At 69.4% G+C, this 230686-nt stretch carries 195 protein-coding genes, 25 pseudogenes and 1 riboswitch (1 of these 221 only partly in view); of the genes and pseudogenes, 104 read left to right on the top strand and 116 right to left on the bottom strand.

What is annotated here, in order from left to right; genetic code table 11:
* Positions 1-231 precede the first annotated feature (231 nt).
* Positions 232-633 (top strand): hypothetical protein, encoded by a 402-nt coding sequence (locus WAB15_RS02170; RefSeq protein WP_407285077.1) that lies wholly within the window; start codon positions 232-234, stop codon positions 631-633.
* An 88-nt stretch (positions 634-721) separates the two neighbouring features.
* Here the strand turns inward: WAB15_RS02170 and WAB15_RS02165 are convergent, their stop codons facing one another.
* Positions 722-1660 carry a DMT family transporter gene (locus tag WAB15_RS02165; protein ID WP_407289140.1) on the bottom strand — a complete coding sequence of 313 codons (939 nt, stop codon included), beginning with the start codon at positions 1658-1660 and terminating at the stop codon, positions 722-724.
* An 80-nt stretch (positions 1661-1740) separates the two neighbouring features.
* Between WAB15_RS02165 and WAB15_RS02160 the strand changes: the two genes are divergently transcribed.
* The gene (locus WAB15_RS02160; RefSeq protein WP_407285076.1) at positions 1741-2685 is read left to right on the top strand and encodes a LysR family transcriptional regulator; all 945 of its coding nucleotides are present in this window, start codon (positions 1741-1743) and stop codon (positions 2683-2685) included.
* A gap of 103 nt (positions 2686-2788) precedes the next feature.
* Here the strand turns inward: WAB15_RS02160 and WAB15_RS02155 are convergent, their stop codons facing one another.
* The 3 genes from WAB15_RS02155 to WAB15_RS02145 all read right to left on the bottom strand — a co-directional run bounded on the left by WAB15_RS02155 (position 2789) and on the right by WAB15_RS02145 (position 6972).
* Positions 2789-4636: a PIG-L family deacetylase gene (locus tag WAB15_RS02155; protein ID WP_407285075.1), complete on the bottom strand. Its 1848-nt coding sequence runs from the start codon at positions 4634-4636 to the stop codon at positions 2789-2791.
* 251 nt (positions 4637-4887) lie between these two features.
* Positions 4888-5424, bottom strand: a complete 537-nt coding sequence (locus WAB15_RS02150; RefSeq protein ID WP_399147991.1) for a hypothetical protein — start codon at positions 5422-5424, stop codon at positions 4888-4890.
* Between the two features lie 396 nt (positions 5425-5820).
* Positions 5821-6972: an ABC transporter substrate-binding protein gene (locus tag WAB15_RS02145; protein ID WP_407285074.1), complete on the bottom strand. Its 1152-nt coding sequence runs from the start codon at positions 6970-6972 to the stop codon at positions 5821-5823.
* Between the two features lie 254 nt (positions 6973-7226).
* On the opposite strand from WAB15_RS02145, the gene WAB15_RS02140 reads away from it, so the two are divergent.
* Positions 7227-7979 carry a GntR family transcriptional regulator gene (locus tag WAB15_RS02140; RefSeq protein WP_399147989.1) on the top strand — a complete coding sequence of 251 codons (753 nt, stop codon included), beginning with the start codon at positions 7227-7229 and terminating at the stop codon, positions 7977-7979.
* Positions 7980-8178: 199 nt separating this feature from the next.
* On the opposite strand, the gene WAB15_RS02135 is transcribed toward WAB15_RS02140, so the two are convergent.
* Both WAB15_RS02135 and WAB15_RS02130 read right to left on the bottom strand, forming a co-directional pair.
* Positions 8179-8637: a hypothetical protein gene (locus tag WAB15_RS02135; protein WP_399147988.1), complete on the bottom strand. Its 459-nt coding sequence runs from the start codon at positions 8635-8637 to the stop codon at positions 8179-8181.
* A 133-nt stretch (positions 8638-8770) separates the two neighbouring features.
* Positions 8771-10213, bottom strand: a complete 1443-nt coding sequence (locus WAB15_RS02130) for an FAD-dependent monooxygenase (protein WP_407285073.1) — start codon at positions 10211-10213, stop codon at positions 8771-8773.
* A gap of 73 nt (positions 10214-10286) precedes the next feature.
* Here WAB15_RS02130 and WAB15_RS02125 point away from each other — a divergent pair, with 73 nt between their 5' ends.
* The 4 genes from WAB15_RS02125 (at position 10287) to WAB15_RS02110 (ending at position 13398) form a co-directional block, all read left to right on the top strand.
* Positions 10287-10910: a TetR/AcrR family transcriptional regulator C-terminal domain-containing protein gene (locus WAB15_RS02125; RefSeq protein WP_407285072.1), complete on the top strand. Its 624-nt coding sequence runs from the start codon at positions 10287-10289 to the stop codon at positions 10908-10910.
* 116 nt (positions 10911-11026) lie between these two features.
* Entirely contained in the window at positions 11027-12046 is a 1020-nt protein-coding gene (locus WAB15_RS02120) for a proline racemase family protein (protein ID WP_407285071.1), read from the top strand.
* A 255-nt stretch (positions 12047-12301) separates the two neighbouring features.
* Positions 12302-12502 (top strand): hypothetical protein, encoded by a 201-nt coding sequence (locus WAB15_RS02115; RefSeq protein ID WP_399147984.1) that lies wholly within the window; start codon positions 12302-12304, stop codon positions 12500-12502.
* A 38-nt stretch (positions 12503-12540) separates the two neighbouring features.
* Positions 12541-13398, top strand: coding sequence for an SAM-dependent methyltransferase (locus WAB15_RS02110; protein ID WP_407285070.1), 858 nt, complete (start codon positions 12541-12543; stop codon positions 13396-13398).
* Positions 13399-13634: 236 nt separating this feature from the next.
* On the opposite strand, the gene WAB15_RS02105 is transcribed toward WAB15_RS02110, so the two are convergent.
* On the bottom strand, positions 13635-14372 hold the full coding sequence (locus WAB15_RS02105) for a VOC family protein (protein WP_407285069.1): 738 nt from the start codon (positions 14370-14372) through the stop codon (positions 13635-13637).
* A 300-nt stretch (positions 14373-14672) separates the two neighbouring features.
* Complete coding sequence (locus WAB15_RS02100) at positions 14673-14972, bottom strand: hypothetical protein (RefSeq protein ID WP_399147981.1); 300 nt, start codon at positions 14970-14972, stop codon at positions 14673-14675.
* A 7-nt stretch (positions 14973-14979) separates the two neighbouring features.
* On the opposite strand from WAB15_RS02100, the gene WAB15_RS02095 reads away from it, so the two are divergent.
* Complete coding sequence (locus tag WAB15_RS02095; RefSeq protein WP_399147980.1) at positions 14980-15384, top strand: hypothetical protein; 405 nt, start codon at positions 14980-14982, stop codon at positions 15382-15384.
* Between the two features lie 330 nt (positions 15385-15714).
* On the opposite strand, the gene WAB15_RS02090 is transcribed toward WAB15_RS02095, so the two are convergent.
* Positions 15715-16935 carry a lipase family protein gene (locus tag WAB15_RS02090; protein ID WP_407285068.1) on the bottom strand — a complete coding sequence of 407 codons (1221 nt, stop codon included), beginning with the start codon at positions 16933-16935 and terminating at the stop codon, positions 15715-15717.
* A 281-nt stretch (positions 16936-17216) separates the two neighbouring features.
* Positions 17217-18128, bottom strand: coding sequence for a MerR family transcriptional regulator (locus WAB15_RS02085; protein WP_407285067.1), 912 nt, complete (start codon positions 18126-18128; stop codon positions 17217-17219).
* Between the two features lie 132 nt (positions 18129-18260).
* On the opposite strand from WAB15_RS02085, the gene WAB15_RS02080 reads away from it, so the two are divergent.
* The 9 genes from WAB15_RS02080 to WAB15_RS02040 all read left to right on the top strand — a co-directional run bounded on the left by WAB15_RS02080 (position 18261) and on the right by WAB15_RS02040 (position 28228).
* Positions 18261-18641 (top strand): peptidase inhibitor family I36 protein, encoded by a 381-nt coding sequence (locus WAB15_RS02080; protein ID WP_407285066.1) that lies wholly within the window; start codon positions 18261-18263, stop codon positions 18639-18641.
* 125 nt (positions 18642-18766) lie between these two features.
* Complete coding sequence (locus WAB15_RS02075) at positions 18767-19636, top strand: hypothetical protein (protein ID WP_407285065.1); 870 nt, start codon at positions 18767-18769, stop codon at positions 19634-19636.
* Positions 19637-19957: 321 nt separating this feature from the next.
* Positions 19958-20758: an inositol monophosphatase family protein gene (locus tag WAB15_RS02070; protein ID WP_407285064.1), complete on the top strand. Its 801-nt coding sequence runs from the start codon at positions 19958-19960 to the stop codon at positions 20756-20758.
* A gap of 268 nt (positions 20759-21026) precedes the next feature.
* Positions 21027-22301: a hypothetical protein gene (locus tag WAB15_RS02065; RefSeq protein WP_407285063.1), complete on the top strand. Its 1275-nt coding sequence runs from the start codon at positions 21027-21029 to the stop codon at positions 22299-22301.
* A gap of 66 nt (positions 22302-22367) precedes the next feature.
* Positions 22368-22549: riboswitch (cobalamin riboswitch) on the top strand.
* Positions 22550-22795: 246 nt separating this feature from the next.
* Positions 22796-24319: a CoA-acylating methylmalonate-semialdehyde dehydrogenase gene (locus WAB15_RS02060; RefSeq protein WP_407285062.1), complete on the top strand. Its 1524-nt coding sequence runs from the start codon at positions 22796-22798 to the stop codon at positions 24317-24319.
* 6 nt (positions 24320-24325) lie between these two features.
* Complete coding sequence (locus tag WAB15_RS02055) at positions 24326-25471, top strand: acyl-CoA dehydrogenase family protein (RefSeq protein WP_407285061.1); 1146 nt, start codon at positions 24326-24328, stop codon at positions 25469-25471.
* On the top strand, positions 25471-26547 hold the full coding sequence (locus WAB15_RS02050; protein ID WP_407285060.1) for an enoyl-CoA hydratase/isomerase family protein: 1077 nt from the start codon (positions 25471-25473) through the stop codon (positions 26545-26547). The genes WAB15_RS02055 and WAB15_RS02050 overlap by 1 nt, the downstream gene beginning before the upstream one ends.
* Positions 26544-27440: a 3-hydroxyisobutyrate dehydrogenase gene (gene mmsB, locus WAB15_RS02045; RefSeq protein ID WP_407285059.1), complete on the top strand. Its 897-nt coding sequence runs from the start codon at positions 26544-26546 to the stop codon at positions 27438-27440. Before WAB15_RS02050 ends, mmsB begins: the two co-directional genes overlap by 4 nt.
* On the top strand, positions 27437-28228 hold the full coding sequence (locus tag WAB15_RS02040) for an enoyl-CoA hydratase (RefSeq protein WP_407285058.1): 792 nt from the start codon (positions 27437-27439) through the stop codon (positions 28226-28228). Before mmsB ends, WAB15_RS02040 begins: the two co-directional genes overlap by 4 nt.
* Positions 28229-28422: 194 nt before the next feature.
* Here the strand turns inward: WAB15_RS02040 and WAB15_RS02035 are convergent, their stop codons facing one another.
* On the bottom strand, positions 28423-29388 hold the full coding sequence (locus WAB15_RS02035; RefSeq protein WP_407285057.1) for an alpha/beta hydrolase family protein: 966 nt from the start codon (positions 29386-29388) through the stop codon (positions 28423-28425).
* A 175-nt stretch (positions 29389-29563) separates the two neighbouring features.
* Between WAB15_RS02035 and WAB15_RS02030 the strand changes: the two genes are divergently transcribed.
* Together WAB15_RS02030 and WAB15_RS02025 are read left to right on the top strand one after the other, a co-directional pair.
* On the top strand, positions 29564-30160 hold the full coding sequence (locus WAB15_RS02030) for a TetR/AcrR family transcriptional regulator (protein ID WP_399147968.1): 597 nt from the start codon (positions 29564-29566) through the stop codon (positions 30158-30160).
* 9 nt (positions 30161-30169) lie between these two features.
* Positions 30170-30315: pseudogene (locus WAB15_RS02025) on the top strand (IS5/IS1182 family transposase); the annotation flags it as partial.
* 32 nt (positions 30316-30347) lie between these two features.
* Here WAB15_RS02025 and secY read toward each other — a convergent pair.
* The 3 genes from secY to WAB15_RS02010 all read right to left on the bottom strand — a co-directional run bounded on the left by secY (position 30348) and on the right by WAB15_RS02010 (position 33381).
* Positions 30348-31658 carry a preprotein translocase subunit SecY gene (gene secY, locus WAB15_RS02020; protein ID WP_407285056.1) on the bottom strand — a complete coding sequence of 437 codons (1311 nt, stop codon included), beginning with the start codon at positions 31656-31658 and terminating at the stop codon, positions 30348-30350.
* A gap of 809 nt (positions 31659-32467) precedes the next feature.
* Complete coding sequence (locus tag WAB15_RS02015; protein WP_399147966.1) at positions 32468-32863, bottom strand: cellulase; 396 nt, start codon at positions 32861-32863, stop codon at positions 32468-32470.
* Between the two features lie 11 nt (positions 32864-32874).
* On the bottom strand, positions 32875-33381 hold the full coding sequence (locus WAB15_RS02010; protein ID WP_399147965.1) for a SigE family RNA polymerase sigma factor: 507 nt from the start codon (positions 33379-33381) through the stop codon (positions 32875-32877).
* 141 nt (positions 33382-33522) lie between these two features.
* Between WAB15_RS02010 and WAB15_RS02005 the strand changes: the two are divergent.
* Positions 33523-33752 (top strand): annotated as a pseudogene (locus tag WAB15_RS02005) (transcriptional regulator); the annotation flags it as partial.
* 1 nt (position 33753) lies between these two features.
* Positions 33754-34323: a flavoprotein gene (locus tag WAB15_RS02000; RefSeq protein WP_407285055.1), complete on the top strand. Its 570-nt coding sequence runs from the start codon at positions 33754-33756 to the stop codon at positions 34321-34323.
* 115 nt (positions 34324-34438) lie between these two features.
* On the opposite strand, the gene WAB15_RS01995 is transcribed toward WAB15_RS02000, so the two are convergent.
* Entirely contained in the window at positions 34439-34918 is a 480-nt protein-coding gene (locus tag WAB15_RS01995) for a MarR family winged helix-turn-helix transcriptional regulator (protein WP_407285054.1), read from the bottom strand.
* Positions 34919-35020: 102 nt separating this feature from the next.
* Between WAB15_RS01995 and WAB15_RS01990 the strand changes: the two genes are divergently transcribed.
* The 5 genes from WAB15_RS01990 (at position 35021) to WAB15_RS01970 (ending at position 40155) form a co-directional block, all read left to right on the top strand.
* Positions 35021-35902: an NmrA/HSCARG family protein gene (locus tag WAB15_RS01990; protein ID WP_407285053.1), complete on the top strand. Its 882-nt coding sequence runs from the start codon at positions 35021-35023 to the stop codon at positions 35900-35902.
* A 172-nt stretch (positions 35903-36074) separates the two neighbouring features.
* The gene (locus WAB15_RS01985; protein WP_407285052.1) at positions 36075-36500 is read left to right on the top strand and encodes a MarR family winged helix-turn-helix transcriptional regulator; all 426 of its coding nucleotides are present in this window, start codon (positions 36075-36077) and stop codon (positions 36498-36500) included.
* Between the two features lie 609 nt (positions 36501-37109).
* Positions 37110-37565, top strand: a complete 456-nt coding sequence (locus tag WAB15_RS01980) for a hypothetical protein (protein ID WP_407285051.1) — start codon at positions 37110-37112, stop codon at positions 37563-37565.
* Positions 37566-37822: 257 nt separating this feature from the next.
* Positions 37823-39466, top strand: a complete 1644-nt coding sequence (locus WAB15_RS01975; protein WP_407285050.1) for a purine-cytosine permease family protein — start codon at positions 37823-37825, stop codon at positions 39464-39466.
* A gap of 92 nt (positions 39467-39558) precedes the next feature.
* On the top strand, positions 39559-40155 hold the full coding sequence (locus WAB15_RS01970) for an SMI1/KNR4 family protein (protein ID WP_407285049.1): 597 nt from the start codon (positions 39559-39561) through the stop codon (positions 40153-40155).
* A gap of 195 nt (positions 40156-40350) precedes the next feature.
* On the opposite strand, the gene WAB15_RS01965 is transcribed toward WAB15_RS01970, so the two are convergent.
* Positions 40351-40710, bottom strand: coding sequence for an NPCBM/NEW2 domain-containing protein (locus WAB15_RS01965; protein ID WP_407285048.1), 360 nt, complete (start codon positions 40708-40710; stop codon positions 40351-40353).
* Positions 40711-40997: 287 nt separating this feature from the next.
* On the bottom strand, positions 40998-41351 hold the full coding sequence (locus WAB15_RS01960) for a hypothetical protein (protein WP_407285047.1): 354 nt from the start codon (positions 41349-41351) through the stop codon (positions 40998-41000).
* Between the two features lie 207 nt (positions 41352-41558).
* On the opposite strand from WAB15_RS01960, the pseudogene WAB15_RS01955 reads away from it, so the two are divergent.
* Positions 41559-41756 (top strand): annotated as a pseudogene (locus WAB15_RS01955) (IS630 family transposase); the annotation flags it as partial.
* On the opposite strand, the gene WAB15_RS01950 reads toward WAB15_RS01955, so the two are convergent.
* Together WAB15_RS01950 and WAB15_RS01945 are read right to left on the bottom strand one after the other, a co-directional pair.
* On the bottom strand, positions 41753-42331 hold the full coding sequence (locus WAB15_RS01950) for a cysteine hydrolase family protein (RefSeq protein WP_407285046.1): 579 nt from the start codon (positions 42329-42331) through the stop codon (positions 41753-41755). The pseudogene WAB15_RS01955 and the gene WAB15_RS01950 sit on opposite strands and share 4 nt — an antisense overlap.
* A 145-nt stretch (positions 42332-42476) precedes the next feature.
* Positions 42477-42764 (bottom strand): annotated as a pseudogene (locus WAB15_RS01945) (LD-carboxypeptidase); the annotation flags it as partial.
* Positions 42765-42964: 200 nt separating this feature from the next.
* On the opposite strand from WAB15_RS01945, the pseudogene WAB15_RS01940 reads away from it, so the two are divergent.
* Positions 42965-43168 (top strand): annotated as a pseudogene (locus WAB15_RS01940) (IS5/IS1182 family transposase); the annotation flags it as partial.
* 214 nt (positions 43169-43382) lie between these two features.
* Complete coding sequence (locus tag WAB15_RS01935; RefSeq protein ID WP_407285045.1) at positions 43383-44423, top strand: peptidoglycan-binding protein; 1041 nt, start codon at positions 43383-43385, stop codon at positions 44421-44423.
* A gap of 223 nt (positions 44424-44646) precedes the next feature.
* On the opposite strand, the gene WAB15_RS01930 is transcribed toward WAB15_RS01935, so the two are convergent.
* The gene (locus tag WAB15_RS01930; RefSeq protein WP_407285044.1) at positions 44647-46944 is read right to left on the bottom strand and encodes a BTAD domain-containing putative transcriptional regulator; all 2298 of its coding nucleotides are present in this window, start codon (positions 46942-46944) and stop codon (positions 44647-44649) included.
* Between the two features lie 166 nt (positions 46945-47110).
* Between WAB15_RS01930 and WAB15_RS01925 the strand changes: the two genes are divergently transcribed.
* The gene (locus tag WAB15_RS01925; protein WP_407285043.1) at positions 47111-49159 is read left to right on the top strand and encodes an ATP-binding protein; all 2049 of its coding nucleotides are present in this window, start codon (positions 47111-47113) and stop codon (positions 49157-49159) included.
* The gene (locus WAB15_RS01920) at positions 49152-49865 is read left to right on the top strand and encodes a response regulator (protein ID WP_399147950.1); all 714 of its coding nucleotides are present in this window, start codon (positions 49152-49154) and stop codon (positions 49863-49865) included. Before WAB15_RS01925 ends, WAB15_RS01920 begins: the two co-directional genes overlap by 8 nt.
* Here the strand turns inward: WAB15_RS01920 and WAB15_RS01915 are convergent.
* The 5 genes from WAB15_RS01915 to WAB15_RS01895 form a co-directional block, all read right to left on the bottom strand.
* A complete protein-coding gene (locus tag WAB15_RS01915) occupies positions 49828-52128 on the bottom strand; it encodes a M14 family zinc carboxypeptidase (protein ID WP_407285042.1) in 2301 nt (766 codons plus the stop codon). The genes WAB15_RS01920 and WAB15_RS01915 overlap by 38 nt on opposite strands.
* A gap of 120 nt (positions 52129-52248) precedes the next feature.
* Positions 52249-52350 carry an ALQxL family class IV lanthipeptide gene (locus WAB15_RS01910; RefSeq protein ID WP_397885668.1) on the bottom strand — a complete coding sequence of 34 codons (102 nt, stop codon included), beginning with the start codon at positions 52348-52350 and terminating at the stop codon, positions 52249-52251.
* A 5-nt stretch (positions 52351-52355) separates the two neighbouring features.
* Positions 52356-55154, bottom strand: coding sequence for a class IV lanthionine synthetase LanL (gene lanL, locus WAB15_RS01905; protein ID WP_407285041.1), 2799 nt, complete (start codon positions 55152-55154; stop codon positions 52356-52358).
* Between the two features lies 1 nt (position 55155).
* On the bottom strand, positions 55156-56262 hold the full coding sequence (locus tag WAB15_RS01900; RefSeq protein ID WP_407285040.1) for a radical SAM protein: 1107 nt from the start codon (positions 56260-56262) through the stop codon (positions 55156-55158).
* Positions 56263-56684: 422 nt separating this feature from the next.
* On the bottom strand, positions 56685-57209 hold the full coding sequence (locus WAB15_RS01895; protein WP_399147946.1) for a PadR family transcriptional regulator: 525 nt from the start codon (positions 57207-57209) through the stop codon (positions 56685-56687).
* A 407-nt stretch (positions 57210-57616) separates the two neighbouring features.
* Between WAB15_RS01895 and WAB15_RS01890 the strand changes: the two genes are divergently transcribed.
* Complete coding sequence (locus tag WAB15_RS01890; RefSeq protein ID WP_407285039.1) at positions 57617-59158, top strand: serine/threonine-protein kinase; 1542 nt, start codon at positions 57617-57619, stop codon at positions 59156-59158.
* Between the two features lie 363 nt (positions 59159-59521).
* The gene (locus WAB15_RS01885) at positions 59522-59830 is read left to right on the top strand and encodes a hypothetical protein (protein WP_399147944.1); all 309 of its coding nucleotides are present in this window, start codon (positions 59522-59524) and stop codon (positions 59828-59830) included.
* A gap of 284 nt (positions 59831-60114) precedes the next feature.
* On the opposite strand, the gene WAB15_RS01880 is transcribed toward WAB15_RS01885, so the two are convergent.
* A complete protein-coding gene (locus WAB15_RS01880) occupies positions 60115-60690 on the bottom strand; it encodes a CGNR zinc finger domain-containing protein (RefSeq protein ID WP_407285038.1) in 576 nt (191 codons plus the stop codon).
* A gap of 103 nt (positions 60691-60793) precedes the next feature.
* On the opposite strand from WAB15_RS01880, the gene WAB15_RS01875 reads away from it, so the two are divergent.
* A complete protein-coding gene (locus WAB15_RS01875; protein WP_407285037.1) occupies positions 60794-61966 on the top strand; it encodes an epoxide hydrolase family protein in 1173 nt (390 codons plus the stop codon).
* A gap of 163 nt (positions 61967-62129) precedes the next feature.
* Here WAB15_RS01875 and WAB15_RS01870 read toward each other — a convergent pair whose 3' ends face one another.
* Both WAB15_RS01870 and WAB15_RS01865 read right to left on the bottom strand, forming a co-directional pair.
* Positions 62130-62552 (bottom strand): Dyp-type peroxidase domain-containing protein, encoded by a 423-nt coding sequence (locus WAB15_RS01870; protein ID WP_407285036.1) that lies wholly within the window; start codon positions 62550-62552, stop codon positions 62130-62132.
* Between the two features lie 247 nt (positions 62553-62799).
* Positions 62800-63579 carry a MerR family transcriptional regulator gene (locus tag WAB15_RS01865; protein WP_407285035.1) on the bottom strand — a complete coding sequence of 260 codons (780 nt, stop codon included), beginning with the start codon at positions 63577-63579 and terminating at the stop codon, positions 62800-62802.
* A 6-nt stretch (positions 63580-63585) separates the two neighbouring features.
* Here WAB15_RS01865 and WAB15_RS01860 point away from each other — a divergent pair, with 6 nt between their 5' ends.
* From WAB15_RS01860 to WAB15_RS01845, 4 genes are all read left to right on the top strand, one after another.
* Complete coding sequence (locus tag WAB15_RS01860) at positions 63586-63873, top strand: hypothetical protein (RefSeq protein WP_407285034.1); 288 nt, start codon at positions 63586-63588, stop codon at positions 63871-63873.
* A 373-nt stretch (positions 63874-64246) separates the two neighbouring features.
* Positions 64247-65269 (top strand): polysaccharide deacetylase family protein, encoded by a 1023-nt coding sequence (locus tag WAB15_RS01855; protein ID WP_407285033.1) that lies wholly within the window; start codon positions 64247-64249, stop codon positions 65267-65269.
* Positions 65270-65663: 394 nt separating this feature from the next.
* On the top strand, positions 65664-67352 hold the full coding sequence (locus WAB15_RS01850) for a carbamoyltransferase C-terminal domain-containing protein (protein WP_399150344.1): 1689 nt from the start codon (positions 65664-65666) through the stop codon (positions 67350-67352).
* Positions 67353-67365: 13 nt separating this feature from the next.
* Positions 67366-68271, top strand: a complete 906-nt coding sequence (locus tag WAB15_RS01845; protein ID WP_407285032.1) for a phosphotransferase family protein — start codon at positions 67366-67368, stop codon at positions 68269-68271.
* On the opposite strand, the gene WAB15_RS01840 is transcribed toward WAB15_RS01845, so the two are convergent.
* Positions 68243-69193: a galactosyltransferase-related protein gene (locus WAB15_RS01840; RefSeq protein ID WP_407285031.1), complete on the bottom strand. Its 951-nt coding sequence runs from the start codon at positions 69191-69193 to the stop codon at positions 68243-68245. The two genes, WAB15_RS01845 and WAB15_RS01840, sit on opposite strands and share 29 nt — an antisense overlap.
* Position 69194: 1 nt before the next feature.
* Positions 69195-70346, bottom strand: a complete 1152-nt coding sequence (locus tag WAB15_RS01835; RefSeq protein ID WP_407285030.1) for a hypothetical protein — start codon at positions 70344-70346, stop codon at positions 69195-69197.
* A 197-nt stretch (positions 70347-70543) separates the two neighbouring features.
* Between WAB15_RS01835 and WAB15_RS01830 the strand changes: the two genes are divergently transcribed.
* Both WAB15_RS01830 and WAB15_RS01825 read left to right on the top strand, forming a co-directional pair.
* Complete coding sequence (locus tag WAB15_RS01830) at positions 70544-71440, top strand: galactosyltransferase-related protein (RefSeq protein ID WP_407285029.1); 897 nt, start codon at positions 70544-70546, stop codon at positions 71438-71440.
* On the top strand, positions 71433-72902 hold the full coding sequence (locus WAB15_RS01825; protein ID WP_407285028.1) for a N,N-dimethylformamidase beta subunit family domain-containing protein: 1470 nt from the start codon (positions 71433-71435) through the stop codon (positions 72900-72902). The genes WAB15_RS01830 and WAB15_RS01825 overlap by 8 nt, the downstream gene beginning before the upstream one ends.
* Here WAB15_RS01825 and WAB15_RS01820 read toward each other — a convergent pair.
* The 4 genes from WAB15_RS01820 to WAB15_RS01805 are packed head-to-tail and all read right to left on the bottom strand — an operon-like array spanning position 72853 to position 76471.
* Positions 72853-73629, bottom strand: coding sequence for an N-acetyltransferase (locus WAB15_RS01820; RefSeq protein WP_407285027.1), 777 nt, complete (start codon positions 73627-73629; stop codon positions 72853-72855). The genes WAB15_RS01825 and WAB15_RS01820 overlap by 50 nt on opposite strands.
* Positions 73630-73659: 30 nt before the next feature.
* Positions 73660-74505 (bottom strand): class I SAM-dependent methyltransferase, encoded by an 846-nt coding sequence (locus WAB15_RS01815; RefSeq protein ID WP_407285026.1) that lies wholly within the window; start codon positions 74503-74505, stop codon positions 73660-73662.
* A gap of 18 nt (positions 74506-74523) precedes the next feature.
* Complete coding sequence (locus WAB15_RS01810) at positions 74524-75303, bottom strand: HAD family hydrolase (RefSeq protein ID WP_407285025.1); 780 nt, start codon at positions 75301-75303, stop codon at positions 74524-74526.
* A gap of 1 nt (position 75304) precedes the next feature.
* Positions 75305-76471 (bottom strand): serine/threonine protein kinase, encoded by a 1167-nt coding sequence (locus WAB15_RS01805; protein WP_407285024.1) that lies wholly within the window; start codon positions 76469-76471, stop codon positions 75305-75307.
* A gap of 327 nt (positions 76472-76798) precedes the next feature.
* Here WAB15_RS01805 and WAB15_RS01800 point away from each other — a divergent pair, with 327 nt between their 5' ends.
* Positions 76799-77899 carry a radical SAM protein gene (locus WAB15_RS01800; protein WP_399150334.1) on the top strand — a complete coding sequence of 367 codons (1101 nt, stop codon included), beginning with the start codon at positions 76799-76801 and terminating at the stop codon, positions 77897-77899.
* Here the strand turns inward: WAB15_RS01800 and WAB15_RS01795 are convergent.
* From WAB15_RS01795 to WAB15_RS01785, 3 genes are all read right to left on the bottom strand, one after another.
* Positions 77896-78816, bottom strand: coding sequence for a mevalonate kinase (locus WAB15_RS01795; protein WP_407285023.1), 921 nt, complete (start codon positions 78814-78816; stop codon positions 77896-77898). The two genes, WAB15_RS01800 and WAB15_RS01795, sit on opposite strands and share 4 nt — an antisense overlap.
* Positions 78817-78899: 83 nt before the next feature.
* Positions 78900-79394, bottom strand: a complete 495-nt coding sequence (locus WAB15_RS01790) for an NUDIX domain-containing protein (protein WP_407285022.1) — start codon at positions 79392-79394, stop codon at positions 78900-78902.
* A gap of 59 nt (positions 79395-79453) precedes the next feature.
* Positions 79454-80479: an NAD-dependent epimerase/dehydratase family protein gene (locus tag WAB15_RS01785; protein WP_407285021.1), complete on the bottom strand. Its 1026-nt coding sequence runs from the start codon at positions 80477-80479 to the stop codon at positions 79454-79456.
* Positions 80480-80742: 263 nt separating this feature from the next.
* On the opposite strand from WAB15_RS01785, the gene WAB15_RS01780 reads away from it, so the two are divergent.
* Positions 80743-82470 carry a hypothetical protein gene (locus WAB15_RS01780; protein ID WP_407285020.1) on the top strand — a complete coding sequence of 576 codons (1728 nt, stop codon included), beginning with the start codon at positions 80743-80745 and terminating at the stop codon, positions 82468-82470.
* A 10-nt stretch (positions 82471-82480) separates the two neighbouring features.
* On the opposite strand, the gene WAB15_RS01775 is transcribed toward WAB15_RS01780, so the two are convergent.
* The gene (locus WAB15_RS01775) at positions 82481-83356 is read right to left on the bottom strand and encodes a glycosyltransferase family 2 protein (protein ID WP_407285019.1); all 876 of its coding nucleotides are present in this window, start codon (positions 83354-83356) and stop codon (positions 82481-82483) included.
* Positions 83357-83490: 134 nt separating this feature from the next.
* Here WAB15_RS01775 and WAB15_RS01770 point away from each other — a divergent pair, with 134 nt between their 5' ends.
* Complete coding sequence (locus WAB15_RS01770) at positions 83491-84489, top strand: aldo/keto reductase (RefSeq protein WP_407285018.1); 999 nt, start codon at positions 83491-83493, stop codon at positions 84487-84489.
* A gap of 172 nt (positions 84490-84661) precedes the next feature.
* Here the strand turns inward: WAB15_RS01770 and WAB15_RS01765 are convergent, their stop codons facing one another.
* Positions 84662-84877, bottom strand: coding sequence for a heavy-metal-associated domain-containing protein (locus WAB15_RS01765; protein WP_407285017.1), 216 nt, complete (start codon positions 84875-84877; stop codon positions 84662-84664).
* 354 nt (positions 84878-85231) lie between these two features.
* Between WAB15_RS01765 and WAB15_RS01760 the strand changes: the two genes are divergently transcribed.
* Genes WAB15_RS01760 through WAB15_RS01750 form a run of 3 tightly spaced genes read left to right on the top strand, consistent with a single transcriptional unit; the run spans position 85232 to position 87497 of the window.
* Positions 85232-85867 (top strand): ABC transporter ATP-binding protein, encoded by a 636-nt coding sequence (locus WAB15_RS01760; RefSeq protein WP_407285016.1) that lies wholly within the window; start codon positions 85232-85234, stop codon positions 85865-85867.
* Complete coding sequence (locus WAB15_RS01755) at positions 85864-86733, top strand: metal ABC transporter permease (protein ID WP_399150325.1); 870 nt, start codon at positions 85864-85866, stop codon at positions 86731-86733. Before WAB15_RS01760 ends, WAB15_RS01755 begins: the two co-directional genes overlap by 4 nt.
* On the top strand, positions 86685-87497 hold the full coding sequence (locus tag WAB15_RS01750) for a metal ABC transporter solute-binding protein, Zn/Mn family (protein ID WP_407285015.1): 813 nt from the start codon (positions 86685-86687) through the stop codon (positions 87495-87497). Before WAB15_RS01755 ends, WAB15_RS01750 begins: the two co-directional genes overlap by 49 nt.
* A 125-nt stretch (positions 87498-87622) precedes the next feature.
* On the opposite strand, the gene WAB15_RS01745 is transcribed toward WAB15_RS01750, so the two are convergent.
* Entirely contained in the window at positions 87623-89371 is a 1749-nt protein-coding gene (locus WAB15_RS01745; protein WP_407289139.1) for a class I adenylate-forming enzyme family protein, read from the bottom strand.
* A 26-nt stretch (positions 89372-89397) separates the two neighbouring features.
* On the bottom strand, positions 89398-91197 hold the full coding sequence (locus tag WAB15_RS01740) for a CoA transferase (RefSeq protein ID WP_407285014.1): 1800 nt from the start codon (positions 91195-91197) through the stop codon (positions 89398-89400).
* Positions 91198-91340: 143 nt separating this feature from the next.
* Here WAB15_RS01740 and WAB15_RS01735 point away from each other — a divergent pair, with 143 nt between their 5' ends.
* Positions 91341-92507 carry an acyl-CoA dehydrogenase family protein gene (locus WAB15_RS01735; RefSeq protein ID WP_407285013.1) on the top strand — a complete coding sequence of 389 codons (1167 nt, stop codon included), beginning with the start codon at positions 91341-91343 and terminating at the stop codon, positions 92505-92507.
* Positions 92508-92600: 93 nt separating this feature from the next.
* Here the strand turns inward: WAB15_RS01735 and WAB15_RS01730 are convergent, their stop codons facing one another.
* Together WAB15_RS01730 and WAB15_RS01725 are read right to left on the bottom strand one after the other, a co-directional pair.
* Positions 92601-93680 (bottom strand): sugar ABC transporter permease, encoded by a 1080-nt coding sequence (locus tag WAB15_RS01730; protein WP_407285012.1) that lies wholly within the window; start codon positions 93678-93680, stop codon positions 92601-92603.
* A complete protein-coding gene (locus WAB15_RS01725; RefSeq protein WP_407285011.1) occupies positions 93677-94801 on the bottom strand; it encodes an MFS transporter in 1125 nt (374 codons plus the stop codon). The genes WAB15_RS01730 and WAB15_RS01725 overlap by 4 nt, the downstream gene beginning before the upstream one ends.
* Before the next feature lie 584 nt (positions 94802-95385).
* On the opposite strand from WAB15_RS01725, the gene WAB15_RS01720 reads away from it, so the two are divergent.
* Both WAB15_RS01720 and WAB15_RS01715 read left to right on the top strand, forming a co-directional pair.
* Entirely contained in the window at positions 95386-96081 is a 696-nt protein-coding gene (locus WAB15_RS01720; RefSeq protein ID WP_407285010.1) for a hypothetical protein, read from the top strand.
* A gap of 195 nt (positions 96082-96276) precedes the next feature.
* Positions 96277-96897, top strand: coding sequence for a sigma-70 family RNA polymerase sigma factor (locus tag WAB15_RS01715; RefSeq protein WP_407285009.1), 621 nt, complete (start codon positions 96277-96279; stop codon positions 96895-96897).
* Positions 96898-96968: 71 nt separating this feature from the next.
* Here WAB15_RS01715 and WAB15_RS01710 read toward each other — a convergent pair.
* Positions 96969-97118 (bottom strand): annotated as a pseudogene (locus WAB15_RS01710) (LysR family transcriptional regulator); the annotation flags it as partial.
* Between the two features lie 197 nt (positions 97119-97315).
* Between WAB15_RS01710 and WAB15_RS01705 the strand changes: the two are divergent.
* The 3 genes and pseudogenes from WAB15_RS01705 to WAB15_RS01695 all read left to right on the top strand — a co-directional run.
* Complete coding sequence (locus WAB15_RS01705; protein WP_407285008.1) at positions 97316-97705, top strand: VOC family protein; 390 nt, start codon at positions 97316-97318, stop codon at positions 97703-97705.
* Positions 97706-97878: 173 nt separating this feature from the next.
* On the top strand, positions 97879-98292 hold the full coding sequence (locus tag WAB15_RS01700; protein ID WP_407285007.1) for a cytidine deaminase: 414 nt from the start codon (positions 97879-97881) through the stop codon (positions 98290-98292).
* Between the two features lie 354 nt (positions 98293-98646).
* Positions 98647-98709: pseudogene (locus WAB15_RS01695) on the top strand (hypothetical protein); the annotation flags it as partial.
* 214 nt (positions 98710-98923) lie between these two features.
* Here the strand turns inward: WAB15_RS01695 and WAB15_RS01690 are convergent.
* The 4 genes from WAB15_RS01690 to WAB15_RS01675 all read right to left on the bottom strand — a co-directional run bounded on the left by WAB15_RS01690 (position 98924) and on the right by WAB15_RS01675 (position 101823).
* Positions 98924-99325, bottom strand: coding sequence for a VOC family protein (locus WAB15_RS01690; RefSeq protein WP_407285006.1), 402 nt, complete (start codon positions 99323-99325; stop codon positions 98924-98926).
* Positions 99322-99843: a cupin domain-containing protein gene (locus WAB15_RS01685; RefSeq protein ID WP_407285005.1), complete on the bottom strand. Its 522-nt coding sequence runs from the start codon at positions 99841-99843 to the stop codon at positions 99322-99324. The genes WAB15_RS01690 and WAB15_RS01685 overlap by 4 nt, the downstream gene beginning before the upstream one ends.
* A gap of 48 nt (positions 99844-99891) precedes the next feature.
* Positions 99892-101142 (bottom strand): MFS transporter, encoded by a 1251-nt coding sequence (locus WAB15_RS01680; protein ID WP_407285004.1) that lies wholly within the window; start codon positions 101140-101142, stop codon positions 99892-99894.
* Between the two features lie 87 nt (positions 101143-101229).
* Positions 101230-101823 (bottom strand): malonic semialdehyde reductase, encoded by a 594-nt coding sequence (locus WAB15_RS01675; RefSeq protein ID WP_407285003.1) that lies wholly within the window; start codon positions 101821-101823, stop codon positions 101230-101232.
* Positions 101824-101941: 118 nt separating this feature from the next.
* On the opposite strand from WAB15_RS01675, the gene WAB15_RS01670 reads away from it, so the two are divergent.
* Positions 101942-102448 (top strand): MarR family winged helix-turn-helix transcriptional regulator, encoded by a 507-nt coding sequence (locus WAB15_RS01670; protein WP_399150308.1) that lies wholly within the window; start codon positions 101942-101944, stop codon positions 102446-102448.
* A 327-nt stretch (positions 102449-102775) separates the two neighbouring features.
* On the opposite strand, the gene WAB15_RS01665 is transcribed toward WAB15_RS01670, so the two are convergent.
* The 3 genes from WAB15_RS01665 to WAB15_RS01655 form a co-directional block, all read right to left on the bottom strand.
* The gene (locus WAB15_RS01665; protein WP_407285002.1) at positions 102776-103426 is read right to left on the bottom strand and encodes a response regulator; all 651 of its coding nucleotides are present in this window, start codon (positions 103424-103426) and stop codon (positions 102776-102778) included.
* Positions 103414-104640, bottom strand: coding sequence for a sensor histidine kinase (locus WAB15_RS01660; protein ID WP_407285001.1), 1227 nt, complete (start codon positions 104638-104640; stop codon positions 103414-103416). Before WAB15_RS01660 ends, WAB15_RS01665 begins: the two co-directional genes overlap by 13 nt.
* 286 nt (positions 104641-104926) lie before the next feature.
* Positions 104927-105145 (bottom strand): hypothetical protein, encoded by a 219-nt coding sequence (locus WAB15_RS01655; protein ID WP_399150305.1) that lies wholly within the window; start codon positions 105143-105145, stop codon positions 104927-104929.
* Between the two features lie 734 nt (positions 105146-105879).
* Between WAB15_RS01655 and WAB15_RS01650 the strand changes: the two genes are divergently transcribed.
* Positions 105880-106131, top strand: coding sequence for a hypothetical protein (locus WAB15_RS01650; RefSeq protein ID WP_399150304.1), 252 nt, complete (start codon positions 105880-105882; stop codon positions 106129-106131).
* Positions 106128-107141, top strand: coding sequence for a RimK family alpha-L-glutamate ligase (locus WAB15_RS01645; protein WP_399150303.1), 1014 nt, complete (start codon positions 106128-106130; stop codon positions 107139-107141). Before WAB15_RS01650 ends, WAB15_RS01645 begins: the two co-directional genes overlap by 4 nt.
* Here the strand turns inward: WAB15_RS01645 and WAB15_RS01640 are convergent.
* Positions 107108-107797: a hypothetical protein gene (locus WAB15_RS01640; RefSeq protein ID WP_407285000.1), complete on the bottom strand. Its 690-nt coding sequence runs from the start codon at positions 107795-107797 to the stop codon at positions 107108-107110. The two genes, WAB15_RS01645 and WAB15_RS01640, sit on opposite strands and share 34 nt — an antisense overlap.
* A 312-nt stretch (positions 107798-108109) precedes the next feature.
* Between WAB15_RS01640 and WAB15_RS01635 the strand changes: the two genes are divergently transcribed.
* Together WAB15_RS01635 and WAB15_RS01630 are read left to right on the top strand one after the other, a co-directional pair.
* Positions 108110-109468, top strand: a complete 1359-nt coding sequence (locus tag WAB15_RS01635; RefSeq protein WP_407284999.1) for an MFS transporter — start codon at positions 108110-108112, stop codon at positions 109466-109468.
* A gap of 378 nt (positions 109469-109846) precedes the next feature.
* On the top strand, positions 109847-110605 hold the full coding sequence (locus WAB15_RS01630; protein ID WP_407284998.1) for an alpha/beta hydrolase: 759 nt from the start codon (positions 109847-109849) through the stop codon (positions 110603-110605).
* A 387-nt stretch (positions 110606-110992) separates the two neighbouring features.
* Here the strand turns inward: WAB15_RS01630 and WAB15_RS01625 are convergent, their stop codons facing one another.
* From WAB15_RS01625 to WAB15_RS01615, 3 genes and pseudogenes are all read right to left on the bottom strand, one after another.
* A complete protein-coding gene (locus tag WAB15_RS01625) occupies positions 110993-111526 on the bottom strand; it encodes a GNAT family N-acetyltransferase (RefSeq protein ID WP_407284997.1) in 534 nt (177 codons plus the stop codon).
* A 133-nt stretch (positions 111527-111659) separates the two neighbouring features.
* Positions 111660-111782 (bottom strand): annotated as a pseudogene (locus tag WAB15_RS01620) (IS5/IS1182 family transposase); the annotation flags it as partial.
* Between the two features lie 308 nt (positions 111783-112090).
* On the bottom strand, positions 112091-112591 hold the full coding sequence (locus WAB15_RS01615; protein WP_407284996.1) for a DUF402 domain-containing protein: 501 nt from the start codon (positions 112589-112591) through the stop codon (positions 112091-112093).
* Positions 112592-112820: 229 nt separating this feature from the next.
* Between WAB15_RS01615 and WAB15_RS01610 the strand changes: the two genes are divergently transcribed.
* Positions 112821-120452 carry a LamG-like jellyroll fold domain-containing protein gene (locus WAB15_RS01610; RefSeq protein ID WP_407284995.1) on the top strand — a complete coding sequence of 2544 codons (7632 nt, stop codon included), beginning with the start codon at positions 112821-112823 and terminating at the stop codon, positions 120450-120452.
* Positions 120453-120718: 266 nt separating this feature from the next.
* Here the strand turns inward: WAB15_RS01610 and WAB15_RS01605 are convergent, their stop codons facing one another.
* The gene (locus WAB15_RS01605) at positions 120719-121054 is read right to left on the bottom strand and encodes a CBS domain-containing protein (protein WP_407284994.1); all 336 of its coding nucleotides are present in this window, start codon (positions 121052-121054) and stop codon (positions 120719-120721) included.
* A 25-nt stretch (positions 121055-121079) separates the two neighbouring features.
* Positions 121080-121208 (bottom strand): annotated as a pseudogene (locus tag WAB15_RS01600) (IS701 family transposase); the annotation flags it as partial.
* A gap of 96 nt (positions 121209-121304) precedes the next feature.
* Between WAB15_RS01600 and WAB15_RS01595 the strand changes: the two are divergent.
* From WAB15_RS01595 to WAB15_RS01575, 5 genes and pseudogenes are all read left to right on the top strand, one after another.
* Positions 121305-121571, top strand: a complete 267-nt coding sequence (locus WAB15_RS01595; RefSeq protein WP_407284993.1) for a hypothetical protein — start codon at positions 121305-121307, stop codon at positions 121569-121571.
* 422 nt (positions 121572-121993) lie between these two features.
* On the top strand, positions 121994-122455 hold the full coding sequence (locus tag WAB15_RS01590; RefSeq protein WP_407284992.1) for a hypothetical protein: 462 nt from the start codon (positions 121994-121996) through the stop codon (positions 122453-122455).
* 259 nt (positions 122456-122714) lie between these two features.
* On the top strand, positions 122715-123104 hold the full coding sequence (locus WAB15_RS01585; protein WP_407284991.1) for a DUF3995 domain-containing protein: 390 nt from the start codon (positions 122715-122717) through the stop codon (positions 123102-123104).
* 145 nt (positions 123105-123249) lie between these two features.
* Positions 123250-123720, top strand: a complete 471-nt coding sequence (locus tag WAB15_RS01580; RefSeq protein ID WP_407284990.1) for a pyridoxamine 5'-phosphate oxidase family protein — start codon at positions 123250-123252, stop codon at positions 123718-123720.
* Positions 123721-124007: 287 nt separating this feature from the next.
* Positions 124008-124124: pseudogene (locus WAB15_RS01575) on the top strand (IS5/IS1182 family transposase); the annotation flags it as partial.
* A 215-nt stretch (positions 124125-124339) separates the two neighbouring features.
* On the opposite strand, the gene WAB15_RS01570 reads toward WAB15_RS01575, so the two are convergent.
* The 3 genes from WAB15_RS01570 to WAB15_RS01560 form a co-directional block, all read right to left on the bottom strand.
* Entirely contained in the window at positions 124340-125482 is a 1143-nt protein-coding gene (locus tag WAB15_RS01570) for an ABC transporter substrate-binding protein (protein WP_399150290.1), read from the bottom strand.
* 419 nt (positions 125483-125901) lie between these two features.
* A complete protein-coding gene (locus WAB15_RS01565; protein ID WP_407284989.1) occupies positions 125902-128745 on the bottom strand; it encodes a SpoIIE family protein phosphatase in 2844 nt (947 codons plus the stop codon).
* A 229-nt stretch (positions 128746-128974) separates the two neighbouring features.
* A complete protein-coding gene (locus tag WAB15_RS01560; RefSeq protein WP_407284988.1) occupies positions 128975-129730 on the bottom strand; it encodes an IclR family transcriptional regulator in 756 nt (251 codons plus the stop codon).
* A 421-nt stretch (positions 129731-130151) separates the two neighbouring features.
* On the opposite strand from WAB15_RS01560, the gene WAB15_RS01555 reads away from it, so the two are divergent.
* Positions 130152-130472: a hypothetical protein gene (locus WAB15_RS01555; protein WP_407284987.1), complete on the top strand. Its 321-nt coding sequence runs from the start codon at positions 130152-130154 to the stop codon at positions 130470-130472.
* Positions 130462-130884, top strand: a complete 423-nt coding sequence (locus WAB15_RS01550) for a hypothetical protein (protein ID WP_407284986.1) — start codon at positions 130462-130464, stop codon at positions 130882-130884. The genes WAB15_RS01555 and WAB15_RS01550 overlap by 11 nt, the downstream gene beginning before the upstream one ends.
* A 124-nt stretch (positions 130885-131008) precedes the next feature.
* Here the strand turns inward: WAB15_RS01550 and WAB15_RS01545 are convergent, their stop codons facing one another.
* Positions 131009-132253, bottom strand: a complete 1245-nt coding sequence (locus WAB15_RS01545) for a hypothetical protein (RefSeq protein ID WP_407284985.1) — start codon at positions 132251-132253, stop codon at positions 131009-131011.
* A 660-nt stretch (positions 132254-132913) separates the two neighbouring features.
* On the opposite strand from WAB15_RS01545, the gene WAB15_RS01540 reads away from it, so the two are divergent.
* Positions 132914-133708: a hypothetical protein gene (locus WAB15_RS01540; RefSeq protein WP_407284984.1), complete on the top strand. Its 795-nt coding sequence runs from the start codon at positions 132914-132916 to the stop codon at positions 133706-133708.
* Between the two features lie 1007 nt (positions 133709-134715).
* A pseudogene (locus WAB15_RS01535) lies at positions 134716-134808 on the top strand (transposase family protein); the annotation flags it as partial.
* Positions 134809-135026: 218 nt separating this feature from the next.
* On the opposite strand, the gene WAB15_RS01530 reads toward WAB15_RS01535, so the two are convergent.
* The 7 genes from WAB15_RS01530 to WAB15_RS01500 form a co-directional block, all read right to left on the bottom strand.
* On the bottom strand, positions 135027-135527 hold the full coding sequence (locus tag WAB15_RS01530) for a HEAT repeat domain-containing protein (protein WP_407284983.1): 501 nt from the start codon (positions 135525-135527) through the stop codon (positions 135027-135029).
* A 128-nt stretch (positions 135528-135655) separates the two neighbouring features.
* Positions 135656-137197 carry a PfaD family polyunsaturated fatty acid/polyketide biosynthesis protein gene (locus WAB15_RS01525; RefSeq protein ID WP_407284982.1) on the bottom strand — a complete coding sequence of 514 codons (1542 nt, stop codon included), beginning with the start codon at positions 137195-137197 and terminating at the stop codon, positions 135656-135658.
* Complete coding sequence (locus tag WAB15_RS01520; protein WP_407284981.1) at positions 137194-138444, bottom strand: hypothetical protein; 1251 nt, start codon at positions 138442-138444, stop codon at positions 137194-137196. The genes WAB15_RS01525 and WAB15_RS01520 overlap by 4 nt, the downstream gene beginning before the upstream one ends.
* Positions 138445-138608: 164 nt before the next feature.
* On the bottom strand, positions 138609-144803 hold the full coding sequence (locus WAB15_RS01515) for an SDR family NAD(P)-dependent oxidoreductase (RefSeq protein ID WP_407284980.1): 6195 nt from the start codon (positions 144801-144803) through the stop codon (positions 138609-138611).
* A gap of 83 nt (positions 144804-144886) precedes the next feature.
* A complete protein-coding gene (locus tag WAB15_RS01510) occupies positions 144887-146203 on the bottom strand; it encodes a wax ester/triacylglycerol synthase domain-containing protein (protein WP_407284979.1) in 1317 nt (438 codons plus the stop codon).
* Between the two features lie 44 nt (positions 146204-146247).
* Positions 146248-147468 carry a beta-ketoacyl-[acyl-carrier-protein] synthase family protein gene (locus WAB15_RS01505; protein ID WP_407284978.1) on the bottom strand — a complete coding sequence of 407 codons (1221 nt, stop codon included), beginning with the start codon at positions 147466-147468 and terminating at the stop codon, positions 146248-146250.
* Entirely contained in the window at positions 147465-147719 is a 255-nt protein-coding gene (locus WAB15_RS01500; RefSeq protein WP_407284977.1) for an acyl carrier protein, read from the bottom strand. Before WAB15_RS01500 ends, WAB15_RS01505 begins: the two co-directional genes overlap by 4 nt.
* 828 nt (positions 147720-148547) lie before the next feature.
* Here WAB15_RS01500 and WAB15_RS01495 point away from each other — a divergent pair.
* Positions 148548-148850: a hypothetical protein gene (locus WAB15_RS01495; protein ID WP_407284976.1), complete on the top strand. Its 303-nt coding sequence runs from the start codon at positions 148548-148550 to the stop codon at positions 148848-148850.
* 9 nt (positions 148851-148859) lie between these two features.
* On the top strand, positions 148860-151757 hold the full coding sequence (locus tag WAB15_RS01490; RefSeq protein WP_407284975.1) for a TIR domain-containing protein: 2898 nt from the start codon (positions 148860-148862) through the stop codon (positions 151755-151757).
* 418 nt (positions 151758-152175) lie between these two features.
* Here WAB15_RS01490 and WAB15_RS01485 read toward each other — a convergent pair.
* A pseudogene (locus tag WAB15_RS01485) lies at positions 152176-152469 on the bottom strand (PAS domain-containing protein); the annotation flags it as partial.
* Positions 152470-152887: 418 nt separating this feature from the next.
* On the opposite strand from WAB15_RS01485, the gene WAB15_RS01480 reads away from it, so the two are divergent.
* The 3 genes from WAB15_RS01480 to WAB15_RS01470 all read left to right on the top strand — a co-directional run bounded on the left by WAB15_RS01480 (position 152888) and on the right by WAB15_RS01470 (position 154899).
* Entirely contained in the window at positions 152888-154018 is a 1131-nt protein-coding gene (locus tag WAB15_RS01480) for a glutamate--cysteine ligase (protein ID WP_407284974.1), read from the top strand.
* Positions 154019-154239: 221 nt separating this feature from the next.
* A complete protein-coding gene (locus WAB15_RS01475; protein ID WP_407284973.1) occupies positions 154240-154494 on the top strand; it encodes a hypothetical protein in 255 nt (84 codons plus the stop codon).
* A gap of 6 nt (positions 154495-154500) precedes the next feature.
* Positions 154501-154899: a hypothetical protein gene (locus WAB15_RS01470; RefSeq protein ID WP_407284972.1), complete on the top strand. Its 399-nt coding sequence runs from the start codon at positions 154501-154503 to the stop codon at positions 154897-154899.
* A 236-nt stretch (positions 154900-155135) separates the two neighbouring features.
* Here WAB15_RS01470 and WAB15_RS01465 read toward each other — a convergent pair whose 3' ends face one another.
* Positions 155136-155585 carry a hypothetical protein gene (locus WAB15_RS01465; RefSeq protein ID WP_407284971.1) on the bottom strand — a complete coding sequence of 150 codons (450 nt, stop codon included), beginning with the start codon at positions 155583-155585 and terminating at the stop codon, positions 155136-155138.
* A gap of 154 nt (positions 155586-155739) precedes the next feature.
* On the opposite strand from WAB15_RS01465, the gene WAB15_RS01460 reads away from it, so the two are divergent.
* On the top strand, positions 155740-156492 hold the full coding sequence (locus tag WAB15_RS01460) for a GNAT family N-acetyltransferase (protein ID WP_407284970.1): 753 nt from the start codon (positions 155740-155742) through the stop codon (positions 156490-156492).
* Between the two features lie 13 nt (positions 156493-156505).
* On the top strand, positions 156506-164020 hold the full coding sequence (locus WAB15_RS01455) for an SDR family NAD(P)-dependent oxidoreductase (RefSeq protein ID WP_407284969.1): 7515 nt from the start codon (positions 156506-156508) through the stop codon (positions 164018-164020).
* Between the two features lie 723 nt (positions 164021-164743).
* Here WAB15_RS01455 and WAB15_RS01450 read toward each other — a convergent pair.
* The 7 genes and pseudogenes from WAB15_RS01450 to WAB15_RS01420 all read right to left on the bottom strand — a co-directional run bounded on the left by WAB15_RS01450 (position 164744) and on the right by WAB15_RS01420 (position 171012).
* Positions 164744-165154 (bottom strand): hypothetical protein, encoded by a 411-nt coding sequence (locus WAB15_RS01450; RefSeq protein WP_407284968.1) that lies wholly within the window; start codon positions 165152-165154, stop codon positions 164744-164746.
* Positions 165155-165422: 268 nt separating this feature from the next.
* Positions 165423-166415, bottom strand: a complete 993-nt coding sequence (locus WAB15_RS01445; RefSeq protein ID WP_407284967.1) for a D-cysteine desulfhydrase family protein — start codon at positions 166413-166415, stop codon at positions 165423-165425.
* Positions 166416-166874: 459 nt separating this feature from the next.
* Positions 166875-167075: pseudogene (locus WAB15_RS01440) on the bottom strand (hypothetical protein); the annotation flags it as partial.
* Between the two features lie 346 nt (positions 167076-167421).
* Positions 167422-167874, bottom strand: a complete 453-nt coding sequence (locus tag WAB15_RS01435) for a hypothetical protein (RefSeq protein WP_407284966.1) — start codon at positions 167872-167874, stop codon at positions 167422-167424.
* Positions 167875-168265: 391 nt separating this feature from the next.
* Complete coding sequence (locus WAB15_RS01430; protein ID WP_407284965.1) at positions 168266-168391, bottom strand: hypothetical protein; 126 nt, start codon at positions 168389-168391, stop codon at positions 168266-168268.
* Positions 168392-169504: 1113 nt separating this feature from the next.
* On the bottom strand, positions 169505-170149 hold the full coding sequence (locus tag WAB15_RS01425; protein ID WP_407284964.1) for an NADPH-dependent F420 reductase: 645 nt from the start codon (positions 170147-170149) through the stop codon (positions 169505-169507).
* A 50-nt stretch (positions 170150-170199) separates the two neighbouring features.
* Complete coding sequence (locus WAB15_RS01420; RefSeq protein ID WP_407284963.1) at positions 170200-171012, bottom strand: inositol monophosphatase family protein; 813 nt, start codon at positions 171010-171012, stop codon at positions 170200-170202.
* A gap of 117 nt (positions 171013-171129) precedes the next feature.
* Between WAB15_RS01420 and WAB15_RS01415 the strand changes: the two genes are divergently transcribed.
* Positions 171130-172074, top strand: coding sequence for a LysR family transcriptional regulator (locus WAB15_RS01415; RefSeq protein ID WP_407284962.1), 945 nt, complete (start codon positions 171130-171132; stop codon positions 172072-172074).
* A 380-nt stretch (positions 172075-172454) separates the two neighbouring features.
* Here the strand turns inward: WAB15_RS01415 and WAB15_RS01410 are convergent.
* The 6 genes and pseudogenes from WAB15_RS01410 to WAB15_RS01385 form a co-directional block, all read right to left on the bottom strand.
* Positions 172455-173318: pseudogene (locus WAB15_RS01410) on the bottom strand (IS5 family transposase).
* Between the two features lie 145 nt (positions 173319-173463).
* Positions 173464-173550, bottom strand: a pseudogene (locus WAB15_RS01405) (IS3 family transposase); the annotation flags it as partial.
* A 699-nt stretch (positions 173551-174249) separates the two neighbouring features.
* On the bottom strand, positions 174250-174663 hold the full coding sequence (locus tag WAB15_RS01400; protein WP_407284961.1) for an ester cyclase: 414 nt from the start codon (positions 174661-174663) through the stop codon (positions 174250-174252).
* A gap of 109 nt (positions 174664-174772) precedes the next feature.
* The gene (locus tag WAB15_RS01395) at positions 174773-175621 is read right to left on the bottom strand and encodes an alpha/beta hydrolase (protein ID WP_407284960.1); all 849 of its coding nucleotides are present in this window, start codon (positions 175619-175621) and stop codon (positions 174773-174775) included.
* Between the two features lie 126 nt (positions 175622-175747).
* Positions 175748-176494 (bottom strand): SDR family NAD(P)-dependent oxidoreductase, encoded by a 747-nt coding sequence (locus WAB15_RS01390; protein ID WP_407284959.1) that lies wholly within the window; start codon positions 176492-176494, stop codon positions 175748-175750.
* Between the two features lie 279 nt (positions 176495-176773).
* Positions 176774-177517, bottom strand: a complete 744-nt coding sequence (locus WAB15_RS01385) for an SDR family NAD(P)-dependent oxidoreductase (RefSeq protein ID WP_407284958.1) — start codon at positions 177515-177517, stop codon at positions 176774-176776.
* Between the two features lie 136 nt (positions 177518-177653).
* Here WAB15_RS01385 and WAB15_RS01380 point away from each other — a divergent pair, with 136 nt between their 5' ends.
* The gene (locus tag WAB15_RS01380) at positions 177654-178247 is read left to right on the top strand and encodes a TetR/AcrR family transcriptional regulator (RefSeq protein ID WP_407284957.1); all 594 of its coding nucleotides are present in this window, start codon (positions 177654-177656) and stop codon (positions 178245-178247) included.
* A 686-nt stretch (positions 178248-178933) separates the two neighbouring features.
* On the opposite strand, the gene WAB15_RS01375 is transcribed toward WAB15_RS01380, so the two are convergent.
* Positions 178934-179635 (bottom strand): NAD(P)-dependent oxidoreductase, encoded by a 702-nt coding sequence (locus WAB15_RS01375; protein ID WP_407284956.1) that lies wholly within the window; start codon positions 179633-179635, stop codon positions 178934-178936.
* Positions 179636-179747: 112 nt separating this feature from the next.
* Between WAB15_RS01375 and WAB15_RS01370 the strand changes: the two genes are divergently transcribed.
* Positions 179748-180467 (top strand): TetR/AcrR family transcriptional regulator, encoded by a 720-nt coding sequence (locus WAB15_RS01370; protein WP_407284955.1) that lies wholly within the window; start codon positions 179748-179750, stop codon positions 180465-180467.
* Positions 180468-180812: 345 nt separating this feature from the next.
* Here the strand turns inward: WAB15_RS01370 and WAB15_RS01365 are convergent, their stop codons facing one another.
* The 3 genes from WAB15_RS01365 to WAB15_RS01355 form a co-directional block, all read right to left on the bottom strand.
* On the bottom strand, positions 180813-181292 hold the full coding sequence (locus WAB15_RS01365) for a DUF2267 domain-containing protein (protein ID WP_407284954.1): 480 nt from the start codon (positions 181290-181292) through the stop codon (positions 180813-180815).
* A 66-nt stretch (positions 181293-181358) separates the two neighbouring features.
* Entirely contained in the window at positions 181359-181754 is a 396-nt protein-coding gene (locus WAB15_RS01360; RefSeq protein WP_407284953.1) for a DUF2267 domain-containing protein, read from the bottom strand.
* 101 nt (positions 181755-181855) lie between these two features.
* Positions 181856-182287: an Hsp20/alpha crystallin family protein gene (locus WAB15_RS01355; protein ID WP_407284952.1), complete on the bottom strand. Its 432-nt coding sequence runs from the start codon at positions 182285-182287 to the stop codon at positions 181856-181858.
* A gap of 128 nt (positions 182288-182415) precedes the next feature.
* On the opposite strand from WAB15_RS01355, the gene WAB15_RS01350 reads away from it, so the two are divergent.
* Both WAB15_RS01350 and WAB15_RS01345 read left to right on the top strand, forming a co-directional pair.
* A complete protein-coding gene (locus WAB15_RS01350) occupies positions 182416-183069 on the top strand; it encodes a type III effector protein (protein ID WP_407284951.1) in 654 nt (217 codons plus the stop codon).
* Positions 183070-183574: 505 nt separating this feature from the next.
* The gene (locus WAB15_RS01345) at positions 183575-184771 is read left to right on the top strand and encodes a PP2C family protein-serine/threonine phosphatase (protein ID WP_407284950.1); all 1197 of its coding nucleotides are present in this window, start codon (positions 183575-183577) and stop codon (positions 184769-184771) included.
* Positions 184772-185060: 289 nt separating this feature from the next.
* On the opposite strand, the gene WAB15_RS01340 is transcribed toward WAB15_RS01345, so the two are convergent.
* Positions 185061-185576, bottom strand: a complete 516-nt coding sequence (locus WAB15_RS01340; protein WP_399148138.1) for a winged helix-turn-helix transcriptional regulator — start codon at positions 185574-185576, stop codon at positions 185061-185063.
* 97 nt (positions 185577-185673) lie between these two features.
* On the opposite strand from WAB15_RS01340, the gene WAB15_RS01335 reads away from it, so the two are divergent.
* On the top strand, positions 185674-186459 hold the full coding sequence (locus tag WAB15_RS01335) for an SDR family oxidoreductase (protein ID WP_407284949.1): 786 nt from the start codon (positions 185674-185676) through the stop codon (positions 186457-186459).
* Between the two features lie 25 nt (positions 186460-186484).
* Complete coding sequence (locus WAB15_RS01330; protein WP_407284948.1) at positions 186485-186844, top strand: nuclear transport factor 2 family protein; 360 nt, start codon at positions 186485-186487, stop codon at positions 186842-186844.
* Between the two features lie 132 nt (positions 186845-186976).
* On the opposite strand, the pseudogene WAB15_RS01325 reads toward WAB15_RS01330, so the two are convergent.
* From WAB15_RS01325 to WAB15_RS01315, 3 genes and pseudogenes are all read right to left on the bottom strand, one after another.
* A pseudogene (locus WAB15_RS01325) lies at positions 186977-187339 on the bottom strand (hypothetical protein); the annotation flags it as partial.
* Between the two features lie 61 nt (positions 187340-187400).
* Positions 187401-188513 carry a DUF3089 domain-containing protein gene (locus WAB15_RS01320; RefSeq protein WP_407284947.1) on the bottom strand — a complete coding sequence of 371 codons (1113 nt, stop codon included), beginning with the start codon at positions 188511-188513 and terminating at the stop codon, positions 187401-187403.
* 1017 nt (positions 188514-189530) lie between these two features.
* On the bottom strand, positions 189531-189713 hold the full coding sequence (locus WAB15_RS01315) for a TauD/TfdA dioxygenase family protein (RefSeq protein ID WP_407284946.1): 183 nt from the start codon (positions 189711-189713) through the stop codon (positions 189531-189533).
* 452 nt (positions 189714-190165) lie between these two features.
* Between WAB15_RS01315 and WAB15_RS01310 the strand changes: the two genes are divergently transcribed.
* Both WAB15_RS01310 and WAB15_RS01305 read left to right on the top strand, forming a co-directional pair.
* Positions 190166-191065 carry a dimethylarginine dimethylaminohydrolase family protein gene (locus tag WAB15_RS01310; protein WP_407284945.1) on the top strand — a complete coding sequence of 300 codons (900 nt, stop codon included), beginning with the start codon at positions 190166-190168 and terminating at the stop codon, positions 191063-191065.
* A gap of 394 nt (positions 191066-191459) precedes the next feature.
* Positions 191460-192371, top strand: a complete 912-nt coding sequence (locus WAB15_RS01305; protein ID WP_399148132.1) for a 2-oxoglutarate and iron-dependent oxygenase domain-containing protein — start codon at positions 191460-191462, stop codon at positions 192369-192371.
* Positions 192372-192409: 38 nt separating this feature from the next.
* Here WAB15_RS01305 and WAB15_RS01300 read toward each other — a convergent pair.
* The 4 genes and pseudogenes from WAB15_RS01300 to WAB15_RS01285 form a co-directional block, all read right to left on the bottom strand.
* Positions 192410-192568 (bottom strand): annotated as a pseudogene (locus WAB15_RS01300) (IS5/IS1182 family transposase); the annotation flags it as partial.
* A gap of 437 nt (positions 192569-193005) precedes the next feature.
* Positions 193006-193134, bottom strand: a pseudogene (locus WAB15_RS01295) (methyltransferase domain-containing protein); the annotation flags it as partial.
* A gap of 648 nt (positions 193135-193782) precedes the next feature.
* The gene (locus WAB15_RS01290; protein WP_407284944.1) at positions 193783-195882 is read right to left on the bottom strand and encodes a SpoIIE family protein phosphatase; all 2100 of its coding nucleotides are present in this window, start codon (positions 195880-195882) and stop codon (positions 193783-193785) included.
* A 438-nt stretch (positions 195883-196320) separates the two neighbouring features.
* Complete coding sequence (locus tag WAB15_RS01285; protein WP_407284943.1) at positions 196321-197658, bottom strand: PLP-dependent aminotransferase family protein; 1338 nt, start codon at positions 197656-197658, stop codon at positions 196321-196323.
* Positions 197659-197754: 96 nt separating this feature from the next.
* Here WAB15_RS01285 and WAB15_RS01280 point away from each other — a divergent pair, with 96 nt between their 5' ends.
* On the top strand, positions 197755-198378 hold the full coding sequence (locus tag WAB15_RS01280; protein WP_407284942.1) for a DJ-1/PfpI family protein: 624 nt from the start codon (positions 197755-197757) through the stop codon (positions 198376-198378).
* A gap of 214 nt (positions 198379-198592) precedes the next feature.
* Here WAB15_RS01280 and WAB15_RS01275 read toward each other — a convergent pair whose 3' ends face one another.
* Positions 198593-198847: a hypothetical protein gene (locus WAB15_RS01275; protein WP_407284941.1), complete on the bottom strand. Its 255-nt coding sequence runs from the start codon at positions 198845-198847 to the stop codon at positions 198593-198595.
* 497 nt (positions 198848-199344) lie between these two features.
* Between WAB15_RS01275 and WAB15_RS01270 the strand changes: the two are divergent.
* Both WAB15_RS01270 and WAB15_RS01265 read left to right on the top strand, forming a co-directional pair.
* Positions 199345-199593 (top strand): annotated as a pseudogene (locus WAB15_RS01270) (tyrosine-type recombinase/integrase); the annotation flags it as partial.
* A 427-nt stretch (positions 199594-200020) separates the two neighbouring features.
* Positions 200021-201817 (top strand): VanW family protein, encoded by a 1797-nt coding sequence (locus tag WAB15_RS01265; RefSeq protein WP_407284940.1) that lies wholly within the window; start codon positions 200021-200023, stop codon positions 201815-201817.
* A gap of 19 nt (positions 201818-201836) precedes the next feature.
* On the opposite strand, the gene WAB15_RS01260 is transcribed toward WAB15_RS01265, so the two are convergent.
* The 3 genes from WAB15_RS01260 to WAB15_RS01250 form a co-directional block, all read right to left on the bottom strand.
* Positions 201837-201998 (bottom strand): metal-sensing transcriptional repressor, encoded by a 162-nt coding sequence (locus WAB15_RS01260; protein WP_407284939.1) that lies wholly within the window; start codon positions 201996-201998, stop codon positions 201837-201839.
* Between the two features lie 1071 nt (positions 201999-203069).
* Positions 203070-204137: a ferritin-like domain-containing protein gene (locus WAB15_RS01255; RefSeq protein WP_407284938.1), complete on the bottom strand. Its 1068-nt coding sequence runs from the start codon at positions 204135-204137 to the stop codon at positions 203070-203072.
* A gap of 97 nt (positions 204138-204234) precedes the next feature.
* The gene (locus tag WAB15_RS01250; RefSeq protein WP_407284937.1) at positions 204235-204660 is read right to left on the bottom strand and encodes a BTAD domain-containing putative transcriptional regulator; all 426 of its coding nucleotides are present in this window, start codon (positions 204658-204660) and stop codon (positions 204235-204237) included.
* Positions 204661-204940: 280 nt separating this feature from the next.
* On the opposite strand from WAB15_RS01250, the gene WAB15_RS01245 reads away from it, so the two are divergent.
* The 4 genes from WAB15_RS01245 to WAB15_RS01230 all read left to right on the top strand — a co-directional run bounded on the left by WAB15_RS01245 (position 204941) and on the right by WAB15_RS01230 (position 206975).
* Positions 204941-205663: an NAD(P)/FAD-dependent oxidoreductase gene (locus WAB15_RS01245; RefSeq protein ID WP_407284936.1), complete on the top strand. Its 723-nt coding sequence runs from the start codon at positions 204941-204943 to the stop codon at positions 205661-205663.
* A gap of 128 nt (positions 205664-205791) precedes the next feature.
* A complete protein-coding gene (locus tag WAB15_RS01240) occupies positions 205792-206148 on the top strand; it encodes a hypothetical protein (RefSeq protein ID WP_407284935.1) in 357 nt (118 codons plus the stop codon).
* Positions 206149-206295: 147 nt separating this feature from the next.
* Positions 206296-206436 carry a hypothetical protein gene (locus WAB15_RS01235; RefSeq protein WP_407284934.1) on the top strand — a complete coding sequence of 47 codons (141 nt, stop codon included), beginning with the start codon at positions 206296-206298 and terminating at the stop codon, positions 206434-206436.
* Between the two features lie 95 nt (positions 206437-206531).
* Complete coding sequence (locus tag WAB15_RS01230; protein WP_407289138.1) at positions 206532-206975, top strand: DUF6789 family protein; 444 nt, start codon at positions 206532-206534, stop codon at positions 206973-206975.
* An 18-nt stretch (positions 206976-206993) separates the two neighbouring features.
* Here WAB15_RS01230 and WAB15_RS01225 read toward each other — a convergent pair.
* Positions 206994-207449: pseudogene (locus WAB15_RS01225) on the bottom strand (transposase); the annotation flags it as partial.
* A 113-nt stretch (positions 207450-207562) separates the two neighbouring features.
* Between WAB15_RS01225 and WAB15_RS01220 the strand changes: the two are divergent.
* The 4 genes from WAB15_RS01220 (at position 207563) to WAB15_RS01205 (ending at position 211393) form a co-directional block, all read left to right on the top strand.
* Positions 207563-207952 carry a hypothetical protein gene (locus tag WAB15_RS01220; protein ID WP_037743720.1) on the top strand — a complete coding sequence of 130 codons (390 nt, stop codon included), beginning with the start codon at positions 207563-207565 and terminating at the stop codon, positions 207950-207952.
* 709 nt (positions 207953-208661) lie between these two features.
* Complete coding sequence (locus tag WAB15_RS01215; RefSeq protein ID WP_407284933.1) at positions 208662-209393, top strand: SDR family oxidoreductase; 732 nt, start codon at positions 208662-208664, stop codon at positions 209391-209393.
* 29 nt (positions 209394-209422) lie between these two features.
* Positions 209423-209869, top strand: a complete 447-nt coding sequence (locus WAB15_RS01210) for a cupin domain-containing protein (protein ID WP_407284932.1) — start codon at positions 209423-209425, stop codon at positions 209867-209869.
* A 555-nt stretch (positions 209870-210424) separates the two neighbouring features.
* Positions 210425-211393 (top strand): alpha/beta hydrolase, encoded by a 969-nt coding sequence (locus WAB15_RS01205; RefSeq protein ID WP_399150589.1) that lies wholly within the window; start codon positions 210425-210427, stop codon positions 211391-211393.
* A gap of 55 nt (positions 211394-211448) precedes the next feature.
* Here the strand turns inward: WAB15_RS01205 and WAB15_RS01200 are convergent, their stop codons facing one another.
* Positions 211449-211628 (bottom strand): hypothetical protein, encoded by a 180-nt coding sequence (locus tag WAB15_RS01200; RefSeq protein ID WP_407284931.1) that lies wholly within the window; start codon positions 211626-211628, stop codon positions 211449-211451.
* A gap of 752 nt (positions 211629-212380) precedes the next feature.
* Between WAB15_RS01200 and WAB15_RS01195 the strand changes: the two are divergent.
* Positions 212381-212542: pseudogene (locus WAB15_RS01195) on the top strand (transposase); the annotation flags it as partial.
* 131 nt (positions 212543-212673) lie between these two features.
* On the opposite strand, the gene WAB15_RS01190 reads toward WAB15_RS01195, so the two are convergent.
* The 3 genes and pseudogenes from WAB15_RS01190 to WAB15_RS01180 all read right to left on the bottom strand — a co-directional run bounded on the left by WAB15_RS01190 (position 212674) and on the right by WAB15_RS01180 (position 214593).
* A complete protein-coding gene (locus tag WAB15_RS01190) occupies positions 212674-212931 on the bottom strand; it encodes a hypothetical protein (RefSeq protein WP_407284930.1) in 258 nt (85 codons plus the stop codon).
* Positions 212932-213320: 389 nt separating this feature from the next.
* Complete coding sequence (locus WAB15_RS01185) at positions 213321-214169, bottom strand: NAD(P)H-binding protein (protein WP_407284929.1); 849 nt, start codon at positions 214167-214169, stop codon at positions 213321-213323.
* Positions 214166-214593, bottom strand: a pseudogene (locus WAB15_RS01180) (nuclear transport factor 2 family protein). Before WAB15_RS01180 ends, WAB15_RS01185 begins: the two are co-directional and overlap by 4 nt.
* Positions 214594-214788: 195 nt before the next feature.
* Between WAB15_RS01180 and WAB15_RS01175 the strand changes: the two are divergent.
* Positions 214789-215277, top strand: a complete 489-nt coding sequence (locus tag WAB15_RS01175; protein ID WP_407284928.1) for a TetR/AcrR family transcriptional regulator — start codon at positions 214789-214791, stop codon at positions 215275-215277.
* A gap of 164 nt (positions 215278-215441) precedes the next feature.
* Here the strand turns inward: WAB15_RS01175 and WAB15_RS01170 are convergent, their stop codons facing one another.
* Positions 215442-215849 carry a RidA family protein gene (locus WAB15_RS01170; RefSeq protein ID WP_399150595.1) on the bottom strand — a complete coding sequence of 136 codons (408 nt, stop codon included), beginning with the start codon at positions 215847-215849 and terminating at the stop codon, positions 215442-215444.
* Positions 215850-215958: 109 nt separating this feature from the next.
* On the opposite strand from WAB15_RS01170, the gene WAB15_RS01165 reads away from it, so the two are divergent.
* Entirely contained in the window at positions 215959-216339 is a 381-nt protein-coding gene (locus tag WAB15_RS01165; protein WP_399150596.1) for a winged helix-turn-helix transcriptional regulator, read from the top strand.
* Positions 216340-216587: 248 nt separating this feature from the next.
* Here WAB15_RS01165 and WAB15_RS01160 read toward each other — a convergent pair whose 3' ends face one another.
* The gene (locus WAB15_RS01160) at positions 216588-216713 is read right to left on the bottom strand and encodes a hypothetical protein (protein WP_407284927.1); all 126 of its coding nucleotides are present in this window, start codon (positions 216711-216713) and stop codon (positions 216588-216590) included.
* Positions 216714-216807: 94 nt separating this feature from the next.
* Positions 216808-217032, bottom strand: a complete 225-nt coding sequence (locus WAB15_RS01155) for a hypothetical protein (protein ID WP_407284926.1) — start codon at positions 217030-217032, stop codon at positions 216808-216810.
* Between the two features lie 269 nt (positions 217033-217301).
* Here WAB15_RS01155 and WAB15_RS01150 point away from each other — a divergent pair, with 269 nt between their 5' ends.
* On the top strand, positions 217302-217775 hold the full coding sequence (locus tag WAB15_RS01150) for a VOC family protein (protein WP_407284925.1): 474 nt from the start codon (positions 217302-217304) through the stop codon (positions 217773-217775).
* Between the two features lie 214 nt (positions 217776-217989).
* On the opposite strand, the gene WAB15_RS01145 is transcribed toward WAB15_RS01150, so the two are convergent.
* A complete protein-coding gene (locus tag WAB15_RS01145) occupies positions 217990-218925 on the bottom strand; it encodes a DUF5996 family protein (RefSeq protein WP_407289137.1) in 936 nt (311 codons plus the stop codon).
* Between the two features lie 109 nt (positions 218926-219034).
* Here WAB15_RS01145 and WAB15_RS01140 point away from each other — a divergent pair, with 109 nt between their 5' ends.
* Positions 219035-219613: an HAD family hydrolase gene (locus WAB15_RS01140; RefSeq protein WP_407284924.1), complete on the top strand. Its 579-nt coding sequence runs from the start codon at positions 219035-219037 to the stop codon at positions 219611-219613.
* A gap of 72 nt (positions 219614-219685) precedes the next feature.
* On the opposite strand, the pseudogene WAB15_RS01135 reads toward WAB15_RS01140, so the two are convergent.
* Positions 219686-220156: pseudogene (locus WAB15_RS01135) on the bottom strand (ATP-binding protein); the annotation flags it as partial.
* A gap of 14 nt (positions 220157-220170) precedes the next feature.
* On the opposite strand from WAB15_RS01135, the gene WAB15_RS01130 reads away from it, so the two are divergent.
* From WAB15_RS01130 to WAB15_RS01115, 4 genes are all read left to right on the top strand, one after another.
* On the top strand, positions 220171-220578 hold the full coding sequence (locus WAB15_RS01130; protein ID WP_407284923.1) for a hypothetical protein: 408 nt from the start codon (positions 220171-220173) through the stop codon (positions 220576-220578).
* Positions 220579-220699: 121 nt separating this feature from the next.
* Positions 220700-221986, top strand: coding sequence for an ATP-binding protein (locus WAB15_RS01125; protein WP_399150602.1), 1287 nt, complete (start codon positions 220700-220702; stop codon positions 221984-221986).
* Positions 221987-222260: 274 nt separating this feature from the next.
* On the top strand, positions 222261-222938 hold the full coding sequence (locus WAB15_RS01120; protein ID WP_407284922.1) for a LysE family translocator: 678 nt from the start codon (positions 222261-222263) through the stop codon (positions 222936-222938).
* 84 nt (positions 222939-223022) lie between these two features.
* Positions 223023-223697: an HAD family hydrolase gene (locus WAB15_RS01115; protein ID WP_407284921.1), complete on the top strand. Its 675-nt coding sequence runs from the start codon at positions 223023-223025 to the stop codon at positions 223695-223697.
* 199 nt (positions 223698-223896) lie between these two features.
* On the opposite strand, the gene WAB15_RS01110 is transcribed toward WAB15_RS01115, so the two are convergent.
* From WAB15_RS01110 to WAB15_RS01095, 4 genes are read right to left on the bottom strand one after another with little or no spacing between them, the layout of a single operon-like run.
* A complete protein-coding gene (locus tag WAB15_RS01110) occupies positions 223897-225177 on the bottom strand; it encodes a ferritin-like domain-containing protein (protein WP_407284920.1) in 1281 nt (426 codons plus the stop codon).
* A gap of 6 nt (positions 225178-225183) precedes the next feature.
* Entirely contained in the window at positions 225184-225879 is a 696-nt protein-coding gene (locus WAB15_RS01105; protein ID WP_407284919.1) for a putative DNA-binding domain-containing protein, read from the bottom strand.
* Positions 225872-226723 carry a DUF692 domain-containing protein gene (locus tag WAB15_RS01100; RefSeq protein ID WP_407284918.1) on the bottom strand — a complete coding sequence of 284 codons (852 nt, stop codon included), beginning with the start codon at positions 226721-226723 and terminating at the stop codon, positions 225872-225874. Before WAB15_RS01100 ends, WAB15_RS01105 begins: the two co-directional genes overlap by 8 nt.
* A complete protein-coding gene (locus WAB15_RS01095; RefSeq protein ID WP_407284917.1) occupies positions 226720-227205 on the bottom strand; it encodes a hypothetical protein in 486 nt (161 codons plus the stop codon). Before WAB15_RS01095 ends, WAB15_RS01100 begins: the two co-directional genes overlap by 4 nt.
* A gap of 343 nt (positions 227206-227548) precedes the next feature.
* Here WAB15_RS01095 and WAB15_RS01090 point away from each other — a divergent pair.
* Positions 227549-227962: pseudogene (locus tag WAB15_RS01090) on the top strand (Lrp/AsnC ligand binding domain-containing protein); the annotation flags it as partial.
* Here the strand turns inward: WAB15_RS01090 and WAB15_RS01085 are convergent.
* The 3 genes and pseudogenes from WAB15_RS01085 to WAB15_RS01075 form a co-directional block, all read right to left on the bottom strand.
* Positions 227941-228099 (bottom strand): annotated as a pseudogene (locus WAB15_RS01085) (IS5/IS1182 family transposase); the annotation flags it as partial. The pseudogenes WAB15_RS01090 and WAB15_RS01085 overlap by 22 nt on opposite strands.
* Positions 228096-229562, bottom strand: a complete 1467-nt coding sequence (locus WAB15_RS01080) for a hypothetical protein (protein ID WP_407284916.1) — start codon at positions 229560-229562, stop codon at positions 228096-228098. The pseudogene WAB15_RS01085 and the gene WAB15_RS01080, both read right to left, overlap by 4 nt.
* Before the next feature lie 211 nt (positions 229563-229773).
* Positions 229774-230686, bottom strand: the 3' portion of a protein-coding gene (locus WAB15_RS01075; RefSeq protein WP_407284915.1) for an alpha/beta hydrolase family protein. It continues 218 nt past the right edge of the window; 913 of the gene's 1131 nt are visible here — the last part of the coding sequence; the start codon falls outside the window, past its right edge; it ends in the stop codon at positions 229774-229776.

The following is a 230686-nucleotide window of genomic DNA, read 5'->3' as shown; positions in this document are numbered from 1 at the left end:
CGGGATACCTGAAACATCACAGGAACACAGGAACAAGTGGGTTGCCCTCGTATACGCAAGACCGTCATGGCGATGGCATCCCTGACCGCTGCCGCCGCCCTCCTGCAGGGGAGCGAGTCCATAGCCGACAGGCCCCATGCGCCAACTCCCGCGCCGCCCACGCTCCCTCCGGGCCCCGGCGCGGCGGCGTGGACGAGTGAGGCGGCGGAAAGGTACTGGACACCCGCCCGTATGGACTCGGCCACCCCGGAGGGTTTCTCCTTCGGCAGTGACGGCGGCCCCTTCACCGTCGACTCCAACGCCTTCACCAAGCCGGTCACCCTGAAGGAACAGAAGTCGGGCTACAGCGGCACAGCCACCCTGCGCTGCGACATCAAGCCCGGCACCTACGCCGTCGAACTCGCCGGCCCCGACATCACCGCCCACGACCTCGACCACGGAGGACGCGGAACGGTGAAGGTCTACCCCGGCGACGACGCCGCCTGTGCCCACCCGAAGCGCCAGGCGCAAGCCACCGACACCCACCGCGACGACGGGGGCCGGAGCACCGCCGTCCTGGCGGCCTCGGCCGCAGGAACCGCCCTGCTGGGTGCCGCAGCCGGATACACCGCGGGACGTCGCCGCAACAGGTAGCGCAGAATGCCGACCGAGTCCGTGGTGCCTTCCGGTTCGTGATCGATGAGCCGGTTAGGGGCCTTGGTGGTGGTGTAGAGCAGGGCGATCAGGCGCTGGTGGGTGTGGTGGTCGGGCACGCTGCGTCCGCTTTCGCGGTTTTCACTGTGATGGTGCGGTGGGTGCGCTCGATGGCCTGGCCCCAGTAGGCCCCGGCGATCATGAGCATGGCGCCGAGTGAGGCCCACGGGGTGAGCCGTTCGCTGCCGAGGCTGATCCCGACCACGACTGCCCAGATCGGTTCGGTGCCGAGGAGAAGACTGGCCCGGCTGGCTGAAGTGCGTTGCACGGCCCGGGTCTGGGCGAGGAAGGCGAACACGCTGCAGAACAGGGCGAGATAGAGCAACTGGGCCCAGGTGGTGGCACTGCTGTGGGCGAGGTCGGGCAGATGGGTGAGGGCGGGCGGCAAGAACAGTGCCGAGCCGACGACGGTTTGGACGGTCGTCAGGTGCAGCGAATCCATGGGGCGGCCCGCGGTGAGCCGACCGACCAGCACGACGTGCCCCGCCCGGACCACCGCGGCGGCGAGCACCAGAACGTCCCCGAGCCGTGGCGCGTGCAGTCCGGTGCTGGAGGCGAGCAGTCCGACAGCCAGCACGCAGAGGCCGGCGGCGAGGAAGAACGTCGGAGGCAGTCTGCGGCGGCCCCCGGTACGGTCCAGCAGCGGCGTCAGCACAATGGTCAGGCTGATGATCAACCCGGCGTTCGAAGCGCTGGTGTGCGCCACCCCGTAGGTCTCCAGCACCAGAACGGCCGCCTGCGTGAGTCCTAGCAGGGACCCGACGCGGACCTCTGCGCGGGACCAGCCGCGCGCCTCGCGACGAGAGGCGACCAGGGCGCCGCACGCGAGCGCGGAGATCGCATATCGGGCGAAGAGCACCGCCATGACCGGGAGTGCGACGGTGGCCGTCTTGGCCGCAAGGTAACTGGAACCCCAGACGAGCGCGACGAGGAGGAGCACCACATCGGTGCGGCGTGCAACAGGCATGTCCCCACGCTGCACCACCTGGATCTTGAAGGCCACAACCAACGTCTTCAACAAACCTGTAGCAGCCCTACACTGTCGGGATGGATGAACGGCAGCTGCGGATCCTGCGTGAACTGGGAGAGTTGGGCAGTGTCAGCGCCGTCGCCGAGGCACTGCATGTGACGCCTTCAGCGATTTCGCAGCAGCTGCGGCTGCTGCAGCGTTCGATTTCCGTTCCGCTCACCCAACGCGCCGGCCGCCGGGTGGTGCTGACCGACGCCGGGCAGGCCCTGGCCGGCGCTGCCATCGAGGTGGAGACCGCTCTGGCCCGGGCACGGCACACCATCACCGACTTCGCGGGGCGACCGGACGGCGACGTATCGGTGGCGGCGTTCCACAGCGCGGCCTCCGCGTTCTTCCCGCTCCTGCTGCACAGCCTCGCCGGCCCGGACCGCCCCCGGCTGGCTCTTGCCGACGAGGACGTCGCCCAGGACCGCTTCCCCGCCCTCACCCGTGACTACGATCTGGTGCTCGCTCACCGCCTCGACCATGCACCGCCGTGGCCCCGCACGGTGACCGCCACCACTCTGCTGCGCGAGCCTCTCGACGTCGCTCTGCCGGTCGGCCATCCGCTGGCTTCCCAACCGCTGCTCTCGCCGCGGGATGTGGCGGACCAGCCGTGGATCACCGTCCACGACGGCTTCCCGTTGATGGCCACCATCGAGGCGATCGCCAGCGTCGCCAACCGCCGACTCGACATCGTCCACCGCATCAACGAATTCGCGGTGGTCGCCGAGGCCGTGGCAGCCGGCGGTGGCCTCGCGCTGATGCCTCGCTGGACCACCCGTGCCCACTCCGGCGTCGCCCTCAGGCCGCTGAGCGGAGTGCACGCCCGCCGCCACATCGACGTGCTCCACCGGCCCGAGCGCACCGCACGAAGCGCCATCCGAACGGTCCTTGCCGAACTGCATCGGGCCGCGGCGGCGATCCAGGGCCGAGACACCTGCGCGCCCCCACCGGATGCCGACACCCACGCCGCACCCTGACCGGTACGACGGGGCGCGGCGATCCTCGAAAACCCGATTCCCGTCGATGTACGGAGCACCCCGCTCCAGAGTGCAGGTCCAGGCCGATGACCTGGGCACGCCATCACACGGTCGGGCTCGGCCCGTTGCGGGGGCCGCCGGCGAGGGGGACGCCGGTGCGGCGGGACTGGTCGACGGAGGCTTGGGATTTCGAGCTTTGGGCGGCGTCCTGGGGGATCTCCGCGGGTCGGGTCGGGCGTCCCGGTGGAGGGACGTATCCGGGCAGGCGCAAGGCGCCCCACACGTAGGGGTCGGCCTGGGCGCTGCCGTAGGGGAACCAGGCGAGGCGGGTCTTACCGGTCTTGTCCTGGGTGTCGGAGTCGTAGAGGAGGACGTTGGCGGTGAGGCGGTCGGGGTCGACGGGGGCGGGCAGGTCGGCGAGCGGGATCTTCGCTTCGACCGAGTAGCCCTTGTAGGGGGCGGTGACGACGGAGGCCACGGCCATGCCCTGGGCGGTGGTGCCGGCCGGACCCTGGCGGTTGTCGCCGTCGCGCTCCGCGCAGGGTCCCTTGTCGCCCTTGGCGAAGGGGAGGATGCCGGTCTTGAAGGTGGTCGAGGTGTCGTCGGAGTGCCCTTGGGGGTCGAGGTCGATCTCGACGGCGTCGGTGCGCCAGTGGCGTTTGCAGTCGTCGACGTCGAGTGCGTAGCCCTTGGTGTCGTCCGTGACGTGGACGATCGCGTACAGGTCGTCGCCGTGGCGGGAGAATTCGGCGGCGGCCGCGCAGTCCTTGCCGCTCGTGCACTCCTTGCCTTCCCAGTGCCTCAACTGCAGCTTCGGACCCGGGTATTCGTCCGGGCCCGCCATGCCGTCGACGGCGGGTGCCTTGGTGACTTCGGGGACGTCGGTGGAGGGGTCGGCCGGGTAGGCGGGCTGGGCGTTGTTGGCCAGCCACGGCATCTTCATCCGTCGCGCCCAGTCGCGGAAGCCGGAGTACAGGGGGCGTAGGCCGGACTGCTCGCGCACCTCGGGGTTCGGCGGATTGTCGGTGTCGGCCAGGACCGTGAACCATTCGCAGGGCAGCCGGTCCCGCTGGGTCGCGACCGTGGCCGGGAGTGAGCCGAAGCCCTGGGTGACGTAGTCGCGGGCCGCGTCCCGTTCGATTTGGGCCCATGTCCTGTCCGGGTGCCGGGTGGACCGCGTCCCGGTCCAGACGCCGATGACGGGCAGTGCGGTCTGCGGGTCCTTGGCCTTCCGTGTGGCGCACGTGGGCCCCGCGGGCCCTTGGAAACCCCAGCTCTGGGCGAGCAGTTGGGTGGGCTTCCACGCTTCGTACTTCTCTTTGGTGATCTGCTCGGGGAAGGCGTTCGGGTCGCCGGCGAGGCGGAACGCTTCGACGGCGAGGCGTCCGGCTTCTTGGTGGCCGCCGTGCTGGTTGAAGGGGCGCGGGTCCATGGTCACCACCTTGCTCGGGGTGGTCGCGCGGATCAGCCGGACGAGCCGCGAGAGGGTGTCCGTCGCCGGTTGCGGCCTCTTGTTCCAGACCGTGGTCGTCAGCGGGGCGGACAACGTGTACCAGAAGTCCGGCTTGTCGAGGTAGAAGACGTTGCGGATGCCGGCCCGTGCGACGGCCTTGCGTTCCTCGTCCTCACGCATCATGCCGAGGTCGGCGCCCTCCTGGTGCCCGGAGGCGTTCCCGCCGCCCTCTCCGCGGGTGATGGTCACGACGCCGGTGCTCAGGCCCGGCTTCTCGCCCCACTGGCCGAACGTGGCCAGGGACTGGAACTCGTCGTCCGGATGGGCGCCGATGAACAGCACATCGGTGTGCGCCCGGTCCGCCTCACCCGGAGAAGGTGCGCGCGCCGCCTCCGACTCGGCCCGCGTCGTGCAGGCGGCGAGGGAGAGCACACCGCCCATCAGCCCGAGGGCACAGTACGCGGCCGGCAGGGCACGCCAAGGTGTCGACCGTGTCAAGGACCCGTCCTCCTCATGGGAGACGCGCGACGACGAGACCCGTTGCGCGCGCAGCGGTGATCGGGGACGGGGAGAGCCTGCCCTGATGAATCAGTGTTTTATTCCGCAATTGCCCCATTCGTGGGTGAACCGCTGAAGGCAGGCGGGACTCTCTGCGGCGGCTCCGTCCAGCGTGCTCCCGGGTGGAGCCGCGCGCTTTGTGGGCCATGCCCCTTTACCACTGAAGGTTGATCACCGGGGGAGGCTGCACGTCAGCTTTCCTCCACACTGGACAGCGCTTCGGCGATCAGGCGGGTGGCGAAGTCGCGGTCGTCGGTGAGTCGGTTGATGTGCTCCGCGAGCAGGAAGGCGGTGGCTTCCAAGGGGTTCATCTCGTCCTTGGTCCAGTATCCGTACTGCTTGCGCCACAGGCTGGGACTCAAGCCGGTACCAGCGGCGACGAGCAGCCCGGCCATGGTGGGGATGACCTCGGGGCGGACGCTCCTGGGCATCATGCGCATCGTCGCCACGATGTTGGGCACCACGTACTCGATGACGTCCTTGCCATGCTCCTCGTAGGCCATCCGCAGCCACTGCATGAACATGTAGATGAGCGTGCATGCCCCATCCAGCAAGTCGTCAACGGCGCTGGGGCCCAAGGACGTGGCGAACTGGTCGGTCAGCGCTTGTTGTTCGGCGTCGGTCTGGGGCTTGTCGTCGTAGCTGGCTTTGAGCCGAGAGTCGATCATCATGAGCGCTGCGCCCACATCGCCGGCGGGAGCGTGCTGGGGGTCGCAGGGCGATGACATAGGACTCCTTCTCGGCTGCCGGGGTAACGCGGAGTGTCTGCACAGTAGCCCGCCGATGAGGCGCGGGTCCGACACATCCCGACGAAGAGCTCCATCTGCTCGACGAAGGTCCGCCGGTCGCACGAAGCGTTCCCGCACGTGAACCGGCGAACCCGTAAACACGGGACCACCCGTCTTCCGGCGCTGGGCACATCCGCCGGAAACCGCAGGTAGGAGCCATGAACCCGGCTCGACCAGCTCCCGTAGCCGGGGCACGCGGCCGCGGCCGAGGGCCGAGGGCCGAGGAAGGCGAAGGTCAGCCGGGCGCCGCCGAGATTCGCGAGCACCGGCCGGCCGCGCGTCGCCGCCGCTCCGAAGAAACGGCGGGCGCCGCGTCGGTCCTGGTGAGAGTCGCGGCTATCTGGAGGCGACCTTGCCCCAGCCCTGGGCAATGTCATCCTTGGCATGGCCCAGCTGCGACTCGGTCGGGAATCTCGGCGTGCCGGTGACCTTCGGCAGCTTGGCGGCCGCGGTCTTGTCGAGCGTGCCGTCCTCCTGCATGGCGGCCATCAGGGCCGGTCGGGCGTAGCCCTTGAGCCAGAGGTTCTGGCCCTCGGTGCTGTAGAGGTACTCCTGCCACAGTCGGGCGGCCGCCGGGTGCGGGGCCTCCTTGTTGATGGCCTGCGAGTAGTACTGCGAGAACTTGCCGTCCTCTGGGACCGTGACCTCCCAGTCGAGCCCCTTGCTCTTGAGCTCGTCGCTGTACCTGGCGTTGAGGTAGTCCCAGTCGAGGACGATCGGCGTCTGGCCCTTCACGATGGTGGCCGAGGTGGACTGGACGGGCGTGTAGTTGCCGTTCTTCTTGAGCTTGGCGAAGAAGTCGAGGCCGGGCTGGATGTAGTCGAAGGAGCCGCCGTTGGCGAGGGCGGCCGCGTACACACTGCCGAAGGCCGAACCCGACTTGGTGGGGTCGCCGTTGAGCGCGATCTGCCCCTTGTACTCCGGCTTGAGCAGATCCTTGAAGGTGGTCGGACAGGTCTTCACGCGACGGGCATCGCAGCCGATGGAGATATAGCCGCCGTAGCCGTTGTACCAGCGGCTCATCGTGTCTTTCTGGCCGTCGGGGATGTCGATGAAATCGGCGACCATGTACTGCGCGAGCAGATCCTGCTGGGCTGCGCTGTACGCGAAGGAGCTGCCGAGGTCGAGGACGTCGGGCGCCCGGTCCTGGCCCTTGCGGGAGGTGACGGCGTTGATCTCGTCCTGGCTGGCGCCGCCCGGGTTCTCCACCTTGACCTTGATGCCGTACTTCTTCTCGAAGCCGTCGATCAGCGCGCCGTAATTGGCCCAGTCGCGGGGGAGCGCGATGGCGTGCAGCGTGCCTTCCTCTTTGGCTGCCTTGACGAGCGCGTCCATGCCCCCGAAATCCTCGGCCGTGATCGCGGTGGCCGCGCTCTCTCCGTCGGCGTTGGTCGACGCGTCGGAGTCCGCGCCGCAGGCGCTGAGGGCGAGTGCGGCGGCGACGAGGCCGCCGGCAAGGATGGCGGATCTCGGCAGGATCTCGGTCACGGTCTCTCCAGAGGGGTACACAAGGGGGCACAGGGGACACACGGGGATTCGCGTGGGGGGTGAGAACTTGTGCGAATAACTTGTCTGAACAAGTTGGCCATACTAGGCACGCTGTCGACGTCTGGTCCGTAACATCTTCAAAACTCTTGATTACCGTTCCTGCACATCTGTGGCGCGCAAGGATGTGTCACGGTGCCTCATCTACGCTGGTCGCGCTGCGCACGCAGTGCACCACTCTGTGCGAGAGAGGGAGCATGGCGGCACGACACGAGGAGATCGCCGAGGAGCTGCGGCAGGCGATCGATCGCGCGGACTACGCGGTCGGCAGCCTGCTCCCCGCGGAGGCCGTCCTCGCGGCGCGCTACGGCGTCTCGCGCGGCACGGTCCGCCAGGCCGTCGCGGCCCTGACCGTCGAGGGGCTCATCGGATCACGGCAGGGCGCGCGCCGCGTGGTCCTGACGAGCCGCCGCAGTCAGAGCTTCGCCGAACTGTGCTGCTTCGCGCAGTGGGCGCGTGCGATGGGCCGCGAGGCGACCGGACACGTGGTGTCCGCCGCCTACCGCCCCGCGACGCCGGAGGACTCCAAGCGACTCCAACTCGCCGTGGGTACGCCGGTGTTGAACATCGTGCGGGTACGCGGCCTGGACGGCGAGCCGGTGCTGCTGGAGCGGACGGTGTACGCGGAGTGGATCTCCCCCGCCGTCGAGCGCATCGATCCCGAGTGCCCGTCCGTGACCCGGCGGCTGTTCGAGGACGAGGGCCTGGTCTTCGCGTACGGCGAGTATCTGATCGACGCCGTGGCCGCGGGTGCCCAGGACGCCGCACTGCTCGGTGTGCGTCGCACCCGTCCGCTGCTGCGGGTGCGGCGGGTCACCACGACACGCGAGGGGCGCCCGGTGGAGTGGTCCGACGACCGCTACCGCTCGGAGGCCGTGAGCTTCGGCGTCCGCAACTCGAGCGACAACAACGCGCTGGCCCGCAAGGCGGCCCCACCAGCCGATCGGTAGCGAGCCAGTCGAGATTCCCAGGGCTGCGTGGCCACAGGACACCGCATCCTCGACGTTTCGCGAGCCATGGGCCGGCAGGGCGTACCGCAGGCTGAGAACAGCGAAGAGGGAGTAGGTGTCGGCGACATCGACGCGGTGCCCGACCAGGCGATCAACTGGCCGAACCCTACGACACGGTTCGGGTCGAGTGTCCCGCCCCTCAGGCCGTCGACAGCTGGTGCGCGAGTCGGTCCAGCCCTTCTCTGATCAGCTTCCCGTAATCGTCGTCCCCGAGTTCACCGATCGCGGCACGTCCGCACGCGAGGTGATCGCGGGCACGGTCGAGGTCGCCGAGCCTTCGGTAGACGTCCCCGAGGTTGAGGTGCAGAGACGGATAGAAAACGGCGACCGAGCCGGCGACGCCCCCCTGCCGCGCCCGCTCGTCCGATATCAGGTGCGCTGCCTCCAACGCCCGTAAGTCCCAGACCAGTTCCTCGCGCGGATCGTCCTGGACATCGGCCATCGAGTGGGCGAGCACGCAGCGGTGGAACGCGTCGCCGGTGGCGCCGATCGCGTCCCACAGGCCGGCGAACAAGCGGTGGGCCGCTTCCCGTTCGCCGCTGTGGCTCAGCTCGATACCACGGCCGATCTCGGCCATCATCGGGTCGGGCTCGGTCATGCGGGACCTCCTCGTCAGCACGGACAGCAGCGTTCACGAGCGTAGGGGGCACTGCGCGCCCTTGAGCGGGCCGGCGTCCCGGACTCCGTGCGAGGGCGCAGGTCCCGTCAGAACGACACACCTGGGTCGAGGTTCAGCGGGGTGTGCCGGCCACGGCCTCTCGTGCCTGCTTGTCGAGCGCTTCGTCGTCCGGTTCGTTGCTCGCCCAGGCGACATGGCCGTCGGGCCGTACGAGTGCGGCACGCACGTCCGACCACTCGGCGGGGCGTTCGGTCAACGTCGCACGGTGACAGGGGCTTTGCAGGACCTCCAGCCCTGTCAGGTCGAGCAGGACGTGACGGCCCGGACGCAGCAGTGCGAAGAGCCCGGTGCCGTCGAGCGCCAGGTCCGGTGCGCGTCGGCCGGTCAGGGGGTGCCCTTCGCTTGCGGGGTAGGCCACGGAGAGGGCGGACAGGCGGCCGGCGAGTTCCAGGGAGAATGCGGGGACGGTGGCGATGAGCCGCCCGAGCAGAGTGCGCAGTGCGGCGGTCTCCGGCGTGTAGGAGTTCATCAGGGCCGTCTGGGCCCGCGTGCTGAGCAGCAGTTCGGCACCCACCGGGTGGCGTTCGGCGTGGTAGCTGTCCAGTAGGCCGTCGGGGGCCGTGCCGCGGACGGTGGCGGCGAGTTTCCAGCCGAGGTTGGTGGCGTCCTGGATGCCGACGTTCATGCCCACGCCGCCGGTGGGGAAGTGCATGTGGGCCGCGTCACCGGCCAGCAGTACCCGGCCCGCCCGGTAATGGGACGCCTGGCGGGTGGCGTTGCCGAACCGGGACAGCCACATCGGGTCCCGCATGCCGAAGTCGCTGCCCGTGATGCGTACGACCTTGGCGCGCAGTTCGTCGAGCGTGAGCTGGCCCGGACGACCCGTGTGATTGCCCTCCGGGTCCCCGCCGACGACACGATGGATTCCCCCGGGCAGCGGCACCACCATCAGCCCGCCGTGCGGCCCCGAGGCGTTCAGGACATGGCCGTGCGGCGGTTCGTCCAGGACGACGTCGCCGAGCCAGCCCCAGGTGGTCGCGTCCGTACCGGGGAAGTCGATGCCGGCGGCCTCACGCACGGTGGACCTGGTGCCGTCACAGCCGATGGCGTAGGCCGCGTGCAGGTGGTACGTGCCGTGCGGACCCTCGGCCCGGACGGTCACCCCGTCAACGTCCTGCGTGATCCCGACGACACGGTGACCCCGTCGTACACGCGCCCCCTCGGCGCGCGCGTGCTCCTCCAGCAGTTCCTCCGTGCGCGCCTGTGGCAGAGCGAGGGTGAACGGGAACGGGGTGTTCAGGGCGGCGAAGTCCAATCGCTCGTCCAGCCCGCCGAAATGGCCGTTCGGGATGCGGCGTCCTTCGGCGAGGAAGCGGTCCACGACACCGCGCAGCGCCAGTACTTCGAGGGTGCGTGGGTGCACGGTGAGCGCCTTGGAGTGCGGATCGCGCTCGCCCCGTGCTTCCAGGACCGTTACCTCCACTCCGCCGAGCCGTAGCTCCGCCGCGAGCCAGAGTCCTACCGGCCCGGCTCCGACGATGATGACCTGTTCCATGACGTCTCCACTTTCCGATCGACTGCTCTCCTTGGTCGCTGACCAAGAGAGGGGTTGCCAGTAGACTAGGTCAGTGACCAAGAAGCAAGAGCGGCCAGCCACCCGCACACGTCTCGACACCCGGACCGTGGTGCGCGCGGCACTGGATCTGCTGGACGAGAAGGGCGCGGACGCGGTCTCCGTGCGCGGCACGGCGGACCGGCTCGGCGTACGGATGAACACCGTGCTGTGGCACGCCAAGACGAAGACACGACTCCTGGAACTGATGGCGGACGCGATCATCGCCGAGGCCCCCCTCGACGCGCTGCCCTCCGCCTGGGACGAACGGGTCGCCGAACTCGCCCGCCGCTACCGCCGCGCTCTGCTCACCCGCCGTGACGGCGCCGCGATCGTCACGGGAACCTACGCCGCCGAACCGGCCACCCTCCGGTTCGCCGAGGCGATGGTCGAGGCATTGCTGGCAGGGGAACTGCCCGAACGCGAGGCGGTGTGGGCCTGCTGGACCGTCATCTACTTCGCACTGGGCCTCACCCAGGAGGAGCAGGCTCTGTCGACCGCCGACGGCGAGCGCTTCACACAGGCGCTCGCGGCAGGCGCTTACCCGTCGCTGGCCCGGACCGCACCCCACCTGCGTGACGCGTCCTTCGACGACCGGTTCGAGTACGGGCTCACCCGCATCCTCCGGTCACTGCACTGACCGGACCGCCGAGGCGAGAACAAGGGGGTCCGTCTGTGGTGCCTGTCACCGGAACCCGCCGGGGGAGTACGGACAGGTCCACCTCATGTTCAGCACATGGGCCACGAAAGGACCTCATGAACATCCATCAGGTTGCCACGACCGACTACCACACCGGCGGTGAACCGTTCCGTATCGTCCCCGAGCCTCCGGTCGCCATTGAGGGAACCACCGTCGCCGACCGCCGCACGTTCGCCATCAACACCCCTGAGGTGGACAACCTGCGCAAGCTGCTGTGCTGCGAGCCCCGCGGGCACGCGGACATGTACGGCGGGTTCATCACCCCACCCGACGACGCAGGCGCCCACTTCGGTGTGCTGTTCTGGCACAAGGACGGTTTCTCGACCGCGTGCGGGCACGGCAGCATCGCCCTCGCTGTCTGGGCCGTGCAGACCGGCCGCGTCGCCCGTGATGCCTCCGGCACCACCACCGTCGTCGTCGATGTTCCCTCGGGCCGAGTCACGATGCGCGTGCACTCGACCGACGAGCAGATCACCGGCGTCGACTTCGTCAATGTCCCCAGCTACCGACTCGGCGAACACGTCACCGTCGAGACCTCGCGCGGGGGCGTCACCGTCGACATCGGCTACGGGGGCGCCATCTACGCGCACCTGAACGCCGCGAGCGTGGGCCTGCGCGTCACACCCGAGCACTACTCCGAACTCATCGCCATAGGGCGCGAGGTGAAATGGGCGCTGAACGAGACCGAACACGCCCGCCATCCCGTCGACGACCGTCTCAGCGGCATCTACGGAACGATCCTGTTCGACGATCTCGGTACCGATGAGGACGGCAATCCGCACCAGCGCAACGTCGCCGTCTTCGCCGACGGCCAGGTCGACCGTTCTCCGTGCGGCTCCGGCACCTGCTCACGGGTCGCCGTCCTCGCGGCGGCCGGCCGGCTCAAGCCGGGCCGGACCCTCATTCACGACTCCATCGTCGGTACCCGCTTCCACGCCCGGATCATCGAAGAGCTGACCGTCGACGGCCACCCCGCCGTGGTCCCAGAGGTCACGGGCACGGCCTACCGGACCGGAGAACACCGCTTCGAGATCGATCCCGCAGACACCCTCGGCACCGGGTTCGTGCTCCGGTAGCGGCCCTGTCCAACGACTGCCGGACGAACCGCCGGCCGGCAAAGCACTGCGCGCGCCCCGTTTCGCAGCGGCGGACGGGGCGTCAGCCACGTGCGCGCCGCCCGGGACGGTTCGCTGTAGGTCGAACGAATGACGTCTGGCCCGATTGGTGTTTCATCGCTTCCGCGACGCGTTAGGCATGGTATTGCCCGCGGGACCACGATCACGGATTCATCGCGGTCACGGGCACCTGACCGATCATCCTGGAGGTACAGCATGCGATCCGTCCGCGTCACCGTCATCACCTCAGCGCTGCCCCTGGCCCTTGTCACCCTCGCCCTGGCCGGCGCCCCCGCCTCGGCGGCCCAGCACGCACAGCCCGCCGCCCCCCTGCCGAAGGAAGCCGTCGCGAAGCCTGACGGTGGCGACGGTGGCGGCCTCCTCGACCCCGTGATGGGCCTCCTGGGCGGCATCTGAAGCAGTCCGCGGTGGAGCCGGCACAAACCGTGGGTCACGTGATCTCCTCGCGCTCGCCGAGCACAACCGCCCTGTGGGTTGCCTGGGCCCGGGCGGTGGAGCACCGCCGCCCGGACAGGCTGTTCGCCGACGACTTGGCGGCTGCCTTCCTGGCTGCGGCCGGCGCGGAAGCCGGCACCCCTCCCGCCGAGTTCCGCGAGGCGCTGCCTGCGGCAGTGGCGACCCGGACGGCCTTCTTCGATGAGCACCTGAGGAGCGTGACCGTCGGCGGCATCCGACAGGTGGTGCTGCTCGGCGCCGGACTGGACACCCGCGCCTTCCGCCTACCGTGGTCGGCCGAAACCAGCCTCTACGAGCTCGACACACCCGAAGTGCTGGCGTTCAAGGAGACCGTCCTCGCCCGCCAGGGCGCGGCCGCGATATGCCGTCGTACGCCGCTGGCCATTGACCTGACCGACGATTGGCCCACCGCCTTGTGCGCTGCCGGCCTGGATCCCGGGCAACCGGTCGCTTGGCTTGCCGAAGGGCTTCTGCCGTATCTGGAGGTGGAGGCCGTCGACCGGCTGTTGACGGCGATCGGACGCCTGTCAGCGCCGGGTAGCACGCTCGCCCTCACCTACAACCCGGGAGCCTTGCGCGCGCTGGGGTCCGCTCCCGGTGGCCGGCATCTGGACCGCGTCGGCGTGGCACACCCGGCGCTGCCCGGCCACCCCGAACCCTGGCTGGCACGCCACGGCTGGCAGGCACACGCCCACGACCTCATCCACCAGGCGGTGGTCCACCGTCGCGTCCCCGCCGCGGCGATGGAGCACACCAGCCCTGGGACATCGACGTGTTGGCTGGTCACCGCCACCATCCCCGGCCAGCAGTCGCACCATCAACGTCCATCGCGCTGACCCGGAACGGCCTTCGATGTCGGCGACCTGCTGCGCAAGCTGCCGGCCGCAGGCCCGGTGGTCCCGGCGGACCCGACTGTCCCGTCGGACTCGGCGCCGAGGCCGGGGCGCACTGGTCAGGGTGGCCGACAGGAAGAGCGCCCCTCCTCGTCCCATAGGACCAGGAGAGGCGCTCTTCTCGCGTTCAGCCGTCGGCGGCAACCGCACGGTCCTGAGGGAACGGACGGAGTTCCGCGTCAGCCCCGGCCGAGGACGCAGAACTCGTTGCCCGCCGGGTCGGCCAGGACGACCCAGGAGACGTCACCCTGACCCACGTCGGCCCGTATCGCGCCGAGGCCTTCGAGCCGGGCGACCACCCTCGCCTGATCCTCGACGGGGTCGGACATCACGTCGAGATGGATGCGGTTCCATACGACCCCGTCGTCGGGCGTGCGGCGGAACTCCAGGTACGGCCCGATGCCCTTGACGGAGCGCAGCAGGGCGCGGTCGTCGGTCAGCTCGTGGACGGTCCAGTCGATCGCCTCGCCCCAGAACCCGACCATGGCTCGTGGGTCGGCGCAGTCGACGACCACGGCGGCTATCGGCCCGGTGTCCCGGTAGAGCTCCCGGGGCTCCAGGACGCTGAACACGTTGCCTTCCGGGTCGGCCATCACCGTCCACGGTGCGTCGCCCCGGCCCACATCGGCGGGCGTCGCCCCGAGTTCCTTCAGACGTGCGACCAACTCCGTCTGATGGGCGTCGGAGGTGGTGGCGAGCTCGATGTGCACGCGGTACTTCACCGTCTCCGGGTCCGGGACGCGGACGAGATCGATGCAGACGGCGGATGGGTCCGGCCAGTCGAAGCCCACGGGTTCCAGGTTGGTGACGCCGGGCCCTTCGCTGGAAACACTCCAGCCGAGCGCCTCCGCCCAGAACCGGCCGAGCGCCGAGTCGTCCCGGGCCTTGAAGTTCAACTGAACAAGTTGCAGCGTCATGGCGCATACCCTAGGTGATCTCCCATCGGGCAGGCGTGCGAAATTCAGAGCGAAGCCAACCCGGACAGTGACTCCCCCCACCGCCTGACCTGGACATCTCACGTACGAAGCGGGGCACCTCCCCGAAAGCGCAGTCGTTGAGCACCGTGACCAGCTCCTGGAAGCCCTGCGCGCGGGACGACTACGACGCCATGTCGAGATGAGCACTCGATCAATTCACCGACGCGCGCAGGTGACTTGGGACATCAGCGCAGCCGACTCCGAAAACTGACCGCCGGGCCCTCAGCGCTTGGTCGGAGGTCAGGCGGTGGCGGGGTGGGCGATCAGCGTGCGGTGCTCGGCGTCGAGGGCGACTCCGGTGTACGCGTTGACGGCGACCGGGGCGGCGCCGGGGGAGGTGCTGCGGTCGGCGCCGGTCTTGGCGTCCAGGGTGACGGGGCCGTTGCTGTCGAGACCGATGACCTGCTGGCGGACGGAGTCCTTGCTGGTGACCGCGACGGCGGTGTCGCCGATGACGGCGGCCGCGGCGACCCAGGGGGACACACACGCGAAGCCTTCGCAGCCGTCCGCGTCCACGCGGGCCGAAGAGCCGTCGGCCACGCCGTCCGTGTCCGGTCGGACCGAGAAGCCGTCGGTCGAGCCGACCGGCGACCACCCCGCGCCCAGGACGAAGGAGGGCGCGATCCAGCGGTACGAGCGGTACCTCCACGCCCTGGGCCGTGAGGACATCGACACGGTCTGCGAAGTGGCCGGGCCCGCCGCGAAGAAGGCGCAGGACCAGGGGCTCGGCCCGTGCACGTCGACGTATACGGCCGTGTTCCAGATGGTCTCGCCCGCGCAGAAGAAGGCCCTGCAAACCGCCACGGTCGACCCGCACCGCATCGCCGTGCGCACGCCCGACAAGATCGAGATGCCGGTCGAAGCGGTCAGGGCCTCCGCCACCTTCTCCGAGAGCGACCTCGGCAGCTACACCCTGGAGTACCTCAAGAACGATTGGTACATCACCGACTGAACCCGACGCTCCGTACGTGGAGCCGCGATGGATGGCTCCGCGCGCAGGCATGAGGCATTCCCTTCGGGGGACTGGTCCTGGGGCGCGTACAGCCTGGCGGCGGAGGCGGTTGTGGCCTGCTGCCGGTCGTGGGTGGTGTAGGCGAAGTTGAGGACGGTGCGGCGCAGACCCGGGCGGCTCAGCGGGGTGACCCGGTGGGCGGTGGTGTCGCTGCGCAGCAGATACGCATCACCAGGGTGGTGGTGCGCTCGGCGCACGTCATGGCGAAGTCCCGGCGAACGGCACGGGCGCGTGCACCCTCGCTCGACCAGCCGTTGCCGGTGGCGCGCTTCAGTCGGTCTTCGCCGACCCGTCGAAGAACCTGACGATCAGGGGCAGGGCTTGCCGCACCGTTTCGTTGTGGTCGTAGTCGCCGACGTCGGTCAGCCGGCGTGCGGCGCCGTTCCTCGTCAACTGGTCGGCACAGTAGGTCGAGTGACTGAAGTCGACGTCCTTGTCGCCCCGGCCGTGGAAGATCTCCACCGGTACGTTCGGCTGCCAGTCGCACGTGTTGTCCATCGGGCGCAGCTTGTCCTTCAGGACACCGTCGGGCTTGCGGATCTTGTTCAGGAAGTCCTCGGTGAACAGGTCCTTGGAGGCCGCCGGGAGTTCGCTGACGATCTGCTCGGCGGTGTGATGGCCGTCGAAGAGGCCCTCCACCTTGCTGTCGTAGGGGGAGCGGAAGACGTCGCCGGGTGACGTGTAAAGGCCGTACATCTTGTTCCAGGCGGTGGCGAAGTAGGCGAGGTAGATGCCGGATTTGACGATCTTGTCGTCGGCCGCGTCGGCCTCGAAGGCCGAGAGGTTGTAGGGGCCGCTGACCGGGGCGAGTGCCCCCAGCCGGAAGTAGCGGTCGGCACCCTCCTGCTGAAGCGCCCGGCCTACCAGCATGGTCGCGGGGCCGCCCTGCGAGAACCCGCTGACCTCAACCTTCCGCTTCAGCTCCCGGCCGTTCCGGTGGGCGATGGTCCGGGCCGCGCGCAGGCCGTCCACCGAGGCCGCGACGGTGGCCCGAGGGTCACCGTAGGGGTGGAAGCCTTCGCCCGAGCCGAGGCCCACGTAGTCGGGCGCCGAAACGGCCCGCCCGGTCGAGGCGAACAGCAGCGCGGCGAGCCGGTCGTCCGACTTCGGATTCTCCGAGGCGACGTCCTTGCGGTAGACGGTGGTGCCGTGCAGCCAGGAGACGGTGGACAGGTGGCGCGCCCCGTTCTCGGGCAGGACGACGAGCTGGCTCGCGGTCGTGGGGGCACCCGCGCTGTCAGTGGTGCGGTAGGTGACCCGATAGGCGGTCACGCCGTAGCGGACCTGGGACGAGTCGATCTTTCCCCGGAGCTCCCCGGCCACTTCCTCCGCTGTGAGGTCGGCCGCTTGCTCGACGGAGACGACGGCCCCGCCTTGTACCCGCTCGCTGTGGGAGCCGGCCGCCGCCGAGGCTGGAGCCAGCAGGGCGGACACACTGCCGAGGACCGCCGTACCAGCCAGAATCCGGATTTTTGTTCGCCGTGAAGTCATGGATGGATCATGCCCGTCGGCCGCTCCGCTGGGACATGGAGCGACCCCCCGAGTCGCAAAGGGGGAAAACCCCCTCGGGGCCCGTAGGGGATGCTGGAGGTCCCATCCTCTACGGGACAGGTCGGATGCCGAACGGTGCGGGGGAGTAGACCCGTTCCTCAGGCTGATTCCCGATCTTCTGCCTGTGCTTGCCGGGTGAGCCCCAGGAATGCGGTCGGAGTGCGCAGCACCACGTATCGGAGTCGTGGTCGCACCCCTTGGGGCCCGTCGGTGGGGCGGCGTTATCGCGCTGGTGCCAGCGCGGCTTGTTGTCGCGAGGCGAGGGCTTCGACCAGCCGGCAATGCGTGATCCCCAGGTTGGGTCGCTGAGCGGCCGTGATCGTGGCGACGTGTTGCCAGTACTGGCGAAAGAGGGGGATGGTGCTGTGCAGCTGCGCACCGATGAAGGCGCGGAATCCGGGTGTGTCGTCCTCGCCACGGGAGCGGGCGCAGGCTCGGGAGAAGTGGTCCAGGGCCTCTCCGGGCTGGAGTGGCAGGCCGTCGGCGACCGTGTCGGCGGCGAGCTCGGAGGTGTCGAGGAGTTCTGAGTACAGCGAGGCCTTGTCGCGCACGTGGGGGCAGGCCCAGTAGACGGGGAAGTCCTGGTGCCTGGTGAGGGTGCGCAGTTCGGCGTAGGCCAGGACCACCTCCGCGGTGGGGTTCTCCGGAGGTTCCGGAACGGCCTGCGCGGTGATGGCCTCGGCAAGGCGCGCCGGCACGGAGGCGGGAATCGTCTGCCCCCATGCCGCTGCGAGCCGGTCTTGGGCTTCCGGCAGACGCTGAACCCGGGACAACACCTCCAGACGGTGGAGCCGCTCCTGTGCGGAACAGTTGTCCAGTGCCTCCAGGGTGGCCTGGCGCCAGTGGAGTTCGGTTAATCGGCTCCGCACCAGGCCCATCTCGTCGGCGATGAGGTCGCCGAGGCTGCGTTCGCCGGAAGCCAGCTGGGTGATGGTGGAGATCGGGGTGTCCAGCGCGCGCAGCCGCTGGACCAGGTGCAGTCGTTCCAGTGCCTCCGGCCGGTAGCGGCGGTGGCCCCCAGCGCTTCGCTCAGCGACGGGCAACAGGCCGACGTCGGAGTAGTACCGGACCGTCTTCACCGGCAGCCCGGTGCGGGCCGCCAGCTGTCCAATGGTCCATGTGATCTCGCTCACAGCTACTTGAACCTCCAGCGCACGGGAGCTCTTAGCGTACGAAGTGCCGGTCGAGCACGAGTCACCACGACCGGCCGACACATCACCAGTCTCACGTGCCTCACCTGAGAACTGACCAGAGGGGAACACGCCATGCGTATCCGTCACATCGTCGCCGCGGGTGCCGCCGCGACCGCACTCTCGCTCGGTGCCGCGCTGCCGGCCTTCGCCGACGGTCGCGCCTCGGTCGCCGCCGACCAGGCCGCCGCCGCGAAGCGGAAGGTCCAGGTCTACCAGGACGCCGAGTACAAGAACAGGAACACGACCTTCACCGAGAACATGCGAAACCTGAAGAAGGACGGCTGGAACGACACCATCAGCTCCGCCAGGAACAAGGGCAACCGCACGGTCACCTTCTACCAGCACAAGAACTACGAGGGTGCCCGCTTCTCCCTGGCACCGGGCGAGAAGGAGCCCCACTTCGGCGACCACCCCCACATGAGCGACGCGACGAGCTCCGTCAAGTTCCGCTGACAGCGGGTCCCGTCAGTACGAACTGCTGACGGGCGGGGTGCGGCTACGGGGGGCCGCACCCCGCCCCTTGTCTCCCACCGCACCCCGCTCAACTCGCACCGCGCATCGCACGACGAGAGGCAACCATGTCGCCCTCCCGCGCCCGGGCCACCACCGCGCTCGCACTGCTGCTCCTGGCCACCACCGCCTGCACCGCCGCGGAGCACGAGTCCACGCCCGTCTCGCACCCCCCGCCTGTGTCCCGGCAGGCCGAGCGGCTCCGGCTGCCACTGGACGCCTATGCATCGACCGTGGCCGAGACCCACGTCGTGGAAGACGCACAGGACATCCTCATGCGCCGGTGCATGAACGACCTGGACATGGAGTGGAAAACCCTGCCCCGGGTGGACGCCCAGGACACCGAGCCGCCCAACCTCCGACGATACGGAGCCGACGAGTCGGAAGTCGTCCGCTACGGATACCACCCGCACCCCGACCCGCCGTCGGTGGTACGGCGCAACCGGGCCTGGGACGAGCGCGAAGCTCTCCCCGCCGAGGTGCAGCGCGCGGCCTACGGGACCTCCGGCAAGGGCGGCTGCCTCAAGACAGCCCGGCATCAACTCGTCGGCGACACCGCTCCACCCGACTACCACGCCTTCAACCAGCTGACCGGGAACGCTTTGGAAACCTCCCGGCGGGCCCCCGAAGTACGCGACGTCCTGCGCATATGGCACGCATGCATGGCGAAGGCGGGCTTCGACTACCCGGACCCCTTTGCCGCCGCCGGCAGCGAGCGCTGGGAGACGGCCGCGCCCACAGCGACCGAACGCGCCACCGCCCGCAGAGACGTGGCCTGCCAGAAGTCGGCGAAGCTGGTGACCGTATGGGCAGCGGCCGAGACTCGCATCCAACACCGCCTGATCCGGCAGAACACCAACCGCCTGCACGAGGCGAAGGCCCGCAAGGACCGCTGGCTGGCAGCCGCCCGCCGCGTCCTGAAACGTGAGGGCGGCTGAGGCAGGGGGCCAAGTCCCGTCTGCGGCATCCCGCCGCCCGCGGGCTACACAACATCGCCGCTGCACTCACGCTAGGAGCGAGGCAGGGACGGCGGCCGACCAGTAGGCCATGACGCTGAGCGCCAGTGCCAGTTGTTCAGTCGGAACGTGCCGGAGTAGATGGCTGTCGGCACGATGCTGCGCGCAGCCGCGCGGGCGCTGTCGGGGTTGGGGCAGGCAGAAGCCGTCAAACTCGGTACCTACCGCATGAAGTGGTCTACCTAGTGCTCTGACCGGGAAGGTTCGGCGGGTCGGTGGCTTCGCTTCGATAGCCTGCACGGTGTGATCGACTCATACGCGAGTTCCGACGATGCTGAAGTCGCGATAGCCGGGGCGCTTGCCGGCGCGGACGTGGTCCGCAATATGTACGGCCAGCGGCTCACTCGCATCGATAAAGGCCTCGGGGACTTTGCCACCGCCGCCGATGTGGAGGCTGAGGAGATGATCCTCGACGTCATCCGTGCCGCACGGCCCGATGACGCGGTGCTCGGCGAGGAAGGCGGGCAACAGGGCGCCGCCGACGCTGTGCGCCAGTGGCTGGTGGACCCCCTGTGCGGCACGCTGAACTACGCCGTCGGCAACATGCTGGTGGCCGTCAACGTGGCGCTGCGCGATGGGGCGGCAGCGGTGGCCGACCCGTTCAGCGGCGAGGTTTTCTTCACCGACGGGGAGACTGCCTGGGTGCGGTATGACGGGGCCGACGACGCGCTACTGACGCCCACGTCCGCCACCCGATTGGTGGACGTCAACCTGGATCCGCCGTTCGCCAGTGCGCCCGGATTCCGGGCCGTGGACCTGCTGGCCCACCCTGAGTTCATAGAGCGTTTCAGGCCGCGGGTCGTGTCCACGACCCTGGCGCTGGCCTGGGTCGCTGCCGGCAAGCGCGCCGCGTATGTCACCGATGGCGGCGACCTCTCCAAGAGCGTGCACTTCGCCGCTGGCATCGCTTTGTGTCGGGCTGCCGGCTGCGTGGTCACCGGGATCGACGGCGCCCCGATGGGTGAGGCAGGCCGCGGGCTTGTGGTCGCCGCCGACGACGAGACCCACCGGCTGCTGATGTCGATGATCCGCAGCCGAAGCTAGTGCTGTGACCGCACGGGTTTCGCCAGGCTGCGGCGTGGCCTCTGTGAACGGGCGAATCGGCGCCTCAGCCGGATCGTGATCGTTCCGCGGCAACCGATCGGCGTGCGGTCCGGTCTGGTCATGCATGAAGGATTTAAGAGGGGGCCTGCGGCGGCGACGCGCAGTCGCGTCCGGAACAGCCGCCCTGCTGGTCGCACTTGGCGGGGCAGTGGCTTCCTGCGCCGAGAAGCCGGTCCGCAGCTCGGAGAAGCAGTCCGGACCGGCGGCGGTGAAGCACTCCATGCGGCCGGAAGTGAAGTTCCGGTACGCGATGAACACGTACTATCTTCCGCGGTTCACAGCGTCGGACTCGGATGACCGGCCCACCGAGTATCCGGTTCGCCTGGCGGCGAACAAACCGGCCCCGGGCGGAGCCCCGCTGATCGTCAAGAACGTCAAGGTGACCTTCGACCTGTCCGCGCTGAAGGGCATTGCAACGATCGACTGGGTGAACAAGGGGTACGGATGCAAGCGCTCGGGTGACTCCATGACCTGTGCTCCGGGGGACATCAATCAGGGCGAGGGCGCGGAATTCACACCGTTCGCCGTGAAGGTGCAACCGGGAGCGGAGAAGGGGCCGGCAGGTCCCCTGAAAATCACCGTGACCAGCGCCAACGCTCCCACCGTCCGCCACACCACCCAGCTGGTCGTCGGCGCTCCCGTGCTGACCGCACGCCAGGACAAGATGCTGACCGAGGTGAAACCGGATTCCGAGCTGACGCTGACGCCTGCCTTCGGCAACAAGGGAGACACCGATGTCGACGACGAGCTCGTCATCGTGGTGAAAACGGAGAAGGCAACGCTGCGCGATCGGTACGGCAACTGCCGTTACGACAAGGCCACCTCGCCGACCAAAGCAGTGTGCAAGTTCTCCGGCCCGTTGCCGGCCGGAAAGGCGTACGAAGCCGATGGGCCGATCACGGCCCTGGTCGGCAAGTCAGCGAGACACGGACAGATCTCCTACTCCGTGTACCGGGCCCACGACGTGCTGTCCACCGCCGAAATGCTGCCCGGCTCGGCCCCGCGGGGGACCGGCGCGCCGCTCGGGCTCCGCCCCGTAGACGGCAGCGGCAGCGAATTCACCGATTCCGCCCACTGGAAAGCGGAAATGGCCAGCGACGTGCTGGAGTTCTCCACTACCGAAGTGCACGACCCGGAGGCCTCCGAGGTCACTATCAAGGGCAAGGTGGGCCAGGTGGTCAGCGTCGATGTGCTGAGCGCGGATGGCTACCAGGGCGCCACGCGGCTGACCCTGCCCGAGGGCGTCAGCCTGGAGGGACATCGCGAGGGGGAACCGAGCGAACTCACATTCTGCGGGTACGGCGAGGACAAGAACGGGCCGGTGGAGTGCCCCGCACCCGGGATGACCATGCCGGTGCTGCGGGTTCGCATCGACAAGCGGGTCGAGGGCGCCCAGGGCACGATCTCCGTGGTGGCATCCGACCCGAAGGACCCGGACCAGGAGAACAACACCGCGCCGATCAACGTGGAGTACCTCGACTGACCACCGTGCGCGCCGTCGGCCCGGCGCACACGGGCCGGGCGGGGCTGGATTTACTAGGACGTCCAACTATATATTCGGGGGGAAGGCCCGCGGTGCAGGGAAGCCGGTGTGATTCCGGCACGGTCCCGCCACTGTGACCGGGGAGTACGCCGTCGAGCAGGACGCCACTGACGAGCACGATGTCGGGAAGGCGGGCGGCGCGCGCTGATCCGGGAGTCAGGATACCGGCCGCGGGATGTTCCGTGTTTTCCACGAGGATGGAGCAGACACGCATGGCACCGGTACGCATCCAGGACCCCAGAGGATTCGCCGGACGGGCATCAGGTTCCCGAGGACTTCTCCGTCGCGCGCTTCCCGACGTCTGACGGTTCATCCGCCGTACGCGATCTCGCGCAGCCCTGCACCGACGTGACCGCGCCGGTGTCACGGGCCGACGCGCCATCCCGGATCCCGTCCGGATCCGTCCGGATCCCACCTGACGAGAGCAGGCATTCATGGTCCGTGAAGACGACCGCGCCGCCGTGCGCGAGTTGACCCACTTCATCGGAGGCAAGCGCACCCCGGGCGCACCGGGGCGCTACGACGATGTGTACGACCCCAACACCGGTCGGGTGCAGGCGAGTGTGCCTCTTGCGAGCCGCGCCGAGACCGAGGCCGCCGTCGCCGACGCCGATCAGGCGCAGGGTGAGTGGGGCGAATGGAATCCGCAGCGCCGAGCCCGCGTGCTGCTCCGATTCCTCCAGCTCGTCGAGGAGGAACGGGACTCGCTGGCCCGTCTGCTCTCCTCCGAGCACGGCAAGACGATTGCCGATGCACACGGTGACATCCAACGCGGCCTGGAAGTGGTCGAGTTCGCCGCGGGCATTCCGCACCTGCTCAAAGGCGAGTTCACCGACAACGCCGGAACCGGCATCGATGTCCACTCCCTGCGCGCGCCGATCGGCGTGACCGCCGGAATCACCCCGTTCAACTTCCCCGCGATGATTCCCCTGTGGCAGGCCGCACCAGCCCTGGCCTGCGGCAACGCCTTCATTCTGAAGCCCTCTGAACGCGATCCGTCCGTGCCGATCCGGCTGGCCGAGTTGTTCCTGGAGGCGGGTCTGCCGCCCGGCGTCCTCAACGTCGTCAACGGTGGCAGGGAAGCCGTCGACACCCTCCTGGAAGACCCCCGCGTCGGCGCCCTCGGCTTCGTCGGCTCCACGTCCGTCGCCGCGCACATCTACGCCACCGCGGCGGCACACGGCAAGCGGGCCCAGTGCTTCGGCGGCGCCAAGAACCATCTGATCGTGATGCCGGACGCCGACCTCGACCAGGCCGTGGACGCCCTGATCGGGGCGGGCTACGGCTCGGCGGGCGAGCGCTGTATGGCCATCTCGGTCGCGGTTGCCGTCGGCGAGGAGACCGCCGACGCCCTGGTGGCACGTCTGAAGGAACGCATGGGGCGGCTGCGGATCGGCCGCAGCGACGACCCGGAGGCGGACTTCGGCCCGCTGGTCGGCAGGGACGCCGTCGACCGGGTGCGCGCGTACGTCGACCTCGGAGTCCAGGAGGGTGCCGAACTCGTCGTGGACGGACGGGATTTCGTCCTGCCCGGCCACGAAGGCGGCTTCTTCGCCGGCGCGTCCCTGTTCGACCGGGTCACCCCGGACATGCGGATCCATCAGGAGGAGATCTTCGGCCCGGTTCTGTCCGTCGTTCGTGCCCGCGACTACGAGGAGGCCCTGCGCCTGCCCAGCGAGCACGCCTACGGCAACGGCGTCGCGATCTTCACTCGCGACGGCGACACCGCCCGTGACTTCACCCGGCGGGTGAACACCGGCATGGTCGGCGTCAACGTGCCCATCCCGGTGCCGGTCGCCTACCACACCTTCGGCGGCTGGAAGCGGTCCGGATTCGGCGATCTGAACCAGCACGGCCCGGACGCGATCCGCTTCTACACCCGTACGAAGACCGTCACTTCACGGTGGCCGGCGGGCCGGCGTGAGGGCGCGAGCTTCACGATTCCCACGATGGGGTGACCGACGATGACCAGCACCCTGCTCACCGAGGACCAGCAGGCCCTCGTCGAGACCACCCTGGACTTCGCCCAGGACCACCTCGCCCCGCACGCCCTCGACTGGGACCGCGACAAGCACTTTCCCGTGGACGTCCTGCGCAAGGCCGCCGGCCTGGGACTCGGCGGCGTCTACGTCCGCGAGGAGTCGGGCGGATCCGGCCTCACCCGCGCCGACGGCGTCCTCGTCTTCGAGACCCTGGCCTCCGGCTGCCCGTCCATCGCCGGATACCTCTCCATCCACAACATGGTCGCCTGGATGATCGACCACTACGGCGACGACGCCCAGCGCGACCGCTGGCTGCCCCGGCTGTGCGCCATGGACGACCTCGCCAGCTACTGCCTCACCGAACCGGGCGCCGGCTCGGACGCCGCGGCCCTGCGCACGCGAGCCGTCCGCGAGGGCGACGACTACGTCCTGACCGGGGTCAAGCAGTTCATCTCCGGTGCGGGCGCCTCCCAGTTGTATGTAGTGATGGCCCGGACCGGTGGCAACGGTCCCGACGGAGTCTCCGCGTTCGTCGTCGACAAGGACGACCCCGGCCTGTCCTTCGGCCCGGACGAGCGGAAGATGGGGTGGAACGCGCAGCCCACCCGGCAGGTCGTCCTGGACGGCGTCCGGCTGCCCGCCGACCGGCTCCTCGGTCGCGAGGGGCACGGCTTCCGCATCGCGATGAACGGTCTGAACGGCGGCCGGCTCGGCATCGCCGCCTGCTCCCTCGGCGGCGCCCGCAGTGCCCTGAGCAGCAGCCTGACCCACCTCGCCGACCGGGAGGCGTTCGGGCGGCGGCTGCTCGACGCACAGGCGCTGCGGTTCCGCCTCGCGGACATGGCGACCGAACTCGCCGCCGCCCGCGCGCTGGTCCAGCAGGCCGCCCAGGCCCTCGACCGCGGCGACCCGCAGGCACCACAGCTGTGCGCCATGGCCAAGCGGTTCGCCACCGACACCGGCTACTCCGTCGCCGACCGCGCTCTCCAACTGCACGGCGGCTACGGCTACCTGAGCGACTACGGCGTCGAGAAGATCGTCCGGGACCTGCGGGTCCACCAGATCCTGGAAGGAACCAACGAGATCATGCGTGTCATCGTGGCCCGCGGCCTGACGGAGGCGTTCTGATGGCTGCCGCTGAGGAACCCGTACTGCTGCACACCGCCGGACGAGCCGCCTACCTCACCCTCAACCGCCCCAGAGCCCTCAACGCCCTCACGCACCCGATGGTGCGCCGGATCGACGAGGCGTTGACCGCATGGGAGCACGATCCGGCCGTCGAGACCGTCGTCGTCACCGGCGCGGGGGAGCGGGGTCTGTGCGCGGGCGGCGACATCCGCGCCATCCACGACGACGCCCGCGACGGGGGCGGCGCCGCCTCCGCGGCCTTCTGGCGCGACGAGTACCACCTCAACGCGCGCATCGCCCGCTACCCCAAGCCGTATGTCGCCGTCATGGACGGCATCGTCATGGGAGGCGGGGTCGGCGTCTCCGCGCACGGAAGCGTCCGGGTCGTCACCGAGCGGTCCCGTATCGCCATGCCCGAAACCGGCATCGGCTTCGTCCCGGACGTCGGCGGCACCTATCTGCTGACCCTCGCACCAGGCGAACTCGGCACGCATCTGGCGCTCACGGGCGGTCAGATCGGCGCGGCCGACGCCCTGTTGTGCGGGCTCGCCGACCACTACGTACCGTCCGGCGCACTACGGCAGTTCGTCGACGACCTCGCCGGCACACCCGTACGCGATGCCCTGACCCGCCATGTGCAACCGCCGCCGGAAGGAGAGCTGGCCGGTCAACGGCACTGGATCGACGCCTGCTACGCCGCCGACAGCGTCGAGGAGATCGTCCAACGGCTCCTCGCCCATGGCGCCCCGGCCGCGAAGGAGGCCGCGGAGACACTGCTCGCGAAGTCGCCCACCGCCCTCAAGGTCACCCTGACCGCCCTGCGTCGCGCCCGGCGGCTCGGCCCGTTGGAACGGGTCCTGGACCAGGAGTACCGCGTCTCCTGCGCCGCCCTCGCCGCTCCCGACCTGGTGGAGGGGATCCGCGCCCAGGTCATCGACAAGGACCGCCGGCCGCGCTGGTCCCCGGCTACGCTCGCCGAGGTCGCCGACGCCGACGTCGAGCGCCACTTCTCCCCCCTCGGCTCTCGCGAGCTGGGGCTCGCCGGCTCGGACACCGTGCCGGAGGTGGCCTGGTGACCAGGAGCATCGCGTTCATCGGACTCGGGCACATGGGCGGCCCCATGGCCGCCAATCTGGTGACGGCGGGCCACCGCGTGCGCGCGTACGACCTCGTGGCCGCAGCCCTGGACACCGCCGCCGAGGCGGGCGTCGAGCCCGCTGGATCCGCGGCCGAGGCCGTCGCGGACGCCGAGGTGGTGATCACCATGCTGCCCGCCGGCCGACATGTACTGGACCTCTACGACGACATCCTGGGCGCCGCCCGGCCCGGAACCCTCTTCGTCGACTGCTCGACGATCGACGTCACGGACGCCCGCACCGCCCACGAGCGGGCCGCCGCCGCCGGAATGCGGTCCCTGGACGCCCCGGTCTCCGGTGGGGTGGTGGGTGCCGAGGCGGCCACACTCACCTTCATGGTGGGCGGGGGCGAGGCGGAGTTCGCGGAGGCGGAAGTCCTGCTGGCGGCGCTGGGGAAGAGGTCCGTCCACTGCGGGGGCGCGGGTGCGGGCCAGGCCGCCAAGATCTGCAACAACATGATCCTCGGCGTCTCGATGATCGCGGTCAGCGAGGCGTTCGTGCTCGCCGAGAGCCTCGGCCTGTCCCACCAGGCCCTGTACGACGTGGCTTCCGCAGCGTCCGGACAGTGCTGGGCGCTGACCGTGAACTGCCCCGTTCCGGGCCCTGTTCCGGGCAGTCCCGCCAACCGCGACTATCGGCCCGGCTTCGCCACCTCCCTGATGGCCAAGGACCTGGGCCTCGCCGCCAACGCCGCTCGCGCGGGCGGTGTCCAAGCGGAACTCGGGCTGCGTGCGGCCGAGTTGTACGCCGCGTATGCCCAGGGGGCGGGCGCCGCAGAGGACTTCTCCGGCGTCGTACGCACGATCAGGAACCAGAGCGGAGCGCAGGCATGACCACACCACAGACGAGCGCATACGAGACGATCCTCGTCGAACGCAAGGGCCGCGCCGCCCTGCTCACCCTCAATCGTCCGGCGGCGCTCAACGCCCTCAACCTCCAGGTGATGAACGAGGTCGTGGCCGCCACGGAGGAACTCGACCGTGCCCCCGAATGCGGCTGCATCGTGATCACCGGCTCGGCGAAGGCGTTCGCCGCCGGGGCCGACATCAAGGAGATGCGGCCGCAGGGCTATATGGACATGTACCTCAGTGACTGGTTCGGCGCCTGGGACCGGCTCGGGCAGCTGCGCACGCCGACCGTCGCCGCCGTCGCCGGCTACGCCCTCGGCGGCGGCTGCGAACTCGCGATGCTCTGTGACGTCCTCCTCGCCGCCGACACCGCCGTCTTCGGCCAGCCGGAGATCAAACTCGGAGTGATCCCCGGGATCGGCGGTTCCCAGCGACTGACCCGGGCCGTCGGCAAGGCCAAGGCGATGGAGCTGTGCCTGACCGGGCGCACCATGGACGCGTCCGAAGCCGAGCGCGCCGGACTCGTCTCCCGTGTGGTGCCCGTCGACGAACTGCTCGGCGAGGCCCTCGCGGTCGCCGAGACCATCGCGGGCATGTCGCTTCCGGTGGCGATGATGGCGAAGGAGGCGGTCGACCGGGCCTTCGAGACGACGCTCACCGAGGGCGTCCGATTCGAGCGCCGCCTCTTCCACGCCGTGTTCGCGACCTCCGACCAGAAGGAGGGCATGAGCGCCTTCGTCGACAAGCGGCCGCCCGCGTTCCGGCACCGCTGACCGGACGCTCGTCCCGGGGCCGGTACCGAGCCCCGGGACGGCGAGGCGGCGTGTCGGAAGGCGCGCTGGCCGTCGTTGAGCCACGCTGTGGCGGCCGGCTGCCCAGAGATGTCGTCGTGTACGAGCCAGCCGACTGCCCCTGTGCGGCCCTTCCGCCTCGCGCGGGGCAGGGTGCCTTTGAGGGGGTGCGAGGCCTACTTGGATTCGACTCGTCCTACCGGGTCGGAGCCGGTCGTCAGTTCCTGGCACGCGGTCTGCCACGCGGGGGCGCCGGGGTGCAGCTGGGTGTGGAGGTAGGCCGCGGTGAGTCGGGCGAGGGCGGCGACTCGCTGTGGGTTCTCGTCCGTGGTCTCGGCGGCGTCGTATCCCGCGATCCCGCCGAGTCCGTGCTCCGCGTCGAACAGGGTGAGCAGGGTCTTGGGGCCGGGGGCGAGGGTGTAGGGGTCGGCGTGCCAGTTGGGCCCCATGTCCGTGAAGTGCCGGGAGTCGTCCTTGTCGCCGGCGACGACCAGCGCGGGTGCGGTCATGGTGGAGAAGTCGACGGCCCCGATGATCGGCCACTGCTCGGCCATGGGCCCGTTGAGGGCTTCGCCGCCCCTGCCGGGCGCGGCGAGCAAGAGGCCTGCCTTGATCCGGGGGTCGACGAGGTGCACCACGTTCCCGGTGTCGGGGTCGTTGAGCCCGGCGCCCAGCAGGAGGGCGGCGGTGAAGCCGCCGAGCGAGTGTCCGGCGAGGGCGACCTTGGTGTGGTCGATCCGTCCCGCGAGCTGCGGCACGGCGCTTTCGATCACGTCGAGCCGGTCGAGGATGTGGGTCATGTCCTCGGCGCGGGAGCGCCAGAAGTCGGGTGCGCCGGGTGCGTCGGCGACCCGGTGACTCAGTGTCCGGGAAGTGAGATGGGTGGGCTGGACGACGGCGAATCCGTGGGCGGCCCAGAAGTTGGCGAGCGGCGCGTAGCCGTTGAGCGAGGAGAGGTTGTTCGAGGGGCCGTGACCGTGGGAGAGCAGGATGACCGGGAGGCCGGTCCCGGTCGCGGGTACGGAGACGCGCACCTGAAGGTCCACGGGACGTCCGGGCACGGAGAGGACCACGGGGCTGAAGGACAGGACCGGGACGGGCGTGCCCAAGGCGTCGGCGCTGGTGGCAGTGGATGTGCTCACGATGAGGGTTCCCTTTCGGTGGCAACTGCCGCCCGCTGGTCTCCCCAGACCGGCGATCGGCGACGGGCAAGGCGTCAGGAGCCGTCCCGTTTCGGCTAAGCTGAAACGGAACGCTGCTCCATTTAGCATTCGGAGCGCCGCTCCGTTTTGTCAATCGGCGTGGAAGGACGACGTGATGGCCACCGAGAGCCCTGCAGGGGAGTCGCCGTCCCGAGGCAAGCGGGCCGACGCCCAGCGCAACCGACGGACGGTGCTCGCCGCCGCCGCCGAAGTGTTCGTCACCTCCGGCGTCGACGCCCCGATCCGCCAGATCGCGGCCCAGGCGGGCGTCGGGATGGCCACGATCTACCGCCACTTCCCGACCCGGGCGGATCTCGTCACCGCCGTCTACCGCCACCAGATCGAGGAATGCGCCGAAGCCGGCCCGAACCTGCTCGCCGGTGCGGACTCCCCGTTCGACGCGCTGCGCCAGTGGATCGACCTCTTCGTCGACTTCCTCGTCACCAAGCACGGACTCGCCGACGCCCTGCAGTCCGACAGCGACCGCTTCGCCGCGCTGCACACCTACTTCCTCGACCGCCTGCTGCCCGTCTGCGCCCAACTGCTCGACGCCGCGGTCGAAGCCGACGACATCAGGCCCGGCACGCAGCCGTACGAGCTGATGCGCGGCATCGGAAACCTCTGTATCGGACGCGACAACGACCCCCGCTACGACCCCCGACGCCTGATCGCCCTCCTCCTCCAGGGACTCCAGCGACCTCACGCGTCCTGATGCCGACGAGTCCTGGGGGGTGGCGCTCACCTCAACACCGGACTTGTCGTCGCACACCGCAAACGCCCAGGGCGGCCGCTACTGTCGGGCGAGTCGAGGAGGCGGACAATGCCGAACATCGCAAGGTCCGCGCCGCATGGAACACGGCTTCTGGCCATGGTGGCCATCGCGGCCAGGGCAATGCGCGTCAGCGCAGGAACCCTTCGTAATTGTGCTGCTGGAGCTGACTCTCGATCTGCTTCACGGTCTCCAATCCGACGCTCACGATGATGAGGATGCTCGTGCCGCCGAACGGGAAGTTGCTGCCGTTGAACAGCACCAGTGCCGCTGTGGGCACAAGGGCGATCAGCCCCAGGTAGAGCGCTCCCGGCCAGGTGATCCGGTTGAGCACGTAGCCCAGGTAGTCAGCCGTGGGTCGACCAGCCCGGATACCTGGGATGAACCCGCCATGCTTCTTCATGTTGTCGGCAACTTCTTTGGGGGTGAAGGAGATGGCGACGTAGAAGAATGCGAAGAAAACAATCAGCAGGAAGTAGAGCGTCAAATAGATCGGTTGGTCGCCCCTGGCGAGATTGGTAGCGATCCACCGGGCCCATCCGGACGCTGAGCTACCGCCGAGATCGATCAAACTGGGGATGGTGAGCAGCGACGAGGCGAAGATGACAGGAATTACACCCGCCTGATTCACCTTCAGCGGGATGTAGGTCGAAGTGCCGCCGTAGGAGCGACGGCCGATCATTCGTTTCGCGTACTGGACCGGGATCCGGCGCTGCGCCTGCTCGACGAAGACCACGAGGCAGACCATGCAGAGGCCGACCGCGATCACGATGGCGAACTCGCCCCAGCCGCCCAGGATTTGACCCGACTTCTTGATCCCCCACAGGTTGGCCGGGAAGCCGGCGGCGAGGGAGGTGAACATCAGGATCGACATGCCGTTGCCGATGCCGCGGTCGGTGATGAGCTCCCCGAGCCACATCACCACGGCGGTGCCGGCGGTCATGGTGATGACCATGACGGAGGTCTGGAAGATCGAGGTGTCCGGGACGATCTGGGCGCGGACCTGGCAGGTGGGGAAGAGCCCACCGCTTTGGGCTTGGGCCACCAGAGCGGCACCCTGGAGCACCGCCAGACCCAGCGTCAGGTACCGGGTGTACTGGGTGATCTTCGCGGTGCCCGCCTGGCCCTCCTTCTTCAGCGCCTCCAGGCGCGGAATGACCACCGTCAGCAGCTGAAGAATGATGCTCGCCGTGATGTACGGCATGATCCCCAGGGCGAAGACGGTGAGCTGCGTGAGCGCACCACCGCTGAACATGTTGATCAGGCTGAAGAGGCCGTCGTTGCCGCCGACCGCCTTGATGCACTTCGCAACGCTCCGGTAGTCCACCCCAGGGGCCGGAACGTTCTGCCCCAACCGATAGAGAAGCACGATTCCAAGCGTGAAGAGTATCTTTTTGCGAAGACCGGGCGTTTTGAAGACCCTCACGAATACGGTAGGCACTTTTTCAAATCGTCCTTAATCTCGCAAGTTGATAGGAGTTTGCACTCGTCCTCGACCGTCCTTGCCCGTCGAGTTGGTGCCACCTCAGTGGTCGTAGCATCCGTTGATGAGGTTCGCTGAGGTGTCCAGTTGCAGGCAGCTGTCGTCGCTGGCCGGGAGCAGCTTTCTGAGTGCAGCCAGGACTGACGTGAAGTCATGAATCTCGTGGCGCTGGGCACGTCTTTGGTAGTGGCATCGCATGGCGATTTCTTGGTGGCGCCTTCGCCAGCGGGGCCATCTCAGCGGCTGGTTGTCTGAGAATTAAACGGCTCTGCGCGGTTGCGGTGGGGCCAACAGGCACCGTGGCAGCGTCGTTGTTGCTGATGTGGAGATTCTGGAGATCGTCTTCTGTTAGATAGCTTGAACCGCTGCGGCCCGGAGGCCTGGTCGCGGCGTGGGCAACCGACGCGGCGGGTACGCGGGTATCACCGGTGTCGGCTCGCGGATCTGCCGGTCGCCGGGCGGTCGGTGGCGGTCGACTCGAAGCTCCAGCAGCAGTGCGGCGCAACGCTCGCATGGGGCGAGGCGCTCCTGGACCGGTGCCGATCCCGCTGCCGAACGGAGTCGCGCAGGTAAGCGGCGAGTTTCGAAGCGTACTTACGGCACTCCCGCTCCATCTCCTCCATCCCGGGGGCGCGCTGTCGGTTCGGCGTCAGGCTGTTCCGGCGGCGGGGCGATGCCCGCCGCTCCAAGATCCCCGCGCCTTGGTCTCGGTATTCCTGCCATTGCCGTCCGCTCCTCAACCGTCGTAGCTCGAACCTTGGCCGGCGCTACTTGGTCGTTGAGGTGTGGGTCGGGATCGGGGCTGGCGCGGTCGTGCAGGTGCGGGTGGGGATCGGGACCGGCACGGTCGTCGAGGGGTGGGTCGGAAACGGGACCGGCACGGTCGTGCAGGTGCGGGTCGGAATGGGGACCGGCGCGGTCGTGGAGGTTGGTCGGTGATGAGGAATGGTGGGCCCGCCTTGAGCGGAGGCGCTCGGCAGGACTTCCAGCCCGACGCCGAGCCCGGCGATCGTCAGCGCCGAGCCGGTGGCCATCCAAACCGTCCGAGCACGCCGACGGGCACGGACTCCAGCGTGCAGCCGCTGCCGGTGCTGATCCTCAAAGGGGGTGTCTGCCTGGGTATCGCGCATCATCCGCGCGAGTTCGTGTTCGAAGTCTTCCATGATGTCTCCTTTCACTTCACCGGCTCGATGGCGTCACCCAGGAGCTGCCGCAACCGCGTCACGCCGCGTGACGTAAGGGACCGGACGGTGCCCACCGGACACCCCAGCGCCTCGGCAACCTGGACCTCGGACAAGTCCTGGTAATAGCGCAGCACGACCGCGGCGCGCTGCCGCACCGGCAGCAATGCCAGCGCCGCCTCCAACCGAGTCCGTTCCTCGACGGCAGCGGCCACATCGCCGGCCTCGGGAAGCTCCGGCAACCGTTCCACCGGACGCTCGCCCCACCAGCGACGTCGCGCCGAGCGAGCCGCCGCACGTGCCAGCACCCGGCGCACATACGCCTCCGGCGCCTGCTCGGCCACCCTCGGCCACGCGAACCACAGCTTGACCAGCGCCTCCTGCAGCAGATCCTCGGCCCGATGCCGATCTCCACCGGTGAGCAGATGCGCCAGGTGAAGCAGTGCCGACCAACGATCCGCGACGAACCGGTCGAACGCCTCGGCCCGCAACTGCCCCATCAACGCCGTCCCTCGCCTCGATTACTCGCCTACACCCCTACAAAGGCACTGACCCACGTCCCGCTATGCAGCCCCCGGCCGTGACCTGCCTCACACGCCCACCTCGGCCCGTGCGCAAGCTCCCACACCGAAGCGCACACCCACATCCCCGTACCCGAACGCCGGCCGCCCTGTGGGTGGAAGCCGCCCGCGCCTACAGTCAGCATGGTCGGCTCGCCGACGGCTATCAGGCCCTGCGATTCCCCGAGACCTGTGCGGCCCGGGACGTCCGCCGTCCCGCGGTGCGGGATCTGGTCGCCGACATGTCCGCCCGCGATCACCGCCGAGCCTTGCCTGAACTCCACCACTTCAGCCGGCAATTGGGAGCCCCGCGTGACCGAAGTATCCGACCAGCACAAGAAGCCCTTCCTGTACGTCGTCGTCTGCGCGTCCGGCATCGCGGGCGACGTGGACCAGCTGATCACGGCCGCCCAGAAACAGAACTGGGACGTCGGCGTCATCGCCACGCCGCAGGGGCTCGGTTTCATGGACGCGGCAGCGGTCGAAGCGCAGACCGGCTTTCCCATCCGGTCCGCCTGGCGCTCGCCCGGCGACCCTCGTCCCCTACCGCCGCCGGATGCGATCGCGGTCGCACCGGCCACCTTCAACACGATCAACAAGTGGGCTGCCGGGATCTCCGACACCCTGGCCCTGGGCATCTTGTGCGAGGCGTACGGCCTCGGCATCCCCACGGCCGCGCTGCCGTACCTGAATACGGCCCAGGGAGCCCACCCCGCGTACCCGCAGAGTTTGGATCGGCTGCGTGGGATGGGCGTCCTGATCGGCTCCTACGGGCCTCAACGGGCGAAGGCCGGGGGCGGCGCGGACGGCTTCCGCTGGGAGGAAGCGTTGGAACTGCTCAGCCCTGAGGTCTCGGGGCGGGCGCGGACGCGGGAGACATGAGGTAGCCGAGGGTGCCGATCCGCAGCGGCGCGAGGAGACGTGGATGATGACGCCACGGTCGGCTTCGATCATTGCGGGTAGCAGGCCGCGGTCCAACGGCCTGCCGTCTCCCGGCTCAGTCTGGCTTCGGCCGGGACCGCAAGCGTCGCATTTGGGCGTGGCTGAGGTCGTGTGCCCGTCGCATGTGCCGGGTGATCACCTCAAGTTCGTCGTCGGTGTGCTCGTCGAGGAGCGCCTGCCAGGTCTGGCCGAGGTCGTCCCACACCGTGGTGACGCGGGCAATGCGATCCGGCACCGGACTGACCAGCACCCGGCGGCGGTCTTGTGGATCGGGGGCGCGGAGCACGTAGCCGCCACGTTCGAGCCGGTCGACCAGCCGTGTGGCCGAACCTGTGGTCAGGCCCGTCATGTCGGCGACCTGCTTGACCGTGAGCGGCCCGGGCTCTGCTGTCAGCAGACTCAGACACTGCACGTCGGTCGGGTGCAGTCCGAGATGGTCGGCGATGGCTTGGTTGAACAGCACATAGGCCGCCAGGTAGCGGCGGGACTCCCTCGACAACTCCTCGTACAGATGGGCCCGATGCGGGTCTGTCATCTGGATCACACCCCAAAATGCTGCGCGGCGCAGCAATCTTTTGTAGTCTCCTGCGTGACGCAGTTAATGTGCCACACAGTGATAGTACCTATAGGAGACCCCATGCTCACCATCGCCGTCACCGGAGCCACTGGAGCCCAGGGTGGGGCCACCGCCCGCGCCCTGCTGACAGCTGGGCACCGGGTGCGCGCGCTCACCCGCCATCCCGCCTCACCCGCCGCCGAAGCCCTACGCGGCCTCGGCGCCGAGGTGCGCCACGCCGACTTCGACGACCGCCCCTCGCTTGCGGCCGCCCTCACCGGAGCGGACTCCCTCTTCGCGGTCACCACCCCGTTCGGTACCGACACTGCCACCGAAGTCCGACAGGGCAAGGCCCTCGTCGATGCCGCGGCGGAGGCCCGTCTCGGGCACATCGTGTTCACCTCCGCCGCCCACGCCGACCGGGGCACCGGCATCCCGCACTACGAGAGCAAGCACCTGGTCGAGCAGAACCTGCGCACAGCCGGGGTCCCCTGGACGGTGATCGCCCCGGCGGCATTCATGGACAACTACGCCAGCGGCTGGACCCTCGACGGGCTACGCGACGGCACCTTCGCCTGGCCCATGCCCGCCGACCGACCCCTCACGCTGATCCCCGCCTCGGACATCGGCGCGTTCGCTGCGCTGGTTCTCCAGCGCCGTGACGAGTTCACCGGCCGCCGCATCGACATCGCCTCCGACGAGCGCACGCCTGGCCAGATGGCGGAGATCCTCGCAGCCGCCATCGGTCGCCCGATCGCCCACCAGGAGGTACCCCTGGCCTACGTCCGGACCCGATCGGCCGACCTGGCGGCCATGTTCGAGTACTTCACCACCGTCGGCCTCGACGTCGATGCCACCGCGTTGCGACGCGACTACCCCGAAGTCAACTGGCACAGCTTCACCGACTGGGCCGTCGCCCAGGACTGGCCCGCACTCCTGTCCATGGCGCCTGCGCATCAGTGACGTTCTCCGACCGCGGCTGCGGCCCGGCCGCCGGCCCCGCCCGCCGGCTTACATCACCAACGCCCTCGCCTGGCGTACTTCAGCGCGCCGCCCCATGCCGACGGCGCCACAGTCCAACACCGTTGCCCGGAGGACGTCGGACAACACCACCCACCGATGAAAGAGCACGCTCATGAAACCGATCGGCTACTGGCTCAACCGCACCGACAGGGCCCTCACCTGCTACATGAACGACATGCTGGAGGAGTTCGGCCTCACACGCATCGCCTGGCAGGTCCTCAACGTCATCCGCGACACCCCCGAGGTCGCCGACACCGAAGTCCTGTCGACCCTGGCCGCCAACGCCGGCACCGTCACGCTGACCGGGGCGATCGAAACCGTTCTCGCCGACGGCTGGGCGAACCGTCCCGCACCAGACCGGCTCGCCCTTACGCATCGCGGTCGCCGGCGCCTGGCCGACGTGGCCGTGCGTGTCGACGCGTTCCGCGAGCTGTCCATGTCCGGCATCTCCCTGGACGAGTACCGCACAGCCGTCCGCGTCCTGGAACGTATGAGCCAAAACCTTGAAATGGCGACGCGCGTCAGCCGTCCCGTCTGATCGGATCTTGCTTTCACGAGGTCTTCTGACCAGCGAGGATGCGCTGAGGGTGCGATGGGTGCGGAATCGGTCGATCCAGCCCCACTGGCCACGTTCGCCTCCCTGGGTGACGCGATGCACCGGGCCCGGGGACTTGGGCATACGACCGGGACGGACGGACAGGCCGGATCACCCGCACCGGCGCGATGCCGTACACCACGTCCGTGGACGCGACCGGGGCGGCTCCAGAGTAGGGTGTCGTGGTCGCCGTTAGATACCCCTTAGGCAGTGAATGCCTGAAAGGGGAGAACTTCCTTCTGTTCGGCAGGATATGACCGCACCGGCTCGACAGCCCGCGCCACCCGCTCGCCGAGGAGCGTGGAGTCTCGATGAGTTCCTGACGCTTTCGCACTCGTTCGACAACGTGCGCGCCACGCTGCTGCAAGCGGTGGGCGGCCTCGCCGGTCGTGCCGCAGCCGATCGCCTGGGTGTCGGCCGGACCGAGTAGGCATGGCCTCCCCTCACGGTCGTCCCGGAGCTCGGACGGGTTCCGACGGAATGGCTCAGAGCTGCGACCTACCGCTACAGTGCGATGCTTGTTCGATTCGGTAAGTGGCGTAGGGGGAGATTGTGAGCGTCCAACTGCGAGAAACCGCACAGGCTTTGGCGCAGACGCTCTGGCGGGAACACACCGTCTACCGCGAGCGGTCTGGGGGAGTGGTCATCCGCGGCGAGCATGTAAAGCGCTGGATCAGTCTCGCGCCGGCTGGAGGCAGGGACGAGATCCTCGTCCGTGCGGGTCGCATCCTCGATGGCGGTACCACCGCGCCGGCGCGAGCAGAAGCTGTGGTGTCGCTCTCCACTGAAACCGTCCAGCTGGCGGCGACCTGCCGCCGCCTGCTCGCCGAAGCGGCCTCCGGTCCCACGCCGGCCGCGTCCAGGCCGGCGGCACCTCATCAAGCGACCAACTCCGCCGCGCGAAAGAGGCGAAGTGCGGGTGCGAGGGGCTTCGGCTACTGGGTGATAGTCGCTTGCGTGGTCGGGATTGCAGCCCTCTCGATCTACGGCGCCTCGGTGCCTTCGTAACGGGCCCGGCAGAAGAACCCGTGCACGTCGAGCTCTTCGGCAAGGAGCCCGAGGAGCTCGACGGTGCCGACGATGAGGGCGACGGCGATGGGGAGTTCGGTGCTGGTGAGGTTGCGGAGATTTTACGAACTGCCTGGGAGAGATTCGGAAACAGCCGGTTCACCCGGGAAGTACGCCGCGGTAACACGCGCTTCCTAACGTCCGGCCGTGAGCGACGCAGTTCGTCGCAGTTCCCACGGCACCCCAGGAGGCGCGGCATGACCCAGGCTGATGCGAAACCGGCTGTCGCGGCGGAGCCCGCCCGCGGGCAGGCGGTATCGGAGACCCTGGAGGACTACACCCTCCGGTTCGCGCCGCGCAGCTACCGCCGTTGGACGCCGATGGTGGTGGCGACCACCGCACTGGGCGGCATCGCCTACATGGCCGACTTCTCCATAGGCGCGGGTATCGGCCTCACCCACGGCACCGGGAACGCGCTGGCCGCGATCCTCGTCGCGGCGGTGGTCATCTTTGTCACCGGTTTTCCGCTCGCCTACTACGGGGCGCGGTACAACATCGACCTGGACCTGATCACCCGCGGCTCCGGCTTCGGGTACTACGGCTCGGTGCTCACCAGCGTCATCTTCGCCAGCTTCACCTTCATCTTCTTCGCGCTCGAAGGCTCGATCATGGCGCAGGGGCTGAAGCTGGGCCTGGGGCTGCCACTGTGGCTGGGCTATCTGGTCTCCACCTTCATGGTGATCCCGCTGGTCATCTACGGGATGAAGGCCCTCAGCAAGCTCCAGGTCTGGACGACCCCGGTCTGGCTGCTGCTGATGGCGGGCCCGCTGCTCTATCTGGTCGCCACCGACCCGGGAACGGTACAACGCTTCGTTTCGTACGCGGGCTCCGACGGACGCAGCGGCGTCAACACCGCGTCGGTGCTGCTGGGCGCGGGCGTCTGCCTGTCGCTGATCGCGCAGATCGGTGAGCAGATCGACTATCTGCGCTTCATGCCGCCCAAGACCGAGGCGAACAAGCGCAGTTGGTGGACGGCCGTGGTGATGGCCGGCCCCGGCTGGGTGGTGCTGGGCGCGCTGAAGCAGGCCATCGGGCTCTTCCTTGCCGTCTATGTCCTCGCGGAGGTGGGCCCGGCCGCGGCCACCGAGCCCATCCAGCAGTTCACGGGGGCCTTCGCCGCGATGCTGCCCTCGTGGCTGGTGGTGCCGCTGGCCGTGGTCCTCGTCGTGATCAGCCAAATCAAGATCAACGTGACGAACGCCTACTCCGGTTCGCTGGCGTGGACCAACTCCTTCACCCGGGTCACCAAGCGCTACCCGGGCCGGATGGTCTTCGTGCTGGCCAACTTGGCGTTCGCCCTGGTCCTGATGGAGGCGGACATGTTCAGCTTCCTCAACGCCATCCTGGGCTTCTACTCCAACTGCGCCATCGCCTGGGTCGTCACCGTCGCCACCGACATCATCGTCAACAAGTACCTGCTGAAGCTGTCCCCGCACGCTCCCGAGTTCCGCCGGGGCATGCTGTATGCCGTCAACCCCGTGGGGGTGGTGGCCTTCACCGCCGCCTCCGGGCTGTCGATCGCGATGTACTTCCATGCCCTGGGCGACAGCCTCCAGCCGTACTCACCGGTCGCGGCGGCCCTGATCGCCTTCGTCCTCACGCCGCTGATGGCGCTGGCCACCAAGGGCCGTTACTACCTGCGGCGCACCGATGACGGAATCGACGAACCGCTGTTGGACGCGGACGGCAACCCCAGCGCGACCATCTCCACCTGCCATGTCTGCCGGCAGGACTTCGAGCGCCCGGACCTGGCCGCCTGCCACACCCACGACGCGGTGGTCTGCTCGCTGTGCCTGAGCACCGACCGGGCCGGCGACCATGTGCTGCCCGCCGTCTACTAGGGCGCGTATTGGGCCGTGATCCATGGGCGGGCCGGGTGAAGCCTCGTTGGCGCTGGCGGCCGGTGTCATACCTTGCGGCTATGGTCCGCGCTATGACCGATGATCAGATACAGGCTGAACAGACCCTCGTCGCCTGGGCGCGGATCGAGACGTGGTTGAAGGCGCATGCGCCTCGCACCTTCGAGCGGTTGCCCGCGCCCGCGACGGAGGGCGAGCTCCGCTCGCTGGAACAGGACCTCGACTTGACGGTTCCGGCCGATGTGCGCGCCTTCTACCTGGTGAGCAATGGCACCGGACCAGCCTCGGATTTCGACTGGCCCACATCCCGCGACGCTCCCGAGCCGACCGGTTACTTCCTGCCCGATGGTGAGGGGATCGGCCCCCTGGAGAACCTGGGCACGTGGTTCGAGGGCCCGGTCGCGGCCGAGCGCCTGGACGACGAGCCCGGGCAGCGGTACCTGCCGATCACCACCATCGACCCGGACGGCTTCTACGGCAGCTTCGTCGACTGCACCCCCGGCCAGGGGTACGGGCTGCTCGGGGACTATGCCGAGGCGGAGTTTCCGGACCCGGGCGAGGCGACGTTCGCCGCTTACCTGACCGAGGTCGCCAACGCGCTGAGCGAGGGGCGGGGCTTTGGGGGCGACAGCGCGCCGCGCGTGGTCGACGGGCGCCTCGACTGGCGGTAGGGGGTCACCGGCCCGCCGGCGGCGGCGGGGCGCAGCCGCCCGTCGCCCACAATCAGGGCGTCTAACGACCTCTTGCTCGGGTGTCTTCTGCGTCTTCGGGCTCATGGCCGAGGCCGACTTCGAGGCCGAGGTGGTCGGAGGAGACGCGCAGGTACGCACCGGGGCAGTTCGGCCGCAGCAGCTGTCGGCGACCGCTCAGCGGCATGTGATGAGGGGGCCGGCCCAGTCGGCGTGGTCGGAGTTGTTGCCGTTGCCGCCGTCGGTGACCACGAGACGCAGCTCGCTGCCGCCGGTCAGGTCTGCCGTGAGGTGCTTCGCGGGCTGGTCGACCGTCATCAGCCCGCTGTCGGCGACCTTCGTGCCGTCCCGGTAGACCTGGAAGACCACTGAGCCGTTCGCGCCCACCTCGTCGTCGACGCCCACGTTCACACTCAGGGCGGAGCAGGCGCCGCCGAGGTGATAGGTGATCTCGCTGAAGGCGTGAGCCCCCAGCCCTTCGGGGTAGTGGGTTCCCTGGATCGTGAGGGGGCGTCCGTCGATGCTGCGATTCAGCATTACCGGCGCCCAGCCGTTCTTGCTGGAGGTCCACGGCCGGGCGCCCAACGCGGTGGTGCGGGCGGTCGACGGCTTGCCCTCGGAGCCTGGGTGCGCGGAGGGCGACGGCTTCGCCGACGAGGGGGGCCGGGAGCTCGGATGCTTCGACGCCGTGGTGCGGGTGGGGGGGCGGGGAGCCCGACGCCGAGCTGGAGGCGTCCGCCGAGCCGCTGGCCGAGGCCGTCGGCGGGTGGTCCGAAGTGGTGGCCGACGAGAGACCGGACCGTCCAGGGCTGCCGGCCGAGGCATCATGGCGCGCCGGTGCGGCGTACCGCCGCCAGCAGGCTGTCCCGCCACGCCGTATCAGACCCCACTCCCGGCTCGGGGCAGTGCAGGACGCCGCCGATGGCTTCCTTCGCCAGATCCGCTGCGGCCTGGGAGGACCTGGAGCAGGCGCGGGCGTAGGCCAGTACGGCGGCGTAGTGCCGGCGGTGGAACTCGTCGAGGGCCTCTTCGCCTACCTCGGCTGCCCTGTCCGGAGCCGACGCGCCATACGGGTCAACTGCCGCTCGGGCGCCGGTCCGGGCTGCCGTTCGGATGCGCTGGACCAGCTCGGTGTCGGAAGGTGCTGTCCCACCGATGGTGTCGAACTGCTCGTACATAAGTGGGAACTGACCCTTCAATGTCTGACGAAGAGTGAAAATACCGCAAGGTATGGGCGGGTGCGATGGCCGGCCCGTCGTAGTGGTCGTACTGGGACGAGGAACCGATGCTGATGGCGACCGTCACTTGACAGGTCATCGGTCATTGCCTGCACGAGCGCAGGATGGGCTGCCACCCATGCTCGGCCCGGCGAGCAACCTGCGGCACGGTGGTTCGCAGAGCTGACACAGAAGAAGCTCAAGCGAGGAGTCCACCGCTCCGTCCAGGCCCTCGAACGCGACATCCGTGCCTGGCTCGCCGACTGGAACGAGCAACCCAGCCCCTTCATCTGGACCAAGACAGCCGACGAAATCCTCGACAAAGTCGCCGCCTACTGCCGACGAATCTCTGACTCAGGTCACTAGATGTTTTGAACTGGTTCTTGAGGCGCGATCGACTTGAGCCAGTCGTCGACAGTGACGACATCCGCCCATCGCGGGAACAGCCGCTCGACGAGCACCCGGTGCACCTCTGGATCGGTGTCCAGACAGGCTTCGGGCAGGACGGTGAGGCCGAAGTCCATATCGTTGGCCTGGCACAGGGTGGACAGCACCACTGCGCTGGTGGCGATGCCGGTGAGCACGAGGCTGTCGATACCGCGTGCCCTCAGCACGACGTCGAGATCGCTGCCCGAGAACGCACTCGCCCTTCTCTTGGTGACCACCACATCGCCCGGCCGGGGCGCGACCTCCGGGTGGATCTCGGTGCCTGGAGCGCCCTCAACGAAGAGGCCGGCCTGCGCGATAGCAGCCAGCGGCCTGTTGCGCGTGCCGACTTCCGGGAAGCCGGGACGTAGCGCGATGACCACGTAGATCACGGGGATGTCCGCCGCCCGGGCCCCGTCGATCGCCCTGCGCAGGCGTGGCAGGTATGCGGAGTCGGCGTCGACGAGGTCCACAATGGCCTGTTGGACGTCCATCACGAGGAGGGCGCTGCTCATATCGTCTCCAGGAACGAAGTCGGTTCGGCAGGGGAATGGGCTGGGTTTCCCAGTACATCACCGTGATTCGGCGTTCGGACCCGTCAATTCTGACCGTGCCGCCCATCGGAATCACCACCTGCGGGTCGGTGTGGCCGAGGTCGACGTCGAATACCGTCAGCATGTCCGGGGCGTACTCGGAAAGCGCCCGCAGCACCGCCTTGCGCTGGGCGCTCCGGTACTCGGCACGCTGATCGGCATTGTTGCGATTTTGGAAGGACCATGCCTTGGCGCGTCCCAGCAGCAGCGCGGAGAACTGCCGGAGCAGCCCGCGCTCGCCCATGTTGCGAAGGATCCGGTAGACCTGCTCGTCGCGCGGCATCTCCTCTGAGGTCTCCAAGAACAGCACATGCCCGGCGTACTGATCGACCGGAAGGATTTCCCGGTCGGCCATCATCAGCCAGGACAGGATTTCCAATTCCCCTCCCCAAGTACGCCCCTCAACGACCTGGTCCGCGTTGTGCCATATCCAGGTGCCTGCCGGCTCCATGGCGGGTTCGGCCTCAAGCGTCGCCGGGTCCTGCCACAGGCCGTCCTCCGCTCGTGTTTCCTTCGGCTCCGTGAGCTCGAACGGCTCGGAGGTGAATAGCGCGGCGCGCAACGGGCGGGCACCCACGCACACGTCCGGACCACCTATGCGGCGACAAAGCGGACAGCTCACGCCGGAACCGGCATTACCTGCGCCGACGACAGATCCGGCACACGATTCACGAACGCCGGGACCAGCGGGCCAATCGCCGGCGGCGTGGCAGCCGCGGCGGTCGCCCTGCCGGATTCGACCGGGGCCGCTTTACCCGCATCCCGTAACGCGGGATGAGACAAGGTCGCACGGTTTGCGTATTGCCTCACAACGAAACAGCGAAGCCGGCCCGTGGACGTTCTGGCGAGCTGTCGCTGTCCACGGACGTTGGTTTGAGGAGGACTGCCGGTGGGATTCAACGACACGGAACCTCAGCAAGCTCACGGTTCAGCTCCTGATGCCGCGCAAGACATCTGGGACTCCTTCCAAGCCGTGCTGGACTCCCTGGACGCCGCACGCGCCGACCTCTACGCGTTCGACGAGCGGCAGGGCTGGGCCGAAATCCCGCCGGCGACCTGGTGCGAACGCAGCGAACCGGCCATGAGCGCCGGCTTGGCCGAGCCGATCCCGTCCCTGTTCTCGCCGCCGGCTCCGCCCCCGCCCCGACCGACACAGCCGGCGGGGGACAGGCTGGAGGGTCGGGATCCGGGGCGTCCGCAGGCCGTCGCGCCGTCTGCCGCGGAGCCGGAGTGGACCGGTGGCGTACGTCAGGTCGATGCTCCGCAGGACGTCGTGGTGGAGCCGCTGTGGTTCCGCAACAGGCAACTGGAGACTGTTCCGCCCCCGCTGGCGGGAAAGCGGCCGACGGCCAGTGGCACAGACGAGGCGTACGCCTCGCCGCCGGTGACCTTCCTGCCCCCAGCTCCCCTGCAGGAGGACGCGCCCCGCCGGGCCGGCTCGGACATCACTGGGTCCGCCATCCCCCAACGCCCGGCCGCGCCCTCGGAGGACCTCCTCGCCCCGCCCCTGGAGGCGTCACCGGGACGAGTCCGTGCGCACGCGAAGGACAAGCGCCGAGGATGGCGGCCATTCACCAGCCGACGGGACACTCGTGTCGCCGGAGTCTTCGGTCTGGGCGCCGTGAGCGGACTGATCGTCGCCTCTTCGCTGCTGGGCAGCGATAACCCGGCCCCGGTCGTCCCGCCCACGTCCTCCGGACAACTGGCCCCTCCACTGCCCGACGGCCCGGCCCCGCCGTCCGGGCAACTGGGCGGGAACCCGGCTGCCGCCCTCCCCGAGATCCCAGCCACGGGCGTGCTGCGCCAGGGCGACAGCGGCCATGGCGTATACGAGTTGCAGGTACGTCTGCTCCAGATCCCGAATGTCTACGAGGGGGGCGCGATCGACGGCCGTTACGGCGCAGACGTCCGCGCGGCCGTGGCCCGATTCCAGAAGTGGTACAGCGTCCGCGGCGACGAGACGGGCGTCTACGGCGACCAGACCCGACGTGCCCTGATGTTGCGGACCAAGTAGTGCCCGCCAGGTCTGTTTGCGGTTCCTCCTGACGGACCGCCCGGTCAGCAGAGACCGGAGGCGGCGCGAGCCTGCCCCACTCCGGATCGCGGGCACCGAGACAGACCACCATGTCCGCAGCGGCGAGTTGCCGGGCGGCCTCTCGCCCAATCCCTGGTTCCCGCCTGTCACCGTAGCTGTGTCCTGCGAAGTTGTGAGGAAAGTGGCATCGGTCTCGCTTACGTTAGTCCAGGTCAGGAAGGGTGGGCGACGGTGTGGTGAGTGAACGCGGGCCTGTGCTGTACGCGCTGTCCGCGCTACGCCGGCTGAAGACTTCGCTGAGGGCGTGGGGGAGTGGGGAAGAGGACCGCCGCCGACTCGCAGTCGGCGCGTTGCTGCGCCGTTCGCCCGGGCTCTCGTACGTCCCGAACTGCCGTGCATCACCCCCCGAGCCCCGCCCGGCCACCGTGCCGCGCAGGGCGGACGGGAAGGCGGCCGGGGGCACCTCGATCTCGTTCATCGCCGTGGCGTACACGAGGTAGCGGCGGCGTGCTTCGCCGTGGCGGCCCGTGGCGGTCAGCAGGGAGACCAGACCGAGATGGGCGTCCTCGTCGTAGGGGTCGCGCTCCAGGAGCCGCAGGCGGTAGTGCGCCTCGGAGTGGTGGTCGTCGCTCTCGGCGGCGGCCGCGGCGAGTTGGGTGAGGAGTTCCAGATAGACGGCCTGCGCCTCCTCGCGCAGGCCCGCCGCCCACGGGGCGTACGGTTCGCCCTCCAGGACGTCCCCCCGGTACAGCTCCTCGGCGGCGGCCAGGGAGGCGAAGGCGCCGCTTCCGGTGCGCTGCGCACCGGCGATCGCATGGCGGGCGGCGGCCAGGAACTCCTGTACGTCGACGCGGAGCCGGGCCAGACCGACGACATGCTTGTCGGCGGTGATGAAGTGGTCCTGCGGCATCCGGCGTCCGGGGTCGAGCACGAGCCGTACCGTCGACAGGGCGACCGACAGACGGTTGGCGCAGCGAGCCGGGTCCTCGTCCGGCCACAGGGTGTCGATCAGGACCTCGCGGGACGTGGGCAGGCCGCGCCGGGCGACCAGCACCTTCAGCAGATCGCGGGCCTTCTTCGACTGCCACTCGTCGGCACTCACCGGTACACCGTCCCGGATCACCCGGAAGCCGCCCAGGACGCGGACGCTCACGCACGGTTCCCGGTCGGCCATGACCCGGTTGAGCAGACCGGCCGCCTCGGCCGCCGCGGGAGACACGCCGAACTGCCTTAACCGGAGCGTCGCTTCACGCAGCGTCCGAACCGGGCCCCGCTCCGGCGCGGGACGCAGCCGCGCCCGGGCCACGGCCACTCGCGCCACCGCCAGCGGACGCTGCGCCGTGGCCCACAACGCCTCCGCGTCGTCGAGGAGCCGTTGCCGTGCCTGCCCGTCGGCCAGGCACATCGCCTCCAGTTCGAGGATCTCCGCGCACGCCGTCCGCGAGATCTGCGCGGCCGGTTCCCCGGCCGCCTGCCGGGCCGCCTCGGCCGCCGTCTCGGGGCGGTTGTCCGCGAGAGCGATCCAGCCGCCGGCGAGCAGGGCACGGATCCGCTGCGGGCCCACGCACCCGTCGGCCGCCCGGCGCGCCAGCACGGCCGCGGTACCGGGCGCGTCGGTACATCGTGTCAGCGCCAGACCGGTCAGCGCCGAGGCCAGCAGCTGGGCATCGCCCGAGTGTTCCGTGCGCACCACCGCCTCCTGATAGGCCGCCCGTGCCGGGCCCAGATCACCGCGCTCCCGGTGCGCCTCCCCCAGGCCGACCAGCGCCGCGGCGCCCAGTTGGCCGCTCTCCAAGGACTCGCCGAGCCGCTGGTAGCCGTCGAGCGCGTCGGTGAAGTCCGTGATCGCACGGTCCAGTTCGCCGAGGGCCAGGTGCGCGGCGCCACGCCGACAGCGGGCCAGCAGTACCAGCGGCACATCGACGCCGTCATGGCCCCCGCCGAGGGCCCGCAGCGCGGTGCCGAGCGTGTCGCAGACGTCCTGGCAAGCGCCGTGCTCAAGACGTTCCGCCGCCAGGCTCGTATGGACGAACAGATGGAGCATCGCGTCCCCCGAGGAACGCGCCGCCTCCCCGGCCCGGTCCGCGTGATGCTTGGCGAGAAGGCCGTGGCCCTCCAACGCGGCGATCGTCGCGGCGGTGGTGTGGGTGACGGCCTGGGCACGGGGATCGCAGCAGTGCCGCAGGGCCCGTAGGGCGAGCTGTCCGAGCGCGCGCGCCGGGCGCAGCCTGCCCCGTGCGCAGTGGGCGGCGGCGGCCCAGGCAAGGGACGTGATCTCGTCCGGGGCCCCGGCCCCGGCGAGGGCGGTCCTGCGGTGGATCTCCAGGGCGCGGGCCGGCTCACCCAGCAACTGGTAGGTCATTCCCAGTCGCTGTCCGAGCGCCGGTTCCATGGGATCGGTCCAGGACGCGGCCCGGCGCAGCAGGCCGGGCGCGGCGGTCCAGTCCTCCCCGATGCCGCCCGTCGCGTGGCCGGACTCCTCGGTCGGTGTGATCGTCATCGTGCTCCCCCCAGCTCCGGGGCGGGACCCCGGACATGACGAGTGTGGTCGGGCGCTCGGGCGCGCGGTATCCGGGCGGCCTCGCTTCGGTATGGAGGTTTGCCGCCATGGGGGAGTGGAGGCAGGCTTTCTGTACACCGTGCGGCGGGACCGGGAAACTCGTGGGATGGCAGGTGTTCACGGATGGCCGGTCCGCGTCCTCGCCCTGTGCGGCGGACTCGGACTGCTCTACGCGGTGCTCGCCGGCGGCATCTGGATCTCCGCCGAGCGGACGCTGGCTTGGAGCCTGGGCGCGGTGCTGCCCTGCTATGCGGCCGGGCTGTTCCTGTGGTGGCGCGCTCCGGCACACCCGGTGGCCCGGCGGCTGGTGGTGGCCGGCTCCTGTGCGGCACTGGGGCTGGTCGTCCGCTTCACGCTGACGCTCTTCGTCGAACCGTTGGACTGGAACCCGCCCACGCCGCTGGTGTGGACCGCTTTGCTGGTGGCCAGGACGCTCGACGTGGTCGTGAGCGTGTTGCTGGTCCGCCTGGTGGCGCTGCTGCCGGACGGGCGCCACCGGCACGACTACGAACGTGTCCTGCTCGGTGCGTTGTGGCTGCTGACGCTCTGCCCGCCGGCCCTGATGGCGTCGGACATTCCCGAACAACAGCTGTCCCGGTTGCTGGTGCAGCCGGAGGCGTGGCTGCCGGCTGTGGGCGCGGGCCTGCTGCTCGTCCGGTCCCTGCTGTCGGCGCGGGACCGCGGTGCCCGAAGCAGCCGTCTGACGCTGGTCGCGGCGGTGGCGTTCGCCGTACTGCTGGGGCGCGGCTCATCGCGGCTGTTCCGGATGTGGCAGGGTGAGACGGGAGTCGCGTACTTCATCGGTGCGGTGCTCGGGGCGCTGCCCTATCTGCTGATCTCGGTCGGCGTGGTGTACGCCGGGTTCCGGCATCTGCTGCCCGGCATGGACATCGCCCTGCGCAAACCCGTGGTGTACGGGCTGCTCTGGCTGATCACCGGCGGCTGGTATCTGGGCATCACCACCGCGTTGGGCCTGACGGCGGGACAGTACCTGCCCATCGGTCTGGCGGTCTTGGTGGCGGTGAGCGCGACCATGCTGTTCCAGCCGGTGCGAGGGCGGCTCAACCAGCTCGCGGCGCGCCGGGTGTTCGGGGCACGCCCCTCCAACTTCGAACTGCTCGTGCAGTGCGGCACCACGCTGGAACACGCCTACGACGTGAAGCGGCTGGCACCGCAACTGGCGACCAGCCTGCGGGAGGGACTCGACCTGCGCTGGGTACGGGTCGAGCTGGGCGCGGCCGATTCCGGGGACGGGCCCTTCGCCGTGGCGACGGCCGGCTCCCGTACCGCGGGCGATATCGGTTCACGGGCCGGGGTGCGGCTGCGGCACGGCGAGGAGATCCTCGGGTTCATCGAGTACGGGCCCAAGAACGAGGGCTGGTTCACCCCCGAGGACCGCGACCTGGTCGAGACACTGGCCAGACAGGCGGCGCTCGCCGTGCACAACGCCCGGCTCACGGCCGAACTGTCGGCGCGGGTCGACGAGGTCCAGCGCCAGGCGAGCGAACTCAACGCCTCACGGACCCGGATAGTGCAGGCCCAGGACACCGAGCGGCGACGCATCGAGCGGCAGCTGCACGACGGTATCCAGCAGGAACTCGTGGCTCTGGTGGCGAAGTTACGGCTGGCGCGCAATCAACTGCGCGACAGCGGCGGCACCGTGGACAGCACCCTCACCGAGATCCAGGAGGACGCCGTCCGGGTCATCGACGAGTTGCGGGAGTTCGCGCACGGCATCCACCCCCCGGTCCTGACCGACCAGGGCCTCGCAGCGGCGGTGACCTCCCGGGCCCGCCGGCTGCCGATCCCCGTCACTGTCCATGTGGAACCCACGGTGTGCGCTCGGCGTTTCGCGCCCGAGATCGAGGAGTCCGCGTTCTTCCTGGTGTCCGAGGCGCTGACCAATGTGCTCAAACACGCGGACGCGGGCCGGGTGACCATCCGGATCTCGCACGTCGAAACAGCCCTGCTGCTGGCCATCAGTGACGACGGAGTCGGCTTCCCCACCGGGGCCCGGCTCGGCTCCGGGCTGACCGGGATGCGCGACCGGATCGAGGCGGTGGGCGGGGAGCTGTCCATCGAGTCCCGGCCCGGGGGCGGCACGACCGTCCATGCACGGCTCACCGAGCGGCGGAGGGAAACGACCCATGCCTGACCGGAACGCACCCGGGACGACCGCCCCCGAGCGGCTGCGCATCGTCATCGCCGAGGACCACTATCTGGTCAGGGAGGGGACCCGCAGGCTCCTTGAGGACACCGGCGAGGTCGATGTCGTTGCGGCGGTCGGTACGGCCGGGGAACTTCTCGACGCGGTCGAGCGGTTCCGGCTCGACGCGGTCATCGCGGACATCCGGATGCCTCCCGACCACCACACCGAAGGCATCACCGCCGCACACTCCATCCGGGCACGGCACCCGGACACCGGCGTGGTCGTCCTGTCGCAGCACGCCAACGAGCAGTACGCCTTCGCCCTGTTCCAGCGCGGCACGGACGGCCTGGCGTATCTGCTCAAGGAGCGGATCGGCGAGCTCGATCAGCTGCTGCGGGCCCTGCGCGAGGTGGCCGCGGGGCGCTCGGTGGTCGATCCGCGCATCGTGGAGGTGCTGGTCGGCAGCCACATCCGTACCACCGACTCACCGCTGGCCCAGCTCACCCGCCGCGAGCTCGACGTACTGCGGCAGATGGCGCAGGGCATGAACAACCGGACCATCGCCGAGTCGCTGTCGCTTTCGGAGTCGACCATCGAGAAGCACGTGAACTCGACGTTCGCCAAGCTGTGCCTGGCGGAGGAGTCCCAGCTGCACCGCCGGGTCACCGCCGTGCTCACCTATCTGCGGCACGGCCCGACCGGGCCGGCGTGAACGCGGCGCCGCGCGCCGGCCGGGCACATACCTCGCCCAGGTCCACCCGCTCACCCCGCCCGACCCGCACCTCGGTGGTACCGAGGGTGCGCCCGGCGCGGTTCGAGCAGCTGAGGGAGTACGACTCCGAGGGGCCGTAGGTGGCGGGCAGCGGCGATTGGAACGTCACCCGACCCGTCCAGTCGTCGGGGTCCGTCTTCGTCTGGTCGTAGTTGACGACGACGGCGGTGTAGCGGCCCGGGGAAGGGTCGAGGAGGACCGCCTGTTCGGAGTTGGCCCCGCCGGTGACGGACTGGGCCACGGGACGGCCGTCCGCGTCGAGGAGGTAGAGGTCCCAGTCGGTGCGGGGCGACGTCCAGGACACCGACACGCTCATCCGGCCGGCGTCGGCCTCCGGCGGACCGAGGACGGTGAACGGGACCCGGTCCGCGGCCGGGTCCTGCGGGAACCCGGTGTTCTCGGGCGGCAGACCGGGCGGATTGACGAGCTCGGCCACCGGCTGGGCCGGGCCCTGCGGGTCCCTTCCGTATCGTCCCGCGACATACGGCCGGGTGGAGGGGTTGACGGACCAGGTGAACCGGCCGCCAGGGGCGACCAGGTCCGACACGAGCGTGTCGGTGACCTGGAGCGGCGGCCCGGTCGAGCCGTCGGCCCCGCGCACCGGCGAGGTCGGGGTCCGGAAGGTCTTGTGGAGCCGCAGCCGGCGGCCGCGGGGCGCCGTGCCGGTCAGCGTCGCGTGCCCGGCCGGGTCAGCGGTGTGGGCGAGCAGATCGAACAGCGCCCGGCGGATTCCGCCCTTGCCCGCGCCGGCTGCCGGCGCCCTGCCGGTGTACTCGGCGACCACCGCGTCCGCGTACGGACCATGGGCCTTGGCGGGACCGATCTCCAGGGTGAAACCGAAGCCTCCGGTCGCCCAGTACGACCAGTCCTCCGTCATGCCCGTCGCCTCGTACAGCCTCCAGGCCGGTTCGCTGCGGTAGCCGGTGCGGGAGGCCAGCCGCGCGCCCAGGGTCCGGTAGGCCGGCTCGTCCAGCGGCGGACGGGTGTCGAGGGCTCCCGGCGGGCGCAGCACCAGATTGCCGTAGGTGTGCAGGGAGACGAGGTCGGTGACCTGCCGGGTGGAGACGAGATGGCGGACATTGCGGGTCTCGGGCTCGGAGAAGGGGGCGGGGCCGCGGTAGTAGTCGGCGTACCACTGCGGGGCACCGCCCACACCGCCCCAGAATCCCGCGTAGTTGCGGTTGAGGTCCACACCGCGGTCGCGGCCCGCGGGGTTGGCCCCGCACGCCCCCGAGGCGTGGGAGGACGGGGCGTCCAGGGCGCTGCAGTTCTTGCGCTTGTTCTCGTAGTCGAAGCGGGTGAAGTCACCCCGGGGCCCGGCCCGGCGGGAGACCGAGAACCCGTCGGGGTTCACCACCGGGACGATGACGGCACGGGTCCGCTCGAGCAGACCCCGGACCCACGGATCCGTGCGGTGGCCGCGCACCAGCTCATAGGCCCACTCCAGGGCGATCTCACCGCTGGGCCATTCGGTCGCATGGTGTAGACCCAGGGTGAGCAGCACCGGTTTGCCGTCGGCGATGTGCGGCGCGTGGCTGCTCACCTCGACTCCGGAGACGTCCCGGCCCTCGACCGTCGGGTGCGGCAGAACGAAGGAGCGCACGAGGGACGGGTGGGCGCGGGCGAGTTCCTTGAGCTCGTACTCGTACTCGTACAGATGGCGGTAGCCGGACCGTCCGGACGGCAACGCAGAGCTGTGCCGAATGCCGCCTTCCGTGCGAGCGGCGGCGGGTGCCGGGCCGCTCCCTGGGGGCCGCGCCAACAGGTCCACACGGAGCGACACCGTGCGCGCGGGCCCCAGCCTCCGGCAGCTCTGCACCACAAGGTGCCGGCCCTCGGCGACGGAGGTCTCGGCGAGTTCACGGCTGCGGGGCGCTGCCGAGGCCGCCAGGAGCGTGCCGCTGTCCGCGTCGAAGACGGCGAAGTCCCAGTCGCCCTCCGCCCCCGAGAGGGGCGCGAGCCGGGCGCGCAGCACTCCGTCCGCCGAGGCGGTCACCGGGCGCGCGGCCACGCCCGGTGTGTGCGGGGGCAGCAGGGCGGCGTGGCACGGCCGGGGCACCGCCCGCTCGGCGGACAGGACCTGCCGCGAGGAGGCGGCCGGTGCGGGCGATGCCGGCGCGAGCACGGCGAGGAGCGCCAAACCGCTCACCGCAGCCGCGAGCACGGCCCGTACCGCCCTACCGGAAGGATGCCGTGTCCTCATGTCCCGCTCCTGTCGTGTCGCCGTGCCGGGCCCGCGCCGGTCCGTGGCCGGTGCCCCCATGAAGGCACCCACCGTTCCCGCCGTCGGCGGGCGGGAACGGTGGGCGAGGGTGTCGCTGCGTCAGAAGGTGCTGCAGCACGTGCCCTGGGTCGGCGGCGGCCAGGCGCCGCTCTCGGCGGTCTCTTCCTCCAGGAGCTGGAGAGCGTTCACGTCGAACTCCATGATGTTCACCCCCTCTCCGCTGTCCGGTGGTGATGGACCGGTACGGCCGCGGCCGTACCGGAGTCTTCGTCGCCGTGACCCGTGAAGGAGCGCGGCTGCCACAGTCGGGGCCCGCCGTGGGCGAGGCGCAGCAGGAAGGCGAGGACTCCCGACAGGCCGGTGTTGAAGTCGGCCCACACCTCTGTCCCGCCGTCGTCCGGCAGGACGACGCGCCCGTCCCGCAGGACATGACGGACATGGATCCCTGCCGCGAGCTCTCCCGCCCACTCGCGGTAGGTGCCCGTGCCGCACGCCTCGGCGAGGTCGAGCAGGAACTCCCCGTCGCCCGCGAGACCGTGGCACTGAGCGGTGCCGACGTGCCAGCGGGAGCGGCGGACGGCGACGGCGGCCCCGTGCGCGGCCTCCCGGAAGGCGTCCTCGCCGGTCTCCTGCCACATCCGCACCAGGAACGTCCCGACACCGGAGGAGCCGCTGCACCAGTGGGTCTTGCGGGGGCTGTTCTTCTCCCCGCTGCGCCAGTACGCGGCGCCCTCCGCCACCTCGGCCAGAGCGAGCAGGGTCCGTGCGGCCTCGGCCGCCAGCTCCCCGTACGCGGCGGTGCCGGTGGCCCGCGCCGCCGCAAGCAGGAACGCGCCGATTCCGGCGGCACCATGGGCGAACCCGTAGTGAGCGATGTCGGACGGGCCGGCCAGGAGTTTCCCGGGCACGGGCCATACGACGGAGCCCTCGTTGCGGACGGCAGCCGACGTGAGATGGTCGGCCGCCTGCCGCGCCCGGTCGAGGAACCGCTCTTCTCCGGTGGCCTCCCAGAACCACAGCTGGGTCATGCCCGCACCGGCCACCCCGTGGCAGATGTCGGGACCGGGCCAGCGGACCGGAACCCGCACCGCCAGATCCTTCGCATGGGCGAGCAGCACCGCGTCGCCGAGCAGTACGGCGGCATCCAGCAGGGCCCAGGCGGTCCCGGACCTGCCGTAGTACAGCCCCGGAAGGGTCCGCGGCTCCCGCCCGACCCGTCGGCTGATCCACCGGGCCGCCTGTTCCAGGGCCGTACGCAGCCCCGGATGCGGCTCATCGGCGTGGGCGCGGACGAGCACGCCGAGGACACCCGCCGCGCCGTGCTGGACGTTGAACGCCTCCGTCGCCGCCCCCACCGGGCCGGTGGGCCACAGCCGCTCCGCGTGCTCCGGGTCCATGGTGACGAGGAGATGGTCGATGCCGTCCGAGACGAGTTGCTTCAGTTCGTGGCCCGCGAGACCGCGCGCCGGGGCGAGGCCGCTGGGCGACCTCTCGTCGACGGCCGTCTCCGCCAGCCGGTCCAGGACCTCGTCCACACCGGGCCGCTGATCCGGGTCCTCCTGGAGGAGGTCCAGGATCAGCGGGGCGAGCCGGTGCGCCGCCGCGTTGCCGGACGACAGGCGTAGCAGCCAGGCGGCGAGGCGCTCGCTGTACGGGCGGGTGGCCGGTGCGTCGGCAGCGAGCAGCGGGTCGACGCCGCTTACCAGGTAGAAGAGGGTGGCACCGAGGCTGTAGAGGTCAGATGCGGGGCGGGGCGCCGCACCGATGCTGGGCGCGGTGCTCTGCTCGGCGCCCGCGTATCCCGGTGTGTGGATGCGGGTCGTGGGTTCGCCGGGCCGGGCGAGCATCTCCAGGTCGATGAGGCGCACCTCGCCGCTGCCACTGATCATCACGTTGTTGGGGTTGAAGTCCCGCAGCACCCACCCCGCCGTGTGGACGGAGCGCATGACGCCGGTCAGGCCGCGCGCCAGGCGCAGGGCGTCTGAGAGGGGGATCCCCCAGGGGCCCCCGTCGTCGAAGACGAGGTGGTCGAGCACCCACTGACGCAGCGTCGTGCCGGGAACGGCCTCCTGCACGAGGAACATGTCGTTCTGCTGCTCGAAGACGCAGACCGGGCGTGGGGTGTAGCCGCTGTCGGCGAACAGGTCCAGCATGGCGGCCTCATGGCGCCGCCGGTCGCGGACGTCCTGGCCGGTCAGGGTCGCGGCGGTGTGCGGGCGTGCCTGCTTGACGATGACGGGGTCGCCGGTTGCCTGGTCGGTGGCCCGGTAGACGCCGCCGGCGAACGCGTGCCGGATCACTTCATGGACCAGGTAGCGGCCGTCCAGCAGAACCGGTTTGGGGGCCGGGGCCGCGGCCTTACGAGGCGCGGGGGCCTGCTCCACAGCGAAGGGGTCACGGGGTGCCCAGGGCGGCGGGGAGAACCACGGCTTGCGCTGGTCACGCACGAGTGTGCCGTCCGGAGCGATCAGCATCGCCTCGTGCATGCCTGCGTCGCTCAGGGCACGTACGCCGTTGAACACTCCGTACCGGTAGTGGACCAGGCTGCCCGGAAAGCACGGACGGTCGGAGAGGACACCCGGCCCCGGCAGCCCCTCGGTGGCCCGGTGCAGCTCATCAGCCAGGGCGCGCAGCCCGTCGTCGTCGCACTCCGGGTAAACGGTGAGGAACTTGCCTCCGCCGCCCCGGTCGTAGCGGTGCGACACCAGCTCCCCGGCACGGCCGACGGTGCCGGCGAACTTGAACCTGCACCGCCGGCGTACGAGCACCTGCGCGGCACGGGACAGGACCAGCGGCGCGGACAGCGGAGTCGCGGAGATGTGCAGCTTCCAGCCCTGCACCCTGGTGGGCTCGTCGACGGGGGACACATAGCACCAGAAGTCCCCCGGGCGGACGCGCCATGCGCCGCCCTCGTCCTGGTGCCGGGAGCACACCGACTCCACGATATCGACGAGGAAGGCGTCGTCGCCCGCGCGTCGTGCGTCCCGCGGCGGCATCGAATCCATGTCACTGACCTCGGTTTCCAGGAGCCGGGGACGGGAGATCGCGGGGTACGAAGGCGGGCCGCCGGTCGATACGGGCACGGACCGCGTCCGAGCCGAAGCGGTAGTCGATCTGCCGGGCGGCCTCGGCCCAGTCGCGCACGGTCCGTACCGGGGTGAGCGTCCGGACCACGAACGGGTCGCTCCACCGGGAGACCGCGCGCTGCCAGAGCACGTCCGCGGGGTCCGTGAGGAGATTGCCGACGGTGCCTTCGTAGACCGGCATGGCCCGCACCGCGCCGTCGGGCTCCACCTGGATGGCCTGGAAGTCGAGGCCCCGAGCGATCTGGTCCGGGTGCATCTGCAGATGCAGATTGTCGGTGACCAGGACGAGCACGGACGACGGGGCCAGCGCGGTGAGCCGCTGGTGGAGCGGCTCGCCGGAGAGTCGGGCCATCTGTGCGTCGGAGAGCAGCTCATGGTCCGCGAAGCCGCTCCGACTCGCGAGTCCGGCCGGGATCACCGCGCCGAACGACAGGATCCGCATCTCGGGAAAGCGTGGCGCGATCCGGGTGCAGAACTCTTCGAGCCGGTCGAAGTTGCTGCGGACCACCACGCAGTCCACACCGAACTGGACGGGGCGCACGCCTTGTTCACGGCGGGCACGCGAGGTCCGGTCGAGGAGGGCGAGCGCGTCGAGCGCCCGCTCGAAGGACCCCACCCTGCCACGGATCCGGTCGTGCACCTCCGCGGTGGCGCCGTCCAGGCTCACGACGACGCGGTGGCACACGTCCGCGAGATCGTCCAGCATGCCGGGCGTCAGTCGCCATCCGCCGGTGTACAGCACCACCTGGACACCGGCGTTGGTCAGCCGCGCCGCGATCTCGGCGATCCCGGGCACCAGGAGGGGCTCGCCACCGGCCAGGGAGACCACACCGGGCCGCAGCGCGATGATGGCATCCGCGATCCGCAGCAACTCCTCGTGACCCGGCTGCTGGGCGGGGCGCCGGCCCGACTCCGAGTAGCAGTGGGTGCAGCGCAGCGGGCACGCATAGGTGAGGTCCCAGATGACGTCCCTGGGACCGGTGGAGCCGGGCTTCGGAGCCGTCGTGGCATCGGCCGGACCGTCCATTGCCTGAGCACCTCCTTCCTGAGGGATCGTGGGGCGATTTCCCATGTCCGTCATGGTGCTCACGACTCTGTGCGTTGCCTTAGTCCGTCCTTAGGGCGCTGGCATCGCGAACGGAGCCTGACGGGCGAAGCCCAGGTCAGGCGCCTTGTCGCGGGCGTCTGGAAGAAGCCGAGCGTCTTCGGCGAACACGACACCAGCAGGCTCGGTAGCGCTTGGTGTCGGTCGCTGGGTGACCTCACACGTCCAGGTTGTCGATCAGTGATTTCCTGCGGCCAACCTCTGTGCCAAGGCCGCTGGCCCTGTGACGCCTGGACGCCGCAGAAAATGCCTACAACGCCCAGTCCCGCGGCGTGGACCGTTGCAGGGTGCCGTCGCTGTGAATGAACGGTGGGCCGGAGGGAGACCTGGTCAACCCGGGCGGTTCAGTCGTCATCGGAGGCGCGGAGGATGTCGGGAAGTTCGTCCATCCAAGCGAGCACCGCTCTCTCGTAGTGCATGCCGAACCGCAGCGTACTGCGCTGGTACTTGTCGAACATGGGATCGGCGTCGAACTCCTGGTACCGGCGCAGCCGTTCCGCATGGTCCGACCGGTGCGCGGCGATGTACTCCAGCAGCCGGTCGTCGTCCAGGAACCGACCGAAGGACAGAGCCAGCAGCAGGGGATAGCGGATGTTCTCCGGGCCCGGGGGGACGGCGAGCCATTCGGCGAAGGCCGCGCGTCCGCAATCGGTGAGACGGTACGGGCGGGCCGATCTCGCCCGGGTGGGCTGGGCCTGCACCATGCCGCGCTCCGCGAGTCTGGCCAGCTCCCGGTACGCCTGACTTCGCGTCACGGTCCAGAAGTCGCCGATGAACAGCCGCGCCGCATCCCAGAGCTGGTAGCCGGTCGCCTCGCCACCGTGAAGGAGGCCCAGCAGCGCGGCAGCTGTCGGATTCACGTCACCCATCGAACCCCCTTGACGTTCCACAGTGGACGTTCCACTATGGACGATTGTAGGGCTTGGTGCTTTTCCGCAGGTTCGTCCCGATCGGCTTTCTTCGCCAGGTAAGCAGGGACGCGTTCCGGTGCTTGTCATACGTCATCCGGGGGGCTTATGACGGGCATGGGTAAACGGGGTGTGGCCAATACCGGCAGGGCGAGCCACCGGCGCAGACGTGCGGTCGGTCTTCTGGTCGTGCTCGTCGGGCTGATCGCCCTCGCCGGTTCGTCTCCGGCTGGCGCAGGTGCGGCGTCGTTCGCGGCCCCGGCCGCGTTCGGCCGGTCGGCGGCTTCCCCGTCCGGCGATCCCCCGTAGGGCCAATTCGCATATGAGCACGAGCAGTTGAAGCACATCACACACAAATAGGGGGAGCAGTGGCCGAGCAGACACGACCGGGCCGCTTGGTCGGCGGACGCTACCGCCTGGAGGAGGCCCTGGGCGGCGGAGGGTTCGGCCGTGTCTGGAGAGCGCACGATCAGACCCTCGACGTCGACGTCGCCGTCAAAGAGGTCTGGCTCCCCCCGGCGGCATCCGAGACGGAGCACGCGCAACGACTGGTACGTGCGGAGCGGGAGGCCCGCAACGCCGCCAAGCTGCGCTCCCACCCCCATGTCGTCGCCGTCCACGACGTGGTCATCGAGGAGGGGGCGCCGTGGATCGTGATGGAACTCGTCGAAGGCGCCAACCTGGCCGACAGGCTCGCTGAGAACGGGCCGATGCCGGTGGCGGACGTCGCGCGGATCGCCGGCGAACTACTGGAAGGCCTCGGAGCCGCACACAAGGCGGGAATCGTCCACAGGGATGTGAAGCCCACCAATGTGATGCTCGCCCTCGACGGCCGGGCCCTGCTCGCCGACTTCGGCATCGCCGTCCACAAGGGCGATACGGCCGTCACCACGACCGGAGGGCTGATCGGCTCGCTGGAATACATGGCACCGGAGCGGTTCGACGGCGTGGACTCCGGTGGCGCGGGAGACCTGTACTCCCTGGGGGTGACGCTGTACCAGGCGCTGGAGGGGGTGTCCCCGTTCCACCGCGACACCCCCACGGAGACCCTGACCGCCGTGGTACTGGGACAGGCGCCCGCCCCTCAACGCGCGGGCCGCCTGGAGCCGTTGATCACACGGCTGCTGGACAAGAACCCCGCCAACCGGCCAACCGTCGCGCAGGCCCAGGCCGTGATCGACGGGGCCCCGTCGCCTCGGGAGCGCCCCGGAGAAGCCGCGGAGCGGGGGGAGCCGGCGGATCCCGGGGGGTCTGAGGAGCCCCAGGAGTCCCAGGAGCTCCAGGTGGCACCGATTTCCCTGGAGGCCTCTGAAGCACCTACTCGCCCCGTCCCCCCAGCGGCACCCACCCTCCCTCTCCCTCCACCGCCGGAGCCGAGCCCGCGCCGCCCTCGCGCGCTCGCCATCGCGGGCGCCGCTGTCGCCGTCGCGGCCGTCATCGGGGGCATCGTCGCCATCACGGCAAGCGGCAACGGCGACGCCCCCGACACCGGCGCGAGCCGCACCCCACCGAGCTCCTCAGCCCCGGACCTGGCCGGAGGGGGTGACGAGCCGGGATCCTCATCTGGCGGCAGCGGCGGCATCACCACCGAGGCCGGTTGCGAGAATCTGTCCAAGATCATGGAGAAGTGGGACAGGATTGTCACGTCCAACCGCTACGGCAACGGCCAGGCACCGATCGAGGACCTGCTCCGCGAGATACAGGACCTGGAAAAGGCGAACATCGCCAAGGCGACGGCACCGGCAGTCGAATCGGAGCTGCAGAAGGACCTGGCCGGCGCCACCAGAGCCCTCAACGCCTACCGTTCCGGCGACGAGAAGAGCTTCAACAACGTGCTGTGGGAGCGCGCCTCGAGCGGCTCCGCCATGCTCCGCGCCTGCCATGGAATGGCCTCTAGGTCACCGTCCTGACCCCTGCCGAGGGTCTGGACGGTCCCCGGGCGTGGACGCCGTTGAGGAGTCCCCGTTCCACTGCACATCTGCGGCCAAGGCCTTGACGACGACCATGCCGATCCTCCGTCGCTCGCGCCTGCACTGGACGATGACCAAGGTCGACGGATCGCGATCGGCGCCTCACTCCCAGAGGCGGAAATCGACTCCGTCGTCACCGTGCCCTGGGCCCAGGGCGCTCCGCGGGCGCGCAACCCACCACTCTCGCCTGCTTCGTGTGGTACATCGCTTGTGCGACGAATGTCGTGCCGGATCATTTAGTGATCGTTTATCGAGGCTCGGCAGGATGTGAAGTGTCGAGAAGGATCCTTCACAGGGGACGGTATGGCCAAGCTGTATCTGGAGAAGCTCAAGTGCGTCACGACTGAGGGCTGGAGCGGCTTCGATGAGCCGAGGCTTGTGGTCCAGGATCGCGGCACTGTGTGGAATGGAACGGTGCTGGGAGATCGGATGTACACCGTGAAGTACGACTGCGACTTCACGGGGACGATTGCTGTATCTCTCGGCGAGGCCGGCGCCTCGGGTAGGGATGGCAAGCTCGGGGAGCAGTGGATTACGGATACGCCTGGTGAGCGCAGTCTGCGCTTCAGGGCGGATGGTGCTGAGTACAGGCTGCTGTATGCGGTGGAGTAGGCAGCTCTCGTCCTCAGCCCGGAGCGCCTGCAGGCACGGTCGCTGAGCAGCCCGGAAGCTGGAGGCGAGACTCGCAAGCTCCGGATCGGCGTGTGTGCGCTCGCCAATGGTGGAGTCGCCGACTGCGAAGAGCCGATGAACGTCGCCGATCAGTAGACGTAGACGTACTGATTGAGGACGTTGTTCGAAGGCGACGGATGGCTCTTAGTGGTGCCGTTGGGGTGCACCCAACGCGACAGATGTGTCGCAGGCGTGGGGCCCACTTGGATGTACCGAGGTAACGATCACTCCGCTGATCTGGGGTTTTTGCGCTGGTTGGCGTTGAAGCGCGCTTTCTTCTGACGATTCCCGCACGTGTTCATGTCGCACCATTTGCGGGTGCGGCTTTGGCTGGTGTCGAAGAAGGCGGCTTGGCAGGTTGGTGATGCGCACAAGGCCAATTTTCCGTCTCGTTCGCCCGCGATGATGCTGATCGCGTCGGCGGCGATCACGCCGAGGGCATCTTCCACGCAGGAAGTCGAGCTGAGCTGCCACCGCCGCTGACCCTCGGGCGTCAGGATCGCTGCGGCCCGACCTTGAGCGCTGCGGTCATTGATGACTTGGACAGCAGACGCAGGGAGAGCGTCCTGGATCGCGGCCGCTGTCGCGGCGGCGTGAATCGACTCCCTCAGTTCCCGAGCGAGGCCGAGCTGGGCAGTGGTGCAGGAGTCCACGGCGAGGCCGTTCACCGCCAGCCAGTCGATGAGTCGGTGTGGCGTGGGAATGCGCTCCACGGCGTTGCCGTGACGCTCAGACAGAGTCCCCGTGAAGCTGGTCGCCAGCACGCTGCCGAGGCGGAAGTCAGGGAACCCAGTACGCATGGAACCACCTTAGCCGGTTGCATGCCGGCATGCAGGCACGGTAGAACCGTCTTAGCCGGTTCGCAGTAGTTCGCGGCCGGTTCCACGACGGCCAGGAGGTCTCATGCCCCGTCCAACCAGCGACGTGCAAGCCTTTGAAGCCCACGCAACCGACGCCGACCTCGACGATCTGCGCGCGCGACTGGCCGCGGCGCGACTACCGGAGGCCGAGACGGTCCATCGCGCCGCGCCCGACCCTCGCCGATGGGAACAGGGCGTTCCTCTCGCCGACCTCGTCGATGTCGTGAACTACTGGCGCACCGGGTACAACTGGCGGTCGTTCGAAGAGCGCCTCAACCAGATCGGCCAGTTCCGCACGACCATTGATGATCTGGGAATCCACTTCCTGCACCGCCGATCCGCGCGCGCAGATGCCACTCCTCTGATCTTGACGCACGGCTGGCCGGGCAGCATTGCCGAGTTCATCGATGTAGTGGACGAGCTGGCAGATCCGAAAGACGCAGACGCGCCGGCGTTCCATGTCGTGGTCCCGTCGCTGCCGGGCTTTGGTTACAGCGACAAGCCGGCCACCACCGGGTGGGGAACCGAAAAGATCGCGGCCGCATGGGTGGAACTGATGGGAAGGCTCGGCTACAGCAAGTTCGCAGCCCACGGCGGCGACTGGGGTGGCAATATCACCACGGTTCTCGGCGGCAGGTTCCCGGCGCACGTTCTCGGCATCCACACAACGTTCGCGGAGGGACCGCCCGGGTTGACAACGGACGGGCTGACGGCGGTCGAGCGCAAGTGGACCGAGGAAACCCATAATTTCTGGCGCCACCGCGCGGCGTACGCGAAGCAGCAGGCGACCCGACCGCAGACCATCGGCTACTCGCTCGTCGACTCACCTGTCGGGCTTCTTGCCTGGATCCTTGACAAGTTCGCCGAGTGGTCGGACACCGAAGACAGCCCGTTCGAGACGATCTCCAGAGACAGAATTCTTGACGACGTCACCCTGTATTGGCTGACGCGGACCGGCGCATCGTCGGCCCGCATTTACTACGAAAGCCACAACTCGCTGGACCCTGGCCTTCGGGTCGACATCCCGTCAGCCATCACCATGTATCCCCGCGACATCGAGAAGTGTCCACGCGCCTGGGCACAGGAGCGGTACCGAAGGATCGTCCGATGGAGGTCGCCCGAAGTCGGGGGACACTTCCCGTCGCTGGAGGTTCCCGAGTATTTCGTCAAGGATCTACGAGAGGGCCTCGCGGCAGTGCTGGCCGCTGATCGGTGAACGCGGCTGGGTGCCGGCACTCGATCACCGACGGCCGCCGCGCGGTCGTCGACCTGTTCAGTGGAACGTCTTGGCGCCGAGAGGGTGCTGCTGGTCGAAGCCGGGGAGGATGAGGAATGTTGCGCTGGCGGCGGTGGTGGTGAATCGCAGCAGCGCGTCGGAATCATCCATATGAGTAAGGGTGTTGGTGAATGTGGGAGATGCCCTTGCCCACGGAGATGTCCGGACCGCGGCGTCCGGACTGCCGCCAGCGTTCACGTATCCGGTGACCGGCTTGTTCCAGGAGCGCGGCGGCGACGACCGGTAAGAGCAAGGGGTCGCTGGCGCAGATCTGGATCAACAGGTCCCCGCCACGTGCCTGCGGAGCGATCCGCTCGCGGGAGAACCGGGGGAGGTCGGCCGCGCCGGGCAGGGAGGGATCGGCCATGCGCACCAGCCGTGGGCCCACCCCGATCGTCACGGTGAGATCGCCCGGCGGCAGGCCCAGCAGTCGTGGATCGGTCCCCGCGGTGAGCGTGTGAACGGCCTGGCCCAGTTCGGCCAGCAGCGGGCCGACGGCCACGGCGTCGCCGAGGTCGGCCACCACTGCCAGGAGGTTCGGCTGGGCCGGTTGCGGGAGCGCGATGCCTGCCTGATAGCGGCCGGTTCTTGTCGGATCTCTTATGCGGGGGCGGAAGTGGAGACTGAGCGGTCGTGAACAGCGGCTTCTCCTGCGGCAACTGACCGGACATCTACTTGCCCGGCCACGGGCCCCGCGCGGCCGCATAGTTCCCGCCGCGTGCTGACCGATCTCTGCGCACGGTCCGGGGCGCCCGTGTGCCCGAAACGTCGAGTCACGCGTCCAGTTGGGCACGAATGAGGATGTCGAGTCGCTGCCATGCCGGGGACGAGGCGTTGACCGTGCCCTGGATGAGGGCGGGGATCTCGGAGGCTGCATCCAGCTCGGGCGGGTCCTCGGGCCCGTAGCGTGCTCGGGTCGCCTCTGCGATCCGGTGGGCGAGGCCGTCGATGCGGGGATCGTCGGCGTCGAGGTCGTGCGCGTGGTCGTAGTCGAGGAAGAGCTGCCGCAGCGCGGGGTCGGCCAAGGACACGGCCTGGTCCTGGAACAGTGTGAGCGCGTGGTCCGGGTACGTGGCGAACACGAGGATCCACAAGTCGCGTTGCAGGTCCACCCATCGCGGGGTGAATCCCCAGCCGGCCAGGTGCTCCAAATGGGCCCCGACCTCGGCGGGCAGTGGCGCCAGGTGCCCGGTGGCGAGCTGACGCAGGCGCCCTTGCGTCGCCTGCAGGCCACGGATGCGGCCGGTGAGCTCGTCGTCGATCTCACGCAGTGCCTGCTGGAACTCCTCGGCGGTCGTAGATCTCAGGTCCCGGATACGGGCCAGGGGGACGCCGGCTTCCGCAAGCGTCCGGATCTTGATCAGCTCGATGGCGTCGTTCGCGCCGTAGCGCCGGTAGCCGGACGCATCGCGGTCGGGCTCGGGGAGCAGCCCCTTGTTGTGATAGACGCGAATGGTCTTGATCGACACTCCGACGTACCTGGCCAGCTGCCCGATGGTGATCACCCGGCCATCGTCGCACTTGACCTTTCCCCTGGGGCAGGGTTGCACCATGGCGCCATGGTGAACACGGACACTGATCGGGACATCTTGCGCGAGCTGGCAGATGCGGGCAACGAGACCGCTTTGGACCGGCTGGCCGACCTCGCCGACGCAGCCGGCGACCTCGGCGAGCTGAGCGAGCTGTTGGACGAGGGATCCCTTCGCGCCGGATTCCTGCTGACTCGACGCGCGGCCGCCAACGGCGATGCGCGCGAACTGCAACGGATCTTCGACGCCGGGTACGACGAGGCCGGGATCGAGCTGAACCGACTGCTGAAGGCCCGGGCCGACGAGCACCGGGACTGAGGACCCGACCTGGCACCGAACCGACCGACCAGACCACGTTGGTCGGTTCGGCCTGCGGCCGGCCGCATCGAGGTCCCCGCGCCGGGCCGCCATGGCGAGCCAACCGCTCCATACACGAGGCGATCACCATCCTGGCCGCCGTCGCCCCCACTCCGGAGCAGGTGGTAACGGCCGCCTCCGGCCCAGTCGGCCTCGCCCCGACCTGCCCGAGCACCCGGACTACCCCCGCATCCCCGCCGTCTTCAAAGGGGCCACCGGCCTCATCCCGTGCCACGCGACCAGCAACCCTGCCCCAGCCTCACCGGTAGACGCATATCCGCCCTCGAACCGTCCTTTGAGATTGCATAAAATAGGCCCATGAGAGGTGGGCCCCATGTGGTCAGCCGGAATCACCTGGAATGCCGAGGGCTACGAACTGGCCTGCGTGCATGACGGTGGGCGCCAGGTGCCCCCGGCGGAGTTCCGGGCCAATGATGTGCAGGGAATCGTTCAGTACCTTGCCGAAACGTGTGGCGCCGATGTCGCGGTCGTGGTCGACAGCACGAACGGGCTCCTCGACGGGCCGCTGCGCAACGTCGGCCTGTGTGTCCTGCGGGCCGACCCATGGAATGTTCCGCCGCGCCCGGACGACGGCTTCGTTCCTGCCCCGGAACTGGCACGCTGCGGGGCGGTGGAGCGTGGATCCTTGACCGAGACCGATGACAGGGCCGGTGCGCTCACAGGCCGCGAAGGCGAACTGCGCAGGGCCATCGCGGCAAGTTCTTCGACCGAAGCCGCGCTCGCCGGTCGAGGTCGGTTGGTGACACGTGGCCCCGGCACCGCTCGCAGGGTCGCCGTGACCTTCGACGACGGACCCACCCAGCCGTACACGGACCGCGTTCTCGACATCTTGCGGGACTACGGCGTGCCCGCGACGTTCTTTTGTGTCGGGCTGCATGCGCATGCCGACCCCGCGTCGGTTGCGCGGATCACGGAAGCCGGGCACTCCGTCGGCAACCACACCTGGTCACACCCCTATGTGCCCGACCTGGCACGAGACGAGATGCTTCGCCAACTGGAATGGACGAACAGGTCGATCGCGGCCGCGACCGGAGCCACTCCGCGCCTTGCCCGACCGCCCTACGGGGCGAGAACCCCTGAGTCCCTGGGCTGGCTCGCGGACCAAGGAATGACCACGGTGCTCTGGGACCGGGATTCGGGCGACTGGGCGGCGCCCGGCGTTCCGGCCATCGTGGACAACGCGATCGTCGGAGTCACCAGCGGCTCGGTGATCCTCATGCACGACGGAGCAGGGGACCGTTCGCAGACCGTGGCGGCGCTGCCCCGCGTCATCGAAGCGCTGGTCCAGGATGGCTATGAACTCGTCACGGTCGATCGATTGCTCGCTGGTGACTGAATGACGCGGCCGCTGCACCGGCCGTCAGGAAGCCATGTTTCGCCCTGCACCACCCGTGGGAGACAACATCTCGGTACCACTCCACTACTGCCAGTGATGTGAAGACATCGCCCCCAGCGAGGGGCTGGCAGAGGCGCTCGGAACCATCCGACGATCAAGGAGCCTGTGTGACCACGTCCGTCCGGAAGGCAGTACGAACTGCGGGCAGCGACCACTCCGGGACGGCGAGCTCCGTCGGCGCATACACAGCAAGGGACTTGCGCCGGCCTTCCGGGAGTTCGGCCACGGCCGGATGACCCGTCACGGGGATCCGCCCCTGCACGGTGACCAGCCACAGCAGCTGTCCGCTCCGTTCCGCCCCGTTCGCCATTCCCACGGCTTTCTTGGAGGTGCCATGATCGTTCTCGGCCTGATAGGGCGGCCCGACGTCCGGCTGTGCCACGATGCGGCAGCCTGTCTCGTGATCGACGGCAAGGTGGTCGGTGCGCTGGAGCAGGAGCGCATCAGCCGGCGCCGCCATGCCCAGGGCGAGGGGCCGGAGGACGCGGTACGGGCCCTGCTCGACGCGCACGGAGTGCACCCGTCCGAGGTCGAGGCCATCGGCTACGCGTGGGCGGACGCCCCCGACGGCGCGCTGATGCCGGAGACCGACATCCCCTGCGGGGTGCACGTCAGTGATCGGCTGACGGCCACCATCCTGCCGACGCTGGCCGATGAGCTCGGCACACAGGACATCATCTTCTTCGACCACCACCTGTGCCACGCGGCGCAGGCGTACTACCTCAACCCGTACCCGACGGCGGACGTCCTGGTCGCCGACGGGTGGGGAGGCGACGGCTCGACCTCCCTCTTCCACGTCGACAACGGCCGGTTCCGCCTGCTGGAGCGCTACGACAAGTGCTGGTCGTTAGGGATGATGTACGGCGCCGCCTCGGCCTATGCCCGGCTCGGCTGGTGGGGCGCGGGCAAGCTGATGGGGCTCAGCTCGTACGGGCGGACGAGCGACCTGCGGTTCATGACGTTCGACGCCCAGGACGCTTCCTTCCGGCTCGACCGGAGGCTGCGCGGCTCACTGGCCACCGCACGGGACTGGGACCGGCTGGGCAGCCAGTGGCTGGAAACCTATGAGACCAGCGTCTTCCCGTTCACGCCGTCGTCGGCGAACGCCTTCGACTACGCCCCCTTCGCTGCCGATGTGCAGGTCACCGTGGAAGAGCTGGGGTTGGCGATCACCCAGCGGCTGCGCCGGCTCTCCGGCGAGGACACCCTGCTGCTCTCAGGGGGCGTCGCACTCAACGCCCATATGAACCGGCGGATCGCCCTGGAGAGCGGATACGCCCGGGTCTCCGGCACCGTCGCACCCAACGACGGCGGGACGGTGTTCGGCGCGGCGCTGCTCGCCGAGGCGCTGCTCGGCAAGGCACCCGGGCCGCTGTCCGCCGAGGAACCACCGCCGATCTTCTTCGGGCCGCCGGTCTCCACCCGGATGATCGAGGACTCGCTGGCCCGACAGGGTGTCACGGCCCGCGCGCTGGACCCGGAGCAGCTGCGTAAGCACACGGCGGAGTCCCTGAGCCGTGGCGAGGTCGTGGCCTGGTTCGACGGCCGCAACGAGTTCGGGCCGCGGGCGCTGGGCGCACGCAGCCTGCTGGCTTCGCCCAGGGAGAGGTCGGCCCTGGACCGCTTGAACCGGGTCAAGGGCCGGGAGGCATGGCGCCCGGCCGCGCTCTCGCTGACGGCGGACGGTTTCCGCAGCCTCGGCATGGAGCCGCCGGTAAGCGGCCTCAGCGACTACATGCTGTGCATGCACCGGGTCGGCGAGGCCGAGGCTCCGCAGGCGGTCGCCGGCGTCCATGTGGACCGCACCACCCGAGGGCAGTATGTGCCGGACGGCGACAGCGGCTTCGGTGCGCTGCTCGCGGCGGTGGGTGAGGACTCGGGGCTGCCCGCGGTGATCAACACCTCGCTCAACACCAAGGGTGAGCCCATGGTGTTGAATCCCGATCAGGCCGTCGGGCTGCTGACCGCGTCGCAGGACATCGACCAACTGATCATGCCACCGTATGTGGTGAGCAGGTCCTGACCAGGGGAAGCCGTTGATCACACCCTCTCAGGCCGAGCGCATCGGCGATGCGCTCGGCCTGCGCCTGACGGGCTTCTCGGCCACAGCCGACGGCCAGGGCCGGACCTTCTTCGCGACGACCACAGACGCGCAGCCGGTTTTGCTCAAGTGGTACGGCGCGGACGACGGCCCGCTGCCTCGTGCGCTGGACTACGCGGAGACACTGCGCCGCCGCGGCTACCCCACCGCGCGGACGATCGCACACGGCCCTGTGCCGAGGGGGCACCCCCCAGGGGCAGCCGGGGAAGGATATGCGGTCGTCCAGGAGCAGCTGCCCGGGGAACCCGCCTGGCACGGACTGAACTCGTCCCTGCTGGAGGAGGTGTTGACCGCCGTCGAGATCCAGGCCGGGGCCGTAGCCGGGACGGCTCCGGCCACCGGCTCGGACGGCGCGGCCCTGCTGACCGGCGTGGTCCACCACGACAGCCTGGGCTGGTGGCGGGCCGCGCGGCACAGCGGAGAGGAGATCGCCGAGCTCTGCACCGAACTGGGCGCGTGGGTTCGGGCGGTGTCACCGCCCGAACCCCGCCACGACCTGGTGCACTTCGATCTCGGCTTCCCCAACATTCTCGTGGACGAGGACCGGCTGACCGGAATCGTCGACATGGACCAGCTCACGGCCGGTGACCGCGCCGTCGATCTCGTCTCGCTCGCCTTCCACTTCGAGCGTCTGCACCGGCTCGGTGGGTGGCTGCCCGCCCCGGATACCGTCGGCCGGCTCGCCGAGCGTGCGCTGCGGATCTCCGACCGGTCCTGGTGGCGGCATGCGGTCGCCTACTACGCCCTGTTCCAACTGAGCTGTTCGTGGCCGCCCGATGAGGCAGTGCGGCAAGCCGCCGCGGCCGGGACCGTCAGGCGGATGATGGCTCACCCGGACTGAGGGACCCCGGACCGCCGTCGGCGGCCGCGCGGTCCTGCGCGATCATCGCGGTGGGTCCCGCCGCGAGCCGTGCGCTGTGCAGGGCGTGGTTCGCCGACTGCTCCGGCGTTCCGAAGTACCGGGCCGGGTGCTCGAAGTGCAGGCAGCTCAGGGACCGGTCGAGCTGCCACGCTCGGACGGTCGGGGTGAGGGAGGACACCTTCACCAGCAGGTCGTCGTCCTCCGCGCCCCAGCCGTAGTACGCGTCGCAGTAGCCGCCCACCTGCTGGAAGAGCGTGCGCGCCAGCAGCAGGCTGCCCCAGTGGAACGGGGTCCGCCACTGGTGGCGCTCGCTGAGCTCCGGATCAATGGCCGCGGCGGGCGGCCAGATCACCGGGGTGACGATCCCCAGTGCGCTGTCACCGGGCGGCTGCCAGTGGAGCCGCTCGTCCGGGTACGGGCTCAGGCGGCCGTCGGGTCCGGACCGTACGAAGCAGAACGGCCTCTTCCCGGCCATCACCGTGGCCATCGCCGGGTCGACCTGCTGGTCCACCGCCGGCTGCCCGGCCAGCACCTGCGGCCCGCCGAGCAGCCGGTGCATCCACGGTTGTCCGAGCACCCGCCCCGCGGCCAGACCGAGGGCCCGGGTCAGATAGTCGCGCCCGAGAGGCGCCAGATCGGCATCGGAGAGGTACAGCAGCGGTGAACGGGCCTGTGCGGCACCGGCGTTGCGGAGCAGTCCCGGCGCTCTGGCCTCGGCGGGGGCCTGCACGACCCGGACCCGGCGGTCGGCGTCCAGGTCCTCCGCCACGCTCACCGGGATGTCACCGGCGGTCGCCACCACCACCTCGCACGGCACGTCCTGGGCCAGCCAGGCCGCGGTGACCGCCGGCAGGAACCGACGGCCGTGGTGATCGCCGTAGAGCGGGATGATCACACTCACATCAGGCATCGTGCGCTTCGCCTCCCAGCCTGGGCGCCGTAGGTGACGCCTCGTCGGGCCATGCGCGGCCGCACCGGAGGCCGCTTCGGACATAGGTCTCCAGCAACGCGGCCTGGTCGGGGCGGACCGACTGGCGGGCCTCGGGCAGCAGGCTGGAGACCCCCAGCGTGGCCACCGCGGCGGCCCGGACCCGCCGGTCCAACCGGTCCGCCATGGGGCGCCGCAGTCGCTGCACCGGCGAGCAGCGAGTCAGCCGGGCCGCCTGCCGACCGAGCAGCAGGCCGTGGATCCACAGCTCGTCGGCGAAGCGGTGGCCGAACGCCCGGCCCACCGCGGCGGCGACATCGGCCGGCCGGCGTTCGTGCACCAGCCGGTGCACCTGTTCCTCGGAACAGCCCAGGTAGGGCAGGGCCGTCAGCCAGCGAGCGTGGCCGCGTGTGCCGATGACACCGTCCGGCCCCTCCACCCGGGCGTGGCCCTCTCCCTGGCGCATGTACGGCAAGCCGCCGGGGTGCTCCAGCACCCAGCCCGTCTCCAGCGCCACCGCGATACCTGGCTCCTGTAGCGGGCATGCCGAGCGGCGCAGTCCGTGCCAGTCGAAGCCGGCGATGCTGTCCGTATCGATGTGCTCCACGGGATTGGGCACGGCGATCAGGCTCATCCGGCCGGTGAGCCGCAGATACGCCGACAGCACCTCGTCGTCGTGCCGGTCCGTGCTGCCGCGGGCGTACCGGCGGAAATCCTCGGCCATGGCGGCGGGCAGGCAGACGGCCTGGGTGGGGGTGAACTCCTCGGGGACGCCGCGGACCCAGCCGGCACCCACCAGGGCGGCGAGCCGTACGGCTGATCCGTTCCGGGTGTTCCAAGCGGCGTAGAAGGCGAGGGCGTCGGCCGGGTGGCGCCGCACGGAGCGTCGGACCAGGTCGCGCAGGAAGGCCGGAGCCGCCACATCGTCCTGGAGCACCAGATGGTGCGTCGCTCCGGGGGCCGCCGCCGCCCAGGCGGCCAGTGCCGTGCGCAATGCCGAGGGTGGCCCGTCGGGGTCGGGGTCGACCACCACCGCGTCCAGGCCCAGCAGGGCGGCGAGTTCACGGGCACGCGGCAGTCTGCGCGGATGGGTCATGACGGCCGAGCTGATGCGGACATCGGTCATCTGTCGCCATCCTTCCGCGCGGTCACGGCCGAGGCACGGCACGGATGCTCGCAGAGTCCCTCTCGATCGGACAGAGCGACGGGCAGGGAATGAGCCAGACTCAGGTGTGTCTTTTGACCAGTTGTTCGCGAGGGTAAAGACAGCTCCAGCGTCGTCTCCTCGATCGTGCCGGACGGATGCGGAACGGAGACCGAGCAATGCCCGACGTGAGTGTGGTCATTCCGCTGTACGGGGAACACCGGGCACGAGACAGCCTGCTGACCGTGACAACGGCCTGGCTGGCCCAGGACGTGCCGTGCGAGGTGGTGGTGGCGACCGCCGGTGACATCCCGGTGAACGTGGCGGAGGACCTGGACGCCGACCGCCGGGTCCGGGTCGTGCGGGCCCCCGCCGAGGCCAGAGCGCCGGGACTGCTCCGCAACGCCGGTGCCGCACAGGCCCGTTCACCGCTGCTGTACCTGACCGACGCGGACGTCGCCCCCTTGGGCCGCGACTATCTGGCCCGGGCTCTCGTCATGGCTGAGGGACGGGCGCTCGCTCAGCCGTGGATGCACCGGATACCGAGCTCCGCGGCCGGACCGGCCGCGGAGCGGGCAGTGGACTGTACAACCACCGGACCAGGGCTCTTCTGCTTCGTCACGGCGTCGCCGGGCGGTGCGCTGCACGCCTACGAGGGCGAGGAACTCATCTGGAAGCGCCCCAGCCGCGGCGCCGTCCGGCACGAGACCCCCAGGGTCCTGCCACCCGCCGCCCAACGGGATGCCCACGCGCCGCGCAGTCTCCAGTGGCGGGCCCCCTATCACTGGGGAGGCCTGTTGCTCCAGCAACGGACCTTCACCGAGGTCGGCGGTTACTGCCCGCGGTACGCGGGCTGGGGCAGCGAGGACGACGACCTGCTGGTGAAGGTGGCCGCGCGCACCTCGGTGCTCCGCGGCTGGCAGGCCGACCGCTCCTGGCGTTGCCTGCACTTCGAACATCCTGTGCCGGCCACGGTCACCCCCGATCGGCGGTCGAACGAGGCCCTGTACGCCGAGCGGCTCGCCGCCGGGCCGGAAGCCATGATCGTGCAAGATCGGGCAGGCGCGGATGATTGAGGGCTATACAGGCCGGGAGACCGTCGAGGTCGGCAGCATGCTCCGGCTGCATGTGTCGACGGACGCCCCGTTCTTCCGGGTCGACTTCTACCGGCTGGGCGAGGAACTGGAGTTCCTGGGAAGTTCGGACTGGCGTACCGGCGTGCACACGCCTCCTCCGCCCCACCCCGACGGCCGCTCCGCCCACGCCTCTCCGGCCGACGACTGGAACTGGCCGGAGTACGTATTTCCCGTCCCTCGCGACTGGCGACCGGGTATCCATATCGCCCGCTTCGTCGAAGGAGATACCTCGGGTCGGCCATCGGATCCGCCGCGCCGTCTCAGGCACCCCAGTGGTTTCGAGCGAGAGTTCTTCATCGTCAGGCCGTCGTCCGCCGGCTCTCTCTCCCGGATCCTCTACAAGAAGTCGACGTTCACCCGCCACGCCTACAACCGCTCGGACCGCTCCGGGCTGGAGAGGGCGTGCAACCTCTACGAGAATCCGGTCTACGCCAACGCGGTGGCCGGCACCGGCACCCCCAAGGGACACAAGGTCAGCATGCGCCGGCCCGGCGGCATCAACGACCTCGGCTACTGGGACGCGCCGTTCATCGGCTGGCTGGAACGCAACGGGTACGACGTCGAGTACTGCGGCGATCTCGACCTCCATGAGGATCCCGAGCTGCTCCACGACTACGACCTGCTGCTCAGCGTGGGGCACGACGAGTACTGGTCGCAGGCCATGCGTACGCACGTCGAGAGCTTTGTCCGAAGCGGTGGCAATGTGGCCTTCTTCAGTGCCAATACCTGCTGGTGGCGGGTCCATCTCACCGACGGCGGCACCGCGTTCGTCTCGGACACCGACCACGAGGCGGAGGGTGCCGGTCCTCCTCCGACCGCCGCGGACCTGTGGTGGCGGCCCGCGCCCGGTGGCGTCGGAGTGCCGGAGAACAGCCTGACCGGGGTCAGCTTCCGCAACGGCGGCGTGTGGCCGGGCGACTGGCCCGGCGACCGTCCCTGCCCGGGGTTCAGCGTTCAGCACGCCGACCATTGGGTGTACGAGGGCACGGGGCTGGCGGACGGCACCGGCGGCGGCACTCCCGACGTGTTCGCGTCCGGAGTGCCACTGATCGGGTACGAATGCGACGGCGCCGCGTTCACCTATGACGAGCACGGCGTCGCGCACGCACACGGCATGGACGGCACTCCGGAGTCTTTCCTCATCCTGGGCATCGCCCTCCTCCACCCGCCGAACCGCGAGCCCCACGCTCTCCGGTCGGGGCACTGGGGCTATGAGCCACGTGAGGAACGGATCACCAGCCCGCGCGCTGCCACCATGGGTGTCCACACCGCGGGTGGCACGGTGTTCACGGCGGCGACGACCGACTGGCCGAGGGTGGTGGGTCTGGGCCTCGATCCCGCCGTCGACCGGATCACCCGGAACGTTCTGGACCGGCTGCGGAACCGCCGGTCCGGTGCGTGATCCACACGGCCGGCTCCCAGTACGTGCCGCGGTCGCGCGTACGGTCGATGCTCAGGGGCGCCAGTCCGCCCGGGAAGACGTACTCGCCGTCGTCGGGAAAGTCCATGCCCGTCCAGCTCTCCCACTCGCCGACCGTGCCGGTGATCAGCGACGACCGCTCCGAGGCAGCGGCGACGTTACCGCCGGCCTGCACCTGCGCGCGGATCCAGGGGTCGAAGGGGGAGCCGTCGTCGCGGGTCCAGGCGGCGTAGCGTTCGATCGGGGCGAGCGGATAGCGATCCTTCCAGGTGGGGCGGACCGGAACGAGGACCGTGCCGAGCCCGGCGTCGCGCGCGGTCGCCGCCATCTGGTCCAGCAGCACCCTCGACAGCCCCTTGCCCTGGTGGGCCGCAGCGACCTCGATCCCCAGGGCGCACAGGGCGTCCGGGGACCGGCCGGCGTCATGGTCCGCGAAGGCGCGCGCGATGGAGTCGTCCAGCCCGGAACCCAGCCCCTGGGCGGTGCCGTCCCAGCTACGGGGGAGGGACCGGCCCTGGCCGAGGATCTCGTCGTGTGCGTCGTCGTACAGGACGAACTGGTAGGTGGGGAAGTCCTGGAAGAGGCGGCGCCAGTAGTCGCCGTTGATGTCTCCGTGCAGGTTGTACTCCGGTACGACCCCGGCGAACTGTTCGGGGGCGCGGTCCCACAGTTCCGGTCGCTCCGAGTGACGTACCACCACCGGGGTCATCGGGCCGGACTCCTCTCTGTGCGGGCGGGCTCAGGCAGGAAGGGTCAGGTCCCAGACGATGACCAGCGGCAGGCCGTCCCAGGCGGCACGGGCCGCGTCGGCGACGGACTCCTCGTAACCGCCCGGTGCGAGCCGCCCGTTGAAGAGGGGCTCGTGACAGTCATTCACGGTCAGGCCCGCCTGCCGGAATGCCGCCAGATAGCGCCCGGGCAGATGGACGTGGTTGCGGACGAACGCCAGGCGGCCGGGACCCTCGGCGAACAGGCACTGCCCCTGGAGGGAGACGACGAAGGGATGCAGGTCGGAGAGGATGATCCGCCCGCCCGGCCGTACCACCCGGGCGAGTTCGGCGATACCCGTGCACGGGTCCGAAAGATGCGTCAACGCCAGGGAGCAGACGGCGAGGTCGACCGAGTCGTCGTCGAGAGGGAGGCTCTCCAGCCGCCCGACGCGGTACTCGGCACTGGGTGCGTTGCTCCGGGCTTTGTCGAGCATCTGCGGCGACTGGTCCACCCCGATGGTGCGGTGGCCACGCGAGGTGAGTGCCTGGGTCTGCCGGCCGGTGCCGCAGGCGGCGTCCAGCGCGGTGCCTGGAGGAAGCGGGTCCAGGAGAGCGTGGACCACCAGCTCCTCCACCTCGATGAACGAGTTGGGGAGGGAGTCGTAGATCGCGGACCAGGCGGCGTAGCCCTTGGCGGCGTCCAGTTCACGGGCGACCGGGCCGTGGTCCGACGGGCGTTCCTCGGCGGCGGCGAATCGGCGGATGTCGTCCAGGCGATCCCGCAGGAACTTCTCGTCCCCGTCGATGGCGTGGCGCAGCAGGGCCAGGCCCTGGATTCCCAGAACCAGCTCTCGCCCCCGGTATGCACGGCTCATACAGATGCCCCTCTCCGATCAGCTGCCTGATTTTCCCTGCTGGTCCCCGCCTGCCAAGGCGCGACACCCCAGCAGCCCCCTGAGCTCCCGCAGCCCGGCGATCCGCGCGGCACCCGGGGGAGGGGGCGGCGCGATACCGGTGACCGCGCGGTCCGGCCGCCACAGATGCACGGCCCGCATCCCCGCGGCCAGCGGACCCACCACGTCCGGCGCCCAGACGTCACCGACGAACAGGACCTCGTCCGGCCGCAGACCGCAGCGGTCCAGCACCGTCCGGTAGGGCAGGGGGTGCGGCTTGCGCGCCCCCGCCCGGGCGGAGCTGACCGCCACGTCGACCAGTCCGCCCAGGCCCACCCGCTCCACGGCCCGGTCCAGATCCCAGAACCAGTTGGAGCAGACGGCGACCCGCAGCCCCCGGTCGCGCAGCGCTGCCAGCGCCTCCGGTACATCGTCGAAGAGCGCCAGGTGGATGGCCTTCATCGCCCGGTCCAGCTCGGCGACCAGACCGTCCAGCTGGTCCTCCGGCACACCGCAGGCGTGTGCCCGGCGCCGGAGACGGCCCCGCTCCCAGGCTGTGTAGGCGGCCTCGCTGACGGAGTGCTCCGTATGCTCCTCGCCGTCGCGCGGCCCGACCGACCACTGGTCCCCCCACCGCTCACCCTGTTCCGCGAGTCCACGGCGGGCGAAGATCGCGCTGTGGCTGGGCGGCCACGGCGGAATCATGCGCACCAGCGTGCCGTAGAAGTCGAAGACCACACCCCGGATACCGGCCGGCTCGCACGTCCCCTCGCCGGTCACCTCAGAATCGGCCGTACCTGCGTGGGAAGTAGTCCTGCAGTGTGCCCTCCCGCTCGATGTCCACGGTCGCGCAGTGCAGGCCGCCGCCGAACGGGCCCACCGCGCGGAACGGCACCGGCACGATCTCGAATCCGTAGCCCGACAGCTGATCGGCGAGCGGCAGCTCGTTCTCCTCCACGCACAGCGTGTTCTCGTCGAGGTTGAGCATGTTCGCCGCCAGCCACGGGCTGCAGAAGGAGAGCTTCGGCGAATGCTTCCAGCTGGCCGGCTGGACCGCCTCGACGATCTCCCAGTCGTTGAGCTTGAAGAACTCCATCAGCTCGGCGTCGGCGAGGCGTTCACCGCAGTGCAGCACCAGGCCCGGACGCAGCGGCACCCAGGTCGAGTCGATGTGCAGCGGATGGGTGTTGGTGGAGGTCACCGAGTGCACCCGGTGGTCGGGGAAGTGGCGCTTGAGCCATCTGTAGCCGCTGCGGTTGGTCACGAACGACAGCTGGACGAACAGGTCCTTGCCGAAGCGCGCCACATCGGCCGCGTCGAACAGCGGCTCGGCCTCGGTGAGTGCCAGGTCGTAGTCGCGCACCCGCGCGAGCTGCTCCTCGGTCGTCAGCTTGTTGAACACGTCCCAGAACCCGGGGTTGAAGGAGGCGTCCGTGAGCCTCGGTTTGGGCGCCGCCTCCCAGCGCATGCGCGGGTCGCCGTCGAAGAGCCGCTGGAGGACCGGCCGATAGCAGAGGTACTCGAACCAGCGGCTGCGGTACGACATGGTCGCTTCCAGCACCTCGTTGCCGACCGTCAGCAGCAGATCCCGGGGCGGCATGCAGCCGAACATCGAGTCGTGTGTCCATTCGGGCGTGGAGACCTGCTGGGTGAAGTCGACGGGTGTCGGCCGGTCCACCCGGATGCCACGGTGCTCCAGCAGCGCCGCGAAGCTGTCGAGCTGCTCCTCGGCCTCGGCCACCATGTCGGCCGGCATGGGCCCGTACGTACCCAGGGGGAAGCCGTCATCGGGGTAGTCGCGGCTCACCGCGGGCTCGGGCGCCTGCACCACGGTGCCCTCGGCCCGGCCGACGATGACATGCCGCAGCGGATCCCAGCCGTTCCACGAGTTGACCCGTACCGGACGCGCAGAGTCCTCCGCGGCCGTCGCTGACTGCTTGGTCGTCACGTACTCACCCTCCGATAGGGGACGTGATAGGCGCAGGTGCCACGCTGCGGCAGCGGGTCATCACCGTCAAGAGTCCCCTGGTCGCGCACCGCAGCCATCACGTCAAAGTTCGCGGAAGCCGGGTCGCCGGCCGCCTGTCCCCGGGTGGGGAACGCTGCTGGCAGCAGTCCCGGCGATCCGGCCCGGACGGGACACGGACCGGTGGCTTCAGGCCGAACTTCCGCTGCCCCAGCGCAGGGCCCGGGTCGGGCAGGGGTAGGCAGAGGTGATTGCCGCACCTCCCACGAGCCGGCCGTACACCGCCCGTACAGCAGAGGAGATGGCACCGTGACCACAGACCGCCTGGACCTGGTTTCCAAGCTGTACCAGCCCTCGGGCTGGCCCCGGGTCCTGGAGGCCGCCTCCGGCGGCTCCTCCCGGGCCCCGCTGGTGGTGGATCTCGACCCCACGACCTTCTGCGATCTGGCCTGCCCCGAGTGCATCAGCGGAAAGCTGCTCAACCAGGGCCGCTTCACCCCCGAACGGCTGGAGGCGCTGGCCGAGGAACTGATCGCCCTGTCCGTGCGAGCCGTGGTCCTCATCGGCGGCGGCGAACCCCTGGCCCACCGCGGCACCCGCGGGGTGTTACGGATCCTCGGCGAGGCCGGCCTCGCCGTCGGCGTGGTCACCAACGGCACCATGATCCGGCAGAGCCTGGACGAACTGGCCCGGTACGCCTCCTGGGTGCGGGTCTCCGTCGACGCCGGAACGCGCGAGACCTACGGCCTCTTCCGGCCGGACCGCAAGGGCCGCAGCGTCTTCGACAAGGTCATCGAGAACATGCGGCTGTTCGCCGAGGCCAAGCGCGGCGCCCTCGGCTACTCCTTCCTGGTGATGTCCCGTCAGGAACCCGACGGCCGCACCGTGACCAACAGCCACGAGGTACTGCGCGCCGCCGAGCTCGCTCACGACATCGGCTGCGACTACTTCGAGACCAAGGCCATGTTCGACGACGACCACCACATCGTGCAGGTCCCGCAGGGCGTGCTCGCATCGGTCGACCGGCAGCTGGCCGAGGCGGCAGCGCGGCTGGAGAGCGAGACCTTCCAGCTCATCAACTCCTCTACGCTGACCTCGCTGCGCGGCCATGCCGGGCCGGTCCAGCCGAAGGCGTACCACCGCTGCCCGGTCGCGGAACTGCGCACCCTCGTCACACCGTCCGGTGTCTACGTCTGCGCCTACCACCGGGGCAATCCGCTCGCGAAGATCGGCGACGCGGTCACCGACGACCTCGCCACGATCTGGCAGGACTCCGACCGCGGCATGATCGACCCGAGCCGGGACTGCCGCTTCCACTGCGCGCGCCACCGCTCCAACCTGGAGCTGGACCGGATCGCGCGCGGCGAGGGCAGGTCCCCGTTCGCAGAGGACTACGACCCGTTCATCTAAGGAGACACCCGCTGGTCCCGAGCCTGCGGCGCACGGGGGGCGGCGACCTCCCGGCGGACCCCCGGCGCCGCACGGGCCGGGATGACCCGGGCCCCGGGGACCGCGTCGCACAGCGCCCGCCGCAGCCGGTCCACCGTCTCCCGTTCCTCGGCCACCGGGCACACCCCGACCAGCGCCCCGCCTCCGCCGGCGCCGCTCAGCTTCAGCGGCAGCCCGGCGAAGCGGAGCGCCACGGTCCGCACCTCCTCCAGCAGCGGCACCGACATCCGCTGGAGGTCGCGCATCGCCTCGTGCGCGCTGCTCATCGCCGCGCCCAGCGCCTGGTGGTCGTGTCCGTGCAGCGCCTCCCACACGGCCCCCGACGCCTCGTCCACCCGGGCCCGGTAGGCGGCCAGCGCCGGATCGCGGGCCGCGAGCTGCGCCCGTACGGCGCGGATGTGGCTTCCGGTGTCCTTGCGGACGCCGGAGTCCACGACGACCACGGCCCAGTCCCCGGGGAACTCCAGCCGGTCCCGTACGGCCGGAAGGCCGCGCGTCCGGCCGTCCAGCAGCAGCGCGCCGCCCTCGACGACGGCCACCTGGTCCATGCCGCCGCCGTTGAACACCGCGAACTCGAACTCGTATGCCCACTGGGTCAGGGTGGTGCGGTCCAGTGCCTGCCCGGCGGGGACGCAGGCGTCGGCGAACGCCCGGAACAGCGCCACGATGAGCGCCGTGGACGACGACAGGCCGCTCGCGGCGGGCGCGTCACTACGAACGGTCACGGCCGGCGGCCGCGATGCCAGGCCGGGCAGCCGCTCGCGCAGGAACGCCCACACCTCCTCCCGCCAGCCGCCGCCCGGGCTCTGAGCGCCCTGCGCCCGTTGCCCCGGAGGCCCGATCTCCACCGTGGTCATCAGGTCCAGGGCCAGACTCACCGACCGGCCACCCAGCCAGTCCAGATCCTCACCGGAAAGACAAGCCCGGCAGGGCACCGCCGCTCGTACCCTCTCCACGTTGCTCACCGGGCCTGGAACCGCCCTCCGTCACGGAACGCCTCGTACATCGACAGCACCACCGCCGTGGGCGGATGCAGCGGCGACGGAGGATCCGTCAGCGCTCGGAACTCCACCCGGCGCACCTCGTCCGGGCTCGGGCGGAGCTCGCCCGACCAGCGCCGGGCCATGAAGCACAGCGCGAAGCAGTGGGTTACGTCGCCGTTCGGATAGGTGAGCGTGTGCACCCGCGGATCGGACAGGGACCCGAAGGCGACCAGATCCGCCCGGTCCACCTGCAGTCCCGTCTCCTCCGCCAACTCCCGTACGGCCGCGTCGGCGAAGTCGCCGTCCTCCTCGCAGGCCCCGGCGGGCAGCTCCCACACCCCCGAATCGGCCCGCTGCTGGAACAGCCCCCGCCCGTCCGCGTCGAGCAGCAGGACCTGCGCGCCCGGGACGAGCAGCAGTCTGCTGCCCACCTTCTGACGCAACGACCAGATGTAGGACCCGATGTAGCCCACTTGCGAGCCGCCTTCCTGAGTTCCGGGTACGACGACGCCGGACGCGTGACAGCAGGCTGTCACGCGTCCGCCTCGGCCAGCCACCGTGGCACCGCCCGCGGCGTGGCGAGCAGCCAGCGCACGTACCGGCCGATGCCCTCGCCGACTCCGATCCGCGCTTGCCAGCGCAGCAGTTCCCAGGAGCGCTCGACGCAGGCGTAGCCCCCGAGGGGATCCCCCTCCGGCCGCGGGGTGGTCACCCGGCGGGCGCCAGGGAAGTGCGCCGCGACGAGGTCGGCCACCTCGCGCACCGACGTCGGGGTGCCCGTCCCCACGTTGACGGTCTGCTCGGCCATCTGCTCCTCGACCAGGGCGAGGGCAGTGGCCTCGGCGGCATCGTCCACATGGACCAGGTCCCGGACCTGGACCCCGCCACCGTTCAACTGCATCGGCCGGCCCAGCCGGGCCTGGATGGTGAGCCAGGGCACCATCCACGAGTGGCTGCCCGGCTTGGGGATCTGCGGATCACCGTAGACGGAGAAGTAGCGCACCACCGCATACTCCGTACGGGACGAGGGGCCCAGCATCAGTCGGGTCTGGTGCTCGGCCCACAACTTGGAGTTCGCGTACACCGACAGCGGGAACAGGCACTGGTCCTCGTGGAACCGCTGCGGCCCCTCGACGCCGGGCAGGCCGTCGCCGTACACCGCTGCCGACGACACCAGCACCAGCCGGCGGACCGGGTACGCAGCGATCTGCTCCAGCACCACCTGGGTGCCACAGACATTCGAGCGGAAGGCGATGTCGGGGCGCCGGGTGCAGGCGGCCACGTCGGCGTAGGCGGCGGCGTGCACCACGAAGTCGGCGCCTCGGAGCAACCCGGCCACCGTGGCCGGGTCGCATACGTCGCCGACCACCAGCCGCGCACCGGACCGGGCCACGCCGAACAGCTCATGCGCCGACTCCGGATAGGCGTCCATCCGGTCGAGCACGGTGACCTCGGCGCCCACACTCTGGAGCAGCGCCGCCAGCCGGCTGCCCACCAGGCCGCCCCCGCCGGTCACCAGGACCCGTGCGTTGAGGAGTTTGCCCAGCCGCGACAGCACGGTCTCCCCGGTACCTCCCCCTGCCCCTGTCCCTGTTCCCGTTGATAACGCGGGCATGGTGCCCCCTCAGGCATCGGATGCGGAGTCGGGAATGCCATGCCAGCATCCGGGGGGCCACGGGCCGGGGCCAGAACGCGTTTTCGGCGCTCTTGCGGCCCCTGGGCGCCGCCCGTACTGTCCGGATCCGGCCCAGGGCACGGGCGCGAGGAGACACGGAGTCAGCTGGAGGGCGTGTGACGCATTGTCGGTTGAGCGGTGTCGTGATGACCCACCCGAAGCGCCGCGAAGCCGCAGAGAGACTGGCCTCCAGTGCGCCCCCGGGCGCCCTGCGGGTGGTCATGGACCCCGACCCCACGGGGACGCCGTCGGTGCTGCGCACGGCGTTGGCCGCCTGGTCCTCGATCGAGGACGGAGCCACCCATCAGCTGGTCGTCCAGGACGACATGGTGTTGTCCGATTCCTTCTTCGAGCGGGCCCGACACGCCGTCGAGGCGATGCCCGGCGCCGCACTCGCCCTGTTCGCGCTCTGGGACTCGCGCAACGGGGCAGCGGTGCGGTTCGGCGCCCTCGCAGGGGCGCGCTGGGTGGGGGCCGTCAACGAGTACTTCCCCTGTGTGTCGATCATCCTGCCGCGGCAGGTCGCCGAAGGCTTCGTGGCGTACGGCCGGAGCCGGCTGGGCGGCTGGCCGGACGACATCCTCATGTACCGCTACCTGAGCGAACAAGGCGTGCCCCGCTATGTGTCGGTGCCGAACCTTGCCGAGCACCAGGACGGCGGCAGCATCTCCGGCAACGCCTTCCGGGGGCCTCGCAGATCCGTGTGCTTCCTGCCGTCGGATCCCGCTGGGCACGAGGACGCACGCCTCACCGGCCTGACGGTCGTCCCCTTCTTCAAACAGGGCGTGGCGCAGTGCGCGGTCCGCGTCACCGGACCCGGGCCGCAACGCTGGCTCCACCTGGACTGCGAGCGGTACCTCGCGGGCGCCGGGGTGCCGGCCGCCCGGCTACGTACAGCTCCAGCGGAAGCCGGGGGCGGTGTCCGCGGAACGTGGCTCACCGCCTTCGCCACGGGACTGGTGGAGCGACGCGACGGCCTCCGCTGCACCTCCGGCCGCGCAACCACCTCACCCGACCCCGCCGTGGTGGCCGAAGCCCTGGCGACCGTCGGCCCCGGCGGAATCAGCCATGCGCGGACCGAGGAACAGATCGACGAGCGCAGGGCCGAGCTGGCCCGTACCGCCCGGGAGGGACTCGAGGCGGGACAGGAGGCGGCCGAGGACCTCGCACGTCCGCGCAGGAACCGCCGGGCCTCCCCTTCCCGGCCGCGCCGCGTCGGGGTGATGGGCGCGGCGACACCACTGGGCGAGCACATCGTGCGAGGACTCGCCGACCGCGGACACGCTGTCACGGTGCTGGAGCCCGGGGGACCCGGCGCAGACGGCTGCGCGGCCGTGGCGGACCTGCGGGACCTCCAGGAGGAAGGTGACGGCGAGACACGGCTGTCGTTGCACGTGCGCACGGACGGCGACGGCCGGCCGCTGCCGTACCCCGTCACGTACACGCTGTACGCAGGTGACCTGTACGGGCCCGGGTGTTCGCGGCACACCCTGATCGGCCGCATGGTGTGGAACGCGCTGCGCAGCCACCCCGTCGTGCTCGGCGCGGACCCGGAGCGCCCGCTTCATCCGCTCCATGTGGACGACCTCACCGAGGCCCTGGGACTGGTGCTGGGCGCGCCCCCTGCCGCGCACGTCCTCACGCTGGCGGACCCGGAGCCGTGTACGGCTGCCGGCCTGGCGGAAGCCGTGCGCCGTGCCGTCCGGCCCGTCCCCGTCGAGACGGACGGTGCAGCGACAACCGCCCCCGTCCGGGCGCAGTTCCGCCCGGACGCGCGCCTGCCCGGCTGGTCGCCCGCGACCGACCTCGGCCGGGGCCTGCACAGCTTCGCCCAGTGGCTGGCCTACGAGGGCATCCGGCTCATGCCGGACTGACCGGAGGCACTCAGATGACGGGAGGGCGGCCCAGCCGCGTCATCCGCCACACCGTGCGCCAACGCATGGGTTTCCTCCGGCCGCAGGGCATACGCACCCCCTCGGCGAACCCCCCGAACCAGGCGCGCAGCCCCGCCCGCGACCGGGTACGTGCAACGGTGAGGGCCGTCCACACGCCCAGATAGAGCAGTACCAGAACCGCGGGCAAATGACGCTTGGCCAGCCACACCCGGTTGCGCGCGACCATCCTGTGGTAGACGGCGTGGCGCGTCGGGGACGTCCAGGGATGCTGCAGCACCAGCTCCGGCGCGTAGAGAACCCGCCAGCCCGCGTCCAGGGCGCGCCAGGCCAGATCCGTCTCCTCGTGCGCGTAGAAGAACTCGTCCGGCCAGCCGCCGATCTCGTCCAGCATCGCCATGGACAGCGCGTGCCCGCCGCCGAGGAATGTGGTGACGTAGCCGCCGCGCAAGGGGTCCGAGGCACGCAGCCGAGGGACATGGCGGCGCTGGGTACGGCCCCGCTCGTCGGCGATACGGAAACTCACGATGCCCAGGCGCCGGTCCTGCTCGAACAGCTCGGCCACCCGGCAGAAGTCATCCTTGCTGATCAGCAGTCCGTCGTCGTCCAGATCGACCACGACGTCCACGTCGCCGAACTCCCGGAGCCGGGCCAGCGCCGCGTTCCGGCCACCCGCGACACCCTCGTTCTCGGCCAGTATCACGCCCGTGACGCCGTCGGGGAGGAGCGGGAGCGGCGCACCGTTCGCGACGACCACGATACGGGCAGCCGGTGTGTGCTGAGCCGCGACCGACTCCAGCAGGTCCCCGAGTTCACGTGGGCGATTGCCCATCGTCAAGATCGCGACACCGAGGCGTAGTTGACGCACTGACAGATGCTCCCATCCTGATGACTGAACCCGAAATGCTAGTCGTTCCCGCACGTCCCTTCCGACGAGCGCCGCGTGCTGCCGATCGGCGTGCCCACGCACCGCGCCCCCATCCCCGACAGGAGGGCCGCACCATGAAGCCCGAGCCGTACCGCGCCGCCGCAGGCCGCTACGACGCCATGCAGTACCAGCGCTGCGGTCGCAGTGGTGTGCTGCTGCCCAGGGTGTCGCTGGGCCTGTGGCACAACTTCGGCGACACGACCCCGCTGGACACCCAGCGAGCCGTGCTGCGACGTGCCTTCGACCTCGGCGTCACGCACATCGACCTGGCCAACAACTACGGGCCGCCCTACGCCGGCGCCGAAGCCAACTTCGGCCGGATCTACGCCCAGGACTTCCGGCCGTGGCGCGATGAGCTGTTCATCGCCACCAAGGCGGGCTACGACATGTGGCCGGGTCCGTACGGCGAGTGGGGCTCCCGCAAGTACCTGCTGGCCAGCCTCGACCAGTCGCTGGGCCGTATGGGTCTCGACTACGTCGACGTCTTCTACTCGCACCGATTCGACCCGCAGACGCCGCTGGAGGAGACCGCCGGCGCCCTCGACGCGGCGGTGCGTCAGGGCAAGGCGCTCTACGCCGGGCTGTCCAACTATCCGCCGGATCAGATGACGCGCGCCGCGTCGCTGCTGCGCGAACTCGGCACGCCGCTGCTGGTCAACCAGGACCGCTACAGCATGCTCGACCGCGGTATCGAGCGCAGCGGGCTGCTCGCCGCGTCCGCCGAGGCCGGTGCCGGCGTGATCGCCTTCTCGCCGCTCGCCCAGGGCCAGCTCACCGACCGCTATCTGAACGGCATCCCCGCCGGATCCCGGGCGGCCATCGGGCACTTCCTCAAGCCTGCCGCCCTCACCGAGGAGCGGCTGGCGCTGCTCCGGGCGCTGGACAAGGCCGCGGCTGAGCGCGGCAACACCCTCGCCCAGCTCGCGCTCGCCTGGGCGCTGCGCGACGCACGCGTCACCTCCGTGCTCGTCGGCGCCAGCAGCGTCGCCCAACTCGAGCAGAACCTCGGGGTACTGGACGTGGCGCCGCTCGAGGAGGCGGAGCTCGCCGGGCTCGACCGCCTGCTGGGCTGAGGGTTACCGGCGGGCTGTCCGGACGGCCTCCCGCAGCAGCTTCTCGGTGGTCGGCGGACCTGCGCCCCGCCGACCGGAGCACCGGCTGACGGGCGTTGCCCCGGCGGGCCGTGCGCCCGGGGGGCGCTCCGGGATGCAGTCCCCGGCTGGAGGCGCTGCCCGGCAACCCGGGTCAGGCGACGCCAAGACCGCCGACGCCATAGCCGGCCTCGGCGATGGCGGCGATCACCTGCTCGTCGTCCAGGGAGACTCCTCGCACCGTCACGATGCCGGCCGAGAGGTCGACGCTGACCTCGGAGACGCCCGGCACCTCGGACACCTCCTCGGTGATGCTGCTGACGCAGTGCTCACAGCTCATGCCGGTGACGTCGTAGCGGCTTTCAGTCATGAGAGTTCCTGTCCTGGTGTGGTCGTGGTCGATGTGTACGGCTTGGGGTACGCGTCGGACCGTCCGCTCGTTCATCCGGCATCCGAAGCGCCTGGCACTCCATGAGTCGGACTGGTGGAGGCTCGGGTTCCGACGGTGAGAAGTGAGGTGGGACACGGCGTTTGGTGCCTCGTGGTGCGGAGTCCCGGGAGCAGCTGATCAGGATGCTGCGGGTCGCCGTGGGCGCTCGGAAGGTACTCGCGGATCGAATGGTGCAGGAATCCGGGAACTAGAGGCGCCCTGCTTCCGACAACCTCCTGGCCGGAGTACGTGCCTCCGGCGTGCGGCAGGCAGTGACTACGGGAGGAGGGTCCGATGGAGGGGCTCGGCATACGCATGGCCGAGGTCTCCTGCCGTCATGGGCGGCAGGAGGTGGTGCGCGAGGTGGATCTCGATATCACGCCCGGCGAGCGGGTGGCGCTCACCGGGACCAACGGATCGGGCAAGACCACGCTGCTGCGCGCGGTGCTGGGCCTGCACCGCAACGTCGGCGGGCACATCGCGGTAGGCGGTCGGCCTACCAGAACGGCGGCCGAGTGGGCGTGGCGGCGCCGGGCCTGTGCATGGATTCCGCAGCGCCCGGCGGCGGGCCGATTCCCTTTGCTTGTAGGGGAGTTGCTGACCAGCAGCGGGGATGTGGCGGAGGCTGGGAAGGCGGCGGCGCGGCTGGGTGTCGGCGAGCTCACCGACCGGCCGCTGCACACCTTGTCCGGCGGTCAGCTCCAGCGGGTGCATCTGGCGCGGGCGGTCGGCTGTGTGGCGGCCGGGGCCGGGGTGCTGCTGGCCGACGAGCCCACGGCTGCCCTGGACTTCGACGGGCAGGCGGAGGCGGCGGAGGTGCTCACGGGGCTGCCGGTCACCCTGGTCGTGGTGACGCACGACCGCGGGCTGGCGAAACGGTGCGACCGGGTCCTGGAGATGGCCGCCGGGCGGGTCCGGGAGGCGCGATGAGCACGCTCACCCAGCTTGGCGACCTGCTGAGCCTGATGCCGGTGCAGCGCGCCGGCCTCGCCCTGCTGTTGGCGGCTATCGGACTGCCGGTCGTGGGCGTGGTGATCGTCGGGCTGGACATCATGCCGGTCCGCTTCGCGATGATGCACGTCGCCCTGCTGGGCATCGCCATCGGACTGCTGACCGGGCTCGACCCCGCCGCCTGCGCGATCGTCGCCTGTGCCCTGGCCGGAGCCGGAATCAGCCCCCTGGCCCGTACGCCTGACGGGCTGTCCGGGGCGATGGGGCTGCTGATGAGCCTCGCCATCGCCGCGGCGCTGCTCGTGCTGGCGGTCTCCGGGGTCAATGCCGCCGGGGCCTTCGCGCTGCTGTGGGGCTCGATCCTCTCGGTGGGGGACGGGGACGTGGTCGTCCTCGCCGCCCTCGCCGTGGTCGTCCCCGGACTGTTCTGGTGGCGGCGGCGCCAGGTGGCGCTGCTGCTGCACGACCGTGAGTTGGCGCTCTGCGCCGGGGTGCCGGTGCAGCGGCTCACCCTGGTGCTGCTGGTGCTCGTCGCGATCGCGGTGGCGGGTGCCATCCGGCTCACCGGCGCGCTGCTGGTGGACGCGCTCACCCTGCTGCCCGCGCTGGCCGCCCGCCGCCTGGGCCGCTCCCTCGGCTCGATCGTGGCCTGGGCGATCGGCATCGGCCTGGCCGTCAATGTCGTCGGCTTCCTGCTGGCCCTGGCGCTGGACCTGCCGCCGGGCCCGATTCTCGTCCTCGTGGCCGGGGCGACCGCCCTGGCCGCTCATCTCGTCCCCGAACGGAGAGACCGCTCATGGCACGCGTCCGCGCCCGCTTCCCCTTCCTCCCCGCCCTTGCACTGACGACGGGTCTGTCCCTGCTCACCGCCTGCTCGGGCGGCGGCACCGACTCCGCACATGCCGGGTCCCACGACAAGAAGGAGGGTGGTCCGGTGGTCGTGGCCACCACGACGTGGGAGGCCGCCTTCGCCCGTGCTGCCGGGGCGAAGGACGTGAAGGTCATCGTGCCGCCGTCGGTGCAGCACGCCCCCGACTACGAGCCCAAACCCTCGGACCTCGCCGCGGTCGCCGACGCCGACTTCGTGCTCTACGCGCCGTTCGAGCCGTTCGCGGGCAAGATCAAGGAGGCCGCGGGCTCGGATGCCGAACTCCTCGCGGTGAACCTGGACAACACCGTCGACAAGGCCACCGCCGAAGTGGCCCGGCTGGGAGAGAAGTTCGGCACCGAGAAGGCCGCCGCGGCCTGGACGAAGTCCTTCAACACCGAGTACGGCAAGTTGTCCGCCAAGGTGAAGAAGGCGTGGCCGGGCGGGCACCGACCGGCTGTGGTGGCCCAGGCGTTCTCCACCTGGGCCGCGAAGCTGGCGGGTGCCGACGTGGTCGGCACATACGGGCCCGACGCGGTGACCCCCCGCCAGGTGTCCAAGCTGTCGGCGAAGAAGCCGTCGCTGGTCCTGGACAACGCCCACATGTCCACCGGCGCGGTCCTGCCGGACTCCGGCGCCGAGCAGGTGGAGATCGCCAACTTCCCCGGCAAGGACCTGGATCTGCTGGCGGTGTACCGCAACGCGGCGACCGCCGTGGAGAAGGGCCTGGCCAAGCACTGATGCCGGACCCGGACGGCCGGGCCCGACAAAGGCGATGAAGGGCCGCGGCGACAATCGCCGCGGCCCTTCATCCTGCTGACGGCCCCATGGTCCGTTGTTCTCATATTCCCTGACGGCCGTTCAGGTCAGCCGACGACTTCTTCGGCCCCCACGTGCCGTGCCCCTGCTCGGGCGAGCTCCGCACGCAGCGCCGCCCGGTCCGGCTTGCCCGCCGGGGTCAATGGCAGCTCCTGAAGGAGGAGCAGCGCCTCCGGGTGCTTGCGGCGCTCCAGGGTGCGCTCGTCCAGGTGACGGCACAGCTCCTTCAGCGTGAGTTCCTGCCCCTGTTTCGACACCACGCAGGCGCCCAACCGCTCGCCCATCAGCCGGTCGGGAACGCCGACGCACACCGCCTCCCGCACCTGAGGATGCGTCAGGAGATGCTGCTCCACCTCGCCGGGGCTGATGTTGGCGCCGCCACGGATGACGATGTCCTTCAGCCGTCCCACGAGGCGCAGCGTGCCGTCGTCGTCCAGCATCCCCAGGTCTCCGGTGCGGACCCAGCCGCCGGGGGCGCGGTAGCGGGCGTCGAGTTCGGGGGAGCCCACGTACGACAACGGGGTCATCGGGCCGCGGGCCACGATCTCGCCCGCGACACCCGGCGGCGCCGCCACGATGTCGCCGCGCGGGGCGTCCAGGTCGGCGATCCGGATATCGGCCACCCGCGGATCCGGATGCCCGACCGCGATGCCGGGCCCGCCATTGGGCCTTGGCTCCTCTCCGCACCCCGTATGACAGTTGACGCCGTCGGCCGACCCGTACAGGTTCACCACCGCGCAGCCGAAGGCGCGCCGGGCCTCGGCCGCGGTGCCCGGGTCGAGGGGCGCGCCGCCCAGCACCATGGCGGTCAGCGACGAGGTGTCGGCGGGCATCCGGTCGAGGTGCTCAAGGAGCATGCGGACCATGGTCGGTACGGCGAAGAGGTGCGTGGGGCGGTGCCGGCCGATCGCGTCGAGGGCGGCATCGGCGTCGAAGCGGTCGAGCAGCACCAGGGTGCCGCCGTGGCGGGCCAGGGTGACGGCGGTTCCACTGCTGCCGAACGCCGAGGCCAGGGGCACGAGGAAGAGGTTGCGCGGCGGCTGCCCGTCGGCGAGCAGGGACGCCATGAAGTTGCCGCGGCCTCCGGCCAGGGCGTTGTGGGAGTAGGCGACCATCTTGGGTTCGGCCTCGGAGCCGGAGGAGACCAGGATGCGGGCGACCGAGTCAGGGTCCGGGCGGGCGGGGGTGAAGGCCGCATCGTCGGACGTCAGCAGCTCCTCGAAGGACACGCAGCCGGTCGGGGCATGCCCCGCGCCGGAGGCGATCACCGTGCGGAGCGTGGGAAGTTCGGCGGACAGCGCGAGCAGGTCCTCGGCGTGGTGATTGCCGCGGTGTTCGGTCACGGCGATGACGGCGGCCGCGCCGGAGCGGCCGAGCAGGGAGGCCGCCTCACACCTGCCGCGGCCGACCGGGAACGGTAGGGCGATCGCCCCGAGGGCCGCCAGGGCGAGGTCGGCGATGACGGCATGCCGTCCGCCGGGCACCTGGACGCCGACCACGTCGCCGGGCCGTACGCCGGTCGCGGCGAGCCCGACGGCCAGACATCGCGCCTGGCGGTCCAGCTGGGCGTAACTCATCGCTCCCTGCGGGTCGATGACGGCGGTGCGGTGCGGATCCGCGCAGCGGCGGGCGCGGAAGAGCGCGTACAGATCGAGGTCGGGGTAGCTGCCGTCGGCCGCCCAGGAGCGGCGCAGTGCTGCGGGTACCAGATCACATATCGGCTCGTGCACGTCGGTCACCTCGGCTGTGTGGGTCGTCTCGCGTACGTCATGCGCCACAGACAGGTCGGTCGCCATGGATACGTCGGATGCGTGCGTCACGGTCACGACAGACTCCAGGGGGAGGGAACGGCGGGCGCGCCATGGGCATCGCGAGTGAGGGCTCCGGCGAGTCGAGGGTCGTTTGCCAGGGCGGCGAGGTCGGTGCTGACGGCGGTGGCCACCAGCCCGCGAGCGCGCAGGTCAGCGACGGCTTCGGAGGTGGGCAGCCGCCGTATGCGCTCCCTGTGCCCGGCCGCTTCCGCGGCGCAGGCGTCGGCGGGAGCCAGCCAGCCGTCCGCGGTCCGCAGCGGGTGGCGAAAGCCCGCCGGGCGCCGAGGATCCCGCCCTGCTGCGGCACGGCGCAGCGCAGGTGCGGTCAGCACCTCGGCCGCGCCCAGCAGCGAGGAGTCGACGCGCACACCGCGCCCGGTCCGTTCGCGGGTGAGCAGGCCGGCGAGGACCGCCTCCGCGCCCAGCAGCCCGCCGAGCACGTCGAGCAACGTCATCAGGGAGGGCGCGGGCGGCTCACCGGCGGGGCGGGCGGCCTCGCCGACTCCCGTTCTCGCCTGCACCATGAAGTCGGTGCCCATCGGCGCACCGGGCAGCTCCCGGCCGGCGAAGCCGCTGGTGTAGGCGTAGACGAGGCCGGGGTTGGCGGCGGACAACGCGTCGGAGTCCAGACCGAGTTGCTCGGCCTTCCCGGGTGCCCAGTTGTGGAGGAACACATCCGCCCCGGCGGCCATCTCGCGCAGCCGACGGCGGTCGGACGGGGACTTGATGTCGATCTCGACGGCCTTCTTCCCCCGGTTGAGGGCCAGCCACCGCGCGGAGAGGCCGGAGCAGGTGGGCGGCATACCACGCAGCGGGTCGCCGCCCGGCGGCTCGATACGGACCACCTCGGCGCCGAGCAGGCCGAGCAGGTGCGCGGCCAGCGGTGCCTGGATCCGCCGTCCGGCCTCCAGGACGACCATGCCCTCCAGCGGACGTGCAGCCGACGGCAGTTGATCGGGGACGGTACGCGGGGCCTCCCCGCGGGGCGCGAGCGTCCAGGGGGCGCCCGTCGCACCACCCTCCGCCGCCCGCTCCGCCAGCGTGTGCAGTCGGCAGACGTCCGCGCCCGAAGTCGTCGCCGCGCGTCGGATCTCCTCCCAGCCGCGAGCGCGGGTGACGGTGTGCAGTACGTCCGGCAGCGGCGCACAGGCCGTCGCGTACCGGAACTGGAACGGCCGCCAGCCGGCCCGTATCGCCTCCTGAGGCGCGCCCAGCACACGCCAGAAACCAGCCCACACAGCGGGCTCCAGGGCCTCCAGCTCGAACCGCGTACCCTCGGCGGTGGTGAACGGCGGCCCGCCCGGCCCCGTCGGCGCCGCCTCCCCCTCGTCGGCTCCGGCAGCGGCCACGTACTGAGAGACCGTCAGCAACGCCGCACGGTCGGCAGCGGTGGAGACCGAGGCGACCGCGCCGCCGCGGGCCCGGCCGATCAGTGCGGCAAGCAGCCCCTGCACCGTGAGGACGCCGGCGGCGGTCGCCGCATAGTCGACGGCCAGGCCACGCGGGCCGCCGTCGCGCTGCCCATGGACGGTCATGACGCCGCAGGCCGCCTGCGCCGTGGCCTCGTCGTACACCTCTTGGGGAGGGCACAGGTCCGCCCAGCGCACCCGGGCCGGGACGGGCGCCTCACCCTGCCCGGCCAGCACGAGCCGCGCATGGCCGGCCGGGCCGCCGCGGTCGGTCGGGGCGGGGCGTGCACCCAGCGCTTGTAGATGACCGACGGCCGTACCGGCCAAGGCGGGCGGGCCCGAAACACTCAGCTCCATCCCGTCGAGCGGCAGAGCCGTCCCTGTGGTCATGGTGTGTGCCATGGCTGCTCCCTCTCCGGCGGCGGTGGCCGCCGCTCAGGCACCGGTCTCGTCGCGGGAACTCGAAGGCGGTCGGATCCGACCTCTCTCCCACAAGCCGAGCAGTCGGATGGCGGGACCGCCTGGTTCCCGGAAAGGAACGAAGAATGGTGAGGGAGTTTCCGCGAACTGGTGACGCGGGCGGTGAGTTGCGTGAACGCGTGGCGGAGTTCGTCAACCACCGCGTGATCCCGAGGGAGCCCGAGCTCGACGCGGGTGGCCCGGCCGCGGCCCGGATCCTGGCCGGGCTGCAGGACGAGGCGAAGCGGAACGGACTGTGGGCACTGCCCCTACCGGTCGAACTGGGGGGCCAGGGGCTGCCGTTGACCTCGTACGCCCCCATCGCCGAGGCCGAAGGGGTCAGCGACCACGGCCCCGCCGCACTCGGCTCGTCCACCCTCCTGGACGCCCTCATGCTCCACCGGCATGCCGCGCCCCGCGTACGCGAGCTGTACCTGGAGCGCCTGACCACCGGGAGAATCCGTTCCGCCTACGCGATGACGGAACCAGAAACGCCGGGCAGCGACCCCCTGTTGACCGAGACGCGCGCCACGGCCGGCCCGGACGGCTCATGGACACTGTCCGGCCGCAAGTGGTTCACCACCGCGGCCGCCGAGGCCGACATCGTGACCGTACTCGCCCGGACCGACGGCGAACCGGGGGACCGGCACGGCCTGTCCCTGCTGCTGGTTCCCACGGCCACCCCGGGTTTCCGCATCGTCCGGGAGCTGCCTGTATTGGGCACCGGAGGCCAGTGGGAGATCGAACTGAACGGCGTACGGGTCCCCGCCGACCACCTCATCGGCCAACGCGGCGACGCCCTGGCCGTCGCCGCGCAGCGACTGCAACTCGGCCGTACCCTGCGTTGCCTGCGCTGGCTCGGCCAGGCCGAACGAGCCTTCGCCCTCATGCGCACCCGCGCCCGGGAACGCACCCTGCGACGCGGGCCACTGGGCGACCACCAACTCGTCCAGCAGCACCTCTTCGAAGCGCTGCTCGCCATCCGCTCCACCCGGCCGCTGGTCCACGAAGCCGCCCGGCTCATCGAGGCGGGCAGGGACGCCCATATCGAGGTCGGCCTGGCCAAGGTTGCGGCGGCCCGGATGCTCCAGCACGTCGCGGACGCCGCGATACAGGTCCACGGCGCCGCCGGTCTCGGCCCGGACACCCCGCTCCCGGGCCTCTTCCGCATGGGCCGGATGGCCCGCCTTCTCGACGGCCCGGACGAACTGCACATCACGTCCGTGGCGCGGCGGGTGCTGCGCGAGGGGTGAGGGGGACGGCGACAGGCGAGACGGTGCGGTGTCCACGGTGTATAGGTCAAACGCCGTGGACACCGTACGCCGCGAACGCCGTGCGCGAGGGCGTCATACGTCGTGGGCCGTCACCAGCCCCGTGAGCAGCGCGAGCCCGAGGGCGAGGAAGAAGTCGCCCCACACCAGCTCGTGCCGGACGGCGATGCCACGGTGGAGGTCGTAGCACCCGTTGAGCAGCATGCCGGACGGCCGCCCCGGTCCCGGCGTCGTCACGTGCACGGTAACCAGGTGCTCCAGGAGGAGAGCAGCGCGCCCCCGCAGCCGCTGCGCCTCGGGCGCTGTGGCGGCCGCTGCGAGTTTCAGCAGCGCGACCGCCTCGATGGCGGCCGCGGAAGTGTCCACGAGTCCTTGAGGCGCCGTCACTTCCGCCGGCGGTACGACGACGTCCGTCGCCGTCGCCTCTCCGTCCGGCCCGAGCAGTCCCCGAGCCCTCTCCACATACGTACCGTCATCCAGGCACAGGGCCGCGTCGGCGAGAGCCAGCAGCAACCACGCCCGGCCCCGGCTCCAGCCGGGCGCGGGCTGCGGGCAGGCTGCCCACCGCCCTGTCGCAGTCCATTCCCACGCCGGGCGCAACGGCCCCTCACCGAGGCACAGCGCGAGATGCCGGTCGAGATGGGACCGGGCGGCGCGCCGCCCCTCGGCGCCCCCGGCCGTCGCGAGCAGCGGCACCATGCCGGGGACCCCGTCCACCCGCGCCACCAAGCGCGGACCACCGAAGGCGGCACCCCAAGGCACGATCCCGAGTTCGGGCGCGAAGCCGTCGTCCAGGCATGCGCCAGCCGCCCGGACGCGCAGGCTCACCGAAGCGGAATCCCCACCGGACCCCGCACCCAGCGCGGTGCCGTACCAGAAGATCAGTCCCCGGGTCGCCGTATCGGCACCCAGCCACCCCGCCAGCCTCCCCGTCCACTCGGCCGCCCCGGCACGGTCCCGTCCGTCACCGGTGTGCAGGGCCCGCAGCCACCGCAGCCCCGCCCAGAAGCCCCCGGTCCAGGACCCGCGCGAGGTCGTCGTCCACCGCCCGGTGTCCGGGTCGGCATATAGCGGGAACCGGTCGCCGACCTCCGCGGCCGTGACGGCGACACGCTCCAGGACAAGCGCGAGGGCCTCGCGTGCCCAGGGCTTCATGCCCGCACCCCGTCCCGGAGCCGACGCAGCTCCCGCCACGCCCACACCGCCGCGACCGCACAGGCCCCCGCGAACTCCGCCGCCACCAGCAGCCATCCCGGCCCGTACCCGGATGACTCCACCAGCGCGCCGAACAACGGTGGACCGACGGCGAACCCGGCGAAGAAGCCCGCGGACACCAGCGCGGAGTCCCGCCCGGCGCGGCCCGGCGCCGCCCGCTGGATCACCAGCACCATCGAGACGGCGTTGGCCGCGACCGCGAAGACCCCGATCGCCACCGCCGCCACCCACACCAGTACCGGGATCCGCAACGCCGCGACCAGCAGCAAGCCGGCGGCCACCGCGCCAGCGGCCAGCACGGAGGGCAGCACGACGGCCCGGCCGGGCCGCCCCGCCACGCGCGACCAGCCCATCCGGCCGCCGATGCCGGCCACGCCGAGCACCGCCACCAGCACGCTCGCCGCCGTCGGCGCCACCCCCAGCCGCTGCACGCCGAAGAGCGCCAGATACGTGTTCACCGAGGCGATCCCGGCACCGAGCAACAGCGAGAACACCAGCAGCCAACCGATCGTGTTCCCCGTCGAAGACGTCCCGCCGGGCGCCGCCACCGGGTGCGGCGGGGGATCGGCGGGCAGCATGCGGGCCGCCCACAGGGCTGCGACCACAGCCATGGCCGCAGCCACCCACACCGCCCCCTGCCGGCCGACCCCGCTCGCCAACGCGGCCAGCGGCAGCCCGGCCGCAAAGGCCCCCAGCTGCACACCCGACTGCTTCGCACCGGTCACCGCACCGCGCCGCGCCACCGGTACGGCGGCCAGGATCACCTTGTTCGTGGCCGGGTTGGCCAACGCCTGCGGAACCCCTCCCACGGCCACCCCCGCCAGCAGCACCCCGTACACCGGAGCCGAGGCGATCAGCGCAAGCGCCACGCCGACGAGCAGCAGCAGCGCGATCAGGCAGCGTCGCGGACCCACCCGGTCCACCACCCGCCCCGCCACCGGGGACAGCAGGGCGGCGGCCCCGAACCCTGCCGTCGTGGTCAGCCCCAGCATGGCCCGGCTCATGTGAAGATCCGCCACCAGCCGCGGGCCGAGCGCCCCGACCAGGAACAACTGCAGCATGGAAAAGGCCATCGCCGAGGTCAGCAACAGGGTCAGGCCCGTCCCCGCACCTCCCTCGGCACCCGCATCACCAACGCGCGGGGAGGCCGACGGTATCGAGGACGCCGGGGACGACCGGTCTGCGTGCACGCGCACTCTCCCTCCGTGCCGGGCCCCGTACTCCACGGGGCCCACGGCAGAGAGTCGTACGAGCATGCCCGCCGGTTCCCGCGTCCTGCCGTCCGCCTGGATTTCCACACCGCCGATGCCGCCTGCGCGGGCGGGAGTTGGGTGCGTCGTCGTCCCGTGGCACCGCGCACCGCGCGTCGCTGCCGGCGTTGGTGGGTGATCCACGCCACAGGCGATGGTGTGAGGTGGACGCTCCGGCCTGTGTCTGCCGGGTTCCGGTCCCCCTGCCCCAATCAGTCGTCCGACGCCGCCTGTTCAGTGATCTGCGTGGTGCTCCAGCAGCCGGACCGGCGATGGATCGACTCCTGAGGCGGGCACATGACCTGCGCCATGGCCATCCACTTTTCTTGATCGTGAACGCAAGAAAATACGGAATCGTACCTTCCGGGTCCCCTCGGTGTAGGCCGACTGGCACGATGACGGCCGTGACCACTGGGCCCGTACTCCGCCTCGCACGTGCCGCGATCTTCGCGGCCGTCTGTGTGGTGACGACGGCCCTGGGGCACGTGCTGATGTCCGGAGACACCTTGCCGGTGTGGGCGGTGGCGTACGCGTTAGCCGCGACCACGGCGGGCGCGTGGTGGCTGACCGGACGGGAGCGCGGGGCACTCGTGGTGACCGGCTCCACCATGGCCGCACAGTTCGCGCTGCACACCTCGTTCAGCCTGTCGCAGTCACTGGTGGCGCACACATCCTCCGCACCGGCGACCACGTCCGGTGGTACGGGCGGCATGGCCGGAATACCCGGCAGCGACATGGCCGGCCCCATGCACCATGCCGCGCACGCGATGTCCTCGGTGTTCGACTCCATGGGCACGACGGCCACCGGACACACCTGGTCCCTCGGCATGGGGCTCGCGCACGGTCTGGCCGCGCTGGTCTGCGGGTTGTGGCTGTGGCGTGGTGAGGCGGCGGTGTTCCGGCTCGCCCGGTCGCTGGCCGCCTTCGTCTTCGCGCCGCTACGGCGGGCCCGGCGCTCACTCGCATATGCCGGCCCGGCGTCCTCGGTACGCCCCGTGGCCGCGTTCGGCCCCGTTCAACGCCTTCGCACCCGGCCGCTGCGGTACGCCGTCCTTCGCAGGGGCCCGCCGGCACGTCCGGTCTGCTGCTGACCGCCCGTCCCCGCACACGGGTCGACGGGCGGGGGACCGGCGTGCGCGGATGCCCGCGACCCGGCTCATCGGCCTGAGGTTCTCCGTCGTGCCACCGCCCCCCATCCGCGTGTGCGCGGCGGGCCCGGAGGACCGCCCACCTGCGTGGCCGCGCCATGTCCGCCCGGCCCGCACTTACGCGAAGGACCTTTGGCGATGACTCCTGCCCTGGTACGGAACCCGCGAGGCCCGTCCATCGAGCGGAACGACACACAGGTGACCGAGTGGGCACTGGCGGCCGCACGTACCGGTGACCGTGCGGCGATCGAGCGGTTCATACGGGCCACACACAGAGACGTGTGGCGGTTCGTGGCACATCTGAGCGGCGACGCGGAGGGCGCCGACGACCTGACCCAGGAGACGTATCTGCGGGCCCTGACCAGCCTCCCCGGCTTTGCGGGCCGTTCCAGTGCCCGGACCTGGCTGCTGTCGATCGCCCGCCGGGTGGTCGTCGACCGCCACCGGTCGGCGGCCAGCCGACCGCGGATCATCAACACCGCGGACTGGCAGAGAGCGGCCGACCGGGCGCAGCCGAGGGGCCTCCCCGGATTCGAGGAGCGGGTGGCGCTGCTCGACCTGCTCGAAGCGCTGGACGCGGCCCGCCGTGAGGCATTCGTCCTGACCCAGGTGCTCGGCCTGCCCTATGCGGAAGCCGCCACGGCAGCCGGCTGCCCGATCGGAACCGTCCGTTCCCGAGTGGCCCGCGCCCGTGAGGACCTGACCGCGCTGCTGCGAGCGGCCGAGGCCGCCGCGGCGCCGCTGTCGCCGACGAGCTGACCACCACCACGGTCGGGGCTTATGTGCTGCTTCTGATTCCCGACGTACTCCGGGATCAGAGGCAGCCGCCCCCGCTCGAACAGCCGGGCACCCAACTCCTTCTCCAACCGGGCCACTTGGTGGCTGAGCGCGGACTGGACGACATGGCACCGCTCGGCGGCACGGGTGAAGTTCGCGGTCTCCGCCACCGCGAGGACGTAGCGCATCTGCTGGAGATCCATTCATCCATCGTGAAACACGATGGATGGGATGACAAACATGTGTTGGATCGATGTATGGATGCTCGGCGATGCTGAAGTCAACGGCGGGCCACGGCAGTCAGCGACCGGCCACCGCCCGGGACCTGCGAGGTCCGGGGCCTGCCGGCCCCGCCGTACCACTACCGGCGCCCCGGCGCCCCGACCCCGCGGAGACACCCATGCGCGTGATCGCCTTCGACCACCTCGTCCTGAACGTCGCCGACATCGAGCGCTCGCTTGCCTTCTACACCGGCCCGCTGGGGCTCGAACCGGTGCGGGTGGAGGAGTGGCGAGCCGGCAAGGTTCCCTTCCCGTCCGTACGGGCGAGCCCCACCACCATCATCGACCTCGTCGAGGCCCCCGACGGGCGGCCGGAGGGGTCCAACGTCGACCACATCTGCCTGGTGGTGGAGCCGCTCGACTGGCAGCAGGTCGTCGATTCCGGTGTCTTCACGGTGGTGGACGGCCCCGGCGAGCGCTTCGGCGCCCGCGGCAGCGCGATCTCCCTGTACGTGCGGGACCCGGACGGCAACACCGTGGAACTGCGCTGGTACCCGCAGGACGCCTGACGCTCGGCGAGCGCCCGGCCAGTGGATCGGCGGCCAGCACACCAAAGGGTGGAACCCTCGAACATCCCGCCACTTTCCCTTCATCGGCGCGGAACTCGTTGATGAGCGATATTCGCTTGCGCACCCTCGTCACGCGGGTCAACGTCGCCTGACACCTGACGAAGGCAGAGAAGATGACCACGCAGACCCACCCCGTCGACCACGAACTCGTCCAGGCCGCAGCGCACGTCGCTCGCACTCGCTGCCGGGGCGACAACCACACCATGGCAGCCGCAGCCCGCGCCCGGGACGGCCGGATCATCACCGCGGTGAACGCTTACCACTTCACTGGCGGCCCCTGTGCCGAGCTGGTCCTCATCGGCGCGGCAGCCGCCCAGGGCGCCTACGAGCTGGACACGATGGTCGCCGTGGGTGACCGCGACCGGGGGGTTGTTCCCCCGTGCGGCCGGTGTCGGCAAGCCCTCCTCGACTACTTCCCCGCCCTCAAGGTCATCGTCGGCAATAACGACCATGTCCGAACCGTTCTTATTGCCGACTTGCTGCCAGAAAGCTACGTCTGGGCCGACCACCAGCTCGACGCCGAGTAAACCGCGTCACTCAGCACGAACTGCCACCCGCCGACCCGACAACAGGGCGAACGTTGTCAGTGTGCCCAGGGTGAGTGGTCGGTGGGCATGCGCGAGGGCGGCGAGCACGGTCGGCACTGCCCAATACCTCCATACCAACTTCCGGGCGAACCCACGGCAAAGGTGACCATGCAGTCTTCGATGTCGCTGCACCCCTCTCCAGAGAACACCGGCGGTGGATCACGATCGGGTGATATGCCCCCATAACTCGCTGAGCAGGAGTGGAAGTTACTTGCTCCGCTGATACCGCGGGCTGCTACGGGTTAAAGGCGTCGTTTCACATGGTCATGAGGCCGAGACGGGACCGGACGAAGGGTGGACATCGCCGAGATCGTGCGCCAGCTCCAGGAGGAGGGCCACGTCATCGACCCCGAGGACCTGGCCCACGTCTCGCCGTACCGGACCGAGCGCATCCGCCGCTTCGGCGAGTACTCCACCCATGAACTCGGCTTCCAGCCCGAATTCCTACGACCCGCACCTGGACGTCGACTTCAGCCCGCTCCGCGGCGACAGCCCGCCCGCACCGGACGGCTACAGCCAGGCGTCCTGATCCAGGCGAGCGAGTCCGCCGTGCCGCTGCGGGGCCGCGGGTTCAGATGGTCCAGTTGCGTGAGCACAGGACGAGCAGGTACCCGTCGGGGTCGGCGACGGTCACGCCGTACCTGTCCCAGTAGGGGTTGTGCGCGGGAACCCTGGTGCCCCCATTGGCCTGCAGGCGGTCGACCAGGGCTTGGTCGACCGGGGCGCCGAGGTAGACGACGAACAGGTCGTCCACTGTCGGGGTGGGTTCGAGCGGCCGTTCGGGGTCATGCGTGAGTTCGAAGTGCCAGGCGGCGCCCGGTGGGCCGACCATCAGGAGGTCGTGCTCACCCGCGACACGTTCAGTGGAGCGCCACAGGACGTCCAGGCCGAGACCGTCTACGTAGAAGCGCTCGGCGGCTGCGAGGTCCCGTGAGGGCCGGGCCACCCGGATCCGGGTCGTGGAGTCGATCACGCGGAACGCTCCAGGGCGGCGCGCCAGACCGGGCTGTCGACGTAGTGGTTGTCGAAGCGTTCCGAGGACTCGGCGATCTCCTTCGGGTCTGCCTCGCCGCGCATCACCCGGCCGAGCAGGCGCAGGTAGTCGAACCTGCCCATACCGGGGGTGAAGACGAACAGGACATCCGCTTCGCAGCCCGGGGCGGCCGCGAAGGCGTGCGGGGTGTGGGGCGGTACGGCGAGGAAGTCGCCTGCCTTGAGGATGGTGACTTCCTCGCCCACCAGGACCTGCAGGGCTCCGCTGATGACGAAGAAGAGTTCCGATGCCCGGGTGTGGAAGTGGGCGGGCGCCCCTATCGCGCCCTTGGCGAAGGTGGATCGGTAGCTCGTGCAGCCGCCTGCGGTGCCGTCCGAGTCGGCCAGCAGGGTCATCACGCTGCTCGGGTCGGCACAGGTCTCGGCATCCGCATGGCGGGTCAGCACCGCCTCGAGCGGTGTCGCGGTCGCGGGCGTGGTGGGTGTTTTCTCGTTCATGATCGTGATCCTAAGTGCGAGGGTGGGACGGGACTGGGGCGAGGCGGGTCAGCCGCCCAGTGTGATCAGGGCTGCGATCGCTGGGCCGAAGGCGCCGCCCAGCTGATAGCAGAGGTTGAACAGGCCGATCGCTGTGGGGCGCTGAGTGGTCGGCGCGGCCTGGGTGGCGTATACCGCGAGCGTGGCCTGGCCCGCGCTCGTCGTGAAGACGGCCAGCGTCGCGACCAGCAGGAGCAGCGGCGCCCAGGGGGTCAGCATGGCGGTGAGCGGGGCCAGCGCTCCGACCGTGACCAGGATCGTCAGAACCCGCGGGCGGCCCAGCCGGGCCGAGGTCGCGGCCAGCACCATGGAGAGCATGGAGCCCGCGAGGAGGGCGACCAGTTGGCCGGTGCCGATCGTGGAGGTCGACCAGTCCGTTCGGTCGCGCAGCAGCTGCGGGATGGTGAAGAGCAGCGTGAAATACGAGGTCGCGAAGGTGCAGGCGAGCAGGGCGGAGAGGGCGAAGGCCCGGGTGCGCAGCAGCGTTGCGGGGACGAAGCCCGTGGGGTTGGACCGGATGTGCAGGGCCAGCAGCGCGGTCGTCAGCAGCGAGGCGGCCACCGCCGGGAGCGGGTAGCGCGGGATGAGTACCAGGGCCGTCGCCGTCAGGACCAGCAGGGCGGCGCCCCGGCCGTCGAAGGGGGTGGTCTGCTTGGGTGTTGACAGGTCGGCGCGGCGCATGACCGCCGGTAGGGCCAGGAGGGCGACCGCCCCGACGGCGAGGGACACCCGCCAGGAGGCCGTGTCCGCGATCGCCGAGCCGAGCAGCGGTCCGACCGCGCCCAGTGTCCCGAAGCCCGCAGTGATCACTCCCATTCGGCGGACCGAGCCCGCCAGGCTCATCGCCGCGGTGACCAGGCCCGCGCCGCCCACCGCCTGGGCCGCCCGGCCCGCCATGGCCAGCGGCAGCCAGGGCGCCACCGCGACGACCGCGGTGCCGGCCACGATCAGGGCCGCGCTCAGCCGGAGCGTGTCGCCCAGGCCGCGGCGGCGCAGCAGGCCCGCCATCAGCGGGGTGCCGACGGCCATGGCCCAGGCGAAGACCGTGACGAGCCAGGTCGCCGTGGCCGTACGGATGCCGAGCGAGCCGGCCATGTCGGGCAGGATCAGGACCGGGCTGTTGGCGCTCGCGGCGACCGGGGTGGCCAGCAACGCCAGCCATGCGGAGGGGACTTGGCGCGAAGTCGGAGTGGCGGGCGCGGTGGTGGGGGCCGGCGCATGTGCGGCGGGGCGGGGGTGGGTTCGGGCGAGCAGAGACATGGCAGGCTCCGGAAGGTGAGGGGGGTGGCCTGGGGGGCTCAGGGAAGTCGGAAAGGCGGTTTAGGCGGGTCGAGCAGCTCAGGTGGCTCAGACCGTGGTGACGACGTCGTGGTAGGCGAGCCGCGGCGAGCGCGGGTACCAGGCGTCCGCTCCGGGGCGGCCGATGTTCACGACCATCAGAGGCGTGTGGTCGTCGTCCAGGAACTCCTTCTGCACACCCGGGAAGTCGAAGCCGGTCATCGGCCCCGCGGCCAGCCCCGCCGCGCGCACGCCGAGGATGAAGTACGCCGCCTGGAGCGTCGCGTTGAGCAGCGCGGACTCCTCGCGGACCGGGCGGTCGGCGAAGAGGAGGTCCTTGGCCTGTGGGAAGTGCGGGAGCAGCGCGGGGAGCTCCTCGTGGAACTCGTTGTCGGCGGCGAGGACCGCGATCAGCGGCGCGGCCGCAGTCTTGCGCCGGTTCCCCTCGTCCATGAGGTCCACGAGCCGCTCGCGGGCCTCGTCGGAGCGGACCAGGACCACCCGCAGCGGCGACTGGTTGTAGGCGGTCGGGGCGTACTTGACCAGGTCGTAGATCGCCTGGACCTGGTCCTCGGTCACCGGCTCGGCGGTGAAGGTGTTGGCGGTGCGGGCCTGGCGGAAGAGGAGGTCCTGGGCGGTGGGGTGGAGAGCGAGATCGGACATCGGGGGTGCTCCTGTCGTTCAGCCTTGATAATCTCAACGTTGAGATAAAAGCAGCCCGACTCTCTCAACGTCAAGTGTCTTAACGTTGAGAAGATGTCCATTGAGAGGAGTGACGGCCATGAGTGATGCCGTGGACGCGATCATCGGCCAGTGGGCCAAGGAGCGCCCCGATGTGGTGGAGGACCTCTGGCCGGTGCAGCTCTTCGGGCGGATCCAGCGGCTGGCCCGGGTGGTCGACAAGTCCGCCAGGGCCGCGGCCGCCGCACACGGCGTGGAGCACGGCGAGTTCGACGTGCTCACCACGCTGCAGCGCTCCGGGCCGCCCTACACCCTCACCGCCGGGGCCTTCCTCAAGGCATCCATGGTGACCTCCGGTGCGATCACCAACCGCATCGACAAGATGGAGGCCAAGGGCCTGGTCGAGCGCGTGCGCGACGGCGACGATCGCCGCACCATCAAGATCCGCCTCACCGAACACGGACACGAGGTCACCCGGGCCGCCTTCGCCGACCATCTGGCGAACTACACACAGCTGCTCGCCGACGTGGACCGCGAACTGGTCGACAAGACCGCCGAGGGCCTCCGCCAAGTGCTGGAGACACTCGGCGACACCACCATCAAGTGATGGCTGTCCGACGGTCCGGGATCGCACATGGCGAGCCCCCGGTGAGTGGCTCACCATAGAGTCGACGGTCAAACGCCAAGGCCACCGCGGTGACCTCTTTCTGAACAGCAGGGACGTGACCGAGCAGGTCAGGACGAGGTACTCGCCGCCCGCCGGGCCTATGACCGGCGGGCGGCGAGCCGAGGTGGAGCCGGTGCGATCGGCCGGCGCCCAAGGGCTCGCAGAGAAATAGCCTGGCGATTTCCTGGTTGACGGCGACAGCCGCGCCCGCCCGTTATCGAACAGCGACGCCTGCTCGGTTCGTCGTCTCGTGAGGGCCCGCTGTGGTCAGCCGGCAACGCTGTCCAGGTAGCTGAGGACTGCCAGGACCCGGCGGTGCCCGCCGTCGGCGGCCGGCAGTCCGAGCTTCATGAAGATGTTGCCGATGTGCTTCTGCACCGCGTTGTCCGTGATGAACAGCCGGCTGCCCAGCTCCGCATTGCCGAGCCCCTGTGCCATCAAGGTGAGTACCTCGCGCTCGCGCGGGGTCAGTGCGTCGACGGCGTTCCCGCCCGGCCCCGCCAGCAACTGCGTGATCACCTCGGGGTCCATTGCCGTACCGCCCGCCGCCACCCGCCGCAGCGCGTCCACGAACTCACCGACCCGGCTCACCCGGTCCTTGAGCAGATATCCGACGCTTCCGGTTCCGTCGGTCAGGAGCTCACGGGCGTAAACCTTCTCGACGTACTGGGACAGCACCAGTACGGGCAGGCCGGGGCGCTCCCGGCGGAGTTGGAGCGCGGCCCTGATCCCCTCATCGCGGAACGAGGGCGGCAGCCTGATGTCCACGATCACTGCGTCCGGGGCGTGCTCCGCGACCGCCGCCAGCAGGCCCGGCGCGTCCGTCACCACCGCGGCGACCTCGATCCCCTTGGTGCCGAGGATCAGTTCCAGACCCGACGAGAGGAGCACATTGTCCTCGGCGATCACGACGCGCACGGCAACTCCACCGTGACCGCGGTGGGCCCGCCGGCCGGGCTGCTGACGAGCACGGTTCCGTCGAGTGCGGCCGCACGACGGCGGATCCCGATGACGCCGGTGCCGAGGGTCTCGTCCACACCGCCGAGTCCGTCGTCGGTGACCTCGACCAGGAGGGCTGCGTCCTGCCGGGTCAGCCGTACGGTGACCCGGGTCGCGCCACTGTGCTTGGCCGCGTTGGTGAGAGTCTCGGCCACGATGAAGTAGGCGGCGGCCTCGACGGCCGCGGACAGTCTGCCCAGTTCGCCGAGCTCCACCTCCGCGGGGATGCCCGCGCCGGCCGCGACCGCGGACACCGCGCCTTGCAGGCCCCGGTCGGCGAGGATCGGCGGATACATTGTGCGGATCACCTCGCGCAGCTCCGTCATCGCCTCCTCGGCGCCCTCATGGGCCTCCTGGAGGAGCTTGGCAAGGGCCCCCGAGTCGTCGGGCAGCTCTTCCCGGGCCAGGCCGAGACGCATGGCGATGGCGACGAGGCGTGCCTGGGTGCCGTCGTGCAGATCGCGTTCGATACGGCTCAGTTCGGCACCGTGGGCATCGAGGACTCCGGCACGGCTGTCGGCCAACTCACCGACGCGTTTGGCGAGCCGGTCCTCTGCCGACGGCTCCAGCGCGGCGACGGTGCTGCGCGCATGCATCCGGGCCAGGTGAGGCATGGCCCACCAGGTCAGGGAACCGGCGCCGGCGCCCTGTACGACGCCGAGAGCGAGGGCGGTGCCCCAGCCGTCCACCGGCACCGCGCCGAGCAGACGCAGCGGCTCCTCCTGCGGGAACAACTGCCACAGCAGGGCAGCGGCCACACTGAACACGGCGGTTGCGACACAAGCGAGCGCAGCCAGGCCAGCGGGGAGGCCGGTGACGACATGCCGCAGGACCCAGCGCAGGTCGCGGCGATTCTCGGTGTCGTCGAGCAGATGGCGCCACTGTGCGCCCAGCCCCTTGGGCAGTTCGGTAGGGCGCGGGCGTATGTCGATGCCGAGCAGTGCGGCGGCTCGGCGCCGGTGCCACTCCGACCAGTGTCGCAGGGCCCTCATCAGCACGGGCAAGGCCGTCAGACCGGAGATGATCGTGCCCACGACCAACAGCGGCAGTATGAGCATCGACACCATCGCCGTGGGCAGGCCGACCAACAGGTACCAGCTGCCGTGTCCCACGTGTCTCTGTCGTTCTTTCATGTGGATCAGTGTCTGCCATGCGAAGCCCCGCTCGCACTACAGCTACCTGCACCTTCCGCCACCAGGGACATGGGGCAGGGCCGAGGACTTCGTGGAACCAACGTCGTTGGACGCCACGGCTATGGGCTCGCAGAGCAACAAGCCGCCGACTCCGGTTCTTGGCCAGGCAGTCGCGAGGATCGCCGCCCCGCCGAAACCACCAGGTCATTTCTCTGCGGACTCTTGGTGCCTGTCAATTTGACCCGCCTGGCGGCGCTGGTGCCGTCGCGTGAGTGACGAGCTTGGGTCACCCGGTGGGCTTGACGGCGTGTCCGGTGACAGTGATGCCGAGCCCGATGATGAGGGGCGTCCATGAGACGAAGGCCAAACTGGAGACCATGAACAGCATGCCGGTTCCCCAAAGTCTGGGGTTGCGTACGGTCCTGCCGAGCCATCGTCCAGGCACCCGGTTGCAGATCAGGGCGTAGATACCGAGCCCGGCACCGGTCATCCCCAGAACTGCCATGGCGAGGAGCCCAAGCGTCAAGAGTTCACCGAAGGCCATCGTTCCCCCCAGTTCGGCTGCTGCAAAGCTACTCGTCGGGTCACGTGAACGGGTCAGCGGGTGCTGTTGCGGGACTCGTGAGGGGCGCGTGCCTCTCCAGTGGGCTGAACAGTTGATCGGATATGTCCGTCCGGATTGGATCACGCCTATTCATCCGGTGCAATCCCACGCCTATTCATCCGTGCAATCCGCAGCCACCTGCGCCAACTCGCGATTGGCGCGGTCATCCCGCAGTCGTCCGACCGGATCGGCCACCGCCTGCGGCGAGGCCGCGAGGCGGGCACAAGCGAGTCCTCTCATACGTCGGAGTCGGCAAGCGCCGCGCTCATGCGCGGCATCGGAGCGATCGGCGGGAGCTGGCCGATTGATCGCGGGCGTCGACCTGAAGGTCGCGGCCCGCTTCCGTGAGCATCGCGACGCGGAAGTGATCACCAGCGTGCCCGGAACGGGCCGTTGCCGGGGGCGGAGTTCATTGCCTGCACCGGAGAGGAACGACGCATTCTCATGGTTGACCGAGAAACCTTCGATCACCGCCTCTCAAGCCGCGAACGCAGCGACCCGGGACGTTAGTTGAAGGATCTACCAGGCTACCGTCGGCCGGATGCAGCCCCGAAACAGCAGTGGTTCAGTAGAAGGAGAAGGAATCCAGAATCGAGACTCGGGGGCGAGAGAGACGATCGAGGGAGGCCGAGACCATGAACGGCTTCAAGCTTGGCGAGCCCCTGGACCAGAAGCAGGATGACTTCACCAGCACCGCCCCGCCGGTGGTGTTCAGCACCCAGGCGACCGGCTTCGTAGAGCTGAAGACACCGCAGGAGCTGCAGGCCTGGGAGGAAGCCCTTCGGACCACCACCGGTCTGGAGATCTCCGCCGCGAACCTGGAAGGCCATGCCTGCGAGACGGGGTGTGGGCCACACTGCTGCTCCGACATGTGCGACGCGGCATGATCCTGGCCCTGTCCTTCCACGACGACCTGCACGCCATCGCGGTGCAGCACGCAGTGCGCGCCCGCGGTGAGGAGTTCCACATCCTGGAGTGCGACGCGGTGAGCGGCAGACCGGGCCTCACCTGGCACCTGTCCGGGACGACGGACGACTCCGGCGCCTCGGCGGCGGTGCCGACGTCGGAGGGCCGGACGGTGCCCCCCGCGCAGGCGGAGCTGCTGTGGTGGCGCCGCGCGCGGGCGGACCAGCAGCTCACCATGTCCGCCGCCGCGTCGGACGGCGCGGGACTCGGCGCGCAGCAGATCAGCTTGGTCAACAACGACTGCCGCGGAGCGCTGGCGGGCATCCTCGCCGCCTCGTTCCACGGCGAGTGGATCTCGCCGCCGGAGGCGACCGACCGGGCCTCGGACAAGGTCTACCAGCTGTGGGTAGCCCGGCAGGCCGGCTTCCGGGTGCCGCGGACGCTGATCACGCAATCACGTGACGAGGTGGTGGACTTCACCCGCGAGGTCGGGCGGGTCATCGTCAAGCCCGTCGTGGGCGCGCGGGGCCCGTCCCTGTACACCCGGTGGATCGAAGACCCACAGAAGCTGCCCGCGGAGTCCTTCGCGGTGTGCCCGGCGACGTACCAGGAGTACGTTCCGGGCCGGCACCACATCCGGCTCAACTGCTTCGGCGAGCGCATGTTCGCGGCGCTGATCGAGACAGAGGAACTGGACTGGCGCCCCGACCTCAATGTCCCGATCACGCGGTGGCCGGTTCCCCAGGACCTGGCTCGGCGGGTCCGTACGGTGCTCGACCGGCTCGGGCTGCCCATGGGTGTGATCGACCTCAAGCTCACACCGGGAGGTGAACCCGTCTGGCTGGAGGTCAACCCACAGGGGCAGTTCCTGTTCCTGGAACCGCTCACCGGCGAGCCGCTGACCGAGCACTTCGCCGACTATCTGATCACGGCGGACGCCGCCGCTAGGAGTTGTCGTCAAAGTGTCGCGCCCACATCAGGAGCGATTTGAGGGTGACGGCTGCTTCGTGGGTCTGATCTTGTCGTACCTGGTCGGACCGCTCGGCGATGTGTGATGTCGTCCAGGTCGAGCCCACATGCCTCGCTCACCCGCAGGCCGACCTGGGACATCAGCTTCGAGGCTGTGTAGTTCCGGGCAGTGGGGGCGAACTTCCGGCAGGTGGCCAGCTCGCCGCCCCAGCCGGTGAACAACGTCCCGATCCCCGGCTCACTCGGCGGGATCCGCAGCTCGGCGCCCTTGCCCCGCGCGGCCGGTTCATCTCGTCGATCGGGCACTCGACCGCCCAGCCGGCCCTCCGGTGGATTTCCACCTTGTGCCGCAGCTCCAGGAAGCATGAAGTACGTGCTCGACGCCTGCGACCGGCCCAGCCGGGTGCCGCTGGGCGAGTGCCGCAGCACCTTCCCGAAGTACACGTCCGCGTCAGCGGGCTCCATGTTCCACAAGGGCCGGCCGAACCAGGTCCTGATCTGATCCAGGTGACAGACGTCCCCGCGGATGGTGCCGTCCGCCAGCCCTGCTGAGGCCCGTGCCAGGACGAACCCGGACAGCACATCGGTCTCGAACCGCTCCAGCTCCTCAGCCGACGCGAGCGCCCAGTGCTCACGCAGATCCCGTACGACCGCCAGCGCCGCCAACCCGAGCCTCATCACCTTCGACCCGACTGCGAATCGGTCGGGCGAGCTGAGAACGCTTCAGAATCCCGAAGTTACGTCACAAGCCGGCAGAGCACACGAAGGAGGAAGAACGCCCTGGCCATGGGACCAGAGACTCAGCGGGGCTCAGGGGAACGCGCGGGATGACGCACAATCCCTCGGGACTACTGACTTCCCCTGGTGCCCGCTGCTACGTTGAGCCTCATGTTCCTCCTCTTGGCATAGGCACGCCCAGGCCCGCGAACCGCACACAGCGCTCGCGACACTTCGGCGTCCCTCCTTCCGCCTCGACCGAGGAACTTTCCCATGTCTGCGCCTGCTCAAGGGCGGCCCTCGTATGCCGCCGTACTGCGCCTTCCGTACGCCCGACGCACCTTCGGTGCCGCCCTGCTCGGGCGGCTCTCGTACGGGATGGTCGCCCTCTCCGTGATGCTGGCGGTGACCCGGGCCACCGGCTCGTATGCCGTCGCCGGCACGATCATGGCGCTGTTCGGTGCCACCAGTGTCTTCCTGTCCCCGGTACGGGCGGCCCTTGTCGACCGCCACGGGCCACGCCCCGCGCTCCTGCCGATGGCCCTGCTCTACGCGGGCCTCCTGGGCGCCCTCGCGGCGGCCTCCTGGCGGCCCGGCGCCCCCGCCTTCCTGCTGGGCGCCATCGCCGCCACCGCGGGCGCCGCGACGCCTCCGCTCGGCCCCTCGATGCGGGCCATCTGGCGTGAACTCGCCGATGAACAGCCACTGTTGCAGCGCGCGTACAGCCTGGACGGCGTCGCGGAGGAGATGCTGTTCGTCTCCGGTCCGCTGCTGGTCGGCGCGCTGGTGCAGATCGCGCCCCCGGCGGCCGGGGTTGTAGCGAGTGCGCTGCTCGTGGGGGTCGGGTCCTGCGCATTCGTCATGTCGCCAGCCGTGCGGGACATACGGCCGACTGCCGTTGCCAAGGCGGCGGCACGCTCCAAGACGCGGCTGCAGGGGGCGCGGGCGCTGCTGACGCCGGTCGTGGTGGCGGCCGGGGTCGGGCTGTCCCTGGGCGCCATGGATCTGCTGGTCCTCGCCTTCGCGGCGGCGCGGCATCACGGGGACGACGTGGTCGCTTGGGTACTCGCGGCCCTCTCGGCGGGCAGCGCCGTCGGCGGGCTCCTGAACGGTGCCGTCAGCTGGCGCACCGGGGCCCGGGTACGACTGCCGCTGCTGGCCGCCGGCCTCGGTCTCGCCCTGGCCGCCGCGGGGCTCGCGCCGGGCGTGGGGGCGCTGACCGTGGCGGTGGCGTGTGCGGGATTCTTTGTGGCCCCGGCGCTCACCACGGCGTATCTGCTGGCCGACGAGGTGGCACCACCGGGGCGCCGCACCCAGGCGGGCGCCTGGGTCAACACGGCGGTGAACGCAGGGATTTCGGGCGGCACGGCGGCGGCCGGTCTGCTAGCGGCACGGCTGCCGCTCGGGGTGTGCTTCGCGCTCGCGGGCGGCGTGACTCTGCTCGCGGCCCTGGCCTGCGCCGGGAGGAAGCCGAAGGCAGCCGGCCTGCCCCTCGGTGAAGGGTCTCCCTTCAGCCAAGAGCCTGCCCTCAACGAAGAATCTCGCGCACCCTCCGCAGCCCCGCCCGGCTCACCGAGTACCAGGCCGAAGGCCCCCGCTGCGCACGCTCCAGGATTCCCGCCTCGGCGATGAACGTCGGATGGTGGCTGGCTGTCGGCTGCCGGAAGCCCAGCCATTCGGCAGTGGCTTTGTTCACGGGAACCGACAGCACCTGTACACGAGTTTGGGAGGCGTCGGCGGTGCGTAGTGTTCGATGTTCATGAGAAACGACAGCGCCAGTGCACCCCACTTCCCGAGTGGCGGCTCTGCGGCGGCGCCATGGAGACTCCGCAAAAACCCTTTGGCGGACGAGGGCGACCACTGCTACGTTTCCGAAGGCCGTGCGAGACATCGAGGAGGTGGTACCCGTGAACGCAGTATCGACATGGGTGCTCCCCTCCGGGGTCACGGTCGGGCGATAGACAGGTCGTCCGGGAGCGCCGTTCCAGTGCACTCCCGAAAGGCACGACCATGCATTTCACTTCCGAGCAGCGCCTCGACCACGGCGTCCTCGAACGCGAATTCACCCTCGGTGAGATCCCCGGCATCCTGTGGACACCCGCATCGGCATCCGCATCCGCACCGGCATCCGCATCCGCACCGGCGCCGCTGATCCTGCTCAGCCCCCCTCCCCTCGGGCTGCGCAAGACGTACCCCCGACTGGTGGCCCGAGCCCGACACGCCGCGGCGGACGGCTTCGCCACAGCCACCATCGAACTCCCCGGAAGCGGCGACCGGCCCCGTTGGCCCGCCGCCGAGCAGGCCCTCGCCGACCTGCGCCGGGCGATGGAGGCCGGCGAGCCGGTCACCGACGAGATCATCGACGCCCTCATCCTCCCCCTGGTCGACAAGGCGGTCCCGGAATGGCAGGCCGCCCTGGACGCCCTCCTTTCGCTGCCCGAGGTCGGCGGCCCGGTCGGGTACTCGGGGGGAGTGATCTCCATCGGGACCCGGCTGGCGGTGGTCGAGCCGCGCATCTCGGCCGCCGTTCTGTTCGCCGGGAGTTTCGTCCCTCGCGCCATGTTCGAGGAGGCCCGCCAGGTCACCATTCCGCTGCACGTCCTGCTGCAGTGGGACGACGAAGGCAACGACCGGCAGGCCGCCCTGGACCTGTTCGACGCCTTCGGCTCCAAGGAGAAGACGCTGCACGCCAACATGGGCGGGCACACCGGCGTCCCGCAGCACGCGGGGGACGCCGCGGCCCAGTTCTTCACCCGACACCTGAAGTGACGCCGGGCCGTCAGGCCGGCAGCAGACGGGCCGATGTCGGCCGGCGCCGCTTATCGAAGACAGGTACCGGCGCTCCGCAGCTCTCTACACCGTGGATGAGCGCCCTGGCCGGCACGATTGCCTCCGACTGATCGGCCAGAAGTCTGTCTGAGGCGTGGGCCCAGGTTCGCGGTCCATGGGTGGGGAATCTCAGCGAGCAGGTCTGTCCCGCCCCCGAGCACCGGGGGCGGGGAGATTCAAGGCCCTGGGCGCAGTCCCGTGAAGGCGCAGGTCACGATGAGAGAGCAGTGCTTTTCGTCTCGGCGTCCTACTCCGTGGCGACCAATGCGGTCGCGGACGTATGGACGGGAGTCGGCCGTCTCGTGATGGTCCGACGGCTCGGCTGGTTCATGCCTGGTACTCGGTGAGGTCGATGGTGTGAACACGCAGCGGAAAGCCGTACACCGGGTGGGCCATCTCGCGCTCCAGGACCATGCCGAGCTTGCGGATGACGTTCTCGGAGGCATCGTCCCCCACTCGACTGATGCTGATGACGTGGTCGAGACCACGGTCCTGGAGCGCGAACTCCAGCGTGGCCTGGGCGGCTTCGGACGCGTATCCCTGGCCCCAGAACTGTGAGCCGAGCCGCCAGCTGATCGCCACGGCGGGCCCCACCTCCGACAGGAACTCAGGCACGTGCAGCCCCGTGAAACCGGCCAGTTCCCCCGAGGCCAGCAGTTCGACGGCGAAGAGCCCGAAGCCCTCCTCTTCCCACTCCTCCTCCCATCGCTCGATGGCCTCTGCCGTGTGGTCCAGGTCGCGCACCGAGCCGTCGTCGATCCAGCGCATGACCCGAGGGTCTGCGTTGATGTCGGCCATGGGCACGATGTCGTCGTCATGCCAGCGACGGAGCAGGAGGCGGGGGGTGCGGATCTCAGTCATGGTGACCATCCTGCCGAAGGCAAGGGACTCGTCGGTAATCGGCACTCGCTGTGCTGCCGCTCCCGCGCCACGGCCGTACGGCATGTCCGATAGATCCTCTCTGGCCCGCGCCGAGCAGCGGGGCGCTACCGCCGTCTTCCTCCTGGCCGCGCAGGAGGGGGCGTCCGGCACTTCTGCGGTGCGGGACGATCAGTCCGGTGTCGAGGTATGCGCCGTCCGCGATGACCGTCGTGCCGGCTGCTATGGCGGGAAGGTCCAGCGGATCCAGACGTCGGATTACCCGGCAGACGGCGGCCGCAGAGACCCCCGCATCACCACGCACACACCAACGGAGAGGGCTTCCCGACCCGGTACCTCATCAACAACCGCCTCCAGGTCATCAGGGTCACTGACGCCCTCGGGAACACCACCCGCACCACCTACGACACCGACGACCGGCCCCTGCAGATCACCGACCCCCTCGGCAACACCACACACCGAAATGCCTGAAGGTCCACCCGGAGACGGTGCGTTACCGCATGCGGCAGCTTGAGGTCACAGAACAGCCGGTCGCCTCGAACGTGATCAGCCGAGCAGCTCTGCAAAGCCTCCTGCCCTGGCAAAGGTCTCCAACTCGTCCATGGCTCGCCGGGCCATGGATGCCGCAACCGGATCGTGGCTCTCGATGCCGCTCGCCGCGAACTCCTCCTCGTCCAGACGCAGGACGGTCGTTCCATCGGCAGAGAGCCACAGGTCGAGCTCGAGGTCCTCGATGACTATGCCGTCCGACCTGATACCTGCCGGGCGGGCGGCATCGCAGTACCAGCCCTTGAGCGTGCCGTCGGCGGCCCGTACCTCCTTGACGGCATACCAGCGGTCGCGCCAGTAGTGCTCGGTGAACACATCACCCGGCTCGAACCGTACGAACCCGAAGTCACGGACCGTCGTCCTTCCCCATGGGGCGCGCACGACGGCGTGGGTACCGTCATCGCTCGCGACGACCGCCGGGTAGCGCAGCTTGGTGCTCCCGGCCTTCACCAACTGGACGGTCACTCCCTGGCCTGCGGTGAAAGTGCCCCTGCTCATGATGTCTCCCCACTCCGCTGCTTCGTCCGGCGAACCTCGACACCGTCTCCCGGAGAAGGAGCGTCGGGCCAGTGATTTGTTGAGGATCCACTGGTGGCATGGCCAAATGCACTCCTTGACGCTGACGAGGCCGCGGTAAATCGTGTGATCGCTGCGCTCACCAGGGGGAGCGACGCAGGTCAGCGAGGGTTTTCTCGCCCGAACATTCTTTCAAGGAGACGTCTTGTCCTTGTCCGGCGAACAGCATCTGCTCAAGGTCTACAGCGACCGCACCTACCTGCACACCACCACAGTGCGGCACCAGGGAACCACCGTGGCGTTGGCCATGGACGACCAACGGCGCCTGGTCTACACGGTTCTCGACCTGACGCGCCATGACGAGGCCAAGGGCGAACTGGACGCCGCGTACTGGTCGGAGAACCCCCTTCCGCTCCCCTTCCCGTCCGAGATCACCGATGTGGGCTTCGCGGCGGCCGGCGCGACCGTGCTGCCGGTGGTCAAGAGGGGCGGCAGGGTCGAGGCGGCGCCGGACGAGCGGCTGGGCGAGGACGAGGTGGACCCGTTCTTATCCACCACGGCCAGGCTCACCGCGTCGGCCCCCTTCCACGCCCTGTCCGACGGCACCCACATTGTGGTGCTGCGCCAGTCCGTCGCCGCGGACCACCCGGACGCCGCGCACCGGCTGTCCGGCGGGGGATCGTCCGGCGAACCGGAGCGTGCGGACTACGTCAGGGACCGCGACGGTGCGAAGGTCCCGCTGGCCGCCGACACCCTGCTGTGCGACCGGTTCCTGCTGGTCGGCGGCGAGTTGAAGCCGGTTCTGGAGGCCCGCTACCGGCGCAGCCGGCACAAGGATCGCCCGGATTCGGCCAAGGACAGCCTGGGGACCACGGACATGGAGGGGCGTCCCTTCCGTGAGCCGACGCAGAAGCTGTCGTTCGTCCGCGGCCTCTCCGGCGGCCGCTTCACCACGCTGCTCGTCCCCACCGCCGTACAGGGACAGCAGCGGTGGCAGGTCTTCGCGCACAACGATGCCACCGGCCGGATCGACTCCTTCAATGTCGAGCAGGGCCGGGACGGTCTGTTCAACCTCCAGGGCACCCAGGCGTGGACCAGCCCCGACCCGGCCCACCGCGACGCCGTCTACGAACGCGCCCCGGGCACCTGCCCGTTCACCGGGCGGCCACTGGTCCCCGTGGTGAGCACCGAGGGCCACGCCGAGACCGCGCTCTCCTTCGGCGAGGGCGACGCCCATGTCCGGGTCGCCGACGGGCCGGAGCTCGCCGGCCGTGACTTCACCGTCGAGTTCTGGGCGCGGCGTACGGAGACCGGACGTGAGGAGTACCTCGTAGGGCACGGCGACGCCGCCGGCAGTCCCCGCAACTCCCTGCACATCGGCTTCCGGGAGGACAACCGCTTCACCTTCGCCTTCTACGCCGACGACTTCAGCACCGACGTACGGACCGAGGACACCGGCTGGCACCACTGGGCCTGCGTCTTCGAGCACGCGACGCGCCGGCAGACCGTCTACCGGGACGGTGAGGACGTGGGCACCCGGACCGCGGACGGCCCGTACGGCGGAGCCGGCCCGCTGCTGCTGGGCAAGGCCCTCTGGTTCGCCGGTGCCGGCGCCGAGCTGGACGAGGTACGGATCTGGGACCGCGCCCGTACCACCGAGGAGCTCAGGCACGACAAGGGCGTCCGCCTCATCGGCAACGATCCCGGCCTGGTGGCGTACTACCGCTTCGACGAGGGCTCCGGCTCCCGCCTGCACGACCAGACCGACCACGCCCGCCACGGCGAACTCGTCGGCGGCCCCACATGGGTGACGTCCGAAGCCCCCATCGGCGACCACCCGGGCGTGCGCCGGGACAGCTTCGCCGTCGTCGGCCGGAAGGCCGTCTCCGGGCTCTCCGCCGTCCTCTACCACCAGCAGGAGGAGACCAGCACGGGCTACGACCGGCAGCCCAAACCCGCCAAACGCCAGGCCCGCGTCCTGCTCTCGTACGCGACGTCCGGCCCCGACCCGAAGACCGGCGCGGACACCGAGGAGCCGTACCTGGCGACGGTCGACTTCGGGGTGGGGCGCGACGGGCGGCTCGCACAGATCCCGGACGAGCTGACGCTGCCCGTGCTCGCCACCCCCGACGGCAGCGCCGACGTCGAGACGATCAGCGAGCTGGACGGCCGGATCCGGCAGCTGGTCCAGGACATCGCGGCCAAGGAGACCGAGGTCGCCGACCTCACCCGGCAGACCGCCGACGTGCCCGAGCTGGAGCGCCTGCGCGAGGCGTACCACAACAGGTCGCAGGACATCACCGGCTGGGCGTGCCGGCTGCGCTTCAAGAACCCCCGGGACGGGCAGACCCAGTACCTCGCCGTGCAGGGCGACCGGTCCGGTGACGAGACGCCGCTGATCCGGACCTCCGACAAGGACGCCGAGTCGGCGCTGTGGGCCGTCGTGATGCCGCCGGGCTCCTCCTGGAACGGCTCCATGCTCTACCACCTGCAGAATCTGCACACCGGCAAGGACATGAACGTTTCCGGCGAGAGCCAGGACAACGACGGCCCCCTGATCGTGTACCGGCGGCTGTCCGGCCACTGGAACACCCTCTTCGGCATCTACGACCGCAGCGACGGCTACAGCACGCTGGTCAACCGGTACAGCGAGAAGGCGGTCTGCGCCCCCGACCGGCTCGGTGACCGCGTCGTCCAGTACGACACCGCCCCGGTCACCGAATCCGGCGAGGGGCTGATCGCCTTCGAGCGGGTCGCCCTCCACGACCTCGGCCATCCCGACATCCGCGACGCGGGCAAGCGCGTGGAGGCACTCGACCGGCAGCTCGCCGAGCTCCGCTCGAAGGGCGAGCTGCTGGCGCGGCGCCGGCTCGAGATCGCCGCCCACCAGAGCGAACTGACGGCCAAGCGCGACGAGCTCGCCCGGCTCACCGGCGGCCTCAAAGGCGCCGACGACATCGCGCTGCCCGTCCCGCAACTCTTCCTCGACCGCACCGGTCTGAGCTGCTCCGGCGCCCTGCTGGCCTTCGCCCGATCGGCCGACCGACCGCACCTGCTGGACAGCGCCACCGGAAACGTCGTGCTGTACTTCCGCGGCACCGACGGGCAGTTCTTCGCCGCCTACTACGACACCTCGGTCGTCCGCTCCACCAGCCGGCTGACGGCGGACGACGGCGCGGCGGTCACCTTCACCGCCAAGGATGCCGGCACCGGCTTGGCGGCGGTACGGATCCGGGTCACGGCGGGTGACGGGCCCGGGCTGTGCGACCTCACCGTCGAGCGCGGCGAGGAGAGCGAGACCTGGAAGCGGCTGCCGCGCCGGGCCGCCGACTTCTCAGCGATCGTCAACGGGGTGCCGGACCAGCCTGTTCCGGTGGGTGCGGTGCGGTCCTTCGACGCGACCACCAGACTGCTGTCCGGGGGCCGGGCCGGCGATGTCGTCGGCGGTGTCCTCCGGCTGGCCGAAGCCCTCCCGTTCGCGCTGCCCGCCGGTACTCCCGTCACCGTCGGCGGTCATCTCTACCTCACGGAGGCCGACCACGCGCCCGGCGTCACCTCGCTCCGGCTCGACGGCGGTGAGGGCGGGCCCGAGCCGCAGCCCGGCGAGGTGGTCCAGCGGTTGCGCTACGACCACCGCTGTGCCTCCGCCGGCCGTCCCGGCGTCCCGCTCTCCGCGGGCTCCCGGCTGGTACTCGCCGAACCCGGAGCGGCAGAAGAGGTCCCGCTCGGGGAGGTACCGGACGTGGTCGCCGCGTACGGTTGCCGATGGCGGGCGGACAACCCGGGCCGGGCGTACTCCTTCGACGGCCAGGCGAACGTCGTCACCCTGCCCGAGCAGCAGCTGGACCGGGCGGCGGTGACCTGTGATCTGACCCTGGAGGCGTGGATCAACCCCGAGCAGGTGTCCGGGGCCGCCAGGATCGTCCACGCCGGTACCGGCGAGGTCCCGTACACGCTGGGCCTGCTCGCCCCGACCGCCCCCGACGTGCCCGCCCTGGCCTTCGACGGCAAGAGCGGCGTGGCCATGACCGAGAGCGGCTTCAGCCTTGCCGACCAGTCCTTCACGGTGGAGTTCTGGGCGCGCCGAACGACGAAGTGGGACGGCAAGGTGCAGTACGTCATCGGCCACGGGACGTCGCACGGCAGCACCAGGGGCGCCCTGCACATCGGTTTCACCGAGACCAGCGCCTTCCGGTTCGGCTTCTACGGTGACGACGTCACCACCAACTACGGGTACGACGACACCGACTGGCACCACTGGGCCTGCGCCTTCGACGCGGCCACCCGGGAGCAGGTGGTCTACCGGGACGGCGTCGAGGAGGCCAGGCGCGTCGCGTCCGGCACCTACCAGGGAGACGGCCTCTTCAGCTTCGGCAGCCACTTCGCCGGGTGGGTGGACTACTACGCCCACGTGGAGATGGACGAGGTCCGGCTCTGGGGCACCGCCCGTAGCGCGGCGGAGGTCCGGGAGCTGAAGAACCGGCGGCTGTCCGGCGAGGAGTCCGGACTGATGGGCTACTGGCCCTGCGCCGAGCCGCTCGACCGGGTGAACGACAAGCCGGGCGTCCTGGACCGCTCCGGACGGAACCGGCACGTCTACCTGCGCGGCGGCGTCACCACCGCGACCGCGCCCGCCGCGCTCGAACGGACCGCGGAGACCGCGTACCGCATCGTCGCCGGAGCCGGTGACCGGCTGGTGGCCACCCGCGCCACCTTCTCCCCGCACGAGTGGACCCACCTCGCCGCCGCCTACGAGCAGTCGTGGGCCGTGGAGCTGTCCGACGGCGCGTACCTGGAGGTGCCCGACAACGACGCGCTCGACATCGCCGGCGACCTCACCGTCGAAGTGTTCTGCCGTGCTGAGGCCCTCGGCACGGTCCAGGGCCTGCTCTCCAAGGGCCGTGCGGCCGACGGCGCCGGCGGCAGCGTCCCGTACCGGCTGCTCGTAATGGCCGATGGGCGGCTGGAGTTCGGCTTCGAGGAGCCCGACGGCCGGCTCGTGCGCTTCACCTCCACCGAGGCCGTCCGCGCGGGGACGTCCCACCGCCTCGCCGTCGTCCGCAAGAGCGGCCGGTCGACGCAGGAACGCAAGGGCGACAAGGAGATCACCACCACGGGCGCCGACGGCAGGCCCGTCACCCGCACCGTCGAGTTCGTGGAGTCGGTCGGCCTCCAGGAGTGGCACGACATCCGCTTCTTCATCGACGGCCGCGAGGCCGGCACCGCCCGCTACGAGGGACCCGGCGCCAAGGGCAACTCCGGCACGCTCGACATCGGCCGGGCGCGCGAGGGGCTTCAGACCCACGCCTTCACGGGTGTGGTCTCCGAGATCCGGCTGTGGGGCGTCGCACGGGACGCCGCCCAGCTGGGCACGCCGGTATCGGCGCGCGACCACGGCCTGACCGCGCACTGGACGTGCGAGGAGAACGCGGGCAACACCGCCGCCGACACCACCGGCTCACACCCGGCCCGGCTGCGCGGCGCCCGCTGGACGCGCAACCCCGACCCGCGCGGCAGCACCTTCCGGCTCTATCGCAACGGCGTCTCCGTGGCCTGCGACCCGCTGGAGACCACCGACGCGGCGGACTTCGCCGACTACGGCGACCAGGCGCTCGCGCTGGGCGCACGGCTCAAGGACGGCCAGGCGACCCAGCCGTTCCACGGCGTGCTGGAGGAGGTGCGGATCTGGCGCACCGCCCGCACCCAGGAGCAGATCCTCGACAACCTCTTCACCCGCCTCAAGGGCGAGAAGGAAGACCTGATCGCCTACTGGTCCTTCGACCGCGCCTCCACCGACGAGGGCGCCGGTGTCGTACGGGACGAGGGCCTGCGCGGCAACGACCTGACGCTCCCGGCCGCGCCGGCCCGCCCCACGGCCGTACTGTCGACCGCGCCCGTCTCCAGCGACACCGCACAGGTCCGCTCGGCACTGGCCGCGATGCGCACCCCCTTCCACGAGGCGATCTCCGGCACCCCGGCCGTCGCCGAGTACGCGGATATGCAGTACACCGCCAAGGGCGAGGCCTTCGGCGTCCTCAAACGGGCCTACGGTTACCTGCGCGACGGCCGCTGGCATCTGGTCACCGGGTACAAGGTGGGCGACCTGGTCAGCGAGTGGGTCAGCCAGGTGCAGTTCGATCCGCAGCTCATCGGCTATGTCGAGGGCGCGCCGCCGGTGCCGTCCGAGAACCTCACCCCCAACACCATCGACCCCGAGCGGGCCACCTACGACGGCGTCGCGTCGGTGGAGTTCACACAGGCCGAAGAGGTGGTGCACTCGCTCTCCTCGGCCAAGGAGCGCAGCGTCGACGCGGCGTTCGGCTTCGCGCTGTCGAACGAGGTCGACGTCGACATGTGGATGATCGCCGCGCCACTGGGCTTCGGTGTCGCCAAGTCCATGGCCAAGGCGAAGATTTCGGCCGGTGTCCGCGGCACCCTGGAGTTCTCCAACAGCTGGGCCGAGGAGACCGCCGTCTCACAGGGCGAGAACACCACCCGCGCCATGAAGGTCGAGCTGGCCGGCAGCTGGGAGGACCCACTGCGGCCCCTCAACCCGGCACTCGGCCGCCGCTATGCGCCCGCCAACATGGGCTTCGCCCTCGTCCAGTCCCAGACCGCCGACGTCTTCGCGCTGCGCCTCGCCCACAACGGGGCCCTGGTCGCCTACCGGATCCAGCCCAACCCCGACATCCCCAAGGACTGGAACGTCATCCCCTTCCCCATCAACTCCCGCTACACCAAGCAGGGCACCCTCGACGGCGCGGTCGGCTACGACGAACGCGGCAAGGTCCTCGACCCCGACTACGCGGACGCCCGCGGCCGCGGCGAGTACAGCTACTACAAGCCCCGCGAGGCGTACGCGATCAAGCGCCGCATCCAGCGCGATCAGCAACGGCTGCGCAGCTACTACGAGTCCGTCTCCACCGAGACCCACACCCCCGACCCCACCGCGGAACGGGCCGGGCGCGTGCTGGGCACCGCGATCGGCGGCGACACCGCACCCGGCCACCACCGTGACACGGCCAAAAACACCACCGGCGACGGGTTCTCACGCCGTGACCTGGTCAACACCTATGTCTGGACGGCGGACGGCGGCTTCTTCGCCGAGACCACGGAGACCACGGACGTCGTGAGCGAGACGACCTCCGGTTCGTACGCGTTCTCCGGCTCGGTGGGCGCCTCGGTCGGCACCTCTTTTGAGGTCATGGGCGTGGGCATCAACGCCCAGCTCGACGCGTCCATCGGCGGTGGCATGACCACCACCCGGGCCCGCGGCAAGGAGGCCACCCGCTCCTTCGGGCTGGCCGTCCAGTGCGCGCCTTCGGGCAACCTCCAGCAGTACGACGCCCACCGCAAGCCCGTCTTCGACGCCGACGGGAAGCCGGTCAACGCCCCGGGCAAGGTGGACGCCTACCGGTTCCTCAGCTTCTACCTCGGGGAGGACACAGAGCACTTCGACACCTTCTTCCACAAGGTCGTCGACCCCACCTGGTTGGCCAACGCCACCGACCCCAACGCGGCCGCCCTGCGCCAGGCCCGCCAGACCGACCGCAAGCCGCCGTGCTGGCGCGTCATGCACCGTGTCACCTTCGTCAGCCGTCTGCTGCCCGCGGTACCCGCCGCCGACGCCGCACCGCTGGAACAGGCGATGCGCGGGCTCGACGTGGAGAGCAACTACGAACTGATCCGCCGCCTCGACCCGTACGTCAAAGCCGCGGCCACCGGCCTGCCGGAACTCTCCGCGGCCGTCCGCACGGCCCTCGACGCCCATCTGCCGGACCTGATCCCGCACGCGGAGACCGTGACCGGCTTCCTCGCGCAGTACTACGGCGTCGCGGACTGACCGCTCGCGGTGGTGCCGCACCGTCCCGGGTCCGGGGCGGTGCGGTGCGGTCGTGCGGAGGGGGATGCCTCGGGCTCTGGACGGTCGGGGGTGTGTCAGGGTCGGGGCGGATTTCCCAGTAGGGCCGACGCTGCCTCCAGGGGGGTTATTGTCCTGCACCTCGGTCTTGACCAGCTCGAAGGGGAATCGGGCGATGACGCAGCGCATAGTGCCTCTACAGGGTTGAGGAGACGCCGGAACGGATCGCCGGCCGGGCGGGAGAGTGGTCAACGGCTGAGGACGAGGACTCCCAGTGCGTGTCCGTCCTCATCGATCACGGGTGAGGCGCACAGCGCACGCCGGCGCATGGCACGTTCCGCGTCGCGTACCGACATCGCTGGTGACGTGAAGAGCCCGCGGTCGTAGACGATGTCCCGCAACCGGGTCTCCTCGGCGTACCAGACGTCATGCCGGTGGGCTGTCATCTGCGAACGGGTGATCAGGCCCGCACACCGCCCGTCTTCGTCGCGGACGAGGAGATGCTCCGCCCGTGCGCCGTTGAGGACGGCCAGGGCGAGGTCGACGATCATGTCGTCGCCGACCTGTGGTCCCGGCGACGTCATCACATCGCCGGCCGCCCTTCCGGGGCAGCCCCGCCGCCCGGCAGCGATCCGGATCCGAGGTCCACGAGTGCGGAACATACAACTCCCGGTCCACCGCCGCGTGCCCGCGCTCGCCTGAGTAGACGAGGTATACGGCAACCTGGGAGTTCTCGATTTATGCTCTGACCTGCGGCCACCGTCTCTTCGCCAGTCCACACAACTCGAAGAGACCGGGCTGCTGGTGGGCGACCCGGTACGGACCGCTTTCGTCATGCACATCGACTCCGAGCGGCACCCTTCGGCGTTGGCCGCTGCCTTCGAGATCGACGAGTGGTCGGGGGACCTCGCGCCGGAGGACGACGACATCAAACAGGCCGCCTTCTTCCCCCTGCCCGACGCCCTGAAGCTGCTCGGCGAGCTGGACAGCGCAACGCAGCGGGAACCCATCGTCGGCTATCTGACCGGGGCCACCGCGCCGGGGACCACCTGGCTGTACCGCAACCGGGGTAAGGAGGAGACGCTCGTCGCCCGCTGGTGACGCCAGACAGTGGCGACCACATGAAGATCACGATCTACAGCTGGAGTACTAGTAGCTCGGCGATGCGAGTGAGGTCGAGCTTCCGGAGACCTGTTGTCGCAGTCGTGCGTGAGCGTGTCCGTACTGGTGCTCTGACTGCATCTGACCGCATAGGTCTCGCGCGCGAGGGGTCAACTGCCCTGGAAGGAAGGGTTGTTGCCATGCCAAGAGCTGTCCCGTAACTGATCTCTGAGAGGGGCGCTCGGGTTCCGTCGACCATCAGCCGCCAGGACGATCGAGGGGTAGCTCTCACGGGGGATCGTGATCGTCCGTGAGGTCGACGCACTGTCGTTGAGGTTCGGCAACGGTGGGAGCCATGCCGATCAAGCTGTCTCTGGGCGACACCGAGCGCCCGGTCCCCCTCTGGGGCTCTGCGACTGGCCATGGCCCTGCCAGTCGTCCTGCTACTGCACTGCCTGCGGCGGCTGCCGTTCGGCGTCAACTTCCAGATGGGCACCGTCGACCCGGCGGCCCCGCCGTTTCCCTGGTGGGGTCCGGCATACATTGTGGGCCTGAGCGTGCTCACGGAGGCGCTGGCCCTGCTCACCATGGGCCTGGTCAGCAGTTGGGGCGAGGTCTTCCCGCGCTGGGTTCCGTTCCTCGGCGGCCGGCGGGTACCGCCGCTCGCCGCGGTCATTCCGGCGACCCTGGGCGGCCTCGGTCTGGTCGCATTGTGGGACCCCATGCCGCGCGCTTGGTTTGGGCTACTGGGTTTTCACGAGGCTGCCTTCACCAACGGGTGGTGGAAGCTGCTCGCACGCGTGTGCGTCAGCCCGGTCATGCTGTGGGGACCGATCGTGCTGGCCCTGACCTACGCCTACTACAAGCGCCGCCGACCTGTCTGATGTTCCGTCGCCGCAGACCAAGCGAGCCGGGAGACCTCTCCGTCTGTGCGGGCGAACGCAGGGCTGGGCAGCGACGGCGTTCACCACGCCCTGCACGGAATCGTCCGTCTGCACAACCTCTGCCTCACCGGGTGACGGAGGAACCCAGCGCAGCAGAAATCATTTGCGGGACAGCCCTTAAATCCGCACGCATCGACACGGGATTGGAGCACTGAGTATGGTCCGCACTGTGGTCCCCACGGCGTTGACGATTGTCCTCGTGGCAATTGGCCTGTTGCACTTCATCTGGGCGTTCTCCCCCTGGCCGATGAGCGATGCGGTGACGTTTTCCAGGACAATTGGCGGCGTCGATGACGACAAGATGCCTCCGGTACCGAGCACCGTTCTGGTGGGTCTGGCACTGATCGGTGGCGCTGTGCTCACCCTCATGGTCAATGAGTCCATCCCGGGGATCGGCCCGGGATGGCTGCGGCTGGTGGGTATGTACGGCCTGACGGTGGTTCTGCTCGCCCGCGGCCTGGGCGGATACTTCATGAACTCCGGAGCCGCCATCGAATTCCAGCGGTTGAACACTTTTCTGTACTCACCGTTGTGTGTGGCACTCGGCGTCCTGAGTGGAATTGTTGCGGTAGCCGCGAGCAGGCGTTAGGGCGTGCATCGAGAGTCCCGTCCGGCACGCCCGCTGCTGCGTTGTCGGTTTATTCGAGTACGCCCGGTACGAGGGCGATCCTCCGTCTTGCGACCTAGTTCCGCGGCCGGATGTGACTGAGCGGCTCACGCCGTAGCCTCCCCACATGACGGCAGTTGATTCTCAGCCCAGCGGACCCCGTAGCCCGGAGCAGCGCAAGCGCGAGGCGCTTGAACGGCTCGCGGGGGACAACGACGTATGGGTCGCCACGGCCGACGCCACCGGCGAGCCGTGCCTCGTTCCGCTGGCCTTCTGGTGGGATGGCGAGACGGTGTGGCTGTCCACCCGCGACACCAACCCGACCGGGCGCAACCTGTGTGCCTCGGGCCGGGTCCGGCTCTGCTTCGGTCATAGCCGGGACGTGGTCCTGGTCCACGGCACCGCGCGCACGCTGACCCGCGAGGAGCTTCCGGCCGAGGTGGGCGACGCCTTCGCCGCCAAGGATGGCTGGGACCCTCGCGAGGACCACCCCTCGTACGTCTTCTTCCAGGTCACCCCGCAGGTGCTGCAGGCGTGGGGCACGGTTCCCGAGATGGCCGGACGGACCCTGATGCGCGATGGGAAGTGGCTGGTCTAAGAAGGCTTCGCTTATCGGTCACCAGGGTTGTCAGTTCGAACGAGGTTCCTGATGGGGGGATCGTGCCAGCTTCGAAGCGTGAAGGCAGGGTCCCTCGGTAGTTCGGGGTTGCGAAGACATCCGAGCATCGGGAGAGACCCTGTTGCCGGTCGACAACGGGGTGAAGTGGGCGAACGTGCACAGGGACTTCCCACCGTTTCGGCGGGTGCACGCCTTCGCCCGCCGCTGGTGCATCACGGGCCTGCCGGCCGAGCTCCACGACCGGCTGCGAGACCGCGTACGGGAGACACCGCAAACGCCCAGGGCGGCGGCTACTGCCGGGCGAGGAGGCGGACAATGCCGAGCAGCGCACGGTCCGCGCCCGCGTGGAACACGCCTTCGCCCGCATGAAGAACTACAAGATCTCCGCCGAGATGTGTTCCTGCTCCTTGGTGCGCTGCCGGCGTTCGGCGAGGAGAGCGCGGCCCCTGCGCCCCGGCGTCCTGCGGCGGGTCTCAGCGAAGATGTTCCTCGATCACATCCGCTCCGAGGACGGCTCCGTTCCTCAAAGGTGTCATCGGCGGGCTGGAATTCCCTGGGTAGGAACACAAGGTGTCTTCGTGGGGCCGGTGAGGACGGATCAGCCGCCGACGGCCTTGGCCCAGTTCTCACGGACGGTCTGCAGCGCCTTGTTCAGCTGGGCCTCGGTCGGGAACTGGGGTGTGCCCTCGACCGTCGGCAGCCGGGCGGCCAGGGCCTTGTTGAGGGTGCCGTTCTTCGCCATGGCGGACATCAACACCGGGCGGGCGTAGTCCACGAGGCGGAGGTTCTGGCCTTCCGGACTGAAGAGGTACTCCTGCCACAGTCGCGCCGCGGCCGGGTGGGGGGCGTCTTTGTTGATCGCCTGCGCGTAGTACTGCGAGAAGCTGCCGTCGAAGGGGATGGAGACCTTCCAGTCCACGCCCGTCCCGCGGAGCTGGTCGATGTGCTGCAGGTTGAGGTAGTCCCACTCGATGCTGATCGGTGTCTTGCCCTTGGCGATCGCGGCCGGGTTGGGGTCGGCCCGGTTGTAGTTGCCGACCTTGTCGAGCCGGGCGAAGAAGTCGATGCCCGGCTGGATGTCGTCGAACGACCCACCGTTGGCGAGCGCCGCCGCGTAAACGGAGGCGAAGGCCGATCCCGCGATCGTGGGTTCGCCGTGCATCGAGACCAGGCCCTTGTACTCCGGACGGAGCAGGTCCGCGAAGGACGCGGGGCAGGTCCGGACGCGGGCGGCGTCGCAGCCGATGGAGACGTAGCCGCCGTAGTTGTTGTACCAGTGGGCCTCGGCGTCCTTCTGCTCCGGTGGGATCTTGTCGAACTGTGCGACCTGGTAGGGGGCCAGCAGGTTCTGCCGCGCCGCGGACTGGGCGAAGGAGTCACCGAGGTCGAGCACGTCGGGGGCGCGCTCCTGGCCGCGGTAGCGCTTCACGGCATCGATCTCCTGCTGGCTGTGACCGGATGGATTGTCGACGACGACCTTGATGCGGTACTTCTTCTCGAAGCCGTCGATCAGCGCGCCGTAGTTGGCCCACTGGCGCGGCAGCGCGATCGCGTTGAGCCTGCCCTCCCTCTTCGCCGCCTTGATCAGTGCCGTCGTCCCGCCGACCTCCGCGGCGGATTCGGCCCGGGAGGGCTCGACCGGCCGGGTGGTTCTCTCTTCCTGGCAGGCGCCGAGACCGAGCGCCGCAAGGCCGAGACAGCAGAGGAGAGCGCCGGCGCGGACCCGGTGATGTGTAGCCACGACGCCTCCAGCAGGGCCAGGTGGGGAGCGGTCCGCCGAGCGGGTGACGGGCGCGGACCAGGGCGAGCCATGACACCGGGCGGTCGTATGGCCCGTACAGCGGCCCGACCGCCAAGGACGGTGCACGCCCCGGAGGTGGGGCGGAACGCCGACGGGGCCTCGCAAGCTCGCTGAGTGGGTGTTCTCGGCACTCCCACAGAGCCGCCGACGGCTTGGCGCGCGGGCGGTCCTGGAGTCGTCCCGCCGCGACGTGTCACTGCCCGACGCTTCTCTCTCCAGCAATGGTCCAAACCAGCGTACTCCGCCCCCTTGCGGGCCACTGCTGGGACGGTGATCGGGCCAGGTCATAGCGGCGAGTAGGCGCCAGGCGCGTAGGGGCGCCACGTTCGTCCCCGGGCGCGAGCGCCTCGCCCACGGCCTCACCACTCCCCGCGGTGCTCCCAATAGCTCAGGAGGTCCTCCCGCGGCTCCTCTTCGGAGGGCAGGGCGTCGGGGGCGATCGCTTGAGCGGCCCAGATCGTCTTGCCCCTGGGGGAGTAGCGGGTGCCCCAGTGTTCGGCGAACTGCGCGACGAGGAAGAGGCCGCGGCCGTCTTCGTCGGTGTCCTTCGCCTGGCGGATGTGCGGGGAGGTGCTGCTGCCGTCGGAGACCTCACAGATCAGGGTTCGGGTGGTGTACAGGAGCCGCACCTGAAGGGGCTCGGCGCCGTAGCGAATGGCGTTGGTGACCAGTTCGCTGAGGATGAGCTCGGTGCCGAAGGCGATGTCCTGCAGACCCCAGTCCGTCAACTGCCGGACGCAGTCGTTGCGGACCGGGCCCACCGCCGCCGGATCGCGGGGCACGTCCCACTCGGCGACGTGCGCCGGGTCCAGCCGCCGGGTCCGGGCCACCAGCAGCGCGACGTCGTCGGTGGACCCGGCGGGCAGCAGCGACCGCATGACGGTGGCGCAGGTGTCCTCCGGCGTGCGGTCCGGCCCGGCGAGGGCCGCACGCAGTGCTTCCAGCCCCGCATCCAGGTCGCGGCTGCGGCTCTCGACCAGCCCGTCGGTGTAGAGCACCAGCCGGGAGCCCTCCGGCAGCGACAGCTCGGCGGTCTCGAAGGGCAGGCCGGTGCCCAGTCCCAGCGGTGGGGAGACCGGTGAGTGCAGGAACTCCACCCTGCCGTCGGGGTGAGCCACGGCGGGCGGCAGATGGCCGGCCGTCGCCGCGGTGGCCCGCCCGGAGACGGAGTCGTAGACGACGTACAGACAGGTGGCGCCGGTGATCGCCGGTCCGTCCTCGGTGTCCTCGTCCTGGATGTCGATGTGGGTCACCAGTTCATCCAGGTGGCCCAGCAGCTCGCCGGGGGAGAGGTCCAGGGCCGAGAAGTTGTGCACGGCGATGCGCAGCCGGCCCATGGTGGCCGCGGCATGCAGGCCGTGTCCGACCACGTCGCCGATGACCAGCGCCACCCGGGCGCCGGGCAGCGGGATGACGTCGAACCAGTCCCCGCCCACTCCCGCCTGGGCAGGGAGATAGCGGTGTGCCACCTGCAGAGCGTCCTGGTCGGGCAGGCCGCGGGGCATCAGGCTGCGCTGCAGCGTCATCGCCATCGTGCGTTCGCGGGTGTATCGCCGGGCGTTGTCGATCCCCACTGCGGCCCGCCCCGCCAGTTCCTCGGCGAAGGAGAGGTCCTCGTCGTCGAACGGAGGTGAGCCCCCCGACCGCCAGAAGTTCACCAGCCCCAGCACCGCTCCCCGGGCGCGCAGCGGTACGACCGCCAGGGAATGCACCCCGTGGTCCAGGATGCGCCGGGCGCGTTCCGGGTCCTGGGACCGCCAGCCGGTGGAGCCGGCCAGGTCCGGCTCCACCACGGAGCGGCCTTCGCCCACACCCGCCGCTACCACGGTGCCCGGGACGAACCCCATCAGCTCGCCGACGGGGTGGAGCGGATGGTCCGGCGCCAGGCCGGCGATGGCCGTCCGGCGCAGCTGGGTACCCGCCACGGTCGGTTCCTCGCCTTTCAGGACCGGGTCCAGCAGCTCGACGGTGACGATGTCGGCGAAACGGGGGACAGCCACCTGCGCCAGTTCCTCGGCGGTGCGCTCGACATTCAGGGTGGAGCCGATCCGTACCCCGGCGTCGTAGAGGAGCCGCAACCGCTCCCGCGCCACCTCGGCGCGCCCTGACAGCCACCTGAGTTCGGTGGTGTCGCGGAGGGTAACCACGCTTCCCTGGTGGGCTCCGTGGGGGGCGGTGGACCGCTTGTTGAGGGCCAGCAGCCGGTCCTGGGCCAGGTGCACCTCGTCGGTGGCGATCCGGTCGGACGCCAGGAGTTCGGCGGTGCGGTGGTCCAGCCCCAGGTCGCCGACGTGGCGTCCCTCCGCGTCCGTGGGCAGGTCCAGGAGCCGCCGTGCCTCGTCGTTGGCCAGCAGCAGCCGCCCGTCGCGGCCGACGATGAGTACGCCCTCCCGCACCGCGTGCAGGACCGCATCGTGATGCTCGTACATCCGGGTCATCTCGGCCGGTCCCAGACCGTGGGTCTGCCGGCGCAGCCGACGGCTCACCAGCCCCGCGCCGCCTCCGGCGAGTGCCAGCGCCGCGACTGCGGTGCCCAGGAAGAGCGGCAGCTGCTGGTTGACCGATTTCTGCACCTCCTCCACCCTGACCGGTGCGGCGACGATGGCGACGACCTTGCCCGAGGAGTCCTTGACGGGGACTGCAGAGATCACGGAGAGGCCCAGGGCGCCCTCGAAGGTCCTGGTGAAGGGCTTGCCCCGGGCGGCGTCGGCATACGGGCCGATGACGTGCTTGCCGATCTGCCGCGGGTCGCTGTGGGTGAGGGTGATCCCGTCGAGCTTGTACACGATGAGGGCGTCGACGCCGGAGGCCTTCCGGGCCGCCTCGGCGAGCGGCTGGAGCTTCGCGGTCGGATTGTCGCTGTTCAGCGCCTCCTGGAGCCCCCAGGAGTGCGCAAAGGACTCAGCGGCGGCGAGCGTCCGGTGCCGGGCGTCGGTCATGGTGTCCCGCCGGGCCTGGACGACGATGGCCACCACTGCCGCCGCGACGAGCAGCACCACGAGCACCAGCTGGAGGAGGAAGACTTCCCGGGCGACGCTGCGCCTGGCCAACGAGGGCGGTATGTGCCGCGGCCCACCGGCCACCGCAGAGCGTTCGTCCTGCCGGTCGTCGGTGCCGCTCCCGGCAGGAGGCACGCCCGGATAAGCGGACCGGCCGGGCGCGCGGCCGAGCCAACGCCGGAAACGGCGCGAATTTCCGCTCATGGTTCCTATTTATTCTGCTTTGCCCGGGCGCTGGCAAGGCGTGCTACGGCAGCTGCCCACGCGATGGCCTCCTGCGGCCTACCCACCGGAGACAACGGCACGAGGCCAAGCGCACGGCCGCTGCCCTGGCGCCCGGCTTCAACGCCGATGAGGCCGCCGACCTTCCGGCGTGGGCGGTGGAGCACAAAGCGACGACACAGCACATCGAGAAGGCGGTGGGAGGGCGAACTCAGATGGTGAGCGAGAGCCCCCTGGTCACGCGCTTCGCCGCCGGAACCAGCCGGTCGCGGACCTGGTTGAGCTGTGAGAGCCGGTCCACTCGCAAGGACACTCCGAGCGAACCGGGCGTCTGCCCGCGGAACACCGGTACCGCAACGCAGTACGTCCCGAGCGTGTACTCCTCCATGTCCGTGACGACCGGCGGACGGGGCGAGGTGTCGAGCCGCCGCACAAGTTCGGAGCGGCCGGTGATGGTGCGCGGCGTGAGGTCGGCGAGCGGGTGCCGGGAGAGGTAATCGTTGCGCGCCTCGTCGCCGAGTTCGCGCAGGAGGCACTTGCCCAGTGCCGTGGCGTGCCCCGCGTCCTCGAAGCCCACCCAGATGTCGACCCGCGGCGCCCGGGGACTGTCGACGATCTCGGCCACTTGGATCTCGCCGTCCTCGTAGAAGGTCAGGTAGGCGGCGGCCGAAAGATCGTCCCGCAGCGATGCCAGAGCCGGGCGGACGTAGCTGAGCTGCGCCTGTTCACGGCCGCCGGATTGCAGGGTGTCCAGCTGGTCCCCGAGGACATAGCCGCCGTCCTCCAGCTGGCGGAGGTACCCGTCGTGAGCGAGCGTACGCAAAAGGTGATACGTGGTGGTCAGCGGCAGCCCCGTCTCCCGTGCCAGTTGCTGAGCCGGCGCGCCGCCCTCGTGCGCGCCCACGGCCTCCATCAGCCGGAACGCCCGCTGCACGGAAGCGATCAGGGTGGGGCCCTCGGTCGCCATATGCCCAGCCTGCGTCCGCCGCTCGGCGCAGGCAAGGCGGTGATTCGCGGGCTCACGCATCTGTACCGCATCCGTACGGGCAGCGACTGCGGTCGGTAGGCGACCTGGTGCCGCCGATGCCGGTGGGGGATTCGGGCGGACGAGGGAACGGCAGTGGCGGCCCAGCGCGCCGCGGGGATGGAGTACGGCCGCGTCGAGGGCCGGCACGCGTGCGGCACCCGCCGGCCCACCGAGCGCCCGCACCGAAATCGAGGCCGCGACGGCCAGCAGCGGGCACGCCCCCAGGGCCACCACCGGCACAGCGTCGCGGCACCGGGTATCCCGGTCATGGAGATCAATCCCCTGCATTGCCGTAACGTCTCCCGTTCGCCGGTGGTTGATCTTGCCGTTGGGTGATTCGCGAGCGAGGAGCGATCCGGCAGTGACGATGTTCTTTCAAGGAACCCGCTTGTGGCTACGCGAGTTGGGCGTTCCCGACAGTGATCCGGATACGAACGCGATGGCTTCAGGGCGGACCTTCTCGGACGGCTGTCACTGGAGGTTCGAAGCTCCCACAGTCAACACCGTGGAGGCCGTGGAGACGCTGCTGTCACAGAGCGTCCGGCGCGGGTTCACGATCAACCGCGTCACTGAGACGTTCGGCCTGAGTCGGCACACGCTCGGCGAGATCCGTGACTATGTCGCCCTCGGACGCGAGTACGGTGCACAGATTCTCATGTCGGTGGGGCCGCGTGCCGTATAAGATCTCCGCGCACTGCGGGCTGGGGAACGGCGCGGCCGCCCAGGTACTGGAAACGCTCGGGGCCGACAGCATCAACCCGGTACGCGATCTGACCCTTCCGATGATCGCGGCGCTGCGCCAGGCTGTGAAGATCCCCCTGGACGTGCATGTCGACAACACGAAGACCTCCGGCGGGTTCATCCGGACGTATGAGGCGCCGGACTTCGTGCGTGTGGCCTCTCCTGTCTACCTCAAGACGGACAGCAGTGCGCTGGCCGGTCACAGCACCAGGGCGACACCGCAGCAGACCGAGGACAAGCTCCGGCAGATGGAGATCACTGCGGAATTCATGGAACGCCACTATCCCCAGGCTCGCCAGAGCCCGACCGGAGTAAGGCAGGCGTCTGACGCACCTTCTCTGGCCAGGCCGTGATCGTCGCAGCAACCGCGGGCATCGTCATCGCCGCGCTGCTGGATCCAGATGGGGAAGCAGCGGTCCGGCCGTATTCACGTGCGAGTGGCGGCCGACCTCTCGGCCCGGCCGGCAGCCGAGAAGGTCAGCCGCCGCGCTTCAGGCGTACGACGACGGGGGCGCCGAAGGGATCGCCGGACTGGTTGACCTGGACGTGGCCGGCCCCCAGCCACTCGTCGGTGCCGGGCACCCGGTGGATCTCCTTCAGCCACAGCGACTGGTTCGACCCCTTGCGGGCACCGGTCGACAGGGGCAGGCGGTGGCGCTTGATCTTCACACACCGGCCCTCGTCGGTCAGGTACCAGTTGCCGTCGAGGAACAGGCCCTCGTCGTCCTGACCCACCGGCGTCCGCAGCGTGCACCCGCCGGGAGCGGGCTCCTGCTCGACCCACTTCGAGCCGTCCCAGCGCAGCCGGATGTACTCGTCCGCGGGTTCGTTCTCGGCCTCGCCGTGGTTGAAGGTGTTGTTGCCGTACGCGCGCACCTCACCGCTGTCGAGCGCGAAGACCTGGCCGAGGCCGGCGCTGGGCTCCGGCGGGATGGGTTCCTCGAAGCGGGCCTGCGGAGTCTCCACCGACTTCCAGGACGTGCCGTCCCAGTGCATCGAGGCGGGCTGGCTGTACCGCTCGCCGCTCAGCTCGGTGCCCGGCCCGGTCGAGCGGCTGCCGACCGCCCAGACGTCGTCCGGTCCCACCACGGCGAGATCGGAGGCGCCGTACGGCAGCCGGGTCGTGGTCCAGTGGGAGCCGTCCCAGTGCTGGGCGGTCTGTTCGCTGTCGAGGGCCCAGATGTCGTCCGGGCCTGCGGCCTCGAAGTCCCCGACTGTGCCGGGCGGGGGGTTCGGCACCGCGGACCAGCGGGTGCCGTCCCACCTCGCCCAGGGGTTCACGCCGGTGCCCTCTTCGTAGCGCTGCGGCCGTAGCCACAGTGCTTCCTCGCCGACCTGTTCGAGCACTGGCGGGTAGTCGGTGGTGCCGAGGGCTTCGGGAAGGGGCTCGTGCTTCCACTGCGTACCGTCGTAGTGCAGCAGGTGGGCGTTGGACTCGCCGTTGTTCTCGGTCCCGACCGCCCAGATGTCGTCCTCGGCCAGGACAGCGACATCGGTGAGCTCCCCGCTGAAGTCCGCGATGTGCTCGAACTCCCAAGTGAGGGAGCCCGTAGGGGCCTTCGGCGGGGCGCCCTTGCCGCCGGAGTCCGCCGCGCCGGCTGAGCCCGTGGTCCGGGAGCCGTTCGGATCGGAGTCCGTGCCGCACCCCGCAGCCGTGAACAGCAGGGCGACCACGCAGAGCAGGGCCGGAACGGCGGCAAGGCGGCGGGGGAGCGGATACATGCGGCAAAAGCCTGCGCGGTGCGACTTACGGGCCGGTAACGGCCAGGTCTGGATCGCGACTCAATAGATAGGAGCGCTTCAGTTGGCGAGTCCCGCCAGGTGTGGCGCTCAGCCGCCATCGTGTGGCCGATCCGTTTGGGCCGATCCGTTCGGCCGGGGCTGTCCCGTGCGCGGGTGGCGATGAGCAGCGGTGGGCGGCCGTTGGTGGTTCGTGGAGGTCCGGCGGTCCGACGCGGATCACTTGACGCAGACCCCTTGCGGCTGTTGGGAGACTGTGGGGGTAGATGGGTGCCTCCATGGCAGGCGAATCGTGCCCATGGCGGCGAGGCGCAGGGGGCTGGATAGGTGATATCTGTCCCCCAGACAGACGCCTGGACGCGCAGTCCTGCCTTCCGATGGGCATGCTTTTGGCATGTGCCAAAGGCGCAGAGCCGACCTGACGTCAGCGCTGACATAGGGGGCTAGTCGGAATCCGGCCGGAACTGGCTACCGCAGTAAATGCGGGCATCTGATTCTTGAGCCAACGGCACGTTTCCGCCGCATTTTGGCTGGTCCCCTATGCGGCCTTATGTGCGGCGTCCCTGAACCGATCGGGCCACGCGCCGAACCACCAGGCCAGCCGGTCTGCCGCACATCCCAACACATTGGAAAGCAGGGACCATGAACGGCATCAACCACATCGCCAATGGCCTCAAGAAGCCCTTCGGCGTAGCGGTGGACGGCGACTACCTCTACATCACTCAGTGGGGCGACCTCGGGAAGACCGGCTCGGTGGTGAGGGTGAACAAGAAGGACGTAAATTCAGAACCCGTCACCATCGCCACCGGCCTCGACATGCCCGGATATGTGACTGTGGATCGAGAGTACCTCTACATCGCGACCGAGGCGCCCGCCTCGGTGGTGAGGGTGAAAAAAGACGGGACGGACCCCACGCACCACAAAACCATCGCCAGCAGCCTCACCAGTCCCGGAGGCGTAGCGGTGGATGACGAGTACCTCTACCTCACCAACCTGGATAGCAAAATTCCGCCGCCGCCCCACGACTCGGTGATGAAGGTGAAAAAGGACGGGTCGGAACCCGGGCGCCACATCATCATCACCGATACCGACCTCAATCGACCCTTCGGTCTGGTGATGGACGGCGAGTACCTCTACTTCACCAACTTGGAGGGCTGGTCGGTGGATAGGGTGAAAAAGGACGGGTCGGCACGCGCCAACGTTGCCGGCGGCCTCAACCTTCCCATTGGTGTGGCGAAGGACCGCGAGTACCTCTACATCGTGCAGGAGGGGGACGATTCGGTGGTGAGGGTGAAAAAGAACGGACCGCCAGCCTCCGTCATCGTCGCCACCGGCCTCAAGGATCCCCGCGGTGTGGCGGTGGATGGCGACGACCTCTACATCATTAATCAGGGCACCGACTCGGTAGTGAAGGTGCGAATGAGGGTGCCTGCGTAGGTCGCGTCCGCGGAGCGGTGGAAAAGGGCTCGACGCGGAAGTCCGTGGGGTTGGTGTTGGCGGCTTCTTCGAGTTCTGCTGCGATCTCAACGGGTGTCTTGGGCAGCAGGGTTGGTGGTTTGAGCAGAGCGTGGCGGAGGTCTTGCAGGGGGCGCAGGGCGGCGGGTGTCATGGCGAAGCCGTGCCACCCGTGTGAGGCCCGATCGAGGACCACCCACGGCCGCTACGGCGTCGACTACCCCAAGACACCTACTTCGAGTGTGAACGCCCCATCGTGGGCGACGCCATCCGCCATCAGTTCGCCGAGCACCTGGAAGGCCGTGGTCCAGGATGATGTCGTCCTGGACCACGGCCTGTGGCTCCAGGCGGACCGCGACGCCTGGAAGAAGTGGTCGAGGCCGCCGGCGGCCGGTGGCGGCTGGTTCTACCTCCCGGTCGACCGGGACGAGCTGCTGTGGCGCCCTGGCCGACCGAACCGGCGCGAGGACGCCCACGCCCTCACCGTAACCGCCTGCGCCGGCGGCCTGGTTGTTCTTGTAGAAGGTCACCATCGGAGCCAGGAACGGCATCTCGCGCCGCAGTCGCTCGGTCACCGACGGCGCTCAGTCACACATGGTGTGACTGAGCGCCGTAGCACTTTGAGCCCGGCATCTGCGCAGGTCACGGGCGGCGAGTATCCCGGTCGACGCGACGGGGCGCACCGCCGACGACTTCTCCCGTCGCGCAGAGAGGGCGCATCTTTGCAGGTCAGACGGTGTGGCCAACTGTGATGCACAGACTGGCCAACTACGGGGTTCTGACCGCTCTTCCGTGATGCCTACGGCTGAAGGAGGACGCGGGCTCTGAGCAGTGCGAATGAGGCTCGCCCGTACATGTGCCGGTTGATCGTTTTGATTCCGGCAGGGACCGCGATGCCCTCCCGGATGGCCATCATGTAGCGGTTCGCGACGTGGTATCCACCGGTGTAGCCGAGGGCGGTCAGAACCCAGCATCCCGCCGCACGCGTTCACAGCCGGTACTGGCGTCACATAGCCGGGCTGCCCGTCGGCGGCCACCAGATGACCGTCCGTCTTCAAGTGCGTCGCTTCTTCTGTGCTTAGCGCCATCGGCCGCCGTCTGCAGTTGGACCGCAAGACGGTCCGGCGCTACCGGACCACGTGCTGAAATGCACGGCTACCTGGTGGTTATCGGGCGCCATGTGGCCACCGGGCTATCCCAAAGATCACGCCAGGGTGACCCGCATGCCGCCCTCGGCCAGGACGTCGAGGACTTCGGCGAACAGGTCGTACGGCTGACCGCCCGGCGTCAGGCGCGGGCACTATTCGGCGGCGGAACGGTCCTCGCGGTCCCACTTCCATCTCCAGAACGCGGAGAGACGGTGGTCGTGCTCGAAGCCGGGGCGGGAGAGCGGGCCTACCCGCTCGATCGCCTCCCCAGTGCGCGGGTCGTCCCGCCGAAGGAGACCATAGGCGGCGTTGAGCCGCGTCCCGAGGTCGTCCTCGTCGAGCAGGGCCACGAGGGCGTCGGCGACCGCCGCTGTACGGTCCACGCCGTCCGCGACGGCCTCCGCGGTACAGGCTCGCACATCGACCGCCGGATCCCGGAGCAGTCCGACGATGACGTCCGTGAACTCGGAGCTGCCGTCGTGAGCCGCGGTCAGCGCCCGGCCGGCCTCGGCACGCACTCCCCAGTCCCCGTCCCCGGCGAGTATCAGCAGGGCGGCCCGGGCCGCCGCGCCGAGGGGAGGGCGAGGCGTGTCCCAGCTGAGCAGGAGGTCGGGGACCCGGGCGCGGACGTAGGGGGTGTCCTCCCCTGTCATCACGGAAGACGCGGCTCAGGACGCGAACCGCTGCCGGAGTGCTGAGTCGAGTCCGAGTATCGGGTTGCGACGACCGCGAAGCCCGTCGCCTGGCGCTGATGGGGCCGTGCCGGCGGCACGCTGACGCATCAGGGCTGGGGCAGGGCGCCGTTGTCCGGGAGTGGGCGGTACTCCTCGCAGGATGGCGGCAGGCGGGCTCCGGCCAGCCGTAGGAGTGAGATCCGGCTTTGGTATGCCGCTCCGCGAAGGAGCTGGTCCGCCACTTCAGCCACGCGCCGCTGGGCGGGAACGGCCAAGTAGCTTTCCGCCGTCCAGGCGTTGAACGCGCCCATGGCGGGGCCGCACCAGATTTGGTAGTCCGTTGCGCGGGCCGGGTCGCCGTCGGTGGCCCAGCGCGAGGACAGGCCCAGGTACCAGCGGAAGAGCAGCGCCATCCGCAGCTTGGGGTCGCCGACGGCACGGTCGAGCTGGTCCGGACGGTGCTCGGCGAGGTATTCGCTCACCGCGTCCCATGTCCGTTCCACCGAGCCGTGCAGCACTTGGCTCTCCAGGCGTTCGCGGTCGCGGGAGGACAGCTCTTCCAGTCCTTCGTGATCGCGGTACAAGCGGTACAACCAGGTGGCGCGTCCCGGGAACATCGTGCCGCGCTTGAGTACCTGTACGTCGACGCCCATCTCGAACATGTCTGCCGCCGGGGCCATGGCGAAGTCGGCGATCCCGACCTGGGCGAGGAGTTCTTTGACGGCCGGTGACGTGCCGGCTTCCACACAGGACTGATTCACCGATCCGGTCACGATGTACGAGGCGCCGAGGGCGAACGCGGCGTACGCCGAGTGCGGGGTGCTGATTCCGCCGGCCGCGCCGACACCGACGGCGGGGGCCAGCCGGTCGCGCAGGCGCATGACTAGCGGCAATACGGCGAGCAAGGGCCGTCTGTCGGTGTGCCCGGCCGAGTCGGCCTCGACCGTGATGTCGTCGGCGAGGGGCGTTTGGCCTGCCCAGCGGGCCTGGTCGGCCGTGATGTGTCCGTCCGCTGCGAGATCCGCGATCAGTCCGGGAGGTGGCGGGCGCAGGAAGATCTCGGCGGTCTCGGCCCGGGAAACCTTGGCGATGACGCGGTTGGTCGGGCGCGCTGCGCCGATGCGCGGGTCGCTCTGGAATCCTGCCACCCGGTAGCGCACGAGATCCAAGGTGGGCTGGACGAACGCCGATGCCTCCACGCAGCGCACACCATGCCGCAGGTAGATGTCGACCGTGTCCCGTTCCGCACCGGGGGCCATCGGGCTGTGGATGAGGTTCGCCGCCCAGGCCCCGCCGGGCAGCTCCGCGCCGAGGCGCCGTACCGCCTTCTCGATCCGGGTCGGCGGTAGCCCTGCCGCCCCGAAGGAGGCCAGGTGACCGGCCCGGGCGAGTGCCAGGACCAATTCCTCCGTGGAGATTCCGCCGGCCATCGAGCCCGCCATGTACGGGTAGCGCACCCCGTGTCGTGCCGCGAAACCGGATGGGGCGAGTCGCTCCGGCGCGACAGGGCCTGCTGCGGCCAGCAGTTGAGCGGTGGGCGGCGGCTCGTGGGCCGCGCCGATCCGGCCTTCGGACCGGACGATGTAGCACGGTTCATCGAGCCGCGACAGGACGCCGTGCACTCCCCGGGTGTCGAAGTGCGCGATCATCGCTTCGCCTTCCCGTCGCCGGTCCTGGCCTCGATCGCGATGTCGGTGACCTGGTAGATCCGCAACCCGTCCCGCCATACGCTGCCGTCGGCGCGCAGGAGCAGGCGGTCGCCTGCGCGGCGTACCTCGCGGATGTGCACTTCGGCCTGGACCTCGTCGTGGTGCTGAAGGATCTGTCCGCGGTACGTCCAGTGCTGCCGGGTACCGAAGGCTGGTGCGAACCGGGGCGCTGTGATGCCGTGGGTCGCGCCGGTGTACAGGGCGAACGCCCTGACCGCCCGGTGCAGCGTCTCCACGCCGAACGAGCCCGGCATGACCGGGTCGTCGCGGAAGTGCAGGTCGAACAGGGGGTCGTCGCTGCGGACCGGCCTTCGGCACAGCACGTAGCCGAGACCGTGCACACCGCCGTCCGGCACGAGGTCGACATCGTCGAGCAAAGTGAGCCTGCCGAGTCCGAGGCGCTCGTCGGTACGAAGGGACAGGCGGCGTACGCCGATTCGGCTTCCCTGGGTCTCCAGCCAGGTCGGCACCCGTCGGCCGGCGTCCAGACCCTGCTGCTGGGCCAACATGGCAGCGGTGAAGTAGCCGTGCGAGGTTTCGCCCGTGTAGAAGAGCTCGCCGTCCAATTCGACTGCGTATCCATAGCGTTGAATGATCGCGCCCGGCAGTGAAGCATGCGAGAGCAAGGTCGTGCGCTGCCGCAGGGTCCTGCCCCGGGGGTCCGCGTCACGAACCAGCTCGGCATGGCCTTCGAGATTGCGGACCATGAACGCCTCGTCCGGGTGTTCCAGGTACAGCCCCGTCACCACCCCGGTGTACGCGGCAGCCTGCAGCGAGCTCTCCAACAGGAAGACGTTGGGCACTCCGCCGCTTCCGTCCAGTCGGCAGAACCAGGGATCGGCCGGGACGTCGAACTCCGTGTCCACCACGGTCCCCACACGGTAGTCGGGCACCTCGCCGATGCCGTTCGAGGATCGGCTGAGCATGAGCAGATCACCTCGGGGCAGGCGCGGGCGTGCGCGGCCGGTGGCGAAGCGCGCGGAGGGCCCGTAGGCGACGCGCAGGTCGCCGTCGGCAGCGTGGGCCATGTGCAGTTCGTGGACAACCGCCGGTTCGCCCGTGGACATCGTGGGGAGAGCGCCTCCGGCAGGCGTTGCAGCAGCCTCGGCCTCCGCGAGAAGCATCTCCTGGGCCGCCTGCTGGGCCACGAGTACGGCGTGATGGGCGCGGTGGACCTTTTCCGCCATCGCGCGGGCGAGCTCCGCGCCCGACGCGGAACAGGGCGCCGGAATGCCTGGGGCCGGAGCACTCGCCGCCTGCACACTGTGGGCGGCGGACGCTCCGGTGGCTGCGGTTGCCCCGAACCCGTACGGGACGAAGGGAACGCCTTCGAACCCCAACGCGTCGTCCGTCATCCGGCCGCCACCTCCGCCGCCGGCCATGCGGCCCTCGCCACCAGTTCCGGGGCAGCGACGATCATCTTCAGACTCTCCCAGCGTTGCAGCACCGCGCCGTCGGGGGCGCACGCGGTGACGGTGACGGTCAGGTCCAGCGGGCTGTCGTCAACGAGTTCCGCGACGATCAGGAACGGCTCGCCGTCCGGCAACGGCGCGTACATGTTCACGCTTTTGACCGAGACCGGCAGACAGCGGTGGCCGGACCTGCGGCGGCCCAGCAGCGCGGCGGTCTGAAGGAGCAGGTCCGCCGAGGCCGGGTGGTAGCGCAGCCCTGCGTACGCCCCGTGCGCCAGCTCGGGCTCGGCAAGGCACGCGGAGACCGTCAGCCTCGTGTCGCTCTCCTCCACCGCTTCGCCGAGACCCTGCAGCAGTGGGCCGTGGAACAGGAACCCATCCGCGTACGCGGAGTTGTTCTGCCACGTCGTGGCAGCGGACGGCAGGTCCTGACGCGGCGGTGGCGAAACGCTCTCGCCGAGGACGAGGTCGCCTTCGTAGCGTGGCGGAGCGTCCGAGGCGTCGGCGTCGCGGATGACTGCATGCACCGCCGCACCGCGACGGCTCAGGTCGAGTCGGGCACGGCCGGGGTGGGCGCCGTCGAGAACGAGTCCGTTGCGGATGGTGAAGTCGTGGCAACCGGCGACGGGGTGGCCGCCGTGCACGCCCTCCACGGCCGCGACGCACCATCCGACAGCCACCGTCATGGGCAGCACGGGATGGCCGTTGATGCGGTGGTCCAGCAGGACCGGCTCGGCGTCGAGGCCGCTGAGGTCGCGGTTGAGGACGGCGCCCTGGGGCGAGAGGGCATCGCGGCGGCGGAAGACTGGTTCGGTTGGTCCCACGACCGTCATCAGGTCGCCGGTGTGCTCGGGGCTCATCTGCTCGACGAAGTAGCGGCAGCCCTCCTCCCGGGTCAGAAGCGGTACCCCGTGCTGGACGAAGATCTCCTGGATACCCGGCGATGCCATTCCGCCACGCCACGGCCCCCAGGCGAGAGCTGCGACACGGCAGGTCGGCTGCGCGGCCTGCCACGCGCAGGCGAAGCGGTTCAGCGCCTCGTTCGCCAGCGCATAGTCGGTCTGCCTGGCATTGCCGTACACACCGGCGACGGAGGTGAATACCACGAGGTGGCGCAGCTTTTCGGCGGGAAGTGCGTCGAGGATGTTCACGAGGCCGGTGAGCTTGGCGTCCACCACGCGGGCCACGCTCTGCTCGGACTTGTCCCACAGGGGTTCGTCGGCGAGGACGCCCGCGCCGTGGATGATGCCAGTGATACGGGTGGAGTGCGGGGCGAGTGCCTTGGCGACCGCCGTCCGGTCGCCGACGTCGGCTGCGACGTACTCGGCGTCGACGCCCTGTGCACGCAGACCGTCCAGGGTTGCCTGTACCTCTCGTTGATGTTCGAAAGCGCGGACCTGCCGGTCGAGGGCGGCCCGCTCGGCCGGAGCCTCGGGGTCACCGCCGTCGGCGCGCAGCCGCTGTACGAGCACATCGCGCAGCGCGCTCTCGGTGGCGCAGTCGGCCGCCCATCCCGGAAGTTCGGCGAGCGGGGTGCGGCCGAGGAGGATGAAGCGGCACCCCCGGGCGCGGGCGAGTTCGCTGACGCACCAGGAGGTGATGCCGCGTGCTCCGCCGGTCACGAGGAGGACATCCTGGGCGTCAAGTTCGGTATCGGGCGCGCCGGGCAGCGGATGCCCGGGGCGCGCGGCAAGCACCGGGGTTCGACGCAGTGCGCCTGCGGCCCAGCCCACTTCGCGCAAAGCGGTGTTGGCATCGGTGATCTCGGCGAGGAACCGGGTGCCGGCCTCGGCGTCGTCCAGGGACGGCGCGATGTCCACGACCCGGCCGAAGAGCGTGAGTCCCTCCAGGGCCAGCGTCTTGACCAGGCCACCCAGGCCGCCGGCCAGCGCGGTCACCGGATCCGCCCCGGAGCCTTCGAAGCCGAGCGCGCCGTCGAGCCGCGTCACCGCGACGAACCCCGCCCGGTGTCCGGCCTCGGTCGCCTTGCGCAGATGCGGCGCGATGTGTTTGGCCACGAGCACCGCGTGGCGCAGCCGGCGGATGGTGGCCTCGGAGCCGTGCGCGGCGGGACGGTCGAAGGGCAGGACGCACAGGTCGACGCGGGCAAAGCCGGCGAGCCGGGCCTGAAGGGCGTCCTCGGTCCAGTCGGTCAGGGCCACATCGTCCCCGGTCACGGTCACGTCCGGCAGCGCGAGCGGCCGGACGTGCCATCCCGCGGCTCGCAGGGACCGGACGAGCGTGGCGGAAAGGGAGCTGCCGTCGTCGATCACGACTGCGGTGTGGTCCGGTGCGTACGCCCTCAGGTACTCGTCCGGGGCGGGTAGCGGACGCAGTCCGATGTGAGCCCGGCCGAGTGGTGCGGTGGTGAATTGGCCCAAGTCTCCGGTGGGCGCGGCGGCGATCTCCTCCAGCACCAGAGACAGATCCTGGATGGTGCGGGCCTGGGCGAAGCGGTAGATCTCCTCGCGCGGGATCACGGGATAGCGCCGCCACGCCTCGGCGGCGATCTCGACCTGCTTGAGTGAATCAATGCCCAGGTCGGCTTGGATGTCGAGGTCCGGTTCGAGCATTTCGACGGCGTAACCCGTCTTTTCCGCGATGATCTCGCGGACGACCTGCTCGACGTGGTCCCGGTCGAGCACCGGCCGGTCGTCGGACGCGCCTTCGGCGGCTGCTTGCCCGGGGTCCAGGAACGTGGCGATCGCCGACCGGGCAGCGGGTACGCGCGGTGTGTGGGCCGGGGATACGCCCGGCGCGGAGAGGGCAGGCTCGGCGGGAGCAGCCGGCTGGGCGTATTGGGGCATTCGCGTGTCTGCGTGGGGTTCGCCGGGTGCCGGAGGAACCTGGGGCGTCGTCTGCTCGGCCCCTTGCGCCCGGGGCACGGCGAGTGCGGCGCGGGCGGGGGAGTCCGGTCCGGCACCGAGGGAGAGCCTCAGCAAGCTCCCGAGCACCTCATTGGCCCGGATATGGGCCTCGCTGAGCGCCATGCTGTGATCGCGTACCGCCGTCACGCGGGCGGTGGTGTGCGGCTTCTCGTCGTCCGAGGAAGCCAGGAGACCGACCAGCCGCTCGGTGGTTCGCAGTTGTCCATCGAGGAAGCGGTTGTGCAGCGCCAGGTGAGCGGCGGCCGCGTCGGCGAGACCGCTGAGGGGGGCCGGTCCGGTGGGCACAGACCCTTCCGGCACGGCTTCGGGAGAAGGGGATCCGACGGTTTCGGTCGGGCCCGGGGCGTCCGTCGATGCCGTGTCCGGGCCATGGGCGAAGGCCGGCCCGGGAGCCCCGGCGGCGGCTGTCCGGGCGGCGGTGGCATGGGTCGCCTCGCACGCGTAGGGCTCGGAGAGGATCTTGTCGAAGTCCTGGCGCCGTGCGTTCAACGCGAAGTTCGGTCCCTCCAGCAGCCGGGACACCTGCGATCCGGCTGTCGCCTCGGGTGGGGCGGGCAGTTCATGGCGGTCGATGCCGACGAGGGGCCGGCCGAGTACGGCCAGGCGAAGCGCTGCCAGCTTGAGGGCCGCCGCGCTGTCCGTACCCGGGCCCAGATCGGTCGGGATCGCGACGACGTCGTCGCCGAACGTCCGCCGGGTGAGCTGGGTGAGTACTTGGCGGGGCCCGAATTCGACGAAGACCCGGCAGCCGCTCTCGTACAGCTCGTGCAGGCGGCCGACGAAGTCCACCGGGCTGATGATCTGGCCGACGAGTGTGCGGGCGTTCTCGGCCGGGTCGGTGCAGTAGGACGCTCCGGCGGTATTGGCCGACACTGACAGCGCCGGCGGCTGGATGACCTCACGTGCGACGGCTCGGCTGAACGGGTCGAGGGCGTGGCGGATCAACTCGGTGTGGAAGGCCGCGGCGACCGCGAGACGCTGGGCGGGGATGCGTTCCCGCATACAGGCGGCCAGGAAGTCCTCGATGTCCGCAGTCGGACCGCCGACCACGAAGTCCTCAGGGCTGTTGTGGTTGCAGACCGTCAGGGCGGGAAAACGCGCACGGAGTTCGCCCCAGACTGCGGCCGGGGCGCGAACCGCCACCATGGCACCGGGGTCCCTGTCGGAGTGAGCCTCCATGGCGAGACCGCGGGCCCGCGCGAGCCGGAGGAACGCGGGTTCGTCCAGAGCCCCCGCCGCCCACAGCGCGGTCAGCTCCCCGAAGCTGTGCCCGAGCAAGGCATCGGGCACGAACCCGAGTTCGGCGAGATAGGCGTACTGACCCGCCGACAGCGCACCGATCGCGAGCTGGGCATGGGACGTGCGGCGTAGCCGGCTCTCGGCTGCCGCCGGGTCCACGCTCCCGGGTGCGGGAAAGACCACTCGGGCGAGGGATTCGTTCCCCGGCGGACACTGCGCGTTGGCGGCGTCGAACGCGGCCCGTACGGGTGGCAGCGCGAGCAGAGCACTGAGGCCCATGTCGACGTACTGGCTGCCCTGTCCGGCGAACAGCGCCGCCACCTTCGCTTCGGGCTCCAGCGCCGCCCGGCGGTAGTGAATGCCGCTCGCGTGCTCCCAGGACTCGTGACCGGGGTGGGCGCGCAGCTGTGCCGCCGCGGTGCTTCGGAGCTCTGCCGCCTTGGCCTGGTCAGCGGCGACGAAGCCGACCCGGGCATGTGTCGCGGGGATCGGCTCGTCTCCGGACCAGGGCGGGGTGTCACCGACGAGGAGATCGAGCAGGTGTGACGGATCCGGGGCGTGCCAGAGGCAGGTCACCGGTGTGGAGTGCAGGATGCGCGGGGCGGAGGCATGTTCCTCGAGAACGGCGTGGAAGTTGACCCCGCCGAAACCGAACGCGGACACTCCGGCACGCCGGGCCGGCCGGCCGGGATCACGTACCCAGGGGCGGGCCCGTGTATTGACGTACAGTGCGCCGGCGGCGCCCTCGGCTGGCGCGTCGACGTTGATGGTGGGCGGCAGTACGCGGTGGTGCAGGGCCAACGCAGCCTTGATCAGCCCCGCAGCACCGGCGGCGGCCTTGGTGTGGCCGATCTGGGACTTGACCGTGCCGACCGCGATATGGGCGGGCCCCTTGTCGGACGCCACGAGCGCCGCGAGTGCGCCCAGCTCCACGCCGTCCCCCACGGGAGTGCCGGTGCCGTGCGCTTCGACGAGCTCGACCGAGGCCGGTGACGCCGCGGCATCCTCGTACGCCCGTCGAAGAGCGACGAGCTGGCCGTCACCGCAGGGCGCGTAAATGCTCTTGGTCCGGCCGTCGCTGGAGCTGCCGAGGCCACGCAGGACGGCGTAGATCCGATCGTTGTCGCGTTCGGCGTCCACGAGCCGCTTGAGGGCCAGCATCCCGATGCCCTCACCGAGCATCGTGCCGTCGGCACCACGATCGAAGGGGCGGATTCGATCGGTGGGGGAGAGCGCCGGAGTCTTGCTGAAGCACAGATACGTCATGATCGTGTTGTCGGCGTCGCAGCCTCCGGTGATCATGAGGTCCGCACGGTGCGCGACGAGCTCGTCGACGGCTCCGCGAACCGCAGCCAGCGAGCTGGCGCATGCCGCGTCCACCGTGTGGTTGGCTGCGCCGAGCCCCAGCCGGTTGGCGATCCGACCGGATACGACATTGCCGAGTACGCCCGGGAAGGAATCCTCCGTCCAGGGCGGCGACGCGGCCTTGAACCGGCGGACAACCTCCTGTGCGTCGCGGTCGGACAGCCCGCAGCTCAATGCGACGTCGCGGACCTGGGGAGCGAGCAGCCGGGCACCGAGAGGAAGCATGGTGGAGTTGGTGCCGCACACGCCCAGGACGACTCCGGTCCGGTCCGGGTCGTACCAAGAGGCACTGTCGCATCCGGCGTCACGCAGCACGTCGCGGGCGACGATCAGGCTCAGGAGCTGGACGGCGCCGGTGGAGTCCAGGACAGCGGGCGGCATTCCGAATTCGAGGGGGTCGAACGTGACGGGTGGCAGGAAACCGCCCTTACGGGCGTACGTCGCGTCCTCGGCGAACATGTCCGGGTCGTAGTGGTCGGCGATGCGCCACCAGGCGGCCGGTACGTCCTTGATGCAGTCGCGTCCGGCAACCACGTTGCGCCAGAACTCGCGGATTGTCCGGGCTTCAGGGAACATTCCCGCGATGCCGACGATGGCGATCGGTGTCCGGTGGAGCCCGTGATTCGGGCGGCTGTCTGGCACGTGAACCCCACGGTGGTTGGGACGAGGGCTGGACTTCGGGTGGGCGGGGGAGGGGAGGAAACGCTGCGCGGTCATGGTCGGGCCTATTCGGGGACCTGCTGGGCGACCAGTCCGCGTTGGCCTTCGAGGTCGGTGAGGGCGGTTGTCCAACGCCGCGCCAGGTGGTCGACCCCGGGCAGTGCCGCGTCCGCGACGAACGCCACATGAGCACTGCTGCCGAGGCTCGAGAGGGTGCTGAAACAGAGATGCCCGGGCAGCAGGCTGGGGATGACGAACGCGTCGATCACAGGGGCACCACCGAAAGCCAGGCGCTTGGGGTAGACGACCCGGGAGGTGACCATGGCGGTGTGCCGGGGGTGCAGGAGGTGACGTACCGACCACCGGCCGACGGGTCCGGGAACAAGATCGAGCAGATGGCGCATCGCAGCGCGGTACTCCGGCATGCGGATACGCGATGCCGCGTCCGTACGGCTATGCGCGGCCACGCCGCCCGTCGTGCCCTGGCTACCAGTACAGATGTCCTTGAGGTCCGACAGCCTGACCCGGGCCATGCCGAGCTTGTTGCCCAGGCCCGTCTCGGTCTCACCGCGCAGTCGTGTGTCGAGAGGGACACAGGTGTGCAGCTGCCCTTGGCCGACCCCTTCGTCGCTCACCCATGCCCCCACGGCGACGGCGGTCACGGCCAAGTACACGTCGTTGATGCTGCGCCCGGTAGCGCCCGCGAGGGCATGCAGCCTCCGCAGGTCGACTTCGGCCTGAACGACGGCCCGCGCGCCCGGAGATCCGGGAACGAGGCCGGCGACACGTCCGGCCGGGAGGAACGCCAGGGCAAGGTCCCCGACGACTCGGGCCGCCGCCGACAGAGACAGCCGGTCGCGCTTCGGCGGTTCGATGCCGTCGAGACCGCGCGTGCCGAAGAGCGCGCGCACGCTGTACAAGGCCGCGGACGCGTCCTGGAAACCATGATGGGAGCGGTAGCACAGGGCATATTCGTCGTCGGCGTAGCCGTGCACCAGCCACACGCCCCAGCGCGGACCGTGCGGTGGCAGATCCTGTTCGAGCATGGCTTGCAGGAGCAGGTCGCGCCCGCCGGACCGGTCCGCGAGCGCGATCTCGTGAACATGGGCGCAGGGGTCCGCCGCGGTGACTTGGCGCCAACGTCTGCCGTGGGCGATGTGGGCGAGCGCCGGTAGAGCCGCGGCCTGCCGGGCGACATGATCACGTACCGCGGCCAGGGAGGGGGCGCCTCCCTCGAACAGCAGCACGTGGGTGTTGTGCAGGTGGGAATCGCGCGTGGCCCGCCTCGCGAGCTGGTCGAAGGCTACGTCGACAGGATTGCGGCGCGGACCCGAACGGGAGCCGAGGACGGGGTGGGTGGGCGTGGCGAAGAGGGGACGCATGATGTCCAGTCGAAATCCGAGGTCGGGTAGGTACGTCGAGGCGCTCAGCCGCCGGCAATGACCAGGACGGCGTTCTGCCCGCCGAATCCCATGGAATGGGTCACCGCCAACGCGACCTTCGTGGGCGTGGACCTGGCGGCGATCTGCACCGTCACGCTCGGGTCCGGTTGCCGCAGGTTCGCCGTGGGCGGGACCATCGCGTGCTCGACGGCCAGGACCGTATAGGCCGCCTCGGCGGCACCGGCCGCACCGAGCAGATGGCCGGTCACGCCTTTGGTGGAGGCCACCAACGGGGCACCGGTGTATACGCGGCTCATCACCGAAGCTTCAAGGCGGTCGTTGGCCGGGGTGGATGTGCCGTGGGCGTTGACATGATTCACGTCCCGGGGGTCGGCGTCCGCGTCCCTCAGCGCCGCCGTGATCGCGGCTTCCAGCCCCCGGCCGTGCGGTTCGGGTGCCGTGACATGGTGCCCGTCCGCCGTCGCGCCGTAGCCCACCAGACGGGACCTGATCCTGGCGCCGCGGGCAGTGGCGTGGTCCATGCGTTCCAGTACCAAGATCGCCGCGCCTTCGGCTGCGACGAATCCGTCGCGTTCCACGTCGAACGGACTCGATGCGTGGCGAGGATCGCAGACGCGCCGGGACAGGGCACCCATGCGGGAGAAGCCCGCGATGGTCATCGGGGTGAGGGGCGCTTCGCAGGCGCCTGCGATCACCACATCACAACGCTCCAGCAGCAACAGATCCCGCGCTGTGCCGAGTGCCGTGGCACCGGACGCGCACGCGGTGGACACGACGAGGTTGGGCCCGTGCGCGCCGCAGTCCATCGCGACCACCCCAGCTGCCATGTTCGGCAGTTGCCGCGGGTGGAGAAGAGGTGAGACCTCGTCCACGCCGACGTCGAGAAAAGCCCGGTGCTCCTGCTCGAACGTACCGACCCCACCGTGCCCGGTGCCCAGCACCACTCCCACCCGTGGACGCGTCCACGAACCGGGATCCAGACCTGCGTCGGTGATGGCCTCGCGAGCCGCGACCAGCGCGAACTGTGTCGCGCGGTCCAAGCGGTGCGACAGTCGGCCACCGAGCCTGGCCTCGGCGTCGAAGTCCGGCACCCGGCACGAGATCCGGACGGGCAGGTCATCGAGCGTGGGATCGAACGCGCCAGTACCACGGCCGGCGCACACAGCCGTCCAGTTGGTTTCCACGCCGATGCCCGCAGGCGTGACGAGGCCCAGGCCGGTCACAGCCACATCACGAGAAGTCACCGGCTCGATGCCCCCCGCGCCTCCATGAGCGCGACGATGTCGCTCAGAGTCGCTGCCGCGAACAAGTCCGTTGCCGGTACGTGGAGGTCACAGCGCTTGGCCAAAGCCGTGGACAGTTCCACCACGTCCAGCGAGTCGAGGTTCAGATCGAGGCATGACGCCCCTGGCTCAACCTCTTCGGCCGGCAACCGCAGCTTGTCGACCAAAATGCTCCGCAGCTGCATAAAAAGAAGATCACGCTGTTCGCTCACAACATCATCAACGACGTGTAGGCGGCCGGGACACGCGCTTTCCCGGCGGCGCGCGACGCCGGGGGCCGGCTGCGTGCCGTATGGACCGAAGCGCCGCGGCCCGGCCGACGGGCGCGGGTGGCCGTCCTCATCACCCCTATGAGAGGTAGGGCCGACCGCGGCCCCGGCCTCCCTACCCGGCGCAGAGGCCACCACCAGGATGTGGTCGCCGGGGACGATTTGCCCTGTGGTCCACAGGAGCTCAATGCCCGCGCGGGGTCGGAGGGGGCCCGTATGGCCCGTGGTGCGGGTGAATGCCCACGTACCCTGTTCCGGGGTGACGCCCGGCGGGTCGATGAAGCCCGCGGCCTCCAGAAGGAACCGGGCTCCCGCCGAATCGGTCGGGCCAGCTGGTGTTCATCCAGGTCGATGTCGCAACGCGCCCACGTTCAACTGCGGCCACCAGGCCTCCACGTATCCCCAGCAGGTGGACGTGTGCGACGGCTCGTCATCCCCGGAAGCGCCCAGGCGCGTCGCCGTGCTCCTCGGCGCCGAGGAGAAGGCGCGGTCCCTTCTGCTGCCCCTCGTTGAGGCTCAAGCGCATCTTCACGTGGAACGGCGCACGCTTCGAGCGAGCGGCAGGGTCGTAAGACGTGCCTGGGGGAGGGGTGAGGGGCCTCTCCTTCGAGCACCGCCGCACGACCAGGCGTTCCCCCCGGACCACATATATCTTTGTCCGCGCATGGCCGAAGTCACCCTGGTCCCAGGAGGCTTCACGGGACACCTGGATCGCCTTCTGCGATCATGTGGCTTTCGGTAGCCGAGAGGGTGGACCATCGGACGGGGGCAATGGCTGCATACGAGGCCTTTTCGGTGCTCTTCAGGGCGGCCGACGGCAACTCCCTGGAAGATCAACGGCGTTATCTGCCGGCGACCAAGTGCCAGATGGGCGCGCTCGTCGCCGCGGCCGCGCTGAGCGTGTTCAGCCGGCACGTCAACGGGGTGGATGTCGTCGCCGCCGCGTTCGTGGTGGCGACGATGTCCTCCTGCGCCCAATGGCCGGTCACCGAGGCGGAATGGGCAACCTTTGCGGCGAACGCGGAGGGCGTCGTCTCGCGTGAGCACACCCTGTGGCGCCCTTCCCACATGTGAGGCAACACGATGCCGTCTGCCAACACCGCGACCCGATACGCCTACGACGCCTTCCTCTCCTACAGTCACGGGGCCGACGCCAAGGTGGCCCCGGCCGTGCACAGAGGGCTGAGCCGCCTGGCCAAGCCGTGGAACCGGCCGCGCGCCCTGCGGATCTTCCGCGACCAGGCATCCTTGGAAGCCAGTCCGGACCTGTGGGCCACCATCGAGGCCAAGCTGAGCGCGAGCCGCCATCTCGTCCTGCTCGCCTCGCCGCAGGCCGCCCGCTCCCGCTGGGTGGCCCGGGAGATCGCCTACTGGAAGCAGCACCGCGAGCCCGCCACCTTGCTCATCGTGCTCACCAGCGGCGCGATCCACTGGGACCACACCGCACGGAACTTCGACCGGACACGTACCACCGCCCTGCCGCCCGAGGTGTTCGGGTGGTTTGAGGCCGAACCCCTGTGGGTCGACCTGACCTGGGCCGGCAGCGAGGTCGAACTGACCCTGGACCACGCCCGGTTCCGCCAGGACATCGGCACCCTGGCGGCGTCCCTGCACGGAGTGAGCAAGGACGAACTCGACAGCGAGGAGGCACGCCAGCACGCCAGGACGGTCGGCGTGCGGCGCGGGCTGACATGGGGCCTGGTCTTCTTCCTCGTCGCCTCGCTCGTCTTCGGCGTCATGGCGCAGACACGTGGTGACGAGGCCGAGCGCCAGCGCAAAGAGGCGGACGGGCAACGGCGGGTGGCCACAGTGCGCGCGCTGCTCGCCGAATCGGAGAACCGCCTGGTGGACGACCCGCGCACCGCCGTCCGCCTCGGGCTGACCGCGTACAGCGTGCGCCCCAGCACGGAAACCCGCGCCGCCCTTGTCGACGTACTGCAACGCACGCCGTACGCGGGCGCATCGCGCGGGCCGGACGACGTCGGCCAGTTCGTCAGGCGGCTCTCGGACGACGCCGGCGTTCTGGCCACTGCGGGCGACGGCACGCTCAGGCTCTGGGACATCTCACAGCCCGGGCAGCGCCGCCTGCTGCACCGCCTCACACCGCCGCCCGGGGATGTCGAACACATCGCCTTCAGCCGAGACGGACACACCCTCTTCGTGGCGGCCACCAAGGGCCACGCCCTGTGGGACATCGCCAAGCCCGCCAAGCCGCGGCCGCTACCGGGCCTGCCCGGCGCGACGGGCCTGGACGGCGGCGGGTTCGGCGACGGCGACCGGACGCTGGCCACCGTTCGCGACGGCAAGGGGAACAGCGGCCGGATGGACCTGTGGGACGTGGCAGACCCGGACCGGCCACGCCGTCTCGCCTCGGTGACCGGTGTCTACGATGCCAAGGACGTCGAGATGAGCCCCGACGGCAAGACCGTCGTGAGCGCCACCGGCAAGATCACTTTCGACGAGGCGGACACCGGGAAGATCACCATTGAGCACGGCAGCGGGATGACCGTGTGGGACACCTCCGACCCGGCCCGTCCGCGCCGCCTGGGGCGCCAGGACGCCTGGGAGGGGGCCCTCGCCTTCAGCCCCGACAGCCGCACCCTGATCAGTAGCCACGCCAGGACCGCCTACGTCTGGCGCATCCGCCCCTCCCGCGCACCGCAACTGCTCAGCAGACTCCGCGGCCACCGGGGCGCTGTGACCGACGCCGGCTTCCGACCCGACGGCAAGGCGGCGGTCACGCTCGACAGTGAGGGAAGCGCGGTGCGCTGGGACCTGGCACGCCTCGACAAGCCGCGTTCCCGGGGAATGCTGCGCGACGGCGATCTGGGTCCCGGAGAGGACGTCGCCTTCACGCCTGACAGCCGGTATATCCGAGAAGTCGACAGCCGCGATGCGGTCGCCAGCTGGCGCACGGACTCCGAGCCCGGTCCGTGGCAACGCGCCCGGACGGTCGCCGACCCGGTGGCCGTGGCGGCCGTGGCGATCTCCCCGGACGGGCGCACGGCGGCGACCGCGGGCACGCGCGCCCTGGTGCTGTGGGACATCACCGACCCCGACCGGCCCCGTCAACTCTCCGTCCTGCGCGGCTTCTCCGAGAGTATGACGGACGTGGCGTTCTCGGCGGACGGCCGCTACCTGGCCGGAGGCGACGGCGCCAGCCGGGTCATCTTGTGGGACGCGTCGAACCGGCACCGCCCCCGCAAGACCGCCACCCTGCGCACCCGTGGCCCGGTGGCCTCGCTGGCCTTCAGCCCAGGTGCCCCGCTCCTGGTCACGTCCGGAAACCGACCCCGGTTCACCGGGGGTATCGAAGGCTGGGCGACGCTGTGGAACCTCAAGGGCGCACGGCCCGTGGAGACCCGCTCGTACACCCTCAAGAGCTACACCCACGCGAGCGTGGCATCGTTCAGTCCGGACGGCAGGCTGCTCGCGCTTCCGGGAGCCGGCAGCGGCCTGTTCGACATGAGCGACCCGAACCGGCCCCGTCACCTCAAGTGGGACCCGGTGGCGGTGCTCCAGCAGGACACGGCGTTCAGCGCCAAACGCAAGCTGCTGGCCGCCGGCGAAAGCGTCTACCGGGTCAACGGTACGTCCCTGTCCGAGCCCGTCATCGAGCTCCCCGATGCGCCCGGCCATGGGGGACGTGTGGCCTTTCACCCCGACGGCAACCTGCTGGCAGAGGCGGACGACCAGGGAACGGCGGTGCTGTGGGACATCGGTGATCTGCAACACCCGTACGCAGCCAGCGAGTTGCCACCTCTCGACGACAGCGTCGACGACGTGGCGTTCACTCCCGACGGCAGTACGCTGCTGACGGGCGGCGGCGACGGCACGCTGCGCCTGTGGGGCCTGGGCCCGCTGCCCGCCGCCGCCCACGACCCCAAGCGCCTGGCCTGCCAGGTGGCCGGCGGCGGCCTGGACCGCACGCAGTGGCTGCGGCACGCGCCGGGGCTGGCCTACCAAGACCTGTGCCGCTGACGCATCCTGGACACCGAGATCCATGCTGCCCACACGGCCTCGATGACGAGCACCCGGCGTGCCGGCTCGGCGGGTGCGCAGCATCAGACGGCACGGGTGTTCCTCGCCGTCGCGAAGGAACGTGAGCCGAATGCGGATGTCGCATGCCTCGGCCGCCAGGGCGGGCTGTGCGGAGATGCTGCCATTGGTGCGGTTGCCGCTGCCGGCGAGCCCGTAGGCGCCGCCCCAGTCCAGGTACTCGTTGCCGATGTCGTCCACGGCCTCAAGGGCCAGGAGAACCGGAGTCTCCTCGGCTGCGTCCGGCAGGGGCGGGGCGATCGTGCAGTGGAGGGTGAAGGAGTCGTCCCGCCGTTGTAGTCGGTGGACGGACAGCTCGTGCGCGCCGTTGAGGATCTTCGCCGAGGCGAGGGGAAGGGGGCCGGACGGGGAACGCCCCGGCCCACCGCTCCCCGGTTCCCATGACCTCGGCGAACAGCTCGATCAACAGATCCCAGTGCTGTTCGTGAACGAGTAGCGGCGCAGCGTACTGCCCGAGCGCCTCCTCAGCGGGATAGCCGAACAGCTCCTCGGCCTCCGGGCTCCACAACGCGATCCGCCCATCGGCATCCAGCAGCACCGCGGCAACGCCAAGAAGGTCCATCAGCCCACTCGGCAGCGACGACCGATCCTCCGGCTGACCGGTGCCAGCCGGACGCCCATCGGCTGCGCTCACGGGGCACTCCTTCCATGCGCCGGACCACAAGGGCCTACGCTCGCGCCAGCCCGTGGCCCTGCCCCGTACCTTTGGAGTGCATTGGCTTCCATGGTCCACCATGGAGCGGCCGACCGCGCACGCAATGGACCAAGGTGCCCCCCGCCCCTTTCCCGACTTGATTCTTCGAATCCCGTGGTGCGGTCCGCCCGGGCACACGCGTCGGGCTGAGCCCGGCCCGGCCAGGAGTGGCCAGGCAGCTCAAGGGACGGAGGTGGCCGGGTGAGGTCGGGAATGCGTCATTCGTGTCCACCGAATCGCCCTGGGACTTACCGTGAGAGCCGTTTTGTCGTGCTGCGGGTTTGCAGAGGCTGGAGGCGGCGTGCGGGATTCCTACGCAACGAGTGCGGGGGTCCGAGCGGGGCAAGGGCAGCTGACAGTGGGGGTGGAGGAGGAGTTCGTCCTGGCGGACGCGGTGACGCGCGAAGCGGCGCTCGTCGCGGAGGCAGTGGTGGAGGCGGCCGGCCGGCTGGCAGGGGACGGGCATGTGGTGGGCGAGATGGCGCTGGCGCAGCTGGAGACGGTCAGCGGTGTGTGCTCGGACGCACGTCAGCTGCGTACCGAGGTGATGCGGCTGCGCCGGTGTGCGGCCCGCGCCGCTCGGGATTCCGGCTGTCTGCTGGTGGCCTGCGGCACGGCCCCGCTGGGCGATCCCGGACCGCCGCCGATCCTCGACAAGCCGCGCTACCACGCGATCGCCACCCGTTTCGGGACACTTGTGGACCAGCAGTGCGCCAACGCTTGCCATGTGCACGTGGGCGTGCCGGATCTGGAGGAGGCCGTACAGGTGGTCAACCACCTGCGGCCGTGGATGCCGCTGCTGCTGGCGCTGACCGCGAACTCCCCCTTCTGCGGCGGCCGCGACACCGAACACGCCAGTTGGCGGGCGATGCTGTGGGGCCGGTGGCCGACCGCCGGCCCGCCGCCGTACCTGCGCTCGGTGGACCACTACGAGCAGGTTGTGGCGGCACTGGTGGACAGCGGTGCGGCGGTGGATCCGGCCATGTTGTACTGGTCCGTCCGACCCTCGCGGCATGTGCCCACCGTCGAGGTCAGGGTTGCCGATGTGCTGCCGGACACCGAGGACACGGTTGCCTACGCACTGCTGGTGCGCGCCATGGTAGCCGCGGCGCTGACCGACGTGCGCGAGGGAAGACCGGCCCTGCCGGTGGAGGACACCGTCCTTCGCGCGGCGACATGGCGCGCGGCCCGTGACGGCATGTCAGGCCAGGCGCTGACCTTACATTTGCCCGGCCCACACAGAAACATCCCGGTCTGGCATCTGGCCGAAGCCCTGATGGGGCACGTCCAGGGACATCTGCGAACAGCCGGCGACTTCGACACCGTGCGACGTTGGCTGTCGCGGCTGCGAAGGCACGGCACAGGCGCCGCACGGCAACGCGCTGTGTACGTGCGCACAGAACGGTTGGAGGACGTCGTCGACGCCCTGGCGGTCGCCGGCCCGGCCCACCAGGGCGCGGGTCAAGTGGGCTGCACCGTGCCCTCGTAACCCGCCCGCTCCTTCCGGTCAGGATGAGTTCGTGACCGTCCCCCGTCTCCCTGCGGCGGCGGGGGCGCTGCCCAGGCGTACATCGGCTGGCGCTTCGGCACGCTGATGACCCGTTACGTCATGGTGCAACTCTCGCCCTGGCCGTACTGTCGAAGCTGATTGTCTTCATTCTGCGTGGTGCGCGAGCGGCGCCGAATTACGAGCTGGCTCAAGTGTGGTCAGTGGCAGAGGCAGCCCTGCTGCTCGGAGCTTTCCGGGAAGCCGCGCACAAGCACACCACCCTGCCCGTCCTAGCCGCCGGTCTGGAACAAAGCGGCGGCCGGTACCTGGCGGACTTCGAGCCGGAGGAGGAGGCCGGGGAGCGCTTCGTGACCATGCTGGAGATCCCCGACGACGTCCCGGTCAGCAGAATGAGCAGTTGCGGTCACCCTCCGCCGCTGCTGTTTTGGGCCGGGCGACGCGACGGCGGCTTCTAGCCGTTCGTGGAGCAGTCCGCCCTGTGGACCGACCACAGCCCGAAGCGCTGCTGCATCACACGCGCTTCCGGAGGGCTGCTGCTGGACTGGGAACTCGCCGCGTTCGGCGACCCCTCCGACCTCGCCCGCCTCGCCGTGCGACTTCAACTGCCCGATCCCACCCAGGTACGTGCTCTCATCCGCCATCCGCATCCGCACCCGGCCGTGGCTCGCCGTACCGTCCTGTACTGGTGCATCCACCAGCTGGCCGACGCGGCACTCAGCACCTCCGCTCGTCCGCGGCAGGGCCAACACCCATCTGGCCTCCGGCATTCTCTGGGAAACGCGGATCCGTCGGAGGGCGCGCTGCCGGTGTACCGGACGGACAGGACCGCCAAGCACCACCGGGGCCGTTCAGCCGGCTGAAGAAGCCCGCCAAGGGGCCGAGCGGTCGCACTTGAAGAACCCGACCCGGGGCATGGAGTGGGTGGACGGTATGGGCGACAGTGGGGTGTGGATGGAGGGCGTCGCCCCGCGGAAGATCACCGACTTCGCAGGGGAGGCGGACGCCCCGCCGCTTCGGGACTATGTGGCGGACACCAATCCGACCTCAAGATCAATCTCCGCGCCAGCCACGGTTCCACGCCCAAGGCCCAGGTCCTTCAGACGCGGACGGGAGGTTCCTGCGGGCCCAGCGGGTACCAGATCCACCGCGCTTCACCCGATCCCCCTGAAGACGGCCATACGGAGAGGAGCTCGATCGATTCACCCGCCTGGATCGGCTCGACCGCCGATCCAGAGCCAGGAACAGACAGGTGCACGGTCGCTGCGGCTTCGTCCCTGTTGAACACCGCAGCCATAGCCTCTCGCCCAGCGGGGATGCTTTCCATGACGAGCCTGACGAGAACGATGCCCGGACCCTGCGTGCGGAAGATGGCGCCGCTTTCGCCGCTCTGCGGCGTCAATGCCTGGAGCAGCACCTTGTCCTGGACCAGCCCTTCCAGGGGCCCGCCGCGGAAGGTGGTCCGCCCGGCGATGCCGAGGTGGCCGACCTCCAAGTCGGGCCGCTCGACCATCACGACGGTGGTCAGCGTGTGCGTCTGGCCGGACACGGCGTGTGGTTCCCTCCGCGCGCCGTGCGCGCTTTTGCTCTGCGTGGAGCTTTCATGGGATCAGGCTGGCGCCGAGGGCCGGAGTCCGGAATATCTCCGGACGGGATCACGGCGCTTGGCGCGCGTTGCCGTGCCCTGAGACCGGAGGCCCCTCGTGTCCTCGCCCGAAGTTCCCGTCATCCCGCCCGCGGCGGGAACGTATCCCGCTTACACCCTTTCGCTGGCGCGGCACGAACGTGACGTGCTGGCCGCCCAACGGCTCCGCCACCTCGTGTTCGTGGAGGAGTTGGGTGCCGAGCTCGACATCGACGGCCTCGACGGGCACTGCGACCATCTGCTCGCCCATGAGGAAGGCACCGGAGCCCTGGTCGCCAGCTGTCGGCTGCTGTCACCAAAGGGCGCCTTGGCCGCTGGGCGTTGCTGCGCGGAGACGGACTTCGACCTCAGCGGACACAGAAGGCTCCGCGGCGATCTGGTGGAGATCAGCAGGGCCTGTATCCATCCGGACCATCGTGGCGGAACCCTCGTTCCGTTGATGACGCTCGGCGTCGCCCGCTACGTCGTCCGGACAGGGCATGAATGGGTTGGTGCGCACTGCCGGGTGCCGCTGGGGGACCGCGGCGAACTCGCATCGGCGGTGTGGCAGATGGTTGCGCCCCGGCACCTGTCGCCCGAGGAATACCGGGTCACTCCACGGGTTCCGCTGCGTCAGACGGGTGTCTGCGCCCCGCTGGACCCGCAGTTGATTCCGCCGCTGGTGAGCGGTGCCCTCTCGCTCGGCGCGTGGGTGTGCGGAGAGCCCGCTTACAGCCCGAGGCTAGGTACAGCCGCGCTGTATGTCCTGATGTCGATGCGTCGTGTCGATCCGTCGCATCTTCGACACCTCCCCGATGTCGCTTCCGCGTGAGATGGAGTCGTCCATGACGCCGCAGCCTCCCCATGCCGGTGTGCCCATTGCCGTGGTGGGTTCCGCCTGTCGGCTACCGGGTGGGATCACCACGCTGGACGGGCTGTGGTCCGCGCTCGTCGAGGGGCGGGATCTGGTGGGCGAGGTGCCGCCGGACCGGTTCGACCCGGCCCGCTGGCTCGACCCCACTCCGTGGCGCCCGGGGAAGTCGTACACCGTCGCGGGTGGCTTCCTCGACGACATCCACGGCTTCGACGCCGCGTACTTCGGCATGTCGCCGCGCGAGGCCGGACGCACGGACCCACAGCAGCGGCTCTTTCTGGAGATGGCGGTGGAGGCGCTGGACGACGCGGGCATCGCGGCGGCGTCGCTCGCCGGCTCCGACACCGCGGTGTACGCGGGGGTCTCCAGCCCGGCCTTCGGGGTGATGCAGGGACTGGAGGACCGGTCGACCGACGCCTACACGATGTCGGGTGGTGCCACCTCGAACGTAGCCAACCGTGTCTCCTACGTCCTGGACCTGCACGGCCCCAGCCTCGCCGTGGACACCGCCTGCTCTTCCGCGCTGGTCGCCTTGCACCACGCCTGCGAGGCGCTGCGCACGGGGCGCTGTGGGATGGCGTTGGCCGGTGGTGTCCATGTGCTGCTGAGTCCTTTCGAGTTCGTCGGGTTCGCGAAGGCGTCGATGCTCTCTCCGACCGGGCGGTGCCGTACGTTCTCGGCGGCGGCGGACGGCTATGTCCGGGCCGAGGGCGGTGGCCTGGCCATCCTGAAACCGCTGTCCCGTGCGCTGGCGGACGGCGACTGCGTGCACGCAGTCATCCTCGGCAGCGCCGTCAACACCGACGGGCGCACCCCAGGGCTGGCGCAACCCAGCGCGGAGGCCCAGGCGGCACTGCTGCGCGAGGTGTACGAGGCGGTGGGCGTCGAGGCCGACGACGTCACGTATCTGGAGATGCACGGGACCGGCACGCCGATGGGGGACCCCACGGAGTGCCGCGCCGTCGGGCAGGCCCTCGGCACCCGGCGGACACCAGGTCGCCTGCTCCCCGTGGGGTCGGTCAAGAGCCAGCTGGGCCACCTGGAACCGGCCTCCGGCATGGCGGGGCTGTTCAAGGCCATGTTGGTACTACGGCATGGGCAGGTGCCTGCCAACCTCCATGCCCTTCCGCTCAATCCGCAGATCGAATTCGATCAGCTGGGACTCGTCCCCGCCACCGAGATCCGCCCCCTGGAACGGCCGGCGGGCGGATGTGCCGTGGCCGGAGTGAACTCCTTCGGATTCGGCGGCGCGAACGCCCATGCCGTCCTCGCCGCGGGTCCCGAACAGGCCCGGCCCGCCGGTCGCTCCGCGGGTGCGGGTCCGCTGCCGGTCGTCGTATCGGCCCGCACCCCCGGCGCGGCGCTCACCGCGGCGCGCCGAATGGCTGAGCGGCTGGGCACCTGCGAGGAACGGGACTTCTACGACGTGGCGTACACCGCCTGCCGCAGGCGCGGTCACCACGAGCACCGGGCGGCCGTGCTGGCTGACAGCCCCGCCGAGGCGGCAACCCTCCTGCACCGGCTGGCCGATGGGGAGCAGCAGGTCGCGGGGGCGCTGGCGGCCGCCGCCGAGCGGGGGAGTGTCGCGCTGGCGTTCTCCGGCAACGGATCGCAGTGGCCCGGGATGGGGGCGGACCTGCTGGCGGCGGATCCGGTCTTCAGGGCGGCGGTGGCCGATGTGGACGACGCGCTGCGACCGCTGCTGGGCTGGTCGGTGCTGGAGGAACTGACCGCTGACGCCGGATCCCGGCGGCCGGAGACCACCGATGTCGCCCAGCCGCTCCTGTTCGCCGTTCAGGTGGGCGTGGTCGCGATGCTCAGGGCGCACGGCGTGCGGCCCGCCGGAGTGGTCGGACACAGCTCCGGTGAGATGGCTGCCGCATGGGCCGCGGGCGCGCTCGAACTGGACGCGGCGGCAAGGGTGGTGGTGGAGCGCTCCCGGGCACAGGCGACCACGGCCGGTGACTGGGGCATGGCGGCACTCGGCGCGGACGAGGAACGGGCCCGGTCGCTGCTGGAGCCGTACGCCGGGCGGCTGGAGATCGCCGGGGTGAACACCGCGCGGGACGTGACCGTCAGCGGAGACCGGGCCGCCCTTGCCGACCTGGGCCGAAGCCTTCAGCGGCACGGCGTCTACTTCCAGGACCTGGGCCTTGCGTACGCCTTCCACAGCCACGCCATGGACGGCCTGGAGGACGGCCTGCTGGCGGAGCTGGCCGGGCTGAAACCTCAGCGGGCGCATACGCCCTACGCCTCTGCCACCACCGGAACGGTACTGACCGGGCGGGAGATGGACGCCGGCTACTGGTGGCGCAACCTGCGCCACCCCGTGCTGTTCGCGGACGCCGTCGGACAGCTGAGGGAACGGGGCTGCGACGTCTTCGTCGACGTCGGACCGCATCCGGTGCTCAGCGGATACCTCCGTCGGCCGGCGTCCGGCCAGAAGCTCTCCTCCCCGGTCACCGTCGTGCCCACCCTGAGCCGGGACGTTCCCGGGCCGATCGCGATCCGCGCCGCGGTCGGCCATCTGCTGGCGGCGGGTGCTCAGGGCGACATGGACGTCTTCTTCCCGCAGGCCGGCCGGGTGGTGGATCTGCCCGCCTATCCCTGGGAGCGCGAGCGCCACTGGAACGGCGGCCCCAGCTCATGGGTGCGCCGCTGCGGCGACGGCACCATCGACCACCCCCTGCTCGGCGAACGCGCGGCCGTGGCCGAGCCCACCTGGCACGGTGCGTTCGACCCGGCCCGCGCTCCCTGGCTGGAAGGCCACCGGATCGCCGACGCCGTGCTCATGCCCGCCACCGGCTTCGCGGAGATGGCACTGGCCGCCGGCCGCCGGGCATGGGACACCGCAGTGGAGATCACCGATCTCACCATCCCCCACGCCCTGGTACTGCCCTTCGACGACGACCGGCAGGTCGAGGTCCAGACAACGCTGTCGACGGACGACGGGCTGGTCCGGATCGCCAGCCGTGGCGAGGGCACCGAAGCATGGCAGGAGCACGCCCGCGGACGAGCCCGCAGACTGCTCCAACCCCGGCCTGACCGCATCGACATCGACCGCATCGCGGCCGGGCTGGAAGAGCGCCGGACGACGGAGGAGTTCTACCGCGATCTCTCACGAGCGGGTGTCAGCTACGGGCCGGACTTCCTGGTGCTGAGCGAAGATCTGCTGACCGGCGGCGACCAGGCCCTGACCCGCTACACCACCGAGGCCGACCTGTCCGACTACGAGGCACACCCCGCTCTCCTGGACGGAGCCGTCCAGACCGGGCTCGTCCTGATCCGCGAGTTGGCCGTCCAGGGTGTTCCGCATCTGCCCGCGTCCATCGACCGGGTACGCGCCTGGCAGCCGCTGCCCGCCGCCGGCCACTTCCACGCCCGCCTCCGGGCCCGGTCCGCACGGGAGTCGCTGCTGGACCTCACCGTCCTCGACCCCGACGGCCTGGTGTGCCTGTCCCTGGAAGGCATCCGACTGCGGCGGGTCGACAAGCCCCATACCACCGGTCCGGTCCCCCATGTCACAGTGATGCGCGCGGCCTGCCGCCCCGACCAGGACCTCGGGCCCAGCCCACTTCCCAGCCCCCTCGACGTCGCGCGCGCATGCGGCCCCGCAGTGCATGAGCTGCGCTCGGCCGTACGCCGGAGCGAACGTGGCGAAGTCTTCGACGTGGCAAAGGAACTGGCAGCGCACTTCGGCGCGGCGGCCATCGCGAGCATGCTGCCCGATGCGGGAGCAGGCCCGTTCACCGTGGCGGATCTGATCGACGGGGGCGTGCCGGACCCGTACGCGAAGTTGCTCGGTGTGCTGTTGGACACGGCGCGATCCCACGGACTCGCCGTGTCGGACGGCCGAGGCGACGCTCGCCGATGGCAGATGGTCCGAACCCCCGCACCGTACGAGCGATTCCGCGAACTCACCCGACGGTGTCCGAGTCTCGCCGTGGAGCTCACCTTGCTGGGCACCTGTGGAGCGCAGCTGCCCGAGGTGCTGCGAGGCCACCGCGCCCCGGAGGACGTCCTGCTCACCGAAACCAACCGGGCTCTGCTGGAGGAGCTGCACACCGGGGGCGGCATGTCCTGGTTCGGCGCCCGGGCGGCCCGCGCGGCCTTGGCGGCCCTGGTCCGTACGTGGCCCGCCGACCGTCCCCTGCGCGTCCTGGAGGTCGGCGCGGGCAGCGGAGGCACCACCGCGCTCCTACTGCCCGCACTGCCGCCGGAGCGAACCCAGTACGTCTACAGCGACATCTCCGACAGCTTCTTCCCTCGGGCCCAACGGCGTTTCCAGAAGCATGACTTCGTCACCTATCGGACGCTGGACCTCGACCAGGACCCCGTCGAGCAGGGGCTGCCCGAGGCCGGCTTCGACATCGTGGTGGCCGGCCAGGCACTGCACGTCGTCGGCGATCTGCGCCGCTCACTCGACCACATCGGCCGACTCCTCGCGGACGGCGGTCACCTCCTCGCCACGGAGACCCACGACCCGGCCACCGCGGCCCTCCAGTACGGCCTCCTCCCCGGCTTCTGGCAGCAGCACGACAGCGACCTGCGGCCCAACGGGCCACTGCTGCCCGCCGGCGAATGGACACGCATCCTGACGCAAGCCGGCTACGGCGACGTCACCGCGCTGGGGCAGGAGCAACCGGCGCCGACCGGAGCCACCTCCCGGACGGAGCGGGGCGGAGACTCCTCATTGCTCCTCGCCCAGAGGCCGCACCGCACCGGTCCTACCCAGCCGGTCGGTCCGGCCGCATCCACCGAGGAGACGCGCGCCTGGATCATCGCCGCAGAGGACCCAGACGACCCGCTCGCGGACGCACTCGTCCCGCACCTCCACGCGAAAGACGACTCAGGGGTGTGCCGTGCCTCTCTCAGCACCGACCCCGCCGACTGGTCAGCCCTGTTGGACGACCGGCCCGGCGACATCGGCGTCGTCCTGCTTCTCGCCGAGAACACCGGCATCGAGTCCCGCCCGCGCCTGGACATGGAGCAGACGGTGCGCCGCCTCGCGACGCTGCGCGCCCTGGCCACCTCCGCCGCACGACGAAGCGATGTCGCCCTATGGCTGGTAACACCCCCGACCGGGGCGCTGCCGGCTCCCGAACGCCCCCTGGCCACCGAGTCCGCGACGGTATGGGGCGTGGGGCGCTGCCTCGCCACCGAGTACCCTCAACTGGCCGTCCGTCGCATCTCGTTGGAACGCGGGGACCGCCCGGATGCGGACGCCACGAGACTGGCCGCGGAACTCACCGACCCCACCGCCGAGGACGAGATCCTCCTCGCTGCCTCCGGCCGCTTCGTGCCCCGGATCCACGCACTGCCCGCCCTCACCACCTCCGAGCCGGCACCGGAAGGATCCTCCTTCGCCCTGCAGATGCGCGCCCCCGGGCGCGCCTACCAGCTGGCGTGGGTATCCGCCGAAGCACCTCGCCCGGGACCGGACGAGATCCTCGTCCGCGTCCACGCGGCCGCACTGAACTACCGCGATGTCCTGCAGAGCCTCGGACTGATCCCGCTGAGTGTGCCGAAAGTCGGCGGCACGCCGGGCACGGAGCAGGCCCTCGGCATGGAATGCGCCGGTGTGGTCACCGCCGTAGGCCCCCGCGTCACCGGCTTCGCCACCGGAGACCGGGTCTTCGGCTTCGGCACCGGCATGCTGGCCTCGCATGCCACTGTCCAGACCGCCTTGGCCGGTCACATTCCCCAGGGCATGGACTTCTGCCAGGCCGCGACGCTGCCCGCCGTGTATCTCACCGTCCACCACAGCCTGCACCGTCTCGCCCGCCTCGCGCCCGGCGAGACGGTCCTGGTGCACGGAGCTGCGGGCGGAGTGGGCCTGGCCGCACTTCAGTACGCGGCGCACGCGGGCGCCCACGTCATCGCGACGGCCGGAACCCCCGCCAAACGGGATCTGCTGCGCCTGCTCGGAGTCCGGCACGTCCTGGACTCACGCTCCTTGGAGTTCGCCCACCAAGTGAAGGACCTCACCGACGGTCAAGGCGTCGACGTCGTCCTCAACTCCCTGGCGGGCGAGGCCATCAGCCGGGGGTTGGAATCGCTGCGAAGCGGAGGGCGCTTCATCGAGCTGGGCAAACGCGACCTGTACGGCAACAGCCGCCTGCTGCTCCGTCCCTTCCTCAACAACCTCACACTGTCGGCAGTGGGCGACATCAACGAACTGCTCACCCACCACCCCGAGATCGCGAACGAGGAAGGGCCCGAGTTCGCCAAGCGGGTGCACGACGGCATCTACGGGCCCATCCTCCACCACGTCTATCCCGCCGACCGGATCACCGACGCGTTCGAGGCCCTCCAGCACTCACGCCACATCGGCAAGGTCGTCATTTCCCTCGACCCTCCACCGAGCCTGGAGAACCACCCCACACCGGCCACCATGGATCCTCAGGCCACCTATCTCGTCACTGGTGGCCTCAGCGGCTTCGGCGCCGCCACCGCCCACTGGCTGGCCCGGCACGGAGCGCGCCGACTGGCACTGGTCGGCAGGCGTGGCGCGGACACGCCCGAGGCCCCCGCGCTGCTCGACGCACTGCGCCAAGAAGGCGTACACGTCACCACCCATACCGCGGACGCCTCCGACATGACGGCCATGCGCGCGGTGCTGGACGCCGTCGACACCCGGGAAAACCCGCTGCGGGGCATCGTCCACGCCGCCGCGGTGTTCGACGACGCGCCCCTGGTGGATCTCACCGACGAACGCCTCCAGCAGGTTCTCAAGCCCAAGGCGGCGGGAGCAGCAGTCCTGGACGAACTGACCCGCGGCCGGGACCTCACGCTGTTCCTGCTGCACTCCTCGGTCACCGGGCTGGTCGGCAACCTCCACCAGAGCAACTACGTGGCAGCCAACGTGTTCCTGGAGGCCATGGCGCGGGCCCGCCGATGCGCGGGACGAGCGGCACTGGCCGTCGGCTGGGGAGCGATCGCCGACGTCGGCCACGTCGCACGGAACGACATGAACGGATATCTGCGGACCATCGGTCTGCCCCCGGTCCCCCCGGCCGACCTTCTCCAGCCGCTCGGCACACTCCTGGCCCGCGGCGACGATGTGGCCGTCCTGGCCGACATCGACTGGAGCCGCGCCCAGCGCCTGAGCCCGGCCGCCGCGGCCCCCCGCTTCTCCAGCGTCCTGCCCTCGGACCACGGCATCCGCCGGACAGACGACACACTGGCCCAGCAACTGGCCACTGCCACACCCGAGGCCGCCGTCGTCCTGCTCACCGATGTCATCACCCACGTCCTGGCGAACATCCTGCAGACGACCACCGACCGTCTGCCGGCCGACCGGTCGCTGACACAGCTCGGTTTCGACTCCCTCATGGGTGCAGAACTCATGAATGCCGTTCAGCAACAACTCGGCTGCGACCTCCCCATGCTGGAGATCGTCAACAGCACATCGATCAGCGACCTCGCCCGCCGCTGCCTCCATCGACTCGGCCGTACGCCCGGCAACGCCCTCGGAAACTCCTGAACGCAGCAGTTCTCCGCTTGGCTCTGTCGGGGATCTGGAGGTTCCAGGCGGGAGGGCATGGTCATCAGGCAGGATCGGTGGGGTTTCGCGGGTCGTTCGTCTTCGTTGAGGTGGGATCCCAGCTCCGGGGGAGAAACAAGCGCCAGCCGAAGTTCGCCTCGTAGGACGGGGTGAAGCGACCGCCCGCCCGTCCTGCGTTCTGCGGAAGGTGTGGCTCCAGCCGAGCCCAATCTGCGTCCGTACGATCACCTCGCCCCACACGGGACGAAACGATCCACCGCCAGGCCCGTCACGCGACTCGTCGGGCAGGCCCTAGTCATGAGCGCAGCTTGGCGGCTTCCTCGGACGCAGCGGCTGTCATCCCCGCGTGTGTTGCCGCCTGGTTGGCAGTGTCCCGTGCGTCGCAGGGCTGCGTTGGCGTACTTGCCGGCCGGGGGGTGCGACGACGGTCACCCACGGCCTGGCTGCTGCCCCCGAACTCCGTTGCTCGCAGGCATTCTTCATCCCGGAGGCTAGTGTGGTGCCGCAACTGGCACCGGGTCTCGTCCCCCCCCCGGACGCTGCGGGGGTCTGGACCACGGCGTTCCGCTCATAGCGTGTCCGGCTTCACACCAGTCATCTGGTCCGCTTCTCGCCCGCTCCGGATCTCTTCGCTGTGCGACTGCCCTGGCGATGCCCGTGGGCGGACGGACTCGCCGCCCACGGAACGTACATGACGTACCGTCAGCGTACGCGCACGGTCGCGACCTCCGAAGTCGTCAGTGGAGTGGGGTGCTTGGCATATGGGTTTGTCGCCCCGTACAGGACGCCCCGGAATTGAACGGTTCCGTGTCGCAGCGCCTTGACGTTGGCGTCGACCTTGGCCCCGGCGCCCGAGCTGAGAGCGTCCACCACCTTGCCGCACTTCACGGTGTGCCAGGGGCCACTCGTGGTCAGGCGCTGCTGGATGCAGGCCCGCTGATAGGGGTTCGCCTCGATTTCGATGCCATCGCCATAGTATCCTCCGGCGTTGACGTGGACGGCTTGCCCGACGCGTACCGAGTGCGGCGCTGCGGTGACCCAGATGCCGCCCTTGGCGAAGGCCGGTCCTGCAGCGGCCAGCCCGATCGACGCGACGCTCGCCAGCGTCACCACACGGGCAGCGCGCCTTATCTTCCGCATAACATCTCCTATCTACCAGTTGCGGCATTTATTCAGCCGCAGTTACCAGTTGAGAAGCAAAATCCCTCACGCCGGTGCCCCTTGATTATCAAATAAATGGCAAAAGGCTCTGCGTTGGCTTGCCCCTTCGGAACGCCGTTGGCTATTCAGGGCTCGCGTGACGCGAATCCGGTCTCCGCTGGCCGGCGGGACTGGTGAGGCCCACTGAGTACTGAATTCTGCCGGAGCTCTTGTTGCCGCGTCAGGCCGGTGCCGGCCCGGCGGACCCTGGCACCTTCCAGTGGGAGCTGTGGGAGTCGCCGAAAAGGCCAGGAAGTCCGCCGGTGTGCAAGAAGACCGTTGTCATTCCCGAAGTGATGCGTCCCTCGTGTACGGCTGCGATGAGTCCGGCCATGGCTTTACCTGTGTAGGTGGGGTCAAGGATGAGACCGGTGTGACGAGCGGTGTACCTGATGGCCTCCAGGCATGCGTCAGTGGGAATGCCGTAGCCCTCGCCGAGTTGGCTGTCGTCAAGCTGTACGCGGCCCCGTGGGGCGGGCGTCCCGGCCGTCTGTGCGGTTGCGTCGGCCAGGTCATGAACGCGGCCCGCGAGGTCCGTGAAGGGAGTGACGCGGATTCCCAGGACATGGTCGTGAGAGCCCAGGCCGGCAGCGAGGCCGGCCTGAGTGCCGCCGGAGCCGGTGGCGGTGACAACAAGTTGGACGCCGGGGAGCTGTTCCCGCAGTTCTCGGGCAGCATGCAGGTAGCCCTGGCAGCCCAGCGGGGAACTGCCGCCGAAGGGTATGGGGTAGGCGGGCTTACCTTCTGCGGTGAGTCGCGCAGCGGCTGCATGAACCGCCTGTTCGGCAGCATCGAGGGACAGGGGGCGGCCGGTCCACTCGACCGTGGCCCCCATCAGGTCGTCCAGGATGAGGTTGCCGCTGGGGCGCGTGGGCGGTTCGCCGGCGAGTATCAAGTGGCAGTCGAGGCCCAGGCGAGCCGCGGCCGCTGCGACGGAGCGTGCCAGATTGCTCTGCGGTCCACCCGTGGCCACGAGCGTCCGCCAGCCTTGAGAGGCGACACGGGCGCACAGGTACTCAAGCTTGCGTGCTTTGTTGCCGCCGCCGGACAGGCCCGTGAGGTCATCTCGCTTGACCCACAAAGAACCACGGCGCAGGCCGAGCCGCTCGCCGAGTCTGTCCAGCGGTTCCACAGGGGTGGCAAACGGCACGAAGCTGGTGTGCGCTACGGGCATGGGGCCCTCCAGGAGGTGGAGTGTCGTCGAGGTGGCTCAGCATGTCTTTCGAGGTTGCGGTCGTCGTCTTCGTCAGACGAGGTCCACACCAGGCGGTGAGAGCCGCGGCACAAGTGCCGGTATCCCTGACGCCGCAATGACAGCCAGGACCAAGGGAAGGGGGCGGCGTATGAGAGGTCACCTTCCCGTGTGCTGCTACGTGCACTGCCTGCACAGTTGCCGGTCGGCTCACTTGAGAGTGGTCGCTTCCGTAAAGCTGGTTCGCCTTGTGAGGCGCAGGAGAGGGGTATTTCCTCGGTCCGGACAGCGGACCGAGAGGGCTCTTTACCGGCCGGTTGGGGTGTTCCGGCCAACGGTGAGGAACCATAGCGAATGCTTCTAAGGCTCTTTCTTAGATTCCGGCTGCGGTCCTCTCCCTTCTGCTCGGGTGAGTTCTCGACGACCACGACGTCACCGATGCGACGGATTGCCCCAGTAGTTGCCGTGGAGGAAGGTGCCGGAGGCCGACAGTCGCATCGCGTGCGGCACGTCCGGGATGTTGTAGGCGTCCTTGCCGAAGCCGACCGTCGAGCCGTCCGTGCGGGTTTGCTGGAGCTTCTCCGAGATCACCATCTGGCCGTTGTAGGCCGGGTTCTGGGGGCTGCCGTCGCAGAACGGCATCGGGAGGGCGAGACCATATTCCGCGTAGGAGCGGGGATCCCGGTCGGCGTGTACGGCTGGCGGATCCACCAGCGATGAACTCGAGTTGGGGCGAGGGGTTCGCTGTACTGTGGTGCCACAACTGGCACCGGCTCTCGACTGCGGACGCTGTGAGTCTGGACCAAAGGGTGCCGCACGGCCCCGAGAGTCGACCATCGGCGGCCAGGATCAGTGGGGCGCCGCGGGCGAGCTTGAGGGTGTTGCGGCGGTCCGGGAAGAGGTCCTCTGCGTCCATCCGGCCAAGGTCTGGGCGGCTGCCTCGGTCAGCACTAGTGCTTTGACCGGAAACGTTCACCGGGGACAGTCGTCAGGCGGCACCGCTAACCCCAGGAGCTGGATCACGGTCGCGTGCAAACTGGCAGCTGTTGGAGTTGTCCGGGTCATCTCCAACGAACGCGACCACGACCAAGCGCTTGCCATCCATGAAGAGATCGAACACGATCTCGACGTTATCGCCCTCGAAGTCAAGCGACTGCACGTCTTCGTGCCTGAATATTTTCCAGGTTCCGTCGCCGCTGAATCTCTTGACCGGGCCGGAGAGCCCGGGAGGAGGCATGTCAGTCGGGACGCCCGAAGCGGCGCCCGATTTGTCAGAGTTCAGCCTCAGTGTCGCCTTGCACTCACGGGAGTGCCAGGTGCCCACGAGCTGGGAGTCCCTGACGTGCTCGGCTGGGGGAATAGCCCCAAGTACGTAGGAGCAGGCGGATGTGGCGATCAAGGCCGCCCCCGTCACTGCGCTGCCTATCAGCTTGACCAGCACTCTGTGGCCCCTTTCCGAGAAGCGCTTGATCATAAGCCTGGGGCCCTGCTGCCCTTGCACGGCCACTGCGCTGGTGGCCTGACCGGAAATGATCACCGGGTTGGTGGCCCCGGCGACGCATGGTCGCGGCGCTCGATATCGGGTATCAGGTGGTGCAGGGGCTGTGGCACGATGCCGCGATTGATCCCCAGCACGCCCATGCCCACCGTGGTTCCCGCAGGCCCGATGGCCCAGAGCATCCAGCCGGGCGCCGCGTGCAATGTATCGCGGAGCCGGACGGGCTCGGATGCTGATCTTTTGAGCAGGATCGATCACCACGGGGCCGCTGTCGTTGTCGGCGGCGGGGATGCTGAAATGGGCGACGACATCGCCCTCGCGGAAGGGCTTGGCCTCAGGGGGCGGGTGCCGCCTTGCACGTGATGCCGGTGGGCCGCCCGGAGATCAGGGAGAGGCGCGGACCGGCCGGATCGGTGGCCAGAGCCATCAGATTGAAATGGGCGACGTAGTCGTCGGGCATGTGATGGCTCTTTCGTCTGGATGGCCGGAAGTGACCTCCGTATCGGTGAGCCTTTCCTGCGTGATTCGTCCAGGCCGCACTTTCTCTTGGTGGTGGCGTGTTTCCAGCTGGCCCATCTAAGTATCTGGCGTGCTGTGGCGTGCCCGTGGACGGTCCGGAACAGGCGTGGGCAGCCTGTGAGGTATTGCACGCATGAGGCGATCATCTGGAGGGAACGGTTGGGCCGACAGTCGAACGTGAGGGGACGGGCGGCCCCTCACCAAGAGGCACGGAGCCGACCATGACGCGGTTTCCCCTCGACGTCACCCCACCCATGGCTGACTGTGAGAATTCATGAGCACTCGGACCGCCATACGAATACCTGGGGCCGTGTCGGTGGCGTCAGATGCGGCTCTAGACGTGCCCGCTCCTGATCCGACAGATCTCCCCGGCTCACGTCTGCCGCAATGACGTGTTTCCCGCCCCGTCACGCGACCCGTTGGACACCGCCCGGAAGGCACCTGGCCGTGATCTGTTGGTAGGGCTCGTGAGCTGCGTCGATTTGCTGATCTGGTGGACCGCCGGCTGTATTTTCCACGTTTGCAGGTTCCGCGACCTGGCGTCGAACGGCTCGCTCGTGAGCTGGGCCATTCCGCGAGTCCGCGCGATACGACATCGCTGTTCGTCCGCACGACATGGCGGATCTTCGACGTCGAGGCCGGGAGCTGGTTCGCAACTCGAATGAGTCCCAGGTGTTGCCTGTCAGTCCGCGCGGGATGTCGGATCCGTCATCGAGAACGACACTCAGGCGCGGATTTCGACACGCGAACGCGGACCCTACAACGTTCTCGGGAAGCGTGGTGCTCGGCATTGGGGGCCAGTGTTATCTCGAGCTGTCAAGTATCTGAGCTGTTCAGCATGCCAAATATGGGTGAGTCACATGAGGCATGGCTCTGTACACGGGAATGGGAGTCGTTTGTCGACGACTTCGGAAGTCGCCTCGCGTGTTGTAGGCATGATCAATGTCGATGAGTTCGGGCGTCACTTGCGGCCCAGCGGGCGTTGTCCCTGCCAGCACCCAGCCGCCTCGCACGAGCCCGCTACCTGGTTTTGGTCTGGCCCGGTCTTGGTGGGTCAGCGGGCGAGGGAGACGGCGAAGGGCTTGAAGCCGTGTCGGCGCAGGATGTGGGGCACGACCAGGATCATGGCCTCGGTGGCCCGGGCTGTGGTGATGTCGCCGAGGTCCTCGATCCGTTCGGGCTGCCAGCCCAGGTCGCCGAGCAAGCCGGTGACGGTCCTCTTCGCGTGTTCGTCATCGCCCGAGAGATAGACGGTCGGTGGGGTGGCCAGGGTTTCGGGAGCGGTCATGACCATGAACAGCATGGTGTTGAGAGTCTTGACCACATGAGTGTCGGGGAGCGCGGCCTGGAGCTTCTCGGCGAGGCTGCTGCCGGGATAGCACAGGTCGCCGGGCAGGCCGTCACCGTCGTCGCGGGTGGCGTTGGAGACGTCGATGAGGATCTTGCCGGCGAGTTCGGTGCGCAGGCCGGTGAGGCGGTCCAGGGAGCTGTCGCCGGGCGTCGCGTTGATCACGACCTCCGTGGTGCGGGCTGTGGTGCGCTGGTCGGCGAAGGCGATCCGCGGGGCGAGCCCGGCGGATCGGGCGGCGGTGTCTTCGGGGCTCCGGCCACCGAGGGTGACGTGGTGTCCGGCTGCGGAGAACTTGCCGGCGAGGTTGGTGCCGACGCGGCCGGCGCCCAGGATGCCGATGCTGGTCATGCGGTGATGCTCCTTGCGGTATCGGGGCGGGGAAGAGCGGAGACGTCCGGTCAGGCGATCGGCGAGAGGACCTTGAGGGCGGCGCCGTGGATGCCGGGGGCGGCGGCCAGGAAGTCGCGGCTGCCCGTGTTCCAGGGTTCGCCCGCCAGGTCGGTGACGGTGCCTCCGGCCTCGGAGACCAGCAGGGCGCCGGCGACCAGGCCGGAGCGGACGTCGGAGAACTGCCAGAACGCGTCCATGCGTCCGGCGGCGACGTGGATGAGCTGCATCGTGGCGGGAACGGACACACGCACGACCAGGCCGTTGATGAGCATCGCGGTAACGGAGTCACCGATCCGACGGAAGGTGCGCTTGTCCTCGCCGGGCTTGGCCTGGCCGGTGCCGATGAGCGCGGCGCCCATATCGGTCTTGGCGGACACCTTCAGGGGCCGGTCGTTGAGGCGGGCACCGCCGCCGGCGGCCGCGGTGTAGGTGTCGCCGGTCAGTGGCAGGTGGACGACGGTGAGCACCGGCCGGTTGTCGCTGACCAGGGTGGCGGTGACGGCCCAGTCCTCCATGCCGTGAACGTGGTTGATGTTGCCCTCGGCGGGGTCGACGACCCACCACTCCCCGGGCGGGAGCGCGCCGCCGGCCAGCTCGTCCTCGGCCCACTGCGACCCTCGCCGGGCCCGCAACAGGGGTTCCCGCAGCACGTCCAGCACCGCGTCGTCGTTGGCGTGGATCTCGCCCACGACCTCGTCCAGACTCACGCCCCGGGCGTGCGAGGTGTAGCGGTCGCGCAGCGTGACGCCGGCGGCCTTCACCGCAGCTGTCACGTCGGACAGGAGCGTCATACCGGCGTCGAAAGGCATGGCTGTGCTCATGGTGGGCTCCCTGGGGAATCGGTGGAAGCGGGGCGGTTGTCCCGTCCCCGCACTTCGAAGGTAGGCCGCCCGATCATTAACAACAAGTGCATGCTTGTCACTTGTAGAGTTACTGTCATGCAACTGGATCTGAACCTGCTCACGGCCCTGGACGCCCTGCTGGAAGAGGGGAGCGTCGCCGGCGCGGCAGCACGCCTCCACGTCACCGCACCGGCGATGAGCCGCTCCCTGGGCCGCATCCGCAAGGCCACCGGTGACCAGATCCTGGTCCGCACCGGCCGCAGCATGGTCCCCACCACCCGCGCGCTGGCCATGCGCGCCCAGGTCCACGCCTTGGTGCAGCAGGCCCACCAACTTCTGTCCGCCCAACAGGAACTCGACCTGGCAGCTTTGGACCGGGTGTTCACCGTGCGCTGGCACGACGCCCTGACCGCCGCATGCGGCACTGCCCTGATCACCGCCGTCCACCGCCAGGCCACCGGCGTCCGGCTGCGCCTGTCCGCCGAACCCGGGACGGACGACGCCGAGCTGCGCCGGGGTGAGGTCGACCTCGAATCCAGCTCCAGCACTCCGACGCTCCCCGACATCCGCCACCGCCTCGTCGGCAAGGACCAGCTGGTCGTCGCCGTCCGACCGGGCCACCCGCTCACAACAGGCCCGCTGAGCCTTGAGCGTTACGCAGCCGCCGAACACCTCACCGTTTCGCGGCGCGGAAGCCTCCGCGACCCGATCGATGACGCCCTGACCACACGCGGCCTCGAACGACGCGTCGTCGCCGCCGGGCCCACCGCTGCCTTCGCACTGCAACTCGCCCTCGACACCGACCTGGTCGTCACCCTCCCCGACGCGGTCACCCGCACGGCCCGGGAACAACTCGGCCTGGCCACACTGCCGCCGCCTTTCCCGCTGCCCGACGTCCCCCTGTACCTGCTGTGGCACCAGCGCTACGACAACGACCGCGCCCACTCCTGGCTGCGAGACCTGGCCACCGAAACCGTCCAGGCACTATTCACACCACGGACTGCCTCTCAACAGCCCCTCACCAACCGGACCGGGAAGTGACGGATACGCCCGGGGAATGGCCTGCGACAGCTGACTCCCGTTCTCGCGAACATCACCTATTCGTGCGAGCGTGCGACTCCCAATCTCACGTCGAAACGACGTCATAAGTCGGGTTCTGGCTCAACTTCTGTGGAGCGACGCCATGCGCGCTCATGCCCGCGTCGGAGCAACCCGCTGACCTGCTGGGTCCCCGCGCTCACCGACCCGATGCACCGAGCGTCGGGCCGTCACCACAGAAGTTGAGCCGGAACCATAAGTCGCGTGCACAGCCATGCGGGCAGGAGCAGGGCGACACCCACGGCGGCCAGCACTCCGAGCGCGGAGACGAGTGGCTGTCGGGACTTGCGGGCAGCACAGCAGCTTAGGCAGTTTCGTTTGGATCACCGGGCTGACCAGAGGAAGATGCCTGCGATGTGGAGTCCGGCCAGGTAGATGGTTGCGGTCTTCTCGTAGCGGGTGGCGATTCCTCGCCACTGCTTGAGGCGGTTGATGCACCGCTCGACGGTGTTGCGCTGCTTTGTAGGTCTCACGGTCGAAAGCCGGCGGCCTGCCGCCCTGGCTGCCACGTCGCAGCCGGTGCCCACGCTGGTCGGCCGGAACCGGGATCACCGTCCGGATGCCGCGATTGCGCAGGTGGTCGCGGATGGCGCGTGAGGAGTACGCCTTGTCCGCCAGGACCACGTCCGGCCTGGTCCGCGGCCTTCCGCGGCGGCGGGGAACGCGCAAGCGGGCCATCACGTCCGTGAAAGCGGGTGCATCGCCGGCCTGTCCAGCGGTGAGAACGAACGCGAGGGGTCGGCAGCGAGCATCGGCTGCCAGGTGGATCTTCGTGCTCAGCCCGCCGCGGGACCGGCCGATGGCATGGTCGGCCGGTTCTTTGGCAGGGGCCCCTTTTTGCGGGCCCCTGCCGCGTGTTGGTGAGCTCGCACGATCGTGGAGTCCACCGACACGGCCCAGGTCAGGTCCTCGTCCGCGTCGGCCTGAGCCATCAGCGCGGTGAACACTCGCTCCCAGGTGCCGTCGAGGGCCCACATCCGCAACCGGTTGTAGACACCTCTCCAGTTGCCGTATTTCTCCGGCAGGTGGACCCACTGCGTTCCGGTCTGGAACTTGAAGGCGATCGCGTCGATCACCTCCTGGTGATCACGCCAGCGTCCACCCCGCTTCGGCGTCCGGTCCGGAAGCAACGGCTCGATCCGCGCCCACTGCGCATCTGTTAACGGCACACCCGGACCAACGACCAGCTGATCCAAACGAAACTGCCTAGGTGATGTCGCCGCACCAGTGGGTGTCGAGACCGGCCAGGTCGGGGGTGAAGTCCCGGGCGATGAGGTCGGGCCGGGTGGCGGCCCGCGGGTTGGGGACGGTGGTCACGTGCCGTCGGCTGCGGTGGCGGCCCTGTAGGCCGGCGTTCCGCATCAGTCGGGCGATGCGTCGGCGGCCGCAGGCGATGCCCTGGTCTTTGAGGACCGCGTGGACGCGGCGGGAATCCGTAGGTGCCGCGCGACTTCTCGTGGATCTTGGCGATCTGCCCGGTCAGCTCGGCGTCGCGGACTGCCCGCGGGCCGGGCTTTGTATCAAGACCGGACCTGAGGTGAGGGGGCAGTGAGCGTTCGGCATCGGATGGTCAGGGCGGAAACTTAACTTGTGTACCAGCCAGTTGATCGAGATCGCCTGTAAGCGTATGACCAACTTGCCTTGTTCTTCATAATGGGTTGCTTCGGTGGCCTTTTCTGTTGCTCCCGCAGTCGATATGGGCGTGCTGTGGCAGCGTGCCCACGCCGTGGCTGTCCTGCTGGGGGAATGGGCGGGTGCCGTCCCGGGGCGGGGTCTGACTCATGAGATTTCTGGCCGGGGTGTCTTGTCTCAGCTGTGTCGCCCCCGCTGACCGGGGAGGGTGCGTGCCGGCACCGGGCCGGCGGGGCGTGTCCCGATAAGGGCCTGCCGACGAGCCGGGCTGCGTCACAGTTCTGACCGTCCGCGCGGTCCGGTGACGGCCACTTGGAACCGCCATGTGGTCGGGAGGCGAATGGCCATGACCCGTACGCCCAGCGCCCCACGCACCGGCCGGCGTCCGCCGGGTGGGGAGGTCGTCTACCTGAGCGGGGCGAGTCGGCTCGCGACGAGCCGCGGGCGGTCGTCGTCGTGAGCGGAAATCTCATGCGACGGGGCCGGTTAGCGGTCGGGCGGGAAGTGGTCACCGAACATCGGCAGGCCGCTGGCGGACTCGGCGCGGGTCGCCTCATCCTGTAGGACGTCCCAGTGTTCGGCGAGCTTGCCGTTTTCGATGCGCACCACGTCGGCCGCCACCGAGGCGGCGGGGCTGCCATTGCCGCTGAAGCGGCCGTAGAGCATGACGTGATCGCCTTCGGCGAGGGCGAGCTGGTGCTCGTAGCGCAGGGTGTCCGGCAACGAGCGGATCAGGTCGAACAGACCCGCGCGTCCTGGTGCGATGTGCGCGCTGTGCTGGATGTAGCGCTCGGACCAGAAATCTTCGGCGGCGACGTAGTCACGTTTGTTGAACAGCGTGTCGAACGCTTCCAACACCAGTGCCTTGTTCTGTTCGGGAGTAGTCATGTGGTCAGTCATGTCGTCCTCCACGAGGTAGCCGCTGCATCCCCTCGCCCCTCACCATGTCGATTGACTGGCACCCACCCTGCCGCAAAGCGCACGTGGCTGATCCACGCCTCGCCGACTCCTACTCGGAGTCGAGGAAGAGTTTGGCGTGCTTGACGAACAGCTCGGGGTACTGGTGATGAGCGCCGTGGTTGGCGTCGGGGTAGAGGATGAGCTGGGCGTTGGGGGCGTGCTGCTGCAGCAGATAGGAATTGACGGTGGGGACGATGATGTCGTTGTTGCCGTTGACGACGAGGGTGGGCTGCTTGAGGCCGGCCAGGTAGCCATAGGTGTCGTCCATGCGCGCGCCCCAGGTGCCGATCGCTGCCGCCTGGGCCTGTACGGCCTCCGGGGCGACGGGCGCGTCGCGGTCGAGACGGGCTGTGATCCGCTCGACGTAGGAGCGGCCTGCGGCCTGGCTCTCCTTGGAGGGAGAGAAGAGGATGGGCAGCCACATGTCCTCCTGCCGGTCGTATGTCTCGAAGAAGAGTGCCTCGGTCTCGGGGGGCATGGCTCCCAGGCCCTGGCCGCCGCGGGGCGCGGTTCCGACCAGGATCAGTTTGCGCACCAGTTCGGGGCGGTCGAGGGCGACCTGCTGCCCCACCAGACCACCCATGGAGTGGGCAAGGATGTCGATGACGGTAAGGCCGACGGCATGGATGAACGTACCGGCGTCCCGCGCCATCTGCTCGATGGTGTCGGGAGTCCGGCCGCCGCTGGAGGCGACGCCGGCGTTGTTGAAGAGGATGACTTCCCGCTCCTGGGCGAAGGCATCGGTCAGAGCTGAGTCGTGGTCGTCGAGATTGCCCATGAAGTGCTGGAAGAACACCAGCGGGGTGCCGTTGGGCTCACCGAAGCGCCGGTAGGCGTACCGGACCCCGCCGGCTTCTACGAACTGGGACGGAACCGTGTCGTGTGTGTATCGCAGCATCGCCGTACGCCTCCTCGGCGCGAAGTGATGGGTAGGTGGGCCGATCGACCTGTTCGGAGCTGTTTCACTCACGGTCTGGTCAACCAACCGAAGCGAGGCGAACGCGAACATCCCTGCCTGGACAGGTCAGTTGGCGGTGTGACCGCCGTCGACGTTGAGGATGTGCCCGGTGATGAATGAGGCTTCGTCCGATGCAAGGAAGACGATCGCGTCGGCAAGCTCCTTCGGGAGGCCGAGGCGACCCAACGGAACATCCGCCACCAGAGCCGCTTTGTTCTCCGGTATGCCGGTAAAACGGGTCAGCATGCCAGTGTCTGTAGGGCCAGGCGCCACGCCGTTCACGCGGATTCCGGACTTGGCGACCTCGAGCGCCACGGACTTGGTGATGCCTTCGACGGCATGCTTGCTGCCGGCATAGAGGGAGGCTCCCGCCGCACCCTCGTGCCCGTAGGTCGAGGAGATGTTGATGATGGTTCCGCTGCCCTGTCCCTGCATGACGCGCACTTCGTGCTTCATGCTCAGGATCACGCCGAGAACATTCGTGTCGAACGTCGCGGCATAGGTTTCCGCGGTCTGGTCCGTGATCGGGCCGACCTTGCCTTCGGTGCCGGCATTGTTCACCGCGACATCGAGACGACCGAACTGTGCGACGGTCTCGTCGACCAGAGCGCGGAGGTCATCCTCCTTGCGGACGTCCGCGTTGATGAACTCGGCCTCGGAACCGAAAGAGCGCAGCTCCTCGGCGAGCGCCTTGCCGGCCTCATCGCGTCGACCGGCAACGACCACCTTTGCGCCCTTCTTGGCGAAGGCGACGGCGGCGGCGCGGCCGATGCCGCTGAGCGCTCCGGTGATCAGAATAACGGGCTTGTTCATTTCAACTCCTGTGCTTCTGTGCTGCCGGGTGGCCTGGTGGCGGACGCGTTCGCTCGGACTCGGCCTCGAAGGTGGGGCTGATGAGGTCGAGGTGGAGCCGGTTCTTTACTGAAGTGGCCCGTTCGGGCCGAGTGTGGCGAATTCGGTGCTCGCGCCTGAGGCGACGTCCCGCCCGAGTGCCTCGGTCTAGAAGTGTGCGAATTTCTCAGCGTCGACGGCGTCGACGCCGAGTCCGTACCGGTGTCGCTCATGAGTGTGTGCCTCTCAGGGCAGACAGGTTCAGATGGCGGTGCGGCCGCCGTCGACGGCGACGGTCGCGCCGGTGACGTAGCCGGCCTTCGGCGAGACGAGGAAGGCGACGACCTCGGCGATCTCGGCGGGCTCGGCAGCGCGCTTCATCGCGGTGGTCTCGGCGAGCGCGTCGAACAGGTCGCGGGCCTCGGGCCGGGTGTAGACCGGGCCGGGGGCGACGGTGTTGAAGCGGACGCCGCGGCCGCTGTACTCGGCGGTCCAGCCCCGTGTCAGTGACGCCAACGCGGCCTTGGTCGCGCCGTACGCGGCGCCGGTGGCCAGGCCGAGGCTGCCGGCCATGCTGCCGATGTTGATCACGCTGCCCGACCCCTTCGCCGCCATCGCCGGGGCGAACGCGGCGACGAGGAAGAACGGCGCGCGGACATTGCTGGCGAACATCGCGTCGTACTCGGCGACCTTCATCTCCTCGGTCGGTGCCCAGATGGCTTGCCCGGCGTTGTTGACCAGGACGTCGATCTCGCCGACCTCGCCGGCGAGCCGGTCGATGCCGGCCGGGTCCTCAAGGTCCGCCTCGACGAACCGGGCATGGCCGCCGGCCGCGGTGATCTCGTCGACGGTCTCGGCGCCTCGCTGAGCGTTGCGGCCGGCCACGACGACGGACATTCCATCGGCAGCGAGCCGCTTGGCGACCGCCCGGCCGATGCCAGACGTGGCCCCGGTGACCAGGGCGTAAATGGGGTGCAGGTCGAGGTTTTCGTGCTCCACAGACATGGGATGCACCTTTCAAAATTGCTATCCAGACCGGTCTGTCTGGTAACACTTCCAACCTAGACAGACCTGTCTGGATATGTCAATGGGAGCGCGCGATCAATCAAAGACAGACAGACCTGTCTGCTATCATGCGGGTATGTCTGAGAAGGTGCTGTCACCGAAGGCACGCAGTGCGGCGGCGCGGGCGCGGCTGCTGGCCGCCGCCAACGAGCTCTTCTACGCCGAGGGTGTCCAGTCGGTCGGGATCGATCGCGTCATCGAGCACGCCGGAGTCGCGAAAGCCACGCTGTACAGCGCGTTCGGCAGCAAGGACGGCCTGGTCCGCGCCTACCTGCAGGCACGGCACGCTGCGACCGCCGAGCGCATGGCACACGAACTCGAGACCCGTTACGACAGCCCGAAGGAGCGCCTGGTCGGCGCGTTCGAGGTGCAGGGTCTGTCGTTCGTCGAGCCGGGATTCCGTGGCTGTGCGTTCATCAGCGCGAGTGCCGATGCCCCACCCGGCGGCGTCGTCGAGCAGGCCGCGCAGGACTACCGCACCTGGCTGCATGAGCTGTTCTTCGGCCTCGCCCAGCAGGCAGGCGCCGAGGACGCGAAGTCACTCGCCCACCAACTGGTACTGCTCTACGACGGCGCCGGGATCAGCGCCTGGCTGGACCGTGACCCCAGCGCCGAAACAGCGGCCCGCACCGTAGCCGCCGCCCTGGTCGACGCCGCCATCCCAGACTGAGACGGAATCACCCCACGGCGACCGCGATCACCAAACCTCGAGCCAGAGGACGGGAGTCGGACGTGGCCCGTCGCCTGGCCCGTGTGCGGGGTGAGGAACTGTCGGTCATTGCGGCGCAGCGGGCGATCGTCTGGCCGGTCGATTGCGGCAGCCGTGCACGCTCCGCTGGGAGTCCACCGACAGGCCGAAGGCAATGCAGAACAGCAGCGCCGCGATGGTCGTCCGTCCGACGTCGCGAGGGCGCAGGCCAGCGGACGGCTCGTCCCCGGCGTCCATGGCCGGCCTCACCGGTCCGCCGGCTTGAGGCCGAACCGTCACCGCCCACTCATCAAGGTGGCCGAGGAGATCGCCTTGGCGCCCGGCCTGAGTGGGATCTTGCAGACGACATCGGAAGGCACGGCCTCATGCAGAGTGGTCACCGCCCTGGCCAAGGCTTCGATCTTCTTGCCCTCGACAGCAGTGCCACGCAAGGGGGCCCGGCAAGGCGAGCCATCACCACAACCGGCTCAAGACCGGCGAGGTTGGCCTCCCGCGGCGTGAACGGTCACGATATTTCCCATGGGGAAGTTCATGGACTTCCCCATGGGAAATATCGAACGTGTCTCGATGGGTAACCGGTACACCGGTGCGGCGGCGCACTTCCTCAGGGCCGCCGGCGGAGGCGGCGTTGGCCCGAACGGCGTCGGTCAGTAGCCGATGGTGAAGCGGCGTTGGACGAAGCGTGGCAGCTCCGCCTCGTCTACGAGGGCGACGGCAGCGTCCTCCATGGAGATCCGGCTGCGCCCGTCAGCGTCGAGGACAGCCTGGTCGCCGCCGATCCTGAACCGGCCCGTGCGTTCACCTGGCGCGATGTCCTCCGCGGGGCTGAAGTAGGTCCACAGCCGGTTGGAGATGCGCAGGACGTTCAGGGCATCCCGGTGGCCGCGCACCGCGGCGGCGTACCCCCTGGGCAAGCCGATCGCGTCGAGGGCCTCGTGTAGGAGTTCGTCGGAGTCGGCGCGTACGACTCCGGGCTCGATCTCCAGGCTGCCGGCGCCGCCGATGACGATGAGCCGGGTCCGTGGGTGACTCTCCAACGCCTTCAGGAGTGCTCGCGCGGCGGTGGCGTACGCCGTGGGATCGGCGATTGAGCGGGCCACGGTGTCGGCGATGTCTTTGGCGGCGTTGCCGGGCTGGAATCCGCTGATCAGCACGTCGAGGTCGGGTATGACAGCGGCGACGCTGTCGGCGTCGAGGACGTCGACGCTCTTCCACACGACGTTCTTCCGGTCCTCGTCGATCTGCGTGGCGTCGCGGCTGAAGGCCGTGACGTGGTGTCCCCGTTCGAGGGCTTCAGTGACGACGCGACTGCCGATGCCGCCTGTGGCCCCGATGACTCCAATGCGCATGGCTCTCCCCTTGGTAGCTGCTCACATGCCGTCTCTTCACAACACGCAGAGACTATACGCCGTGAAGTTTTCATACGGCCCCCAGTAGGGTGACGCTGTAGAGTGAGCAGTCATGGGAAGCGTGGGAAACATCAAGGGGCGCCGTGAGCGGCTGCGGGCCGAGACGACCGCCGAGATCAAGAAGGTCGCGCTGGAGTTGATGGCCTCGGGAGGGCCTGATGCGATCACGCTGAGGGCCATCGCGCGCGAGATGGGCATGACAGCCAACGCCATCTACGGCTATTTCGCCACCCGCGACGACCTGGTCACCACGCTGATCAACAACGTCTACACCTCACTGGCCGACATCGTGGACGCCGCCTGGAACACCGCTCCCGTCCAGGACCCGGCCGCCCGGATCGAAGCATGGGCCCACGCCTTCAGGAACTGGGCACTGGCCAACCCGGAGGGCTTCCGCCTCATCTACGGCGACCCCGTCCCCGGCTACCGGCCCCCCGAGGGCGGCGCCGCCCCGGAAGCCGCCCACCGCGTCTGCACCGGCATCACTGCACTCGCGGCCGCTGCCTGGCCGCACGCCGAACTCCGTTACAACAACAGCGACTTCGCGTGGTCTGACTTCGACCCCGGCCTGCTGGACAAGGTCCGTCCGGCCTTCCCCGACCTACCCCCGGCCGCCGTGGCCCTCGCCCTGCGCATCTGGAGCCACCTGCACGGCCTGGTGTCATTGGAGATCTACGGCCACCTCCAGACCCAAGCCCTCCACCCGCAAAAGCTCTTCCGCGAAGAACTGGCCCAGCTCATCCGCTCCTTGGGCATCACACCGCAGAGTTGACGACCCTGCGCACGTGGCCACCTGGAGGTTCGCTGACTGACCCGCGCGGGCAAATCAACCATCGCCGGTGCATCGATACCGCCAACCTGCGCACCGGCCCCGACGGAGGTGCCTCCGCCGGGGAACTACGTGACGCTCAAGCCGCCATTGATTCAGGGCCTGTTGCCAGAGTGCTGGTCGCTGCCGTCAATTCGGTGAGCGGGCGGTTTCAGCGGTGCCGCCGCCTGCCTGTGCTCGGCAGAGGCCATGCCGGCTTCGATTGACGGCCAGGAAGGGGGAACGGGTATCTGCAGCCCTGGCGCCCGCGGCACGACTCCCGTGGGGTCTTTGCAACCCGTGTACGCGTCACAGTGACGAACGTGCTTGGCGCCGGATGGACACGGCGCGCTCAGGCGGCGGGGTGAGTTCGGCGCGGCCGAACAGCAGCGCGTAGCCGGAGGGGAGCTGGCGCAGAATGCGGGTGGGGAGGTCGGGGCCGGCCAGGGCGGCGACGGCGGAGAATACGGCTCCGGTGTCCCAGCGGGTGGTGGCCAGGGAGGCGCCGGTGCGGGCGGCGAGATCCTTGACGAAGGCCCAGCCGGTCAGGGGCTGGGTGTCGGGGATCTGTGCGGTGAGGACGCGTGCTGCTTCGAAGGGGAGGCGGGCGGCAAGTTCGACGCGTTCGTCGCCCGTCAGCTGGCGTCCCAGTCCCGCGAGGACCAGCCGGACGGCTTCCTCGGCCCGCTCGCGGGTGGGGTAGGCGCCTTCGTAGCGGACCTTCTCCAGCATCTGCTCGTACGTCATCACGGGCAGCTGTTGCAGTGGTGTACGCGGGTCGGAGATCACTGCGGTGGTTGCCTTTCTGTCGCCGGGATGGTGGTGCCGGTGTGCGGGCACCGGGTGTGCGGGTGGTCAGGCGGGCTGGGGGCGGCCGAAGAGGAGGTCGTAGCCCACGGGGAGCTGGAGCAGGACCTGGCCCAGCAGGTCGTCGCCGGCCGCGTCGGCGACCGCGCTGAGAACGGCGCTGACGTCCCATGCCGCGGTCTGCTCGGTGGCCCCCTCGATCCAGGCCGCCGTGGCCCTTACGAACCGCTCCGGTGGCAGCGGCTCGGCGCTCTGCAGCGGGTTGAGGAGGATCAGGGCGAAGCCTTCCGGCAGACGCGCCGCCAGCTGGGCCCGCACCTCGCCGACCAGATGCGCGCCCAGCAGGGCGAGCACCACACGGGCCGCGCGCTCGGCTTCCTGCCGGCTGCCGTACTCACCGCGTTCCTGCACCTGGTCGAGGAACGCTTCCCATCGCACAGTCACGTCGGCCGCCACCCTTCCTCGGTCGATGGGGCGCGGAGGACGGGAGAGGGGGAGACCGGTTTCCCGTCCTCCGCCGCTGTCAGGGCCCTTGTCGCCCCGGCTCAGCCGGAGATTTCCTTGCGGCCGGATCCGCCGCCGATGGAGATCTTGCGGGGCTTGGCGCGTTCCGCGATCGGGATCCGCAGGGTGAGCACTCCGGCGTCGTAGTCGGCCTTGATGTGCTCGGTGTCCAGCGTGTCGGCCAGCACGATCTGGCGGGAGAAGACACCCAGCGGCCGCTCCGACAGTTCCATCTGCACGTCGTCGGCCTTCGCCACGGGTCGGCGCTCGGCCTTGACGGTCAGCATGTTCCGTTCGACGTCGATGTCGATCGCGTCCGCGCTGACGCCGGGGAGGTCGAGGGCCACCACGTACTCGTCGCCCTCGCGGTAGGCGTCCATCGGCATCGGGGACGGCCGTGACCAGGTGCCCGGGCCCATCAGCTGCTGAGTCAGCCGGTCCAGCTCACGGAAGGGGTCAGTGCGCATCAACATCGTGAAAACACCTCCAGCAGGTTCGGGCAGTTGCTGCCAATGCGCTTCACTGAAACCGTTGTAACATGTCATCCATTGGATGACAATCGCAATGTCGTCCGGACGATGACAAGCTGAGGGAGGTGCCCGTGACAGCAGCCGAACAGCCGGCCCCGTCCAGCGCCGACGGCGGCAGCCCGGCTTCGTTCCTTGCCGCCGCGGCGGCCCTGCACGCCATGGACGACGCTCTGTACGCCGCCCGGCAAGAGACCTCCGACGCGGCTGTCGCCGGCCCTGGACCGGAGCAGGCCCTGGCCTCCCTGCTGCTGCTGCGGCAGGTCCGCGAGCAGCTCGCCACATGGGAGACCGGGCTGATCGAAACGGCCCGTGACGCGGGAGCCAGCTGGGCCGACCTCGCCCACCCCCTCGGCGTCGCCAGCCGGCAGGCCGCCGAACGCCGCTACCTGCGCAACCGGCCCGGCCCCGCCGGAACCACCGGCGAACAACGCGTCCAGGCCACCCGCGAACGCCGCGCCGCCGACCGCACCCAAGCCGAATGGGCCCGCCGCAACGCCGCCGACCTGCGCCGCGTCGCCGGCCAGATCACCGCCCTCACCGACCTCCCCACCGCCGCCCGCCACTCGCTCAGCCAACTCCACGCGGCCCTCGCCCACGACGACCCCGCCGACCTCATCGCCCCTCTCAACGCCACCCGTCCCCACCTGACCACCACCCACCCCGACCTCGCCGCCCAACTCGACACCCTCACAGAGCGCACCACGGGCCCGCCCCCACCCGACTGACCCCGAGTGGGGCGACAGCGCGCAGCATGCTGCTGAGCTGGTGCACGGCGAGTGCGGCACCGATGTCGTGGCCCATGACGTCGCCGGCCACGAGGCACGGCGCGCCGCCAGGGAGAACGATCACGTGCTGCCGGTCCCCGCCGACGCGCGGGACATCGAAAGGCAGGGACGGCGAGGTGGTGAACGCCGCCGGGGGATCACCTCCGGGCAGCACGCCGAGCGTGCTGCCGCCGTTGCGGAGCCGGGTGGTGACGTCGTACGTGCGTACGCGCCCGTGCTCGGGGCGCGATCGGGCGCCGGCTGGAGCAGACTGGTGGAGGACCGGACGGCACCACGGCGCAGGCCGTGCGCCTGCATGTGCTACGTCCCCGGCGCGGCCCGCGTCGTCGCAGGCTCGGCCGCCCCACCCAGGTGATCAGGCAGCAGGCCGACCACCTCAAGGTGTGGGTTACCTCAAGGTGCGGGCGTTTCGACGGTGGTGACTCGGCGCGGCAGGGGTGATCGTATGGCAGGCGCGAGTGTGTCGGCCGGAGAGGGTGAACGGCTGCTGGAGGAGTTGGTCAGGAGCGCCCAGCAGGCGTCACCTGCGGAACTGCCGACGGTCCTGGAGCGATATGCCGAGGCCATGGGTATGGGCCGTGCCGTCATCTACCTGGCCGATCTCCAGCAGAGGCTGCTGCTGCCGTTGGTCGAGGGTGAGCCGGACCGGGAGGTCGACGCTTCCCTGGCCGGATGGGCCTACCGGACAAACTCTCTGAGGATGGAGGAAGACGCGTCCGGCGGGCTGACCATATGGCTGCCGCTGGTCGACGGAGCGGAGCGGCTGGGAGTCCTGGAACTCCGTATGGAGACACTGGACGGGATCAAACTCTCGCGCTGCCGGACGATGGCGTCGCTCCTGGCCATGATCGTCACTTCCAAGCGCACCTACAGCGACATCTTCGCGCAGCGCATGCGGACTCGGCCGATGCAACTGCACACGGAGATGCTGAGGGCTTTTCTGCCCCCGCGCTCGATCGGCACCGGCCGGGTGGTGTCGACCGCGGTCCTGGAACCTGCGTACGGGCTGGGCGGCGACGCCTTCGACCATTCGTTCACCGAGGACTTTCTGCACGCCACGATCCTCGATGGCATGGGCCACGACCTGGCGTCCGGCCTTGCCACCTCCGTGGCCATGGCGGGCTGCCGCAACGCCCGTCGCACGGGCGCGGACCTGGCCGAACTCGTCGATGCAGTCGACCAGGCGCTGACGAAGTGGCTTCCGGACCAGTTCTGCACCGGCATCTTCACTCAGCTGCACATGCCGACCGGCGTGCTGCACTGGTCCAACTGCGGTCACCCGGCGCCGTTGCTCATCCGCGGCCAGCGCCTGCTCGACAAAGCCCTGGAGCAGGATTCCGAGCCTCCGCTGGGTCTGCCGGCCAGCCCGGCCGGCGGCTCCCGGCAGGTACACGAAGCCAGCCTGGAACCCGGTGACCGGATACTGCTCTACACCGACGGCGTAGTGGAGTCGCGCGACGAGGGCGGTGAGCAATTCGGCCTGGAGCGTTTCACCGACTACATCATCCGGTCGACCGCCGCCGGGCAGAACGCCCCGGAGGTGCTCCGCCTGCTCATCCACGCGATCCTCGGCCATCGGCACAACGAACTCAGCGACGACGCCACGATTCTGATGATCGAATGGCAGCCGCCCGGCCAGTGAGCCGACGCGGCGATGACACCTGGAACCCAGCAGGCTGCCGTAGGAATGCCAGGCGGCTGACGTCGTGTTCATTGTGCTAGCTCTCTCCTGCGAAGCCCTCGCTCGACGCCTGAACGGCCAAGCTGTTCGGGCGTGCCCGCCGGTGCAGCCTGCCATGGCCGACCGGCACTGCTGGTGAAACAGCGGGCGGACCAGCCTCAGGGCGGCGAGCTTCAGCGCCTGGTCGATCAGGTACGACCTGTGCGTTCCGGCCCTGTTCAAGGCCGTTCGATGCTTGTCCGGGGCAGCCTTACGCCTCCGCGGGTGTGGTCGGTCGTGTCGCGTAGCGGTGGCGCATGGCGTCGCTGGCTGCGGGGCCTGCGGTGAAGACGTAGGTGGCGCTGTCGTCGAGTCGGCGGCCGGTCTTGGCGTCGACGACGACGGGCTCGACTTCCTCGCCGCTGTGCGCGTTGATGAGGATCATGCTGCGTTCGGCCGGTGTGAGGCGGGAGTTGCCCCACGCGGCCAGGGCGACGATCACCGGTCGCAGGGAGCGCCCCAGTTCGGTGAGGACGTACTCGTGGCGTACGGGGTTGGTCTGGTAGGGCCGGCGCTCCAGGAGCCCGTCCGCGACGAGCGTTTTCAGCCGGGCGGTGAGCATGCTGGAGGAGATGCCCAGGCTCTCCTGGAACTGGTCGAAGCGTGTGTAGCCGTCGAAGGCGTCGTGGAGGATCAGCAGCGTCCACCACTCGCCGACGTGTTCCACCGTCGTGGACAGCGGGCACTCCCGGTCCTCCAGCCTGATCCGGCTTGCCACCGCGACCATCCCCTCTGTTACTGCTAAAGTCGAAGTTAGTAGCTTCTATTTTAGCAGTCATGGCGGGAGTGGTGCTTTGCGCCCGCACCCGGGAACGGAGCACACCGTGACCACATCCCTCAGCGAATCCCTCGAAGGCCGACGCGTTCTGGTCACCGGCGGCACCAAGGGCACCGGAGCCGCCATCGCCCGACGTCTCGCCCAGGCCGGCGCGACCGTGCTGGTCACGGCCCGCAGCCGCCCCGAAGACGTCGAGGAGAAGGCGTTCATCACCGCCGACCTGTCCACCGCCCAGGGCGCAGCCCACGTGGCCGCCGAGGTGGACGCCCGCGTGGGAGGCGTCGACATCCTGGTCAACACCCTCGGCGGGTCCGAGTCGCCGGCTGGAGGCTTCGCGGCGCTCGGCGAGGACGACTGGGCCAGAGAGCTGAACACGAACCTGCTGGCCGCGGTCCGCCTGGACCGCGCACTCCTCCCGCGCATGATCGCTAAGGGTAAGGGTGCGGTCGTGCACGTCACCTCGATCCAGCGTCGCATGCCGCTGTGGAACGGAACTCTGGCCTACGCCGCCGCCAAGGCCGCCCTGGCCACCTACAGCAAGGGCCTGGCCAACGAGGTCGCCCCGCACGGCGTCCGCGTCAACACCGTCTCGCCCGGCTTCGTGCAGACCTCGGCTGCCGACAACCTCGTCGCCCGGATCGCCCACGACGCAGACATCACCCAGGAAGCGGCGCTGGGCCGGCTCATGGACTCCCTGGGCGGCATCCCGCTGGGCCGTCCCAACCGGCCCGAGGAGGTCGCCGAGCTCGTCGCCTTCCTCGTCTCCGACCGCGCCTCGGCCATCGTCGGCGCCGAACACGTCATCGACGGCGGCACCACCCCCACCGTCTGAACTCGCCACCATCCCAAGGATCGTCATGCACGACAACCAGCCCCGAACCAGCACACCGGACATCCTGCCCGAGGTGATCACCGGCTATCTGACAGCGCACCGCGCCCACGACACCGCCACCGCAATCACGGCGTTCACCGGCGAAGCCACGGTGATCGACGAAGGCAACACCTACGAGGGCACCGAGGCGATTGAGGGGTGGCTCACCCGATCCGCCACCGAATTCACCCACACCATCCACCTCACCGGCGCCCAGCAGACCGATGCAACCCGCTACATCGCCACCCACCACCTCGAGGGCAACTTCCCCGGCGGGACCATCGATCTGCGCTACCAGTTCACACTCCGCGACGGCCTCATCGAACGCCTCGTCATCGAACCCTAAGTGCCCCACGCAACCCGTTGCCGCCTATGCGAGAAGGTCGCCCGCCCCGGACCGCCGTTCCCAACCGTCGTGCCCAGCCACCCAAACCACCGGGCTGGCCATGGGAAATTCCAATTCAAATAACCCCATCAATCGACGCCGTAGACACCAGCGGTTGCCGCGGGGCGAGAACGCCTTATCGCCCCCAGGTGACTGGGGCGCGTGCCGGGATGACCGGCGGCCGGACGCGGGGCACGGATGCGTTCGAGGACCGGGGTCAGTTGCGGAGCATCGCCCCACTGGCTCGGTGTGATGACGAACGCGAGCGGACCTCGGTCGCCCACACCGACCAGATGGATCTTGCGGAGCGCGTCACGGGACACCGGTCTACTGCCGGAAGAGAACGCTGGTGATCACCCTGCGATGACTCTTCCCACACCCCCCTGGTCCCGCGCCCTTCGGCAGGTGTGGCCCCAACCGAACCCACGCCTGGTCCGACAGGTCACGCCGCCCCATACCGGATACCGGCTGGAACGAGGTGATTGCCGGCCTGCGCACACGACCCGCCGCACAGTGCCTAGTGGTGGCGTGCCAGCCACGCTGTGGACTGGGCGTGGACCAGCCGTGTGAGGTTGCCCTGCGCGACGTTGAAGTCGATCACGTGCAGTCCGCTGAGCGGGCTCTTGGCGTTCGGCTCGGTGAATGCCGAGGTGTCGCCGGAGACCTGGAGCCAGCTGCTGGCGCCGTGGGCGCTCTTGCGGAGCTGGCACTCGCCCTGCAGGGCGCTGGGGTGGTGGACGTATCCGGCGGCGGAGTCGGGGACCTTGAATCCGGTCAGTACGGTGCCCATGCTGCCCTTGGGGCTCAGGAGGTTTCCGTTGAGGGTGCGCTGGGTGGGCATGTAGGCGTCGAGCGGCTGCCGTCGGGTGGGGGGCGTGCCGTTGAGCAGTGCGGCGGGGTTGACGCAGAGGACGTGGTTCTTGGGCGACGTGGTGTGGCCGAACATGTCCTTGGGGCCGGGGCGTTGGGCGTAGCTGGAGTAGGCCACGACGCAGCCGGTCGGCACGGGCTCACGGCGGGATGTCCGCGTGCATGCGGGGAGGTTGCGGAACGACTCAGTGGTGACGTCGCCGCCCAGCAGGATCGCCGAGACGAGGTGGCGGCGCACGGCCGGCTTCGGGTCGATCTCGCGGCGCATCATCGCTGTCAGGGCGGTGGCGCCCTGCGAGTGGCCGAGGATCACCACTGCGCGGTGCCGGTGGGTGTGGGGGGCGATGTTGTCGTGGTTCCAGTAGTCCCGCCAGGCGCTGTCGATGTCCGCCTGGCCGCGGGTGAGGGCGGCGGACTTGTCGAGGGAGAGGATCTCGGTGAATGCCGCCTGCCGGTAGATAGGGACGAACATTCGGCACGTCCCGGAGAAGCGTGCCGCCTGGGCGAGCATCACGGCCATCAGCTGCTCCTCGGACGCGCGGGAGGCGTTCACGCCCAGCATGTCCACCGTCGGGTAGGCGTAGAAGCAGTCGACCGACGGCTTTTTGGGGCCGGCGAAGGCTTCCTTACGGCTCGCCGGAGACCGCTCGGCGTCCAGCGTCACCGTCTGACCCGACGGATAGCGCATCGTGAACGAGCCGTCGGAGCCTGGGCGTTGGGGGTTGCCGGTGAGGTCCTGGTTGCAGGGGTTGTCCGCCATACCAGGCTTGCACAGCCAGGCGGTTCTGTCCGCGGGGTGGTTGCCCGCTACGGCTGTGGCGTTGGCCGACGCTACAGCCGTACCCGAGAGAAGCGCCAAGGAGAGCACGGCAGGGGTCAGCCGGGAGAACAAGGGCATAGTGCTCCTTTGATGCAACAAAAGGATGATGCGACATGTATCGCTACAGCTACCTCAACGCGACCGCCGTCCCCGGGTAACGCTCAAGGTCATCTTGTAAGCCCATGAGGTGAGTGCGCCTCAGCACCGCGATAGTGCCTCGACAGGCTGTCGATAGCACGTCGATGGGGTGGCGCCCCTCCGCCGTCATGGGATGCCAGTGGCACGTGGGGAGAAAGCAACGGAATAGCCCTTGACCTGCGAGCTTCCCGGATCGGTGGCGACGGGCGCGTCGTAGCGCTCGACGGCCCTGTAACCGGCGCTGCCGTTCTCCTGTGAGGCCACCTCGTTCGGTTCGGCGCGGCCTGCGCGATCACAGGCTTGGGGCCGCCCCCAGGTGGCCTCGACCCTCGCCGCCTGGTGACGCACGACGCCTCGTCGCCGTATGCCGGCCGTGGAGTGTCCCCGTTGCGCAGCGGCCCAGTGGAGCACGTGTCCGAGGGTGAGTGCGCCGGCGTGCCGGTCGAAATTCCAGTGACTCCTGCGCCGTTCGCCGTACGGTATCGCCGCTGGGTGCTACTGCTGGCCGCTGTCATCACCGCGTTGAGCGGGCTCTACGGGCATGCGGTCGGCGACCACCTGTCGGCTGCGGGGCAAGCCCCGCCTGGGCTCCCACCCCGGTGCGCCGTTGCCCGTCATCCGGGCCCACCTGCGGAAGGTTCCTCCGTCGTATGGGCTGCCGCGGGGTCGGCTCGTGGTTCCGCACGAGTGCGTGGGTGGTTATCCAAGGTCTTGGAGGCGAAACACATCCAGTGAGCGACGTGGCGTCCGAGAGACCCGCTGGTCCCGCAGCCGCGAGCCTTCCGTCAGGGCGAGCAGAGGTCTGCAGAGCGCCCGGCATCACACTTTGTGGGCCACGGTGATCCGGTGCATCACGCGCGGTGCCATCGCGCTGAACGGTGTCGCTCGGTGCATCACGCGCCTGTTGTCCCAGATCACGATGTCACCGGGAAGCCAGTGATGCCGGTAGACGAGTTCGTCCCTGGTGGCGTGTGCTATCAGGTCGTCGACGGGGACATCCACTTCGGTTCCCTGGGGGGAGCGGATGGCTGTCAAGCACAGGTGGTTGAGGTAGAGCGTGGACTACTCCTCGGCGTCGCAACGTCCTGACCCTGGTGGCATGGCCACACACCCGCGTGTCGTCGTGCGGCCACCCTCTTAGGCCGTGTCTGGTCCCCCTCGACTCACCGGGCAGCCTCTTGCTCGTTCGTACCCGTTGCGCTGCAGCGGATTCCGCAGAGCAGTCTCTCCAGCAGGTCTGCCCAGACATGCGCAGCGTCGGGGAGGTAGGGCTTTTCGGCCGGATCCCGATAAAGGGGGATAGTCGGAGGGGGCAGCGGCAAGGAATCAGGTGCGGAACAACCGACGGAAGGATACGTATGGTTGGGCCTTCAGCCGCCGAGCACTCCCGGCGCCCGGGTGTCATCCTCGTTCATGATCCGACCCCTTATGGCGCGCTGCAAGTCCTGCACGCCATGCCGGACAGCGAGCTGGCCGAGCGGCTCCTCTTCCGTGAGCGCCCGGATGCCGCACGTCTGGCCCTCCAGCCTCGTGCATTCGTCAAGGCTATTGAGGGAGCGGGCGTCTCCTGCCGGTACGTTGCCGAGTTGGTCGGTGACACCCCGGCCTTTGCTGCAGCGTGTGCCGACCCGAACTTGATGTTCACCCGGGATGCGGCAGTGACCCTGCCTTGGGCGCCTGATGTGTACCTGCCGGGACGCATGGCGGAGCCCATGCGCCGCCCGGAGACTGCCGTCCTGTCCACGGCCCTGGAGTCGTTGGGGCTGACACGGATCGAGTGGGATGGCCCGGAGCACGCTTATCTGGAAGGCGGTGATGTTGTTCCCTTCACCCGCAGCGGCAGCCGATGCCTGCTCATCGGCTTTGCCAGGCGTACCACCTTCGCGGCCGTAGAGTGCCTCCGCCACGCTTTGCTGCCCGGTTTGGTGGATGAGATCTTCGCCGTCGAACTCGCCCCCTGGCGGATGAACCTGGATGGCGGGCTGGTGCCCTTAGCCGACGACGTCGTGGTCGCCCACACCCCCAGTGTGGTCTCCTGCACCCATCTGACCGTCACCGGGCAGCACCGCGTCGACTTGTTCGGTGTACTACGCGAACTGGGGATCACGGTGGTGGAGGTGCCCCAGGACGCCTCATGGCTCCAGCAGGCGTGCAACTACCTGTGTCTCGGCGACCGGACCGTCATCGGCTACGACATGTGCCCATCCGTGCTGAGTGACCTGCGGGAAACCGCGATCAACGTCATCGACATCGCAGGTGACGAACTGGTCAAAGGACGCGGCGGCCCCCGCTGCATGTCCCGCCCCATCTATGCACCAGCCGCGGTGACAGCGGCCGACCTGTCCGGTGCGTAACGTTGGTTTTGGAAGCCGAGGGAATCGCCACCTTCGCCCAGCCGTTCAGTTCGCAGGCCGGCAACAGGCCGCCTGACCTTCTGCAGCTCCCGGCCGGTGCGTTCAGCCGCCGCGCATGGATGCGTCGTGGTGAGTGGGCGGCGGTGATGCGTCGATCATTAGATCCTGGGGTGCTCCGGCGGGGCTTCTGAGCGGGCGAACCAGGCTCCCTCGATCGCTCCGGTCGTCGACAAGCTGACCCAAAGCCGATCCCGCGGATTGTGCGGATTCTGGGGTGTCTCCCAAGATGGCACGGCGGTTCGGGCGCCTGGTCTGGACATGCCTCACGGTCCTCGAAACGGGCCGGGAGCCGGCTCGGCTCATTCCGATCGGCGATTTCACGGGAGGGCACGGCATGATGCCGCACGTACAGCTGCCGGGGCACGCGGCCGGCTGGACCTCGAAAGACCGGGCGGCAGTCGCTGCCGGGATCGGCGACGTCTGCAGGCGCAAGGGGTTCTTCTTCGTCCATAACCACGGTATCCCCGCCGACTTGATCAGGAACGCCTATGTGGAAATGCAGCGGTTCTACCAACTGCCCCTAGCGGAGAAGCGCAAGTACGACGCCACCGAGCAGTCCCAGTTTCTGGGGTACCGCGGGCTCGGCAGGGAACGGAGCCGCACCCACAGCGGCACTGAGGCATGCGAGCAGTACCGGATCGGCAACACCACCGACGAACTCGCCTTGCCGTCGTCCGTGGACTTCTATCACGCACACTTTCCGAAGTCCCTGGAGCTCTTCCACCACTTGACACACCTGGGCGACGGAATCCTCGCCGCCTGCGCCCTGGATATGGGACTGGCGGAGAACTTCTTCACCGGCTACCTGGACAGTCCGCTGCACCGGCTGGGCCTCAACTACTACGGCGCAAGCCACCCGTCCGACGTCGGCTCCACGGTGGGCTACGCGATGTCGCCGCACATCGACCTGTCCCTGCTGACCATCCTGGACCAGGACGAACCGGGCCTGGAGGTCCGGGACTCCGACAGGGAGTGGCTGGAGGTCCCCACCGTTCCCGGCGCGCTGTTCGTCTTCCTCGCCGACTATGTGCAGCGATGGTCGAACGGACTGCACCGGGCGGCCCCGCACCGGGTTAGCGCGGTCCGCCGTGACCGGATGTCGATCCAGTACAAGCACCGGCCTGACTATGGCGTCGTAGTCAGGCCACTGGACACTCTCACCGGTCCGGCAGATCCGCCCACATACGCACCGCTCAACACCGGCCCCGACTACGTGACCGCGCTGAGGGCGATCCTCGGCAGGTGACCTTGCCGGTGAGGCAGCGGATGCAGGTAGGCACGTGCTCATGGCCGGCGGATCGGGTATTCGTTCCAGGGGTGGGTCGTCCATGACCGACGGATCAGGCTACGCACCTTGAGCATGGTGTCGGCGACGTCGAAGAACGCATGGACGGTAGTGGTCCGGCGCTCGTAGCAGCGGGCGAGGCGGTGGAAGACGTTCCGCTAGGCGCCTCCTCGCCTCGCCTCGCCTCGGCGAGGGCCGCCCTCCGGCCGCTCACCGCCCAGGCCCGGGCAGTGAGCGAGATGGAGCCGTCTAGCCTCCTGGGGACAGCCGCGCTGAGTGCGTCACGCACTCGGTCTCGGTCGGCCAGGGCGACAGCGGCTACATAGCTCGGTGCAGGGCCCTGCCCAGCCAGGAAGGGCTCCCACAGATCGGCGAAGTCGGCGAAGACGGTGGGCACCTCAATCGAGGTGGTCGACACGTCAACGAGTCCTACGTCAGCCCACACCGCGCGCAACGGCTCCGGCCGGCACACAGGGAACCGGTGGCCCTCGTCCAGTGTGGCGGCGGACGGATCCACCTCGATGGCAGCGTCCCAGAATCGACGAACAAAGCCCATGCCGTCGGCGTAGTCCCATACATACGCTGCGATCAGGCCGCCCGGCCGGACCGATCGGGTCATTTCGGCCACCGCAGCAGTGGGCGCGGAAAAGAAATTCAGGGCCAGACCACTGATGGCCACGTCACACGCTTCAGCACGTACTGGCAGCGACATCGCGTCTGCCACGATGAAAGTGCGTCGAGACGGGAGTCGTGGTTCGGGCTAAGCCCACGAACTCCGCAGACCGTCCGCGCAGTTGAGCCACGCCGTGAACTCCTCCGCGACAAGCCGGCTCCACCGACCCATGTACCGCTCGTATGCGGCCCCGACCGTCCACACGTCAAACTGCCGATCCTTCATGCCGCTACGGTCCCCGCTTCAGTGCCTCACGAGCCGCAGGCACGCGGGTGCCAGCCGGCGGCCCCAGACAAACGGAGGAAGCACTCAGCACCTAGTTACGGGACAGCCGTCAGGTGCCGCATCAGGCAACGCTCGCCCTGTTGACCACCTCGCGTCGTGGTTCGTCGCGGGCGGGCGTGTTCCGCCAGATGATGTAGCGGCGGGTGCGCGAGTTCGAGGTCACAACTTGATGTGAGCAGTCCCGTCGAACGCGTGCCGTTCGCCGACGGAGCTGCGCGGAAATACTCCGAGCGTGAGTAACACCGGTTCTCGTTGTCTTTCGGGCCTTTATGCAGGGGACGGTCAAGCCAGTCCGGCAAGACAGGGGCCCGGTCGCCCGTCAACTCAATCTTCCATCGGAGCTTTCCTGCGAATCCGGGCCGTGCAACCGTGATCCGACATCAATAGGAAGCCGTCCTGAAGCAGGTGGGTGTGCTATTCCCCCGTGAGAGCGTCAGCCTCCGCGAAGGGCTGCATGCGTGCGATGAGCACGGCGACGTCATCCGGGTCGGCGGGAAGCCGGAGTTCGTGAAGGAGTCGGTCGCAGGTTTCCTCCAGGGTGCGGTCGGGTGCGTCGAGCAGGTGCAGGAGGGTGTTGAGGCGTTCGTCGATGGGGTGATGGCGGACCTCGACGAGTCCGTCGGTGTACAGGACCAGCCGATCACCAGAGCCGACGGGGAAGGTCGTCGTCACGAAGGGGACGCCGCCGACCCCGAGAGGGGTACCGGTCGGCAGGTCGAGCAGCTCCGGGTGTTGGCCGCTGCGCACCAGGACGGGGGGCAGATGGCCGGCGGTGGAGATGTGGCACTCCGCGCGGCGAGGATCGTAGACGGCATAGACGCAGGTGGCTATGTACTGCTCAAGTCCTGAGGTGATCTTGTCGAGGTGTTGGAGGACTTGGGCGGGGTCGAGGTCGAGGTCGGCGAAATCGCTGGTGCCGGTGCGCAGGCGGCCCATGGTGACGGCGGCGTCGATGCCGCTGCCCATGACGTCGCCCACGACCAGTGCGGTCTTGTCGCCGTCGAGCGGGAGGACGTCGTACCAGTCGCCGCCGACTTCGTAGGCGGCTTGTGCGGGCCGGTAGCGGGAGGCGACCTCCAGGCCGGGGAGGTGGGGTGGGTGGTCGGGGAGCAGGCTGCGCTGAAGGGTCTCGGAGGCGTTGCGCACCGTCTGGTGTGAGCGGGCGTTGTCGATGCACACGGCGGCGCGGGAGGCCAGTTCGCCGGCGAGGGCGAGGTCGTCCTCGGTGAAGGGCTGTGGGTTGCGGGCGCGGCTCAGGCCCAGGAAGCCGAGGATCTGGCCGCGGGCGGTGAGCGGGAGCAGCATGTAGGAGTGCACGCCGGCGCGGGTCAGCACCGTGGCGGCGCGGTCGTCGCGGGCGATGCGGGCCAGGGTGGTGCCATCTATGTGGGAGATCAGGATCGGCCGGCCGGTGCGTACGCATTCGGTGGGCAGGCGGTCGGCGTCGTAGGAAGCGATCTGGCCGGGCGGGTCGGCGGCCTGGACGGCTTCGGTGACATAGGCGGCGTGCACCGCGAGGGCGCGGAAGAGTGCGGCGCCGTCGCCCGGGGGCGGGCGGTGCTCGTCGAGGACGGAGTCGAGGACGTCGACCGTGGCCATGTCGGCGATCTCGGGAACGGTGACGCCGGCCAGCTCGCGGGCGGTCTGCCCCACCTCCAGGGTGGTGCCGATATGGGCGGAGCCGTCGGCGATCAGCGCCAGACGCCGACGGGCCTCGGCGGCCTCCGTGGCCGCCTGATAACGGTCGGTGACATCCACCACCACGTCCGCCACCCCGAGCACCCGGCCCTGGGGATCGTCCAGCCGGTACAGCGAGATAGACCAGGCGTGCAGGTGTGGGTCGGCGGGGGTGTGGCCGACGATGGTGTACTCGTCGACCAGGGGAGCCCCGGTCTCCAGGACCTGCCGCATCCCGGCCTCCGGTCCCTCGAACTTCGTCGAGGTCATGATCTCGCGGTAGTGCCGGCCCAGATGGTCTTCCGCGGGAATGCCGTGCATCCGCTCCAGAGCGGGGTTGACGGCCACGTACCGCAGAGCGGTATCGAGGATCGCCAGCCCTATGGGGGACTGGGAAATCAGCCGAGTGGACAGGGCGAGGTCCCGTTCGACCTCCCGAAGCGTTGACCTGTCGGTGGCCAGGCCGAGGGCGTAGAAGTCGCCGAGGCCGTCCAGGAGCCGCATGTTGCGGAACTCCACCAAGCGAGTGCTGCCGTCCTTGTGCCGGATGGGGAATGCCCCGGCCCACCGCTCCCCGGTGTCCATGACCTCGGCGAACAGCTTGATCATCAGATCCCAGTGCTGTTCGTGGACGAGCAGCGGCGCAGCGTACTGCCCGAGCGCCTCCTCAGCGGTATAGCCGAACAGTTCCTCGGCCTCCGGGCTCCACAAGTCGATCCGCCCCTCGGCATCCAGCAGCACCGCGGCAACACCGAGCAGATCCATCAGCCCACTCGGCTGCGACGACCGTCCCTCGGGCCGGCCGGATTCAGCCGGCCGCCCATCGGCTGCGCTCACACGGGCACTCCTTCCATGTGCCGGACCACAAGGGCCTCCGCTCGCGCCAGCCCGTGGCCTGCCCCGTACCTATGGAGTGCTTTGGCTTCCATGGTCCACCTTGGAGCGGCCAACCGCGCACGCACTGGACCAGGATGGTCCCCACGCTTTCCCAACTTGATCATCCGTCGTGAGCACTGCCTGGAGCCAGCGGCGCACCTCATAGGTCACGGTCTGGCTTTGGGAGTCCCAGGTATGCGCGGACGGCGGCGTTGTCGCCCGTTGCGTCAGCAAGGCGGGCGGCAGCGTCGAAGGAGTAGGTGTACAACACCCCGTCACGGCCACCGGGCATCGAAGTCTCGGGTCGCAGGCCGACCGGGTTTCCCCAAGCCTCCAGTGCCGACGACCCTTCGTACACGGACGCCGGTGCGGGCAGGAACCAGCTGATCGAAGGGGAACTCAAGCGTAGGCGTCCTCGACAGCGACTCGCCGCACGGTACGCAGCGTCGACTGGAGACTGTCCAGATCGGTCGAGCCCAGAGCGAGGCGGATCGCCTGGGGTGTGTGCATCGAGGTGGTGAACGGCTCGGCCGTGGATACCGAGATGTGCTGACGCGCGAGGGTGGCGGTCAGGCGATCGGCGCGTGCGTCGTCGGGCAGTGGCAGCCATGTGAAGTAGGACGAGGGGTGGCTGATCAACGGCAGGCCCGCCAGCTCTTGTCCGGCGAGTGCTTGGCGGGCCTTGGCGTCGTCTCGTTTCTGCGCTTCCAAGTGGTCCACCGTGCCGTCCTCGAGCCAGCGGCAGGCGATCGCGGTGGTGAGGGCCGGGGTGTTCCAGGTGGTCGCCCGAATCGCGCGTTCGAGCGACGGCACCACAGATGGCGGTGCGACGACGAAGCCGACCCGGAGGCCGGTAGCGACGCTCTTGGACAGCCCCGAGACGTAGACGGTGATGTCCGGCGCGGTTGCAGCCAGAGGCGGTGGAGGGTCCTCCACCAAGTAGGCGTAGGAGGCGTCTTCGATGATGACAGGACCGTGCTGTCGAGCGATCTCGATGAGGCGGGTTCGGTCAGTTGCCGGCATGACCCAGCCCAGAGGGTTGTGCAAGGTGGGCATGGTGTAGATCGCGCGCACAGGCCGGGTCGCGCACAGCTTCTCGAGGACCTCAAGATTCGGCCCGTTGGCCGTTGCGGGTATGGGCTCCAGGTCGAGATGAAAGGCATGCGCGAGCACCTTGAAACCCGGGTAGGTGAGTGCGTCGACCGCGACGACGTCGCCGGCGTTGAGCGCGGCCATGACGGTGATGGCCAGGCCGTGCTGCGCACCGTTGACGATGAGGATCTGATCCGCGTCAGTGGTGATTCCTCGACGCCTCAGGTGCCGCGCGATCGAGGCTCTGTCCTGGGGACGCCCTCGATGCGGTTGGTAGCGCAACAGCGAGTCGATATCACCAGAGGTGGCCACCTCTCGCAGAGCCTGCCGAAGGAGATCGGCTTGCCCAGGCAGCGACGGATAGTTGAAGTTGAGGTCGACTGCATCCGTAGCGACGACCTGCTGATCGATGCCGTGACCGGCGGGAACCGCGATGTCACGCACGAACGTGCCGCGGCCCTGTTCCCGGCTCACCAGTCCCATCGCTTCCAGCCCGGCGTACACCCGGGTCGCGGTTACCACGGCGATGCCCTCATGGGCGGCGAGCCCGCGGTGTGTCGGCAGTCGTGCACCCGCGGCGAGCCGTCCGGTCCGGATGTCGGATGCGAGCGCGTCGACCAGCATTTTGTACCGCGGAGCTGCCATGGAGCGGATTGTATGCATGACAATTCTTTGACTGTCCTGTTCGTGGGTCCTTACCGTCAAGATCCACCCACCGACCCACCCGGAAGGACAGTCGCTGTGCACATCGCCATCCTCACCTTCGAGGGCTACAACGAGCTCGACTCCCTGATCGCACTCGGTGTTCTCAACCGGATCAAGTCCGACGACTGGCGCGTCACCATCGCCACCCCCAGCCCCAAGGTGACGTCGATGAACGGGGTGATCATCGAGCAGATGTCCACCCTCGAGGAGGCGTGCGCCGCTGACGCCGTCATCGTCGGCAGTGGCATCGCCACCCGCGAGGTCGTCGAAGACCCAGCGATCATGAACATCCTGCGCCGCCTGGACCCGTCGCGCCAACTCATCGCGGCACAGTGCTCCGGCGCGCTCGTCCTGGCCAAGCTCGGCCTGCTCAACGACATCCCGGCCTGCACCGACCTGACCACCAGGCCCTGGGTCATCGCCGCCGGCGTCGAGGTACTCAACCAGCCCTTCTACGCCAAGGACAACCTCGCCACCGCCGGCGGCTGCCTGGCCTCGCACTACCTCGCTGCCTGGATCATCGCTCGCCTCGAGGGCGACGACGCCGCCGAAGGCGCGCTGCACTATGTCGCCCCGGTCGGCGAGAAAGAGGAATACATCGAGCGCGCCTGGCGCAACATCACCCCCTACCTGCCCGCTCCTACCTCGGCGCTCGTCTGAACAACCAGTCGCAAGCAGTGACCTTGGCCAGGAAGCCACGCCCTCGGCAGCCTGACCGGTCGTTCGCGGCCCCAACACCTACCCGACTCTTGGACGGTGTCCTGTGTGGTGAGTCGGATGAGGCGTTTGCACGTTCGCTGGATTCGATGCCTTTGCGCGCGACATGGACGCCAATGCGCTTGCCACGTAGCCATTTCCGCAGGTGTGGGAACGTTCAGGTCTTGTCGGCGGCGCGGTCCGGGGCGCCCGCCGCCCAGGCGTCGAGGAAGTCCCGCGCGGTGGCGCGGACCTCGACCGCGCTGGGCGGGCCGGTCTTCGGTGCGGGTTGGTTCTCGCCTGAGGCGCTGTCGCTCGTGCTCATGAGGCTGTACGCGCCGTACCCGGCGGCCCCCACCGTCGCGGCGATCGCCCCGGCGATGACGGCGACCTTCGCGCCGCTGCGCTTCGGCTTGAAACCGCGACTCCCCATTGGAGAAACTCCCGAAGTATCTCGATTCTCTCTTAGACGACGGGTTAAGAGCGTCTGCGCGGCGCACTCTAAACACGCTGAGATCTGCGTGTCGAGCCACGTAGGGATCCTCCGGGCTCCCTGGAGCGGACGTTCGGCATAAGCCGGGGAGAAGTAGGTGAATTCCTATGTCTGGGTGCCCGGTGGGCTCCCATCAGGGAATTTGCTTCTGGGTGGAGTCGATTTACGCGCTCGGGCTCTGTGGTCGTGATGTGCGCCACCGCAAGTGATCCATCGGGTGCAGTGCGTCCAACGGCTGTGACCAGAATTGCCGAGGGGTTGACTACGGGCTTCTCGCCGCGTCGGGCAGAAATGAGGCACGGAGTTGCGTTTAGTACATTCACGCATGTCGTCCACGACTCAGAGATGAATCGGATGCCGTCGCAGCTGCAGCCCCACAAGGGCTTGACGAGGAGCGGTCAGCCGAGCCGGTCCGCTTTGACCTCGGCCAGTGCGCGGACTGGTTCGCCGAGCCGGGCCCGGAGGGCCTGGTCTTCATCGGAAAGCGCGGCGCGCCCTTCCGCCGGTCCACCTTCGGACGCAAGTACCGCAAGGCACGGAAGAAGGTCGGCCTGCCCGACGACTTCCGCTTCTACGACCTGCGGGGCACCGGCAACACCCTTGCCGCCGACACGGGCGCCAAGCTGAAGGACCTCATTGTCCGCGTCGGCCACTCCAGCGAGCGGGCCCAGCTGATCTACCAGCACCCTCGTCGTGCCTGCCTCGGCCGCTGCAATGCCAGGGGGTGTTCGCAGGTGCATCGTTGTAGGCGTCCCAGCAGTGCGTGACGCAGATCACAAAGAATGCGTCTCGCGATTTGAGGCGCCGGGCCATCGGATCGCTCCCGAGGAGCTTGCGGATGCCAACTCTGTGCGTCAGTCGGCGTCCGAGTCCGTACCCAGACCGGTCATGAGCTTCTTTGCGAGATGGCGAGCGTCTCCGTGTGTGGCGGCGGCCTCGCCGGGGCTTGCGCTCGTCGTCGGCGCCGTCGCGGCCTCCGCCGCAGCGGTGCCCGGCATCGCGCGGGTGTGGATCTTATCGAGCCTTTATATGCCCCCTCACTACGGTCGCTAAGCCCGATTTGTGGCATGAAGTGCCTCTGTGTGACGAGGCGGCCACTTACAAGGAGATTCAGTGCATCTGCCACCCCGCCCTGGCCTGCCCGCCGACGGCACGAGGCCCGCCCGTCGCCGCATCCACCGGATCGCGCTCCTGGCAGGGGCCGCAGCCACCGGCTTCGGCGCTCTTTACGTGACGGGTCTGCTGGCTTCCGGTGATGATGTGCCGGCGGGGACGCGGGTGCGTGGGGTGGACATCGGGGGGCTGAGCCGCTCACAGGCCCAGGAGAGGCTGGACCAGCAGATAGGCAGGACGTGGCCGGAGCGGGTGAAGGTGCGCATCGGCGGATCTACCGCCACCATCGACGCGCGTGCGGCCGGCTTCTCCCTGGACAGTGCGCAGACCGTCGCCCGTGCCGCGCGGGCGGGCGCCGACCCGCTGACCGTGATCGGCCGCCTGCTCACCAGCGGTGACCGCGACATCGAACCGGTGATCCGCGCTGACGAGGCGAAGACCCTCGCGGTGCTGACCAAGACGGCCACGCAGTACGACAGCACGCCCCGGAACGGCGCGATCACCTTCGAGCAGGGCAAGCCGGTGCCCGTAGAGCACCGCAACGGGCAGTCCCTCGATGTGCGCGGCGCGGCCGAAGCGCTGAGCTCGGCAGTCCTCAGCCGGCAGGCGGGACCGGTCGCGCTGCCGGTCCGGCAGCGCGAACCCGCCGTCGACGCGGCAGAAGTGAACCGCGCCATGACGCAGTTCGCCAGGCCCGCGATGTCGGCCCCGGTCACGGTGACCGTAGCCGGACGGCAGATACCCATCAGCCCCGTGACGGTCGGCAAACACCTCACGATGAAACCAGACGAGACCAACCGGCTCATCCCCGAACTCGACGGCAAGGCGCTCCTGCAGGATCCGGCGGTGGCCCGCCCCCTGGCACCAGTCACCGGCAAGGTGGCCGACGCGAAACTGCGCCTGGACGGCGACCGGGTGGTGGCCTCGGACGCCAAAACCGGCCGGGAGGTCACCGCCAAGGGGCTTGAGCAAGCCGTGCTGCCCCTGCTGACCAGGACCGGGGCGGCCCGTACCGCAGCGCTGGCCGCCAAGGAGACACGGCCCAAGCTCACCCGTGACGCCGTCGAACGACTGGGCATCAAGGAGAAGATGTCCACCTTCACGGTCAACTTCGAGCGCGCCCCGTACCGCACAACGAACATCGGCCGCGCCGCGGAACTGATCAACGGGTCGGTCGTGCTTCCCGGCAAGACCTGGAGCCTGAACCGCACCGTCGGTGAGCGGACCAAGGCCAACGGCTTCGTGGACGGCATCATCATCCAGAACGACCAGTACACCAAGGCGCCCGGGGGCGGCGTCTCCACCGTCGCCACCACCGTCTTCAACGCCCTCTTCTTCGCAGGCGTCAAACCGCTGGAGCACGGGGCGCACTCGTTCTACATCGAGCGCTACCCGGAAGGCCGGGAGGCAACGGTCGTCTGGGGCAGTCTCGACCTGAAGTTCAACAACGACTCGGGCAACGCCATCTACATCCAGGCCAGCGCTACGGACACCTCCGTCACGGTCAGCTTCCTCGGCACCAAGAGATACGACTCCGTCGAAGCGGTCACGGGCCCTCGCACCAACGTGAAACAGCCGGGAAGCCGCCCCGGGGCCGCGAAGAACTGTTTGCCGCAGACGCCGCTCGAAGGCTTCGACGTCAATGTCGACCGGGTCTTCCGGTCTGACGGCAAGGAAGTCAAGCGAGAGACGTTCAAGACCCACTACGTGCCTCGCGACGAAGTCACCTGCGGGCCGGAAACCGCTGACCGACCGGTCAACGACAGCCGCTCGGCTGCTTCCCCACGTGAACGGTGAGACCTGGTGCGCGGGGCAGTCACCTACGCGGCGAGCGGCGCAGGGCGAGGGTGAGTTCGTCTAGCTTGACCATGCGGGTCACCCCGCGTACCTGGCCCTCGATTTGGTGGAGCCGGGCGAGGTGGTCGCTCGGTGCCGGGTCCGAGGCAGGGGCGTGTGCGTGCTCAGGGATGACAGCCATCCACTGTCCCCTCCATTGTGTGTGCCGCCCACGGCTGGTGTGCGGGAGCGCTCGGGGTTGGGCCTGTTCGCGGGTGCATGGTTACGGCTCACCCAGCGCCACACAGGACAGTCGAGACGTCAGTCAGAGCTCGGGTCAGACCCGCCAGCGGCGTCACCGCGTCACATCCTCACTGTCAGAGATAGGAGACCGGGACACGGCTGAGGCCGTGTCCCGTGCGCGAGCGCGGGTGTCCCGTCCTGTACACAAAGACGGCTCCAGCGCTGCGAGTTCCCTATTCGCTTCCGTGCGCCCCCGCGCTACGGCTGCTGTGCTGGGAGCATGGGTGGGCGCTGTCCCGGGCCGGGGTCTGACTCATGAAAACTCTGACCGCGGTGTCTTACGCGCTGTGTCGATCGTTGGCCGGGCGCGGGGCCGCCGCCCGGGCTGTCTGCGCCGGGCTCGTGCTCTGTGGCTTCACGATTGAAGCTGGGATTCTCCGCGGTCTTAGAGGTCGCGCAGATAGGCCCGGTGGGGGGCCTCGGCAGCAAAGCCGGCACAGGTCTTGGCGATCACGGAATTGCGACGCTCTGTGATCACCGGGGGGACCTGCGCCTGTACTGCAGCATGGCTGACCGAACCCCTCATGGACGGCCAGCGCGGCGGGTTGCGTGCCGCATCGCGCCGCCGGAGCATGGCCCGTATGGCCTGTCCGGTGGTTACCGGACCGTGTGGCACGCAGAGGCCATATCGGTGGTGCCGCTGGAGGGCCTAAGCGCCTGCGTCAGGCGCTTGCGGCGCTCGGCTTCGGGAAGCCCTTGCAGATCCGGGAGCAGGGGGACGAGCCCGTCGCGGATATCGGCCGCCAGTTGTGGCAGTGGGGCGGCTGCCATCAGCGGGCCCGAGGGGGTGAGGGACGTCCAACGGATCGTCGCCTTCTCCGCCCGTGGACGCGCAAGGGAGGTCACGTCGCCGGGCGGGTGGGGGATCGGAACGTGTCCGACGCTAACCCCGGTCACAAACCACCCGGGGCGCCGAACCGGTGCCCTTTTCACTTGCGCGGCAGGGGCGCGTACGGGAGGCGCGAACCCGTCAGGGAGTCACGTAGAGGAACTCCGGCCCGTAGTTCTTGCCGCCGCCGGGGAGCGGGCGCGCCATCAGCTGTTGTGCGGGGTCCTGCAGCACGGACATCTGTGCGATCGCCTCGAACAGAAACCCCTCCGCCTCGCCCGCGTCGTCCCGCCGCCAGGCATCCTGCAGCAGACGCAGCAACTTGCTGTACGCCTGGTTGAACTCGTCGAGGAGCTGTGTCGTCCCTGCGTCCGGTGCGGAAGGTCCCGTCCGGGGCCAGCCCCCAGCGGGAACGATCCCCATCGGCAGGGTGTCCGGCATCGGGATCTCCGCTCCCGTGAACTCGAACTTCCCGGTGCCGGGGTTCTTCCTGAGCCTGCGCTTGTGGAAGATCTCCCGGAAGGCGTAGTAGTGGGCGAGCTCTCCCGCCGCCCCAGGGTGCGGGTTCTCGGGCGACGCGGACGTGCCCTCGCCCTGTTCCTTGATCACGCCGATGGCCTTCTCGACGGCGGCGAGCGTGGCGAGGGACACGACGGGGTTCCCCGCGCCGTGACCGAAGTGCAGGGTCAGCTGCCGGGCACCGGTGATCCGCTCCGGGTGCGCACGGAACGCCTCCAGGAGCGCGGTGTAGAAGGCCCCGATCGACGGGTGCGGCGCCGCGACCTTCGCGAGCGGCTGGTCCGGCTGCTCGATGAGGGAGTACATCTCCGCCGCGTCCGTCGTCAGCCCGCTGAGGAAGACCGTGAGTTCGGGCCGCACGCCTCCCGGCAGAGGCCCCGGGTACGTCGGCACCACCGACGCGTCGTCGAGCGCGGGAGTCCCGCCGAGCGTGGTGAGCAGGTTGCACGCCAGACCGAAGTGCGACATCTCGTCGAAGACGATCTCGCGCAGCGCGCGGAGGACGGAGCCGTCCCCGGTCGATGTGTCGATCGACCACATGCCGCACAGATACGGGGGGAGCGTGGCGAGTTCCAGCAGGATCGCCTGCTGCGCCGCGTCCCGCATCCAGTCGGCGTCACGCCGCTCCGCGGGCTGCTCCATCAGTTCGACGATCCGGTTCTTGCTCCGGGCATACGGAAGCGTGTTCACCACCGGTCTCCTTCCGGTCGGGTCCCACCCTCCTCAGAGGGTGGAAGCGGTCCGTCCCCCCGCCGTCATCGCGCCCTCCCGTCATCGTTTCGTCCCGTCACTGTTCTGTCTGGGGAATCATCCGCGCGAACCGCACGGATGGTTCGATACCGAGCGCCGCGCGCAGCAGGTGCCGAAAGGCGTGACAGTGCCGGAGGGCCTCGTGCAGGTTGCCCTCGGCGAGATGCGCGGAGACCACGGCCCGGTGGGCGCTCTCGCGGAGCGGCTCGATGCGGATGCTCGCCAGCGCCGCCTCCAGGGCGAGGGCGGGCAGGCCCTGCCGCGCCAGCCGCTCTGAGAGCGTGTCGAGGGCGTGCAGGCGCAGTTGGCGCAACCACTCCCGTTCGAGGACGACCCAGTCGTCGTCCCAGTCGGGCAGGAGGTCCCCGCCGTTCTGCAGGCCGAGGAGCGTTTGGTCGTCGTCGAGGGGCCCGTGCGCGTGCATGACGTCGAGCGCGGATTCCACGAGGTCGTGGGCGTCCACGCTCACTCCGTCGGCGATACCGATCGTCTCCGGGGTGCAGTGGATCAGCGCCTGGTCGTCCCGCGGAAGAGGGGTTCATCTGCCGTCCTGCAGGGTGGTCCCGAGACCGGGATTTCGCTCTTCACCGCCATCACCCATGGTAGGGAGAACCACGGCCGGCGGCGCGTCGCCGCGACGCGTACGACATGCGGGAGGGGGCGCGGGAGAGGAGGATGAAAGGGGCAGGGGAACGGTTCGCCGACGGGGGAGACGCCTTCCTCCGATCGCCGGGACGGAACTGGTGGCCGAACTGTTCGACCTCGTCCATGACGTCGTCCACTTCTATCCGCGGCTGCACGGGCCGCAGCCCAGATTCGTGATCGTGCACGCGGGTGAGCGGCTGCTGCCGGAGCTGTCGCCGATGCTCGGCCTGTACGCGCAGCGCAAACTCGGCGGACGTGGCATCGAGTTCCGTCTCGGGGCGCGCGTGAGCAAGGCCACCGCCGAGGACATCACGCTGGACTCCGGCGAGACTATCCCCAGCCGCACCCTGGCCTGGACGGCGGGCAACCGGCCGAACCCGTTGGTGCAGCAGGTCATGCAGCCGCCGTTCGCCGTGGAGCCCACCATGCAGGTCCCCGGCACCCCCGGCCTGTGGGCGCTGGGCGACTGCGCGAGGATCCCCGACCCGACGGGCGGGGTCTACCCGCCGACCGCGCAGCACGCGATCCGCGAAGGCAAGGCGGTGGCAAGGAACATCGCCGCGGTCCTCGGCGGACGCCGTCCCGTCCCGTTCCGCTTCGGCGGGCTCGGCGTGCTGGTCTCGCTGGGGCACCGCACGGCGGCCGGCGAAATCGGCGGCCGACGGGTCTCCGGTTTCCTCGCCTGGGTCCTGTGGCGCTCGGTCTATCTGAGCAAGCTGCCCAGTGTGGAGAAACGGCTGCGCGTGCTCGCCGACAGGACCCTCGACCTGGTCTTCCCCAGGGACATCGCCCTCTCGACCAAGGATGACCGTCATGCCTAACACCGTCATGCGCAACGCTGGATTCGGAGCCCCCGCAGGCCTCGCAGGAGGCCTGGTCTTCGGCGCGGTGATGGTGCAGATCGGGTTCCTGCCCACCGTCGCGGCGATCGTCAGAACCGACTCGCTTCGTGGGCTTCGCCGTCCACCTGCTGATCGCGGCAATCATCGGGAGCATCTTCGGCGTGCTGGTGGCGCGCCAGCGCGAGCTGCTGTTGTGGGGACTCGCGTACGGCGTGCTGTGGTGGTTCCTCGGGCCGTTGACGCTGCTGCCGATCCTGCTGGGCGAGCCTGTGGCCTGGGACGTGGCGACGGCGCAGGACTTGATACCCAGCCTGCTCGGCCACCTGGCCTACGGAGCGTCCACGGCCGCAGTGCTCGCCTGCTGGTGTGCGCGTCGGTCGCCGGGCTGCTCGTCGCCCCGGTACTCGACCTCGGATGGAACGGGCCGATCGTCGGTGCGACGGTCGGCGCCTCGTACGCGATGATCTTCGGCGAACCCCGAGGGCAGCGGCCCCGCCCTGATCCGCGGCGCCGCCTTCGGGTTCGTGTGGTGGGTGCTCGCGGCGGTGACGGTCTCGCCGCTGCTTGACGGCCGCGGGCTTCAGTGGTCGCCAGCCGCGGTGCGTGCCGCTGTGGCGGATCTGCCCCGCTATGTGTTGCTCGGGGCCGGTGCAGCCCTGCTGATCTGCTGGCTGGGCGGTCTGTCGCGGGCGGTGTTCTCCGATGACGTACGCCATGCCCTGGAGGGACGCCTGGCGGCCGGGGGTGGGTGATCTCGATCTGGCACGGCGTCATCGCCGGGCTGGCCGGCGGCGTGATCTTCACCGGCGTCATGGTCGCCGTGTGATTCCTACCGACCCTCGCGTCTCTGGTCGGCTCGGACTCCGCGGTCGTGGGCCTCGTCATCCACCTGCTGATCTCCCAGGTCGTCGGCGTCACCTACGCGGTCTTCTTCCGCCGTCGCAGCTTCGATGCGGCCTCGGTGATCGGCTGGGGCGTTTCCTACGGCTTCCTGTGGTGGATCCCGGGCAACCTGACGCTGCTTCCCCTGCTGCTCGGCGCCGCACCCCAGTGGAGCGCCGCCGCACTGGCTGTTTCCTTCCCCTCCCTCGTCAGCCACCTCGCCTACGGCGCCGTGCTCGGCCCGGTGTACCAGCGGCTGGAGGAGCGGGTCGGCCCATGGCACCTGACCCGCAGCGAGGCGACCGCCGCCCGGGTGGCCGCGCGTCACGAGCAGACGCTGAGCGCGGCCCCCGCTCTGTGCAGCCTGACCACCTGCGTGGCCCTGCTCATCCCGATCCTGGTGTCCTAGATGATCTAGTCCAAGGGGTCAGTGATCGTAGGCGATCAGTGAGCGTAGGACGGTTTGTCCGGTGGCGTCGTTGTGCCCGATCGCGGCGGTCAGCGCGAGGATGCGTTGCATGACGCGGGCTATGACACCTCCGGGTGTGCGCCCTCGGTGCCGTTCGAGGTCAAGCTGTCCCTTGAAGGTCTCGTTGATCGATTCGATGACCTGTCGCAGCGGCTTGAACAGGGCTGCGCCAGGCCGTTCCCGTTCACCTTTACGGGCAGGCCGCAGCAACTGGACTCCATGCTCGGACAGTTCGCGTTCGAAACCACGGCCGAAGTAGTTCTTGTCGCCGATGAGAGTCTGTCGGGGGCGCTCTCGCAGAAGCTCGCATTCGGCTGCCAGGAGGTCAAGGAGGGTCTCGCGTTCGTCGGCCTTGGCCCCGGTCAGGGCGAAGGCGATGGGCAGGCCCTGAAGGGTGCAGACCAGGTGCAGTCGTCGCATAGAGTGCCGTCGCGAGGGTGTCCACGTCGTTCGTCACAAAACGAACTTGGACACCCTCGTTCTCGTCTCCGCAGGCACCCCTTGGACCACACCACCAGGAGGAACCAGTGTCATACCCGCAACTGCTCACCCCCGAGGAGAAGCTCGCCGACGCGAAGAAGCTGTTGAGCCTCCCGCGTATCGTCGTGATCTGCGGCTCCACCCGCTTCATGACCGAGATGAACGAGGCCGATCTGCGGGAGACCAAAGCCGGAAAGATTGTCGTCAAACCGGGCTGTGACATGAAGTCGCCGCACGAACTTTGGTCCGATCCTGTCGAGGCCGAGGCGCTGAAGGTTCGACTCGACGATCTGCACCGGGCGAAGATCCGGCTCGCTGATGAGGTGCTCGTAGTCGGCGACTACATCGGAGACAGCACCCGAGCCGAGATCGCCTACGCCCGGTCGCTGGGCAAGCCCGTGCGGTTCACGCACCCCGAAGTCGACCCTGACGCCTGACCGCCCGCTGCCACCCTGACAACCAGGGCCGGCAGCCCGCCGCCTGACCGTCTCGCGGTGGCTTCGGCCGCCGCCCACCCCACACCCTCCGCAGGCATCCCTTGGAATTGATCATCTAGTACTCCAACGGTGGTTGCCGTGACGGTTGGGCAGGCCGGGCGTTGGTCTGGTCATGGCTGGGGACCTTGCTGGTCAGGGTGTGGGCCGGTGAACTGGACGCTGTGCATGACTGGTTCGTGCATCGGTTTTCCAGGACGGAGCCGCGGGCGTCGGCACTTGCCTAGATGTGGGGACTGATCGCCCCACCGCGTCCACCTCGGCCTCGCCGAGATCAGACGCCTGATCACGCGCCTCACACACCGCCAACCCGCACCCGTCGACCACATCCTGCACTGGTCACACTGGCGCCGCAGACGCCAACACCAAGCCCGCATCAGTCACTACACACGACGCGGACACAGCTCATAGAACTGCCCATCACATCAGCACAAACACCGTTGCAGTATTAGGTGGTGTCTCTCCGATGATGGAAGGGCGTCGCGGCAACCAGCAGCGTTCCCAGGGATGGCCCTTGCGTCAAGCGCCATCAGCGATGACGTAAGCACGCAGCGTCACCAGCATGCCGGCAGTGCACGGCCCAGCGTGCGCCAGGCACTGCATCGCCGCAATCTGGACGCATGGCCTATCGGTGCGCGACGAAAGGTGACCAATGAAGTTCGCAGTCATCGGCGGTACCGGTTTGATCGGGTCGCAGGTCGTGAAAAAGCTGAACGCCGCCGGGCACGAGGCCGTGCCGCACTCGCTGTCCACAGGTGTCGACGTGATCACCGGCCAGGGCGTGGAGGAGGCGGTGACCGGAGCCGACGGCGTCGTCAATCTGACGAATTCCCCGACCTTCGACGACGCCTCTCCCGCCTTCTTCCAGACCTCGATGGACAACCTCGTGGCCGCCGGCCACAAGGGCGGGGTGGGGCGCTTCGTCATCCTCTCGATCGTCGGCGCGGACCAGGTGCCCGACCTCGCCTACTACCGTGCCAAGGTCCTGCAGGAGGACATCCTCAAGGCCGGGCCGATCCCCTATTCGATCGTCCGCGCCACCCAGTTCATGGAGTTCATCAACGCCTTCATGTCCTGGTCCACCGAGGGCGACACCGTCCGCCTGCCCACCACCCCACTCCAGCCGATCGCCGCGCAGGACGTCTCCGACACCGTCGCCGAAGTCGCCGCCGGTAGCCCTTTGAACGGAACCCTCAACGTCGGCGGGCCCGACGTCCATCCCCTCGACGAACTCGGCCGGATCACCCTGAACGCCCGACCCGACGGCCGCACGGTCGTCACCGACGACACCGCCGGCATGTTCGCCGCCGTCGACGGCGATGTGCTCACCACCAAGGGCGACGCACGCATCGCCCCCACCCACTACACCGACTGGCTCACCTGACCCGGCCGGCCGGCACTGGAGACCTCGCCATGTCGAACAACGAACAGGCGGCAGGCAGCGCCAGGAGCCAACCGCGCTCGGAAGCATGGAAGTCGGCGCTCACTGTGCTGCAGTCGGCGAAACCGCCGTTCGTTCCGGAGGGGGCGGAGGCGATGACGGTACTCGTCGAGTTCCCTCCCGGCGATCCCGGCACCCCTCCGCACCGGCACTCGGGACCTGCCTTCGGCTACATGCTGGAGGGGGAGATGCTCTTCGAGCTGGAAGGTGAGCCGGAGCGGGTGATCAAGGCCGGGGAGACGTTCTGGGAGCCGGGCGGCGATGTCATCCACTACCAGGACGGAAACAACCGGACAGACTCCCCGAGCCGCTTCCTCGTCACCATGATGTGCGCACCGGGTCAGCCCATGCTCACTCTCGTCGACGACGAAGAACTGGCCCGGCGCCGGCACCTACGAGCTCCCCACCCAGGCACTTGACCCGCCACTGACAGCCGGGACTGACCGCGATGAGCTGTGGGGCGTCGCCCCAGTGCCCCGGAGTGAGCAGGTGGCTTTCCGCTCCTGAGGGGGAAATGGCAACGCGTGCGCGTCCTTCAACGTGCGTGGCGCCGTCTGCGGCAAAAGACCGCAGAACGCGTCTCGCTCCAGTACGTGACCCCATGGGGCGCAGCAGATCGGGACCGCCACCGGTGCTGGACAGACCACGGCGTTGAAGCGTTCTCCCTTGAATCACACGTGATCCCACCAGTGACGGTCGGTCGGCTCGGTCGGCGTGTCCGCTCGTCGGTAAGCCTGTCACCGAGGAAGCCGTGTCGTCACAGAGCCGAGAACCCGGCGCGGGACGGATCGGGCGGTTCTTGGAATGCAGCTGCGGAGGACGGGCAATTACAATGGACATATATGCCCATCAGGGGCTTGAACAAGGGCGGAGGCTCTGCCGACCGCCCCACCGCAGCCCGAGCGCAGCGCGGCGTTCTCCAGCGCCCCGCGCTCCCTATGATGCGCTTCTCGGATTTCCCAGGGAGCATTCCCATGGCTGGTCAAACCGCCGTAATCGTCCTCGAGCCCGAGGCTCAGGAGCTCGCCGACGCAACCTCGCAACATCCGTTCCTGTACGAGCTGGATCCGACCGCAGCGCGCAAGGTGCTCGACGACCTCCAGGCCGCGCCGGTCGACAAGCTGCCGGTCGACGAGGAGTGGGTTTCGGTTCCGGCAGCGGTGGGCGACGTGCGGGTACGCATCGTCAAGCCGCAGGGCGCCACCGGAACGCTGCCCGTCGTGTTGTACATGCACGGCGGTGGCTGGGTGCTGGGAAATGCCGGTACTCACGACCGCCTGGTGCGCGAGTTGGCGGTCGGCGCCCGTGCGGCAGTGGCCTTCGTGGAGTACACGCCGTCACCCGAGGCGCACTACCCCGTGGCCATCGAGCAGGGCTACGCCGCCGCGCAGTGGATCGTCCGCGAGGGGGCGTCCAAGGGGCTGGATGCACAGCACATGGCAGTGGCCGGGGAATCGGTCGGCGGGAACATGACCGCCGCACTCGCCCTCATGGCCAAGGAGCGCGGTGACGTCGAGTTCGTGCAGCAGTCGATGTACTACCCGGTCACGGATGCGGCCATGAACACCGGTTCCTACGACCAATTCGCCACCGGCTACTACCTGAGCCGCAAGCTGATGGAATGGTTCTGGGACGCCTACACGACCGACCCGAACCAACGCGCGGAGATCACCGCGTCTCCCAACCATGCCACCATCGAGCAGCTCTCCGGCCTGCCGCCCGCCCTGCTGATCGTCGACGAGGCCGACGTGCTGCGAGATGAGGGCGAGGCGTACGCCGCCAAGCTCCGAGCAGCCGACGTACCGGTGACCACGGTGCGCTACGACGGCACGGTCCACGACTTCATGATGCTCAACTCGCTGAGTCACTCCAAAGCCGCCCGCGGAGCCATCGACCAGGCAACGGCGTTCCTGCGCAACGCCCTTGGAACCGCCCAGGCCTAGCGAGTTGGTGCGTGATAGTGGATGAGGGCATGGTGTCCTGCTCGTGGGGTGTTGCTCAGGCTTTCGCTGGGTCGGAGACGAGGCTGACGGTGGCTTGGTAGGTGGCGGGAAGCTGGTCGCGGCGGTGGGTCCAGCGGGTCGGTTGCTTCCAGCGTTTGTGGTCGGGGAGGGCGTGTTCGACGGTGATGCGGTCGGAGGAGTGCCAGTGGCGGTCATGTTCCCAGCGGGAGTGCACTGGCGGCAGTGTGCTTTTGTTCGGCTTCCTGGTGGTGTGATCGCCTGGCCTGGATGATCTCGCCGGATGTCCCTCGGTCGCAGACCGGCGGCGAGGACACCGCCGTCACGGCCATAGCCGCCCGGTGCCACTGATGACGAGCAAGGCGACGCTCGCGAGATCCTCACCTGCGTGACCGCAAAGGCAATACCAGCTCCTACGCGGCCGCGCGGACCGCCGCTTCGGTCACCAGAGCAACTCCTCACCGCGGTATGGGACTTCGCCGACGCCCACGCCGCCAACCGCCCGAACCGTCAGTCCGAAGGAAGAGTCCCGGTCCGAACCGCACCCGTCCGACAAGAGAAGGGCCTCCGAGAAGAGAAGGGCCAGGTCGCCATCGACGAGTGACGCCACCAGCCCCCACCAACTACAGAGAGCAGCACTGTTGATCACTTGACGCACCTTCACCGGCGGACTCGCCGCGGGAGTCGCAACGGCCGGTGCCCTGTCCTCCCGGACGGCGGCTCATGCCGACGAGACACCGGAGCCCCACCTTGGGGTCCTCCCGGTGCGCAACGTCGTACTCGTGCACGGTGCACGGCTGTCCGCACGAGATGCCCCGCGCGTGATGTACCAGGTCGGCGGCCGGCTCCCGCTGCACGCCACCGCCCCCGGGCTCGTCCTGCTGGCCGACGCTGGCGACCCCTTGCCTCAAAAGGCAGTGTCCGAGACGGGTCGTGTGACTGGGTTGTGCCCGTGTCGTTCCGATCCCTGTGGGGCGGGGTGATTTCTCTGGTGCGGAGTGGGCTCGGCTGGAGCCGCACCTGCCGAGGAACGTGGGCCGGGGCGGGCGTGGGAAGAGTCAGCGCCGGGTGATCAACAAAATTCTTTTCCGTGAGCGGACCGGTGTCCCGTGGCGGGATCTGCCAATGCGTTCGGTAGATGGACCCCTCTTCGGCGTCCGGGCCGGCAGCAACGGCTCGGTCCGCGCCCACTGCATGTCAGTAAACGGCACACCCGGACCAACGAACGGCTGGCTGATCCGAACGAGACTGCATGGCCGCTGTCAGGCGTCTTCGGGATCCAGCTCGAACGTGAAATAGACGCTCAGCGTGTAGGGCTCGTCCTCGCCGTCCAAGACATCCCACGACACGTCTACCAGGCGGACTCTCTCTTCCCGCAGCCACTCATGGGCTTTCCTGAACGCGTCCGCGGCAGTTGCGCCGAGGAACAGCTTCCTGGCCATGGGATGCACCCCGGTCTCAGCATCCGAATCGTCGAAACCCTCCGGAACATCCAGGCAGAAGTTGGGATCGAACACCATTGAGTACGCCCTTCCAGTTGGTTTATCAGTACGAGTCGACAGACGTTGCCCCTCTGAGCACGATGCCTGCTAAGACCGCCGCAAACCCGGAAGAGTTGCTTGTGCCGACGATGCGGCGAGGTGACGCCTCCGGTGGAACGGCCCCGCGAAGATCCACACGACACGCTAGCCGCGGCCGGCCGGCCGGCCGGCCGGCCCGCCGACGAACGGACCGGTTCAGGGCGCGCCGCGAGCCTGAGGCCGTGTCCGCTCGCTCGTCCACCACCGCGTGCCGGGGGTAGGTGCCGCATCGTGGACGGGTACGCGAGGGGCCGCCCTGGCACTGACAGCCGCACCCGACGGCGGGCAGGGCCAGTCGGCTGCCCGAGAGGCCGGACCCGGGCCGTGCGTCAGCTGCTTCGTGCCAGCTCGCGTTCGGCGACTGCGCGGAAGCTGTGCGGCGGGCGGCCGGTGAGGCGCTGGACAGTGTCGGTGGTGCGGTCCTCGGACCCCTCGGCGATGGCGCGGTCCATGCCTGCCAGCATCGCGGCGAACTCCAGTGGCATCGCGGCCGCGAGCCGGTCCCGCATCTGTTCAAAGGCCAGGTGGCGGTGGAACGCGGGCCGGCCGGTGACCTCCGTGATGATCGTGGCGATGTCGTCGTGGCTGAGCGCCTCCGGTCCGTTCAGGACCAGGTCGGTGTTGGGCGCCTGATCGTCGGTCAGGGCGCGTACGGCGACGGCGGCGATGTCGTCGGCGTCGACGAAGCCGACCCGGCCGCTCCCGGCGGCGGTCAGGATCGTGCCGTTCTTGCGGATGCTCTGGGCGTGTGCGTGATTGCCGGTGAAGTTCTGCATGAACCAGGAGGGCCGCAGCACCGCCCATTCGCCGAACAGAGCGGGCAGGGCCTGGTGCACCGCTCCCACTGCCGGGCCGCCCTCGGGTATGGCCGAGGAGCTGAGCAGCACCGCGCGGTGTACGTCGGCGGCGCGGGCCTGTCGGAGGAAGGGCAGCATGACCGAAGCCGGGTCGGAGTGGCCCAGGGGCGGGATGAGGTAGACGCGGTCGGCTCCGTCGAAGGCGTGTGCGTGGGTGGTGGGGTCGTACCAGTCGAAGCGGACCGGTTCCGCGCCCGGGACCGGGGTGGCGTGACGGCTGGCGGCCTTCACGCGGTGGCCGGCCGCGATCAGTTGTGCGGCGGTCCGACTGCCGGTGGTGCCGGTGGCCCCGATGACCAAAGTGGTGTCGGTGTCGATCAACGGTTGCTCCCGGCGAAGTCGACGCCGGGCTCCTGGACGGCGAGGGGGTTCCAGTAGTCGCGGTAGGTAGTGAAGTGCCCGTCCTGAACGGTCACGACGGCGATGTATCGCACGTCGAACGGGCTGGCGGTCTCCATCAGGCGGCCCACGCCGCGCATCTCGACCACGATGGTCTCGGGGTCGGTGGTGTCTGGTGAATCCGCACGTCGGGGAAGTCGTGCAGGTCTATGTGGTCGGGGTAGTGGCGCATGTATGCGGCGATGGACTCCTTTCCCTCCAACCGCCCGGGCCAGCCCTGGGGAGCGAAGGGGAACTCCAGGATGCCGTCCTCGGCCCAGAGGCCGACCCAGTCGGGGATGTTCTTGTCGAGCAGCAGTTGCAGGCTGTGCCGGTACAGATCTGCGGGTGAGGTGTTTGCGGGCATGAGTTTCTCCGTCCCGTACGATACGGACCCGAGGTCCGCTTCCTCGAAAGATACGGACCGCCGGTCCGCATCGCAAACGGAGGAGCCCCATGACCGAGCGCAAGCCACGCGAGGACGGCAGCCCGGTTACGGGCTGCCGTCCTCGCGGCCGCCGACACGCTCTTCACCTGCTGCGAAAGCCCTGCGGACGTCACCATGGCCGACATCGCATCTGCGGCCGGCGTGGGCAAGGGGACGCTCTTTCGTGCCTTCGGTGACCGCACCGGGCTGATCCGCGCGCTGTGCGAAGGGCGATTCGAACCGGTCAGGGAGGCCGTCGAGGAGGGCCCGGCGCCGCTGGGGCCCGCCACCCCGCCGCTTCAGCGGGTATCCGCCCTGCTCGACGCCGTCCTGCGCCTCAAGCTCGACAACCGCCACCTCACGCTGGCCCTGGAGGGAAGCGGCAGGGGCAGCCCCTACCGGGCGGAGCGCTACGAGCGATGGCACACCCTGCTCCACGGCATGCTGGAGCAGGTCCTGGGCCTCACCGACAGCGACTTCACCGCACATGCGCTGCTCGCCGCCGTTCGAGCCGATCTCGTAGAGCACCTGGCCGGACAAGGGCGCGTACCCCGCGAAGAATTGAGGCGGCAACTGGCGAGCTTCACCGCCAAGATCCTGGGTACTCGCCCCTGCGGAGGCTGACCTGCAGCGGCTGACAGGCGGCCGGCCGGTCGCCCGGTGCCGCTCCGGCTTGGCCCCCGCCCCGGCCACCGCCGCCCCGAACCCCGTCGAGCGCGGACATCCGAGAACGCCCGCGGAAAGGTATCGGACAGGTCCAGCAGGAAGGACACGCGAAGCGCATTCGTTCAGGCGAGGACGGCGGTGGCTTCGATCTCGACCAGGTGCTCGGGCACGTCCAGTGCCGCGACACCCAGCAGCGTGGCCGGCGGTACCGGGGTGACGCCCAGCTTCGCGGCCGCCCGGGTGATCCCCTCAAAGAGCAGGGGCATCTTGTCGGGGGCCCAGTCGACGACATACACGGTCAGTTTCGCCACGTCGTCGAAGGAACCACCGGCCCCGGCCAGGGCGGTGTTGATGTTGAGGTAGCACTGCTCGACCTGAGTGGCGAGGTCGCCCTCGCCGACCGTGACACCGTCGACGTCCCAGGCGACCTGCCCGGCGATGAAGACCAGCTTCGACCCGGTCGCGATCGACACCTGCCGGTAGACGTCGACTTCGGGCAATCCGTTGGGGTTTACGAGGGTGATGGCCATGCTGCCTGCCTCCATTGCTTTGCGAGCCACTCTCTTGTGGTTACTGGGGAACCGTAGGAGAGTGGCCGCTGACATGGAAGAACGCACTTTTCAGTGACTGGGGAACCTGATGGTGACCAAGCAGTTCAGCGGCTCGCCCGAGGATGCGGACCTGAGGCGCGCGGACTCTCTGGCGCGGGAGATCTTCTCGGACGTCGCCAACAAGTGGGCGCTCCTGATCATCGAGTCTCTCGGTGAGCGCACCCTGCGCTTCAGCGAGTTGCGGAACGAGATCGAGGGTGTCAGCCACAAGATGCTCACCCAGAACCTGCGCATGCTGGAGCGCAACGGTCTGATCGAGCGGACGGTGCACCCCGTCGTGCCGCCGCGGGTCGAGTACACCCTCACCGAGGCGGGCCGGGCCCTGAGGGTGACGATCGACGGACTGTGCGACTGGACCCACCACTACCTCGGTCACATCGAAGCCTCCCGCCACCGCTTCGACGCCTGACGGGTGAAGCACTCACCTGCCGTGCAGCCGACCACCTAACAGGCCATCTCATTTGCATGGTTTGCGGCCATCGCAGAGTTCGCACACGTCGCTGCCGGGGTGCGTCTGTTGGCGCGGCCCGGCAGCGAGCTTCAGTCATCGCCGATCAAAGGGACTGCCGTGAGAACTTTCCACTGGGCGAACAGGCGGGGCCCGCAGGCCAGTTACGCGTCTCGAACGTCCACGGCGGGCCCACGGCGGATCCGCCGCTAGAGTTCGTCGTGGTCCGGTGGCGTGTCCTTGGACGGTTCCTTGGTCACCACCAGCTTGGCCTCCCCGCAGTCGAAGAGTGCCTTCACAGCCGTGCCCGGGCCGTTGGGGCGAGAGACTTCCATGTCGACTCGACAGTCGTGGAGTTGCTGGTAGAAGAGCTCGAATCGAGATCGGCGTGGGTGATGCTGTCGCCCGAGGTGTTGTTCTGCGGGCCGTTCACTGTGGCGATGGCGTGTTGTGGGCGAAGTCGTTCTCTCTGAGCTCGTCGGCGCACCTGCCGTACTCGTCGGTGCTGTTTGACGCGGCGATCAGGTTGTGGATGCCGACCTCTCCGTTGCGAGTGGGGTTGGCGATCTCTCCGTCGACTTCGAGTCGGTCGAAGTTCTGAGCCGAGAGGAGTTCGCCGCTGCATTCGCCCAGACAACTGGGATGGCGTCGCACAGCCTTCTCAGGTCATCGACGAGTACGGCAACCCCTGCCTTCGGGTCCTGGTTCACTTCGGCGACGATGAGGAGCGCGGTTTGCGCTACCCGGTCGCCACGATCGGCGCTGACGACCTGGAGGGGGCTCGTCGCACATGCCGTCCAGGCCGGTGTCCTCATTCGCCCGCGGCGGGCTCTGCAGACGGGCCCGGCCGCGGGCCGGACGACGGTTGACGGGCTCTGCCGGGTGGGAATGCCGGGCGGCCGCCCGCGCCATAGGCTCGGCATATGTCCGATTTCATCTCCGCAGGCGCGTCAGCCGAGGACCTTCCCGCACCGGCCGAGGGCCTGCTGCTCACGCACTTCCTCACGGTCGGCGACGTCCCTCGCTCGCGGGCGTTCTACGCCGATGTGCTGGGTGGGCAGGTGGTGCTGGACGAGAACCCCTGCATCATCAAGGTCGCCAACAGCTGGATCATTATGAACCCCGGCGGCGGGCCCACCGACGACAAACCCGACGTCGTCCTGCGCATACCGGAGGACCCCCACACTGTCTCCAGCTTCCTGAACGTACGGGTGGCGGACATCCACGGGTTCTACGCGACGGCCCGCGCCAAGGGAGCCGAATTCCTCACCCCGCCCGTCGACCGGCGCGCCGAGCTGCGCTGCTATATGCGCGACCCGGACGGCTACCTCATCGAGGTCGGACAGTCCACGGGCCTGCTGAAGGGCATCCTGGCACGCACCGGCACCGAAACCTGACCGCTGAACGGCGCCTCACTGACCAGCTTCGAACCGGGTGAGGACTGGTTCTGGAACGTTGAGACCGAGCAGTACTACGAGGGGCCGGAGCTGGCCCCGCCCACCGCGCACCCGGACTCGCAGTCCACTCCGGGTCCCCGGGAAAAGGTCCCTGGGGACTGGGAGCTGCAGCTCCGCTGACCGCGCTCGATCGTTGGACCCTCCGGTCCGGGAGTCAGATTTGCCGGAGCGGGTCCGTGATGCCTCCGGGGCACGCGAGCGCCGCGATGTCCCATCCTGCGCGTCCGGCCCCGGCCCGGTAGGCGCTTTCGTAAAAGGCGAGGACGGCGGCACGGGGATCGGTCTCGACGCGGGCCGCGTCGTAGCGCAGCACGGCCAGGTGGCTGTCGGCGCGCGCGACCCACCGCGCAGACGCGGGGCTGAGCGGCTCCCCGGCCAGGCCGGCGGGCTCGGGGGCGGTGTAGGAGTAGAAGGCGGGCTCGGTGAAGGTGTCGTCGCCGAACCAGAAACCGAAGCTGATCACTTCTTGGGAGTACGCCTCACGGGTAACGGGGTCGGCCTGCCGGGGCTGGTCGATCCGTCGCCCGGAGAACCGGCTGTGGGCGATGTCGAAGGTGTGCCAGAAGTGGTGCACCGGACTGCTCTTTCCCGAGTAGCCCGCCGCGAACTCCTCCAGCACGGACGCCACCTGGCTCAGGACCCGCCAGTAGCGGTTGGCGGCCACGGGATCGTAGGTCGCGTGCTCGGTGTCCTCGGCGAATGGGCGGCCGGCGTCGGGCAGGTCGAAGGGCCTGGGAATGGCGATGTCCACCCGGACCCCCAGCGCGGCCAGAGCGGCCAGGGTCGCGTCGTGGAAGGACGCGACGGACTGGCCTGGAAGCGGGAAGGCCCGCTCTTCGCCGTCCAGCGTCGCGACGACGAGCCGGTGGTCGACGAAGTCGAAGTCGATCGTGAAGATCGGATTCCCGTCGACCTGACCCATCGGACGCGTGGTGATGCCGTGCCCCGTGACATGAAACGGGACGTTCCACCAGTGGTTGCGCCGGGCGCTCGCCGCCAGGCGGATCTTGCCGACGATCTGCGCGAAGCGGTGCAGCGTCTCCTTGGTATCCCGCCACTCCATCAGCGGCATCGGCGGGAACAGCTCCATCACGCTCCCATGATGCCCCCGTGTGCGGCGTCCGGCACCCGGGCTGGGGGGCGGAGGCGGGCACGATCTCCGGTCCAGGGGCGGGCGGCTCGGGCGCTCGGCGGTTGGCGTGCCGAGCGATGTGGGGGCTTCGGTGGCGGCGCGCTCGGTGTCGGTCATCGGCGCGGGGCCCGGGCGCATGGTGTCGCCGTGGAACCGTTCGAAGGTCAAGGATGCGGCTGCCCATCTGGACCCAGCAGTCGAGCGGAAGGTGCTCGATGAGCTGTTGGCCCAGGAGAAGGACAGCGTGCTGCCGGTCGACGGAGCTGCTGATCTGCTGGAGGCGTTGTCCGGCAGTCCGTGGGCGATCGTGACCTCTGGCGACCGGGCCTTCGTCGAAGCCCGTTTCGCAGCGGAGGGGCTCCCCCTCCCCGCTGTGCGGGTCTACGGCAGCGATGTGGAACACGCGAAGCCCGCGCCGGACTGCTTTGCCCTGGCTGCGTCACGATTGGGCGTCGCCACCTCGGCGTGTCTGGTCGTGGAGGACGCGCCCGCGGGCATACGGGCTGCTGTGGCGGCTGGCTGCACTGCGATCGGCTTGACGACAACACACTCGGAGGAATCGCTCCGGCAAGCACACATGTGCGTCGCGTCCTTGGCGGAGGTGCGAAGCCTGCTGATCACGCAAGGGCTAGTGGCCAGTCCCTGACGCGATGTAGTCCACGGCCACCTCGGCAACGGACCGTCCCAACCGGGGCGGTCCGTTGGAGCTTTCGAAGCGTCAGCTGGCCTTGGCGGGTTCTTCGGCTCGTGCTCGGGTGCTGGCGAGGCGGTAGGAGTCGGTGCCGGTCTCGATGATGGTGCCGTTGAAAGTGAGGCGGTCGACGATGGCCGCGCAGAGCCGGGGGTCGGTGAACGTTTTGGTCCAGCCGCCGAAGGACTCGTTGGAGGCGATGGCGACGCTGTTCTTCTCCTCGCGTTCGGTCAGGACCTGGAAGAGGAGTTCGGCGCCGTGGCGGTCGAGTTCCATGTAGCCGAGTTCGTCGATGCAGAGGAGGCCGACGCGGCCGTAGCGGGCGATGGCCTTGTTCAGCCGCTTCTCGTCGGCGGCTTCGACCAGCTCGTTCACCAGCTTCGTCGCGAGGGTGTAGCGGACGCGGTAGCCCTTCATGGCGGCCTCGGTGCCCAGGGCGATGAGCATGTGGGACTTGCCGGTGCCGGAGTCGCCGATCAGGCAGAGCGGCTGGCGTCGCACGGGCCTTCCGCGTGCACACCGTCGTCCTGGACCGGATGCTGCCCGACATCGACGGCCTGCGGGTGCTGCACCTGCTGCGCGAGGAGTTGAAGACGATGTGCGTTCACTTCCTCACCATGTGTGACGTCGTCGAGGGTCGGATCGCCGGGATCACCGCGAGCGACGACACTGGGGACACAGGCAGCCGTCCCTGGGACGCCCGCTCCGGCAGCGGAGGGCCATTCCGCGTACATGCCATGGCCGCTGCGGGCGGACGCTCCGGGCCAAGGTCGGGGCACGGCAGCGACGAGAGGGCCACCTGGTCCCTCGCGGCGTGCAGCTCGGCGAGGGACAGTGGAGAGACGGCGCCATTGCAGGTGTTCTGCCGGCCCGCGCCCGCCGGCCCGACGGCACCGGAACGGCTGCTCGCTGAATGGTAGGCACGCGGTGAGATCGACGACGGGGAGTACCGACAACGCCTGTCCGCGCTCGGCGGCTCGGCGAAAGCCTGACGGCCTGGAGCATGATCCACCGGCATCGGCTGGGAGAGGTGACTGGCGAATGTCCCCGTGGCGGGTCCGTGCGCTGGAGGAGGGCGACCTGGATCAGGTGGTGCGCATCTGGGAAGAGGCACCTGGCGCCACCGTGGACTTGGCTGTGAGCCTCGCTGAGGCGTTGAGCGCGCTGCACGCCGAGGCGCCCGCCGTGGTCGCGGTGGTGGGAGACCAGGTCGTCGGCGCCGCGGTGTCCTTGATGGCGCAGGAGCGGGGGTGGGTCCTGCGGATGGCCGTGGGCAAGCCGTGGCGAGGACATGGCGTCGGGCAGGCACTGCTGGCTGCATTGGAGGAACGGCTGGGGCGGTCCGGCGTGCGCCGCATCGGCGCGCTACTTCCGGACGGGGAGGCCATCCAGCGGGCGTTCACCCACGCCGGATACGTGCGTCGCCCCGACCTCTGCTACGCCGAGAAACTGTTGACCGCGGACTCGGCCGAAGCAACCTTGCTCGATCAACTCGGCGGAGCCGTCCCGGACGACGGCCTGTGGGAGAGCATCGCGGGAATGAGTGCCGAGAAGACGCTGATCGAGCGCCGACTGGTGCTCCCACTGGAACACCCCGAGCTCGCCGGGCAGTACCGGCTGGTGCCGCCTCGGGCGGTGGTGCTCTTCGGCCCACCCGGCACTGGCAAGACCACCTTCGCGCGAGCGGTCGCCTCCCGCCTGCGCTGGCCGTTCATCGAGGTGTTCCCCTACCAACTCGCCGACGACGCGCACGGCGTCGCGGCCGCCCTCCGCCGGCTCTTCGCCCGCGTCGAGCACCTGGAGCAGGCCGTGCTGTTCTTCGACGAGGCCGAGGAGATCGCCTCCGAGCGGCACGATCCGACGACACTGGCGCACCGGGTCACCAACGAGCTCCTCAAACTGATCCCGCAGTTCCGGCGCGGCGACCGCAGACTCCTGATCTGCGCCACCAACGCGGTGCGCTCCCTCGACCCGGCCTTCCTGCGCCCCGGCCGTTTCGACTACCTCATCCCGGTCGGCCCGCCCGACGCCCAGGCCAGGCGGGCCATCTGGATCCGCTACATCGGTCCCGACCGCGCGGCCGGCCTCGAACTTGACGCGCTGGTCGAGGCCAGCGACCGCTTCACCCCGGCGGACATCGAATACGCGGCACGCACCGCCGCCCAGAGCGCCTTCGAACGCCATCTGTCCTCGGGTCCGGACGAGGGAGCCGACCCGGACCGGCTCACCGGCGACTACCTCCAGGCCATCGCCCACACCCGGACGTCCCTGACCGAGGACGACATCCGCGCCTTCGACCGTGACCTCAGGACCGCCGCTCGGGTCTGACGCGTTATGGACACGGCCGCCCATCAGGACGTCCATGGCACGGTCACCGTCGCCGCGATCCGGCTGTGGATCCGTTAGCAATCCGGCGGCAGTCCATGGATGCCCTGGCTCCAGAGGAGCCCGAGTCGACCGGCTTGCCCCATCGCTTGAGGCGTATTCCGGGAACGTCACCTGAGGTGTGATGCGCCGAACCGAAGGTGAACACTGCCATTTCTGCCCGATTTCGGGCAGGAAATGTGGACGCCCTGCGGTTCCCGACCTAGGGTGATCGCTCATGATCACCCTGGACGCAATAGGGACTTTCGCCCTGATAGTGGGACTCCTGACCCTCACTCCCGGACTGGATACCGCACTCATCCTGCGCACCGCGGCGCTCGGGCACCGCCGTCGCGCCTGGGGCGTGGTCCTCGGCATCCAGAGCGGCACGCTGGTCTGGGGCGTGCTCAGCTCGCTCGGTGTGACCGCACTGCTGACCGCGTCTCACCTCGCGTACGAGACTCTTCGTTGGGTCGGAGCCGCGTACCTGGTGTGGATGGGCGGCAAGCTGCTGTGGGCCACCTGGCGCCACGCATCGAGCGAGAGCCCGCAGACAGCGGGGACCGGGGGCGCGACCTTGACCGGGGGCGAGACCAAGGCCAGGACAGGCGTCGACGACACCCTGCTCAGCGGCTGGTGGCAAGGGAGCGTGACCAATCTCCTCAACCCGAAGATGGGCGCCTTCTACGTTGCGGTGCTCCCGCAGTTCATCCCCGCCGGCGCCTCGCACCTCGCTTCAGGTGTGCTCCTGGCCGGTGTCCACATCCTCCTGGCCATCGTCTGGGCGTGCGCGCTGATCGCCTTCGCGGCTGTGCTCCGAGGGCGCCTGCAACGGCCCTCAGTCCGCCGTTACCTCGACCGCATCACCGGCACGGTCATCGCCGCCTTCGGCATCCGGCTCGCGCTCGGACAGTGAGGCACCGATCGGCGCGACCGCAAGGCCACCGACAGCCGCCGAAACGGGCAACCCGTGCATCACCTGAAGCGATAGGACATCTGCATGTGCTCACTCCCCACCAGCACCGAGGCCGTGGTCTTCGACTGCGACGGCCTGCTGGTCGACACCGAAGCCTGCTGGACCGTTGCGGAAACGGCTATCTTCGCGGCGCACGGCCATCCCTTCGGTCCCGAACAGAAAGCCCTGGTGATCGGCCGCACCGTGGAGGCCGCCGGAGAGGCCATGGCCCAATACCTCGGGCGCCCCGGCGCCGGTGCCGAACTCGCCGCCGAACTCCTCGAAAGAGTCCGCACGGAGCTGTCCCGAGGCGCCGCGGCCCTCCCCGGGGCGGCGGAACTGGTGCGCGCCTGCCGGGCGGCCGTCCCCATCGCCGTAGCCAGCAACAGCCCCCGGGAACTGCTGGATGCGGCACTGTGGTCGGCCGGCCTCGCTGACTACTTCACCCACTCGTTCGCCGCCGACGAAGTGCGCTCTCCCAAGCCCGCACCCGAGCTCTACCTCACTGCATGCGAGGCACTCGGTACGACTCCCAAACGCTCCGTCGCCTTCGAGGACTCGGCCACAGGCATCGCATCGGCGCGCGCTGCCGGGCTCTACGTCGCAGTCGTACCATCCCTTCCACGAGCCGACCTCGACCACGACTGGCTGGGCACCAGCCTGGCCGAACCCGAATTGCGAGACTGGGCCAGGAATCTGGGAGATGGCACGGTCCGCTGACCCACGTGCCCCGCTCCTGCGCTCAGGAGCCGTCACTCTGACCGGACCGAGCACGCTACGACGGGCCTTCCCCACCTGGTTCTCCGGCTACCTGCTCCGCGCCACGCCTGCCACAGTCCCAGCCCGGTAGTCCCGCAGCCCTGCGACGCGACGGCGCCCTCCGTATGGCCGGAGGGCGCCGTCCGCATGCTCGGGGTCGTCAGGGAAGCCGGATGTCCGGCAGCAGCGAGATCTGCCGCTGGACCCCGTCGTCACCGCCCAGTGCGGCATAGCTCGGGAGCAGCCTCTCGCAGAGTGCGGCGAGTTCGGCCTTCGGCTGCTTGGTCTTGAACGCGTAGTACTGGAAGGGCGGTCCGGCGTTGACGGACGGCTGCCCCTTGACGAGCGGTGTCCGCACCAGGAGCTCGCAGACCGGGTACAGCAACCCCTGCATCACGGCGATGAAGCCGCGTTCGTAGGCGTATCGGTCGCTCTGCGTGAACAGGTCCTTGTCCTGTGCGGGGTCGTGCACCTGCATCGGCGTCCGGTAGATGGCGTCCAGAAGCGCCAGGACGTAGCAGTAGACGGCGTTGGAGAACTCCATCAGGTCCTTGACGGTCTGGTCCGCCTTGACGGTCTTCAGGTCCGGGTCGTCGAGCACCGGCCAGATGACTTCGGCGTCGTCGATCGTGTACTTCTGCTTGCCGTTGTCGTCACAGACGACACCGATGCCGCCGAGGCCCTTGGCGATGTCGGAGAACTTGGTGTAGTGGGACGCCTGCCATTTGCCGATGTCCTGCGGCGGGTGGTCATCCGTGCGCACGATCGGGTCGGGGAGCAGGCCCTTGTCCTCGGGAGCTCCCTCGCCCTGGTCGACGATGATCTGCATCGCCTGGAGCGCGGACGCCTCGTCCACGATGAGCCGCGGCTGGTCGGAGCCGCCGTTCTGGTTCCAGTAGGCCCGGTGGTACTGGAACTTCCACAGGTCCTTCTTCGCCTTGGCCCAGTCGATGGTCGAGCTGAGATGGTGGATGCCCCGTTCGATGCGCGCGTAGAACTCGCCGAGGGAGTGGTACGGCTCGATCTCGCCGAGAGCGGCCTCCGGAGGGGCGGCCGGCAGCTCGATCTGCATGAACGTGTTCCTGACCTGGTCGGTGGAGAGCTTCCGCAGTCGCATGGGCAGCTTGGGCTCGCGCATGAGCATGTCGCCCGGGTAGGTGGGGATGACCTTGGGGTCGTAGAGCCGGAAACTCGTGTCCCCGACCGCGATCAGCAGGTTGCGCACCAGACTGAGGTGCAGCATCTCCTCGATCGCCACACCGATCATCGTGCGTTGCGCCGACGCGCCGGCCGCCCACTGCGAATAGCCGCGTGTCTTGATCGAATAGGTCGCGTACAAGTACAGGGGAACCGTGGACAGTTCGACTTGGGCGGCGGCCTTCAGATGGTCGATCAGGTCCTGCAGGTCGGTGATCTCCTGAACCGATTCCTTCGTGGTCACGGTGAATCAATCCTCCGATGCCGATGCCGATGCCGATGCCGATGTCGATGCCGCTGGGGAAGTTGGGGGATGCGAAGAAGAGACGTGCAGTCGCGCGTACGCCCCCGGGCTCAGCTCCCGGGTGACGACCGTGAAGTGCCGTCGGGTCACGGCGAGATGGACGGTCCGCTGTGCGGGCGGATCCGGTTCCTCGCCCCGGTGCACCGCGGCCAGGTACGCGTGGACGGGCGCGCAGACCCGCAGCAGCCGCAGGGGCGGCGCCGGGGCCGTGCCGTCCTCGGTGCCGGGCGCGTCCAGGACCTCGGTGAAGGCCCGCTCGAAGCGGATCAGGTCGATCAGCAGGTCGATCCACGCCTCGCGCTCCGCGCCCGGCCCGGAGTCAGGCCGCGTACGGGCCAGGTGGCCGGCGAAACCGGTGCTGAGCCCGGCCAGCGTGGGGGAGCGGGAGGGGTGCGCGTCCAGGTGGTCCTGCGCGAAACCGTCGAAGATCTCCTGCCCGAGCAGGTGCACCGACCCCGGGTGCAGGGTGCGCATGCACTCCAGCAGCCGCAGCCGGTAGCCGTGTTGGTGGACGAGCAGCCGCTCGCGGGCCGACAGCCGGCTGGACGCGGTGATCGTGTGGCCGGGGTCCTCGCCCGTGGGGTGAAGGATCAACGACTGCATCCAGCGCTGCACGGCGGCCAGCGAGGTGGCGTCAGCCACGGGAGCCCCCCGCCGGGGCGGCTGCCGCCCGCTCCCGTGCCCTGTCGAGCTCGGCCAGCAGCTCCGGGAACGGCGGCAGCTTGTCGTCGCGTTCCAGCAGGGTGGACACTCCGCCGGTCAGCTCGGTCGTCAGCCGGTACAGCTCCCACACCGGTTCGGACACGGGCGCGTCGTGGGTGTCGACGATGTGCGTGCCGTAGTGGGTGTGCCCTGCGAGGTGCATCTGGACCACGCGCTCGTGCGGCAGCTCCCGCAGGTAGCGCACCGGGTCGAAGTCGTGGTTGAACGCGGAGACGTGGACGTTGTTCACATCGAGCAGCAGCCCGCAGTCCGCCTCCTCCGCCATCCGCCCGAGGAACTCCCACTCGGCGAGCGTGGAGGCGCGGAACTCCACGTAGCTGCTGGGGTTCTCCAGGACCAGCCGACGCTCCAGCACGTCCTGGACGATGCGCACGCGGCGCACGACGTGGTCCAGGGTCTCCTCGGTGAACGGCAGCGGCAGCAGGTCGTGGGTGTGCACGCCCAGCACGCCCGTCCAGCACACGTGGTCCGAGACCCACGGGGCCCGTACCTCGTCGGCCAGCCGCTTCAGCCGGCGCAGGTAACCGAAGTCCAGGGGGTCCGTGCTCCCGATGGACAGCGAGACCCCGTGCAGGACCACCGGGTACCGTTCGGCGATCTCCGCCAGTGCGTGCCGTCTGCCGCCGCGGGTGTCCAGGAAGTTCTCGGAGATGATCTCGAAGAAGCCGACGGCCGGCCGGTGCCGGCGAATGTACGGGAGGTGCGGCGTCCGCAGCCCGACCCCGAGGCCGAGGTGCGGCAGGCCCAGCCGTGCCTCGCTCACTGCGGCTGCGACATGTAGTCGTAGTGCGGCATCCGATCATCCTCGACACCCTCGCCCGGCGCCGGGCCGAACGCCTTGCCCGCCGCGTACATCCGCGCCTCGAAGAGCCGGCGAGCCTGCTTCCACACGCTCTTGCCCTTCAGCGGGCCGGCCGAGAAGACCCGGCTCTCGTTGATCGGGCTGGCACAGCTGCCGTTGTAGCGGCAGTCCTGCTCGCCTGGGTGGAACTGCTCGTAGTCCGTGCCCGCGTAGCCGCAGCCGCCCTGGCCCCGGCAGGCACCTTCGCCGTGGCAGACGTGGAGGACGGTCGCGCAGGTGCCCATGCCCGCCATAGGGGCCTGGCCCGACGCGTCGAGCCCGACGCAGGAGTTGAGGCCCATGCAGACGTGCAGCTCCCGGGCCACTTCCTGGGGGAGCAGGTTGGGATCCGGGTCCGGGCACCTCTTGGGGCTGCGGGCGGAGTGCGCGGGGCGCTCACTCATGGTGGTCGTTCCTCTCGGCTCGAAGACGAAGGCCACACCCTGACAGGGCGGCCCGAGAGGACGGCAGGGGGAGATCCGGCCACGGCGCCCCCGGGGCAACAGAACCGGCCACTGTCCGGTCCTCCGGTCAACGTCGGCTCCCTGCCCAGGTGTTCGACGGGAAATGGTCAGAGCGGAGATGGCCGAATTCCCGAAGTATCAAAGATCAGATCCCCGGCACTTGGCGGCCGCCCCCGTCCGTATGCCTCACACACCACGGACTACCGCCAACACCCCCTCTGCATCCGCAAGTTCAGCGAAGAACGCCCTGGTGAGCCGAAGTAAGTAGAGTTTTGGACGCGCACTTGCGCAGGATCCCGAAATAGCCTTCGCCGCGGCCGCCTCCGGGTCCTACAACATTCATGCCGTCGCGCACTGCCGTGACCTCGACGAACTGTTCGCATTCACTTCGGACCGCATCGGGTCTTTGTCTGGAGTCCAGAGCATGGCGGTCTCTCCTCTGCTTCAGCAGATCAAGCAGGCCGGCACGCTCGTGTCCGGCGACCGTCTCGTCGAGCCGCGCAGCGCTGTCGCGGCGTGGCGGGAGGCCACACGGCCGACGCGGCATGAGCGGGCCAACAGACGAACTGACCTCGGCGGTGGCGTGGACTGGCTCGTTCACCGGCAGCTCATGTCAGCCCCCGCAGGGTGGCCAGTCGCCTATCCAGCGAGGCTGAGATTGTGCAGATGGGCGATGTCCGCGTCGACGACCACCTGATGGTTCGTCGAGTACCGATAGTTCTTCGACTGCTCGGCCACCGTGTGATCGCGGGTCGGTACCAGAGTGCCGTCCACGATCAGCACGGCGTCCTTGCGGAAGCGGCGCCGCGGCGGGAGCGCAAGCTTCGGTCCTATGGTCGTAGGCGCAGTGCGGGTCCGACCGGGTGGGAATCGTAGTCATCGGTGCTGATCCGGGTGAGCGAGGAGCCGTTGCTCGTGATCAGCTTGTCGCTGTCGACCGGCCAGAGGCGCCGGTCGTCCAGGAGGAAGGCTCCGGGGCGTCCCGTGGCGGCCACGGCCTTCTGGCCGGCGTGGAGGGACGCGCCGTACGGGATTCTGTGGAACGTTTCCGAGGAGACGCCGATGCGCTGCCCGGTCACGTGGAGGTACGGTTCCGCCTTCGCGAACTGGAGCCGCCGTCCGTCGGTCACGTAGGTCGCAGGGAGTCCCTGTACCTGGATGCCGTAGCCCTCGAAAATGGCACCGACCCGCTTCGGCGAGAGTTTGGTGCAGGCTTTGCCGGAGAGCAGGTCGAGCCCGAAGCGGCCGGGGGTTCGCGGTGGGAAGGTGGTGGTGGACTGGACCAGGTCGATGGGGATGCGGCCACAGTCGCCCGTGCTGGAGGCGCGAGCGTGTTTGTCCGGGCGGGAGACGATGCCTGGGCCCTCAGTCCATGTCCCGGGCACGAAGCCGTCGGCGTAGGGGTGCACCCGCAGGTCGTTCCCGTCGAGGAAGTGCAGAACGGTGCCGTCCTGGCGGGGGCCGTTGCTGGCGACGATGAACGCGTCCAGCGCGTCGGAGTACTGCCAGTCCACCGAGAAGCCCTTGACCACGGAGAAACTGCGGTCGTTGTCGTCGGTCCGCGGCCGCCACCCGTGGGCGGTGGCGACCTCCACCCCCTTCTGGAAGGTCGGGTCGGCGGAACGCCATGCGAACTGGCCGCTGCCTCCAGCGTCGGCGCCGCGCCCGGTGGTGTCGGTGAACAGCAGGTAGAACTTGCCGTCGCGGTAGATGGCGCTGGGCTGGCCCGCGCCGTACTTGTTGGGACGGTTCACGTCGAAGGACGGGGAGATGATGGGCCGGCCGTCGTTCGCACGCTGCCAGTTGAGCCCGTCGGTGCTGGTGGCCAGGCCGATCTCGGTGCGGTTGGCAGGGTAGGGGTCCTTGATGCCCCCATAGAACATGTAGTAGGTGCCGTTGACGCGCAGCACGGACGGATCGCATGTGTGCTGGTCCCAGCCGTCGGATCTGCCGTTGAACACGCTCCGCTGCTGGCGGAAGGGGCCGCCGGGCGAGTCGGCTTCGGCGTACATGATGTCGTCGCCGGGGACCGTGTCGCCATGGGGGGCACCGCACCACCACATCCGATAGGTGCGGTCCTCCATGATCGACGGTGCGTAGTCGTAGGCGGTGCCGGGAACGAGCCCTGCAGGATTGGTCCGGTAGGAGTCGGAGGGCAGTTGGGCCAGTGCCTTGGCGCTCCCGGCCCCGGAGCGGCCGGGAGCCGCGGAGCCGGTGGTCGGGAGGAAGAGGAACAGGAGGAGGGCGAGGGCGATGCCGACCGGTATGGCAAGTCGGCGAAGGGATGCATTGGCCATGAGTGCCCCAAGTGAGTAGGCGTGAAGACACTGGCACGCCGAGCGTAGATGCGGGCCCGCGGGCTGACAGCTCACAAGCGTGCGTACCTCCGTGCAGGTCGGCCGCCCCAAGGGGGCGGAGTGTGGGCACGGTGGTTGAGGGCGTGACAGGTAATCAGTGATATGTCGTTGCGCTGAGCAGTGGCCGACGGTGACCTTCGGTCGGTTCGGTTCAGCGTATGAAGTCGACCTCTGGGTAATGGCGCGAGGGGCCGTCGAGGAGATCACTGTGCCGGTGGCGCAGATGCTTGTCGAAGAAGGCTGCGAGGTAGGTGCGTTGGACCTCGATGGAGCGGTTGGGGTCGATCGTGCCGAGTATCTGCTCCAGTTGGGGCGGGGTCAGCCCGAATGCACCGGGCGCCTGGGGGAACAGGACCTGGTGGTCGACGAAGGAGTTGTGCCCGGAGCCGCGCAGCTTCAGATCGAGCCGCTCTCCGTGCAGGTGTCTCCAGAACCGTGCCCAGCTCCGATCGCTGTTGCGGTTGTGGTGTTCGGAACTGAACAGCAGGAAGGGGCGGTCGAGCGGCTTGTCGATCGCCGACCCGAAGAGCTGGCCGTCCAGGTTCGCGCCGGCGTCGATCCTGGAGTCCGCGTGCATGGCCGCGGGCACGGCTCCTCCGCCGAGGGAAGCGCCGAACATCCCGATACGGTTGATGTTCACGGCTTTGGACAGCCCGTGGGGGAGCGGCTTGTGTTCCACGTCCGGGTTGTGGCCGTGGGCGATCCTGGACAGCTGGTTGATGACGAAGTGGGTGTCTGCCGCCCGGATGGCGATCGTGTGGGAGGAGTGGGATCCCGGCGGCATGGTGTTCACCTCATGCCGCCCGTCGGGGAACACTACGTCGCTGGAATCGTGGGTGTGGTCGAGAGTGACGACCAAGTAGCCGCGGCTGGCCAGGTCCTGAACCAGTGCGGTCGACTGGGCCCGGCTCCCGTGCAGCCCGGGCGAGTACAGCACCACCGGCAGCTTGCCGGCCCTGCGGTCAACCGGGGCGCCGGTGTGCCCGGCAGTGGTGGGAAGGGTCACCCCGCCCGGCAGCACCTGCTGGCTGACCGGGAGCTGCGCGGCGGGATAGTGGCTGGTG

The organism is Streptomyces sirii (genome assembly GCF_045690365.1).
Lineage (GTDB): Bacteria > Actinomycetota > Actinomycetes > Streptomycetales > Streptomycetaceae > Streptomyces > Streptomyces sirii.
This window is presented reverse-complemented; position numbering and strand designations above follow the sequence as displayed.

Bases quoted from the DNA above. Each gene is read 5' to 3' on its own strand.
- WAB15_RS01590 (WP_407284992.1), top strand. From the start codon at position 121,994: ATGGCCCTGCCAGTCGTCCTGCTACTGCACTGCCTGCGGCGGCTGCCG.
- WAB15_RS01305 (WP_399148132.1), top strand. From the start codon at position 191,460: ATGATGCCGCACGTACAGCTGCCGGGGCACGCGGCCGGCTGGACCTCG.
- lanL (WP_407285041.1), bottom strand. From the start codon at position 55,154: ATGGATTCGATGCCGCCGCGGGACGCACGACGCGCGGGCGACGACGCC.
- WAB15_RS02120 (WP_407285071.1), top strand. From the start codon at position 11,027: ATGAACATCCATCAGGTTGCCACGACCGACTACCACACCGGCGGTGAA.
- WAB15_RS02170 (WP_407285077.1), top strand. From the start codon at position 232: ATGGACTCGGCCACCCCGGAGGGTTTCTCCTTCGGCAGTGACGGCGGC.
- WAB15_RS01830 (WP_407285029.1), top strand. From the start codon at position 70,544: ATGCCCGACGTGAGTGTGGTCATTCCGCTGTACGGGGAACACCGGGCA.
- WAB15_RS02015 (WP_399147966.1), bottom strand. From the start codon at position 32,863: ATGGAAGACTTCGAACACGAACTCGCGCGGATGATGCGCGATACCCAG.
- WAB15_RS01675 (WP_407285003.1), bottom strand. From the start codon at position 101,823: ATGTCCGATCTCGCTCTCCACCCCACCGCCCAGGACCTCCTCTTCCGC.
- WAB15_RS01115 (WP_407284921.1), top strand. From the start codon at position 223,023: ATGTGCTCACTCCCCACCAGCACCGAGGCCGTGGTCTTCGACTGCGAC.
- WAB15_RS01525 (WP_407284982.1), bottom strand. From the start codon at position 137,197: ATGATCGCGCACTTCGACACCCGGGGAGTGCACGGCGTCCTGTCGCGG.
- WAB15_RS01605 (WP_407284994.1), bottom strand. From the start codon at position 121,054: ATGACGTCGCCGGGACCACAGGTCGGCGACGACATGATCGTCGACCTC.
- WAB15_RS01095 (WP_407284917.1), bottom strand. From the start codon at position 227,205: ATGAGTGAGCGCCCCGCGCACTCCGCCCGCAGCCCCAAGAGGTGCCCG.
- WAB15_RS01820 (WP_407285027.1), bottom strand. From the start codon at position 73,629: ATGACCCCGGTGGTGGTACGTCACTCGGAGCGACCGGAACTGTGGGAC.
- WAB15_RS02115 (WP_399147984.1), top strand. From the start codon at position 12,302: ATGCGATCCGTCCGCGTCACCGTCATCACCTCAGCGCTGCCCCTGGCC.
- WAB15_RS01715 (WP_407285009.1), top strand. From the start codon at position 96,277: ATGACTCCTGCCCTGGTACGGAACCCGCGAGGCCCGTCCATCGAGCGG.
- WAB15_RS01430 (WP_407284965.1), bottom strand. From the start codon at position 168,391: ATGCCCGACGACTACGTCGCCCATTTCAATCTGATGGCTCTGGCCACC.
- WAB15_RS01275 (WP_407284941.1), bottom strand. From the start codon at position 198,847: ATGGGGAGTCGCGGTTTCAAGCCGAAGCGCAGCGGCGCGAAGGTCGCC.
- WAB15_RS01985 (WP_407285052.1), top strand. From the start codon at position 36,075: ATGAAACCGATCGGCTACTGGCTCAACCGCACCGACAGGGCCCTCACC.
- WAB15_RS01420 (WP_407284963.1), bottom strand. From the start codon at position 171,012: ATGAGCACAGCCATGCCTTTCGACGCCGGTATGACGCTCCTGTCCGAC.
- WAB15_RS01780 (WP_407285020.1), top strand. From the start codon at position 80,743: ATGACCCACCCGAAGCGCCGCGAAGCCGCAGAGAGACTGGCCTCCAGT.
- WAB15_RS01545 (WP_407284985.1), bottom strand. From the start codon at position 132,253: ATGTATCCGCTCCCCCGCCGCCTTGCCGCCGTTCCGGCCCTGCTCTGC.
- WAB15_RS01670 (WP_399150308.1), top strand. From the start codon at position 101,942: ATGAGTGATGCCGTGGACGCGATCATCGGCCAGTGGGCCAAGGAGCGC.
- WAB15_RS01740 (WP_407285014.1), bottom strand. From the start codon at position 91,197: ATGGCACACACCATGACCACAGGGACGGCTCTGCCGCTCGACGGGATG.
- WAB15_RS01205 (WP_399150589.1), top strand. From the start codon at position 210,425: ATGGCTGGTCAAACCGCCGTAATCGTCCTCGAGCCCGAGGCTCAGGAG.
- WAB15_RS01625 (WP_407284997.1), bottom strand. From the start codon at position 111,526: ATGACTGAGATCCGCACCCCCCGCCTCCTGCTCCGTCGCTGGCATGAC.
- WAB15_RS02075 (WP_407285065.1), top strand. From the start codon at position 18,767: ATGTCGCCCTCCCGCGCCCGGGCCACCACCGCGCTCGCACTGCTGCTC.
- WAB15_RS01445 (WP_407284967.1), bottom strand. From the start codon at position 166,415: ATGCCCGTAGCGCACACCAGCTTCGTGCCGTTTGCCACCCCTGTGGAA.
- WAB15_RS01900 (WP_407285040.1), bottom strand. From the start codon at position 56,262: ATGGACGGTCCGGCCGATGCCACGACGGCTCCGAAGCCCGGCTCCACC.
- WAB15_RS01825 (WP_407285028.1), top strand. From the start codon at position 71,433: ATGATTGAGGGCTATACAGGCCGGGAGACCGTCGAGGTCGGCAGCATG.
- WAB15_RS01655 (WP_399150305.1), bottom strand. From the start codon at position 105,145: ATGGCAGTTCTGGGGATGACCGGTGCCGGGCTCGGTATCTACGCCCTG.
- WAB15_RS01770 (WP_407285018.1), top strand. From the start codon at position 83,491: ATGAAGCCCGAGCCGTACCGCGCCGCCGCAGGCCGCTACGACGCCATG.
- WAB15_RS01875 (WP_407285037.1), top strand. From the start codon at position 60,794: ATGCCCCGTCCAACCAGCGACGTGCAAGCCTTTGAAGCCCACGCAACC.
- WAB15_RS02030 (WP_399147968.1), top strand. From the start codon at position 29,564: ATGGCCACCGAGAGCCCTGCAGGGGAGTCGCCGTCCCGAGGCAAGCGG.
- WAB15_RS02160 (WP_407285076.1), top strand. From the start codon at position 1,741: ATGGATGAACGGCAGCTGCGGATCCTGCGTGAACTGGGAGAGTTGGGC.
- WAB15_RS01175 (WP_407284928.1), top strand. From the start codon at position 214,789: ATGGCCGACATCGCATCTGCGGCCGGCGTGGGCAAGGGGACGCTCTTT.
- WAB15_RS01765 (WP_407285017.1), bottom strand. From the start codon at position 84,877: ATGACTGAAAGCCGCTACGACGTCACCGGCATGAGCTGTGAGCACTGC.
- WAB15_RS01490 (WP_407284975.1), top strand. From the start codon at position 148,860: ATGCCGTCTGCCAACACCGCGACCCGATACGCCTACGACGCCTTCCTC.
- WAB15_RS01645 (WP_399150303.1), top strand. From the start codon at position 106,128: ATGATCCTGGCCCTGTCCTTCCACGACGACCTGCACGCCATCGCGGTG.
- WAB15_RS02165 (WP_407289140.1), bottom strand. From the start codon at position 1,660: ATGCCTGTTGCACGCCGCACCGATGTGGTGCTCCTCCTCGTCGCGCTC.
- WAB15_RS01565 (WP_407284989.1), bottom strand. From the start codon at position 128,745: ATGAGCGGAAATTCGCGCCGTTTCCGGCGTTGGCTCGGCCGCGCGCCC.
- WAB15_RS01640 (WP_407285000.1), bottom strand. From the start codon at position 107,797: ATGAGGCTCGGGTTGGCGGCGCTGGCGGTCGTACGGGATCTGCGTGAG.
- WAB15_RS01120 (WP_407284922.1), top strand. From the start codon at position 222,261: ATGATCACCCTGGACGCAATAGGGACTTTCGCCCTGATAGTGGGACTC.
- WAB15_RS01310 (WP_407284945.1), top strand. From the start codon at position 190,166: ATGCCGGACAGCGAGCTGGCCGAGCGGCTCCTCTTCCGTGAGCGCCCG.
- WAB15_RS01920 (WP_399147950.1), top strand. From the start codon at position 49,152: ATGCCTGACCGGAACGCACCCGGGACGACCGCCCCCGAGCGGCTGCGC.
- WAB15_RS01160 (WP_407284927.1), bottom strand. From the start codon at position 216,713: ATGGAAGTCTCTCGCCCCAACGGCCCGGGCACGGCTGTGAAGGCACTC.
- WAB15_RS01730 (WP_407285012.1), bottom strand. From the start codon at position 93,680: ATGAAGCCCTGGGCACGCGAGGCCCTCGCGCTTGTCCTGGAGCGTGTC.
- WAB15_RS01915 (WP_407285042.1), bottom strand. From the start codon at position 52,128: ATGAGGACACGGCATCCTTCCGGTAGGGCGGTACGGGCCGTGCTCGCG.
- WAB15_RS01340 (WP_399148138.1), bottom strand. From the start codon at position 185,576: ATGGTCGCGGTGGCAAGCCGGATCAGGCTGGAGGACCGGGAGTGCCCG.
- WAB15_RS01850 (WP_399150344.1), top strand. From the start codon at position 65,664: ATGATCGTTCTCGGCCTGATAGGGCGGCCCGACGTCCGGCTGTGCCAC.
- WAB15_RS02050 (WP_407285060.1), top strand. From the start codon at position 25,471: ATGGCTGCCGCTGAGGAACCCGTACTGCTGCACACCGCCGGACGAGCC.
- WAB15_RS01150 (WP_407284925.1), top strand. From the start codon at position 217,302: ATGTCCGATTTCATCTCCGCAGGCGCGTCAGCCGAGGACCTTCCCGCA.
- WAB15_RS01970 (WP_407285049.1), top strand. From the start codon at position 39,559: ATGACCGATGATCAGATACAGGCTGAACAGACCCTCGTCGCCTGGGCG.
- WAB15_RS01495 (WP_407284976.1), top strand. From the start codon at position 148,548: ATGGCTGCATACGAGGCCTTTTCGGTGCTCTTCAGGGCGGCCGACGGC.
- WAB15_RS01995 (WP_407285054.1), bottom strand. From the start codon at position 34,918: ATGACAGACCCGCATCGGGCCCATCTGTACGAGGAGTTGTCGAGGGAG.
- WAB15_RS01735 (WP_407285013.1), top strand. From the start codon at position 91,341: ATGGTGAGGGAGTTTCCGCGAACTGGTGACGCGGGCGGTGAGTTGCGT.
- WAB15_RS01700 (WP_407285007.1), top strand. From the start codon at position 97,879: ATGACCACGCAGACCCACCCCGTCGACCACGAACTCGTCCAGGCCGCA.
- WAB15_RS01895 (WP_399147946.1), bottom strand. From the start codon at position 57,209: ATGGGTGACGTGAATCCGACAGCTGCCGCGCTGCTGGGCCTCCTTCAC.
- WAB15_RS01260 (WP_407284939.1), bottom strand. From the start codon at position 201,998: ATGGCTGTCATCCCTGAGCACGCACACGCCCCTGCCTCGGACCCGGCA.
- WAB15_RS01345 (WP_407284950.1), top strand. From the start codon at position 183,575: ATGGCAGGCGCGAGTGTGTCGGCCGGAGAGGGTGAACGGCTGCTGGAG.
- WAB15_RS01425 (WP_407284964.1), bottom strand. From the start codon at position 170,149: ATGACCAGCATCGGCATCCTGGGCGCCGGCCGCGTCGGCACCAACCTC.
- WAB15_RS01285 (WP_407284943.1), bottom strand. From the start codon at position 197,658: ATGGCAGCTCCGCGGTACAAAATGCTGGTCGACGCGCTCGCATCCGAC.
- WAB15_RS01685 (WP_407285005.1), bottom strand. From the start codon at position 99,843: ATGAACGAGAAAACACCCACCACGCCCGCGACCGCGACACCGCTCGAG.
- WAB15_RS01530 (WP_407284983.1), bottom strand. From the start codon at position 135,527: ATGACAGGGGAGGACACCCCCTACGTCCGCGCCCGGGTCCCCGACCTC.
- WAB15_RS01965 (WP_407285048.1), bottom strand. From the start codon at position 40,710: ATGCTGAATCGCAGCATCGACGGACGCCCCCTCACGATCCAGGGAACC.
- WAB15_RS01760 (WP_407285016.1), top strand. From the start codon at position 85,232: ATGGAGGGGCTCGGCATACGCATGGCCGAGGTCTCCTGCCGTCATGGG.
- WAB15_RS02150 (WP_399147991.1), bottom strand. From the start codon at position 5,424: ATGTCATCGCCCTGCGACCCCCAGCACGCTCCCGCCGGCGATGTGGGC.
- WAB15_RS01925 (WP_407285043.1), top strand. From the start codon at position 47,111: ATGGCAGGTGTTCACGGATGGCCGGTCCGCGTCCTCGCCCTGTGCGGC.
- WAB15_RS01380 (WP_407284957.1), top strand. From the start codon at position 177,654: ATGTCTGAGAAGGTGCTGTCACCGAAGGCACGCAGTGCGGCGGCGCGG.
- WAB15_RS01580 (WP_407284990.1), top strand. From the start codon at position 123,250: ATGACGGCAGTTGATTCTCAGCCCAGCGGACCCCGTAGCCCGGAGCAG.
- WAB15_RS02105 (WP_407285069.1), bottom strand. From the start codon at position 14,372: ATGACGCTGCAACTTGTTCAGTTGAACTTCAAGGCCCGGGACGACTCG.
- WAB15_RS01210 (WP_407284932.1), top strand. From the start codon at position 209,423: ATGTCGAACAACGAACAGGCGGCAGGCAGCGCCAGGAGCCAACCGCGC.
- WAB15_RS01705 (WP_407285008.1), top strand. From the start codon at position 97,316: ATGCGCGTGATCGCCTTCGACCACCTCGTCCTGAACGTCGCCGACATC.
- WAB15_RS01145 (WP_407289137.1), bottom strand. From the start codon at position 218,925: ATGGAGCTGTTCCCGCCGATGCCGCTGATGGAGTGGCGGGATACCAAG.
- WAB15_RS01880 (WP_407285038.1), bottom strand. From the start codon at position 60,690: ATGCGTACTGGGTTCCCTGACTTCCGCCTCGGCAGCGTGCTGGCGACC.
- WAB15_RS01125 (WP_399150602.1), top strand. From the start codon at position 220,700: ATGTCCCCGTGGCGGGTCCGTGCGCTGGAGGAGGGCGACCTGGATCAG.
- WAB15_RS01165 (WP_399150596.1), top strand. From the start codon at position 215,959: ATGGTGACCAAGCAGTTCAGCGGCTCGCCCGAGGATGCGGACCTGAGG.
- WAB15_RS01930 (WP_407285044.1), bottom strand. From the start codon at position 46,944: ATGACGATCACACCGACCGAGGAGTCCGGCCACGCGACGGGCGGCATC.
- WAB15_RS01595 (WP_407284993.1), top strand. From the start codon at position 121,305: ATGCACATCGACTCCGAGCGGCACCCTTCGGCGTTGGCCGCTGCCTTC.
- WAB15_RS01415 (WP_407284962.1), top strand. From the start codon at position 171,130: ATGCAACTGGATCTGAACCTGCTCACGGCCCTGGACGCCCTGCTGGAA.
- WAB15_RS01815 (WP_407285026.1), bottom strand. From the start codon at position 74,505: ATGAGCCGTGCATACCGGGGGCGAGAGCTGGTTCTGGGAATCCAGGGC.
- WAB15_RS01355 (WP_407284952.1), bottom strand. From the start codon at position 182,287: ATGTTGATGCGCACTGACCCCTTCCGTGAGCTGGACCGGCTGACTCAG.
- WAB15_RS01910 (WP_397885668.1), bottom strand. From the start codon at position 52,350: ATGGAGTTCGACGTGAACGCTCTCCAGCTCCTGGAGGAAGAGACCGCC.
- WAB15_RS01950 (WP_407285046.1), bottom strand. From the start codon at position 42,331: ATGAGCAGCGCCCTCCTCGTGATGGACGTCCAACAGGCCATTGTGGAC.
- WAB15_RS01320 (WP_407284947.1), bottom strand. From the start codon at position 188,513: ATGGCGGACAACCCCTGCAACCAGGACCTCACCGGCAACCCCCAACGC.
- WAB15_RS01720 (WP_407285010.1), top strand. From the start codon at position 95,386: ATGACGGCCGTGACCACTGGGCCCGTACTCCGCCTCGCACGTGCCGCG.
- WAB15_RS01190 (WP_407284930.1), bottom strand. From the start codon at position 212,931: ATGGTGTTCGATCCCAACTTCTGCCTGGATGTTCCGGAGGGTTTCGAC.
- WAB15_RS01745 (WP_407289139.1), bottom strand. From the start codon at position 89,371: ATGGCGACCGACCTGTCTGTGGCGCATGACGTACGCGAGACGACCCAC.
- WAB15_RS01960 (WP_407285047.1), bottom strand. From the start codon at position 41,351: ATGTACGAGCAGTTCGACACCATCGGTGGGACAGCACCTTCCGACACC.
- WAB15_RS01650 (WP_399150304.1), top strand. From the start codon at position 105,880: ATGAACGGCTTCAAGCTTGGCGAGCCCCTGGACCAGAAGCAGGATGAC.
- WAB15_RS01540 (WP_407284984.1), top strand. From the start codon at position 132,914: ATGAACGGCATCAACCACATCGCCAATGGCCTCAAGAAGCCCTTCGGC.
- WAB15_RS02080 (WP_407285066.1), top strand. From the start codon at position 18,261: ATGCGTATCCGTCACATCGTCGCCGCGGGTGCCGCCGCGACCGCACTC.
- WAB15_RS02140 (WP_399147989.1), top strand. From the start codon at position 7,227: ATGGCGGCACGACACGAGGAGATCGCCGAGGAGCTGCGGCAGGCGATC.
- WAB15_RS02040 (WP_407285058.1), top strand. From the start codon at position 27,437: ATGACCACACCACAGACGAGCGCATACGAGACGATCCTCGTCGAACGC.
- WAB15_RS01455 (WP_407284969.1), top strand. From the start codon at position 156,506: ATGACGCCGCAGCCTCCCCATGCCGGTGTGCCCATTGCCGTGGTGGGT.
- WAB15_RS01170 (WP_399150595.1), bottom strand. From the start codon at position 215,849: ATGGCCATCACCCTCGTAAACCCCAACGGATTGCCCGAAGTCGACGTC.
- WAB15_RS01385 (WP_407284958.1), bottom strand. From the start codon at position 177,517: ATGTCTGTGGAGCACGAAAACCTCGACCTGCACCCCATTTACGCCCTG.
- WAB15_RS01395 (WP_407284960.1), bottom strand. From the start codon at position 175,621: ATGCTGCGATACACACACGACACGGTTCCGTCCCAGTTCGTAGAAGCC.
- WAB15_RS01330 (WP_407284948.1), top strand. From the start codon at position 186,485: ATGCACGACAACCAGCCCCGAACCAGCACACCGGACATCCTGCCCGAG.
- WAB15_RS01400 (WP_407284961.1), bottom strand. From the start codon at position 174,663: ATGACTGACCACATGACTACTCCCGAACAGAACAAGGCACTGGTGTTG.
- WAB15_RS02060 (WP_407285062.1), top strand. From the start codon at position 22,796: ATGGTCCGTGAAGACGACCGCGCCGCCGTGCGCGAGTTGACCCACTTC.
- WAB15_RS02090 (WP_407285068.1), bottom strand. From the start codon at position 16,935: ATGACTTCACGGCGAACAAAAATCCGGATTCTGGCTGGTACGGCGGTC.
- WAB15_RS01630 (WP_407284998.1), top strand. From the start codon at position 109,847: ATGCATTTCACTTCCGAGCAGCGCCTCGACCACGGCGTCCTCGAACGC.
- WAB15_RS01975 (WP_407285050.1), top strand. From the start codon at position 37,823: ATGACCCAGGCTGATGCGAAACCGGCTGTCGCGGCGGAGCCCGCCCGC.
- WAB15_RS01755 (WP_399150325.1), top strand. From the start codon at position 85,864: ATGAGCACGCTCACCCAGCTTGGCGACCTGCTGAGCCTGATGCCGGTG.
- WAB15_RS01660 (WP_407285001.1), bottom strand. From the start codon at position 104,640: ATGAAAGAACGACAGAGACACGTGGGACACGGCAGCTGGTACCTGTTG.
- WAB15_RS01860 (WP_407285034.1), top strand. From the start codon at position 63,586: ATGGTGAACACGGACACTGATCGGGACATCTTGCGCGAGCTGGCAGAT.
- WAB15_RS01560 (WP_407284988.1), bottom strand. From the start codon at position 129,730: ATGGCGACCGAGGGCCCCACCCTGATCGCTTCCGTGCAGCGGGCGTTC.
- WAB15_RS01865 (WP_407285035.1), bottom strand. From the start codon at position 63,579: ATGGTGCAACCCTGCCCCAGGGGAAAGGTCAAGTGCGACGATGGCCGG.
- WAB15_RS01750 (WP_407285015.1), top strand. From the start codon at position 86,685: ATGGCACGCGTCCGCGCCCGCTTCCCCTTCCTCCCCGCCCTTGCACTG.
- WAB15_RS01855 (WP_407285033.1), top strand. From the start codon at position 64,247: ATGTGGTCAGCCGGAATCACCTGGAATGCCGAGGGCTACGAACTGGCC.
- WAB15_RS01370 (WP_407284955.1), top strand. From the start codon at position 179,748: ATGGGAAGCGTGGGAAACATCAAGGGGCGCCGTGAGCGGCTGCGGGCC.
- WAB15_RS02010 (WP_399147965.1), bottom strand. From the start codon at position 33,381: ATGGGGCAGTTGCGGGCCGAGGCGTTCGACCGGTTCGTCGCGGATCGT.
- WAB15_RS02055 (WP_407285061.1), top strand. From the start codon at position 24,326: ATGACCAGCACCCTGCTCACCGAGGACCAGCAGGCCCTCGTCGAGACC.
- WAB15_RS01080 (WP_407284916.1), bottom strand. From the start codon at position 229,562: ATGGCCAATGCATCCCTTCGCCGACTTGCCATACCGGTCGGCATCGCC.
- WAB15_RS01615 (WP_407284996.1), bottom strand. From the start codon at position 112,591: ATGAGCAGGGGCACTTTCACCGCAGGCCAGGGAGTGACCGTCCAGTTG.
- WAB15_RS01990 (WP_407285053.1), top strand. From the start codon at position 35,021: ATGCTCACCATCGCCGTCACCGGAGCCACTGGAGCCCAGGGTGGGGCC.
- WAB15_RS01885 (WP_399147944.1), top strand. From the start codon at position 59,522: ATGGCCAAGCTGTATCTGGAGAAGCTCAAGTGCGTCACGACTGAGGGC.
- WAB15_RS01390 (WP_407284959.1), bottom strand. From the start codon at position 176,494: ATGAACAAGCCCGTTATTCTGATCACCGGAGCGCTCAGCGGCATCGGC.
- WAB15_RS01635 (WP_407284999.1), top strand. From the start codon at position 108,110: ATGTCTGCGCCTGCTCAAGGGCGGCCCTCGTATGCCGCCGTACTGCGC.
- WAB15_RS02135 (WP_399147988.1), bottom strand. From the start codon at position 8,637: ATGACCGAGCCCGACCCGATGATGGCCGAGATCGGCCGTGGTATCGAG.
- WAB15_RS01680 (WP_407285004.1), bottom strand. From the start codon at position 101,142: ATGTCTCTGCTCGCCCGAACCCACCCCCGCCCCGCCGCACATGCGCCG.
- WAB15_RS01725 (WP_407285011.1), bottom strand. From the start codon at position 94,801: ATGCTGCAGTTGTTCCTGGTCGGGGCGCTCGGCCCGCGGCTGGTGGCG.
- WAB15_RS01510 (WP_407284979.1), bottom strand. From the start codon at position 146,203: ATGCGTCCCCTCTTCGCCACGCCCACCCACCCCGTCCTCGGCTCCCGT.
- WAB15_RS01215 (WP_407284933.1), top strand. From the start codon at position 208,662: ATGAAGTTCGCAGTCATCGGCGGTACCGGTTTGATCGGGTCGCAGGTC.
- WAB15_RS01835 (WP_407285030.1), bottom strand. From the start codon at position 70,346: ATGACCGATGTCCGCATCAGCTCGGCCGTCATGACCCATCCGCGCAGA.
- WAB15_RS01520 (WP_407284981.1), bottom strand. From the start codon at position 138,444: ATGGCGGAAAAGGTCCACCGCGCCCATCACGCCGTACTCGTGGCCCAG.
- WAB15_RS02130 (WP_407285073.1), bottom strand. From the start codon at position 10,213: ATGGAACAGGTCATCATCGTCGGAGCCGGGCCGGTAGGACTCTGGCTC.
- WAB15_RS01375 (WP_407284956.1), bottom strand. From the start codon at position 179,635: ATGCGCATTGGAGTCATCGGGGCCACAGGCGGCATCGGCAGTCGCGTC.